The sequence below is a fragment of the Roseobacter sp. HKCC-CH-9208 genome, from assembly GCF_037805125.1.
Lineage (GTDB): Bacteria > Pseudomonadota > Alphaproteobacteria > Rhodobacterales > Rhodobacteraceae > M30B80.
The window spans coordinates 283588-514273 of sequence record NZ_JBBLYK010000001.1 but is presented as its reverse complement, the minus strand read 5'-3'; the positions used below and the strand labels follow the sequence as shown (position 1 = coordinate 514273).

The 230686-nt window shown below is 54.2% G+C and carries 224 protein-coding genes and 2 tRNA genes (2 of these 226 running past the window's edge); 124 read left to right on the top strand and 102 right to left on the bottom strand.

Annotation, left to right across the window (positions count from 1 at the left end; all coding sequences use genetic code 11):
* The 11 genes from AAC621_RS02560 to AAC621_RS02510 form a co-directional block, all read left to right on the top strand.
* Positions 1-319: the 3' portion of a formate dehydrogenase subunit gamma gene (locus AAC621_RS02560; protein WP_340251930.1), read on the top strand. The gene continues 158 nt to the left of window position 1, outside the view; the window shows 319 of its 477 coding nt (coding positions 159-477); its start codon lies off the left edge, out of view; its stop codon occupies positions 317-319.
* Entirely contained in the window at positions 316-1842 is a 1527-nt protein-coding gene (locus AAC621_RS02555) for a formate dehydrogenase beta subunit (RefSeq protein WP_340251928.1), read from the top strand. The genes AAC621_RS02560 and AAC621_RS02555 overlap by 4 nt, the downstream gene beginning before the upstream one ends.
* Before the next feature lie 14 nt (positions 1843-1856).
* On the top strand, positions 1857-4754 hold the full coding sequence (gene fdhF / locus AAC621_RS02550; protein WP_340251925.1) for a formate dehydrogenase subunit alpha: 2898 nt from the start codon (positions 1857-1859) through the stop codon (positions 4752-4754).
* A 2-nt stretch (positions 4755-4756) separates the two neighbouring features.
* On the top strand, positions 4757-5566 hold the full coding sequence (gene fdhD / locus AAC621_RS02545; RefSeq protein WP_340251923.1) for a formate dehydrogenase accessory sulfurtransferase FdhD: 810 nt from the start codon (positions 4757-4759) through the stop codon (positions 5564-5566).
* A 6-nt stretch (positions 5567-5572) separates the two neighbouring features.
* Positions 5573-5800: a formate dehydrogenase subunit delta gene (locus AAC621_RS02540; RefSeq protein ID WP_340251920.1), complete on the top strand. Its 228-nt coding sequence runs from the start codon at positions 5573-5575 to the stop codon at positions 5798-5800.
* Between the two features lie 350 nt (positions 5801-6150).
* Positions 6151-9036 (top strand): monovalent cation/H+ antiporter subunit A, encoded by a 2886-nt coding sequence (locus AAC621_RS02535; RefSeq protein WP_340251918.1) that lies wholly within the window; start codon positions 6151-6153, stop codon positions 9034-9036.
* A gap of 1 nt (position 9037) precedes the next feature.
* The gene (locus AAC621_RS02530; protein ID WP_317655906.1) at positions 9038-9391 is read left to right on the top strand and encodes a Na+/H+ antiporter subunit C; all 354 of its coding nucleotides are present in this window, start codon (positions 9038-9040) and stop codon (positions 9389-9391) included.
* Complete coding sequence (locus AAC621_RS02525) at positions 9388-10911, top strand: monovalent cation/H+ antiporter subunit D (protein ID WP_340251914.1); 1524 nt, start codon at positions 9388-9390, stop codon at positions 10909-10911. The genes AAC621_RS02530 and AAC621_RS02525 overlap by 4 nt, the downstream gene beginning before the upstream one ends.
* Before the next feature lie 5 nt (positions 10912-10916).
* Entirely contained in the window at positions 10917-11408 is a 492-nt protein-coding gene (locus AAC621_RS02520) for a Na+/H+ antiporter subunit E (RefSeq protein WP_340251911.1), read from the top strand.
* Positions 11405-11674 (top strand): K+/H+ antiporter subunit F, encoded by a 270-nt coding sequence (locus AAC621_RS02515; RefSeq protein ID WP_317655903.1) that lies wholly within the window; start codon positions 11405-11407, stop codon positions 11672-11674. Before AAC621_RS02520 ends, AAC621_RS02515 begins: the two co-directional genes overlap by 4 nt.
* A gap of 3 nt (positions 11675-11677) precedes the next feature.
* On the top strand, positions 11678-12061 hold the full coding sequence (locus AAC621_RS02510; RefSeq protein ID WP_445322475.1) for a Na+/H+ antiporter subunit G: 384 nt from the start codon (positions 11678-11680) through the stop codon (positions 12059-12061).
* Here AAC621_RS02510 and AAC621_RS02505 read toward each other — a convergent pair whose 3' ends face one another.
* From AAC621_RS02505 to AAC621_RS02485, 5 genes are all read right to left on the bottom strand, one after another.
* Entirely contained in the window at positions 12062-12859 is a 798-nt protein-coding gene (locus tag AAC621_RS02505; RefSeq protein ID WP_340251906.1) for a CDP-alcohol phosphatidyltransferase family protein, read from the bottom strand.
* Positions 12860-12870: 11 nt separating this feature from the next.
* A complete protein-coding gene (locus tag AAC621_RS02500; RefSeq protein WP_340251904.1) occupies positions 12871-13551 on the bottom strand; it encodes a phosphatidylserine decarboxylase in 681 nt (226 codons plus the stop codon).
* 93 nt (positions 13552-13644) lie between these two features.
* On the bottom strand, positions 13645-14025 hold the full coding sequence (locus tag AAC621_RS02495) for a hypothetical protein (protein WP_340251902.1): 381 nt from the start codon (positions 14023-14025) through the stop codon (positions 13645-13647).
* Positions 14022-14423 (bottom strand): thiol-disulfide oxidoreductase DCC family protein, encoded by a 402-nt coding sequence (locus AAC621_RS02490; protein ID WP_340251900.1) that lies wholly within the window; start codon positions 14421-14423, stop codon positions 14022-14024. The genes AAC621_RS02495 and AAC621_RS02490 overlap by 4 nt, the downstream gene beginning before the upstream one ends.
* 111 nt (positions 14424-14534) lie before the next feature.
* Positions 14535-15032 carry a DinB family protein gene (locus tag AAC621_RS02485; protein ID WP_340251897.1) on the bottom strand — a complete coding sequence of 166 codons (498 nt, stop codon included), beginning with the start codon at positions 15030-15032 and terminating at the stop codon, positions 14535-14537.
* 131 nt (positions 15033-15163) lie between these two features.
* Between AAC621_RS02485 and AAC621_RS02480 the strand changes: the two genes are divergently transcribed.
* Positions 15164-16327: a mandelate racemase/muconate lactonizing enzyme family protein gene (locus AAC621_RS02480; RefSeq protein ID WP_340251895.1), complete on the top strand. Its 1164-nt coding sequence runs from the start codon at positions 15164-15166 to the stop codon at positions 16325-16327.
* Between the two features lie 867 nt (positions 16328-17194).
* Here the strand turns inward: AAC621_RS02480 and AAC621_RS02475 are convergent.
* Positions 17195-17285: transfer RNA gene (locus tag AAC621_RS02475), tRNA-Ser, on the bottom strand.
* A gap of 41 nt (positions 17286-17326) precedes the next feature.
* Between AAC621_RS02475 and AAC621_RS02470 the strand changes: the two genes are divergently transcribed.
* From AAC621_RS02470 to AAC621_RS02425, 10 genes are all read left to right on the top strand, one after another.
* Positions 17327-17665: an SPOR domain-containing protein gene (locus AAC621_RS02470; RefSeq protein WP_340251893.1), complete on the top strand. Its 339-nt coding sequence runs from the start codon at positions 17327-17329 to the stop codon at positions 17663-17665.
* Positions 17666-17717: 52 nt separating this feature from the next.
* On the top strand, positions 17718-18911 hold the full coding sequence (locus tag AAC621_RS02465; protein ID WP_340251891.1) for a D-alanyl-D-alanine carboxypeptidase family protein: 1194 nt from the start codon (positions 17718-17720) through the stop codon (positions 18909-18911).
* Entirely contained in the window at positions 18912-19541 is a 630-nt protein-coding gene (tmk, locus tag AAC621_RS02460) for a dTMP kinase (RefSeq protein WP_340251890.1), read from the top strand.
* Complete coding sequence (locus AAC621_RS02455; protein ID WP_340251889.1) at positions 19538-20665, top strand: DNA polymerase III subunit delta'; 1128 nt, start codon at positions 19538-19540, stop codon at positions 20663-20665. Before tmk ends, AAC621_RS02455 begins: the two co-directional genes overlap by 4 nt.
* 65 nt (positions 20666-20730) lie before the next feature.
* Positions 20731-21561: a TatD family hydrolase gene (locus AAC621_RS02450; protein ID WP_340251887.1), complete on the top strand. Its 831-nt coding sequence runs from the start codon at positions 20731-20733 to the stop codon at positions 21559-21561.
* A gap of 4 nt (positions 21562-21565) precedes the next feature.
* Positions 21566-22363 carry an MBL fold metallo-hydrolase gene (locus tag AAC621_RS02445; protein ID WP_340251885.1) on the top strand — a complete coding sequence of 266 codons (798 nt, stop codon included), beginning with the start codon at positions 21566-21568 and terminating at the stop codon, positions 22361-22363.
* 3 nt (positions 22364-22366) lie between these two features.
* On the top strand, positions 22367-23299 hold the full coding sequence (locus tag AAC621_RS02440; protein WP_340251883.1) for an AEC family transporter: 933 nt from the start codon (positions 22367-22369) through the stop codon (positions 23297-23299).
* A 100-nt stretch (positions 23300-23399) separates the two neighbouring features.
* Positions 23400-25604 (top strand): NADP-dependent isocitrate dehydrogenase, encoded by a 2205-nt coding sequence (locus AAC621_RS02435; RefSeq protein ID WP_340251881.1) that lies wholly within the window; start codon positions 23400-23402, stop codon positions 25602-25604.
* A gap of 126 nt (positions 25605-25730) precedes the next feature.
* A complete protein-coding gene (locus AAC621_RS02430) occupies positions 25731-26921 on the top strand; it encodes a hybrid nucleoside-diphosphate sugar epimerase/sugar transferase (RefSeq protein ID WP_340251879.1) in 1191 nt (396 codons plus the stop codon).
* A gap of 813 nt (positions 26922-27734) precedes the next feature.
* On the top strand, positions 27735-28715 hold the full coding sequence (locus tag AAC621_RS02425; protein ID WP_340251877.1) for a glycosyltransferase: 981 nt from the start codon (positions 27735-27737) through the stop codon (positions 28713-28715).
* Between the two features lie 71 nt (positions 28716-28786).
* Here AAC621_RS02425 and AAC621_RS02420 read toward each other — a convergent pair whose 3' ends face one another.
* The 3 genes from AAC621_RS02420 to AAC621_RS02410 all read right to left on the bottom strand — a co-directional run bounded on the left by AAC621_RS02420 (position 28787) and on the right by AAC621_RS02410 (position 30158).
* Positions 28787-29335, bottom strand: coding sequence for a hypothetical protein (locus AAC621_RS02420; RefSeq protein ID WP_340251875.1), 549 nt, complete (start codon positions 29333-29335; stop codon positions 28787-28789).
* Positions 29335-29778, bottom strand: a complete 444-nt coding sequence (locus AAC621_RS02415) for a hypothetical protein (protein WP_340251873.1) — start codon at positions 29776-29778, stop codon at positions 29335-29337. Before AAC621_RS02415 ends, AAC621_RS02420 begins: the two co-directional genes overlap by 1 nt.
* Positions 29779-29921: 143 nt before the next feature.
* Positions 29922-30158, bottom strand: coding sequence for a helix-turn-helix domain-containing protein (locus AAC621_RS02410; RefSeq protein WP_340251871.1), 237 nt, complete (start codon positions 30156-30158; stop codon positions 29922-29924).
* Positions 30159-30172: 14 nt separating this feature from the next.
* Here AAC621_RS02410 and AAC621_RS02405 point away from each other — a divergent pair, with 14 nt between their 5' ends.
* From AAC621_RS02405 to AAC621_RS02305, 21 genes are all read left to right on the top strand, one after another.
* Positions 30173-31108 (top strand): tyrosine-type recombinase/integrase, encoded by a 936-nt coding sequence (locus tag AAC621_RS02405; RefSeq protein ID WP_340251869.1) that lies wholly within the window; start codon positions 30173-30175, stop codon positions 31106-31108.
* Between the two features lie 37 nt (positions 31109-31145).
* Positions 31146-31631 carry a MarR family EPS-associated transcriptional regulator gene (locus AAC621_RS02400; protein ID WP_340251867.1) on the top strand — a complete coding sequence of 162 codons (486 nt, stop codon included), beginning with the start codon at positions 31146-31148 and terminating at the stop codon, positions 31629-31631.
* Between the two features lie 49 nt (positions 31632-31680).
* Positions 31681-33012: a lipopolysaccharide biosynthesis protein RfbH gene (gene rfbH, locus AAC621_RS02395; RefSeq protein ID WP_340251865.1), complete on the top strand. Its 1332-nt coding sequence runs from the start codon at positions 31681-31683 to the stop codon at positions 33010-33012.
* On the top strand, positions 33009-33782 hold the full coding sequence (rfbF, locus tag AAC621_RS02390; protein ID WP_340251862.1) for a glucose-1-phosphate cytidylyltransferase: 774 nt from the start codon (positions 33009-33011) through the stop codon (positions 33780-33782). Before rfbH ends, rfbF begins: the two co-directional genes overlap by 4 nt.
* 5 nt (positions 33783-33787) lie before the next feature.
* On the top strand, positions 33788-34861 hold the full coding sequence (rfbG, locus tag AAC621_RS02385; RefSeq protein ID WP_340251860.1) for a CDP-glucose 4,6-dehydratase: 1074 nt from the start codon (positions 33788-33790) through the stop codon (positions 34859-34861).
* Between the two features lies 1 nt (position 34862).
* Positions 34863-36620, top strand: coding sequence for an ABC transporter ATP-binding protein (locus AAC621_RS02380; protein ID WP_340251858.1), 1758 nt, complete (start codon positions 34863-34865; stop codon positions 36618-36620).
* A 3-nt stretch (positions 36621-36623) separates the two neighbouring features.
* Entirely contained in the window at positions 36624-37637 is a 1014-nt protein-coding gene (locus tag AAC621_RS02375) for a hypothetical protein (RefSeq protein ID WP_340251856.1), read from the top strand.
* Positions 37624-39426: a thiamine pyrophosphate-binding protein gene (locus tag AAC621_RS02370; protein WP_340251854.1), complete on the top strand. Its 1803-nt coding sequence runs from the start codon at positions 37624-37626 to the stop codon at positions 39424-39426. Before AAC621_RS02375 ends, AAC621_RS02370 begins: the two co-directional genes overlap by 14 nt.
* Positions 39423-40712: a phosphoribosyltransferase family protein gene (locus AAC621_RS02365; protein ID WP_340251851.1), complete on the top strand. Its 1290-nt coding sequence runs from the start codon at positions 39423-39425 to the stop codon at positions 40710-40712. Before AAC621_RS02370 ends, AAC621_RS02365 begins: the two co-directional genes overlap by 4 nt.
* On the top strand, positions 40713-41393 hold the full coding sequence (locus AAC621_RS02360; RefSeq protein ID WP_340251849.1) for an acylneuraminate cytidylyltransferase family protein: 681 nt from the start codon (positions 40713-40715) through the stop codon (positions 41391-41393). It abuts the gene before it with no gap.
* On the top strand, positions 41393-42301 hold the full coding sequence (locus AAC621_RS02355) for an NAD-dependent epimerase/dehydratase family protein (protein WP_340251846.1): 909 nt from the start codon (positions 41393-41395) through the stop codon (positions 42299-42301). The genes AAC621_RS02360 and AAC621_RS02355 overlap by 1 nt, the downstream gene beginning before the upstream one ends.
* Positions 42288-42893 (top strand): HAD family hydrolase, encoded by a 606-nt coding sequence (locus AAC621_RS02350; protein WP_340251843.1) that lies wholly within the window; start codon positions 42288-42290, stop codon positions 42891-42893. The genes AAC621_RS02355 and AAC621_RS02350 overlap by 14 nt, the downstream gene beginning before the upstream one ends.
* Before the next feature lie 359 nt (positions 42894-43252).
* Positions 43253-44038 carry a hypothetical protein gene (locus AAC621_RS02345; protein WP_340251840.1) on the top strand — a complete coding sequence of 262 codons (786 nt, stop codon included), beginning with the start codon at positions 43253-43255 and terminating at the stop codon, positions 44036-44038.
* 19 nt (positions 44039-44057) lie between these two features.
* Complete coding sequence (locus AAC621_RS02340) at positions 44058-45188, top strand: glycosyltransferase family 10 domain-containing protein (RefSeq protein WP_340251837.1); 1131 nt, start codon at positions 44058-44060, stop codon at positions 45186-45188.
* On the top strand, positions 45185-46336 hold the full coding sequence (locus AAC621_RS02335) for a glycosyltransferase (protein ID WP_340251834.1): 1152 nt from the start codon (positions 45185-45187) through the stop codon (positions 46334-46336). Before AAC621_RS02340 ends, AAC621_RS02335 begins: the two co-directional genes overlap by 4 nt.
* Positions 46333-47460, top strand: coding sequence for a glycosyltransferase (locus AAC621_RS02330; RefSeq protein WP_340251832.1), 1128 nt, complete (start codon positions 46333-46335; stop codon positions 47458-47460). Before AAC621_RS02335 ends, AAC621_RS02330 begins: the two co-directional genes overlap by 4 nt.
* Positions 47461-47963: 503 nt before the next feature.
* Complete coding sequence (locus AAC621_RS02325) at positions 47964-48779, top strand: radical SAM/SPASM domain-containing protein (RefSeq protein ID WP_340251829.1); 816 nt, start codon at positions 47964-47966, stop codon at positions 48777-48779.
* A gap of 48 nt (positions 48780-48827) precedes the next feature.
* The gene (locus AAC621_RS02320; protein WP_340251827.1) at positions 48828-49841 is read left to right on the top strand and encodes a glycosyltransferase family 2 protein; all 1014 of its coding nucleotides are present in this window, start codon (positions 48828-48830) and stop codon (positions 49839-49841) included.
* A gap of 427 nt (positions 49842-50268) precedes the next feature.
* Positions 50269-50826 (top strand): WcaF family extracellular polysaccharide biosynthesis acetyltransferase, encoded by a 558-nt coding sequence (locus AAC621_RS02315; protein WP_340251825.1) that lies wholly within the window; start codon positions 50269-50271, stop codon positions 50824-50826.
* 24 nt (positions 50827-50850) lie between these two features.
* A complete protein-coding gene (locus tag AAC621_RS02310; RefSeq protein WP_340251822.1) occupies positions 50851-51621 on the top strand; it encodes a glycosyltransferase family 2 protein in 771 nt (256 codons plus the stop codon).
* Position 51622: 1 nt separating this feature from the next.
* A complete protein-coding gene (locus AAC621_RS02305) occupies positions 51623-52342 on the top strand; it encodes a hypothetical protein (protein WP_340251820.1) in 720 nt (239 codons plus the stop codon).
* A gap of 13 nt (positions 52343-52355) precedes the next feature.
* On the opposite strand, the gene AAC621_RS02300 is transcribed toward AAC621_RS02305, so the two are convergent.
* Positions 52356-53306 (bottom strand): GDP-L-fucose synthase family protein, encoded by a 951-nt coding sequence (locus AAC621_RS02300; RefSeq protein WP_340251818.1) that lies wholly within the window; start codon positions 53304-53306, stop codon positions 52356-52358.
* A 1-nt stretch (position 53307) separates the two neighbouring features.
* Positions 53308-54426, bottom strand: coding sequence for a GDP-mannose 4,6-dehydratase (gene gmd / locus AAC621_RS02295; protein WP_340251816.1), 1119 nt, complete (start codon positions 54424-54426; stop codon positions 53308-53310).
* A gap of 168 nt (positions 54427-54594) precedes the next feature.
* On the opposite strand from gmd, the gene AAC621_RS02290 reads away from it, so the two are divergent.
* Positions 54595-55494, top strand: a complete 900-nt coding sequence (locus AAC621_RS02290; protein WP_340251814.1) for a hypothetical protein — start codon at positions 54595-54597, stop codon at positions 55492-55494.
* On the top strand, positions 55491-56444 hold the full coding sequence (locus AAC621_RS02285) for a hypothetical protein (RefSeq protein WP_340251811.1): 954 nt from the start codon (positions 55491-55493) through the stop codon (positions 56442-56444). The genes AAC621_RS02290 and AAC621_RS02285 overlap by 4 nt, the downstream gene beginning before the upstream one ends.
* On the opposite strand, the gene AAC621_RS02280 is transcribed toward AAC621_RS02285, so the two are convergent.
* A complete protein-coding gene (locus AAC621_RS02280; protein WP_340251809.1) occupies positions 56407-57429 on the bottom strand; it encodes a glycosyltransferase family 10 domain-containing protein in 1023 nt (340 codons plus the stop codon). The genes AAC621_RS02285 and AAC621_RS02280 overlap by 38 nt on opposite strands.
* 217 nt (positions 57430-57646) lie before the next feature.
* On the opposite strand from AAC621_RS02280, the gene AAC621_RS02275 reads away from it, so the two are divergent.
* From AAC621_RS02275 to AAC621_RS02265, 3 genes are all read left to right on the top strand, one after another.
* Positions 57647-59407, top strand: a complete 1761-nt coding sequence (locus AAC621_RS02275; protein WP_340251807.1) for an ABC transporter ATP-binding protein — start codon at positions 57647-57649, stop codon at positions 59405-59407.
* Positions 59408-59544: 137 nt separating this feature from the next.
* Complete coding sequence (locus AAC621_RS02270; protein ID WP_340251805.1) at positions 59545-60984, top strand: mannose-1-phosphate guanylyltransferase/mannose-6-phosphate isomerase; 1440 nt, start codon at positions 59545-59547, stop codon at positions 60982-60984.
* A gap of 81 nt (positions 60985-61065) precedes the next feature.
* On the top strand, positions 61066-62007 hold the full coding sequence (locus AAC621_RS02265; protein WP_340251803.1) for a UDP-glucuronic acid decarboxylase family protein: 942 nt from the start codon (positions 61066-61068) through the stop codon (positions 62005-62007).
* A 54-nt stretch (positions 62008-62061) separates the two neighbouring features.
* Here AAC621_RS02265 and AAC621_RS02260 read toward each other — a convergent pair whose 3' ends face one another.
* The 3 genes from AAC621_RS02260 to AAC621_RS02250 all read right to left on the bottom strand — a co-directional run bounded on the left by AAC621_RS02260 (position 62062) and on the right by AAC621_RS02250 (position 65707).
* Positions 62062-63921, bottom strand: coding sequence for a polysaccharide biosynthesis protein (locus AAC621_RS02260; protein WP_340251801.1), 1860 nt, complete (start codon positions 63919-63921; stop codon positions 62062-62064).
* A gap of 178 nt (positions 63922-64099) precedes the next feature.
* The gene (locus AAC621_RS02255; RefSeq protein WP_340251799.1) at positions 64100-64804 is read right to left on the bottom strand and encodes a hypothetical protein; all 705 of its coding nucleotides are present in this window, start codon (positions 64802-64804) and stop codon (positions 64100-64102) included.
* Between the two features lie 3 nt (positions 64805-64807).
* Complete coding sequence (locus tag AAC621_RS02250; RefSeq protein WP_340251797.1) at positions 64808-65707, bottom strand: alpha-1,2-fucosyltransferase; 900 nt, start codon at positions 65705-65707, stop codon at positions 64808-64810.
* A 137-nt stretch (positions 65708-65844) separates the two neighbouring features.
* On the opposite strand from AAC621_RS02250, the gene AAC621_RS02245 reads away from it, so the two are divergent.
* From AAC621_RS02245 to AAC621_RS02225, 5 genes are all read left to right on the top strand, one after another.
* On the top strand, positions 65845-66978 hold the full coding sequence (locus tag AAC621_RS02245) for a glycosyltransferase (protein ID WP_340251795.1): 1134 nt from the start codon (positions 65845-65847) through the stop codon (positions 66976-66978).
* Positions 66969-68222 (top strand): O-antigen ligase family protein, encoded by a 1254-nt coding sequence (locus AAC621_RS02240; RefSeq protein ID WP_340251793.1) that lies wholly within the window; start codon positions 66969-66971, stop codon positions 68220-68222. The genes AAC621_RS02245 and AAC621_RS02240 overlap by 10 nt, the downstream gene beginning before the upstream one ends.
* An 80-nt stretch (positions 68223-68302) precedes the next feature.
* Positions 68303-70723 carry an LPS-assembly protein LptD gene (locus AAC621_RS02235; RefSeq protein ID WP_340251791.1) on the top strand — a complete coding sequence of 807 codons (2421 nt, stop codon included), beginning with the start codon at positions 68303-68305 and terminating at the stop codon, positions 70721-70723.
* A gap of 53 nt (positions 70724-70776) precedes the next feature.
* A complete protein-coding gene (gene galU, locus AAC621_RS02230) occupies positions 70777-71601 on the top strand; it encodes a UTP--glucose-1-phosphate uridylyltransferase GalU (protein WP_340251789.1) in 825 nt (274 codons plus the stop codon).
* A gap of 158 nt (positions 71602-71759) precedes the next feature.
* Positions 71760-72257: a transcriptional activator RfaH gene (locus AAC621_RS02225; RefSeq protein ID WP_340251787.1), complete on the top strand. Its 498-nt coding sequence runs from the start codon at positions 71760-71762 to the stop codon at positions 72255-72257.
* A 37-nt stretch (positions 72258-72294) separates the two neighbouring features.
* Here the strand turns inward: AAC621_RS02225 and AAC621_RS02220 are convergent, their stop codons facing one another.
* Entirely contained in the window at positions 72295-74637 is a 2343-nt protein-coding gene (locus AAC621_RS02220; protein WP_340251785.1) for a TRAP transporter permease, read from the bottom strand.
* An 84-nt stretch (positions 74638-74721) separates the two neighbouring features.
* Complete coding sequence (locus AAC621_RS02215; protein ID WP_340251783.1) at positions 74722-75714, bottom strand: TAXI family TRAP transporter solute-binding subunit; 993 nt, start codon at positions 75712-75714, stop codon at positions 74722-74724.
* Positions 75715-76053: 339 nt separating this feature from the next.
* On the opposite strand from AAC621_RS02215, the gene AAC621_RS02210 reads away from it, so the two are divergent.
* The 6 genes from AAC621_RS02210 to AAC621_RS02185 all read left to right on the top strand — a co-directional run bounded on the left by AAC621_RS02210 (position 76054) and on the right by AAC621_RS02185 (position 81079).
* On the top strand, positions 76054-76731 hold the full coding sequence (locus AAC621_RS02210) for a Crp/Fnr family transcriptional regulator (RefSeq protein ID WP_340251781.1): 678 nt from the start codon (positions 76054-76056) through the stop codon (positions 76729-76731).
* Positions 76732-76908: 177 nt separating this feature from the next.
* Complete coding sequence (locus tag AAC621_RS02205) at positions 76909-77340, top strand: YeeE/YedE family protein (RefSeq protein WP_340251779.1); 432 nt, start codon at positions 76909-76911, stop codon at positions 77338-77340.
* Between the two features lie 4 nt (positions 77341-77344).
* Positions 77345-77797 carry a YeeE/YedE family protein gene (locus AAC621_RS02200; RefSeq protein ID WP_340251777.1) on the top strand — a complete coding sequence of 151 codons (453 nt, stop codon included), beginning with the start codon at positions 77345-77347 and terminating at the stop codon, positions 77795-77797.
* 30 nt (positions 77798-77827) lie between these two features.
* Positions 77828-78712, top strand: coding sequence for an MBL fold metallo-hydrolase (locus AAC621_RS02195; RefSeq protein ID WP_340251775.1), 885 nt, complete (start codon positions 77828-77830; stop codon positions 78710-78712).
* A gap of 53 nt (positions 78713-78765) precedes the next feature.
* The gene (locus tag AAC621_RS02190; RefSeq protein WP_340251773.1) at positions 78766-79239 is read left to right on the top strand and encodes a TIGR01244 family sulfur transferase; all 474 of its coding nucleotides are present in this window, start codon (positions 78766-78768) and stop codon (positions 79237-79239) included.
* Between the two features lie 124 nt (positions 79240-79363).
* Positions 79364-81079 carry a SulP family inorganic anion transporter gene (locus tag AAC621_RS02185; RefSeq protein ID WP_340251771.1) on the top strand — a complete coding sequence of 572 codons (1716 nt, stop codon included), beginning with the start codon at positions 79364-79366 and terminating at the stop codon, positions 81077-81079.
* Between the two features lie 25 nt (positions 81080-81104).
* Here AAC621_RS02185 and irrA read toward each other — a convergent pair whose 3' ends face one another.
* Positions 81105-81539: an iron response transcriptional regulator IrrA gene (gene irrA, locus AAC621_RS02180; RefSeq protein WP_317655772.1), complete on the bottom strand. Its 435-nt coding sequence runs from the start codon at positions 81537-81539 to the stop codon at positions 81105-81107.
* 255 nt (positions 81540-81794) lie between these two features.
* Here irrA and fabA point away from each other — a divergent pair, with 255 nt between their 5' ends.
* From fabA to AAC621_RS02165, 3 genes are read left to right on the top strand one after another with little or no spacing between them, the layout of a single operon-like run.
* Positions 81795-82304, top strand: coding sequence for a bifunctional 3-hydroxydecanoyl-ACP dehydratase/trans-2-decenoyl-ACP isomerase (gene fabA, locus AAC621_RS02175; RefSeq protein ID WP_340251769.1), 510 nt, complete (start codon positions 81795-81797; stop codon positions 82302-82304).
* 36 nt (positions 82305-82340) lie between these two features.
* A complete protein-coding gene (gene fabB, locus AAC621_RS02170) occupies positions 82341-83570 on the top strand; it encodes a beta-ketoacyl-ACP synthase I (RefSeq protein ID WP_340251767.1) in 1230 nt (409 codons plus the stop codon).
* A 6-nt stretch (positions 83571-83576) separates the two neighbouring features.
* Positions 83577-84365 (top strand): enoyl-ACP reductase FabI, encoded by a 789-nt coding sequence (locus tag AAC621_RS02165; RefSeq protein WP_340251765.1) that lies wholly within the window; start codon positions 83577-83579, stop codon positions 84363-84365.
* Between the two features lie 138 nt (positions 84366-84503).
* Here the strand turns inward: AAC621_RS02165 and AAC621_RS02160 are convergent, their stop codons facing one another.
* Complete coding sequence (locus AAC621_RS02160; protein WP_340251763.1) at positions 84504-84932, bottom strand: FKBP-type peptidyl-prolyl cis-trans isomerase; 429 nt, start codon at positions 84930-84932, stop codon at positions 84504-84506.
* A 190-nt stretch (positions 84933-85122) separates the two neighbouring features.
* Between AAC621_RS02160 and AAC621_RS02155 the strand changes: the two genes are divergently transcribed.
* The gene (locus tag AAC621_RS02155) at positions 85123-85965 is read left to right on the top strand and encodes an alpha/beta fold hydrolase (RefSeq protein WP_340251761.1); all 843 of its coding nucleotides are present in this window, start codon (positions 85123-85125) and stop codon (positions 85963-85965) included.
* Positions 85962-86933: a threonine ammonia-lyase gene (locus AAC621_RS02150; RefSeq protein WP_340251759.1), complete on the top strand. Its 972-nt coding sequence runs from the start codon at positions 85962-85964 to the stop codon at positions 86931-86933. Before AAC621_RS02155 ends, AAC621_RS02150 begins: the two co-directional genes overlap by 4 nt.
* Here the strand turns inward: AAC621_RS02150 and AAC621_RS02145 are convergent.
* The 5 genes from AAC621_RS02145 to AAC621_RS02125 all read right to left on the bottom strand — a co-directional run bounded on the left by AAC621_RS02145 (position 86922) and on the right by AAC621_RS02125 (position 91454).
* Complete coding sequence (locus tag AAC621_RS02145) at positions 86922-88133, bottom strand: TCR/Tet family MFS transporter (RefSeq protein WP_340251757.1); 1212 nt, start codon at positions 88131-88133, stop codon at positions 86922-86924. The two genes, AAC621_RS02150 and AAC621_RS02145, sit on opposite strands and share 12 nt — an antisense overlap.
* Before the next feature lie 42 nt (positions 88134-88175).
* The gene (gene pcaD, locus AAC621_RS02140) at positions 88176-88991 is read right to left on the bottom strand and encodes a 3-oxoadipate enol-lactonase (RefSeq protein WP_340251755.1); all 816 of its coding nucleotides are present in this window, start codon (positions 88989-88991) and stop codon (positions 88176-88178) included.
* Positions 88975-89742: a FadR/GntR family transcriptional regulator gene (locus tag AAC621_RS02135; RefSeq protein ID WP_340251753.1), complete on the bottom strand. Its 768-nt coding sequence runs from the start codon at positions 89740-89742 to the stop codon at positions 88975-88977. The genes pcaD and AAC621_RS02135 overlap by 17 nt, the downstream gene beginning before the upstream one ends.
* Positions 89743-89809: 67 nt before the next feature.
* Positions 89810-90484 (bottom strand): OmpA family protein, encoded by a 675-nt coding sequence (locus tag AAC621_RS02130; RefSeq protein ID WP_340251751.1) that lies wholly within the window; start codon positions 90482-90484, stop codon positions 89810-89812.
* 121 nt (positions 90485-90605) lie between these two features.
* Complete coding sequence (locus AAC621_RS02125) at positions 90606-91454, bottom strand: methylated-DNA--[protein]-cysteine S-methyltransferase (protein WP_340251749.1); 849 nt, start codon at positions 91452-91454, stop codon at positions 90606-90608.
* A gap of 137 nt (positions 91455-91591) precedes the next feature.
* Between AAC621_RS02125 and nth the strand changes: the two genes are divergently transcribed.
* The 4 genes from nth to AAC621_RS02105 are packed head-to-tail and all read left to right on the top strand — an operon-like array spanning position 91592 to position 93852.
* The gene (gene nth, locus AAC621_RS02120; protein ID WP_340251747.1) at positions 91592-92236 is read left to right on the top strand and encodes an endonuclease III; all 645 of its coding nucleotides are present in this window, start codon (positions 91592-91594) and stop codon (positions 92234-92236) included.
* Positions 92233-93228, top strand: coding sequence for an adenosine kinase (locus AAC621_RS02115; protein ID WP_340251745.1), 996 nt, complete (start codon positions 92233-92235; stop codon positions 93226-93228). The genes nth and AAC621_RS02115 overlap by 4 nt, the downstream gene beginning before the upstream one ends.
* A gap of 46 nt (positions 93229-93274) precedes the next feature.
* Positions 93275-93427 carry a DUF5928 domain-containing protein gene (locus AAC621_RS02110; RefSeq protein WP_340251743.1) on the top strand — a complete coding sequence of 51 codons (153 nt, stop codon included), beginning with the start codon at positions 93275-93277 and terminating at the stop codon, positions 93425-93427.
* 38 nt (positions 93428-93465) lie between these two features.
* Entirely contained in the window at positions 93466-93852 is a 387-nt protein-coding gene (locus AAC621_RS02105) for a histidine triad nucleotide-binding protein (protein ID WP_340251741.1), read from the top strand.
* Here the strand turns inward: AAC621_RS02105 and AAC621_RS02100 are convergent.
* Positions 93844-94779: an ABC transporter ATP-binding protein gene (locus tag AAC621_RS02100; RefSeq protein ID WP_340251738.1), complete on the bottom strand. Its 936-nt coding sequence runs from the start codon at positions 94777-94779 to the stop codon at positions 93844-93846. The two genes, AAC621_RS02105 and AAC621_RS02100, sit on opposite strands and share 9 nt — an antisense overlap.
* A gap of 129 nt (positions 94780-94908) precedes the next feature.
* Between AAC621_RS02100 and AAC621_RS02095 the strand changes: the two genes are divergently transcribed.
* The 3 genes from AAC621_RS02095 to AAC621_RS02085 all read left to right on the top strand — a co-directional run bounded on the left by AAC621_RS02095 (position 94909) and on the right by AAC621_RS02085 (position 98582).
* Positions 94909-95094 carry a zinc-finger domain-containing protein gene (locus AAC621_RS02095; protein WP_340251735.1) on the top strand — a complete coding sequence of 62 codons (186 nt, stop codon included), beginning with the start codon at positions 94909-94911 and terminating at the stop codon, positions 95092-95094.
* Positions 95095-95175: 81 nt separating this feature from the next.
* A complete protein-coding gene (gene polA, locus AAC621_RS02090) occupies positions 95176-97989 on the top strand; it encodes a DNA polymerase I (protein ID WP_340251732.1) in 2814 nt (937 codons plus the stop codon).
* 56 nt (positions 97990-98045) lie between these two features.
* A complete protein-coding gene (locus AAC621_RS02085; protein ID WP_340251730.1) occupies positions 98046-98582 on the top strand; it encodes a pseudouridine synthase in 537 nt (178 codons plus the stop codon).
* A 53-nt stretch (positions 98583-98635) separates the two neighbouring features.
* Here AAC621_RS02085 and AAC621_RS02080 read toward each other — a convergent pair whose 3' ends face one another.
* From AAC621_RS02080 to gap (AAC621_RS02040), 9 genes are all read right to left on the bottom strand, one after another.
* On the bottom strand, positions 98636-99922 hold the full coding sequence (locus tag AAC621_RS02080) for a pyruvate dehydrogenase complex dihydrolipoamide acetyltransferase (protein WP_340251727.1): 1287 nt from the start codon (positions 99920-99922) through the stop codon (positions 98636-98638).
* Positions 99923-99935: 13 nt separating this feature from the next.
* Complete coding sequence (locus tag AAC621_RS02075) at positions 99936-101300, bottom strand: pyruvate dehydrogenase complex E1 component subunit beta (protein WP_340251724.1); 1365 nt, start codon at positions 101298-101300, stop codon at positions 99936-99938.
* 21 nt (positions 101301-101321) lie between these two features.
* Positions 101322-102341, bottom strand: coding sequence for a pyruvate dehydrogenase (acetyl-transferring) E1 component subunit alpha (pdhA, locus tag AAC621_RS02070; protein ID WP_340251721.1), 1020 nt, complete (start codon positions 102339-102341; stop codon positions 101322-101324).
* A 120-nt stretch (positions 102342-102461) separates the two neighbouring features.
* On the bottom strand, positions 102462-103286 hold the full coding sequence (gene fghA, locus AAC621_RS02065; protein WP_340251718.1) for an S-formylglutathione hydrolase: 825 nt from the start codon (positions 103284-103286) through the stop codon (positions 102462-102464).
* Entirely contained in the window at positions 103286-104416 is a 1131-nt protein-coding gene (locus tag AAC621_RS02060) for an S-(hydroxymethyl)glutathione dehydrogenase/class III alcohol dehydrogenase (protein ID WP_340251715.1), read from the bottom strand. The genes fghA and AAC621_RS02060 overlap by 1 nt, the downstream gene beginning before the upstream one ends.
* Before the next feature lie 98 nt (positions 104417-104514).
* Positions 104515-104814, bottom strand: coding sequence for an FtsB family cell division protein (locus AAC621_RS02055; RefSeq protein ID WP_340251712.1), 300 nt, complete (start codon positions 104812-104814; stop codon positions 104515-104517).
* Positions 104815-104960: 146 nt separating this feature from the next.
* Positions 104961-106139 carry a phosphoglycerate kinase gene (locus tag AAC621_RS02050; protein ID WP_340251709.1) on the bottom strand — a complete coding sequence of 393 codons (1179 nt, stop codon included), beginning with the start codon at positions 106137-106139 and terminating at the stop codon, positions 104961-104963.
* Between the two features lie 111 nt (positions 106140-106250).
* On the bottom strand, positions 106251-107252 hold the full coding sequence (gene gap / locus AAC621_RS02045; protein WP_340251706.1) for a type I glyceraldehyde-3-phosphate dehydrogenase: 1002 nt from the start codon (positions 107250-107252) through the stop codon (positions 106251-106253).
* Positions 107253-107731: 479 nt separating this feature from the next.
* On the bottom strand, positions 107732-108736 hold the full coding sequence (gene gap, locus AAC621_RS02040) for a type I glyceraldehyde-3-phosphate dehydrogenase (protein WP_340251703.1): 1005 nt from the start codon (positions 108734-108736) through the stop codon (positions 107732-107734).
* Positions 108737-108922: 186 nt separating this feature from the next.
* On the opposite strand from gap (AAC621_RS02040), the gene AAC621_RS02035 reads away from it, so the two are divergent.
* Entirely contained in the window at positions 108923-109867 is a 945-nt protein-coding gene (locus tag AAC621_RS02035) for a DUF808 domain-containing protein (RefSeq protein WP_340251700.1), read from the top strand.
* A gap of 41 nt (positions 109868-109908) precedes the next feature.
* On the opposite strand, the gene tkt is transcribed toward AAC621_RS02035, so the two are convergent.
* Complete coding sequence (tkt, locus tag AAC621_RS02030) at positions 109909-111924, bottom strand: transketolase (protein ID WP_340251697.1); 2016 nt, start codon at positions 111922-111924, stop codon at positions 109909-109911.
* A gap of 291 nt (positions 111925-112215) precedes the next feature.
* Here tkt and AAC621_RS02025 point away from each other — a divergent pair, with 291 nt between their 5' ends.
* Both AAC621_RS02025 and AAC621_RS02020 read left to right on the top strand, forming a co-directional pair.
* On the top strand, positions 112216-112950 hold the full coding sequence (locus tag AAC621_RS02025) for a hypothetical protein (protein ID WP_340251694.1): 735 nt from the start codon (positions 112216-112218) through the stop codon (positions 112948-112950).
* Positions 112950-113453: a cell division protein ZapA gene (locus tag AAC621_RS02020; RefSeq protein WP_340251692.1), complete on the top strand. Its 504-nt coding sequence runs from the start codon at positions 112950-112952 to the stop codon at positions 113451-113453. The genes AAC621_RS02025 and AAC621_RS02020 overlap by 1 nt, the downstream gene beginning before the upstream one ends.
* 14 nt (positions 113454-113467) lie before the next feature.
* On the opposite strand, the gene AAC621_RS02015 is transcribed toward AAC621_RS02020, so the two are convergent.
* Positions 113468-114130, bottom strand: coding sequence for an SDR family NAD(P)-dependent oxidoreductase (locus AAC621_RS02015; protein WP_340251690.1), 663 nt, complete (start codon positions 114128-114130; stop codon positions 113468-113470).
* A 166-nt stretch (positions 114131-114296) separates the two neighbouring features.
* On the opposite strand from AAC621_RS02015, the gene AAC621_RS02010 reads away from it, so the two are divergent.
* The gene (locus tag AAC621_RS02010) at positions 114297-114869 is read left to right on the top strand and encodes a biotin transporter BioY (protein WP_340251688.1); all 573 of its coding nucleotides are present in this window, start codon (positions 114297-114299) and stop codon (positions 114867-114869) included.
* A gap of 70 nt (positions 114870-114939) precedes the next feature.
* On the opposite strand, the gene purF is transcribed toward AAC621_RS02010, so the two are convergent.
* The 9 genes from purF to pyrC form a co-directional block, all read right to left on the bottom strand.
* A complete protein-coding gene (gene purF / locus AAC621_RS02005; RefSeq protein WP_340251686.1) occupies positions 114940-116445 on the bottom strand; it encodes an amidophosphoribosyltransferase in 1506 nt (501 codons plus the stop codon).
* Positions 116446-116618: 173 nt separating this feature from the next.
* Positions 116619-117227, bottom strand: a complete 609-nt coding sequence (locus tag AAC621_RS02000) for a CvpA family protein (protein ID WP_340251684.1) — start codon at positions 117225-117227, stop codon at positions 116619-116621.
* A gap of 26 nt (positions 117228-117253) precedes the next feature.
* On the bottom strand, positions 117254-118621 hold the full coding sequence (gene radA / locus AAC621_RS01995; RefSeq protein ID WP_340251682.1) for a DNA repair protein RadA: 1368 nt from the start codon (positions 118619-118621) through the stop codon (positions 117254-117256).
* Between the two features lie 49 nt (positions 118622-118670).
* Positions 118671-119417 carry an ABC transporter ATP-binding protein gene (locus AAC621_RS01990; RefSeq protein WP_340251680.1) on the bottom strand — a complete coding sequence of 249 codons (747 nt, stop codon included), beginning with the start codon at positions 119415-119417 and terminating at the stop codon, positions 118671-118673.
* Positions 119414-120202 (bottom strand): MlaE family ABC transporter permease, encoded by a 789-nt coding sequence (locus tag AAC621_RS01985; protein ID WP_340251678.1) that lies wholly within the window; start codon positions 120200-120202, stop codon positions 119414-119416. The genes AAC621_RS01990 and AAC621_RS01985 overlap by 4 nt, the downstream gene beginning before the upstream one ends.
* A gap of 2 nt (positions 120203-120204) precedes the next feature.
* Positions 120205-121254, bottom strand: coding sequence for an alanine racemase (alr, locus tag AAC621_RS01980; protein ID WP_340251676.1), 1050 nt, complete (start codon positions 121252-121254; stop codon positions 120205-120207).
* 90 nt (positions 121255-121344) lie between these two features.
* Entirely contained in the window at positions 121345-122871 is a 1527-nt protein-coding gene (locus AAC621_RS01975; RefSeq protein ID WP_340251674.1) for a replicative DNA helicase, read from the bottom strand.
* 243 nt (positions 122872-123114) lie between these two features.
* Complete coding sequence (locus tag AAC621_RS01970; protein ID WP_340251672.1) at positions 123115-123795, bottom strand: orotate phosphoribosyltransferase; 681 nt, start codon at positions 123793-123795, stop codon at positions 123115-123117.
* A 12-nt stretch (positions 123796-123807) separates the two neighbouring features.
* Positions 123808-124854, bottom strand: coding sequence for a dihydroorotase (gene pyrC / locus AAC621_RS01965; RefSeq protein WP_340251670.1), 1047 nt, complete (start codon positions 124852-124854; stop codon positions 123808-123810).
* Between the two features lie 212 nt (positions 124855-125066).
* Here pyrC and AAC621_RS01960 point away from each other — a divergent pair, with 212 nt between their 5' ends.
* The 7 genes from AAC621_RS01960 to AAC621_RS01930 all read left to right on the top strand — a co-directional run bounded on the left by AAC621_RS01960 (position 125067) and on the right by AAC621_RS01930 (position 133215).
* Positions 125067-125990: an AAA family ATPase gene (locus AAC621_RS01960; protein ID WP_340251668.1), complete on the top strand. Its 924-nt coding sequence runs from the start codon at positions 125067-125069 to the stop codon at positions 125988-125990.
* Between the two features lie 6 nt (positions 125991-125996).
* Entirely contained in the window at positions 125997-127265 is a 1269-nt protein-coding gene (locus AAC621_RS01955) for a vWA domain-containing protein (protein WP_340251666.1), read from the top strand.
* A gap of 21 nt (positions 127266-127286) precedes the next feature.
* The gene (locus AAC621_RS01950) at positions 127287-128264 is read left to right on the top strand and encodes an XdhC family protein (protein WP_340256263.1); all 978 of its coding nucleotides are present in this window, start codon (positions 127287-127289) and stop codon (positions 128262-128264) included.
* Positions 128261-129268, top strand: a complete 1008-nt coding sequence (locus AAC621_RS01945; protein WP_340251665.1) for a molybdopterin-binding protein — start codon at positions 128261-128263, stop codon at positions 129266-129268. Before AAC621_RS01950 ends, AAC621_RS01945 begins: the two co-directional genes overlap by 4 nt.
* A gap of 107 nt (positions 129269-129375) precedes the next feature.
* A complete protein-coding gene (locus AAC621_RS01940; RefSeq protein ID WP_317654378.1) occupies positions 129376-129861 on the top strand; it encodes a (2Fe-2S)-binding protein in 486 nt (161 codons plus the stop codon).
* A 102-nt stretch (positions 129862-129963) separates the two neighbouring features.
* On the top strand, positions 129964-132339 hold the full coding sequence (locus tag AAC621_RS01935) for a xanthine dehydrogenase family protein molybdopterin-binding subunit (protein ID WP_340251664.1): 2376 nt from the start codon (positions 129964-129966) through the stop codon (positions 132337-132339).
* Between the two features lie 87 nt (positions 132340-132426).
* On the top strand, positions 132427-133215 hold the full coding sequence (locus AAC621_RS01930) for an FAD binding domain-containing protein (RefSeq protein WP_340251661.1): 789 nt from the start codon (positions 132427-132429) through the stop codon (positions 133213-133215).
* Positions 133216-133299: 84 nt separating this feature from the next.
* On the opposite strand, the gene infC is transcribed toward AAC621_RS01930, so the two are convergent.
* The 7 genes from infC to cysG form a co-directional block, all read right to left on the bottom strand.
* Positions 133300-133842, bottom strand: a complete 543-nt coding sequence (gene infC / locus AAC621_RS01925) for a translation initiation factor IF-3 (RefSeq protein WP_445322510.1) — start codon at positions 133840-133842, stop codon at positions 133300-133302.
* 93 nt (positions 133843-133935) lie between these two features.
* The gene (locus AAC621_RS01920; protein ID WP_340251658.1) at positions 133936-134799 is read right to left on the bottom strand and encodes a ferredoxin--NADP reductase; all 864 of its coding nucleotides are present in this window, start codon (positions 134797-134799) and stop codon (positions 133936-133938) included.
* Between the two features lie 42 nt (positions 134800-134841).
* A complete protein-coding gene (locus tag AAC621_RS01915) occupies positions 134842-135231 on the bottom strand; it encodes a DUF934 domain-containing protein (RefSeq protein WP_340251656.1) in 390 nt (129 codons plus the stop codon).
* A gap of 11 nt (positions 135232-135242) precedes the next feature.
* On the bottom strand, positions 135243-135983 hold the full coding sequence (locus AAC621_RS01910) for a phosphoadenylyl-sulfate reductase (RefSeq protein WP_340251654.1): 741 nt from the start codon (positions 135981-135983) through the stop codon (positions 135243-135245).
* The gene (locus AAC621_RS01905; RefSeq protein ID WP_340251652.1) at positions 135970-137628 is read right to left on the bottom strand and encodes a nitrite/sulfite reductase; all 1659 of its coding nucleotides are present in this window, start codon (positions 137626-137628) and stop codon (positions 135970-135972) included. The genes AAC621_RS01910 and AAC621_RS01905 overlap by 14 nt, the downstream gene beginning before the upstream one ends.
* Before the next feature lie 5 nt (positions 137629-137633).
* Positions 137634-137936, bottom strand: a complete 303-nt coding sequence (locus tag AAC621_RS01900) for a DUF2849 domain-containing protein (protein ID WP_340251650.1) — start codon at positions 137934-137936, stop codon at positions 137634-137636.
* Entirely contained in the window at positions 137933-139330 is a 1398-nt protein-coding gene (cysG, locus tag AAC621_RS01895) for a siroheme synthase CysG (protein WP_340256257.1), read from the bottom strand. The genes AAC621_RS01900 and cysG overlap by 4 nt, the downstream gene beginning before the upstream one ends.
* 138 nt (positions 139331-139468) lie before the next feature.
* Here cysG and AAC621_RS01890 point away from each other — a divergent pair, with 138 nt between their 5' ends.
* Both AAC621_RS01890 and AAC621_RS01885 read left to right on the top strand, forming a co-directional pair.
* Positions 139469-139948: an Lrp/AsnC family transcriptional regulator gene (locus tag AAC621_RS01890; protein ID WP_340251648.1), complete on the top strand. Its 480-nt coding sequence runs from the start codon at positions 139469-139471 to the stop codon at positions 139946-139948.
* Positions 139945-140769 carry a heme-dependent oxidative N-demethylase family protein gene (locus AAC621_RS01885; RefSeq protein ID WP_340251645.1) on the top strand — a complete coding sequence of 275 codons (825 nt, stop codon included), beginning with the start codon at positions 139945-139947 and terminating at the stop codon, positions 140767-140769. The genes AAC621_RS01890 and AAC621_RS01885 overlap by 4 nt, the downstream gene beginning before the upstream one ends.
* A gap of 3 nt (positions 140770-140772) precedes the next feature.
* Here AAC621_RS01885 and AAC621_RS01880 read toward each other — a convergent pair whose 3' ends face one another.
* The 8 genes from AAC621_RS01880 to AAC621_RS01845 form a co-directional block, all read right to left on the bottom strand.
* Positions 140773-141849 (bottom strand): 2'-deoxycytidine 5'-triphosphate deaminase, encoded by a 1077-nt coding sequence (locus AAC621_RS01880; protein WP_340251642.1) that lies wholly within the window; start codon positions 141847-141849, stop codon positions 140773-140775.
* Positions 141850-141923: 74 nt separating this feature from the next.
* Positions 141924-142000: transfer RNA gene (locus tag AAC621_RS01875), tRNA-Pro, on the bottom strand.
* A gap of 73 nt (positions 142001-142073) precedes the next feature.
* A complete protein-coding gene (locus tag AAC621_RS01870) occupies positions 142074-142619 on the bottom strand; it encodes a MerR family transcriptional regulator (RefSeq protein ID WP_340251639.1) in 546 nt (181 codons plus the stop codon).
* 12 nt (positions 142620-142631) lie between these two features.
* The gene (gene ihfA / locus AAC621_RS01865; protein ID WP_340251637.1) at positions 142632-142937 is read right to left on the bottom strand and encodes an integration host factor subunit alpha; all 306 of its coding nucleotides are present in this window, start codon (positions 142935-142937) and stop codon (positions 142632-142634) included.
* 118 nt (positions 142938-143055) lie between these two features.
* Entirely contained in the window at positions 143056-144030 is a 975-nt protein-coding gene (locus tag AAC621_RS01860) for a beta-ketoacyl-ACP synthase III (protein ID WP_340251635.1), read from the bottom strand.
* Positions 144027-145124 carry a phosphate acyltransferase PlsX gene (gene plsX / locus AAC621_RS01855; RefSeq protein ID WP_340251633.1) on the bottom strand — a complete coding sequence of 366 codons (1098 nt, stop codon included), beginning with the start codon at positions 145122-145124 and terminating at the stop codon, positions 144027-144029. The genes AAC621_RS01860 and plsX overlap by 4 nt, the downstream gene beginning before the upstream one ends.
* A 39-nt stretch (positions 145125-145163) precedes the next feature.
* A complete protein-coding gene (gene rpmF, locus AAC621_RS01850; protein ID WP_317654399.1) occupies positions 145164-145370 on the bottom strand; it encodes a 50S ribosomal protein L32 in 207 nt (68 codons plus the stop codon).
* A gap of 267 nt (positions 145371-145637) precedes the next feature.
* Entirely contained in the window at positions 145638-146288 is a 651-nt protein-coding gene (locus AAC621_RS01845) for a YceD family protein (RefSeq protein ID WP_340251631.1), read from the bottom strand.
* A 171-nt stretch (positions 146289-146459) separates the two neighbouring features.
* Between AAC621_RS01845 and AAC621_RS01840 the strand changes: the two genes are divergently transcribed.
* The gene (locus tag AAC621_RS01840) at positions 146460-146954 is read left to right on the top strand and encodes an outer membrane protein assembly factor BamE (protein WP_340251629.1); all 495 of its coding nucleotides are present in this window, start codon (positions 146460-146462) and stop codon (positions 146952-146954) included.
* A gap of 28 nt (positions 146955-146982) precedes the next feature.
* The gene (locus AAC621_RS01835; RefSeq protein WP_340251627.1) at positions 146983-147720 is read left to right on the top strand and encodes a GNAT family N-acetyltransferase; all 738 of its coding nucleotides are present in this window, start codon (positions 146983-146985) and stop codon (positions 147718-147720) included.
* Here the strand turns inward: AAC621_RS01835 and AAC621_RS01830 are convergent.
* A complete protein-coding gene (locus AAC621_RS01830) occupies positions 147664-148113 on the bottom strand; it encodes a hypothetical protein (protein ID WP_340251625.1) in 450 nt (149 codons plus the stop codon). The genes AAC621_RS01835 and AAC621_RS01830 overlap by 57 nt on opposite strands.
* Positions 148114-148181: 68 nt before the next feature.
* Entirely contained in the window at positions 148182-149432 is a 1251-nt protein-coding gene (gene tyrS, locus AAC621_RS01825; RefSeq protein ID WP_340251623.1) for a tyrosine--tRNA ligase, read from the bottom strand.
* Between the two features lie 76 nt (positions 149433-149508).
* Between tyrS and AAC621_RS01820 the strand changes: the two genes are divergently transcribed.
* On the top strand, positions 149509-150615 hold the full coding sequence (locus AAC621_RS01820; RefSeq protein WP_340251621.1) for an anhydro-N-acetylmuramic acid kinase: 1107 nt from the start codon (positions 149509-149511) through the stop codon (positions 150613-150615).
* On the opposite strand, the gene AAC621_RS01815 is transcribed toward AAC621_RS01820, so the two are convergent.
* The 4 genes from AAC621_RS01815 to AAC621_RS01800 all read right to left on the bottom strand — a co-directional run bounded on the left by AAC621_RS01815 (position 150612) and on the right by AAC621_RS01800 (position 153764).
* On the bottom strand, positions 150612-151040 hold the full coding sequence (locus AAC621_RS01815; protein ID WP_340256254.1) for a cupin domain-containing protein: 429 nt from the start codon (positions 151038-151040) through the stop codon (positions 150612-150614). The two genes, AAC621_RS01820 and AAC621_RS01815, sit on opposite strands and share 4 nt — an antisense overlap.
* A 6-nt stretch (positions 151041-151046) precedes the next feature.
* Complete coding sequence (gene eno / locus AAC621_RS01810) at positions 151047-152321, bottom strand: phosphopyruvate hydratase (RefSeq protein ID WP_340251619.1); 1275 nt, start codon at positions 152319-152321, stop codon at positions 151047-151049.
* A gap of 45 nt (positions 152322-152366) precedes the next feature.
* Complete coding sequence (locus tag AAC621_RS01805) at positions 152367-153275, bottom strand: DMT family transporter (protein ID WP_340251617.1); 909 nt, start codon at positions 153273-153275, stop codon at positions 152367-152369.
* A gap of 84 nt (positions 153276-153359) precedes the next feature.
* A complete protein-coding gene (locus AAC621_RS01800; protein WP_445322509.1) occupies positions 153360-153764 on the bottom strand; it encodes a Fur family transcriptional regulator in 405 nt (134 codons plus the stop codon).
* 122 nt (positions 153765-153886) lie between these two features.
* Here AAC621_RS01800 and AAC621_RS01795 point away from each other — a divergent pair, with 122 nt between their 5' ends.
* The gene (locus AAC621_RS01795; RefSeq protein ID WP_340251613.1) at positions 153887-154783 is read left to right on the top strand and encodes a DMT family transporter; all 897 of its coding nucleotides are present in this window, start codon (positions 153887-153889) and stop codon (positions 154781-154783) included.
* On the opposite strand, the gene AAC621_RS01790 is transcribed toward AAC621_RS01795, so the two are convergent.
* On the bottom strand, positions 154780-156237 hold the full coding sequence (locus AAC621_RS01790; RefSeq protein ID WP_340251611.1) for a protein adenylyltransferase SelO: 1458 nt from the start codon (positions 156235-156237) through the stop codon (positions 154780-154782). The two genes, AAC621_RS01795 and AAC621_RS01790, sit on opposite strands and share 4 nt — an antisense overlap.
* On the bottom strand, positions 156234-157172 hold the full coding sequence (locus AAC621_RS01785; protein ID WP_340251609.1) for a nucleoside hydrolase: 939 nt from the start codon (positions 157170-157172) through the stop codon (positions 156234-156236). Before AAC621_RS01785 ends, AAC621_RS01790 begins: the two co-directional genes overlap by 4 nt.
* Positions 157173-157338: 166 nt before the next feature.
* On the opposite strand from AAC621_RS01785, the gene AAC621_RS01780 reads away from it, so the two are divergent.
* The 4 genes from AAC621_RS01780 to AAC621_RS01765 all read left to right on the top strand — a co-directional run bounded on the left by AAC621_RS01780 (position 157339) and on the right by AAC621_RS01765 (position 161155).
* Positions 157339-158055 (top strand): RlmE family RNA methyltransferase, encoded by a 717-nt coding sequence (locus AAC621_RS01780; protein WP_340251607.1) that lies wholly within the window; start codon positions 157339-157341, stop codon positions 158053-158055.
* Positions 158056-158142: 87 nt separating this feature from the next.
* Complete coding sequence (gene guaB / locus AAC621_RS01775; protein ID WP_340256251.1) at positions 158143-159597, top strand: IMP dehydrogenase; 1455 nt, start codon at positions 158143-158145, stop codon at positions 159595-159597.
* A 9-nt stretch (positions 159598-159606) separates the two neighbouring features.
* On the top strand, positions 159607-160776 hold the full coding sequence (locus AAC621_RS01770; RefSeq protein WP_340251605.1) for an RsmB/NOP family class I SAM-dependent RNA methyltransferase: 1170 nt from the start codon (positions 159607-159609) through the stop codon (positions 160774-160776).
* A gap of 100 nt (positions 160777-160876) precedes the next feature.
* On the top strand, positions 160877-161155 hold the full coding sequence (locus AAC621_RS01765) for a hypothetical protein (RefSeq protein ID WP_340251603.1): 279 nt from the start codon (positions 160877-160879) through the stop codon (positions 161153-161155).
* Positions 161156-161205: 50 nt separating this feature from the next.
* Here the strand turns inward: AAC621_RS01765 and AAC621_RS01760 are convergent, their stop codons facing one another.
* Complete coding sequence (locus tag AAC621_RS01760; protein WP_340251602.1) at positions 161206-161451, bottom strand: hypothetical protein; 246 nt, start codon at positions 161449-161451, stop codon at positions 161206-161208.
* 131 nt (positions 161452-161582) lie between these two features.
* On the opposite strand from AAC621_RS01760, the gene recA reads away from it, so the two are divergent.
* From recA to AAC621_RS01745, 3 genes are all read left to right on the top strand, one after another.
* On the top strand, positions 161583-162653 hold the full coding sequence (gene recA / locus AAC621_RS01755; protein WP_340251600.1) for a recombinase RecA: 1071 nt from the start codon (positions 161583-161585) through the stop codon (positions 162651-162653).
* A 179-nt stretch (positions 162654-162832) separates the two neighbouring features.
* Positions 162833-165499, top strand: coding sequence for an alanine--tRNA ligase (gene alaS / locus AAC621_RS01750; RefSeq protein WP_340251598.1), 2667 nt, complete (start codon positions 162833-162835; stop codon positions 165497-165499).
* Position 165500: 1 nt separating this feature from the next.
* Positions 165501-165791: a DUF1330 domain-containing protein gene (locus AAC621_RS01745; protein ID WP_340251596.1), complete on the top strand. Its 291-nt coding sequence runs from the start codon at positions 165501-165503 to the stop codon at positions 165789-165791.
* Between the two features lie 77 nt (positions 165792-165868).
* Here AAC621_RS01745 and gltA read toward each other — a convergent pair whose 3' ends face one another.
* Entirely contained in the window at positions 165869-167161 is a 1293-nt protein-coding gene (gltA, locus tag AAC621_RS01740) for a citrate synthase (protein WP_340251594.1), read from the bottom strand.
* Positions 167162-167265: 104 nt separating this feature from the next.
* Positions 167266-168672: a glutamate--tRNA ligase gene (gene gltX / locus AAC621_RS01735; RefSeq protein ID WP_340251592.1), complete on the bottom strand. Its 1407-nt coding sequence runs from the start codon at positions 168670-168672 to the stop codon at positions 167266-167268.
* Between the two features lie 114 nt (positions 168673-168786).
* Between gltX and AAC621_RS01730 the strand changes: the two genes are divergently transcribed.
* Together AAC621_RS01730 and AAC621_RS01725 are read left to right on the top strand one after the other, a co-directional pair.
* Positions 168787-168999: a hypothetical protein gene (locus AAC621_RS01730; protein WP_340251590.1), complete on the top strand. Its 213-nt coding sequence runs from the start codon at positions 168787-168789 to the stop codon at positions 168997-168999.
* An 18-nt stretch (positions 169000-169017) separates the two neighbouring features.
* On the top strand, positions 169018-169542 hold the full coding sequence (locus AAC621_RS01725) for a hypothetical protein (protein WP_340251588.1): 525 nt from the start codon (positions 169018-169020) through the stop codon (positions 169540-169542).
* Positions 169543-169550: 8 nt separating this feature from the next.
* On the opposite strand, the gene lexA is transcribed toward AAC621_RS01725, so the two are convergent.
* The 6 genes from lexA to AAC621_RS01695 form a co-directional block, all read right to left on the bottom strand.
* Positions 169551-170258 (bottom strand): transcriptional repressor LexA, encoded by a 708-nt coding sequence (gene lexA, locus AAC621_RS01720; RefSeq protein ID WP_340251585.1) that lies wholly within the window; start codon positions 170256-170258, stop codon positions 169551-169553.
* Between the two features lie 106 nt (positions 170259-170364).
* Positions 170365-171552: a molybdopterin molybdotransferase MoeA gene (locus AAC621_RS01715; protein ID WP_340251582.1), complete on the bottom strand. Its 1188-nt coding sequence runs from the start codon at positions 171550-171552 to the stop codon at positions 170365-170367.
* Positions 171549-172031, bottom strand: coding sequence for a cyclic pyranopterin monophosphate synthase MoaC (moaC, locus tag AAC621_RS01710; protein ID WP_317654433.1), 483 nt, complete (start codon positions 172029-172031; stop codon positions 171549-171551). Before moaC ends, AAC621_RS01715 begins: the two co-directional genes overlap by 4 nt.
* A gap of 7 nt (positions 172032-172038) precedes the next feature.
* Entirely contained in the window at positions 172039-172851 is an 813-nt protein-coding gene (gene trpC, locus AAC621_RS01705; RefSeq protein WP_340251579.1) for an indole-3-glycerol phosphate synthase TrpC, read from the bottom strand.
* A gap of 13 nt (positions 172852-172864) precedes the next feature.
* Positions 172865-173881: an anthranilate phosphoribosyltransferase gene (gene trpD / locus AAC621_RS01700; RefSeq protein ID WP_340251576.1), complete on the bottom strand. Its 1017-nt coding sequence runs from the start codon at positions 173879-173881 to the stop codon at positions 172865-172867.
* Positions 173878-174465 carry an anthranilate synthase component II gene (locus AAC621_RS01695; RefSeq protein WP_340251573.1) on the bottom strand — a complete coding sequence of 196 codons (588 nt, stop codon included), beginning with the start codon at positions 174463-174465 and terminating at the stop codon, positions 173878-173880. The genes trpD and AAC621_RS01695 overlap by 4 nt, the downstream gene beginning before the upstream one ends.
* Positions 174466-174581: 116 nt before the next feature.
* Here AAC621_RS01695 and AAC621_RS01690 point away from each other — a divergent pair, with 116 nt between their 5' ends.
* Positions 174582-175598, top strand: coding sequence for a divergent polysaccharide deacetylase family protein (locus AAC621_RS01690; protein ID WP_340251570.1), 1017 nt, complete (start codon positions 174582-174584; stop codon positions 175596-175598).
* Between the two features lie 10 nt (positions 175599-175608).
* On the opposite strand, the gene trpE is transcribed toward AAC621_RS01690, so the two are convergent.
* The 3 genes from trpE to ssb form a co-directional block, all read right to left on the bottom strand.
* Positions 175609-177132: an anthranilate synthase component I gene (gene trpE, locus AAC621_RS01685; protein ID WP_340251569.1), complete on the bottom strand. Its 1524-nt coding sequence runs from the start codon at positions 177130-177132 to the stop codon at positions 175609-175611.
* 10 nt (positions 177133-177142) lie between these two features.
* Positions 177143-178999, bottom strand: coding sequence for a SurA N-terminal domain-containing protein (locus tag AAC621_RS01680; protein ID WP_340251566.1), 1857 nt, complete (start codon positions 178997-178999; stop codon positions 177143-177145).
* 131 nt (positions 179000-179130) lie between these two features.
* Entirely contained in the window at positions 179131-179643 is a 513-nt protein-coding gene (gene ssb, locus AAC621_RS01675; protein WP_317654442.1) for a single-stranded DNA-binding protein, read from the bottom strand.
* 173 nt (positions 179644-179816) lie between these two features.
* On the opposite strand from ssb, the gene AAC621_RS01670 reads away from it, so the two are divergent.
* Complete coding sequence (locus AAC621_RS01670) at positions 179817-180389, top strand: lytic transglycosylase domain-containing protein (protein WP_445322508.1); 573 nt, start codon at positions 179817-179819, stop codon at positions 180387-180389.
* A gap of 4 nt (positions 180390-180393) precedes the next feature.
* On the opposite strand, the gene AAC621_RS01665 is transcribed toward AAC621_RS01670, so the two are convergent.
* From AAC621_RS01665 to AAC621_RS01650, 4 genes are all read right to left on the bottom strand, one after another.
* Positions 180394-180621 carry a hypothetical protein gene (locus AAC621_RS01665; RefSeq protein ID WP_340242852.1) on the bottom strand — a complete coding sequence of 76 codons (228 nt, stop codon included), beginning with the start codon at positions 180619-180621 and terminating at the stop codon, positions 180394-180396.
* Positions 180618-181772: an aromatic ring-hydroxylating oxygenase subunit alpha gene (locus tag AAC621_RS01660; RefSeq protein WP_340251564.1), complete on the bottom strand. Its 1155-nt coding sequence runs from the start codon at positions 181770-181772 to the stop codon at positions 180618-180620. The genes AAC621_RS01665 and AAC621_RS01660 overlap by 4 nt, the downstream gene beginning before the upstream one ends.
* 118 nt (positions 181773-181890) lie before the next feature.
* The gene (gene ilvN, locus AAC621_RS01655; RefSeq protein WP_317654445.1) at positions 181891-182451 is read right to left on the bottom strand and encodes an acetolactate synthase small subunit; all 561 of its coding nucleotides are present in this window, start codon (positions 182449-182451) and stop codon (positions 181891-181893) included.
* 15 nt (positions 182452-182466) lie between these two features.
* The gene (locus AAC621_RS01650; protein ID WP_340251562.1) at positions 182467-184221 is read right to left on the bottom strand and encodes an acetolactate synthase 3 large subunit; all 1755 of its coding nucleotides are present in this window, start codon (positions 184219-184221) and stop codon (positions 182467-182469) included.
* 705 nt (positions 184222-184926) lie between these two features.
* Here AAC621_RS01650 and AAC621_RS01645 point away from each other — a divergent pair.
* From AAC621_RS01645 to AAC621_RS01635, 3 genes are all read left to right on the top strand, one after another.
* Positions 184927-186012: a TRAP transporter substrate-binding protein gene (locus tag AAC621_RS01645; RefSeq protein WP_340251560.1), complete on the top strand. Its 1086-nt coding sequence runs from the start codon at positions 184927-184929 to the stop codon at positions 186010-186012.
* Between the two features lie 170 nt (positions 186013-186182).
* Positions 186183-187082 carry a TRAP transporter small permease subunit gene (locus AAC621_RS01640; protein WP_340251558.1) on the top strand — a complete coding sequence of 300 codons (900 nt, stop codon included), beginning with the start codon at positions 186183-186185 and terminating at the stop codon, positions 187080-187082.
* Between the two features lie 37 nt (positions 187083-187119).
* Complete coding sequence (locus AAC621_RS01635; protein WP_340251555.1) at positions 187120-189477, top strand: TRAP transporter large permease; 2358 nt, start codon at positions 187120-187122, stop codon at positions 189475-189477.
* Between the two features lie 92 nt (positions 189478-189569).
* Here the strand turns inward: AAC621_RS01635 and AAC621_RS01630 are convergent, their stop codons facing one another.
* From AAC621_RS01630 to AAC621_RS01605, 6 genes are all read right to left on the bottom strand, one after another.
* Entirely contained in the window at positions 189570-190418 is an 849-nt protein-coding gene (locus AAC621_RS01630; protein ID WP_340251553.1) for an arginyltransferase, read from the bottom strand.
* Between the two features lie 90 nt (positions 190419-190508).
* Positions 190509-190940, bottom strand: a complete 432-nt coding sequence (locus AAC621_RS01625; RefSeq protein WP_340251551.1) for an RDD family protein — start codon at positions 190938-190940, stop codon at positions 190509-190511.
* Positions 190941-191030: 90 nt separating this feature from the next.
* On the bottom strand, positions 191031-191432 hold the full coding sequence (locus AAC621_RS01620) for a DUF2852 domain-containing protein (protein ID WP_340251549.1): 402 nt from the start codon (positions 191430-191432) through the stop codon (positions 191031-191033).
* 111 nt (positions 191433-191543) lie between these two features.
* Positions 191544-192419, bottom strand: a complete 876-nt coding sequence (mmsB, locus tag AAC621_RS01615) for a 3-hydroxyisobutyrate dehydrogenase (protein ID WP_340251546.1) — start codon at positions 192417-192419, stop codon at positions 191544-191546.
* A 21-nt stretch (positions 192420-192440) separates the two neighbouring features.
* On the bottom strand, positions 192441-193490 hold the full coding sequence (locus tag AAC621_RS01610; protein ID WP_340251544.1) for an enoyl-CoA hydratase/isomerase family protein: 1050 nt from the start codon (positions 193488-193490) through the stop codon (positions 192441-192443).
* Between the two features lie 84 nt (positions 193491-193574).
* A complete protein-coding gene (locus tag AAC621_RS01605; protein ID WP_340251541.1) occupies positions 193575-195074 on the bottom strand; it encodes a CoA-acylating methylmalonate-semialdehyde dehydrogenase in 1500 nt (499 codons plus the stop codon).
* A 116-nt stretch (positions 195075-195190) separates the two neighbouring features.
* Here AAC621_RS01605 and AAC621_RS01600 point away from each other — a divergent pair, with 116 nt between their 5' ends.
* From AAC621_RS01600 to AAC621_RS01580, 5 genes are all read left to right on the top strand, one after another.
* Positions 195191-196078 (top strand): LysR family transcriptional regulator, encoded by an 888-nt coding sequence (locus AAC621_RS01600; protein WP_340251539.1) that lies wholly within the window; start codon positions 195191-195193, stop codon positions 196076-196078.
* Between the two features lie 76 nt (positions 196079-196154).
* Entirely contained in the window at positions 196155-196649 is a 495-nt protein-coding gene (coaD, locus tag AAC621_RS01595; RefSeq protein WP_340256245.1) for a pantetheine-phosphate adenylyltransferase, read from the top strand.
* Positions 196650-196693: 44 nt separating this feature from the next.
* Positions 196694-197200, top strand: coding sequence for a peptidylprolyl isomerase (locus AAC621_RS01590; protein WP_340251537.1), 507 nt, complete (start codon positions 196694-196696; stop codon positions 197198-197200).
* A complete protein-coding gene (locus tag AAC621_RS01585) occupies positions 197193-197744 on the top strand; it encodes a peptidylprolyl isomerase (protein ID WP_340251535.1) in 552 nt (183 codons plus the stop codon). The genes AAC621_RS01590 and AAC621_RS01585 overlap by 8 nt, the downstream gene beginning before the upstream one ends.
* A 51-nt stretch (positions 197745-197795) precedes the next feature.
* Positions 197796-199625 carry an ABC-F family ATP-binding cassette domain-containing protein gene (locus tag AAC621_RS01580; RefSeq protein ID WP_340251533.1) on the top strand — a complete coding sequence of 610 codons (1830 nt, stop codon included), beginning with the start codon at positions 197796-197798 and terminating at the stop codon, positions 199623-199625.
* A 30-nt stretch (positions 199626-199655) separates the two neighbouring features.
* On the opposite strand, the gene parE is transcribed toward AAC621_RS01580, so the two are convergent.
* Positions 199656-201617, bottom strand: a complete 1962-nt coding sequence (gene parE, locus AAC621_RS01575) for a DNA topoisomerase IV subunit B (protein ID WP_340251531.1) — start codon at positions 201615-201617, stop codon at positions 199656-199658.
* 270 nt (positions 201618-201887) lie between these two features.
* Between parE and hemA the strand changes: the two genes are divergently transcribed.
* The 3 genes from hemA to ispG all read left to right on the top strand — a co-directional run bounded on the left by hemA (position 201888) and on the right by ispG (position 205757).
* Positions 201888-203111 (top strand): 5-aminolevulinate synthase, encoded by a 1224-nt coding sequence (gene hemA / locus AAC621_RS01570; protein WP_340251529.1) that lies wholly within the window; start codon positions 201888-201890, stop codon positions 203109-203111.
* A 139-nt stretch (positions 203112-203250) separates the two neighbouring features.
* A complete protein-coding gene (locus AAC621_RS01565; RefSeq protein WP_340251527.1) occupies positions 203251-204516 on the top strand; it encodes a helix-turn-helix domain-containing protein in 1266 nt (421 codons plus the stop codon).
* 113 nt (positions 204517-204629) lie between these two features.
* Positions 204630-205757, top strand: a complete 1128-nt coding sequence (gene ispG / locus AAC621_RS01560) for a flavodoxin-dependent (E)-4-hydroxy-3-methylbut-2-enyl-diphosphate synthase (protein ID WP_340251525.1) — start codon at positions 204630-204632, stop codon at positions 205755-205757.
* 4 nt (positions 205758-205761) lie between these two features.
* On the opposite strand, the gene speE is transcribed toward ispG, so the two are convergent.
* The 3 genes from speE to AAC621_RS01545 all read right to left on the bottom strand — a co-directional run bounded on the left by speE (position 205762) and on the right by AAC621_RS01545 (position 207827).
* Complete coding sequence (gene speE / locus AAC621_RS01555; protein ID WP_340251522.1) at positions 205762-206625, bottom strand: polyamine aminopropyltransferase; 864 nt, start codon at positions 206623-206625, stop codon at positions 205762-205764.
* 68 nt (positions 206626-206693) lie between these two features.
* Positions 206694-207194 (bottom strand): adenosylmethionine decarboxylase, encoded by a 501-nt coding sequence (gene speD / locus AAC621_RS01550; RefSeq protein ID WP_340251520.1) that lies wholly within the window; start codon positions 207192-207194, stop codon positions 206694-206696.
* A gap of 159 nt (positions 207195-207353) precedes the next feature.
* A complete protein-coding gene (locus tag AAC621_RS01545; protein WP_340251517.1) occupies positions 207354-207827 on the bottom strand; it encodes a YbaK/EbsC family protein in 474 nt (157 codons plus the stop codon).
* Between the two features lie 59 nt (positions 207828-207886).
* Between AAC621_RS01545 and AAC621_RS01540 the strand changes: the two genes are divergently transcribed.
* Both AAC621_RS01540 and AAC621_RS01535 read left to right on the top strand, forming a co-directional pair.
* A complete protein-coding gene (locus AAC621_RS01540) occupies positions 207887-210700 on the top strand; it encodes a bifunctional [glutamine synthetase] adenylyltransferase/[glutamine synthetase]-adenylyl-L-tyrosine phosphorylase (protein WP_340251515.1) in 2814 nt (937 codons plus the stop codon).
* 39 nt (positions 210701-210739) lie between these two features.
* Complete coding sequence (locus tag AAC621_RS01535) at positions 210740-211006, top strand: hypothetical protein (RefSeq protein ID WP_340251513.1); 267 nt, start codon at positions 210740-210742, stop codon at positions 211004-211006.
* 5 nt (positions 211007-211011) lie between these two features.
* On the opposite strand, the gene AAC621_RS01530 is transcribed toward AAC621_RS01535, so the two are convergent.
* Complete coding sequence (locus tag AAC621_RS01530) at positions 211012-212010, bottom strand: GlxA family transcriptional regulator (RefSeq protein WP_317654482.1); 999 nt, start codon at positions 212008-212010, stop codon at positions 211012-211014.
* Between the two features lie 226 nt (positions 212011-212236).
* Here AAC621_RS01530 and AAC621_RS01525 point away from each other — a divergent pair, with 226 nt between their 5' ends.
* Positions 212237-213622, top strand: coding sequence for a class II 3-deoxy-7-phosphoheptulonate synthase (locus AAC621_RS01525; protein WP_340251510.1), 1386 nt, complete (start codon positions 212237-212239; stop codon positions 213620-213622).
* 20 nt (positions 213623-213642) lie between these two features.
* Here AAC621_RS01525 and AAC621_RS01520 read toward each other — a convergent pair whose 3' ends face one another.
* Positions 213643-213927 carry a hypothetical protein gene (locus AAC621_RS01520; RefSeq protein WP_340251508.1) on the bottom strand — a complete coding sequence of 95 codons (285 nt, stop codon included), beginning with the start codon at positions 213925-213927 and terminating at the stop codon, positions 213643-213645.
* A complete protein-coding gene (locus AAC621_RS01515; protein ID WP_340251506.1) occupies positions 213918-214232 on the bottom strand; it encodes a PAS domain-containing protein in 315 nt (104 codons plus the stop codon). Before AAC621_RS01515 ends, AAC621_RS01520 begins: the two co-directional genes overlap by 10 nt.
* Before the next feature lie 238 nt (positions 214233-214470).
* Between AAC621_RS01515 and gmk the strand changes: the two genes are divergently transcribed.
* A complete protein-coding gene (gene gmk / locus AAC621_RS01510; protein ID WP_340251504.1) occupies positions 214471-215148 on the top strand; it encodes a guanylate kinase in 678 nt (225 codons plus the stop codon).
* A complete protein-coding gene (locus tag AAC621_RS01505; protein WP_340251502.1) occupies positions 215145-215663 on the top strand; it encodes a gamma carbonic anhydrase family protein in 519 nt (172 codons plus the stop codon). The genes gmk and AAC621_RS01505 overlap by 4 nt, the downstream gene beginning before the upstream one ends.
* Here the strand turns inward: AAC621_RS01505 and AAC621_RS01500 are convergent.
* Entirely contained in the window at positions 215658-216287 is a 630-nt protein-coding gene (locus AAC621_RS01500; protein ID WP_340251499.1) for a histidine phosphotransferase family protein, read from the bottom strand. The genes AAC621_RS01505 and AAC621_RS01500 overlap by 6 nt on opposite strands.
* 14 nt (positions 216288-216301) lie before the next feature.
* Here AAC621_RS01500 and AAC621_RS01495 point away from each other — a divergent pair, with 14 nt between their 5' ends.
* The 3 genes from AAC621_RS01495 (at position 216302) to AAC621_RS01485 (ending at position 218265) form a co-directional block, all read left to right on the top strand.
* Positions 216302-216487 (top strand): DUF3553 domain-containing protein, encoded by a 186-nt coding sequence (locus AAC621_RS01495; RefSeq protein WP_317654491.1) that lies wholly within the window; start codon positions 216302-216304, stop codon positions 216485-216487.
* A 160-nt stretch (positions 216488-216647) separates the two neighbouring features.
* On the top strand, positions 216648-217421 hold the full coding sequence (locus AAC621_RS01490; protein WP_340251496.1) for a GNAT family N-acetyltransferase: 774 nt from the start codon (positions 216648-216650) through the stop codon (positions 217419-217421).
* A gap of 4 nt (positions 217422-217425) precedes the next feature.
* Positions 217426-218265 carry a lysophospholipid acyltransferase family protein gene (locus AAC621_RS01485; RefSeq protein WP_340251494.1) on the top strand — a complete coding sequence of 280 codons (840 nt, stop codon included), beginning with the start codon at positions 217426-217428 and terminating at the stop codon, positions 218263-218265.
* On the opposite strand, the gene AAC621_RS01480 is transcribed toward AAC621_RS01485, so the two are convergent.
* Positions 218246-218866, bottom strand: a complete 621-nt coding sequence (locus AAC621_RS01480; protein WP_340251492.1) for a thiamine phosphate synthase — start codon at positions 218864-218866, stop codon at positions 218246-218248. The two genes, AAC621_RS01485 and AAC621_RS01480, sit on opposite strands and share 20 nt — an antisense overlap.
* A gap of 100 nt (positions 218867-218966) precedes the next feature.
* On the opposite strand from AAC621_RS01480, the gene AAC621_RS01475 reads away from it, so the two are divergent.
* From AAC621_RS01475 to AAC621_RS01455, 5 genes are all read left to right on the top strand, one after another.
* Complete coding sequence (locus tag AAC621_RS01475; protein WP_340251490.1) at positions 218967-219734, top strand: RNA methyltransferase; 768 nt, start codon at positions 218967-218969, stop codon at positions 219732-219734.
* Positions 219735-219817: 83 nt separating this feature from the next.
* Complete coding sequence (ctaA, locus tag AAC621_RS01470) at positions 219818-220975, top strand: heme A synthase (RefSeq protein WP_340251488.1); 1158 nt, start codon at positions 219818-219820, stop codon at positions 220973-220975.
* A complete protein-coding gene (locus AAC621_RS01465) occupies positions 220972-222450 on the top strand; it encodes a carboxypeptidase M32 (RefSeq protein WP_340251486.1) in 1479 nt (492 codons plus the stop codon). The genes ctaA and AAC621_RS01465 overlap by 4 nt, the downstream gene beginning before the upstream one ends.
* Positions 222451-222529: 79 nt before the next feature.
* Positions 222530-223945, top strand: a complete 1416-nt coding sequence (locus AAC621_RS01460) for an FAD-binding oxidoreductase (protein WP_340251484.1) — start codon at positions 222530-222532, stop codon at positions 223943-223945.
* Positions 223938-224663: a VIT1/CCC1 transporter family protein gene (locus tag AAC621_RS01455; protein WP_340251482.1), complete on the top strand. Its 726-nt coding sequence runs from the start codon at positions 223938-223940 to the stop codon at positions 224661-224663. The genes AAC621_RS01460 and AAC621_RS01455 overlap by 8 nt, the downstream gene beginning before the upstream one ends.
* On the opposite strand, the gene putA is transcribed toward AAC621_RS01455, so the two are convergent.
* Positions 224660-228142 carry a bifunctional proline dehydrogenase/L-glutamate gamma-semialdehyde dehydrogenase PutA gene (gene putA, locus AAC621_RS01450; RefSeq protein ID WP_340251480.1) on the bottom strand — a complete coding sequence of 1161 codons (3483 nt, stop codon included), beginning with the start codon at positions 228140-228142 and terminating at the stop codon, positions 224660-224662. The two genes, AAC621_RS01455 and putA, sit on opposite strands and share 4 nt — an antisense overlap.
* Positions 228143-228261: 119 nt before the next feature.
* On the opposite strand from putA, the gene AAC621_RS01445 reads away from it, so the two are divergent.
* On the top strand, positions 228262-228735 hold the full coding sequence (locus AAC621_RS01445) for an Lrp/AsnC family transcriptional regulator (RefSeq protein ID WP_317654506.1): 474 nt from the start codon (positions 228262-228264) through the stop codon (positions 228733-228735).
* On the opposite strand, the gene AAC621_RS01440 is transcribed toward AAC621_RS01445, so the two are convergent.
* Both AAC621_RS01440 and AAC621_RS01435 read right to left on the bottom strand, forming a co-directional pair.
* Positions 228732-229682 carry a glucokinase gene (locus AAC621_RS01440; protein ID WP_340251478.1) on the bottom strand — a complete coding sequence of 317 codons (951 nt, stop codon included), beginning with the start codon at positions 229680-229682 and terminating at the stop codon, positions 228732-228734. The genes AAC621_RS01445 and AAC621_RS01440 overlap by 4 nt on opposite strands.
* Before the next feature lie 15 nt (positions 229683-229697).
* On the bottom strand, positions 229698-230686 hold the 3' portion of the coding sequence (locus AAC621_RS01435; protein ID WP_340251476.1) for a GH1 family beta-glucosidase. Its footprint extends 340 nt past the window's final position; the window shows 989 of its 1329 coding nt (coding positions 341-1329); its start codon lies off the right edge, out of view; its stop codon occupies positions 229698-229700.

Here is a 230686-nt window from a genome sequence, read left to right as displayed (position 1 = left end):
CAACATCACAGGCGCGGAATTGCACGGGGTAATCAGCTTTTATCATGATTTCCGCACAGCGCCGTCCGCGCGGCACAGCTTGAAAATTTGTCGTGCCGAGGCCTGTCAGGCTGTTGGCGGCAAAGCGCTGTCTGATCGTATTCTCGCGATGCTTGGACTGGATTGGGGGCAGGCGCGCGCCGATGGGAAATTGGTGGTTGAGTCTGTTTATTGTCTGGGCCTATGCGCCTGTGCGCCTGCGGCTATGCTGGATGGCAAATTGATCGGTCGCGCCACCGAAGAAAAAATCATTAAAACCTTATCGGAGGCGGGCCTATGAAAAAGATTTATATCCCCCGTGATGCCGCCGCCAAGGCGCTTGGGTCTGATGAGGTTGCGGCCACTTTGGCCGATGCGCTTATGGCCCGTGGGGAAGAGGCGCAGATCATCCGCAACGGAAGTCGCGGGATGATCTGGCTAGAACCTCTGGTCGAGATCGAAGAAAATGGCACCCGTTTGGCTTATGGCCCGATTGCGGCGGATCAAGTCGAGGATCTTCTGGCAGGCAAGATCGAGACGCTCGGCCCTGTCGAAGATATTCCGTTTTTTGCCAAGCAAAACCGCCTGACTTTTGCGCGCTGCGGTTTGATTGATCCGCTCAGCTTGTCGGATTACCGCGCTCACGGCGGCCTTGTGGGACTGTCTCGTGCCGCCGCCATGAGTGCCGCTGACATTGTCGCAGAGGTGATCGCCTCTGGATTGCGCGGGCGTGGTGGTGCAGGCTTCCCGACTGGGATCAAGTGGAAAACTGTCTCAGAGGCGGCAGGCCCTCAGAAATACATCGTTTGCAACGCAGACGAGGGGGATAGCGGAACCTTCGCGGATCGGATGATCATGGAAGGGGATCCTTTCTGCTTGATTGAAGGCATGGCGATTGCGGGACTGGCCACAGGGGCCACGCGCGGGTTTGTATATATCCGTTCCGAATATCCCGATGCGATTGAAGTGATGGAAGAGGCGGTCACCATCGCCCGTTCCGAAGGCGTTTTGGGTGACGATGTGTTGGGATCAGGCAAAGCCTTTGATCTTGAGATTCGCGTGGGGGCAGGGGCTTATGTTTGCGGCGAAGAGACATCGCTTCTGAACAGCCTTGAGGGCAAACGCGGTGTTGTGCGCGCCAAGCCGCCGCTGCCCGCCTTAGAGGGTTTTCTAGGGCGGCCAACCGTTGTGAATAACGTCCTGTCCTTGGCAACGATCCCTGTGATTTTCGAAAAAGGTGCGGCGCATTATGCCAGTTTTGGCCTTGGTCGGTCTAAAGGGACGATGCCAATCCAGATTGCAGGCAATGTTGCGCGCGGCGGGTTGTTTGAAACCGCCTTTGGGATGCCTTTGGGCGAATTGGTCAACGAGATTGTGGGCGGCACCGCTACGGGGCGGCCCGTCAAAGCGGTTCAGGTGGGCGGCCCCTTGGGTGCCTATATGCCCCCGTCCAAATTTGACACGCCTTTTGCCTATGAGGAATTTGATGGGCAGGGCGGGCTGATTGGGCATGCGGGCGTGGTCGTTTTTGACGACAGCGCCGACATGGTTCAGATGGCGCGGTTTGCGATGGAATTTTGCGCGGTGGAATCTTGCGGGAAATGCACGCCCTGCCGCATTGGGGCAAGACGCGGGGTGGAAACCATCGACCGCATTGCCGCCGGGGATGCGACCGCAATCCCCTTGTTGACCGATCTGTGCGAGACGATGAAAGACGGCTCGCTCTGCGCGCTTGGCGGGTTCACGCCTTACCCCGTCATGTCGGCGCTTCAGAATTTTCCAGATGAATTTGGGGCCACCCCCGCCAATCAGGCCGCGGAATAGGAGGGTTTTGATCCATGAAAGATTTCATCATTCCTTGGGATGACCGCGACATGGGAACGCCCGCTAAGACGGGCGCGCCTGTCAGTCTGACGATTGATGGTGTGGCGGTTACTGTGCCAGAGGGCACAAGCGTTATGCGCGCCGCGGCCGAGGCGGGATTGTCGATCCCCAAGCTCTGCGCGACGGACAGCCTTGAGGCCTTTGGCTCTTGCCGTTTATGCGTTGTCGAAATCGAGGGGCGGCGCGGCACGCCCGCCTCCTGCACGACACCCGTGGCCGAGGGTATGGTGGTTCATACCCAAAACGCCAAGCTGCACAAACTGCGCCGCGGGGTGATGGAGCTGTATATCAGCGATCACCCGCTTGATTGTTTGACATGTGCCGCCAATGGCGATTGCGAATTGCAGGACATGGCGGGCGCGGTTGGATTGCGCGATGTGCGCTATAGCGCGACCGAAGGGGCGAGTATCGCCAACCATTTCACCGCGCGTGATACCAATGGGGATCTCAACCCCGAATATTTACCCAAGGATGAAAGCAATCCTTATTTCACCTATGACCCCTCCAAATGCATCGTCTGCAACCGCTGTGTTCGGGCCTGCGAGGAGGTGCAAGGCACGTTTGCGCTGACCATCGAGGGGCGTGGGTTTGACAGCCGCGTATCTGCAGGCGGCCCGTTGGATGATTTCCTCAGTTCGGATTGCGTGTCATGCGGTGCTTGCGTGCAGGCCTGTCCAACTGCAACTTTGCAGGAAAAATCTGTCATCGAATTGGGCACGCCGCAACGCTCGGTCGTGACCACATGCGCCTATTGTGGTGTGGGCTGTTCGTTCAAAGCAGAATTGAATGGCGATCAATTGGTGCGGATGGTGCCCTATAAACACGGCAAGGCCAATCGCGGGCATTCCTGCGTGAAGGGGCGCTTTGCCTATGGTTACGCCACCCATAAAGACCGCATTTTGAACCCGATGATCCGTGATGACATCTCCGAGCCATGGCGCGAAGTGTCATGGGAGGAGGCGCTTGGCTTCGCCGCGCAAAAACTGCGGGGCATTCAGGCGACGTATGGCCAGAAATCCATCGGCGTGATCACCTCAAGCCGTTGCACGAACGAAGAAACCTTCCTTGTGCAAAAACTCGCGCGTGCGGTGTTTGGCAATAACAATACCGACACTTGTGCGCGGGTCTGCCATTCGCCAACCGGTTATGGCTTGGGCCAAACCTTTGGCACATCGGCAGGGACGCAAGATTTTGACTCGGTCGCGCATGCGGATGTGGTTGTCGTGATTGGGGCCAACCCAACCGATGGCCACCCCGTTTTCGCAAGCCGTCTGAAAAAGCGCCTGCGCCAAGGGGCAAAGCTGATTGTGATCGACCCACGCCGCATTGATCTGGTGAAATCCGCCCATATCAAGGCCGCGCATCACCTGCCGCTGAAGCCTGGCACAAATGTGGCGGTTGTTACGGCCATGGCCCATGTGATTGTCACCGAAGGTCTTGCGAACGAGGCCTATATCCGCGAGCGCTGCGATTGGGATGAGTTCGAAGATTACGCAGAATTTATTGCTGACCCGCGCCATAGCCCCGAGGCGGTTGAGGCTTTGACGGGTGTGCCTGCTGCGGAACTGCGCGCCGCAGCGCGCCTATATGCAACGGGCGGCAATGGGGCGATTTATTACGGCTTGGGTGTGACAGAGCATTCCCAAGGCTCGACCACAGTGATGGGGATCGCCAATCTGGCGATGCTTACGGGCAATGTGGGCCGCGAAGGGGTGGGTGTGAACCCGCTGCGTGGACAAAATAACGTGCAAGGCTCGTGTGATATGGGGTCTTTCCCGCATGAATTGCCGGGTTATCGCCATGTCAAAAACGCCGATGTGCGCGCTATTTTTGAGCAAGCTTGGGGCGTTGAGATTGACCCAGAGCCAGGCCTGCGCATTCCCAATATGTTGGATGCGGCAGTGGCGGGTAAGTTTAAAGGGCTTTACTGCCAAGGCGAAGATATCCTTCAGTCTGACCCAGATACCAAACATGTGGCGGCAGGTTTGGCCGCGATGGACTGCGTGATCGTGCATGATCTTTTCTTGAATGAAACTGCTAATTACGCCCACGTTTTCTTGCCTGGCTCAACCTTCCTTGAGAAAGATGGCACCTTCACCAATGCTGAGCGGCGCATCAACCGCGTGCGCGAAGTCATGGCGCCAAAGGCAGGGATGGCTGATTGGGAAGTAACGCAAGCCTTGGCCAATGCCATGGGGGCAGGGTGGAACTATACCCACCCGTCTCAAATCATGGAGGAAATCGCCGCCACCACCCCAAGCTTTGCTGGCGTTGATTACGCGGTGCTTGAGGAAAAAGGCAGCGTGCAATGGCCGTGCAATGACGCAAACCCAGAGGGCACGCCATTGATGCATGTTGATGGGTTTGTGCGCGGCAAGGGGCGCTTTATTCTGACTGAATATGTTGCCACCGATGAGCGCACAGGGCCGCGCTTCCCACTTTTGCTGACCACAGGGCGTATCTTGAGCCAGTATAATGTGGGGGCGCAGACACGGCGCACGGAAAACACCGTCTGGCATGAAGAGGATGTGTTGGAAATCCATCCCCATGACGCAGAAACACGCGGGATCAAGGAGGGCGATTACGTCAAGCTGGCCTCGCGGTCAGGCGAGACATCCCTGCGCGCCAAGATCACTGATCGCGTCAGCCCAGGTGTGGTCTATACAACCTTCCACCACCCGCAGACGCAGGCCAATGTGATCACCACCGATTTCTCGGATTGGGCCACGAATTGCCCTGAATATAAGGTGACAGCGGTGCAAGTGTCGCAATCAAATGGCCCAACTGAATGGCAAGAAAGCTATGAGGCGCAGGCCAAGGCGGCGCGGCGTATCCTGCCAGCGGCGGAATAGCTATGGCTGCGGCCCCTTTGGCGCGCGCGGTGGTAAAGGCCACCCGTGACGGCCTGACGGCCGAAGACCGTGCCTTGGCCGAAGAATGCCCTGTGGCCATGGTCTTTGATGGGGGCACGCAAGCGGTCATGATGGCCACCCCGCGTGATCTCGAAGATTTCGCGCGGGGCTTTGCCAAAACCGAAGGCTTTATCGCGAGCGATGCCGATATTCGCGAGATTGAGATTGTCCGCCACGAGGCGGGTGAAGGCATTGAAGCACGGCTTTGGCTTGATGCCGCGCAATCAAAGGTCTTGCAGGCGCGGCGCCGCTCGATGATGGGCCCTGTGGGATGTGGGCTGTGTGGTATTGATAGCCTTGCGCAAGCGATGCGGGATGTCGCGCCCTTACCGCACGATATAGCCCCTTTGCCCCTCACCCCGCTATTGGGTGCGGCGGAGGCCTTGCGGGGTCACCAACCTTTGCACGATGAAACCCATGCGGTTCACGCGGCGGCGTTTTTTCATCCCTCACAGGGCATTGTCTTGGCGCGCGAGGATGTTGGGCGGCACAATGCGCTTGATAAGCTGATCGGCGCGATGGGGGCGGCACATATTGATCCGACTGCGGGCGCGATTGTGATCACTAGCCGCGTCTCGGTCGAGATGGTGCAAAAAACCGTTATCGCAGGCGCGCCTGTGCTGATCGCGGTTTCCGCACCAACCGCGTTGGCCTTGGATGTTGCAGATCAGGCGGGGCTGTGCGTGGCGGCATTGGCGCGCAAAGGGCAATTTGAAATTTTCACGCATCCCCAGCGGATAGAACAAGGATAGATCACTGTGGCATCGGATAAGCTGATTACGATGGCGAACCAGATCGCCACATTTTTCGAAAGCCAAAAAGGCGATGACTTGGCCGAGCGTGTTGCGGCCCATCTGAACGATTTTTGGGGGCCAGAGATGCGCGCTGATTTCGTAGGCCTTGTCAGCGACTCGTCACAGGCTGGCCGATTGCATCCGCTGGCACGCGATGCCGTGGCATTGTTGCGTCTGCCTCAAGACTTTTGATCATCCTCTGCTGCGATGTCAGAGGTAAGATCAAGTTTTGATGCGGGTGAAAAGCCGCCCACCTCTTGCAGAACCATATCTCGGGCTCTAGATCACCTCACAGATAGTTGAGACCACCGAAGAAGGCAAAAAGAACGGGCAGCGGTCAGTGTGACCTTCCCATTATGCGCTCATGGCAGGTTGGCGCAGGTTGGGGCGATATCTTGGCGTTTTTCACGCGCATTCTCTATCGGACGCAGAAAATGCGCCGTTAATTGGGTGTCAGATATTGACCTTTCCCGCAAAGCCTTTGCAGATTGATACAGCATAATCGCGCATCACCCAAGATGCGCCTAGAACAGGGAAGTAACATGAGCAGCGCAGGCCAGATATTGCCTATCATTGCCATTTTACCGTTTTTGGGCGCCTTGGTGCCGGGGTTGATGATCCGCGCGGGGCGCAATGCTTGCGCCACATTTACCGCGATCCCCACGGCTTTGGCGCTTATTATGTTGGGCACGCTTGCCCCTGTGGTATTTCGTGGCGAGGTTTTGACCTATTCCGTCCCTTGGCTGCCTGCCATGGGTTTGGAGATGGCATTCTTCCTTGATGGTTTGGGCCTGATGTTTGCGGGCATGATCTTGGGCGTGGGCCTGTTGATCACGCTTTATGCGCGGTTCTACCTGTCGGACAAAGACCCGATGGGGCAATTTTACACCTATCTTCTGCTGTTCCAAGGCGCGATGCTCGGCATCGTTTTGTCTGACAATATCCTGCTTTTGCTGATTTTCTGGGAGTTGACCTCGCTCTCCTCCTTCTTGCTGATTGGCTACTGGAAACACCTGCCCGAAGGTCGCCAAGGCGCGCGGATGGCTTTGGCTGTCACGGGTGCGGGTGGTTTGGCCATGATCGGGGGATTGGTCATTTTGGGCCAGCTTGCAGGCAGCTATAACCTGACGGATATTTTGCAGGCAGGCGATGCGATCCGCGCCTCCGACTGGTATTTGCCCGCGCTGATTTTGATCCTGCTTGGCGCCTTTACAAAATCCGCGCAGTTCCCCTTCCATTTCTGGCTGCCCCACGCGATGGCTGCGCCCACACCTGTGTCAGCCTATCTGCATTCGGCGACCATGGTGAAGGCGGGCATTTTCTTGATGGCGCGGATGTGGCCCGTTTTGGCAGGCACGCCTGAGTGGTTCTACATCGTGGCCACGACAGGTTTGATCACGATGGTGATGGCCGCGAAGATCGCACTGTTCAAAGACGACCTAAAGGCATTGTTGGCCTTCTCGACTGTCAGCCATTTGGGCCTTTTGACCTTGCTCTTGGGGATGGGCACGAAATTTGCCGCTGTTGCGGCGGTGTTTCATATCCTCAACCACCTGACCTTTAAGGCCGCTTTGTTCATGAGCGTGGGAATTGTCGACCATGAAACCCATACCCGCGATATAAAGCGGCTCGGCGGTTTGCGTCACCTGATGCCCATCACCGCGGTGATTGCGGTGATTGGGTCGTTGTCTATGGCGGGTATCCCGCTTTTCAACGGGTTCTTGTCTAAGGAAATGATGCTTGAGGCGGCGGTGCATACCCCTTGGGCGGGGGCGCATTGGGTGATGCCAGTATTCGCAACCTTGGGGGCATTATTCTCGGTCGCCTATTCGTTCCGTTTGATCGTTCATGTCTTTTTTGGGCCAAAGCGGGATGACTATCCGCATATGCCGCATGATCCAGGATTTGGGATGTGGGCCGCGCCTGCCTTCTTGGTCGTTTTTGTTGTTTTGATCGGCCTCTTCCCCGCCCTGATTGCGGGGCCTTTGGTGGCCACGGCAGGGCAGGCGGTCATCGGCGGAGAGTTGCCCTATTACGCCCTCAAGATTTGGCATGGCTTCACGCCTGCCTTGTTTATATCCATCGGCGCGGTGGTAGGTGGTTTGATCCTGCTCGCCCTGCATGACAAGCTTGAGCGTCTTTGGAACGCGGTGCCGCGCCCTGAGGCGAAAGTGATTTTTGATGTTCTCTATGGTGCGGTTCAGCGGGCCATGTCGGCCCTTAACGGGGCGTTGCACAATGGCGCTATCAGTCGCTATTTGGCAATCTTCGTGGTTGCCATTTTGGCGGCAGGCTACATCGCGTATAGCGGCGCGGGTATCGGCCCTGTCACGCGCGAGGCTTTGCCAATCACCCCGATAGCCGCAGCTGGGTGGGTGGCCATGGTGATCGCAACGGCGCTTGTTGTCTTGAACCACCGCAAGCGGTTCTTGTCGCTGATTTTGATCAGTATTATCGGCCTGGGTGTCTCTGGTGCCTTTGTCTACCTCTCGGCGCCTGATCTGGCGGTGACGCAAATCTCGGTTGAGACGGTGACGATCTTGCTGTTGTTGATCGCGCTGCATTTCTTGCCGAAATACACCCCCACCGAAAGCAGCCCCGCTTTGCGCATGCGCGATGGTGCGATTGCGATTGGGGCGGGTGTTGGGGTTGCGGCCTTGTCTATGGCGTTCCTCTTGCGGGATTTTTCGTCAATCTCGCATTACCACCTCGCCAATTCCAAAACCGGCGGCGGCGGCACCAATGTGGTGAACGTGATCTTGGTCGATTTCCGTGGTTACGACACCTATGGCGAGATCATCGTTCTGGGTATTGCGGGTCTGGTTATCTATGCATTGATGGAGGCGCTGCTCTCAGGCCCTGTGGGGCGGCGGTTGCGGCGCAGCGCAAACCCTGATCGTGGGGATTTGTCGCGTGATCGTCACCCGTTGATGATGGTTGTCGCAACCCGCGTGATGCTGCCTATCGTGTTGATGGTCGGGGTCTACATGTTCCTGCGCGGCCATAACCAACCGGGTGGTGGCTTTGTTGCGGGGCTGATCGTGTCGATTGCGCTTTTGACGCAATATATGGCGTCAGGCTTTGCTTGGGCGCAGGAGCGGCAAAAATTCGAATATCACAGCTTGATTGGTTGGGGCGTGGTGATTGCAGGTATGACGGGGATGGGCGCGTGGCTTTCGGGCACGCCGTTCCTGACCTCTGCCTTTGGGTATTTCCATTTCCCGCCCATCGAGGAATTCGAATTGGCAACAGCGGCCCTTTTTGATCTGGGCGTCTTTTTGACGGTTCTGGGGGCGGTGATGCTGATGCTCTATTCCTTGGCTCGTATTGCCTTTACCAGCGGCGAGCGTGCCAATCCCGAACCAATGGATTTTGATCCCGCCCGCGCCGATGACACGGCGCAAGAGCAGACCGCGAAGGGGGTTTGAGATGGAGTTTCTGGTAGCCAGCGCGGTCGGCATTCTGACCGCTGGGGGCGTTTACCTGATCTTGCGGTTGCGGGCCTTTCCCGTGATTCTTGGTCTTGCCCTTTTATCCTATGCGGTGAACCTGTTTTTGTTCTCAACAGGCCGCCTTGTGGTAAATGCAGCGCCCATCCTCAACCCCTATGGTGATCAGCCCTACACGGATCCTTTGCCACAGGCCTTGGTTCTGACGGCGATTGTGATTTCCTTCGGGATGACGGCGGTGTTGGTGATGATTTCCTTGGGCTCATTTTTCGAAAACGAAAGTGATGAGATCAATCTTGATGCCGAAGACGCAGCAGAAGAGGGGACTAAATGATGCATTGGATCATTGCCCCCGTCATTCTGCCCGCGATGCTTGCACCAATCATCGCTTATGTAATGCGGCACGACATAACCCTTGCGCGGGTTGGGGCATTTGCAGGCGTTCTTGGCCTATTGGGTCTTGCGATTGGCCTCTTTGTGATGGCTTCGGGCGGTGAGACATTTGTCTATCGCCTCGGCGATTGGCCTGCGCCTTTTGGCATTGTTTTGGTGCTTGATCGCCTTTCAGCGCTGATGGTTTTGCTCACGGCGATTTTGGCCTTAGTGGTGCTTTATCATGTTGTCGCAACCAATTGGGATAAGCGAGGCCGTCATTTTCATGCGCTCTATCAATTCCAACTTATGGGGATTGTCGGAGCATTTCTGACGGGGGACGCGTTCAACCTCTTTGTGTTCTTTGAGGTTCTCTTGATCGCGTCTTATGGGTTGATGATCCATGCAGGGGGCAAGATCCGTCTGAAGGCAGGCTTGCAATATGTGGTGATGAACCTTGCAGGCTCAACCCTCTTTTTGTTCGCGCTTGGCACGCTTTACGCCTCAACTGGCACGCTGAATATCGCGGATATGGCCGTGAAAATTGCGCAGGTGCCCGTAGAGGATGCAGCCCTAGTGCGGGTCGCGGGGATTTTGTTGCTGTTTGTCTTTGCGGTCAAAGCCGCGTTGTTCCCTGTGCAATTTTGGTTGCCTGCAACCTATTCCAACGCACCAGCCCCCGTTGCTGCGCTTTTCGCCATCATGACCAAGGTCGGGGCTTATGCAATCTTGCGCATTCACACCATCTCCTTTGGCCCTGAGGCGGGCGCGATTGGGGATATGGTGACCGCGTGGTTGATCCCAATGGCGGCTTTAACTTTGGCGGTTGGGGCGATTGGTGTCTTTGGCGCCAAACGTTTGGAGCACCTCATCGCCTATGCGGTAATCGGGTCAATGGGCACGATGATGTTGGCGGTTGCCGCCATGACCCCCGTGGCGGCCTCTGCGGCGATATATTACATGCTGAACTCGACCCTTGCGGCCGCTGCGCTGTTCTTATTTGCAGATATTTACCTGTCACGGCGCGGCGAAGATGGCAGGCTAATCCTTGCAGCACCTTTGGGACAAAACGGGCTGTTTGCGGCTGCCTTTTTTGCCGCAGGGATTGCGATGGTGGGTATGCCCCCATTGAGCGGCTTCTTGGGCAAGTTGTTGATCCTCGAGGCCTTGGCCGATGGCCCGCATATCACTTTGGCCTTTTCGGTCATTTTGATAGGCTCTTTGGTGATGATCTTGGGCTTTGTGCGCGCGGGATCAATCTTGTTCTGGAAATCGGTTACGGTCGCACCAGACCCCGATGCAGAGGCCGCCCCGCCTGTCACCCTATCGCAAGGGGCGGGAATGGGTGCGCTTGTCGCGCTCTTAGTGGGGCTGACCGTCTTCGCAGGCCCAATTTATGACGCGGGCGCGGCTGCGGCGGATCAATTGTTCTTCCCGCAGGGCTATATTGAGGCGGTGCTTGCACCCCATGGCGAAGGATGACCCCCATGCTCAGACGCATCTTTCCACATCCCTATCTTTCGCTTTTGCTGACATTGGTCTGGTTGGGCCTCGTCAACAAGGTGACGCTTGGCAATATTTTGCTTGGCGGGTTCCTTGGGCTTGTTCTGCCTTTGATGACATCGATCTACTGGCCGCGTCGGCCTATTCTACGTCACCCGTTCAAGGCGATCGAATTTATGCTGATCGTGCTGTGGGATATTGTTGTCGCGAATATTCAAGTCGCGAAGGTGATCTTGTTCAAGCGCAATGCCAATATCCATTCGCAATGGGTTGTAGTCCCGCATGATCTGACCTCGGCTGAGGCGATCACGATTTTGGCGGGAACCATCACGATGACCCCCGGCACGGTGTCGACCATGCTGTCCTCGGACGGGAAGGCGATCTTGGTTCACACTTTGGACACGGATGATCCCGATGCCGTGCGCGATGAGATCAAAACCCGCTATGAGCGCCGTTTGAAGGAGATTTTTCAATGATCACCTATGCGTTGATTTTCGCGATGGCCTGTTTTGGCATTGGCCTCTTGGCCAATCTCTATATTCTGGCCACGGGCGCTGATCTTGCGGATCGCATCCTTGCCTTGGATACAATGGTGCTGAACGTCATTGCCTTGGTCGTGCTTTACGGCATTTGGCAGGGAACGGGCGTTTATTTCGAAGCCTCCATGCTGATCGCAATGGTCGGGTTTGTGTCAACCGTTGCTTATTGCCGCTTTTTGTTGCGCGGCGACATTATCGAATAGGGGATGGCGATGTTGGTAGAAATTATCATCAGCGCGCTCTTGGTCATCGGCGGGATTTTTGGCCTCGTGGGTTCATTCGGGATGATCAAGTTGCAAGACACGTTGCAAAGGCTGCACGCGCCGACCAAGGCCGCAACTTTGGGCGTGGGTGGGGTGCTTCTGGCCTCGATGCTCTATTTCCTATTGATAAAAGGGCATCTGAGTTTTCACGAGCTGCTGATCACCTTGTTCTTGTTCCTCACCGCACCGATTTCGGGTCATTTTATCGCCAAGGCCTATATGGCGCGGCGGGTGCGCGAAACGGAGTTGCCGCCATCAGGTGGGGATTACGGCTGGGCCGCCTATAACGATCCACCCGCACAACCTGAGGACGATAAGACCGCTTAATCAGCCAAACAGCCTGCCGCGGGCGGTGATGATATTGCCCGTGATCAGCGCGCCATAGCCTGCGCAGATTGCAGCGAAGAGCGTCCAAGGCATCGAAAAGATCAAGCCGATAAAGACCACTGTGACAATCATCAAAGGTGCGATTGACCAGCGCGGGATTTTCAGCGCCTTTGGCGAAAAGGTTTTTAGCGTGGAGATCATCAAAATCGCCACAATCCCCAACCAAAGCGCGGCAGCGAACGGGTGCATGATTGGGAAATCCCAACCTGCAAAAATGAGATAAAGCGGCAATAGCCCCAACATTGCGCCACCTGGGGCAGGGACGCCTACGAAATGGGGTTTGCTGTTTTCAACCTCTTCGATGACATCATCGAGATCAGGTGTGCTGTCCTCGATTTTGTCAGGTTCGGCCCGCATGACGTTAAAGCGCGCAAGGCGCAGGCAACTTGCCCCTGCAAAGGTCAAAACGGCGATCCATCCTAAAGATCCAGTGCCATCCAAGATCATATGATAGACAAGCAGCGCGGGTGCGACCCCAAAGCAAAGGAAATCTGACAGGCTGTCCAATTCTGCGCCAAGGCGAGAGGTGGCGTTGAGGCGGCGGGCAATCAGCCCGTCTAGCCCGTCCATCACAGCCGCAAGCAGGATTAACACCACCGCCGTTTTGAACCGCCCATCCATCGCAAAACGGATCGAGGTAAGGCCCAAACACATGCCTGTCAAAGTGACAAGATTGGGCAGTAGAAGGGCGAAAGGCACCCCCTCATTTCCAGAATTGCGCGAAAACAGACGTTTCATTGCCGCGGGCCTTAGTGTTGCGTGTCAGGGTCAAGCGTGGCGATCACAGTCTCGCCTGCGATCATGGTTTGTCCGATCTTGACCAAAGGTTCTGCGCCCTCTGGCAGGTAGATATCAAGCCGCGAGCCAAAGCGGATCAGGCCAAAGCGTTGCCCGCGCTCCATCGCTTCATCCACAACGCTCCAACACAGGATGCGGCGTGCAACTAATCCTGCAATCTGCACCACACCATATTTGCGGCCATCGGGCAGTTCAACGGCGATGCCGTTGCGCTCATTATCGGTCGAGGCTTTGTCGAGCGAGGCGTTGAGGAATTTGCCCTCATGATAGGCCACGGCCGTGATCCACCCCGCCGCAGGGATACGGTTCACATGGCAATTAAAGACGGACATGAAAACCGAGATGCGCGTCATCGGCGCCTCGCCCAAGCCAAGTTCGGCGGGCGGGGTCGCAGGTTCAAGCAGGGACACCACACCATCGGCGGGCGAGACCATCACGCCAGCGCGATCTGGGGTGACGCGCTCGGGGTCGCGAAAAAAGTAATAGACCCACACTGTCAGACCCGTGCCAATCCACCCCAAAGGTTCCCATAGCGCGAAGAGGACAAGCGTGATCGCCGCCGCAATGGCCACGAATTTGCGCCCTTCGGGATGCATGGGTTTGACAAAGGTGGAGAGCATCGAAACCGACATTTTGGCCATTCCTGAAAGGATTGCGTTAGCGCTTGCCTAATCTGCGAAGGCCCATGCGTAAAGGGGCAATAACAGATGCCCGTCATTCTGCCCCTATGTGCAGGGCAGGACAAGGGCGTTGTCATAAACCGCGCCCGTGGCATCGCGATAGAGCCATAATTCGTTGATTGCATCCGTCCAAGCGCCCAAATATGCCCCGCTCTCGAGATAAAAAGTAACTTCCTCGCCCCGATCAGAGTGTTGATGTGCAAATTGCGCCGTAAAGCGCGCGCGTCCGTCAGTAATCTCGGCCTGTGGCAGTGCCGTGGCACGCAGAGACGCGAAATAGCGCCGAGGTTGATCGACCCGCACTGTGGCCGTGACATCCCCCGCGCGGCAGGTCAGCTCAAGCTGATAGGGTGGGGCGGCGGTCGCAAAAGCAAGCCCCGCGACTGTGAAACCCAAGAGGGCCCATGCGGTAAGGATAGGCTTCACGATCTGTCCTCCCGTTTTGCCTCGCGCCGTTTGTGCAAATGGTAAAGGGCGGGTGCCGCCACTTCGCGATAGGCCCAATCCACCAAGGGGCGCAGCGGCCATAGCCCAACCATATGCGCAATCCATCTTGTGCGCGGCATAGCCTGCCAAAGCGCCAGAAAGGCCGCAACTCCCGTTTGATGCACATCAGGGTTGCCCGTGTCGCGTAAATGCAGCGCCCGCAAAGCTGTGTCAGGGCTGACGCCCCAGCCTGCGGCAGCCTCATCTGTAATGGGCACAAAACGCAGATGGTCGGGCGCGTGTTTATTATACCGATTAATCTCCCAATTGCAGATGGGACAATCTGCATTGTACAGCAGTTCGATTCTTGGGGTTGGAGGGGCGTTGTGCTCGGTCATGGGCCAAAGATAGGGCAGGTTTGGAAATTGTCACCGTCTTTGCACGGATCCTGCCGCCAGAGAATAACCCTCAATCAATAAAACAAAAACAACTATAAATAATCTGAATTATTATGGCATGGCGATGATATCTGTCGGCAGCGTTTCAATTCCTATGGCAGTCATCATCGAGTGGATTTGGCCTCTGTGATGGGTCTGATGATTGAACATGTGAACGATCGCGAGAGACTTATTTATCCTCATCTCCTTTTGATAAACTCTTGAGAACCAGGTGAGTTCTTCCTCAAGTGTAATCTGAGTTAAATCACGAACCCATCTAATTATACGCTGATCTAATTTTTCACGCTCTTCTTTCCAGTCTCTAAACGTTTTTGTAAGTTGCGAGCTTTGATCAACGGACGCTCTTGGACCTTCGTCATTGTCAAAGCGCGACATCCAAATTTGATCACCCCAAAGAAGGTGATTAAGTGTGCCAAGTATTGACCCGAAGTAGGCGCCATGATCGGCAGTCAAAACCTGATGAGAACAAGCGCTTAAACTTGAGCGGATATTGGTATTTTGCCAACTGTTGTAATGGGCCATTTGTTCACAGAACTGGGGCGTAATCATCAAATAATTCCTTTTTGTTTATGTTTGACTTTATAATTGCCATTATCTGTTAAAAGCGATCGGCAACGTTGCTTGACCCATGTGTGGATTGCTGTTGTGAGTGTGTGTCTATTTTTCAGACGAAGGCAATTATGAAAATAACCAAAGTAAAAAGCCATGTTCTACAATATGAACTGTCAGAAGAACTTGGATATTCGCAACAATTCTACGCAAAGCGAAGTGCGCACTTGGTTGAAGTGCAGACCGATGAAGGTGTAACAGGGTGGGGCGAGTGCTTTGGAGCTGGAAACATTGCAGTCGCAAATAGAGGTATTGTTGAATTAGTCATCCAACCAATGATTTTGGGGTCGGATCCGTTGGATCGCGATGTTATTTGGCATAAAGTTTACAATTTACTGCGAGATCATGGTCAAAAGGGCATGCCGTTACAGGCTCTTTCTGGCGTAGATATAGCCCTATGGGACATTGCCGGTAAGGTTGCTGGATTGCCCTTGCACAAGCTGATCGGCGGGGCGCACCGCAGTAGTATAAAAGCCTACGGTTATGGCATGATGCTAAAACGAGAAAGTTTTGCTGACCATAAATCGCGCTTTAAGGATGAGGCATCCCGTATACTCTCAATGGGCTTCCACGCCACTAAAATGAAAGTTGGCCTCGGAGCTAAAGCTGATGTGGAGCTTTGCGCCGCTGTCGCAGAAGGAGTGGGCGCAAAAGGCCAGTTTATGGTGGATGCTAACCATTGTTACACAACCTCTGATGCGTTTTACGTGGGGCGAGCACTGGAAGAGATGAACGCCTATTGGTTTGAGGAGCCTGTAGCGCCTGAGGATCTTGATGGTTATCGTGAATTACGTCAGGGGCTTTGCGTAAACATATCGGGCGGTGAAGCCGAATTTAACCGCTGGGGCTGGCGAACTATTTTAGAAAACCGTGGTCTTGATATTGCGCAACCTGAAGTCTGCGCGCTCGGCGGCATTTCTGAATACCTACGTGTTCTAGCCCTGTGCCACGCCCATTTCACCCCGGTAATTAATCATGTTTGGGGATCAGCAATAGCTGTTGCAACAAACTTACAACTTCTTGCGGCTATGCCATCCATCCCAGGCGGTATTAATCAATGGGAACCAATGTTGGAGTTAGACACAACACACAATCACTTCCGTGACGAGCTATTGAAGGAACCGCTCGACGTTTTAGGTCAGGTGAAAAAAAATCAAGGCTACGTAACTGTCCCTAGTGCTCCAGGCATTGGTGTGGAGCCTGACCCGGAAATCATAAGGAAATACTCCATATGAAACCTCCCCCTAGTCTACTTAGAGGAACCTAGGAGAAGCAATTGAAAAGGGGAAAAATTAGAGAATTTTCTCCCTTCAAAGACCTATCAAAAAGTCTCTAGTCGCAAAGTGGCATCACAATATTGCCCGTCATAGGTGCCAACCCAAATGTCCAAGTACCCGTCTGATGGATATGTAAGGATGATTTTTGGGTCCAGGTTTCCATTGTCATCGTCATCGTAGTACCAGTTTGCACTTCCTGTGTTTATAAGCAGCGCTGAGTCACATTGGCTCACTACACTAATGTGAAGTTCATAGCCTCTCATACCCCTTAGATCGAAGGTGAAGTCTGGCGCAGTTGTGAAATAGCCTGGCCCTCGGTCCGTTCTAGGGTTTATGTGTCTGCAGTTTTGCAGATAGTTTTCTCCCCCGGCGACTACATTAAAATACTGTGGTTGATAGAGTTGATTTCCGCTGGCGTTATAGCTTTCACGCCCCCATTGTGAGTAATCTGGGCAGGCTGACACAGCGTTGGCCGCCAGTGTTACTAACGCTCCAATGGCGAATGCCGTTATGGATCTCATTGTCATCTCCGTGCGTTGGGTCTCGGACGTTCTGTAACAACTGTAGTTCATAAAGGCCGGAATATCCACTGTTGTGGCTGTATTTTTGGGCCGGTGGCCCATACCAAACGAGATGACGCTGCATCGAAGGTGACACATTGCTAGTAGGCTTGGTGACAGCAGGTGCATCCAAGCAACTAGCCCCGTTTATCGGTTAATCTTTGCGGAGGACATAATAACTTTTTTATTCAACGCACTCGAAAATGATAGTTCGAGGTAAATCAGTAGCTTAGAGCCAATATTTTCATGAAAATATGATGCCTAATGGCGGAGGAGGTGGGATTCGAACCCACGGTACGCTTTTGACGTACGTCGGTTTTCAAGACCGGTGCATTAAACCACTCTGCCACTCCTCCGACTTAAGCGAGATAGCCCTTGGAGGGCGATTCTGGAAGGGGTGCCGGATTGTGAATTTTTCCGTGATAAAAATTATGTGGCACTGATTTTCGAGTTGCCTCTGCCCTCACGATTACCTGAATCCTTGAGCTCGCTGCGACAACTTACTTTCAGCAGAGTTTTTGCAATTTGGCAATGCGCGCTGCAAGAAAATGCAAATCAAACCGCGCAGGCCTTGCGAAATTCTGGATTGCAGCCCACCATCTATGATCAGACCTCCAATGGCCGCCGTTTTTGGCGGGTGGTGGTCGGGCCTGCCTCGACAACTGCGGAGCGGGCCAATAATCTGGACGTTGCACGCAGGCTTGGCTTCCAAGATGCGTATTTTGTAACCAATTGAGCCCGCGGCCAAGCTCTGCGGGTCGAGCGACAGGTGGGGAATGGGCGTGACATTGGCAAAGACACTCGGCAGTTTCGGCTGCAGTTTAGCCTTGGCTGTAGGTATTTTTCTGCCTCAGGCGGTTAATGCCCAAGGGTTTGAGACACAGGCAGGATCGGCCTATGTGGTGGATCACAATTCAGGGCAGGTTCTTTTCGCGCTGAATGAGGATGTGCCTTTGCCGCCTGCCTCGATGTCCAAGCTGATGACGTTGAACATGACGTTTGAGGCGCTGGAAGATGGGCGCCTCACGTTGGACACCGCACTGCCCGTCTCAGAGCATGCCATGTCCTTTGGCGGGTCAACCATGTTTCTCAACACAACCGACCGCGTTCGGGTCGAGGATTTGATCCGTGGGATTGTTGTTCTGTCTGGTAATGACGCAACGGTGGTTTTGGCCGAGGCGCTTAGCTCTGATGGCACTGAGGCAGGATTTGCCGCGCTGATGACAGAACGCGCACGGCAATTGGGGATGGATACTGCAACCTTTCGCAACGCCAGCGGCTGGCCCGCTGCGGGGCATGTGATGTCGATGCGCGATCTGGGCATTTTGGCCGAGCGTCTGATCACCGAGTTTCCGCAATATTATCACTATTTTAACGAGCGTGAATTTCCCTTCGATAATCGCGCGCCTGACAATCGGTTTAACCGCAACCCGATTTTGGGGTTAGGGATTGGGGCTGATGGTCTGAAAACGGGCCATACCGAGGAGGCAGGCTATGGTTTGGTCGGCTCTGCCGTGCAAGGCGATCGCCGCGTGACCTTTGTGATTTCGGGCTTGCCTACGGCGGATGCCCGCGCTGGCGAGGCGGAGCGGATCGTGAATTGGGCCTTTCGCCAATTTGTCGAGCGCGATGTGATCGCAGCGGGGGATATTTTGGCGCAGGCGCCTGTGTTCTTGGGTGAAACGCCAACCGTGCCTTTGACAGTGGCCGATGATGTGCGGATGCTCTTGCCGCAATTGACGGTGACGGGCGGGTTGCTTGAGGCGGAGGTTACGCTGTCTGGACCTATTCCCGCGCCGATTGCGGCGGGCACGCCTTTGGGTGAGCTGCACATCGCGGTTGAGGGGCTTGCGCCGACAATAGTGCCCTTGATTGCCGCCACTGATGTGGCGCAGGCAGGCATAATGGGGCGTCTGGGGGCTGCAACTTCGCGCGCTATGGCGGCCGTGATGGGTCAGGTGTCTAGCCTGAGTGATAATTGAATGTCGGGCGCGGCAGGCGGGCTGTTTATCAGTCTTGAAGGGATAGATGGGGCGGGAAAATCCACGCAAAGCCGCCTTTTGGCGGCGCATCTGCGCGGCCTTGGCTGTGATGTGATTGAGACACGCGAACCTGGCGGTGCGGCGGGGGCAGAGGATATTCGCAAGCTGTTGGTCGAGGGGAATCCAGATCGCTGGTCGCCCGAAACGGAGATATTGCTGTTTTCTGCCGCCCGCCGTGATCACCTTGAGCGCACGATTGCGCCTGCGCTTGCGCGTGGGGGCGTGGTGATTTGTGATCGATTTGCGGACTCCACCCGTGTCTATCAGGGGGCGGCGCGCGGCGATTTGCGCGCGCTTGTCGATGATATCCACGCCCGTGTGATCGGAGTAGAGCCTGACCTGACCTTGATATTGGATATGGATCCCGCGGTGGCCTTGGCCCGTGGGTTGGCGCGGCAATCGGGTGAAGATCGGTTCGAAGACATGGGACTGGCCTTTCAAGAGCGGCTGCGGGCTGGGTTTCAGGCGCTTGCCCGTGACTTTGCCGACCGCTGCGCGATGGTTGATGCCAATCAACCCCAAGAGACGATTGCACAGGATATCGCGCGGATCGTAGAGGCGCGGCTATGAAGGATGATGATCTCTTGCCAGAGGCGGATGCCGCCGAGGGTCTGCCGCATCCGCGCCATGCCCCGCAACTGATTGGTCACACTGCCGCCGTAACCGAGTTTTGTGCGGCGCTTGCCTCTGATCGGATGCATCACGCGTGGTTGATTACGGGGCCAAAGGGCATTGGCAAGGCTACATTCGCGTGGAAAGCGGCGGAGCATTTATTGAACAGCCCCAATGATGCAGGGGCGGCTTTGTTCGACATGCCGCCTGATCCGCAGGGATTTGTCACCGATCCTGAGGGGGCCGTGGCGCGGCGTTTGCGCGCGCTGTCTGAGCCGCGGGTTTTGCTGGTGCGGCGCGGATGGAATGAAAAAACCAAGAAGCTGTCCGCCGAAATTACCGTGGATGAAGTGCGCCGCCTGAACCAATTTTTTGGACTTTCCGCCGTAGATGGCGGGCGGCGTGTGGTGATTGTTGATGCGGTGGATGAGATGAACCGCAACGCGGCCAATGCACTGCTCAAACTGCTTGAAGAACCGCCTGAGGATGCGATTTTGCTTTTGGTTGCGCATCAACCCGCGAAGCTTTTGCCCACAATCCGCTCGCGTTGCCGCACGTTGCGCCTTAACCCGCTTGGGGCGGATGAGATGGCCCAAGCCATGCACAGCATTGATGTGGCAGTGGACGACCCGCGCGCGGTGGTTGAATTGGCCAACGGATCGGTTGGGGTGGCCGCGCAGATGATTGAGGGGGGCGGTTTGGCGCTTTACGGCGCTTTGGTTTCCCTGATTGGCACATTGCCGCGATTGGATCGCGCCCAAGCGGTGGCCCTCTCCGAGCAGGTCACGGGCAAAGCAGGGGAAGCGCAGTTTGACCTGATGCTTGCGCTGTTGGATCGGTTGTTGGCGCGCTTGGCCCGTGTGGGGGTAACTGGCGCACTGCCCCCCGACATTGTCACGGGCGAGGAGGCAATTTTGGCGCGCCTTTCGCCAAGCCCCCATGAGGGTAGGGGATGGGCCGATCTTGCGGATCGTTTATCCGCCAAGGCACGACAGGGGCGCGCGGTGAACCTTGACCCTGCCGCTTTGATCCTTGATATGATCATAAGCATCGAAAAAGCGGCACCGCGTGTGATGGCGTGATCCTCCTTGAGGGGCGCATCACCCCCTTTGCTGCGCCATAATCTGCGAGACTGATCTTTTAGCCCATGAGTGACCGCGTGACCTCCTCCTCTGATGCCACCCCGCAATTGGTCGACAGCCATTGCCATCTGGATTTTCCCGATTTTGAAGGCGAATTGGGCGATGTCGTGGCGCGGGCTGTGGAGGCGGGTGTGTCGCGTATGGTGACGATTTGCACCAAAATGGGCAACGTTCCACAGGTGCGCAGCATTGCCGAGAGCCATGCGCCCGTGTTCTGGGCTGCGGGCCTTCATCCGATGAGCGTGGCCGAACAACCGCCCGTCACCGTTGAGGATTTGGTGGCCCTTGCAGCGCATCCAAAATTCGTTGGCATTGGCGAGACAGGTCTGGATTATCACTACACCGCCGATAGCGCAGAGGCGCAAAAAGACAGTTTGCGCATCCATATCGACGCGGCGCGCGAGACAGGGCTGCCCTTGATCATCCATGCCCGCGCCGCAGATGAGGATATGGCGCATATCCTGTGCGAAGGCTATGCAAACGGCCCTTATTCCTGCGTGATGCATTGTTTCAGCTCTTCGGCTGAATTGGCGCGCGCGGCATTGGATTTGGGGTTTTATCTTTCAATGTCGGGCATTGCGGCCTTCCCAAAATCGAACGAGTTGCGCGCCATTTTTGCCGAAGCGTCCCTTGATCGGATTTTGGTCGAAACCGATAGCCCCTATTTGGCCCCGCCACCGCACCGCGGACGGCGCAATGAGCCTAGCTATACAGCCCTGACCGCGCAGGTGGGGGCGGATGTCTTTGGCATCAGCCTTGCCGAATTTGCCGCTGCAACCAGTGCGAATTTTGACAGGCTGTTTTCCAAGGCCGCCCAATGGCAGGGGGGCGTTTAGGGTTATGGGCAAGCTGCGTTATACCATACTTGGCTGCGGCTCATCGGGCGGGGTGCCGCGTTTGGGAGGCAATTGGGGGGGCTGTGATCCGCGTGAACCCAAGAACCGCCGCCGCCGATGCTCGCTTTTGGTGGAGCGTTTGGGCGAGGGCGGCACAACGCGGGTCTTGATCGACACCTCGCCTGATATGCGCGCCCAGCTATTGGATGCAGATGTGGGCGTGCTTGATGGTGTGGTTTACACCCATTCACACGCGGATCACGTGCATGGTTTGGATGATCTGCGCATGATCGTCTTCAACATGAAATCCCGCCTCACTGTTTGGGCAGATGCCGCCACGGCCAGCGATCTTTTGTCTCGCTTTAGCTATGCCTTTGTGCAGCCCGAAGGGTCGGATTATCCGCCGATCCTGAAGCTGAACCCGATTGATGGTGAGATTGTGGTGACGGGGGCAGGCGGGCCTGTGACGCTGCAGCCATTCGATGTGCAACACGGGCGCATCATGGCGAAAGGGTTTCGCATTGGTGACGTGGCCTATTTGCCTGATGTCTCGGACATTCCTGCGCCTGCCTGGGAGATGCTATCGGGTTTGGATTGTTGGATTTTGGACGCGCTGCGCCGCACACCGCATCCAAGCCATGCGCATCTTGAGCAAAGCCTAGATTGGATTGCCCGCGCCCGCCCGCGCCGCGCAATCCTGACCAATATGCATTTAGATTTGGACTATCAAACGCTTTGCGATGAATTGCCTGCGCATATCTCGCCCGCCTATGATGGGCTGCGCATAAGTTTGGATATCTAGAGAATGTCCGCCCTTCTCGAAGTTGTCTTGCCCGTCTTTATCGTCATTGGCTTCGGCTATGTGATGGTTTGGCGCGGCTTGTTTTCTGAGGAGGGTGTTGACCTTCTCATGAAGTTTTCGCAAGGGATTGCGATCCCTGCGCTGCTATTTTTGGCGATTGCGCGGCTTGATCTGAGCCAAGATTTCCATTTCCCGCTGCTGCTGAGCTATTATTCTGGCTCAATCCTTGTGTTCATTTTGGGCATGTTCGGGGCGCGCGTCATCTTTGGGCGGGTTTGGACAGATGCGGTGGCGATTGGGTTTGTGGCCATGTTCGCCAATTCCGTGCTGTTGGGCCTTCCCATCATGGAGCGCGCTTATGGCCCCGATAGCCTTGCAGGGAATTATGCGATTGTCGCGCTCCACGCCCCGTTTTGTTATCTGGTGGGCGTGACCGCAATGGAGGGGGTCAAGGCAGGCCGTGTGGCCCCGCATATCTTGGCCCTTGCCGTGGGGCGCGCGCTGTCGCGCAATGCGCTGACCTTGGCGATTGGGGCGGGGTTTCTTGTGAATTTCATCGGGCTTGGTATGCCCGTTGTTGTCGAGGATGGGATTGCCCTTTTGGCCCGCGCGGCCCTGCCAACCGCGCTTTTTGGGTTGGGTGGGGTGCTCTATCGTTATCGCCCTGAGGGCGAGGTGCGGGTGATCGCGATGGTCTTGATCTTTTCGCTGATTATGCATCCCGCAATTGGGTGGGTAATGGGATCGCAGATTTTGCATATTCCCAGTGATGATCTGAAATCGGTGGTCATCACCGCCGCGATGGCCCCAGGGGCCAATGCCTATCTGTTTGCCAATATGTATGGGGCAGGGCGGCGCGTTGCGGCCAGTTCGGTTTTGGTTGGCACGGGCGTGACAGTTTTAACCTCATCAATTTGGCTGATCATCCTCGGGTGAGGCCCTTGTAAATTTTGTGCTGCGGCAACCTTCACGCTTCCCATTTGGTCAATTGTATACTATGGGATGCCGAAATCATCCTCCCTAAGGAGCCAAAGCTATGACCGACCAGACCCCAGATATCATCTATACCAAAGTTGACGAAGCGCCTGAACTTGCCTCGGCTTCGCTTTTGCCGATCATCGCGCGCTTTGCGCGGGCAGCGGGTGTCTCGGTTGGCACGCGCGACATTTCGCTGGCAGGGCGCATTTTGGCGGCATTTGCCGATCAATTGCCCGCCGATCAGCGCCAAAGTGATGATCTGGCCGCCTTGGGGGAGTTGGTCAAAACGGCGGATGCCAATGTGATCAAGCTGCCAAACATCTCGGCCTCTGTGCCGCAATTGCAAGCCGCAATCAAAGAATTGCAGGGGCAGGGCTATGCCATCCCTGATTATCCAGAAAACCCAAAAACTGATGCGGAAAAAGACGCGCGCGCGAAATATGACGCGATTAAAGGCTCTGCTGTGAACCCCGTTTTGCGCGAAGGGAATTCAGACCGCCGCGCGGCCAAAGCCGTGAAGGCCTATGCGCAGGCCAACCCACATCGCATGGGCGAGTGGACGAAGGATAGCAAAACCCGCGTTGCGGCCATGTCGGGCGGCGATTTCCGCAGCAATGAAACATCGGTCACGCTTAAGGATGCCGCAACCGCGCGCATCGTTCACGTTGCGGAAGATGGCACTGAGACCGTGTTGAAGGATGCAGTTAGCTACCCCGCGGGCACGGTTGTTGATGCGACCTTCATGAGTGCTGCGGCGCTGAGCGATTTTCTGGCGGCTGAGATTGAACAAACTAAGAAAGAGGGCGTGCTGTTCTCGCTGCATATGAAGGCCACAATGATGAAGGTCTCTGACCCGATTATCTTTGGTCACGCGGTCAAAGCCTATCTTGCGCCCGTCTTTGAACAATTTGGGGATCGTTTGGCGGCACTTGGCGTCAACCCTAATTCGGGTTTGGGTGATCTCTTGACCCGCATTGCAGGTGAGGCCGATATCAAAGCGGCGATTGACGCTTGCATGGCAGCGCGCCCGTCTATGTATATGGTCGACAGTGATCGAGGCATCACCAATTTGCATGTCCCCTCGGATGTGATTGTTGATGCATCCATGCCTGCGCTGATCCGTGCAGGTGGCAAAGGCTGGGGTCCAGATGGCAAGGAACATGACGCGGTCTGTGTGATCCCTGATAATTCTTATGCGCCCGTTTATGATGAGACGATCAAGTATTTCAAAGAAACGGGTAAGCTTGATCCCGCCACCTGCGGCACAGTGCAGAATATTGGCCTGATGGCGCAGAAGGCCGAAGAATATGGCAGCCACCCGACCACATTCGAAATGGCCGCAAAAGGCACGGTTCGGATGATCTTGGAAGATGGCACAGTGATCCATGAACATGCTGTTGAGGCGGGTGATATTTGGCGTTCGGCCTCTGCACGCAAAGCACCGATTGAGGATTGGGTGAATTTGGCGATTGATCGTCAGCGCGCCGAAGGCTGCGAGGCGGTGTTTTGGTTGGATGAAACCCGCGCCCATGATGCGGAATTGATTGCCTATGTGCGCCCGATTTTGGAAGCGCGCGGTGTGGCCGATAAATTCGCGATTATGGCGCCGCGTGAAGCGACCCGCAAAGCCCTAGAAACGATCCGCGCAGGTAAGAACCATATCGCCATCACAGGCAATGTGTTGCGCGATTACCTGACCGATCTCTTCCCTATCCTTGAATTGGCGACATCGGCCAAGATGCTGTCGATTGTAAAGCTGATGCAGGGCGGTGGTTTGTTTGAGACCGGTGCAGGCGGCTCGGCCCCGAAACATGTGCAGCAGCTGCAAGGTGAAAACCACCTGCGTTGGGACAGTCTGGGCGAGTTCTGCGCCCTTGGTGAAAGCTTTAAGTTCTTTGCGGAGACAAAGAACAATGCCGCAGCCCGTATCTTGGGCGAAGCGGTCGAGGCCGCGACCCAAGGCGTGTTGGACGACAACCGCAGCCCTGGCCGCAAGGTGGGCGAGCCTGACAACCGCGACAGCCATTACTGGTTCGCGCGCTACTGGGCCGAGGCCTTGGCGGCGCAAGGCGAGGATGCAAAGCTTGCCGCAGAATTCGCCCCAATCGCGAAAGCCTTGGCGGAACATGAGGCGCAGATTTTGGCCGAGTTGCACGCAGGTCGCGGTGCGGCTGTGGATTTGGGCGGCTATTACCACGCAGACCCTGCAAAGGTTGCAGCCGTCATGCGCCCCTCGGCCACGATGAACGCAATTTTCGCCTGACGCACAGGCCACTTCGCGTGATAATTTAGCAAAGCCCCCCGTGGTTTCGGGGGGCTTTCTCTGTTTGGGGGCTTTCCATATCGGCCCCAATCAGACAGAACATGGCGCAACATGAGGGGGGATGCCATGCGCATTGTCATTGCAGGGGCGAGCGGGTTTGTGGGGCGAATGCTGGTGCCCGAATTGCGCGTGCGCGGCGCAGATGTGATGCTGCTGGGCCGCATCCCTGAGGCGCTGCAGGCGAAATTCCCCGATTGTGCGGTGTCGGATTATGCAAACCTATCGCAGGCGCTGCAGGGGGCAGATCTGCTGCTTAATTTGGCGGTGGTGAATTCAGATGCGGGGGCAAGCCTGAGCGCCTATCAGTCCGTCAATGTGGAATTCGCAGCCACGCTTGCGCAGGCGGCGCAGGATGCGGGGGTGCGGTTTATCAATGTCAGCTCAACCCATGCTTTGGAGGCAGGCAACCGATCCGCTTATGCGCAAAGCAAGCGCGATGGTGTTGCCGCAGTTGACGCGGTGGGGGGGGATGTTGTGCATCTTTATCTGCCCGCGATTTATGGCGCGACATTCGCAGGCGCGCTGCGCCATCTAAACCGCTTACCCACGTCTCTGGCGCGGTTTGCCTTTGGCCCGATTTCGGCGCTGAAGCCGACCCTGTCCGTGACGCGCCTTGCGGAGTGGTTGTGTGATCACGCGGGGACGGCCCCGCGTGAGCTTGTGCTGAGTGACGGGCAGTCGGGAAACCTCACCTATCGCGCGGTCAGCCGCGTGATGGATTTAGCTGCCGCAGTGGGTGGCTTGATCCTATTCGCGCTGCCTATGCTAATCTTGTGGGCTTTGATCCGCAAAGAGGGCGATGGCCCTGCAATTTTCGCGCAACCGCGCGTGGGCCGTGGCGGGCAGGTTTTCACCTGCTACAAATTCCGCACCATGGCAATTGGCACGAAACAGGTGAGCACCCATGAGGTGTCTAGCGCCGCCGTCACGCCCTTGGGCGCCAAGCTGCGCCGATATAAACTTGATGAGTTGCCACAGCTTTGGAACGTGCTTTGGGGTGACATGAGCCTTATTGGCCCACGCCCCTGCCTGCCCGCTCAAGAGGAATTGGTACGCCTGCGCGGTCAGGCGGGTGTTTTGGACACTCGCCCCGGCATCTCAGGTCTTGCCCAAGTTGCGGGCGTGGATATGAGCGACCCCGCGCGCCTCGTTGCATGGGATGCCCGCTACATCGCGCTGCGCGGTCTAATTTTGGACATTCGGTTGATCTTGCAAACCGCCCTTGGGGCGGGGCAGGGCGATCGCGTGGGGAAATGAGATTGATTTTGCGCGTGTTTGATAACTGATGTTTCGCGACATTTGAAAATCTTGAAAAACACTCCAAAGACGCAGCCACGCGCGTGGAACGCGTTTCTTAAGATAAAATCAATTTCTTAGTATATTTATCCGTTTGTGAAATTTGCTGCGTGCCCGTTGGATTTTGATCATGGTCAGCGGTTGCAAATTTTCGTGCATTGGCGTCTCATGTCGCGGTCAAATTATGTTTGGGAGGGTCACGTGGAGCGCGTAATTTTTGCGATAATTTTGGTGGTTGCAAATTGGTGCGTGAGCCCTGCTGCAGCTCAAAGCTACTACGAGCCGGAGCGAGGCACTGCGACGCGGTCAGCACTGATGGATGCAATACGTCCGCATGTCGAGTGGGACCTTGGCCAGCCCATAGAGTTCGTCGTCAACGATTTGCGCGTGTCGGGCGACGTGGCATTTGCGTCTCTTGCCCCTCAGAGGCCGGGTGGCGCTCCAATCGATCTCAGAGACACTCCTTGGTACCGCCGCAATTGGGACCCGAATTCTGACTTCATGGATTTTATGGATGGCACACACACTGAGGCGCTCTATCGCAGGATGAGGGACACGTGGGTCGCAGTCCACTTCGCAATTGGAGCGACGGATGTGTGGTATGCATGGGATGAGTATTGTCCAGAGTATCGCTCCGTTATCCCAGAGTGGTGCAAGTAGAGCATTTATTCTATCGGTTGACGGTGGTCATAAATAATTTGGGCGGTTCTGGTGAGCGTTAAGAGGATATTCCACATACAGCCGGGGACGGATGGAGGCACTGAGCGCTTCTTCGTGACGCTGTCTGAGGCCTTTAACGGACGCGGCATTGATCAGGCATTTGCCATTCGACCGAAACGCGCTTGGCGTAGTGAATTGGAGGGATTTGGTGATGTCGTCGAGGGGCAGTTCCTGAGGAGGACGCCAAGGGGGATGTTCGATCTGTGGCGCCTTCACAGATCCATCAGAGAATTTAAGCCTGACGCGATTATGGCGTGGAGAGCGCCTGCTGCTCGTCTGATACCGCGCGGAGTGCCGGCAGCTAAAGTCGTACGACTTGGAGATTACCCCCGACACGTGCGCCACTTTACCGGACTTGATGCAGTCGTGTGTAACAACCCCAGCATAGCGCGACACATTTACGGAATTGGTTGGAATGGCGACGCCCCAATTATTTCTAACTTCTCTCGACCAGTGTCGAGTGCTCCGATATCGCGCGGGGGGCTCGACACGCCCGATGGTGCATTTGTTGTATGTGGCGCCGGCCGCTTCACGCGCGTTAAGGGGTTCGACCTTCTGATTGATGCAATTGCTCACGTCCCCGGCGCTTATTTGTGGCTGGTCGGTGATGGTCCAGAGGCAGAAGCTCTCAAGTGGCAGTCGGAGGATTTGGGGGTGTCTGATCGCGTGCGCTTCGCAGGCTGGAGAGATGACCCGACCGAGGTGATCGGAGCGGCTGACGCATTTGTCTTGCCGTCGCGAGACGAGCCGCTTGGTAATGCACTTATTGAGGCTTGGCGCGTCGGTGTGGCGTCTGTCGCCACTCAGACAGACGGACCGAATTGGTATGCCACGGACGGCCGTGACGCACTGTTGGTGCCATTGAGTGATCCTGGCGCCATAGCTGCTGCACTGCTCCGGCTTCAACAGGATCCTGGCCTTCGCCAGCACCTGTCGGATGGAGCTCGAGCCACACTGTCGGAGCGATTTGATAGAGATGGCGTCGTTGATGCTTATTTTGAATTGTTCGACAGCATTAATGGCCGCCAGATGTAATTGATGGGTGTCTCGCTGAAGGCGTGATCAGAAACAATAACACTGCGCTCTAATTTTAGAATTATACAACCTCACGGCGAAATTGGCTTCGTTTCGGAAAAATTGAGTAAAATAGCATGCAGTCGCTTTACTGCCTTCCTTCGGGCATTGATTGCAGCGTCGAGGTACCGGTTGAGCGTCTTTGGGTTCGAGTATGTCTTTTTGATCCTATTGCGTTCACACCAGTCAATGAGTTTGACTGATTGACGCATAATCGCATCGTATTCGTCACGTCGCGGGAACATGAGCATAGTCTCCGTCGAGAAATGTGAGCGCTTTCGCTCGTCCTCATGGTCTGGAGCGTTTGCAATCACCAAAAGGACGCGATCGATTTGTGCTTCTGCTGTCGCGATGGCGAGCAGGGCGCGCCCGAGGTCTGTGTCGTGGCAATGTGAAACATCGATTTCGTAATCGGCGAGCAGAGGCTTGAGGTACTCAAGGACTTGTTCGGCAGGCGGTGGTTGATTGAGGCCGTGTTTGACGCCGTTTATTGCGGATTTTTGTTTGCCATAATGCGTCTTAGGACCAGTGCTAGCGACGGCGTTTTGGCGGTTGGCTAAAATTTGGCGTTGTGTCGCCATCACTGCGTCTCCTCAGCTTCCTCGACTTCTGCAAATTTGCGTTGCCTTTGGTAGTGTTCGAGATCGGCAATCAGTTGTCGGCGTCTCTGCTCAGCAGATCGAATATTTTGTTCGTAGAGTACGATTGCATTTCTGTTGTCGACATAAGCGCAAGTGGCAGCACGAGTTGTAATGATTTGCGGATGTATCGACGGATCAGCGTCGAGCATTGGCCCGACTTCGTTCGCGTATCTGTCGATTGCGCGCTCCATATATGACTTCATGCGGCGGCGGTTGCGGTCGATCTCCAGATCGCAGTATGCAATGAGTTCGACTTGTCGCACCTCGAAGGCACCGACAGGTTTGAAGTGTGCTTCGATGGCATTAAAGTGAATTTGAAAGTCGTGGGGCTCCTCTCCGACGGAGAGGATGGGCCCAGTCAGGATGGGGAGGGACTTATTCATATTCCAAATCCTTGCAATTGATCTGTAAAGATTTTGGAACAAATAAAGAACATGTCAAATCTAAAATGATGGAAATTTCAATGTTTATTGAGCTTCTGTCTCGCGCCTGTCTCAGTGTGTTTCAGGTTGTTATAGCCAGTGTCTCACTTGGTGGTGATGCGGATGCCAGGCCGGTTGTCTGGTGTTCCGATGAATTCGATGCCGGCGGCTTCCAAAGCGTTTTTGATGGCATTGACAGTTTTCATAGATCCGTTTGCGCTATGCCCATTAGCTTCTAGTCGTCTTATCGTTTTTTCCGACAGGCCAGCGCTCACTGCAAGATCTTGCAGTGAAAGTCCAAGGGCCGCCCGTGCCATCTTTATCTGCAGTCCGTTGATCATTGACATAATCCAAAATGTCCGATATTCGGACAAACATGTTTGCGACACGAAATCCAACATTCGAATGGACCACAGCCCTCGAAATTCTCAGGGGCGCGTATGCCAAATCGACGATTGACGCCTACTATCGCGATTTCTGTATCTTTGTTCAATGGTGCGATAAATTTGGCTTTACTCCTTTGCCCAGTAAAGCTTTTACGGTTGCAAAATTTTTAGATGATCAGTCCCTCACCAAGGCGCCGGCCACTGTCCGGAGATATGGGGTCTCGGTTGGAAAAATTCACCGCTTACTGGATTTGGACGATCCTACAAGTTTCGAGATGGTGAAACTTGCCCTTAGGCGCGCTCATCGTTCTGCGAGTGTACCTCAGAGGCAGTCTATGGGTCTGACACGTGAGAACGTCAATGAGATTGTGGGTTTGTCACATCGCTCTGTGAGGCACCTCCGCGACGCAACTATGATTTCCGTTGGATTTGACGCTGTGGCACGTCGATCTGAGATTGTTAATATTCGAGTGAGTGATGTTCAGATCGTAAATTTGGCGAGTGGGCGCGTATTAATTCGGCGCAGCAAGACGGATCAAATTTGCCGGGGAAGGTGGGCATACCTTACAGAGACAACGTCTGAGTTGGTTCTGAGATGGCTTGAAAAGACCGCAAATAACGAATTCTTATTTGGCCCGGTATATCGTGAGCATGTTATTGATCGAATCCTTGATCCAGTCACCGTCCAGCGCAGCGTGCGCCGCGCAATTTCTGAAATAGGTCTAAATGAAGCCCGTAAATATACTGGACACGCTCTGAGGGTAGGCGCAGCTCAGGAGCTTCTTAAAATGGGTCGAAGCAGTTCCGATATTATGCGGGCTGGCGGGTGGCGGTCTATGGCAAGTGTTTCTCGCTATCTTGAAGCTGCGGGGCACAATGTTTGGTTAGAAAGTGCCAAACCCTAATCTCCAATATCGTAAATTTTTCGCTAAGGTTCACTCAATGATTTGCCTTGCCTTTTTGGGGATGTCTGATATGCGTTCACGCGTGAACGCATCAAAAGCTAAGCAATTTAATGATGTTATATCGGAGCTTGCGGGTAAGGCTTCGTGCGGTAGCTTTGAACGTAACTCAAAGTCCAACCGAAATGACCTGAGGTTTCGTATTCTTCGCTTGCTTGAGAATAATCCTCAGATGTCTCACCGGCAGATCGCACAAGAGCTTGGCGTTAGTGCTGGCGCCGTAAACTATTGCATTAATGCATTGATTGAAAAAGGTTTTGTGAAGGTGCGTAATTTTCGTGAGAGCGACAATAAGTTGCGCTATCTGTACCTGCTAACTCCAGAGGGTATGTCGGCTAAATTAGCTTTAGCCCATGAATTTTTGATCCGGAAGGCGCTTGAGTATCAAACATTGAAGCATGAGTTAGATACTCTGGTGTCTGAATTAGACAACTTGGACTACAGGCCTGACGATATAAAGGACTGAAGGGATCTATATTTCGTAATTTCTTAATTTTGGGGGCAAATAGTAATTAATGATTAAAAAGTCAGACATTTTATCGGCCAGCAGGGAGTATTTTGACCAAAAGTTTTCTGAAGTGCCATTCGAGCCTGGTGTAAGTTACGTGCCAGTGTCTGGTAAGGTGCTAGATGCAGATGACTGTGCTTCTCTTGTGGATGCGTCCCTCGACATGTGGCTGACTGCGGGCAGGTTTGCTGCGCAGTTTGAACCTAAGTTGGCAAAAAAATGTGGCCGCAAGCTGGCAAAGTTAACGGTTTCAGGTTCAGCTGCAAACTTGCTCGCTTTTTCAACACTTACTTCTTGGAAACTTGGTGAAAAGCGTATCAAGCCTGGTGATGAAGTTATCACTGTGGCGGCCGGATTTCCAACCACGGTAGCCCCTATTATTCAAAATGGCTGTGTTCCTGTATTCGTCGACATTGATCTTGATACTCACAACGTATGTGTAGAAGCGGTGCGTCGCGCAGTTACCAGCAAAACGCGTGCAATCATGATCGCACACAGTTTGGGAAATCCGTTTGATGTCGTTGCGATACGAGAAATATGCGATGAACACAGTCTTTATTTGATTGAGGATTGTTGCGATGCCTTTGGGGCTACCGTCACTATGGCAGATGGGTCTGAAAGACTTGTGGGCACTTTTGGTGATCTCTCAACTCTAAGTTTTTATCCTGCCCACCATATAACAATGGGAGAGGGCGGCGCAGTACTCATGGACAGTCTACGTTTGGCCCGGATCTGCGAAAGTTTTCGTGACTGGGGTAGGGACTGCTATTGCGAGCCTGGAAAAGATAATACCTGTGGCAAGCGATTTGATTGGCAGTTGGGCGGGTTACCTGAGGGTTATGACCACAAATACACATACAGTCACGTTGGCTATAATCTAAAGGTTTCTGATATGCAGGCGGCCGTGGGCTTAAGCCAATTAAGCAAAGTGGATTATTTTATCCAACGTCGTAGGGAAAATTTCGCCTACCTCACAGATCAATTACGGGAAGCTGAACTTGATAAATATTTTAGCTTGCCATGTGCTACAAAGAACACCAACCCATCTTGGTTCGGATATCTTTTGACGGTTCGCGAGCCACAGAAGCTTTCAAGAACCTCTGTAGTCAGCAGCCTTGAAGCTTTTAAAGTAGGTACCCGACTTTTGTTTGCAGGAAATTTAACAAAGCAGCCTGGGTTTCAAAATGAAAACTTCCGTGTCAGTGGTTTACTCGATAATACTGATTTTATTATGAACAATGCGTTTTGGGTTGGGGTTTGGCCTGGACTAAGTAAAAAGCATTTAGACTATGTTTGTGAATGTCTTAAAATAATTGTTAATAAGGAATTCAATCAATGAAAGCAGTGATCCTTGCGGGTGGCTTAGGAACCCGATTAAGTGAAGAAACATATTTAAAGCCAAAGCCAATGGTTGAAATTGGTGGTAGGCCGATAATTTGGCATATAATGAAACATTATTCGCATCACGGAATAAATGATTTTATAATATGTTGTGGTTATAAGGGCTACATTTTAAAAGAATATTTTTCAAATTATTTGATGCATATGTCTGATGTTGAGGTGGATTTAACAAAAAATTCGGTTAACATAATACATCCGCGGTCGGAGCCATGGAAAGTAAAATTGATAGATACTGGCGAGAATACCATGACCGGCGGGAGGTTGCTGCGCATACGAAAATATTTGGAGGATGACTCCTCATTCTGTATGACATACGGAGATGGGCTGTCGAATATTAACATTAAGAAATCAATCGAGTTTCATAGGTCCCATGAACGCATTGCAACGCTAAGCGCCGTGTATCCACCAGGTCGGTTTGGCGCGCTTACTCTAAATGATAAATTGGTTACAAACTTCAGTGAGAAGCCTAGGGGCGATGGTGCCGCAATAAATGGCGGTTTTTTTGTACTTAATATAGAGGCAATTAACTATATTGATGGCGATAGCACTGTTTGGGAAGAAACCCCGCTTAGAAAGCTAGCGCAGGATGGCGAGTTAATGGCATTTGAACACACCGACTTCTGGCATCCTATGGATACTGTTCGAGATAAGCAAAAGCTTCAGAGTTTATGGGATGCCGGAAAAGCTCCTTGGGCTACTTGGCGTTGACAATTATGTATCGACAACTCATTTCACATAATTTTTGGAGTGGCCGTAAGGTTTTAATTACTGGCCACACCGGCTTTAAAGGCGGTTGGTTGTCTTACTGGCTTTCCACTTTGGGAGCAGATTTGGTGGGAGTGTCAATCCCGACAAGTTCATCACCAAGCTTAATTTCAACTTACTGTTTGCCAAACAACATGCGAACATACAATTGTGACATACGGAATTTTGAAGATTTTAACTTAATAGTTAACCAAGAACGCCCTGAAATAGTTTTTCATTTGGCTGCACAACCAATCGTTTCGCAATCATACGACGACCCACTGCATACAATTTCCACAAATGTCATGGGGACTTCAGTTGTATTTGAGGCAATAAGGCAATCAAAGACAACCAAAACAATCATAAACGTGACGTCTGATAAAGTATATTACAATGATGAGAGTGGTAGGGCTTTCCAAGAGGAAGATAAACTAAGTGGTAAAGATCCTTATTCTGGAAGTAAAAGTTGTGCCGATATAATTGCGTCTTCCTTCTCCCATTCATTTCTCATCGAGCAGGGAATTTCGGTATACAACGCAAGGGCTGGTAATGTGATCGGGGGTGGGGACATAGCCGTAAACAGGCTCATACCAGACCTATTCCGATCATATAGCGCAAAAAAGCAACTCGTAATACGTAATCCTGGAGCAGTTCGACCATGGCAACACGTCTTGGAGCCGATTGCAGGTTATATTGCTCTCGCTCAAAGAGGTTACAATAACCCTACACCAGAATTTGACTCGTTTAATTTTGGCCCAAGTCCTAAAGATCACTGGTCAGTAAAGCAAATTGTCGAATATTTTTCTGACCGTTTAAAAATAGATATCGATTTTCAAGAAAATAAAAATAATATAATAAAAGAAAGCAACTTGCTAAACTTAAACATTAACAAGGCTCAGTCTCAATTGGGTTGGAAACCTGTATTTGAATTGGCTACTGCGTTAGATCTTACGTGGATCTGGTACGAAGAAGCTTTAAATTACACTTCAGCAAGTGCTGTGACAGATCGTCAGATAAACTTGTATACAGAATTGTTGTGCTAACGTGAAGCTTTTACAACCTTTTTTCATCTTAACTGAAGGCAGGCGGTTGAGATTTTACGCTCTTTTGGTCTTTGGGTTCATTGCTTCCATTCTTGAGGTAATTGGAATAATTTCCCTTGGTATGCTAATTTCTATTTTTTTGGATTCAAACACATTAAGTCAAGGACATTCAAACAATTTTCTGAATAAATTAATGTTTCTTTTCGGTAATGCCAGTGAGAAAAATTTTTCCTATATGCTGGCTTTTTTATTTTTTTGTTCAATATTTACGCGGGCAGTTTACAATTACTTAGAAATATATGTCGTTGTGCTATATGAGCACTTTATTTCATTAAAATTATTACAAAAATATTTATTTGATGATATTTATTCGGTGATATCAAAAGGAACGGACCAAATAAAGAAAAACTTATTTTCAGAAAGCCCCAATATTGTAAATGGATATCTGCACCCACTCATAACGTTATTAACGCAAGGTGTCAGCATCTTTTTCTTAACGGGTTTATCCTTTCTAGCCTATCCAAAAATTACTGCTATTGTGCTAGGGTTATTCACTTTCGCCTGTATTTCTTTTTTCTACGGGTACCGAAAAGTGCTGTCAAAAAAAGGTTTTGAAAGGGTAGAGGCAAATAAAAAAAGGTTTTCAATTGTGGAGGCTGCCCTACATTCATTTAAGGCAGTAAAACTGATAGGTCTTGAAGCTTTCTTTCAAGATAAGTTTAATCAGGCATCTTATGCTTACAGCCGCAGTTTGGCGGACAGTCAAGCATTAGGTCCAATCCCGAAATATTTTTTAGAGATCCTAATATTTTTAGGAGTTTTTATAGTTTTTTTAAAGTTAGATGTGAGTGCTGATAATTATCCCGATATAGCGTCATCATCGGTAACTATGCTTATGATAGGGTACCGAATGCTTCCCGCTTTGAATCGCCTTTTTCATGCCATTACACAACTTCAATTTTCGAACTCATTAGTTAACGGCTTCGTCGGTGAGATTGGGCACGTTAATTTAAGTACGACTGAGAGTAAAAACTTGAAAACTACTCGCTCACAGTCATTCAACGCCAAAAGAAAAAGTGTCAGTTGTAGCTTAGAGTTTAAGAGCTTTAGCTTGGTTGGCTTTGACGGAAATCACGTAGTAAAAGACTTGGAAATTGGTTTGCCTGCTGGAAAACTGATAGGGATAACGGGCCGCTCAGGTATTGGTAAAACTACGCTGTTGGATTCAGTAATGGGCATTGGGTTGCCATTCGAAGGTGATTTAGTTGTCTGTGGTACAAGCTATACTTCAAGAAATTACTTGGATCTTCGACGCCGCTTTGGCCACGTGCCTCAGGATCCCGCCATAATAAACGATACCTTTCTTTTAAATGTGGCGTTGGGTATCCCGGAGGAGCAGATAGACGCGGAAAAAGTTTTGAGGCTAATGGTTCAAGTCGGTCTTTCGGACGTTGTGGCCAGCCTTCCCTACGGACTGAGGACGACGCTTGGAGATCGTGGGGGGGCTCTCTCTGGGGGGCAAAAACAACGATTGTCGTTGGCTAGGGCATTGTATCGAGAGCCAGATATTTTGGTATTAGATGAACCAACCAGTGCTCTCGATGCGGTGACAGAAAATTCAATTTTGACCCTATTAAAGAAGCTTTCTGAGACAATACCTATCCTGATGATTGCGCATAGCAAAACAGCTTTATTGCACTGTGATCTCGTGTTGCGCCTTGAAGCTGGATCATTGGTGTCTTCAGATCAAGAGGTTTAGATTATGAAGAAAATTAGTGTTTTGGATTGTACACTTAGAGATGGTGGTCACGTAAATAATTTTTTGTTTGGTAGTGATGAGATTAAAGAAATATGTTGTCGGCTTTCTGATGGATTAATTGACATCATAGAAGTGGGTTTTTTAAAGGGTAACTCTTATTCAATTGGGACAACCTTGTTTCCCGATATACAGACAGTCGAAGACATTTTGAAGGATTTGGAGGTAAAGTCCAAGATTGCTTTAATGGTTCGGCCGGATTGGTACGATGCCTCAGTAATTAGCTATTCATCATCTGTGGATATTTTACGGTTTGCCTTTAGGAAACAAGATATAGATGAAACCATCAGGCAAGCCACGAAAGTCAAAAGTCTTGGCTATTCCGTCTATCTAAACCCCGTAAATATTCTCCAGTACTCAGATGATGAATTTTCTGAAATTTTAAAGAGGATTAAAGTAATTGAACCTGATGGTATAAATATCGTCGATACATTTGGTGGGTTAAATTTAGAGCATCTGCGTCGAAAGTTTGATGTGTTGAATCAAAATTTAAATAAATCTTGTGCTGTTGGGGTGCACTTGCATGAAAATTTGTCACTTGCACTGTCACTCGCACTAGAATTTATTTCGTTTGACTCTGCTTTTGACAACTTGCTTGTGGACAGCTCACTGTGGGGCATGGGCCGAAGTCCGGGAAACCTTCCAACCGAGTTGTTGGCGGGTTATTTGAATACTCATGGGGTGAGTGACTATAAAATTAATGAGTTGAATCGCGCACTCCAGTGGCCCATGAGAGCATATAAGGAAAAGTATTCCTGGGGTTACGATCCAGGATACGTAACTTCAGCTCTGCTCAAGGTGCATAGGTCCTATCCCGAATACTTTATCGTGGAGAGGGGAGAGCCTTATCCGATATGTTACTCGTGCATTCAGAAAATATATGAAGAGGGTGTTGGCGCAACATTTGACCCTGTAGTTGCCGACCGCATTTTAAGTGAGATTAAAAATGAACGTTGCTGAATATATTGCAAGCAGATTAGTGGAACTTGGAATTGATACTTGCTTTACGGTGACGGGCGGTGGAGCAATGTTTTTAAACGATGCATTTGGACATTGCTCTGATTTACGCGTAATCTACTGTCATAATGAAACTGCGGCCGCAATTGCTGCGGAAGGATATGCTCGAGTTAACTACAAGCCAGCACTGGTTTGTGTTACGTCTGGGCCGGGTGCAGTTAATGCTATTCCAGGGGTATATGGGGCTTGGCAGGATGCCATTCCGATGTTTGTTGTGTCTGGACAAATGAGATCCGATACATTGTCAACGTCTACCTCTGCAAAAGTTCGCTATCTTGCATTCCAAGAATCAAACATCATTTCATTGTGTGAACCGATCACAAAGTATTCCATGCAAATCAAAAATGCATCGGAGGTCTCTAGCTGTTTAGAAGAAGCGTACGGTCAGGCCTTAAGTGGCAAAATGGGGCCAGTTTGGCTTGACATACCCGTTGATATCCAATCATCGCCTATGGCGAACTATTCTAACTTGAGCGCTATGGATAGAATAAGCGCGCATACCAACACCAATTTAGAACGTAAGGCTGACGAGCTCGTAACTTTATTAAAGCGCTCCAAGAAACCGGTTTTGATGTTTGGCGAAGAAATTCGCATGCAGGATTGTGTTTCAAGTGCGCTCCAACTCGCCGAATGCTTGAATATACCGGTTGTGACAGAATGGAATGCACACGATCAAATTTGTGATGATCATAGCAATTATGCAGGACGACCGGGAACAATTGGAAATCGTGGCGGTAACTTTACAGTTCAAGACTGTGATTTGTTAATAGCTCTCGGCTGTCAGCTGTCGATCCGACAAATAAGCTATAACTGGCAGAGCTTTGCTAAAAATGCAAAGTTATGTTACGTGACTTGCGACAGTGCAGAATTAGATAAACCGACAATTCATGTAGATTTGGCTGTTTTGGGATCCATTGAAGACTTTTGTTCACTGGTAATTTCGAACGTGAATACACCAAGGCGCTGTTGGGACGAATGGAATAGCTGGTGTCATGATAGAAATATAAAATATTCGGTTACTGGCAGTGTTTTGAATGACGAAGCTGGTTTTGTAAGTAGCTACGAATTTTTTAGAAGTTTATCAGAGCAATTACCAACTCGAAGCGTTACGACGTTAGCTAATGGAGCCGCTTGTGTGGTGGGTTTACAAAGTTTTGTCGTAAAGCAAAATACTCGGGTGTTCACTAATGCAGGCGCCTCGAGTATGGGTTATGGAATTGCTTCCGCGTTAGGAGCTGCTGCGTTTGTGAATTCTGAAAACGTGCCCACAGTTTGTGTGGAGGGCGACGGATCAATAATGATGAACTTGCAAGAGCTTCAGACAATAATAACAAATAAATTAAATATAAAAATATTCATTTTAAACAATAATGGGTATCACTCAATCCGACAAACGCAAAAAAACATGTTTTCTGCTGAAACTCGTGGGTTTTGTGGTGCTGATCCAACCAGTGGATTGGAGCTTCCAAATTTTGAAAAAATATCTGCAGCCTTTGAAATAACATATAAATATATTAAAAAACAAAAAGATATTAATAAAATAGTTAATGAAGTCTTAAAGTTACGAGGTCCTGTAGTTTGCGAGGTATACATAGATCCAGATGAAGATTTTAAGCCTAAGCTAATGTCTAAATTGCTAGATGATGGTACATTTAGTACACCAGAGTTAGAGGATATGTATCCATTTCTATCTAAAGAAGAAATAGAGAAAAATAAATTTAAATTAAAATGAATTCAATTTTTGTATCTTTTTTTGGCACTGTTGATAAAAACAGAGTTTTGCAGATTTTAAACCGAAAACATAGGGTCTTAGATTATTTTGACGAAATAAAAAAGTCAAATGATAACGAAAGCGATCGAGGGCCTTTAAGTCATTTTATTTTTATTGATCATTATGATGCTCTAAAGATCAACATCTTCCTTGAGAAAATTCATAGTTTTTCTAAAACTGGGCAATTTAGAAAACAACACATGAAAAAATTCATCGTTTTAGATGGGAAAACGCCGCAAGATATTTCAAATTTAAAACGTTATGCATTGGCATTGGGCGTTGTAAGTAGTGAAATTACTTACTTAATATGTGGAGAAATATTGTCGAGACGAAACGTAGTAAATTTTGAGGCGGAATATAAGAAAAATAGAGGCTTAAAAAAAATCAAAGTATCAATAATTGATGAAGTGGTTCAAGAGGTATCAGACTTATCGATATTAAAAGATCTTCACATCGGTCCAAGGGATGGATTTTTAACTAAATTTTCTTCATATTATGAAGAGAAAGACGGTAAATTTCATAAAATTAAGAATATTATGGAGAATGATGAAACTGTCTTAAATAATTTTTCATTTAAAAGCCTGTCGGAAATTATAAATTTTTTAAGATCTCAAAATAGTTGCGCATTAGAACCAATTTATCGATTAAGTCCCGCGTCATATTTTAAGGGTAGATGTGTAAGAGATTTTAGATACAATTTGGGTCAAATGCTGGTGGAGCAGATGCCGAGTGAAACCCTTGAAAGCATTGATGTTGTTGTGCCTGTGCCTGATACTGGGTTGGTGTATGCTCAAGGCTTTGCCGAAAAGTGTAATAAAGAAATTGCTCTGGCTATACACAGAAACGTTAACGTTAAAAGAAGCTTTGACATCGAAAATTCGGATCAAAGAAAGAATTTTATTCGCGCCAAGTTGAAAGTAATTAGTGACAAAATTGTGGGCAAAAACATTGCCCTAGTTGATGAAGCTATATTTACAGGTGTCACGCTGCGGATTGTTTGTGAGATGCTATATGAATGCGGTGTAAGGCAGATAACCATCGTTATCCCAACTCCACCAAACGTCCGGAAATGCGGTTATAATATGATGCCTAAGCGTAACGTTCTATTAGATTATGTTCGCCGGGAGCAATTAGGGTCATACTTCAATGTTAAAGATGTAATTTATGCATCTGACTCAAAACGCATAAACAAGATTTTAGGAAACGTTCAAATTTGTACTCAATGTTTTCTTGGGGAGGTATCCTAAATGAAGTCTGATGAGATAGCGGCTGTAATTGCCGTTCGGAAATTTGATAAAATTCTTCAGGATAAAAATTTGTTGCCGTTCGGTAATGGATCCCTTTTAACTCATAAAATTGAAGCGATACAAAAATCAAAGTCCTTTAAACACGTTGTGGTATGTTCCGAGGATGAAGAAATTCTAGAAATCGCTAAGTCTCTAAATGTTGAGGTATTACCTCGGCCTGACGCTTTGGCAGGGCCAGATAGTCTATTCAATGACTTGGTCGAATTCGTAAGCACGCGAGTAAGTGTACCCCATATCGCTTGGTTGTCGGTTACTTGTCCCCTGATTTCACCTAGTTTCATAAATAATGCAGTAGATTGTTACTTTGGAAAGCTACAAGAAGATTTTGACTCGCTGATTACGGTACGTAAGGTAAAGCGGTATTTGTTAGATGATAACGGTCCTTTGAATTTTAGATTTGATTTACATGCACGTAATCTAAATACTTTGCCAGACTTGTATGAATTTGTTAATGCAATCTGTATTGCACCGACTGTTGCTATGAAATCGTGGCGATATAATTGGGGCCGCCACCCATTTAAACTTCAAGTTCCTGAAGATATGTGCGTCGACATTTGCACTGAGTTTGAGTACCGCCTATGTAGGATGTTGTACGATGCGTCCAGTTCCAGATTAAATTAATGGCTACTTACTTTATTACCGGAGCGACAGGTACTCTAGGGTACGCTCTGTCTAATTTATTAACTTATCATGGCCACGATGTGGTCATTGGATTACATGCTTCGTCTAACAGATCAGTTAATTTCAAAAAAAAATTTAATTTTAAAACTGTTGATTTCGATATAAATAATCTAGAAGGATTTGTTTTTCCCGATAATGTTGATCATGTTGTTCATTTCGCTTGGAACGGTGGGTTGGATAGGCTTAATGATGTTCCAAACTATGCGAGTTACATTGCAACAATCAAATTATTTGAAATGTGTGTGTTGCAGTCCGTTAAAAGCTTTATGGGGTTTGGATCCCTAGCTGAATATGGCGCTACATCAAAAATAATTACAGAGAAATTAGAAGAAAATCCTATTACCGAATTTGGAAAATATAAACTGAAAACATATAAGTCCCTTGAAAATATTTCTAAAATGAACAGTACCAAGTTCTACTGGATGCGTGTGTTGAGCGCTTATGGCCGAAATGACCGAAGCAGTAGCATGATTATGACTTCGTTGAATACTTTAATCAATGGTGAGTTTCCGCGCCTCAGTAGTGGAAATTACTATTGGGATTTTGTCAATTCAGAAGATATTGCACTAGCAATCCTAAAGATTACAGAAGTACTTCCTAGCAATATTTTGTATGTAATTGGTGCTGGAGAACATCTTCTTTTAAAGGATTATGTGCAGATTATTAGCAGCTATTTCTCTGTAAAGCCTGAGCAAATGTTGGGACAGATTGCCGATCCTGATCCTTTAATTGAAATTAGGTGCAAGCCAACTCGGCTGGAGAATGATGTTGGGTGGACACCTTCGGTACCGTTTGAAGAGGGAATAGGTCGTATAATTGATGAATTGAAGTCAAATGCGCACTCTTGAGCCCATTCTTAATGATTATCGACGCGTCGGCTTTGATCTTGATGGAACACTTGTTGATACGTCAGGAGTGATATTGTCAGGCCTAGAGTGTGCATGTGATGCGATCGGAATAGCTGCGCAAGTTAATATCAGTCTTGTTGGTCCTTCCCTGGATGAAATATGTGAGATTTTATCGATTGATCGGTCCAAAAGAGATTTATTTAAGAGCACTTTTATCAGATTTCACGACGATAATATTGGCTTAACAGATTTAACATTTACCGGCGCCAAATCTCTTTTAGAGACGCTTCGAATGCGAGATCATACAATTTTTCTTATCACAAATAAGAGGCGTCGTCCAACGGAAATAATCCTTAAAAATTCATCTATTTTTGAATTCTTTGACCAAATATATTGTTCAGATGATTTTGATCTTGGATCTGAATTTAAGGCAGTTATTTTAAAAAATATTAAAATGTTAGACACCAAACATAGATTTATTTATGTTGGCGATCATGAAAATGATCAGATTGCAGCATTTCGAGCTGGTGTGAACTTTGTTTGGGTCTCGCAGGGCGAGGTTAAGCGCTATTCTACATGTCAATTCAGCTAGCAAAGTTCTCGAAATTATCTCGGCTAATCCGCTTATTTATTCGGATATTTGACGTAATATACATATTTTTTCAATTTTTCGGGAGAATTTTAAATCGAAGAAAATCTAAAGTATTTTTTCAATATAAATCTTCTTATACTCACCCAACTTTTTCGCGATTTTATACAGATCCACCAGTCCCATGGAGTACATTTTATTCGTGTCATATAGCGCACTGGCTGAATTATCCACGGTACATTGGACGTAAAAGCTATTTAATTGAATGTAACGATCATCCGCTTTCTGTCGTTGGATATTTTGAACGTTTACATGAGCCTTACGAAATTTTGGCTCGATTACATTCATGTGAGGAGGTTTATTTGCACGATAACTGCAAGGCAATTTTAGTTACTGACGAAGGTCAAAGAAATCTGTTCGATTACTATTTTGGAAATTTGCTCAACTCAAAGCTGTATGGCATAATTGCACCGGGGTGTATACCTCGTGTAAAATCTGCTCAACTCGAAGCCAGTTTTGAGAAAAAGTCTCGCAATTTCTTGTGTCTCGCAAGTGATTTCCAGCTCAAGGGGGTGGACCTTGTATTGGCGGCATGGTCAAAAGTTACCACTTATGACCCAACTGCAAAGTTGTACGTTGTGTGCCCGAACGTACCGCATTGGGCTCGAAATAAATACTCGACCACCAACTCAATCATATTTGTTAACGGTGGTCCGATCAATCCGTCCTTAAAACATAAATTGTATAGCGACTGTGACGTATCTATTGCCCTCACTCACTCCCATGGAGGCGGGGTGATTGCAGAGGCTCTAGAATATGGTCATGTAATTATTTCCGCAAAGTGGCATTGTTCTGCGTACGAAGCGGTCACACGATCAATTGAAATGCCATATTATTTTTATGAACCAAATATGTATGGAAAAAAATGGAAAACTCTTTCTGAATTCAAAGAGTTGCTTGAAACTGACAAGCGGAGTGGAGTTTTTGATAACGTCATCCAGGATTTAGCCTCAGAGATTTTAAGATATGCCACAGATCATGAAATCACCAATACAACGCGTTTAAGGAATTTAAATTGTGCCGAAACGGGATATAGCCTAAAAAAAAGAAATATGATGTTGAGTGAAATTTATCAGAAATTAATATAACAAGCGAGATAAAATTATAGTGAGCGAATATATAGTCAGTATTCCTTCAGATATCACCGATCTTGAAAATGGTAATATATTCAACTATCAAATAGCCCAAAATTTTCCTGGGGCGTTATGGGCATATTACTTCAAGAAAAGACTAGAGGGCTCGTCTGTTATAGTTAACACAGCCGATATTATTTTAAAAATGGTAAAGGCCAATAAAATCGACCCTAAAAAGGTATATGTAATTTCTCATAATTTTGACTATGCTTCTTGCTGCTTAGTGGCACTGGGGTGTCAGGGAGTTCTGTGTTTCAACCTTGAGTCTCCACTATATTCTCAAGTTTTTTTCAAAGATAAAAAAATGAGGAATTTTCATGGTTTTAGATATGTAATAAGCTTTGGTGATAATTGGCCAAATACAAAAAATAAATTTTGTTTTCCCTCCTATGACTCAGAATTATCAAGATTAAGTACATTTAATTCCGATATCAGAAAAAAAAGGGCAAGTTTTGTTGTTTCTAATAAACATGTTCCTTTTTTTTATAAAACTAACGTGCCATTGTATTGGCGTATTTATGAAAAAATTTGGTTATACAAAACCTTTAAAAGTTTTGCATGGAGTGTAACCGAACTTGGTCAAAGCCTACAAATTGAAAGACTGGAAATTATTGACTACTTTATGTCTTTAGAAATGATTGACGTCTATGGCCGAGGCTGGGACCGTCCGATCAATCATCCGAAAAGAATTTTACCGAGGTCTATGCGAAAAAAAACCAAAATGTATTTTGAAGAAATAAATGATAAATTAGGTACTATAAGTAATTACGAATATAACTTTTGTGTAGAGAATTTCAAAATGGACGGCTACGTAACAGAAAAAATAATTGACTCGTTCGTTGCAGGGTGTATCCCACTATACTGCGGGCCGGGTGATGCCATAGATTATATTGATAAAAATTCATTTATAAACATTTCGTGTTTTGGCTCATTTAAAGAATTGGCACTTTATATAACTTCAATGAGTAAAGAAGAAAAAAAACATATTTTAAGTGCCGGTCAGGAATTTTTAAACAGTACTGATAATGGATTCAGTTTTCAAAGATTTTCTGAAAATATACATAACGTAATATTAAATTATCGATCAGAGGTTTTGAAATCGTGAAATTTTCCCATCCAAAGAATGGAATCTACTGGTTTGGCGGCGCACCATCTCATTATTTTGCGAGTGCTCACAAAAGGCTGCAAGATCTTTATAGTGATTTTTGGTTTATCTACCAAGTTAAAGGGAGGGCTGATATCGATGCCTTGGGTTGCAATGTAACTGGTTGCAATAATGTTTGTGTTTCTGGATTTTTTCAGGCGATTATCGCGGTATTTAATATTTTTCTCAAGTCAAAACCTAAGGTAGTGATAGTGAGTGGAGTTTTTCCACCACTTTGTATGTTTGCAATTATATTTTCAATAATTTTTGGTATTAAATTTATTTATCTTTCTGATGAAACAATTTATGGAAACTATCGTCGTTCGCGCTTGTTGTTCTTTCTTTCTAAACTCTTTAAAACAATTGCGCTTCATTTTTCTCATATAATTATATACATAGGCACACTCAATTATTGTAATTATTTTATGTATAATGAGAGGTTCAAGGCTAAATTAGTTCATTGCCCGTTGCCGTTTAATTTAAATCCATATGAAGTAACGAGTGGTGATAATTGTGGTGATAAACCGCGACTGGCGGACTGTGTTACATTTTTGTACGTTGGCCGATTGTCACCAGAAAAAGGTGTAGAGTGTTTGTTTGACGCCGCGGAAATTCTGCTATCATCCGGGAAAGCGAAATTTAAAATAGTGATAGTGGGATCTGGTCCAGATGTAGAATTTTTAGAGAACTATTGTAAGCAATTAAACATAGAAGAGCACGTTTCGTTTGTTGGGTACCTCGAGCCTCCAGAAGTTGCCAAAGAATATCGAAACGCTGACGTTTTTGTTATGCCATCGCACCGGGATGCATGGTGTCTCGCGATCGCGGAGGCAATGACCTTTGGACTGCCAGTGGTTGCGCCGCTGTGGGTAGGTTCTACGGCAGATCTTGTTGTTCACGGTTTCAATGGATTTTTGGTTCCGAATAATAGTGGTCATCATTTGGCTAGACAGATGGCGAAGTTCATGGAATGTCCTGACGTCCTGGCCGATTTTAGTTATAATTCATATCAGATAATGAAAGCTCGTTCAGCGCACGGCGTTAGTTTTGAGGAAGAGTTAAGCCATCTGATAGACTGTGTATTGATGACAGCCAGGACTAATTTATGAAAGTCCTGCATGTATTGCCGTATATTGATCCACGAAAAGGTGGCCCCGTTTCTGCGGTAGATTCCTTAGTAGACTTATGCGTTCAAAAAAATATTGATAGCTCTATTTTGGTCATCAATAACACGTTCCAATGCTGCGCATTTGAAAATATACCTCTAAATTATGAATTTGAGAAAATCTCTTTTTTAAGTTTATTTTCACCCAGGCGTTTAATTTATACTTTTTTAACGATAAGAAATATATTAAATAAATATGATATTATCCATGTTCACGTTCCATTTTCTCTTTCTGCAATAATTTCTTGTTTTATTTGTTTGTTTCTTAAAAAGTGTTATATTATTTCTCCTCATGGATCATTTTCATCTTGGGCAATGAGCAAAAAAAAATTAAAAAAGAAGTTTTTTATGAATACTATTGGCAATGTATTTTTTAAAAAGGCAATATTTGTTCACTCAACATCAAGTTACGAAAAAGATCAAATTTTATTAAATACAAAACTAAATAATATTAAAATACTTCACTTACCAGTAAAAAAATATGAACATAATAATTCAATTTTAACAAAAAAAAATAAATCTGATATCTTGAAACTTGTAACGGTTTGCCGTCTTGATCCTGTAAAAAACATCCCGTTACTTTTTGAGGTTATTTATGACCTTAATCAAATAGGGATGAATATTTCACTAGATGTTTATGGGGCAGGCGATGAGACCTATTACAGGTCTATTGCCAATCTTATCCGTCAATATAAGCTTGAGAATTGTATTCGGTTATTAGGTTTCTTGGGAAGAAATGATCTTGAAAAAGAGCTTAGTAAGTATGACTTATTTATATTACTGTCAACACACGAAAATTATAGTATGGCCACAGTAGAGGCATTGTCTGTCGGATTACCTGTTATAACTTCTTCTGAAGTAGGTATCAGCTCGGACATTATTGAATATAATGCAGGGCTAGTAGTGCCATTATGTGACATAAATTTATTAAAATTAGCCATCAGAAAATTTCTTCAGTTTGGCTTGTCGCCGCAAAACGGCCTTAATGCTTTAAAGTTATTTAATGAAAGATTTAGTTACAGTGCAGTGGGATCGGAAATCAAGCTGTTTTATACTGTTCGTCATTGAAGCAGTTTTATAAATGATCTCTTATATTAAAAATTTTACATAATTATACTTCTTGAGATTTTTTTGGTTTAGTTTTTTTGAGAATTGTAAAGTTCAATAAATCATTTGTTTGATTACTTCGATCAGTGTACCTTGATTGGTGTGTTCAAGCTTTCAAGGTTGTTTTGCATATATGGGGTGCGTAGACGATAGCCTGTCGTAAAAATTCTTGACACTAAGCCAATTATAAATTGCATTCAAATTGTATTGTTCTCTATTGAAGGCACTTAAATTTTTCTGATGAGAAGAATATCAACCACTATCTTTCACACTTTCTGCTACTCAAACGGAGATTAGAAATGGCAACAATAAAATCATCGGTCTCAAATGATCGAGTTGACTTGGGGCGTGAAGTTCCTCTTCCTGCCCCTTTCGTGTTATATTGCGAGTTGTCCGGATTTTGTAATCTCAAGTGAAAGTTTTGCCCACATTATTTAGATCCTGATTCCTTAGTGAAGGATACGATGTCAGCATCGACGTTCGGAAAAATTCTCCATGACATCGAAGAATTGGGCAGATTAAAGGTTCTTAGATTAATTGGAACAGGGGAACCACTTCTAAATAAAAATTTTCTTACTATGGCGCAGTTAGCAAAACAAAGCGAATTCATTGATAAAGTGGAGCTTACAACTAATGCGCTATTGTTTGGACGAAAAGAGTACAAAGAAAAGCTAACTGAGAATCTAGATCGGATTATAATATCCATAGAGGGCTTAGATGGCGCTTCATATCATGAAGTGGCCGGTGTGAAGGTTGATTTTGATAAGCTGGTCAATGACATAAAAGAGCTTTATGAAATGCGATCGAATAAAGATTGCATAATATACATAAAAATACACAACAATAGTATTAAGTCTGATCGTGACCTTCAGAAGTTTTACGACCTATTTGCGGATAAATGTGATGAAATATTTGTAGAAAATCTTGTTAATTTGTGGCCTGAAACTGTTAGTAACTTAGGCTTAGATAACGGTCATCGATTTGGTTTTGAAGACAAAAGGCAGTTGGTGTGTTCGCAAATTTTCAAAAGTATGATGATTAACGCTAATGGAGACGTTGTTCCTTGTTGTGTCGATTTCAAAAGGGTCAATCGACTCGGCAACGTTAATTCGATGAGCTTGAAGGAAATTTGGGATGGACAACAACTCCTTGAGCTAAGGAAAAAACATCTAAGTGGTCAGGGGGGTAGCATTTCACCATGCAGTGGTTGTAGTTATTATCAAAGTGATTTGGATAATATTGATGACCACAGGTTTGAGATACTTAATCGTATATCCTAATTATTATGAATAAAATTATAGATTTTTATTGCTTTAGGGTTAATCTTTGTGATTTATCACAGTGATAAAATATATTTAGTAGTTTTGACCTTTAATAGGATTAATCTTCTCAAAGAGTGCATAAATTCCATACTCTCTCAGAGTAATCTCGATTTTGAACTGGTCATTGCGGACAATGCCTCTACTGATGGAACGCAAGCATGGCTTAGAAGTCTTCAATATGGTTGCAATTCATGTGATTTAATTCTTCGTGACTTCAATATTGGTGCAAGCGCAAACCTGGCAGATGTTATTCGCTCAAAAGTACCTAAGGGAGCGTGGCTGTCAGTCATTTGCGATGATGATACGATAGAGCCAAATTTTGTTGCTGAAGCTAGAAAAGAAATTTTAAATAATCGAAATCTCGAGCCAACCTGCATTTGCTTTTCACACAGAGAATTTCAATCGATAATTCATAGTGAAGGAGTATACCATAAAAATGTGAAGGGTATTTTTTATGGAAAAGATATTGTTGATTCCTTTAACAAAGGAGATATCCGAGTTGCGGGAATTTCAGGATTTTTTTTCAAAAGCCAGGGAGCAGGCTTCAAGTTGCTCGATTATCCAAGGGGTTTTTTAGCTGACACATATATTGTTTATACTGAAGGGTTTAGAAGCTGTCTGATAAGCTCAGATAAATGTGTATATAATCGACGCGCGTGGGACGGTCAGGAATCCTTTTATTCCGACGAAAATATGTTCATGTTGTTTAAGAGCTTCGTTATGTTCCAGCGTGACCTAGAATCATTTATTCATCAGTTGCCCGTTGAGAAGAGGTTCGATGTTAAGCCTCCCCCGTTGCGATCTTGGTTTTTTATTTTTTGGGTGCCGATTTTAACTTCTGGTTCGTTTAGACTAAACGATTTTCTTCGCTATTTAAGCTTTGCCCGTTCTCAAAAGAGTAAATCTTTACATTATGTTTATATGTTTATATTTTTGTGCCTTTTTGCCAGCCCAATTTCTTTGAACATACGTGTCGCGCTAAATCTCTTCAGAAAGCGCATAACGCACGGACGATCGTGATGGCTCTATGGAAATAAATTTAAAGCTAATTTATAGTCATTAATATTATATAATGTGGGTGTTTTTGTATTAAATGCTCTTTACGATAGTATAACGAGGAGTGTCTTTGAGTTTGCCAGTGGTGGTTTTGTTGGATTTTTGTTACAAGAATGGTGTCCAGCATGAATAAGCTTTCGTTTGGATGCCACTTAAAGAATATCATCTGTGTTTTTTCTAGCTGGTTTGTAAAAAGCGAGTTAGAGGCACAATAGATTGAATGTTGAAGGTTGCTCTCGATCGAATTGATTTTTTGTAAAGTGATTAATGAAGGAATTGGTAATAAAATTTTATATTAAAGTTAAACTAGTATTTGCTTGCCTAATTTAAAGGCTGGAGTGGTTGATTTCGTAGCGTCTGCCCTAGCGCAGTACTGAACGAAAGGTTTATTGTGAAACTTTCTAAGTATCAAAAACGGGTCGGAATTGCTCAGCAACGGAAACACGTTGTTATTCTGTGGAATATTTTTGGGGAGCCATTAATCAAGTCATTCATACCTGGTTCAAAATTACGAATATTTTTGCTTCGCCTTTTTGGCGCAAAAATTGGAGAGGGTGTTGTGATTAAGCCAAGAGTGCAGATTAAGTATCCTTGGAAATTGAAGATCGGAGATAACTCTTGGGTAGGCGAAAATGTATGGATCGATAATCTAGTTGATGTAACGATTGATCATGATGTGTGCGTTTCGCAGGGGGTCTACCTTTGCACAGGCAGCCATAATTGGTCTAGCATTACATTTGATCTTATAACACAGCCAATTGTGATTGAAGCCCATACCTGGATCTGTGCTAAGGCTGTCATCGGACCTGGGTCTGTTCTCGGTCAGGGCTCAGTAGTGGGGATGGGTTGTGTATTTTCGGGTACTTTGGAGCCATGGCACATAGTATCAGTACCTCCAGATCGTAAATATTTTTTAAAAAAGCGCGAATTTCTTCAGAGTTGTATATGATGTTTTGAAAAAGATCTTCTTCGAATGATGAAAGAAAATAAATTAAAAGTTTCTATCATAACTGTATGTCGAAATAGCGAAAACGCTATTAGGTCTTGTTTGGAATCGGTTCAGTCGCAGTCTTATAAAAATATTGAGCATGTTATCATTGATGGCGCCTCTTCTGATGGTACGTTAGATGTTATCCGTAATACTAAATTTCCAGATGACATTTTAATTTCTGAGCCTGATCAAGGCATTTATGACGGCATGAATAAGGGAATAGAGAGATCTACCGGCGACTTAATTTGTTTTTTGAATTCGGACGACGTGTACTCGGATCAGGATGTCATAAATGATATAGTTCATCAGATGACCTCAAAAAAATTAGACGCTTTACTTACCGACGTTTGCTTTGTCTCGAAATCGGGGAGGGTGGTCCGTAATTATTCTGCGAAAGACTTCACTCCATCCAAATTAAAGAGTGGTTGGATGCCTCCACATCCAGGAATGTTTATACTTAGGCAGAAAATTTTTGAAGCGGGGCTATTTGAACCAAGCTATAAAATCGCAGGGGATTATGAGTTCTGTATTAAATTATTTAGGTTGCCTGAGCTTTCTTGGTCTTATTATTCGAGGCGAACGGTCGACATGGCATTAGGTGGAGTGAGTACATCAGGCCTCAAGTCGCAATATATTTTAAATTGTGAAGTTTATCGTGCTTGTCGACAGCATGGTATCGACATTAGCTTTCTCAAGTTATTGATGAAGTATCCCCGAAAGGTGCTTGAATTTTTTGTTACAGGTAGAGCTTAAAATGAATATTAAAAAAACAATTAAAAGGCTCCTCAAAAAGAAAGTATTTTCGATGGAGGATGTTATTGATCCAGAGATCGTCAATGATCCCCTTGCAGGCTGGATTTCTGATATCTGTCGGAGACGTGAAGTGCGCTCGATTATCGAAATTGGCTCGAGTTCTGGTGATGGCAGCACTCAAGCGATTTTAAATGGCATCAAGGGGCGCAGTGATTTGTCGGATATGATAATTTGTTGCTTCGAACTGAGCCCAGTACGTTTTAAAAATTTGAAAAAAAATGTATCTGCTTTTAATGTAGTTTATCCATACAACCTCCCATCTGTTGCCAGTTCTGAGTTTCCTTCAGAGGATGAGGTTGAGAAGTTTATGGTGGATTGTGACGGCCCGTTGAAGTCGCTGCCCGTGGATCGTGTCGTAGGGTGGTTGCGGCAGGATATTGAGTACGTGAGGCGGTCGGGTGCTGATATTAATGGCATTTCCGCTGTGAAGTTGCGTCATAACCTTGAGACGTTTGATGCAGCGATCATTGATGGATCGGAATTTACTGGCGCAGTAGAGCTGCGATATCTTATTGGATCCAAGTATATCTTGCTAGACGATACTGAGACATTCAAATGTCGTTTCGCATTTGAGCAGCTCACCTCCGATCCTCGCTACGATTGTATAGCTTATGATCCAAAATTGAGAAACGGATACGCAATTTTTGAACGCATAGATTGATATAACACAATCCCTAGTCAGCGTTTGTGTCGTTAGAATTCAGGAATTCCTCGCGGTATGTTTTTTGAATGCCGTCCTCTAGGCTGACCTTGGGTTTCCATCCGAGATCGAAAATTTTTCTACTGTCCATTAATTTTCGCGGTGTTCCATCAGGCTTGGAAGCGTCAAATGTCAGGCTTCCAATATATCCGCTCTCTCTCGCAATTATCTGTGCAAGCTCCCTGATGGACACTTCCTCACCACTTCCCACATTGATGTGGTCATCCGATGAGTAGTTTTTCAGCAAGAATACTAATGCGTCAGCGAGATCGTCACTGTGCATGAATTCTCGTAGTGGAGTTCCCGATCCCCATATTTCCACAGCACCAGAACCCTTCTCATTCGCCTCATGAAATTTGCGCAACAGTGCTGGAAGCACATGAGAATTTTCCGGGTGGTAGTTGTCACCCGGGCCGTAGAGGTTTGTGGGCATGGCTGAGATCCAGTCTCTGCCGTACTGCCTTCGGTAGGCTCTGACTGAATAAATACCAGCTATTTTGGCAATCGCATAAGCTTCATTAGTTGGCTCAAGCGGTCCAGTTAACAGGGCTTCCTCTTTAATTGGCTGCTCAGCTAGTTTTGGATAAATGCAGGAAGATCCGAGAAAAAGTAACCGGTTAACATTCGCCGCGTGAGCCGCAGCGAATACTGAATTTTGAATGCTTAGATTTTCTTGCAGGAAATCCACCGGATAGGTGTTGTTGGCAATAATTCCGCCAACTCGTGCGGCTGCCATGATAACTGCGTCTGGCCTATTCTCCAGCATCCACTCAGAGGTGGCGCCTTGGTCGCGCAGGTCGAGAGTTTTGCGGTCAGCCGTCAGGATTTCGCAGTTCTCTGACTTCAATCTTCTGACTACTGCAGACCCCACCATTCCTCGATGGCCGGCCACAAAAATACGTTTGTTAGTGGGGTCAAAGATCATCTCAGCCTTCCAAGCTCACTGGTAGCTCAAGCCCGTGTTCCTTAAGGACTTTTGCGCGACGAGCTGCGACCAGGTCCGCCGCGACCATTTCCGAGCACATTTCCTGAGCTGTGATCTCGGGCGTCCAGCCCAACCTTTCTTTTGCCTTTTTGGGGTCCCCGAGCAGCGTATCAACTTCCGCTGGACGGAAATACCTCGCGTCAATGCGCATAATTACATCCCCCGCTTTGACCGAGGGCGCACGGTCACTGTGAACAGCGGTCACCGTAGCAATTTCTTCTGTGCCTGTGCCTGTAAATTCAATTGAAAGGCCAAGTTCTGCAGCCGTCCAGGTTATGAACTCCCTGACGGTATATTGCTGGCCAGTTGCGATGACAAAGTCGTCAGGCCGTTCCTGCTGCAGCATCATCCACTGCATTCTCACGTAGTCTTTCGCGTGCCCCCAGTCTCGCAGGCTGTCTATGTTGCCCATGTAGAGGCACTTTTCTAATCCGAGAGCTATGTTGGCCATGCCCCTAGTGATTTTGCGCGTCACAAAGGTCTCACCACGCCTAGGGCTCTCGTGATTAAATAAAATCCCATTGCAGGCATACAATCCGTAAGCTTCACGGTAATTGACTGTGATCCAGTATGCATAGAGTTTCGCGACGGCATATGGACTGCGCGGGTAGAATGGGGTCGTCTCTTTCTGCGGAGTTTCTTGGACCAAGCCGTATAATTCTGATGTCGAGGCCTGATAGAAGCGCGTTTTCTTTTCAAGACCGAGAAAACGAATGGCCTCCAGCAGGCGCAGCGTCCCCATTGCGTCCACGTCGGCGGTATATTCGGGCGCTTCGAAGCTAACGGCCACGTGAGACTGCGCTCCGAGATTATAGACCTCGTCGGGCTCGATGTCGCGAATAATACGGGTCAGATTTGAACTATCGGTCAAATCTCCATAGTGAAGCTTGAAGCGTGCGTTGTCGACTTGTGGGTCTTCATAAACGTGGTCGACGCGCTGCGTGTTAAACAATGACGCCCGACGCTTAATGCCATGCACTTCATAGCCCTTTTCAAGCAACAATTCTGCGAGATATGAGCCGTCTTGGCCGGTTACGCCGGTAATTAGTGCCTTACGCATATCGATCTCCCGTCATTGCTTTTTTCGCATACATTTCGTAACCCAGCAGTACAAGTGTCAGCGGAAAATATCTCATACAAGGGCGCCATATGCTACGTTTGGATTATTAGAGACCGGACCAAAGCCAGTAAAATTTAAGCAAGGTTCGAATAGTTTGGGTTTCAGAGTATGGTTTTGGGAAAAGCACTTGTAGTCGGGCTTGCAAGAAATGTTGCAAATGTTTTCGAAAAGAACTTCGAGGCTCTTTCCTCTGCAATGAACGTATTTGACAGTGTTTGTTACTACGTCGTGGAGAGCGACAGCTCAGACAACACCCTCGAAATATTTCGTTCGATTAAGCTCAGATCTCCGAATTTTGATTTTGTGTCTCTGGGCAACCTCTCCGATCAACTGCCAAATCGTGTAGACCGTATTGTGCACTGCCGTAATGCTTACTTGGATTATTTTTTTGAGCATCGCGATCAATTTGATTATTTGATTGTCGCGGACTTAGACGGAGTTAATGAAGGCCTAAGCGCATCGGCACTGTCGTCTGTGTGGTCGAAAGGCGTTGAGTGGGACGGGGTCTTTGCCAATCAGTCTTCACTTTATTATGATATTTGGGCACTACGTCACGATGCTTGGTGTCCAGGCGATTGCTGGCAAAATTACCGTTTCTTGATGGGAATTGGTCACTCCGAAGAGCAGGCTCTTTGGGAGGCCGTATTTTCAAAAATGATAAAAATACCGAGGGACCACAATTGGATTTCGGTACGGTCTGCGTTTGGCGGGCTCGGAATATACAAAGCTGCAAGCTTTCCAAACGAATATTACAGTTGTTATGATGACACCGGCGTCGAGGTGTGCGAACACGTAAATTTACATTTATCGCCTGGGTTTCAGAACAAGAAATTGTTTATCAACCCGGCATTGATCAACGGTGGATTGAACGGCCACTCTGAGAAGGCGCTTTTGCGTAGTCGCATCAAGAGGCGACTTCAGAATGCTGAAAAAACGCTTCGCCACTTCAGGGATCGATTGGGTATCGGCCTGAAGTTTGGTCAACTTAAGCGCCGCATAAAAAAATGACACTACCAAAATTGAAACAGTCACTGTCGCGGCGCAGGCTTCTGTTAGAGGCATCATTCTTCAAATTCGACTGTCTGTGGTCTAAGTATTACCCTTTCTTATGCGACGGAAACATTCGTAACAAGCACGTTTTCGATAGTACGGAAAGGTTACTTACCGAGGAGCAATGGCAGAACTGTTACAATCCTGAGGGAAAAATTTTCTGGGTCAAATTGGGTAGCTACAGAAATGGAAATCTCAACAATTTGACCGGCTTCGTGAAGCATGTTCTCCCAAAAATTTCTCATCCATTTACGTTAGTAACTACCGATGGAGATAGCTCTGTCCCAAACGATTTGAGTGAAAACGTTTTGCACAGATTACTTGAACATCCTAATTTAGTTGCGTGGTACACGCAAAATCTAGTAGACGAACATCACCCAAAATTACACTCAATACCCATTGGATTGGACCTGCACACCGACCGTGGATTTGGCGTAGGGATCAAGCTGCAAACTACATTCCGCGCAATTGCTACTCAGCCTTCAGAGCCGCGGCTAGATCGTGTGTTGGTTGATTTTGCGACAAGTTCCAACTCAAATCTGCGAAAAAGCTTCATAACGGCTAACAAAGATAATTGTTTTGTGGACATACTGTCTGCCCGGATTCCACAGCCTGAATTATGGAAAATGTATCGCCGTTACCGTTGGGTTGTGTCGTTGCCCGGAAATGGCTTGGACTGCCACAGAACTTGGGAGGCTGGGTATCTGGGCGCTAATGTTTTAGTGGCCGATGGTGCCTTACAGACTGTGCATAATCAAAAATTTATCACACAAATCGATCCGCATAATCGCATTGAAAAAAGTGATTTAGAAGGGGGTGGCGCATGCTCTTTTTCAAATGATGAAATCGTATCGGATTTGTACAGACGCTTTATTTCGCCAATAAAAGTGTCTCAATGTGACGCGTAATTTGGTTCGCATATATTTGGTGACTGTATTTCAGACCATCTGATTGCAAAAATTTTTTTCCATTTCGAATTATTTTTAGACGCTCCTCAATGTCCAAACTACCGCAATGCTGAACAATATCTTTAGATGATTGGAATTGAGACGCGTCTATTACTGCAGTTTTGAGCGATTGTGGGATACCATGGTGCCCCCAATAAATTGGAATTGAACCACCTAAAATAGCATCGAATACCTTTTCTGAAAGGTATCCAGGGTAGATGCAATTCTCAAAGCATATGTTAAAAGTCGAGCTCCTAATGACATCGTTCTTGCTGACGCAGATGCCTCCGTATGACTTTAAATTTCCTCGTATTTTTAGTTTCCGCGCAATTTTTTGAAGTTTTGGAAATGCAAGTAGCTCATGACGTATGTCCCAGGCGGATCCATAAAGTTTGAATTCTTCAGTGTTAGACGTCTCAAAATACTGAATAATTCTGGCGCGTTCTTTGTAGAGGTCTTTATATTTCACCGGATTTTTGAAGTTTTTATTGGCCGCTATCATCGAGAATGTATTCGACCCACAGTCTCTGTCATTTTCAACTGCTTGCGTTAGATCGTTGGCATCCCAGCAGGGTAGTTCCGCCAAAACATGATTTTCGATCGCTTGTAACGCTGGATTAAAGGAAATGACCTTGTCGTAAAGTTTGCAGGAACTGGCATTATTTAGCGGTGCTATCTCCGGTGTTTCCATAAACAGACCGACAGAGTAGGGGGCGGAAGTGCGTCGCTTTCCTGCATTTACGTGGATCTCCATGTCGATCTTTAATTCTGGAAGGCCTCGAATGTCGCCGGGAAATATAAGTCTACATCCCCGAGAACTCAGGTTGTCCCTCAAGATGCCACACCAAAGATTGCGCTTATCAGTACCAGAGATTTCTTCTCGGCTTGCCTTTGAGCTAGAGGCAAAGTCGTAATTTATCAGCACTGTCTTTATTTCGTCGTTCATATTTTACAGTATCTTATTTCTACGGTTTATGGGCCTCATCGAAGCTGTATTCTTTGAGCCAAATCACTTGGGTGGACATATCCGTTTTACTTCAAGCTGGCCACTCTTACTGTCTCTAGATATTCTGTGGCCACCGAGGAAGTTATCCATTAGTACCGTGGACAGTGTCGGTAGTCAGAGAGCCAGTTACCAAACGTTTTTGCGAGAAGTTTTTAGCTTGAAGCCTAGTGAAATAACAGAAAAACGTTCTTGGCGACTAGTAGTGCGCCTGTGGCGAGAGCATGTGATTGGCTATTGGCCCATCCTGTTATTTGCGCTGATTTTAATGAGCTTAGAAGGCGCCGCCTTGGGTGCTTTCGCTTGGATGGTACGTCCATTGTTTGATGAGCTATTTCAGGCCCAGTCACTGGATGGTTTGTGGCGCGTGGTAGCGATAATTGGCGGTTTGTTCTCATTTCGGGCGGTTGCTGGCTTTGTTCAGCGTTTGATCATGTCTGCGCTTGGTCTCAAGGTCACCACTGCCATACAAACTCGTCTGGTTCGTCATCTACTTACGTTAGACGGCGATGTGTACACACGGCATCCCGTTGGCGAGCTCATAGAGCGTGTAAGGGGCGACAGTACTACGCTCCAGACCGCGGCGACGAGCCTGTTGCTGTCATTGGGCAAGGATGCAGTGTCGCTTGTGGCTCTCTCTTTTGTCATGTTCTCTAACGATTGGCAGTGGTCATTGGTCGCTCTTGTTGGGCTTCCACTTATTTTCTTACCAATGACGCTTCTCTTAAAGCTAATTCGTAGAACGGCATTTGCAGCCCGTGAGGCTGCAGCTGGCCTAACTACCCGGCTTGATGAGATGTTCCACGGAATTCAGTCGATCAAAGTGAACCGACTCGAGCATCATGAGACGAGCAGGTTTGAGCGGGGCATCAAGCAGTACTTACGTCAACAGATCAGGTCTAATGCAGGGCAATCTGCAAACCCCTCTTTGATAGACTTAGTGTCGGGTATTGGCTTCGTCTCCGTAACTTTATTTGGAGCTACAGCTATCGTGACGGGTGAGAAGTCAGTTGGAGACTTCATGTCATTCATTACTGCTCTGTCTTTAATGTTTGATCCGTTGAAGCGACTTTCAAATTTAGCTGGCAGCCTTCAGTCAGCCGCCGCTTCCCTTGAACGCATTTACGGAATGCTTGACCAAAAGCCTACCGTTTTGTCTCCCGCACACCCCAAGCCTATCGCGCCTGGTGATATTGTGTTTGATCGCGTTGAGTTTTCGTATGGCGATTTGCAGATCATCAAGGAGTTCAGTTTTACGGCTAAGAAGGGCCAGACGACCGCTATTGTTGGCCCGTCCGGCGCTGGCAAGACTACACTTTTCGCTCTGCTCACCCGTTTGATCGATCCTGTTTCCGGTTCAGTCAGTATTGGTGATGTTAAAACGACCGATGCAGGCTTGTCTGATTTGAGGGATATGATCGCAGTTGTCGGTCAGGAAACCGCTCTATTTGATGATACGATTGAAGATAACATCAGGCTTGGGCGCTTAAATGCAACACCAGACGAAATTAAGCAGGCAGCCGAAGACGCTTCCGTTATGGAGTTTGTCAGACAACTGCCTGATGGTTTGAAATCCGCAGTCGGGCCTCGCGGTTCATCACTTTCAGGAGGTCAGCGCCAGCGGGTGGCCATTGCCCGTGCAATGGTAAAAAATGCACCGATTTTGTTGCTCGATGAGCCTACATCTGCTTTAGATACTCATTCTGAAAAATTGGTGCAGTCAGCCCTAGATCGCTTATCACAAGGGCGTACAACCTTGGTGATTGCCCATCGTCTGTCTACAGTGCGGCATGCTGATAAAATTGTGGTGATGGATCGCGGTAAGGTCGTGGAAGAGGGGAACCACGACACTTTGATAGAAAAAGGCGGCGTCTATGCGGGCCTCTTCCAGCTGCAGTTAATGACTGGCACTTTAGTGTGATCGTGTGGAGCGTTGGCTTCTCATCTCAAATGTCCCTAAGCTGATTTATCGATTAGGATCGGAGCCTGATTGTAATTCCAAATGAGTTTTGCGAAATTCGCGCTAACCGACAGCGCTGTAATAGAGATACGCTGACAATGAATAAAATGAATAATGCAAATATTCACCCTGTAATTTTGTGCGGCGGTTCTGGCACTCGTCTTTGGCCCGTCAGTCGAGCTGCCTTCCCCAAGCAATTTGTTAAATTGCATGGCGATGGCAGTCTTTTTCAGCAAGCTTCATCTCGTTTGTCAGGCGAAGGATTTTACGACCCGTTAATTGTGACGTCTGTCCCATTTCGTTTCACTGCACAGGAGCAATTGAACGACATCGGCATCCAGCATTCTGGAATTATGTTGGAGCCAGAGGGGCGCAATACTGCACCAGCAGTCTTGGCGGCAAGCTTATTGGCAGCACAGCGGGACCCCAACGCCGTGTTGCTAATAGCATCGTCAGATCATGTGGTATCAGATCCTGCTGCATTTCGTGATGCTGTTAAGGCTGCGCTTCCTTCTGCACTATCTGGAAACATTGTCACATTTGGTATTCGCCCGGACCGGCCTGAGACTGGGTATGGATATCTAGAGCTTGAAGAGAAAGATGTTGAAGTTTGTGCTCCTCTGAAGCGTTTTGTTGAAAAGCCTGATCTTGCAGACGCAGAGGCCATGCTCGCTGCAGGGACGTATTTATGGAATGCAGGCATTTTCTTGTTCAGAGCAGACACAATTCTAGAAGCATTTCAGAAATACGAACCAAATATGGTCACTCATGCTGAGGCGGCCATAAGAAATTCTAAGCAGGACTTAGGATTTTTGAGGCTCGACCCTGAAGCATGGTCGCGACTTAATTCGATTTCGATAGACTACGCAATTATGGAGAAGGCCGATAATCTATCCGTAATGCCTTACAATGGTCATTGGTCTGACCTGGGATCTTGGTCGGCTGTTGCCGATCAATCTGCTGAAGCTGCTGACGAGAACGGGAACGTGGTTTCAAATTCGGCAATTGCCATAGACTGCCACAATAGTCTGTTGCGCACTGAAGACGAAGGTCCACGCCTGATTGGCATTGGTTTAGAAGACATGGTCGCTGTTGCGACGGGCGATGCTGTGCTGTTAGCCCACAAGGATCAGAGCCAGAGAGTTCGTGAAGCAGTAGATCTTCTAAAAAAAGAGGGAGCTAAGGAGGCAACTGAATTCTCTCGGGACTTTCGCCCGTGGGGATGGTTTGAGAGCCTTGCTATGGGCGCGCGTTTCCAGGTTAAGCGAATTGTCGTCAAGCCCGGCGGTATTTTGTCACTGCAGTCTCACAAGTTTCGCGCAGAGCACTGGATTGTGGTTGAAGGTACGGCCAAAGTTACCATCGGAGACGATGTTAAGTTGGTGTCGGAAAACCAGTCAGTTTACGTTCCTCTTGGCGCAATTCACCGACTTGAAAACCCTGGAGATGTTCCAATGGTTCTCATTGAAGTACAAACGGGGTCGTACCTTGGTGAAGACGATATTATTCGGCATGAAGACGTATACGCGCGTACTTAATCACAATTTTAGTGTTCGAAGCTTTCGGATATGTGCGAATTTGTACGGCGCTTAAAAGGTTTTGGATAAGGAATAGGATAAATGAAGCAGAGTACGACATTAGTGACCGGCGGTGCTGGTTTTTTGGGGTCGCACCTGTGTGATCGATTAATCGATCGTGGAGATGAAGTGATCTGCCTGGATAATTTTTTCACAGGGCAGAAAGACAACATCATTCACTTGATGAATAATCCAAAGTTTGAGTTGATCCGGCACGACGTCACGTTTCCGCTCTATCTAGAAATTGATCGAATTTATAATTTGGCATGCCCGGCATCGCCAGTGCATTATCAACACGATCCAGTGCAGACGACTAAGACGAGCGTCCACGGTGCTATCAATATGCTCGGACTTGCGAAGAGAACTGGAGCACGGATATTTCAAGCTTCTACCAGCGAGGTGTATGGTGATCCGGAGCAACACCCACAGTCTGAGGAGTATTGGGGCCACGTAAACCCGATTGGGATTAGGTCTTGCTATGACGAGGGCAAGCGGTGCGCTGAGACATTATTTTTTGACTATCACAGGCAGCATCAAGTCGAAATCAAAGTAGCCCGTATTTTCAATACCTACGGCCCGAGAATGCATCCTTCGGACGGAAGGGTAGTCAGTAATTTCATATGCCAAGCTCTGCGGGGTGAAGACATAACAATATTTGGCGACGGTCTACAGACGCGCTCTTTTTGTTATGTTGATGACTTGGTGTCGGCTTTTGTTCTGTTGATGGACAGTAATAGCGAGATCACTGGGCCAATTAACTTGGGCAATCCAAATGAGTTTACAATGCTTGAGCTCGCAGAAAAGGTCCTGTCGATAGTTGGTGGTTCTTCAAAGCTCATTTTTAAGGAATTGCCACAAGATGACCCACGCCAACGTCAGCCGGATATTACTAAGGCAAAGTCTATGTTGAATTGGGAGCCGTCAGTGCAGCTTGATGACGGTCTTTCGGAGACGGTGAAGTATTTCCGCCATTTGTTGGGATAAGAAACCTAACTCCACACACATAATTTTACGGTTACTAGGTGACTAAAATGCCTGCTAATTTGGGTTGTAATCAATAGGCATATTTTTCAATGCCATTTTGATCTCATCAAGATTATTCGATGTCATATAATTTTCGATAGTACCGATTGCTTGAAGATGTTTGGAGTGTGCATTTTGTGCTCGCGTAGGCTCAACCATTATCCTTGGGTGTAATGTCGTGCTTGCGTCACGTCCTATCAACAATTCTTCATAAAGTTTTTCGCCGGGTCGCAATCCTGTGATTTTAATTGGCAGTCCGTCTGTTACAGGAGTTTCCTGGCCGACAACATACGTCTCCCTGCCTTGGAGGCGAGCCATTGTGCGTGCGAGCTCCATTATTTTGATGGGTTCGCCCATGTCTAGAAGATATATTTCTCCAGCTTCAGCCATTGAGCTCGCCTGGATCACCAACTGCGCTGCCTCGGGAATGGTCATGAAGTATCGAGTGATTTCTGTGTGCGTCAGAGTGATAGGGCCACCTGCTTGAATTTGTTCTTGAAATTTCGGGATGACAGATCCCGATGAACCGAGGACATTCCCAAAACGAACTGCGCAGAATTTCGTTTTGGGATATTCTAGAGCAGCATCCTGCATAACCAGTTCTGCGATGCGTTTTGTTGCTCCCATGATATTGGTTGGACGCACAGCTTTGTCGGTTGATACCAGTGTAAAGTGTTTCACACGGCATTGACCTGCAGCTTGAGCAACTGTCTGTGTCCCAAAAACGTTGTTTCTGATGCCCTCAATTGCGTTGTCTTCAACGAGTGGCACGTGTTTGTATGCTGCAGCGTGGAACAAAGTCTCTACGGCATGCTCTTCAATGGTTTTCTTTACCAAATCTTGGTTTGTCACTGATCCCATTATTGGAATGAGTTCGACATTGTCGCTATTTGACGATGATGAACCCTTTAATTGTTCTAGGATCTGATAAAGTGCGAACTCAGAGTTTTCAAAGAGTATGAGTTTTTTGGGGCATTGCTTAAATATTTGCCGGCAAAGCTCGCTTCCAATTGATCCTCCTGCTCCCGTTACCATCACTGACTTTAGGGCAGTGGTTTTCTTCATCAGCTCGGGAATTGGAGGAACTGTTTCTCGCCCGAGCAGTTCCTCCACCGTCACGCGTCGAAGGTCTGAAACTTCTACACGCCCTGAAATGAGATCTGCTAAATTTGGAATGACGCGAACATCAAGTCCAATTTTTGAAAGGGAGCGTACTGCCCTTCTACGTTCATTGGCTTGATCGTCGGGAAGTGCGACAATAGCGGTCGTGATGTTAAGAGTTTTTATGCTTTTTTCAATTTCTGTGGGCGGTATGACCCTAATGCCAGCGACTTCTCTTCCTGTCATACTGTCTGATGCGTCAACGAACAGCTTTGGATTGTAGGATGGGTTCGCTTCGAGGGCTTGTAGGACCTGTCTTCCGACATCAGCTGCACCATAGATTAGGACAGGTTCTCCGCCTCGTGTTTGCGATGACAAATAAACGCCACGCATGATAAAGCGCGTCCCGCCAATCACTATAAGTAAAAGTGCAAAATAAATTCCTGGTACAGAACGAGGGACGCGAAGTGAAAAACCCTGACTAATAACAAACATTGTCACTGCTGAAACTGCCACGCCAATTGCAACAGTTTTGACGGCACGATCGGCCATGAAGCGTACGACCGCTCTGTATAGGCCAAGCACTGTAAATGTTGCCAAAGTCACGGGGATAACTGGTAGTAAAACCAGCCAAGGCCTCGCGTGGAAAGGCGTAGTAATGCCGTCTAGGCGAAGCGCCATTGCAAGCCAGAAACAAAATCCAATAGCGAAACTGTCAAACGTTAACTGGATCAATCGCTTCTGGTGGCGAGGAAGTTCGAACAGTGTCTTCAAGTCTCTACCCTGCTGCAAATCTTTTATTTAGCGTTTATTAACGTTGCACGCGTATGTCCACGACCGTTCTGGTACCCCATGCCAATTGACCGTGCTGGTGACAACATTATTTTGTAAGACAGTGACGCTTCAATATCATAGCGTTGCGTTTACACAGCATGATGTTTGGAGCTATGGACTATAATTTATAGTCTACTTCGCGCCCCAAGATGTCAGAATACGAGCTCGACTGGACAGCAGCTCTTGGGTAGCTGAGAGCGAATATGAAATCGTTTTGTGATTTCTCCCAGACAACATCAATGGCTGCAACTTTGTCGGGCAAACCTTGTTCCAGTAAATCGATGCTCATTCTTGCACATGTCTCAATCGATTTTATTGCTCTTGGTTTCACCAAATAGCATGCGGTTGTTCTCGTGCTTGAGGATATCAAAAAATTTGGGTCTACTTGAATTCCGTTGCGTCTATTGTATGCCAAGCACAGTACGTCCATGCGGTTGTCTTGATAAAAATGCTCAATCAAATGGTCGAGCCGTTCTCTATCTACTGTGAACTCGAGATCGTCTTCGCAAACCATCAGGAGCCGATGCTGTTCGACCACATAGGATGACAGAACATCGCGATGTGACATCGCGCAACCAATTGCACCGCGTTGATGCTTGTGAGCAGCAAACCTATTTGCATTTATCACACCAATTTTTACGAATTCTTGTTCTATCCGCTCGCGCCGGTCCGTTCTATGGTCGAGATTAATGTAGACGATATCACAACGCTCTAATCCATATTCGTTATCCGGCCCAATGGCAGTGACCTTTTGAACGCGCTTCCACCGCCATTTTAAACGCAAGTGTTGCAGCAAGCGTTTTAGTTCACGTTTGGGGCTCATTGTTCAAAACCTTAGCCAGTTAGGCATATAAATATCTTCAATCGTTTCTGTTGATCTGGCGAACCAATTTTTGGGTGATATCACTATATGCCCATCGTCTGTATATCCGTGTGCATTTGCCAGCCACGCTCCCCACCAACTAAAGCTTGAATTTGCTATGATGTGATGTTTGCACTGTGACATCAACATCATGTCATAATAGCTTAAATGTCCAACGTTTCCGGTTACGTATGTGATATCCTCTGCCTGCCCCAGTTCGTGCCTCGCTTCTTGCAATTCGTCAGAAAACACAAAAAAATGCGGTCGGCTTAATGACGCCCGCATGTGTTCGATGGCCTTATGATAGTAAGGCCACTCACAAATCCCATGAAAAGCTTTAACATTCGGATTGGAGACATAATCCCCACGGCGCACATGCACGCTAACCGACGTAGAGTTCAAAATATTATCGGAAATTCGTTGGTTTTCGTCAGTGAGTATGTCTTTGAACGTAAACGCTTGAGCAATTTTCTCTCTAGAGCCTTTGAAATATTTTTCTGATTGCCAATACCCGGAGAGATATTTGGGCCCAGACAGACTGTCGAAGCCTTCCCAGTAATTGTGACTGGGTTGATTGACTTTGCGGCCTAAGCGTTTCTGCAGTACGCTTGGATCTGGGCTGGCGCTGCCACGGGTATCTCTTCGCATCCTAAACCCGAGCACAGTGAACAAATCTAAGTTTGATGCTATTTGGAAATCACCGTTAAAGATTTCATTCAATTGATATCCTTGGTGGAGACGGTATTTGCGTAAACTTGTCAGATCGAGACGCAACTTCTGGCCCGTGCTTTCAGACAGTGCGCGACCTGCAGCGTATTGAAACATCTGATTACCCAATCCGCCGATAAGACGGGTGATGATCATAACGTCACCACATGCATTACGATATCTATTTCGTGTTGCAATTCTATGCCCCGCTGTCCAAAAACCATGATGTCTGATAGTCAGCCACGCGCAAAAAGGTCAAGCGCTCTGCTGTGTCCAAGGGAGTTTTCAATTTCATGAAGTCGATGCGCTTGTTGATGGTAGCTGACACTCTAACCGGTGGAGGTGCAGAGCGCGTGATCCTAGACTTGGTAAATGCATCTACAAAGCGTGAAGATGTTGAAATCATCTTGGCAGTTTCGAGTAAGTCGGGAGCTTTAAAAGATGCCTTTCCAAAATCAACAAAAATTTATGAATATGGGGCCTTTCGTGCAGTCCATAACGTGGTGCATAATGCATTGCGGCTTCGCGAAATATGCAAATCTGAAAACATTGACGCGATCATCTCTCACATGACAACCGTCAATAAGGCAGTATTAAGGGCGAAGCTCATATTTCCCTCACTGCCAGACGTTTACATTGTAGAGCATACAGAGATCGCACGTCAGCTCTTCGATATTCCTTCAGCATGGAAACGCTTCACAAGACCGATTGAATTTCGACTTCTTTACCCAAGGGCTAAAAAAGTTGTGACAGTGTCGCGTGATATTGGCGTGGAATTGAACAAATACTGTCGAATTGATCCGCAAAACTTCCTGACAATTTTAAACCCAGTTGATCGATCACGCGGACACATTACTGTCGCGGATGTGATAGTGCCGGGGCCAAGAGGTAAGTCTGTCATATCAATCGGTCGCCTTGATGGTGTGAAAAATTTTAAGGCGTTGATCCACGCCTTTGCGAAGGTTGTTTCCGCGAGAGGGCATAGTGACGACCGTTTGGTCATCTTAGGTGATGGGTATCAAAGAGACATACTTATAAATCTTTCGCGTGACCTGCGGATTTATGAACAAGTTTCATTCCCTGGTTTTGTGAACAATATTTATTCTTATCTCAAAGCATCAGATTTATTTGTTTCGACGTCTCGATACGAGGGGCTTGGCAATGCAATGTTAGAAGCGATTTCTGCAGGCATTCCATGTATTGCAACAAAAACCGCCGGAGCGCAGGAATTAAAACGCCATGTCAACTCAATTTCAGTTGTCGAGCAGGACGATGTTGTTTCTTTGGCGAGCGCGATTTTGCAGGAGCTCGAGCAGCCAAATCTAATTGTCAGTGATGAGGATCAAGACTTCATTCAAACTCTCAACCCTGAATGTGTCTTGCAAAGGTACATGGATTTGGTAGGCGGGGCGCAACGATGCAGTTAATGAATTTTCTAAGGCCACGGACAGCATCGGCAACGGAAGTCTTTTTTTTAACAATCGCTCTTTTTACGCTTCCAATTTTTGAGGCGCCGAAGAATATCGCGAGCTTTGGATTTCTGTGTGCGTTTTTATTCCAATCTCTGCGTTTTGGCAGTTTTGGCAAGTCTAGTCCTTTTGATATACCCATTTTGGGGCTCATCTCTGTTTTGTGGGTTGCTCCCCTGTTCTCCGAATATGGCACAATGGTTGCCCCGGTTTCATACACTGCTGGATGGACCATGATCGGACTTTTTGCACTTTGTGCGGCGCGTTTGGACTACCATTCGCGCCATTTAAACGTTTTGTTTTCAGCGTTATTATTCGGGGGGGCGTGGGCCGTAGCCGATAGTTTACGTGTTTGGGACTTGAAGCCTTATCCTGAATTTCGTTCCGTTGGACATGTAAATCATTCTTCGATGTATTCCCTTATCCCTTTGTCTGTCGGTCTTGCGACGCTGTTTGCAAGGTCGTGGCCTCTTAAATTTTTTGGCTTGATCGGAATTTTAGCAACTTTGGTTTATTTGCCGCCATCACGCAGTCTAGTTGGCGGCATTGCAATTTTTTCTTTGTTTATGGCTACAATAATTATTTGGGCTTGGGTCACTCGCGCATTGCGACCTGTTGTGGTTGGTGGATTTCTTTTAGCAGCGTTTGCCACTGGAATTACGTTTCTTCCCGCTTTTGACGGGTTTCGGTCGGAATTAGTCATGCGCGTTTCTAGTGAAGAATTGTTTTCTGGACGAGATAAGATCCTAAACACTGCCCTTGAAGTTTGGGATCGCAATCCAATCTTTGGCACTGGCTTGCGTAGCTTTGAGGTGGCAACGGCTGAACCTGTTGTTCGCGAGGAAGTCGAAGCTGACGGTCGTGACTATGATGCGGTTCAGTCGAATTATTGGTTTTACAACCACGGCCATAATTTGTGGGTTACCATTTTAGTTGAGCGCGGCGTTTTTGGTGTGGCAATGGTGGCATGGTTGCTATTTGCATACTTCAGAGGCTTCGTGCCAATAGCTATTGATCGTAAATTGGACGTACTATCAGACACTCGTGTGGCTGCGATTGCAGCCAGTTTGGTGGCGCTCGGCTTTGTTACTGCGGGTCTTGGAAATACCACGATGATTAATGAACACGGCCAGGCAGGCATGCTGGTCATTGCAATTGCTTGGGGCTTTTTACGCGGAACTGATGCATTGACAAAAAAGTAGGCAAAAACATTACATGTCACGATCGTTCGTCTTGGCAGCGTGGCAATACTTCTCTAACAGATGTTATTGGAGGAGATGCTGTGCCGCATGAACGTTTCAGATCTTTTTGGGAAAGCGTACGAGATTTTTCTGCGCCCATAAGTCTTGGCTTCACTGTGGTTATTTCCACTACATGGGGTATGGCGCAAAATACTGATACTGTTCCGACTAGCGCACTCAACCTGCCATCCACTCTTATCGCCGATCAAATCTATTTTGACCAAGATAGCCAATACTATCGCGCTATAGGCAGTGTGCAGATTTTTTATAATGGCGTTGAATTACGAGCACCTAGTCTTTCCTACGATGTGGTGAGTGATCGTGTGCTGGTAGACGGTCCACTTTACATTATTGACAATGCAGGGGGGCAAGTCGTCTACGGTGAATTCGCTGATATGTCGAGCGATTTGCAAGATGGTGTTATTATAGCTGCTCGGCAGCTAGTTGACGAAACTATGCAAGTGGCTGCTCAAGAGATGATCCGTCGCGACGGTCGTTATACAGAGTTTCCATACGTGCGTGCGTCCTCTTGCGAGGTGTGTGCGGAAAATGCGACCCCACTCTGGGAATTGCGTGCGCGGCGCGCGGTCCATGACCAAGAGACACGAAGTATTACGTACCGACATGCACAATTGCGCGTAGCTGGTACGCCAGTGTTGTACACTCCTTGGTTAAGAACACCTGACCCGTCGGTTCGACGTGCAAATGGCTTTCTCCCGCCTGTCTATTCTGTAAACTCTCGCCTAGGCTCGCGTGTTGGCTTGCCCTATTTTTACATGCTGGGAGACAGTGCCGATATTACAGTGACCCCGCAAATCTCGTTAGCGGGCGGATCGGATGCGGGGGACGGTGTGTTGCGCACTCTAGAAAGCCGATACCGCCAATCTTTCTTGAATGGTTACATTGAGCTCAATGGAGCCCTCAGCCGTGACGCTCTCACAGATGAAGACTTGCGTGTTTTCTTGTTTTCTAATGGACGTTTTGAATTTGATAACGAGATTGATTTGGTGTTTCAAACTCAGTCTGCGTCTGACCGCGCATACATAGCGACTTATGACTTCTTTGCAGATGGATCCTCAACTTTTGCAGGTGATGACATCAGATTTGCGCAAGATCGTCTCAGCAATTTTTTACGCTTTTCGCGAAGTAATGATGATGAATTACTAAGCTTTGATTTGTCGGGCTTTGCAGCTTTGCGAGAACCAAATTATGACTACAAATCTCCGAACCGCCTTTTGGACGCGCAGTGGACTTTCTTCCGCGAAACTGGCGACATTGGAGGCCTGACCCTTAACTTTGGCGCTCAAGCTGAATACAACGAATTCGGAGCGATCAACCCGCGCCGCCGCGATGTAGATCGCGCGATGGCCAATTTTATTTGGTCTGGTGGACTGGATGCTGGTGAAATCCTACGCATTGATACAGATTTGGCCTTGTTCTTGGATCGCTACGGCATCCATGAAGACGCTGTTTTTTCTGATGTGCAAACTAGTACAGCTGGGCTTGCGGCAACGCGCATGAGTTGGCCACTACAGTTTGAAGGTCCTTATGGTGGCGTTCAGAACTTTACTCCTTCTGTTGGTATTATGACGTACGAGGCTGGACGTGTGTCAATGCCGTCCCTTGACGGATCGATAGACACTATTGATGCTTTTAATCATGCAAATCTGGCCCGCTTTCGCCGAATTAACCGAAGTCAGAATGATCAATATGATGTCACTGTCGCCGATGTAGACCTGACATATCGCTATGCTGCTGCAAGCGGGTTCTATTTTGGCGGCTCATTTGAACGTGACCAAATCTTGTCCGGCGGCAACCCAAATTTGCAATCGGGTGAGCTGTATACCCTCCGTTTTGGTCAAATGACCGGTCATCTACAGTTCTCTGGAACAAGTAGGTTTAATCCAGATTTTGTACGCGTTTCAGATGTGTTTACAGTCACACAAGCATTGGAACACGTCACTCTGGAGGGTAGTTACACACGTATCGAGCCAGATGAGGCTTTGGGAAATCAAACAGCTGAACTAAGCTATGACCTCGGCCTGACAGCGCAAATTACTCAGGAAGTCCAAGCTACGATCGGTATAGCCCATGACAGATACGCGGCAGATCGTTCTTTTGTCACAGGGCGTATCGCTTTTGATAATACGATGGACTGGCGCTCGTCTTTGGGTTGGACATACGACAGTGACGATAATGATTTTGACGATCTTGTCTTTGACATTGGACACAAACTTGATTGGGGGGGGGAATTATTTGCAATTTACGGCCGCGAAAATGACACACTTAAGCGTGTTGGGGTTGGTCTAGCTTTTGATAATGAGTGCCTACGGATGAGCACTTATGTTTCCCGTGTCGAGAACCGTGTTGCAAGTTTAACGCCAATTACTCAATTGTCCCTAAATTTTGAGATCGGTAGTTTTGGAGCTGGATCTGGGACACAGACACGGAAATGCATGTGAGCTAAATGCTCCTGCTCGATGTGAAACAAGTTTTCCGAAAGAAAGAATGATATATGACAAAAATACGAAAAGCGGTGTTTCCTGTCGCAGGTTTTGGCACCCGTTTTCTTCCTGCCACAAAGGCAATGCCAAAGGAACTTTTGCCAATCGTAGACAAGCCCCTAATCCAATATGCGGCCGAGGAGGCGGTAGCTGCCGGCATAGACACTCTCGTATTTGTGACTGGGCGCAACAAACGGGCAATCGAGGACCACTTTGATAATAATCTCGAGCTCGAGACGGCCTTACGTGCTAAAAACAAACATGAACAAGCAGATATGGTGAAAAATATTTTACCTGATGGCGTCGAATGTATTTTCGTACGCCAGCCCGAGCAGCTGGGACTTGGTCACGCAGTTTTATGTGCTGAGCGAGTTGTGGGTAATGAGCCGTTTGCCGTTTTGTTAGCGGATGATTTTCTTACATGCAGTGGTAGTGGTGTAACTGTCGATTTGGTAAATGCGTTTGCAGCTTCTGGAACATCTCAACTCAGCGTTATGGAAGTGCAGGGCGCTGATATTGCGAAATATGGTGTGGTTGTTCCTGGGGTTGAGGCTGGATCTGTTGTTGGGCTAGTTGAAAAGCCTGCCCCAAATGAAGCACCTTCAAATTTGGCAAGTATTGGTCGCTACGTTCTTACGCCCGATATTTTTGATATACTAAGGCATCAAGCTGCAGGGGCTGGTGGAGAGATCCAGCTCGCAGATGCCATAGATACACAGGCCAGAAACGGCAAAGTGTCTGCTGTGATGTTGCAAGGGCGGCGCTTTGACTGTGGAAGCGTGAAAGGATATTTAAGTGCTATTATGCATGTTGCTGCCACTTTGGATGAAGGCTGAAATATAGAGTTTCAGTTTTTGCTTCAAATAGTAATGCGGGGCTCCTAAATTTTGGAAAATTAAAAATTTTTGATTAGTGTATCAAAACTTTTTAGCCATGAAATTTAGTTCAGTTTCTGTGTTTTATGTTGAATTTAGTGTCTTTGAGAGAAGCAAATATGACTGATCGGTGGTATTTGGTGCAATTCAAACCCAATTCGCACAGCATTGCCTTGCGCAATTTGAACCGCCAAGGATTTGAAACTTTCCTACCGATGCTGAGTGTCACATCCCGCGTTGGTGCGCGGTTTATGTCCAAGTCCCGCCCGCTTTTCCCAGGCTATCTCTTTGTCGCGCTAGATGCGGGGCAAGGGGCGTGGCGCAAGATCAACTCGACCTATGGGGTGGCGCGCATTGTTTCCTTCGCAGGACAGCCAAGCCGCGTTCCCCATGATTTGGTGGCGGGATTGCAGGCGCGGTGCGATGAGGCGGGGGTTTTGACAGCAGCCAGTGATCTGGCCCCGCAAGATCAGGTGGCCTTGCAAAAGGGCCCGTTCTCGCAATTTGTTGCGACAGTCGAAAGCTTGGATGAGGATCAGCGCGTTTGGGTTTTGATTGACCTGATGGGGCAAAAAACCCGGATCAATGTCGCGCGAGAGGATCTCACAAAATCCTAAATGAAAAGCGGTCCCGCGAGGGGACCGCTTTGTAGGATCAATCTAGGCCTTTAACATCTATCTGTGCATCCGCCTTTGGGTGGAACAATTTTTGGATCAGATAGACCCCCACTGCACCGCCAAGGCCGACCAGATCGGTAAACAACCCGCCTTCAATCATGAAGAGCGCTGCAGCGATGAGAATGGCGCGCAAGAACCACGGATTGCGGGCGCCCATGAACCACCCCTGCACACCTGAAGACAACAGGAACACGCCGAAAATGGCGGTTGCCCCTGCGCGCAGGATTTCAAGCGTGGTGCCATCCATCAGCAAGGCGGAGTTGTAGAAGAACATGAAGGGCACGATGAATGCGGCGATCCCGATTTTAAATGAGGCCACCGATGTCTCCATCGCGTTCGCACCCGATATCCCAGCCGCAGCATAAGAGGCCAGAGCCACGGGTGGTGTAATCGCCGAGACAACAGCGAAATAGAACACGAAGAAATGCGCAGTCAGCTGCGGAATGCCAAGTTCAACCAAGCCCGGTGCCACCACCGAGGCCGCAACCGCATATGCGGCTGTGGTGGGCATGCCCATCCCAAGAAGGATTGCGATACACATCGCAAAGAACAGCGCCAAAACTTGGCTTACACCTGCCAAATCCAATAACAGTGATGAGAAGCGCGCACCGACACCTGTTAGGCTGATTACACCCACGATGACACCAGCACATGCGCAAACCGCGATGATCTGGATGGCCATGATGCCAGCCAATTCAAACGCCTTGAGGATCTCCCGTGGCCCCATACCCGCGACCGAGGCGGCAGGCAGGCTTTGTGGGAAGAAGCGCACCATCAAGACGGGCATCCATGAGATGACGGCTGCACTGAGCGTGGCCAAGGTGCCCGCACGGATGACGGAATAGCCCTGGAACAAAGCATAGATGAGTATCAGGATGGGCAAGAACAGATAGAGCTGCTTCAAAAGCAGTTTCAATTTTGGCAGCTCATCCTCGCGCATTCCGCGCATTCCCAATTTAGCGGCCTCAAGATCGACCATGAAATAGACCGAGACGAAGTAGAGGATCGCGGGAATGATCGCTGCGATTGCGATATCCTGATAGGGGATGCCTGTGATCTCGGCCATGATGAATGCGCCTGCGCCCATGATGGGGGGCATGATCTGACCGCCTGTTGATGCTGCAGCTTCCACCGCGCCTGCGGTTTTCTTGTGATAGCCTACCTTCTTCATCAAGGGGATGGTCAGCGACCCTGTCGCCACAACGTTACCTGCGGAGGTGCCGTTGATCATGCCCATCAGGCCGCTTGCAAAAATGGCCACTTTGGCAGGGCCGCCGCGTGCGCGTCCTGCTGCTGCAAATGCGAAATTTACGAAATAATCACCAACCTTAGAGGCCTGAAGGAAAGCCGCAAAGATGATAAAAAGGATGATGTATGTTGAGGATACCGCCGTGGTTGGCCCAAGGATGCCCGCATCCGAATAAAGATGGCCAAAGAAGCGGTGCCACGTATAGGGGTTGCGCACGGCCAAAATACCCGGCAGCAAATGCGCAGTAAATGTGTAAACAAGAAACACGCCTGTGATGATAACCAATGCCAGACCGGCCACGCGGCGCGTCAATTCCATGATCATTGCCGTGCCCGCTGTCGCTGCGAACGCCACACCGATTGGTACAAAGGGCGTGCCTACCGAATTGCGTGCTGCGGTAGAGAAAATGGGCACAAGATAGGCGGCAACTACAATTGCGCAGAGCGCCAGAACCAAGTCGCTGGTTGCGAAGCTATCGCGTGGCTTGCGTTCAAACCAACCCAGGATTATGGCGCCGAATGTCGCCACTAAGAGGGGCATACCAAAATTCCAAATCTCGGTTTCATAAATCTCTGTTCCGGGGAAGGCTGCCCATGACACAAGCCCACCCATTTCTGGCAATGTGCCAGAGGAAATCAACCGCCCAAAGGACAACGCAGACCACAACGCCAGAGCTGCGGGTATGAACAAGGCATAACCCGCTTTTGACAGAAGCGCTGTATCTCTTGGAGCCTTTACTTCATCGACCCAAGTGTAAGCAGCATAGACGACAAAGCCTAAGACAAGCGCGCCTGCAATGTGAACAATTCGAAAATTCCATGTTTCAAGCGGGAATTGCGGCAAGAGTGGCAGGTCTATGCCAGTCATAGCCGAGATAGAAATTCCGTTCAAAGCGGCCATGTGGAACCCGGCATAGAGGGTTGCTAGGATGGCCACTGCGATCATACGAGTGCCTGCAAACAGGCGGCGGTTACTTTCAACGGGTTCCTGATCTACACCTTCGGCGATGACGGGACCTGTCTCAACGATCACTTCAAGTTCGTTGGTTTTGGTCTTTGAGTTATTAGTCATGATGTTGCTTCCGCTATGCCATTAAGTGCAAAAGAAAAGGCGCGCGAAAGGTCCATTACTTTCGCGCGCCCTGTAGTTTAAATATTAGCCGCCGAAAATTTGATCAGCAGCGATGGTCGCGCCCGCGTTTTCATTGAACCAACGTGCCGCGCCTGGGTGCCACATCAGAACGCCGTTCTTGTCCCAGTGTTCAGGTAGGGTAGAACGGGCTGCTTTATGGATATCTACCATGCGCTGGTTGTCGGACATTACAACATCCACAACTGCATATACAAAGCTCTCTGGCAGATCACAGTTGGCGATGGAGAAGTTCCACATGGAAACGGAACGGGCAGGTGCTTCCAGTGTCGTGTAGGCATCAGCAGAAATATTGAACTGCGACACGGGGAACGCTTCCAGGATCTGGGCCTGTTCTGCTTCTGTGAATTCAATGATGTTGATGTCTGTTTGAACTTCAAGCTGGCTCACCGCTGGTACAGGAACGCCGGCTGCGAAAGCGATCACGTCCAAGAGACCATCCTGCAACTGACTTCCAAGATCTGACCAGCCACCATTGCGGCGCTCAAAGTTTACACCCAACTCTTCCATCATGCGTGGGAAGTAGGTGTCAGACGTCGAACCCGCGGGGCCAAAGCCGATGCGCGCGCCATCAGGGATTTCAGAGATGCTTGTGATGCCCGATGAGGACAACGCAGTCACCGAGAATGGTGTTTGGTACATTGGGAACATTGCACAAGCATTAGTCATTTGCAGACCAGGTGCGATTGGGTTGGTGCCTGCCAGAGATTCTGCTGCGGGGCCCATTGTGGTCATACCGAAGGCTACCTCGCCGGTGTGAACAAGCGCCATGTTCTGCATCGGGCCGCCAGTGACTTCGCCGCCGCCAGTCATGCCCAATTCTTCTGCAACGAGGTTTGCCCAGCCAGCACCGTAGGCAAAGTAGGTGCCACCTTGCGATGCAGTACCGACAGTAAAGCTTTCAGGCCAGCCAGTGCGATCCATATGGCCATCTGCAAAAGCAGCAGAAGCGCAGATCGCAGTGCTCATAGCAAGTGCAGTCAATTTGGTGAGTTTCATGTCAAAATTTCTCCCTTAACTCATATCTTGCCAGCTGTTGTTCTTTGGAGAGCACAAGCTGGATGCGGTTTTTCATGCCACTATTAAACTTCTGGGAGCTAATGAGGCGAACCGCTGGCCGTTATTGTAGTTTAAATGCGGTTAAGGCAAGGCAGTTGGCGCTAACAATTTTTATGATCGATAATAATTTGCCATTGGATGGCATCTTTCTGCTTTCTCCATGCTAAGCCGATTTCAGAGCCCTCGACCCACGTTTTTAAAAAGCTGTAACGTTGCGTTTCCCCTTTTATGTCTCGGCTTTTCTGCTTATCTACTTGTCAAAATTAAGGACAACTCTCAATGAATGTGATGCCAGCAGGCGCCTCTTGGATTGATCGCTTTATGGGTCTTTCGCGGCTAGAGCCGCGGGTGCGCGATGTTCTGACCGAGCGCGCTACCACGATTTCCATTCGCGAAGGCACTATCATTTTTGGGCCGGGAAAGCGGCCTGAAAACCTTCTTTTACTGCTTGAGGGCACAGTGCGCGTGCAGCAAACATCGGACACAGGGCGCGAGGTGATTCTTTATCGCGTCAATGCAGGGGAAAGCTGCGTAATGACCTCGGCCTGCCTACTGGCATATGAAGATTATTCGGCCGAAGGCATCGCAGAAACGGCGGTTGAGGCGGTTGCTATCCCGCGGAGTGTTTTTGATGATCTGATCAGCCGATCAGAAAGTTTCCGCACCTTTGTGTTTTCCGCCTATTCGCGGCGCATGACCGATTTGTTCCATGTAATCGAAGAAATTGCGTTTCGCCGCGTAGACATTCGGCTTGCACAGCGGATTTTAGATTTGGCCAAAGATGATCTAATCCAAGCCACCCATCAGCAAATGGCCGCCGAACTTGGCACAGCGCGCGAGGTCATTTCCCGTCAATTGGCCGAATTTCAGCGCCGCGGTTGGATTAGTCTGTCACGAGGGCAGATCAAAATTGAGGCGCGTGGTGACATCGAAAAACTGTCGCGTTCCGAGCAGTGAGCATCGGTTGTAATCCACAGCCCTAAAAAATTTTTGGCTTATGTGACAACATCACTGTCAGCGCTGATATGATTGTGTAGATTGATTTTCAGCGAACAACGTAACCAGTTTAATCACGCATGAAATAAGGACGAATCTCTGCTGCCTTGATTTTACGCGCAGACATATGGACGTAAGATGGAAACCGAATTTACACCACTTCTTTCCGCCATTGGCGGTGTTTTAATCGGCCTTTCGGCCGTCCTCTTGATGCTGACATTGGGTCGCGTCATGGGTGCGACAGGTATTTTGACGGGCGTTTTGGCGCCTGCCAGCCGCAGTGATTTTTCGTGGCGCGCGGCCTTGGTGTTGGGCATGGTAACTGGCCCCACCGCACATTTCTTTTTGCGCGGTGAGATGCCCGAGATCAGCGTCCCCGGCTCGATGCCGATGCTCTTGGTCGGTGGCTTTATCGTTGGGCTTGGCGTCACCTTTGGCTCTGGCTGCACATCGGGTCACGGTGTTTGCGGCATGGCGCGACTGTCAAAGCGGTCAATCTCCGCAACTTTGACATTCATGGTAACAACCGCGATCACTGTTTTCGTGATCCGCCACGTGATCGGAGGCTGATCTGATGCGCTATATTTCAACATATATCATCGGCCTGATTTTCGGCCTCGGTATTTCGCTTTCGGGCATGTCAAACCCTGCAAAAGTGATAAATTTCTTTGACGTTGCGGGCAGCTGGGATCCAAGCCTTGCCTTTGTGATGGGCGGCGCTTTAATCGTCACCTTTATCGGGTATCGCTTGGTTCTGCCGCGCCCTTCTGGCCCTATTTTTGAGGGTAAATTTGTCCTACCAACCGCGACCAAATTAGACGCGCGCCTCTTGGGTGGATCGGCTCTGTTTGGGGTGGGTTGGGGTATTGCAGGCTTTTGCCCTGGCGGGGCCTTGCCCGCAATCGGCACTGGTCGCCTCGATGTCTTGGCCTTTGTCGCAGCGATGCTTGTCGGTATTTTCGTGGCCCGCGCCATCATAGCGGCGCGTCAAAATGCCGAACTGGATTCAAATGTGAAACGCGCCTGACTGAAACGATCGTCTTTAAGGAGCAAAAAAATGACCACCTTCCCCGTAAATATGAATGTTCAGCCTGAGGTTGCGTCGTTCTTTGATCCTGCGACCAATACAATCTCCTATGTGGTCAAAGATCCCAATTCCAATTCCTGCGCGATTGTCGATAGCGTTATGGATATCGACTATGCGGCGGGCAAGATTTCCTATGAAAATGCCGATGCGATTATCTCTTATGTCAAGGAAAAGGGCCTCAAAGTTGAATGGCTGATTGAGACCCATGTTCACGCTGATCACCTGTCGGCAGCACCTTATATCCAAGAAAAACTTGGTGGGAAAATCGGTATTGGTGAAAATATCATCACCGTTCAGGAAACCTTCGGCAAAGTGTTCAACGAAGGCACTGAATTCCAACGCGATGGCAGTCAGTTTGACGCGCTCTTTAAGGATGGTGATGTCTACGAGATCGGGGGCCTACGTGCCTTTGCAATCTACACCCCTGGCCACACGCCCGCTTGCATGACCCATGTGGTTGGGAATGCGGCCTTTGTGGGCGACACGCTGTTCATGCCTGATGGCGGCTCTGCGCGGGCGGATTTCCCAGGCGGGGACGCAGGCACGCTCTATGACAGCATTCAGAAAGTTTTGGCTCTGCCCGATGAGATGCGTCTCTTTATGTGCCATGATTACGGCCCCAATGGCCGCAATATCGAGTGGGAAACCACAGTGGGTGATGAAAAAAAGCACAACATCCACGTGGGCGAGGGCAAGACACGCGAGGAATTTATCAAGTTCCGCACCGAGCGTGACGCGCAGCTTGATATGCCGAAATTGATTATTCCCTCATTGCAAGTGAATATGCGTGCAGGTGACATCCCGACAGACAAGGATGGCCGTCCAATGCTCAAGGTGCCTTTGAACTTACTTTGAGCCTCTTGTTATCATAACTTATCAGTCTCCGTTTATTGCCAGGACGAACGACAATGGAAATCAAGACCATCAATGCCGAGATTTCGGTTGCAACGCAAATCAAGCCTGATGATGTGCAGAAATTGGCTGATCAGGGCTTTCGGGCGTTGATCTGCAACCGCCCTGATGGCGAGGCGGCTGACCAGCCGAATTTTTCGGAAATCGAGGTGGCCGCGGAAAAGGTGGGTCTTGAAATTCGTAATCTTCCGATTGTGTCGGGCAAAGTTACCGACCAAGACGTCGCAGATTTTGGCACTGCAATGCAGGAATTGCCGCAACCCATTTTGGCCTATTGCCGCACGGGCACGCGCTCGGCCACCTTGTGGTCGCTGTCTCAAGCCGGCCGAATGTCGGTTGCCGATATTTTGGCGGCAACCAAGGCGGCAGGCTATGATATGGAGGGCGTTGTGCGCCGTATTGCCGATGGCGGCAAAACTCCGACAGATCGCGCTGATGCCAAAGGGCCGCGAATGGATGGTGAAACCTGAAAAGATCAGCGCAAGCTGAGTATAAGATTAGTCAGGGCCGCGTCTGGCCCTGACCGCTAAACTGCCACGACACCTAGCGTGCCGCGTGCCAAAACCCTACCGCTAGACGACAGGCAATTGTCCCATGAAGAAGCTCTCCCATTACCTCCCCGTCCTTGATTGGGGGCGGACATATAATTCTAACGCCTTTTCCAATGATATGATTGCGGCTGTGATCGTGACGATCATGCTGATCCCGCAATCGCTGGCTTATGCGCTTTTGGCGGGCTTGCCGCCTGAGGCGGGGATTTATGCCTCAATCGCGCCCATCATTCTTTATGCCATTTTCGGCACAAGCCGCGCTTTGGCGGTTGGCCCTGTGGCGGTGGTGTCCTTGATGACCGCTGCTGCCGTTGGACAGGTCGCCGAGGCGGGCACAATGGGCTATGCCATGGCGGCCTTAAGCCTTGCGATGCTGTCGGGCGCGATGCTGCTATTTTTGGGCATTTTCCGCCTTGGGTTCTTGGCCAACTTTCTCAGCCATCCTGTGATCGCAGGGTTTATCACCGCCTCTGGCATCTTGATTGCGGCAAGCCAGTTCAAACATATCATCGGCGTGCAGGCCAGCGGCCATACATTGATTGAGATGGTCATTTCCTTGGTCGAGCATCTTGGTCAGATCAACCCGATCACTGTGGTGATTGGTGTGTCGGCGACCGCGTTTTTGTTTTGGGTGCGCAAGGGCCTGAAGCCGCGGCTTTTGGCCATGGGAATGGTGCCGCGCATGGCTGATATTGCGCAAAAAGCGGGGCCTGTTGCGGCCGTTGTTGTGACAACGCTTGCCACTTGGGCCTTTGGGTTGGCGGATCACGGCGTGGCGATTGTTGGGGATGTGCCCCAAAGCCTTCCGCCCTTGACCCTGCCTGATCTGTCACCAAGTTTATTGGGGCAATTATTTGTGCCCGCGCTGTTGATCTCGATTATTGGGTTTGTTGAATCGATTTCGGTGGCACAGACCCTTGCCGCCAAAAAGCGGCAGCGCATCAATCCCGACCAAGAATTAATTGGCCTTGGTGCGGCCAATTTGGGCGCGGCCTTTACGGGGGGCTATCCTGTGACGGGTGGTTTCGCCCGTTCCGTGGTCAATTTTGATGCAGGGGCTGAAACACCAGCGGCAGGGGCTTATACAGCGGTGGGTTTGGCCATTGCGGCCGTGGCATTGACGCCATTGGTGTTTTTCCTTCCCAAAGCCACGCTTGCGGCCACGATCATTGTCGCGGTGCTGAGCCTTGTCGATTTATCAATTTTGAAAAAAACATGGGGCTATTCCTTTGCCGATTTTGCGGCGGTGGCTGCAACCATTGTGCTGACCTTGGGCTTTGGCGTTGAGACGGGGGTTTCAGCAGGGGTGATTTTGTCAATCTTGCTGCACCTTTACAAAACCTCGCGTCCCCATGTCGCCGAGGTGGGCCTTGTTCCGGGAACGCAGCATTTTCGCAATATCAACCGCCACAAGGTTGAAACGGCGGATAGCCTTTTGACCATTCGGATTGACGAGTCGCTGTATTTCGCCAATGCCCGCTTCCTTGAGGATTTGGTGTTGGATCGCGTGGTTGAGGATTGTCCGATCAAGGATGTGGTGCTGATGTGTTCTGCGGTGAACGAGATTGATATGTCCGCGCTAGAAACCCTTGAGGCGTTAAATACGCGCCTCAGTGACATGGGCGTGCGGCTGCATATGTCCGAAGTGAAGGGGCCTGTCACCGACCGCCTCAAGCGCAGCCATTTTCTGAATGAATTGTCAGGCGAATTGTTCCTGTCGCAATATGATGCGTGGGTCAAACTCTCGGGCAAGGCATGACAGCGTGCCTCAGGGCGGCGGGGGGTTACTCCGCCGCTTGTGCTGGGGTTTTGCGCAGACGGATCACGACATCCAATTTGGATATCTCATAACCCTCGGGCAAATCGGGCAGGGCCGTGACCTTTAATTGGCCCGCAGGCGCATCTTCAAGCTGACCTGTTTCTTCCATGAAGAAATGCGGATGGTCATCCATGCGGGTGTCAAAATAGCTGCGCGCGCCATCCACGATAACCTCGCGCATCAGCCCTGCATCGCAAAAGGCCCGCAAGGTGTTGTAGACGGTCGCAAGGGACACTGGATCACCCGCCGCTTGGGTCGCTGCGTGCAAGCCTTCAGCCGTCACATGGCGATGATGACCATCTCCCACCAGCAAAGTCGCAAGTGAAAGGCGCTGACGGGTCGGGCGGAGTGCCGCCTGTGCCAGCCAGTTTGTGCTGCGCTCTAGGGCTTCGGGTGTCATCATTGGTCAATGTCCTGCCAGTTCTGTTTGTAATATATGCCCTAAGGTGTAGGTTTTTCAATTCGTTTGTCGAAATTGACGCAGTTGGGCGTCAAGTGGCAGGATAAAACCTTAGGCAAGCTGTCGCAAAATCGTTACCTTTGCTGCGCGCTGCCCTTGCATGGGGTGCAAACGCAATGGTAAGTCGAATGAACACGATCGGACAGGCCGCCCCTCGCGGGTGCTCGGCAAAAATAAGCAGGGGAGGCAGAGCATATGTCGCAATATCCGACACGCTTTGACAGAGATGATCTATTGAAATGCGCGCGCGGCGAATTGTTTGGGCCTGGCAACGCGCAATTGCCCGAGCCGCCGATGCTGATGATGGATCGCATCACCGATATTTCCGAAGATGGCGGTGCACATGGCAAGGGCCATGTGATTGCAGAATTCGACATCAAGCCAGATCTTTGGTTTTTCGACTGCCATTTTCCCAATAACCCAATCATGCCGGGCTGCCTTGGTCTTGATGGCCTGTGGCAATTGACGGGCTTCAATCTTGGTTGGCGCGGATGGCAGGGGCGCGGATATGCGCTTGGCGTGGGTGAGGTGAAACTGACTGGTATGGTGCGCCCTGATCGCAAAATGCTGACCTATCATGTAGATTTCACCAAAGCCGTGCAAACGCGGCGTCTGACAATGGGTGTCGCCGATGGTCGGGTTGAGGCCGATGGTGAGGTGATTTACCAAGTCAAAGATATGAAAGTCGCCCTTTCAGGAAGCTGATTGGAAGCGGTTCGAATACGCAAGAAGGAGCTTTGAATGCGCCGCGTTGTCGTTACGGGATTGGGCATTGTCTCACCCATCGGGAATAATGCCCAAGAGGTTTCCGCAGCTTTGAAAGCGGGGCAGTCTGGGGTTGAGTTCAACCCTGATATGGCCGAGCGCGGGTTTCGAAGCCATGTCTCGGGCACTCTGAAAATTGATGTGACCAAACATGTCGATAAACGCGCCTTGCGCTTTATGGGGCCGGGCGCCGCCTATGCGCATATCGCGATGGCGCAAGCCATTGCGGATGCTGGCCTGTCTGAGGCCGACGTTGTGAATGAACGCACAGGTCTGATCGCAGGCTCAGGCGGGCCATCCACCAGCGCCATGTTGGCTGCGCATCAAACAGTGCTGAATTCGGGCGCAACCAAGCGCGTTGGGCCGTTTGCTGTGCCCAAATGCATGTCCTCGACCATCTCGGCAAATCTTTCGACCGCCTATCAGATCAAGGGGATCAATTATTCGATCACTTCGGCCTGTTCGACCAGTTTGCATTGCATCGGGGTCGCAGCTGAACAAATCATGATGGGCAAGCAAGATGTGATGTTTGCAGGTGGCGCGGAAGAATTGGATTGGACCTTGTCCTGTCTCTTTGACGCCATGGGGGCGATGTCCTCAAAATATAATGACACACCCACAAAAGCGAGCCGCGCCTTTGATGCAGACCGTGATGGTTTCGTGATTGCAGGGGGCGGCGGCATCGTTGTTTTGGAAAGCCTTGATCACGCGCTGGCGCGCGGTGCCAAAATCTATGCCGAGGTCACGGGATTTGCCGCAACATCGGATGGGCATGACATGGTTGCCCCATCGGGCGAAGGCGGTGAGCGCGCGATGCGTCTTGCGCTGCAAACCCTGCCTGAGGGGCGCAAGGTCAGCTATATCAACGCGCATGGCACATCCACACCCGTGGGGGATGTGGGCGAGGTTCAGGCGGTGCGCCGCGTCTTTGGCGAGGGTCAGACCCCGCCAATTTCCTCGACCAAATCCATGACGGGCCACAGCCAAGGGGCCACCGGCGCGCAGGAAGCGATCTATTGCTTGCTGATGTTGGATCAAGATTTCATTGCGCCTTCGATCAATGTGGAAACCCTTGATCCCAATTTGCACCCAAGTGAGATTGCCACCACACTCGTTGAGGCGGCAAATCTGGATACGGTGATGACCAATTCATTTGGCTTTGGCGGCACCAATGGCTCGATGCTGTTGTCGCGCTATCGGGGTTAGGGGATTATGGCGGATTTGATGAAGGGTAAGCGCGGCCTGATTATGGGGGTCGCGAATGATCGCTCTATCGCATGGGGCATTGCCAAGGCCATGGCAGATGAGGGCGCCGAGCTTGCCTTTAGCTATCAGGGCGAGGCCTTCGGCAAACGGGTCGAACCGCTTGCCGCATCCGTTGGATCGGACATTTTGATTGATGTTGATGTGACCAATGATGCCTCGATGGAGGCGGCATTTGCGGCACTCAAAGAGAAATGGGGCACACTCGATTTCGTGGTTCATGCCATCGCTTTTTCGGATAAGTCCGAATTGACGGGGCGGTTTTCCGATACAAGCCGTGCGAATTTCTCGAATTCCTTGGAAATCTCTTGCTACTCTTTCATTGATGTCGCCCGCCGCGCATCGGAATTGATGCCTGAGGGTGGCACATTGTTGACACTGACCTATCAAGGTTCAAACCGCGTGACGCCATTTTACAACGTGATGGGCGTGGCCAAGGCGGCCTTAGAAAGTGCTGTGCGCTACTTGGCCAATGACCTTGGCCCGCAAAATATCCGCGTCAATGCCATCAGCCCAGGCCCAATGAAAACCTTGGCAGGGGCCGCAATTGGGGGCGCGCGGAAAACCTTTAAGACGACCGAGCTGAACGCACCCTTGCGCGCCAATGCCACGCTAGAGGCGGTTGGGGGAACGGCGGTCTACCTCGCCTCTGACTATGGGGCCTGCACCACGGGCGAGATTGTGCGCGTGGATGGCGGCTATCACGTTCTGGGCATGGCGCAGCCTGAGAATTTGTGACGAAGGCTAAAATATGATCGGCTCGGGCGGGTGTTGGGCCGCCCTTTGGCTGATTTTGAGACGCGTTAGAAACGGCGCGCCGCATTAAAAAACCGCCCCTGCATCTGGGGGCGGTTTTGTTTTTCTCATCAGCCTAAATTAGGCGATTTCGACCAATTCCACGGCAAAGGTCAAATCCTTGCCTGCCAGTGGGTGGTTTGCGTCTAGGGTGACTTCTTCATCGGTGACCGAGGTCACTGTGACGGGGATCGTCTGGCCGTCCGGGGTTTGCACTTGCAGGCCACCACCCACTTCAAGGGTCATTTCAGCAGGGATTTGCGCCCGTGGCACAGCCTGAACCGCCTCGGGGCGGTGGTCGCCATAGGCCTCAGCCGCAGCGATGGTCACCGATTTCTTTTCGCCTTGGCTCATGCCCGTGATGGCTGCGTCTAGACCTGCGATGATCTGACCTGAGCCAAGCGTAAAGCGCAGCGGATCGCGCCCTTCGGAACTGTCAAACTGGCTGCCATCGGCCAAGGTGCCTGTGTAATGAATGGCGACTGTATCGCCTGCTTTCGCCTGCGTCATGGCTGTCCTTTCGGATATTTTTGGGGAAATGAATATCACGGGGCCGCATCTTTGCAGGTGCCCGTATTGGGTTCTGTCTCAACTTAGGCGTTTCTACCCCAGATTGAAACCCCGTTGGTGAATTTTGCGATTGTGCACGCGAAGGCGGCTGATACTCTGACCCCGTAGATGCGCGAGAGGGGGGTATCTGATGGGCGAAACGGCCTATGTGACCGCCAAAGATGGGGTGAGCCTTGCCTATGATGACACGGGCGGGGCGGGGCCTGTTCTGCTCTGTCTTGCTGGTCTGACGCGTAATCGCGAGGATTTTGATTTTGTGGTGCGCGATTTTTGCGATCAGGCGCGCATCATTCGCCTTGATTTTCGGGGGCGGGGCGGGTCGGATTATGCGGATCCCGCCACCTACACCCCTTTGCAAGAGGCCGAAGATGTCGTGACCCTGCTGGATCATTTGGGACTTGCGCAAGCGGCGATATTGGGCACCTCGCGCGGGGGGATTGTGGCGATGATCATGGGGCTTACGGCGCGCGCACGGCTCAGCGGTGTTTGCCTCAACGATATTGGCCCCGAAATTATGCCCGAAGGGTTGTCCGCGATCATGGGTTATATTGGCCGCAGACCCAAGTTTCGCAGTTTGGCCGAGGCGGCGGCGGCCATGCCTGATCTGCACCCCAGTTTCCGCAATGTGCCCTCTGAAACATGGGCCGCCCATGTGGCGCGGCTGTGGCGCGAGGATGAGGCGGGACTGCATGTGCGCTATGATCCGCGCCTGCGCGAGGCGGTTGCGCCCGCCTTTGCCGCTGATGCCAAGCCCATTGATCTTTGGCCCTGTTTCGATGCTTTGGCCGCGCTGCCCCTTGCGCTGATCCGTGGGGCAGGGTCAAATATTCTATCGTGGGAGGTGGCCGAAAAAATGCGCGCCCGCAGGCCCGATATGATTTACGCTGACCTGCCTGATCGTGGTCATGTTCCCTTTCTCGATGAACCCGCATCACAGGCGGTGATATCCCAATTTCTGAAGGAGATCGCATGAGCGATATCGCGCAAATCCGTGCCGCTGCTGCCCGCGCTAAGGGCCATGTGCGTCAAACCCCGCTCTTATCCGCGCCCGCCCTAGATGACATTGCGGGGCGTAGGGTTTTTGCAAAGGCCGAGGTTTTGCAACTGACAGGCAGTTTTAAGTTTCGCGGGGCGTGGTCTGCCGTCTCAAATTTACCTGCAGCAGAGCGCGCCAAAGGCGTGCTTGCCTTCTCATCGGGCAATCATGCGCAAGGTGTGGCCTATGCCGCCGCGCTGCATGGGGTGCAGGCCACCATCATCATGCCCGCCGATGCGCCACTAGCCAAGGTCGACAATACGCGCTTTTATGGGGCCGAAGTGATCCTTTATGACCGCAAAGGGGGGGAGGATCGCAATGTGATCGGCGCGCGCCTGCAAGAAGAGCGCGGCCTGCCTTTGATCAAACCATTTGATAATGCAGATGTGATCGCGGGGCAGGGCACCTGCGGGCTTGAGATAGCCCAACAGGCGCGCGAGGCGGGTATTGAGCGGGCCGAGGTTCTGGCCTGTTGCGGCGGCGGCGGGCTTTCTGCGGGCATTGCCTTGGCGCTTGAGGCGGATGCACCACAAATGCGCCTGCGCACAGTCGAACCTGAAGGGTTTAATGACACGGCCCGCAGTCTGGCTGCGGGCGAGATTTGTCGCAACACGGGGCCAGAAGCAGGGCTTTGTGATGCGATTGTCACCCCTGCGCCAGGGCAGTTGACCTTTCCCATCCTTAACCGCCTGGCAGGAGCGGGGATCGTGGTCAGCGATGACGAGGTGCGCGCTGCCATGCGCGCAGCCTATGCGCATTTGAAGCTGGTGGTTGAACCAGGTGGCGCGGTGGCCTTGGCCGCCGCACTCTATCATGGGGCCGAATTGGAGGGCGACACGGCCATCGTCACCTTGTCAGGGGGTAATGTTGATCCTGATCTCTTCGCCGATATTTTACGCGGTTGAGGTCGTGATCCCGCGTCCCTTGCTGACGAAGATCACGAGGGACGCCACCATCAGCAGGCTTGACACCAAGAAGGCAGCGCCCGGCAGGTAAAGGTTGGCCCCTTCGCGGGTGAACCAGAAAAACGCTTGGGTCATGACAAGGGGCGAGATGATCATCGACAAGGCGGAGCAGGAAGCAAGCACGCCTTGCAGGGCCCCTTGTTGATCTGCCCCTGCCGCGCGGGACATCAGCGCCTGCATCGCGGGGGCCACCACCGCGCCCACGGATGAGATCGGGATCAACACCCAAACCATCCATGCCTCAGGCGCAAACCCGTAGCCCCACAGCGATAGAATATTCAGGATCAAGCCATATCGCACCGCGCGCGCCTCGCCCAAATAGGACAGGATCGGTCGGATCAATGCGCCCTGTGTAACGGAAATGGCCACACCATAGGCCGCCAATGAGGCCCCAATCAGGCCAGTATCCCATCCAAAGGCGGCTTGGGTGTAATAGGCCCAGATCGTGGGGTAGACGAAATTTGAAATTTGATAGGCCAACATCACGGCTAAAAGCGGGGCGAGATTTGGCAGCGCCCCAATTTCCATGATGCCGCCCAAAGGGTTGGCCCGTGCCCATTTGAAGGGGCGGCGATTTTCGGCCCGCAGCGTTTCGGGTGCTACGAAAATCCCAAAGATCAGGTTTAATCCAGCCAGAAGGGCCGCCGCATAAAACGGCGCGCGCGGATCAAGCCCTCCCAAAATACCGCCCAGAACGGGGCCCAAAATAAATCCCATCCCAAACCCTGCCGAGATCAGCCCAAAATTCTGCGCGCGTTTTTCAGCGGGGGAAAGATCGGCCATATAGGCAAGGGCGGTGGCGTGGGTTGCAGCGGCAATGCCTGCAATAACCCGCCCCAAAAGCAGCAACCAAATCGAATTGGCTTGCGACATGATCAGATAATCCACCGTCATCACCAAAAGCGAGATCAGCAAAATGGGGCGGCGGCCAAATCGGTCTGACAGATTGCCAATGATGGGGGAAAAGATGAATTGCATCACCGCATAAGAGGCCGACAAGATGCCGCCCCAAATTGCGGCATCAGAGAGGGTGATCCCCTGCACCTCCTCAATAAGGTCTGGCATGACAGGCAAGATCAGCCCGATACCCATGGCATCAAGCGTCACTGTGATCATGATAAAGATGAGCGACAGGCGCATTGTCATAGACCCCTCATGCGAGGAGGGATGCGACTTGTCAAGCTAGGTTGACAGATGGCCTGTGGCCGCGATGAAGTCTGTGATCAAGGCTGCATAATCTTCGGGCGCCTCGACAGGGGGCAAATGCCCTGCATCGCGCATCAATTCAAACCGCGCGCCGTGGATCAGATCCGCCATCTCGCGCATCAGATCGGGCGGGGTGGATCCATCTTCGGCCCCCGCAATGACAAGGGTCTGGAGGCGCAAAGCGGCGGTGGTGGTGTAAAAATCACTGCCTGATATGGCCTCGGCCCCGGCGAGATAGCCTCTTAGGGAGACATTTTTCAGGCCTTCCTCAAAAGCTGCGTGTCCCCCTCTGGCGCGAAAGGCGCGGGTGAACCAACGCTCCATCAAGGCGGGGGCTGCGGCCGCCATGCCGCCCTTGGCGATTGTGGCAATGCGTGACTGCCACATCTCGCGCGTGCCGATTTTGGTGGCTGTATTCGACAGGATAAGTGCGCGAATGAGGTCAAGCCGCTTTGCCGCCAATCCTTGCGCTACCATTCCTCCAAGAGACAGACCCAAGAACATCACCTCAGAAAGCCCCAATTCATCCAACAACGCCTCAGCATCGCGGATCAGCATCCCCATGGAATAGGGGCCGTCTGGAATATCGCTCTGGCCATGGCCGCGCATATCATAGGCGATGATCTGCAAACCTTCGGGCAAATGCGGAATCACCCCATCCCAAAGCCGCGTGCTGCACCCCAAGCCGTGACATAGCACAAGCGCGGGGGCCTGATCGCCGCCCCATCGCTCAACATGATGGCGCACCCCGTTCAGGGTCAAATCGAAGGCGGTGTTATCTTTCGCGTTCATGGTCATAGCGCAATTTGGCGATTTGTTCATTGGCTTCGGCCTTTTGTTGCCGATGCAAATCTTCTTCGACATAGGTCAGATGGTGGCGGATGGCGGACCGCGCCGCCTCTCCATCGCGGGCTTGGATCGCATCATTGATCGCGCGGTGATGATCGAGCAGCAAATCGCGCGTTGTGCGTTGCTTGAACATGACCGAGCGGTTGTAAAACACACCTTCGCGCAGCAGATCAAACATAGAGCGCATCATATGGAGCATGATGACATTGTGACTGGCTTCAATGATCGCCATATGAAATTGCGCATCAAGATCAGCCTCATCCGCAGGGTTGCGCTTGGAATGGGCAGCTTCCATTTTGCGAAATACGGTGTCGATCACTTTGAGGTCAGTGTCCGAGGCAAATTGTGCGGCGCGTTCTGCGGCCAAAGCCTCCATATCTCGGCGGAAGGCCACATAGTCAAACACCGCCTCTGGGTGGCTGCCAAACAGGCGGATCAGGGCAGGTGAGAACGCAGACCCCAAGACATCGGCGACATAAATCCCTGCGCCTGCGCGGGTTGCCAGAAGGCCGCGATCTTGCAAATCGGCAATCGCTTCGCGCAGCGAGGGGCGCGAAACCCCAAGCCGCTCTGACAATTCCCGCTCAGATGGCAGCCGTTCACCAGGGCGTAATATGCCGCGCAAGATCAGCATTTCTATCTGGCGCTGCACAGAATGCGACAGTTTTTCGGCTTCGATCCGTTGAAATGGCATCCGCGCGCCCCTCCCTGATTGGTCAATTTATATGACCAGACAGGGCGCGGGGCAAGGAATTAGCACCTCATTGGGTGCTGGGGCGAATAAAGATTTCTACGCGGCGGTTTTGCTGCCGTCCCTCAGGGGTCAGGTTCGAGGCGACTGGTTCAGTTTCGCCACGGCCAAAACTGCGCACGCGCCAAGGGGCAACCCCCTCTTCAAGCAAGACTCCCGCAACCGCGCTCGCACGGCGCGAGGACAGATCCATATTATAGCCAGACGACCCCGTATTATCGGTGTGACCGATCACATCAACAGTCGTGTCAGGATAGGTTTGAAGGTTCTGCGCCAAGGCCCGCAAATCCGATTGCAGCATGGCCCGAATGGCGGCGCTGTCCGTGTCGAACAAGATGCCCTCGGGCAAGGTGACAATCAATTCGTCACCTGTGTTCTGGATCATGATGTTTTCATTATCCATCTGCGCCCGCAGATCAGCCGCTTGGCGATCTAGCATTGACCCAATCCCTGCACCAATTGCAGCCCCCGCTGCCGCACCGATCACGGTATCGCGGCGGCTGTTTTCTCCGTCACGGGTCGCGCCCAGAAAGCCGCCCAACATCGCGCCTACAATCGCCCCGTCACGGGTGCGGTTGGCGTTTGGATCAGCGGCGGTGCTTTGGACACAGCCACTCAACACAAGGGCAACCGCGCTCAATACGCCCAGAGATTTCACGCGCAGGCCTGCAGTCTGTTGCGCCATGGAACACCTTCTTTCTTGGTTATTTGCTCGTGCGTCCATCATAGCTTTGCGCCGCAGCAAAAGAAAGCGGGTAAGCTTGCAATCGGCAAAGCCTCGCGCAGACGTGAGAGGCGCGTGAGCTTTAGCCTTGCGCCTCAAAGGCGGCGGTTTCCCATGCCAACATCGCGCGTTTGACGGGCAGGCCCCAATGATAGCCCCCCATCTCGCCCGATTTGCGCAAGGCGCGATGGCAGGGAATAAGCAGCGAGATGGGATTGCGCCCCACCGCCGTGCCAACCGCCCTGACCGCCTTTGGCGCGCCAATGGCTGCTGCAATTTCGGAATAGGTGGTGACATGGCCTGCGGGCACATTCATCAGCGCCTCCCAAACCTTGATCTGAAACGGGGCGCCTATTAGGTGCAAAGACGCCTCGCCCTTGGCGCTTAGGGCGGCATTTGCCCATGGGGCGATGGCCGCTTGGTCGTGCTGCAAATCGGCTTTGGGCCAACGTCTTGTCATATCCGCCAAACAGGCCGCTTCTCCCATCTCAGCGGCAAAGCCAAGCCCGCAAATCCCGCGATCTGATGCAACGATCAAAGCGGGGCCAAAGGCGCTGTCAAACCATCCGAAGCGCAGGGTCAGGCCCGCGCCGCCTTTGGCATAGTCACCGGGGGCCATGGCCTCCCATCGCAGGAATAAGTCATAAAGCCTGCCCGTGCCAGAAAGCCCCGTCAGCACAGCTGTTTCAAGCGTGCTGTGGCGCGTGGTCAAAAGCGATTTCGCATGGCCAAGCGTCAGGAATTGCGCATAGCGCTTGGGTGAGATGCCCGCATAGCGCGAAAAGACCCGCTGCAAATGCGCAGGGCTTAGCCCGATTTTAGCGGCCAGATGGTCAAGGTTACTGGCCACAGCAGGGTTTTCATCAATCAGGGCGATGGCGCGGGCAATGACGCCATAGTGATACTCGGTTTCACTGTCGGTGGTCTTCATCGCGCGGCTTCGTCCCTATTTGCTCTGATGTGCCTACACTAAACCTACGCGAGGCCTTGGTGCCGCGCGACCCGAAACTTGCGCAAAAGCCCTTCAACAGGGCTTGCGCCCGCGCGCCCCAATCGCCACAAGAGGCCATGGCACGCCAATTGGATTACAGCACCCTTGTCGAAATCTTTTCCCGCTTTGAGGCGGCTGAACCCGAACCCAAGGGCGAGCTTCACCATGTCAATGTCTACACGCTTTTAGTGGCTGTTGCCCTTTCCGCACAGGCCACAGATGCGGGCGTGAACCGCGCCACTGCAAAGCTCTTTCAGATAGCGGATACGCCGCAGAAAATGCTGGAGCTGGGCGAAGCGGGGCTGATTGAACATATCAAGACCATCGGGCTTTATCGCAACAAGGCCAAGAATGTGATCAAAATGGCGCAAATCTTGGTGGAAGAACATGATGGTGTCGTGCCTGCCTCGCGCGCCGCGCTTCAGGCGTTGCCAGGGGTAGGGCGCAAAACCGCGAATGTGGTCTTGAACATGTGGTGGCGGCAGCCCGCGCAGGCGGTGGATACGCATATTTTCCGCGTGGGCAATCGAACGGGCATTGCCGTTGGCAAATCAGTCGATGCGGTTGAGCGCGCGATTGAGGATCATGTCCCCGCCCCATACCAACTGCACGCCCATCACTGGCTGATCTTGCATGGCCGCTATATCTGCGTGGCGCGCAAACCCAAATGCGGGGCGTGCCCGATCATAGACTTGTGTCAATTCGAGGAAAAAACCCAATGAGCAATACCTATGATCTGGTCGGCATCGGGAATGCCATTGTTGATGTGATCGCACATGGCAATGACGCGTTTTTGGCTGACATGGGAATTGACAAGGGCATCATGCAATTGATCGACAAGGATCGCGCCGAGACGCTTTATGCCGCGATGACGGATCGTGTGCAGACCGCTGGCGGATCGGTGGCCAATACAATCGCAGGTGCGGCCAGTTTGGGGCTGAAAACCGCGTTCTTGGGTAAGGTCAAAGACGATGAGTTGGGCCGATTTTACGCCGATGGCATGCGTGCCGATGGCAGCGATTTTCCCAACCCGCCCGTGGCAGACATGGATTTGCCCCCCACATCGCGCTCGATGATTTTTGTCTCATCAGATGGTGAGCGCTCGATGAATACATATCTTGGGGCAGGCGCTGATTTTAACGAGGCGGATGTGGATGTCGACACTGCCAAAGCCGCGCGCTGGATGTTTTTGGAGGGCTATCTCTATGACAAACCCGAAGGCAAGTCCGCCTTTACCCTTGCAGGTCAGGCCTGCCGCGCGGGCGGGGGCAAAGTGGGGATCACCCTGTCTGATCCGTTTTGTGTGGACAGGCACCGCGATGATTTTCGCAACCTGATTGCGCAAGGTATGGATTTCACCATTGGCAACCATGAAGAATGGCTCTCGCTCTATCAGACCAGCGATCTTGACGCGGCCTTGGCCGAGGCCGCGGGGGCGTGTGGGCTGATTGTCTGCACCCATTCGGGCGAGGCGGTGAAGATCATCCACCAAGGCACGCGTTGCGAGGTTGCTGTAAACCCCGTCACCCCTGTGGATGCAACAGGAGCGGGCGACCAATTCGCCGCGGGGTTCTTGGGCGGGATGGCGATGGATGTTGGCATTGCGCGCGCAGGCGAGATGGGTGTGGCTGCGGCGGCAGAGGTGATCGCCCAAATCGGCCCGCGCCCCAAGCGCAGCCTGCGCGCGGTATTCGCCGATCAAAACTTGATCTGATCAATCGCCCAGTTTGGCGTGCACCTCGTCTAGATCAATCTCGCCAATGGGCATTTTATTGGCAGGGTTTGATCCGCATTACATCATCCGTCAATCACGCAATAGCGATGAGAACTTGCAGGCGCTTGCGCAATTCTTCACCATATCGCAGGAACAGGCGCAGGGGCTGTTGAACACGCCGCATTTGTTAGACGACTAACCCCTGCCAAAGCCAAAGCCAAAAGGGGGCAGCAAAATATGCCGCATGAGTACGATCCGCAGAATATCTTTGCCAAAATCCTGCGCGGGGAGATTCCAAACAACACGGTCGCTGAGACTGATCATTGTTTGGCCTTTCACGATATCGGGCCACAGGCGCCGACCCATATTCTGGTGATCCCCAAAGGGGCCTATGTGACCTATGATGATTTTGCACAAAACGCGTCAGACGCGGAAATCTTGGATTTTGTGCGCCTAACGGGGCGGCTGTGCAAAGAGCTTGGCCTGTCCTTGGCTGAAGGGGGGCAGGGCTATCGCGTCATCTCCAACGCGGGCGATCATGGTGGACAAGAAGTACCGCATTATCACCTGCATCTTTTGGGTGGGGCGGCTTTGGGGCCCTTATTGGCGAAGCGCTCAGGCTGATTGCGTGAGCGAGACAAAGACATCCTGCAAATCGGGTTCTTGGGTTTTCACGTCACGAATGCCCACGCCCGCAACCCGCAGACTGTCTAAAATCGCCGCAGGGCTAGTTTTGGCGCGGCTATAGCTAAAGACCAATGCACCATCGCTGCGCCGCTCAAGGGTTACGCCTTGCGGGGCGGTGACAGCATCGCTTGGCCCTTCTGGCAAGATCACAAGGCTTTTTTGATCCATCTGCGCCAGTAAGTTTTCGGTGCGGTCGCGCGCGATCACCGCGCCGTGGTTGATGATGGCGATTTCATCGCACATCTCCTCAGCTTCTTCCAGGTAATGGGTGGTCAGAATGATGGTCATGCCGCGCTCTTCATTCAGGCGACGCACATTGGCCCATAACATTTGACGTAATTCAATATCGACCCCTGCGGTTGGTTCATCCAAAACCAGCACATGGGGGTTGTGTATCAATGCCTTGCCAAGGAGCAATCTGCGCCGCATCCCGCCAGAGAGGGTACGGGCATAGGCTTCGGCCTTATCCTCAAGTCCAATGAGGCGCAAAACCCCCTCAACATCGCGTTGCGATTTTGGCATTCCATACAAGCCTGCCTGCACATCCAATGCCGCGCGGGGGGTGAAAAACGGGTCGATGTTCAATTCTTGGGGCATCACCCCGATAGAGGCGCGCGATTGGCGGGGGTTTTTGTCCTGATCAAACCCCCAAATTGTCACTTGGCCTGAGGTCTTGGTTACAAGCCCCGCCAGAATGTTGATCATCGTGGATTTGCCCGCGCCATTTGGCCCCAAAAGCCCAAAAATAGACCCGCGTGGAATGTCGAGATCAACGCCCTTCAGCGCCTCTTTGGCAGGGCTGCGCGCAGTGGCCGCGTAGGTCTTACGCAAATTGCGCAACTCGATGGCGTTTTCGCGTGGCATTGTCCTGTCTCCTCTTGCCCGATGGGAGGCAAACTGCGATATGAGGCAGATGTAAGCCTATGCTACGGCTAGGGCAAGCAGCCCGCGTGCGCACCGCGCGCAGACAGACAGGACAGGAGGAACGGCTCAATGACCATGGACGCCCCAGAAACCGAGATTGTCAGCCAATGGCGTGTGGCCTGCGATGGCGGGCAGGGCGCCTTGGGTCATCCACGGGTGTGGCTGTCCATTCCGCATGAAACGGGCCGTGTCGAATGTGGCTATTGCGACAAAATGTTCATTCACGAAAGCGCCGCCAAAAAGGCCAAGTCCTAAGCACCGCTTTCGGGTCGCATCCGCTCTGATGCTGCGCTAGAACAGGGGAAGCAAGACCCCAGAAACAAGCGCGGTGTGAATATGAGCGGATTTAGCAAAGGGTGCCACCTTCATCTCGTTGATGGCTCGGCCTTTATTTTTCGGGCCTATCATGCGCTGCCGCCGCTGACGCGCAAATCCGATGGCCTGCCCATTGGGGCGGTGTCGGGCTTTTGCAATATGCTTTTGAAAATGATTGTCGAGAATGGCGGCTCTGACGGGCCGACCCATGCGGCGGTGGTGTTTGACAAAGGCAGCCACACGTTCCGCAATGATCTATACGATCTCTACAAAGCCAATCGTGATGCCATGCCCGAGGATTTGCGCCCGCAAATGCCACTGACTCGCGAAGCCACGCGGGCCTTTAACCTCGCCTGTCTGGAGTTGGAGGGATACGAGGCGGATGACATCATCGCCACCCTTGCGCGGCAAGCGCGCGAGGCAGGGGGGCGCTGCACGATTATCTCATCGGATAAAGACCTGATGCAGCTTGTCGGCGGTGGGGTCGAGATGTTCGATGCGATGAAAAATGCGCGCATTGATGCTGACGGTGTTTTTGCAAAATTTGGGGTCGGGCCTGAGCGGGTGATTGATGTGCAATCCTTGGCGGGGGATAGTGTTGACAATATTCCCGGGGCGCCTGGCATCGGGATAAAAACAGCCGCGCTTTTGATCAATGAATATGGCGATTTAGACACGCTTCTGGCGCGGGCCGAGGAAATCAAACAGCCCAAGCGGCGCGAGGCGTTGATTGAGTTTGCCGATCAAATTCGATTGTCGCGGCAATTGGTCAGTCTCGATGCTCAAGTGCCGCTTGAAATCACCCTTGACGATTTAGAGGTTAAAGACCCCGAACCAGAGACGCTGATGCAATTTCTGGCCGCGATGGAGTTTCGCAGCCTGACCAAGCGTGTCGCGGATCATTTGGCGGTTGAGGCCCCTGAAATTCAGGCGAGCGCCGCGGCCCCTGCGCCTGCGGGCGGGGCGGCCCCCGCCGCACCAGAATTCCCTGCCTTTGATCATGGCCAGTATGTGACAATCACAACGCTTGAGGCGCTTACCCCATGGCTTGAGGCGGCGCGCGCGCAAGGGTTCATTGCGATTGATACCGAGACAACCGCCCTAGATGAGATGCGCGCCGAATTGGTTGGCGTGTCCTTGGCCACCAAGGCAGGGCGGGCCTGTTATATCCCTCTGCAACACCGCGCAGGCGGGGATGATCTCTTTGGCAGCGCCGTATTGGTCGAGGGGCAAATGCCGCTTGCCATAGCCCTAGATGCATTGCGGCCCGTGTTCGAGGATGAGTCCATCGTCAAAATCGGGCAAAATATGAAATATGACGCGAAAATCTTGGCCCGATACGGGATCAAGGTCGCGCCAATTGATGACACAATGCTGATGTCTTATGCGCTGCATGGCGGGTTGCACGGGCATGGGATGGATGCGCTCTCTGCGCGCTATCTCGATCATGAACCGATCCCGATTAAAACCCTGCTTGGGGCGGGCAAGGCCGCAATCACCTTTGACTTGGTCAAGATTGAAGATGCAGCCCCCTATGCGGCGGAGGATGCCGATATCACCTTGCGCCTGTGGCAGGTGTTCAAGCCTCAGTTGCATCAGGTGCAGGTGACACGGGTTTATGAAACGCTCGAACGCCCACTTGTGCCCGTTTTGGCGCGTATGGAAATGGCAGGGGTCTGCGTTGACCGCGATGTGCTGAGCCGTATGTCCAACGCCTTTGCGCAGAAAATGGCGGCGCTCGAGGCCGAAGCGCATGAATTGGCGGGCGAGGCGTTCAATCTGGCGAGCCCCAAACAACTTGGTGAAATCTTGTTCGACAAGATGGGCCTTGAAGGGAGCAAAAAGGGCAAGACGGGGGCCTATTCCACGGGGGCGGATATCCTCGAAGATTTCGCCGCCGCGGGTCACGAATTGCCTGCGCGCCTTTTGGATTGGCGCCAGATTGCCAAGCTGAAATCGACCTATACCGATGCGTTGCAAGATCATATCAACCCCGAAACGGGCCGCGTGCATACCTCTTACGTCATTGCGGGCGCGAATACAGGCCGTCTGGCCTCAACCGATCCGAACCTACAAAATATTCCCATCCGCAGCGAAGAAGGTCGCCGCATCCGCGAGGCTTTTGTGGCCCCTGAGGGGCGCGTTTTGGTCAGTTTGGATTACAGCCAAATTGAATTGCGCATTTTGGCCGAGATTGCGGGAATTGATGCACTCAAACAGGCCTTTCGCGAAGGGCAAGACATTCACGCCGCAACAGCGTCTGAAATGTTCGGCATCCCACTGGATCAAATGACCTCGGACATTCGCCGTCAGGCCAAGGCAATCAATTTTGGGGTCATTTATGGCATTTCTGGCTTTGGTCTTGCGCGCAATTTGCGGATACCACGCGCTGAGGCGCAAGGGTTTATCGACCGCTATTTTGAGCGTTTCCCGGGCATCCGTGATTATATGACCGCGACCAAGGAATTCGCCAAATCGCACCGCTATGTGCAGACCTTGTTTGGCCGCAAAATTCATACACCTGATATCGAGGCGAAAGGCCCCGCCGCAGGCTTTGCGCAGCGCGCGGCCATCAACGCGCCCATCCAAGGCACCGCGGCCGATATTATCCGCCGCGCGATGATCCGCATGGATCAGGCAATCGCAGATTTGCCTGCAACCATGTTGTTGCAGGTGCATGATGAATTGGTCTTTGAGGTGGATGAGGGCGCGGTGGACGCCCTGATTGCCCGCGCCCGCGATGTTATGGAAAGCGCGGCAAGCCCCGTTTTGCATCTATCTGTGCCGTTGGTCGTGGATGCAGGGCAGGGTAAGAATTGGGCCGAGGCGCATTGAGGGGGCGCACAAATCGGCCGCGCCCCCGCAAGGCGCTTGAGGGGCCAAGGCGGCTTGTGGCTTTTAACAAGCCCATGGATGTCCTAAGCCAATTTTCGCCCGATGGTCATTGGCGGGGGCTTTCGGATTATTTGGATCTGCCTGGCCTTTATCCTGCGGGGCGGTTGGATCGCGACAGCGAAGGGCTGCTGTTGCTGACCAATGATGGCCGACTGCAAGCGCAGATCACAAGCCCTGCCGCCAAATTGCCTAAGACCTATTATGCGATGGTTGAGGGCGCACCAAACCCCGATGCCGTTGGCGCATTGCGCGCAGGGATTACGCTAAAAGATGGGCCAACACGCCCTGCCGAGGTTGCGCAGGTGGCCGAGCCTGACTGGCTCTGGCCGCGTGTGCCGCCTGTGCGTTATCGTCAAACTGTGCCAGATCATTGGCTGCGCCTCACCATTACTGAGGGACGCAACCGCCAAGTGCGGCGGATGTGCGCCCATGTGGGTTTGCCTGTTTTGCGGCTTGTTAGGTGGCAAATCGGGGATTGGGTTTTGGGTGACCTGCCCCCTGCCGCATGGCGCGAGATTGAATTGCCCAAATAAAAAGGCGCGCAAGGCTTTTACCTTGCGCGCCCTTATCCGAATGTTGCGGGCTTTTAGGCCAGCATCGCCATTGGGTTTTCTAGATTGCGCACAATGGAGGCCAGTAATTCTGCCCCAAGTGCACCATCAATCGCGCGGTGATCCACGGAAAGCGTGACCGACATTACAGTCGCCACTTGCACCGCGCCATCCTCGCTGACGACAGGCTTTTTCACCCCTGCACCAACCGCCAAGATTGCGCCATGGGGTGGGTTGATAACGGCATCGAAATTATCGACCCCGAACATACCCAAATTGGAAATTGCGAAACTGCCGCCCTGATATTCATGCGGGGCGAGTTTCTTAGACCGCGCGCGTGCGGCCAGATCCTTCATCTCAGCCGACAATCGCGACAGGGATTTTTGATCCGCATCTTTGAGGACAGGAGTGAACAGCCCACCATCAATTGCCACGGCCACCGCAACATCAGACGGTTTCAGCTTGAGGATACGATCCCCCGCCCAAACCGCATTGGCATCTGGCACTTCCTGCAGGGCAAGGGCGCAGGCCTTGATGATGAAATCATTGACCGAAAGCTTGACATCCCGCGCCGCCAATTGCGCGTTCAGCTGGCCGCGGAAGGCAAGTAAATTGTCGATCCGAATGTCGCGGCGCAGATAGAAATGCGGGATGGTTTGCTTGGCATCGGTGAGGCGGGCGGCAACAGTTTTGCGCATCCCATCCAAAGCCACTTCTTCATAATCGCGGCCTTCGTAGATTTTCTTGATCTGATCTGCACCGGGCGAGGCGGGCAGAGCAGGCGCGCTTCGCGCAGGTGCCGCTGTCACCGCAGGGGCAGATGTAACCGCCTTGCCGCTTTCGACATCGGCCTTCACGATCCGCCCATGTGGGCCTGTGCCCTTCATTTTGGTCAGGTCGATGCCCTTTTCAGCCGCAATCCGCCGCGCAAGCGGTGAGGCAAAAACCCGTGCGCCCTCTGCCTTAGGGGCCGCAGGTGCAGGTGTGGGGGTTGCAGGTGTGGCTGGGGCTGATTGGGCTGCGGGTGCAGATGCCGCAGGGGCAGGGGCCGCTGCGGCGGGTGCCGCGCTCATATCCTCGCCCGCCTCACCAATAATGGCGATGGCGGTGTTGACCTTCACACCTTCGGTGCCCTCAGCCACAAGGATTTTGCCAATCACGCCTTCATCCAGGGCCTCGAATTCCATCGTGGCCTTGTCGGTTTCAATCTCGGCCAAGAGGTCGCCTGCTTGCACAGTGTCACCCTCTTTGACCAACCATTTCGCCAATGTGCCCTCTTCCATTGTGGGCGACAGGGCGGGCATTAGAATTTCGGTTGCCATAATCAGCCCCTCCTTAGCGATAGGTTACGGATTTGACCGCTGCGACCACTTCATCGGTGGTGACAAGGGCCAGTTTCTCAAGGTTCGCCGCATAGGGCATTGGCACATCTTTGCCCGTACAATTGATCACAGGCGCATCGAGATAATCAAACGCGTTCTGCATCAGATATGCCGAGATGTGATTGCCGATGGAGGCCACAGGGAAGCCTTCTTCGATCGTCACGCAGCGGTTGGTTTTTTGGACGGAGGCCAAAACCGTGCCGTAATCCAAGGGGCGCAATGTGCGCAGGTCGATCACCTCAGCAGAAATGCCTTCGGCGGCCAGACGTTCGGCGGCCTCCATGGCGTATGTCATGCCGATCCCGAAGGACACGAGGGTGACATCATCCCCTGCACGGGCAATTTTTGCCTTGCCAAACGGAATGGTGAAATCGGGCAGATCTGGCACCTCAAAGGTTTTGCCGTAGAGAATTTCATTCTCAAGGAAGATCACGGGGTTCGGATCTCGGATGGCCTGTTTCAAAAGGCCCTTGGCATCTGCGGCTGTATAAGGCTGCACCACCTTTAGGCCTGGAATATGCGCATACCATGCGGCGTAATCTTGGCTGTGCTGTGCGCCCACGCGGGCAGCGGCGCCGTTCGGGCCACGGAACACGATAGGACAGCCCATCTGACCGCCTGACATATAAAGCGTCTTTGCCGCCGAGTTGATGATCTGGTCAATCGCTTGCATGGCAAAGTTAAAGGTCATGAATTCCACGATTGGGTTCAGCCCGCCAAAGGCCGCACCGACCGCGATCCCTGCAAAGCCATGCTCGGTGATGGGGGTGTCGATCACGCGCTTTGCGCCGAACTCATCCAACAAACCTTGGCTGATCTTATAGGCACCTTGATATTCACCGACCTCTTCGCCCATCAAGAACACATTGTCATTGCCGCGCATTTCTTCGGCCATGGCATCGCGCAACGCTTCTCGCACGGTTTGCGTTTTCATCGGCGTGCCTTCGGGCCAATCGGGGCTTTGATCTGCCACGGGCGCCGCAGGGGCCGCGGCCACAGGTGCGGCAGGTGCCGCTTCTGCAACGGGGGCCGCAGAGGCGGGGGAGGCTGCCGCAGGGGTCGCGCTCATATCTTCGCCCGCTTCGCCGATGATGGCGATGGCGGTGTTCACCTTCACCCCTTCGGTGCCCTCAGCCACAAGGATCTTGCCGATCACGCCTTCATCGACCGCCTCGAATTCCATCGTGGCCTTGTCGGTTTCAATCTCGGCGAGAATATCACCCGCTTGCACGGTGTCGCCTTCCTTAACCAGCCATTTGGCCAAAGTGCCTTCTTCCATCGTTGGCGAAAGGGCGGGCATCAAAATTTCGGTTGCCATTGGTTTATCCTCTCCTTCCGCTCACGCGTCCGCGTAAATATCTGTCCACAATTCATCCAAAGGTGGCTCAGGGCTTTCTTTGGAGAATTCGGCGGCCTCATTCACGATGTCTTTGATTTCTTTATCAATCGCCTTGAGGTTGTCCTCAGAGGCGTGACCGCCCGTCAGCAACAATTGGCGAACATGTTCAATCGCATCGCGCTTTTCGCGCATTTCCTGCACTTCTTCGCGGGTGCGATATTTCGCAGGGTCAGACATCGAATGTCCGCGATAGCGATAGGTTTTGACCTCCAGAATGTAAGGTCCTTTGCCAGCGCGGCAGTAGGCAACGGCGCGTTGCCCCGCATCTTTGACCGCCAGAACATCCATCCCGTCAACCTCTTCGCCCGCGATCCCATAGGCCGCGCCGCGCTCCCATAGGCTTGGGGATTTTGTTGAACGCTGCACTGAGGTGCCCATCGCGTATTGGTTGTTCTCAATCACAAAAACAACAGGCAGCGACCACAGCTCGGCCATATTATAAGTCTCGTAGACCTGACCTTGGTTGGCTGCACCATCGCCGAAATAGGCAAAGGTGACGCGATCATTGCCGCGATATTTGTCCGAGAAGGCCAGACCCGCACCCAATGGCACTTGCGCGCCCACGATGCCGTGGCCGCCGTAGAAATGTTTCTCTTTCGAGAACATATGCATCGAGCCGCCCTTGCCCTTGGAATAGCCCCCGATGCGGCCCGTCAATTCGGCCATAACACCCTTGGCATCCATCCCGCAGGCCAGCATATGGCCGTGGTCGCGATAGGAGGTGATCCGCTTGTCGCCTTCGCTGGCCGCGGCCTCTAGGCCGACAACAACCGCCTCTTGCCCAATATAGAGATGGCAAAAACCACCGATCAAACCCATGCCGTAAAGCTGACCTGCTTTTTCTTCGAATCTGCGGATCAGCAACATTTCGCGATAGAATTTTTTCAATTCATCAGGCGAAACATTTGATTTCGCTTTGGTTTTTCCGCTCGATGCGGGGGTCGGTCGTTTCGCGGCCATATCCTTGGGCCCTCCCATTCGAAAGAATAGTTTAACGTTGAACTATTCTTTATCACAAAAGTCAGGGGAAAGGGTAGGGGGAATTCAGCCTAAGGGTTTTTGCGCAAATTTCTACTATTTTCACAGCCGTTCAGCATGCCAGCGAATGTGATCTTCGATCACGGAGGCCACAAAGAAATAGCTGTGATCATAGCCCTCATGCATCCGCATCACATGGGGCTGTGCACGTTCTGTCATGGCGTGGGCCAAACTGGCAGGGCGTAGTAGCTCAAGGAATTGATCTGCGCCGCCTTGGTCAATCAAGATGTCACTTGGATAGCCCTGCGTGGCCATCAAAAGACTTGCGTCATGCGCGGCCCATTGGCCCTGATCTGGCCCCAAATAAGCGGCAAGCTGCTTTTTCCCCCAATCTGATTGGGTCGGGTTGGCGATTGGTGCAAGGGCAGAAAGGCTTTTGAACCGATCAGGATAGGTCAAGGCAAGCGTCAGCGCCCCATGCCCGCCCATTGAATGGCCCGTGATGCCTGCGCGGGTGCCGTCAATGGGGAATTCCGCATCAATCAAGGCAGGAAATTCTTCTGCGATGTAATCCCACATCTTAAAATGTGCAGCCCAAGGGGCCTCGGTCGCATTGACATAGAACCCTGCGCCTTGGCCCAGATCATAGGCCTCGTCATTTGCAACGCCTTCGCCACGCGGGCTGGTGTCGGGAAAGACCACGGCAATGCCATACTCTGCCGCCCATGCTTGGGCGCCCGCTTTGGTCATGGCATTCTCATGTGTGCAGGTCAGACCTGACAGGTAATACAACACGGGCACAGGTCCGTCTTCGGCCTGCGGTGGAAGATAGACCGCAAAGGTCATTTCGCAGTTGCACGCATCTGACAGGTGTTTGGCGACAAGTTGCTTGCCGCCAAATGCACGATTTTCGCTGATCACCTGCATCAAAATTCTACCACTGCGCGGATGGATTTGCCCGCATGCATCAAATCAAACCCCTCATTGATTTGATCGAGTGTCAATTTATGGGTGATCATCGGATCAATTTCGATCTTACCATCCATATACCAATCGACAAATTTTGGCACATCTCTGCGCCCTTTCGCGCCGCCAAAGGCCGTGCCTTTCCAGACGCGCCCTGTCACAAGTTGGAAGGGTCGCGTGCTGATCTCGGCCCCTGCGGGGGCAACACCGATGATGACGGAAACACCCCACCCGCGGTGGCTGCATTCTAGTGCATCGCGCATCACTTTGACATTGCCTGTGGCGTCAAAGGAATAATCCACGCCACCGATCTGGTCATCGCCGCGCTTGGTGAGGTTTACAATCTCCTGCACAACGCTGCCTTCGATTTTTGACGGGTTGATGAAATGGGTCATGCCGAATTTGCGCGCCATCTCCTCTTTGCCATCATTGAGATCAACGCCGATGATCATATCTGCACCCGCCATGCGCAGGCCTTGAATGACGTTCAAGCCGATGCCGCCAAGGCCAAACACGGCGGCGGTTGACCCGATCTCGACCCCTGCGGTGTTGATCACCGCGCCAATACCCGTGGTCACGCCGCAGCCAATGTAGCAGATTTTGTCAAACGGCGCGTCATCGCGCACTTTGGCCAAGGCGATCTCGGGCAGCACTGTGTGATTGGCGAAGGTTGAGCAGCCCATATAGTGATAAATCGGCGTGCCATCGAGCATCTTAAACCGTGTTGTGCCATCAGGCATCAGCCCTTGACCTTGGGTGTTGCGAATGGCGGTGCACAGGTTGGTCTTGCCTGAGCGGCAGGATGCACATTGCCGACATTCAGGCGTATAGAGGGGGATCACATGATCACCAGGTTTCAGGGTGGTCACGCCTTCGCCCACCTCAACCACAATGCCTGCACCTTCATGGCCAAGAATAGCAGGGAAAATCCCCTCAGGGTCCGCGCCCGAGCGGGTAAATTCATCCGTATGACAAATGCCTGTGGCTTTGATTTCCACCAAGACCTCGCCCGCCTTCGGGCCGTCCAATTCGACCTCCATCACGGTCAATGGTTCGCCCGCTTTTAGGGCTACGGCTGCTTTGGTGCGCATGGTGATCTCCCCTGTTTTTATCCGATCTCGCCATAGTGTTAAGAAGCCCATCCCATAGGGGCAAGGCAGAATGCGGCGGTTGGGGGGGTTTTTTTGCCTTAACGCAGGACGATCTCATCCGCGCGCAGATAGCCGAGGATTTCGCGGGCTTGCTCATCCAGAAGGTCAAGGTCGAGGAACGTGTCGGACATGCGTTGTGTCAGGGTTTCAAGATGGGCCGTTTCAGCCTGCAACGCCGCCAATTCGAGACGCAGCTCATCGGCTTCCGCTTCGATTTGGATGCGCTCGAACAGGCCCGAGTCCCCTTGGATCGCGGCAAGCCCAAAATACCCACCGACCAAAATCAGCGTGATCTGAAGAACTGCCCCCGCAAGGGAAAGTTTGCGTGTCTTCGACATGCGTTACTGCCTCATCAATTCGGCATTCTTTGAATTTGTGCCGATATCGTGCGGGCAGATTCGCATATCCCAATCGAAAAGGGAATCCCCCTGATTCGATTTTTTTATATTTAGAGTCAGATATTTATAGCACTAAATTTAGGGGGTCAGATCCCCAGCGCCGCAACACCTGGGAGGGTTTTGCCCTCCATCCATTCAAGGAAGGCGCCGCCTGCGGTTGAGATATAGGTGAAATGCTCCGCCGCGCCCGATTTATTGAGGGCCGCGACCGTATCCCCGCCGCCTGCGACAGAAATCAGATGGCCTGTTTTGGTGGCCTGTGCCGCCGCTTGTGCGGCCGCGTTCGTGGCCGCGTCAAAGGGGCTAAGTTCAAAGGCGCCAAGCGGGCCGTTCCAGATCAAGGTTTTTGAAGTTTCAATCTGGGCAATGATGGCTGCCACGCTGTTCGGGCCTGCATCCAAAATCATCGCATCTTTGGGCACGGCCGTGCTTGCAACCACCTCATGCGTAGCACCCGATTTGAATTCGCGGGCAATGACCACATCGCTTGGCAAAATGATGGCGCAACCCGTGGTTTTTGCGTGATCCAAAATGTCGCGCGCCGTTTGCGCCAGATCATGTTCGCACAAAGACGCGCCGACATCATGGCCCTGTGCCGCCAAAAACGTATTGGCCATGCCGCCCCCGATTACGAGGCGATCCACCTTACCAACCAGATTGTGCAGAAGATCCAGCTTGGTCGAGACTTTTGCCCCGCCAACAACGGCCATAACAGGGCGGGCAGGGGTGCCAAGTGCGGCTTCCAATGCGGCCAATTCCGCAGCCATCAGGCGGCCCGCGCAAGAGGGCAGCAAATGCGCGACCCCTTCGGTTGAGGCATGCGCCCGATGCGCCGCTGAAAAAGCGTCATTGCAGTAAATGTCACCAAGCCCTGCAAGGAATTGCGCCATTTGCGGATCGTTTGCCTCCTCCATCGGGGAAAACCGAGTGTTCTCAACCAAGATCACAGCATACGTGGGGGTTGCCTCAATCGCGGCGCGGCTTGGGGTTTCGATGAAAATCACCTCATGCCCCAGTGCGGCCTCAAGGGCAGGCGTCAGTTGCGCTAGGCTCATTTCTGGAACGGGGCGCCCTTTCGGGCGGCCAAAATGGGCCAAAAGAACCACGCGGCCACCTTTCGCGCGGATGTCGCGGATCGTGGGGACGATCTTCTCAATCCGTGTCGCATCGGTGACGCGGCCATGTTCCATCGGTACGTTGATGTCGACACGGGTCAGCACCGTTTTGCCCGCAAGATCGAGATCATCCAAGGTGTTCCACGCCATTTGCGGCCTCCGATATTTGGGAAATACAGTCATCCTTGCGCTAGACTTTTCCAGCGCAAAGGTCAATTTTTTGGCAAAGAAAAAGGCGCGGTGTTCCGCGCCTTTTTGTCTTTAGATCAGTTTTCCTATCGCCACGGCCGTATCGGCCATGCGGTTTGAGAAGCCCCATTCGTTATCATACCAACTCAGAACGCGGCACATATTGCCATCCATCACTTTGGTCTGATCCAAATGGAAGATCGAGGAGCGGGGATCATGGTTAAAATCCATCGAGACATTGGGCTGATCCGTCACGCCCAAAATGCCCTTAAGCGGTCCATTGGCCGCCTTGATCACTGCCTCGTTGATTTCTTCAACTGATGTGGTGCGGGCCGCCTCAAAGGTCAGATCAACAACCGAGACATTCGGTGTCGGCACGCGGATTGCGACCCCGTCCAGCTTTCCATTCAATTCGGGCAAAACCAAACCAACGGCGCGCGCGGCCCCTGTTGAGGTTGGGATCATGCTCATCGCGGCGGCGCGGGCGCGATAGAGGTCCTTGTGCATCGTGTCCAAGGTCGGCTGATCGCCCGTGTAGCTGTGGATCGTTGTCATAAAGCCGCGCGAAATCCCGATGGCATTGTGGATCGCGAAGGCCACAGGGCTAAGGCAGTTCGTGGTGCAAGAGGCGTTCGAGACGATAATGTCATCCTTCGTCAATGTGCCGTGGTTGACCCCGTAAACGATGGTCTTATCCGCCCCTTTTGAGGGGGCCGAAACCAAGACACGCGAAGCCCCGTTTTCAAGATGCACGGCGGCCTTGTCGCGGTCGGTGAAAATGCCCGTGCATTCCAAGACGATATCAATGTGACCCCATGGCAATTCAGCGGGGTTGCGAATGGCGGTGACCTCAATTGGGCCGCGCCCCACGTCAATGGTCGTCTCGGTTGTTTTCACTTCGGCGGGAAAGCGGCCATGCACGCTGTCAAAACGCAAAAGATGCGCGTTGGTTTCAACAGGCCCCAGATCATTGATTGCGACCACCTCAATATCGGTGCGGCCCGACTCGATGATCGCGCGCAGCACGTTGCGTCCAATCCGACCAAACCCATTAATGGCAACTTTAACAGCCATAATCCCCTCCAGTGCGCCAAGCATGGCATTGTTAGCGGTAACATTTGCGGGTGGTATAGTCCCTTAGCCGCGAAAAGGAAAGGGGATCTCTAGCGCCAGAACGCCATTTTATCGAGGATATGGATCAAATGTTTGCACGCTGCTCTTCGGTCAGACGCTCATAGCCAGAGGCCTGTGCCGCCAAAGGCAGGGCGGTGGTCAGGGCCAGTGCTGCGACAAAGGTCGATGTTTTCATAAAAGACATGTGGATTTCCTTTCTGCTGTGGTGAACGGCCCACCTGTTTGTGGCGGCCTTGTGAGACAGGATTTGTGAGGAAATCGCCCCGATCGCCATTGGACGCGGGTTATAAATCGCAGAGTTCGATCTCTGGTTGGGGGCATTATAACTTGGGTTTAGGCCGTTCAGGGGATGAAAAAGCAAAAACCCTGCCATGCATCATGGCTGGGTTTTATAAAAAGTCGTGACCTAGGACGGGGGTTTAGGCGATCAGGCGCCCCATGGCAGCAGAGACATCCGCCATACGCGCCGAAAATCCCCATTCATTGTCATACCATGCCAAAACACGAACCGTGCGCCCACCGATGACCTTTGTCTGATCTGGCGCAAAAATCGAGCTATGCGTGGTGTGATTGAAATCAATCGAAACCTTGGGTTCTGGGTCATAGGCCAGGACGCTGCGCATATGGCCCTCGGCCGCATCGCGCATGATTTGGTTAACCTCCTCCACCGATGTATCGCGCCCCGCCTCAAAGGTCAGATCAACGCAAGATACATTCGGGGTTGGAACCCGCATGGCCGTGCCATCCAACCGACCTTCGAGTTCAGGCAGAACTTCTTTCAGCGCTTTTGCAGCGCCAGTTGATGTGGGGATCATCGCCATAGCGGCAGCACGCGCGCGGTAAAGATCGGAATGGCGGCGGTCTAGCATGGGCTGATCGCCCGTGTAGCTGTGGATCGTGGTCATGATCCCGCGCTCAATACCAATCGCCTCATTCAGCACTTTTGCCAAAGGGGCCAAGCAATTCGTGGTGCAAGACCCGTTCGAGACGACATGATGATCTTCGCGCAGATCGCGGTGGTTCACACCATAGACGATGGTTTTATCGGCTTGTTTCGCGGGGGCCGAGACCAAGACCCGCTTTGCGCCGCGGGTCAAATGGACTGCGGCCGCGTCACGATTGTTGAACTTGCCTGTGCATTCAAGAACGACATCGCAGCCCTCCCAATCCAACTCTTGTGGGTCGTAGGTGGAAAAGACTTTGATCGGGCCTTGGCCTAAATCCATTGTGTCCTCGGTCAGGCGCACCTCGCCGCCAAAACGGCCATGCACGCTGTCATATTTTAGAAGATGCGCATTGGTCTCAAGCGGGCCAGTCGCGTTGATTTTGACCACTTGCACATCGTTGCGTGCCGCCTCTGCGATATGGGCAAGGGTGCACCGCCCGATGCGGCCAAATCCATTGATGCCAAGGGTGATGGTCATGATCTTGTCTCCAATCCGATTTGCGCTCTTGCTTGACCGCATACAAAAGCCGCGCCCGATCCCCAAGGAAAAAATGACGAATTTTCATAATGTTAGCGAAAACATCCGATGTTAGCGCGAACGGTTGCGCGAACATGCTGTGCCGCTATGCTAGGGCGGCTGTTGGGTGCTAAAGGATTGGGGTGGATGAGCGGATTATTGGCGCTGTTGGATGATGTCGCGGCTTTGACCAAGGTTGCGGCGGCCTCCGTGGACGATATCGCGGCACAAGCAACCAAAGCGGGGGCAAAGGCCGCAGGCGCGGTGATTGATGACGCGGCCGTCACCCCCAAATATCTCACAGGGTTTTCGCCAGAGCGTGAATTGCCGATTGTCTGGAAGATCGCGCGCGGCTCGATTGTCAATAAATTGGTGATCCTTTTGCCTGTGGCGCTCCTGTTGTCGCAATTCGCCCCTTGGGCGATTCCGCCCCTGTTGATGATGGGGGGGGCTTATTTGTGTTATGAGGGGGCAGAAAAGATCCTTCATGCCTTTCGCCCGCATTCCGAGACGCGCGATCCTGCGGCAAGCGACCCCGCCCATTTAGAAGAGGCGCGTGTCAAAGGTGCGATCAAAACAGATTTCATCCTTTCCGCTGAAATCATGACCATCGCGCTCTCGGCGCTTGAGGCGCCAAGCCTGATTTATGCGGGTTTCGCGCTTGCCCTTGTGGCGATCGGCATCACCGCTTTGGTCTATGGGTCGGTCGCCCTGATTGTGAAGGCCGATGATGTGGGGCTGCATTTGGCGCATACCGACCGCGCGCCCGCCTTACAACGTCTGGGGCGGGGGATCGTGGCCGCGATGCCCAGCTTCCTGCTGTGGCTCACCCGAATTGGCACAGCGGCGATGCTGTGGGTGGGGGGCGCCATCCTTCTGCACGGGGCCGCGCAACTGGGCTGGCCCGCCCCAGAGGAGATGCTGCATCACCTCAGCCTTGCCGCAGCGGATGCTGTGGCCGCGGCCCACGGAGTGGTGGAGTGGGCGGTGTTCGCCCTTGGCGCAGGTATTTTGGGCTTGGGTGTCGGGGCCTGTTTGATCCCGCTCGTTGCGGTGATCCTGCCACTTTTTCCAAAGAAAAAGGGCGTGTAGGAGGCCCCCACACGCCCGATTTTGTTTCTTAGGTTCTGTGCTTAAAGGCGCGCTTTGGCCTCGGCCACGACCGCCTCTGCGGTGATCCCGAAATGCTCGTAGAGAACTTCAGCAGGGGCAGAAGCGCCAAAGCTGTTCATCCCAACAAAGCCCGCCTTGGCGTCACGACCACGCTCGCCCAACAACCAGCGATCCCAAGGCTGACGCACAGCGGCCTCAACCGCAATGCGCACGGGCCCTGCAGGTAGAACGCGCTTGCGATAGGCTTCGTCTTGCTCTGCAAAGAGTTCCATAGACGGCACCGAGACAACCCGTGTTCCGATACCTTCGGCCTGCAACTTGTCGCGGGCCGCCATGGCAATTTCGACTTCCGACCCTGTTGCCATCAAGATCACCTGACGCTTGCCTTCGGCCTCGGCCAAAACATAGGCCCCTTGGGCGGCCAAATTGCGCGAGACATGTTTTCTGCGCAACGTGGGCAGGTTTTGACGGGTCAGGGCCAACACGCTGGGGCGGTTTGGTTGCGACAGCGCGATTTCCCAACATTCCGCGGTTTCCACCGCATCGGCAGGGCGCATCACAAGGCAATTTGGCGTGGCGCGCATCATGGCGAGATGCTCAACAGGTTGGTGGGTTGGGCCATCCTCGCCAACGCCGATGCTGTCATGGGTCATCACATAGACCACGTTAATCCCCATCAAAGCGGAAAGTCGCATCGAGGGGCGCGCGTAATCGGTAAAGGTAAAGAATGTCCCGCCATACGGGCGCACGCCCCCATGCAGCGCCATACCGTTCATCGCTGCCGCCATGCCATGCTCGCGGATGCCGTAATGGACATAGCGCCCTTTGCGGTTCTCGGGGGTGAAAATCCCCATATCGCCCGTTTTGGTATTGTTCGACCCCGTCAAATCCGCAGAGCCGCCCAAGGTTTCCTTCATGATCGGGTTGATCACGGCAAGGGCCATTTCACTGGCCTTGCGGGTCGCCACTTTGGGCGCCTCATCCGCGAGGGATTTTTTATAGCGGCGCAGCGCATTGCCCAATTTCGCGGGAACCTCGCCTGCAAAGGCGCGGGTAAACTCGGCCTGTTTGGCGGCGGGCAGGGCGGCAAGACGGGCTTCCCATTGGTCGCGCGCGGTGGCGCCTTTTGCGCCGACAGCTTCCCACCAGTTTTTGAGATCGGCAGGGATTTCAAAGGCCCCATGCGTCCAGCCATAGGCGGCCTTCGTATCAGCCACCACTTTTGGGTCGGTCAATGCGCCGTGGCCCTTGGGGGTGTCCTGCGCGGCAGAGCCGATTGCGATATGGGTTTTGCAGGCCACCATTGCGGGGCGCGGGCTTGCCTTGGCGGCCGTGATCGCGCGGTCGATATCGGCGGCATCATGGCCGTCACAGTCAAACACATCCCACCCTGCGGCGGCAAAGCGGGCGCGTTGATCCACACGGCAGGCCATATCGACTGTGCCATCGATGGTGATGTTATTGTCATCCCAAAGCACAATCAGGCGGCTGAGTTCATGACGTCCCGCAAGACCGATAGCTTCTTGGCTGATGCCCTCCATCAGGCAGCCATCGCCCGCGATGCAATAGGTGTAGTGATCCATAATCTTTGCGCCCCATGTGGCGCGCAGATGTTCCTCGGCCATGGCAAAGCCAACCGCGTTGGAAATCCCTTGCCCCAAAGGGCCTGTGGTCGTCTCAACCCCTTCGACATGGCCAAATTCAGGATGGCCCGCTGTGATGGCGCCCAACTGACGGAAATTCTTGATCTGCTCCAATGTCATCTGCTTGTAACCTGTGAGATATAGCAGCGCATAGATCAGCATCGAGCCATGGCCCGCCGACAGAATAAAGCGGTCGCGATTTGGCCAGTTCGGGGCCGATGCGTCAAAGGAGAGGTGCTTGTCAAACAGCACGGTCGCAACATCCGCCATCCCCATCGGCATACCAGAATGGCCCGAATTCGCGGCGGCCACCCCGTCAAGGGCAAGCGTGCGGATACAGGCGGCGCGGCGCCAATGGTCAGGATTGCGGGCGGCAAGTGCAGAAAGATCCATATCAATGTCCTAGAAGAGGGCTGCGGGAGTGCTTGTGGGAGCGTTAACGCGGACGGGTTTAGCAGGGCGTGACCAAAGTTCAAGCCCGAAGCCCACGCCCAAGTGCTGTCGGCCGCTAGAGACGCAAGGGTTGCCTTAGATCAAGAAATCCTGCCAAACTCCCGAAATTGGATCATAATGTGTCGCAGGGGGTCAGATTCGGTCCGCGCGATCTGACATGGTCTGCGTGATACGACTGCCGCGTAAATGTTTCATGAGGCGATCCAAACGCCCGCAATTGGGGGAGGCAAAATGAGCGATCCTTTGGCCATTGAGAAAGTCGATCAGCTTGAGGCCCGCCTGTCAGCTGCGCTTGCGCGGATTGATGCGGCGATGGGAAAGGCCCGCGCCCCTGCAAACAGCACCACGTCCTCGGATGAACTGTCTGATCTGCGCGAGGAATTGGCGCTAGAGCAGCGTACGCGATTGGATCTGGCGGCACGGCTTAAGGCAATGGAGGCTCAGGCGCAGGGCAGCACGGATGGCGCTGAATTGCGGGCCACTGAGGCCGAGGCTGCGCGGGATGCGCTCAAGGCCGAATTGGCAGCAGCCCGTGCCGAGGTTGAGCAGCTGAAATCTGACCTTGCCCAATCTACCACCCAAGCCGAGGCCGTATCTGATGCCGCCCCAATACCCGAAGCCACGGGCGAGAGTGAGGTGCAAATCCTGCGGATGCGCGCTGCGCGCTTGCGCGAAGAACGCAACGAGGCCCGCGATGAGCGTGATGCCGCGTGCGATGCGCTTGAGGATCGCGGCGCTCAGATGACGGACAGCACATTGGGCGAATTGCGCGCAACAATCGCGAGGTTGCAAGAGACCTTGGAAGAGTTGCGCGAGGCGCCCGAAGGAAATGTTGATCGCGAATTGCTGCAATCTGGTCTTTTGGCGGAAATTCGTGCGTTCAAGGCGCAGCGCGCCGCCGATGCCCAAGAACTGGCGCAGATTTTGGCCGAGATTGATACTGTGACCGAAGAAGGGGGCGCGTAATGCCTGATGTAACGATTACCATCGGTGGCCGTAATTTCCCAGTCGCCTGCCAAGAGGGCGAGGAACCCCTTCTCAAAGCGGCGGCGCAAATGTTGGACACCGAGGCCTCTGTGGTCTCGGGTCAGATTGGTCGGTTGCCTGCGGAACGGATGTTGCTGATGGCGGGTCTGCTTTTGGCCGATAAAACCCTTGCCAAAACCGATGAGCTTGAGGCCGCGCAAACCAAAATCAAGGCGATGGAAGAGACGCTGGCCAAAGCCGAGGATCTTTTGCGCAAATCGCAGATGAAAATCGCGGATCTTGAAGCCGCGAAACCGCCTGCAGAGGTGGCGGTCATCCCTGCGCAAGTGGTGGATGGGTTGGCCGAGCTTGCCGCCCGCGCCGAGGCCTTGGCAGATCGTATCGAAGAAATGCCTGAGGTTGAAGCGCCCCGCCCCACGCCTGTTGCCCCCAAGGCCAAAGCGGCTGCGGTCGAGGACGAAGAAGATGACGATAAAGATTAGCTGACTTTCGGCTTTTAGCCGAAGATCGGTTGCAACAGCCGTTCGGCTTCGCCACTGGGCTTTGCCAACCCCTCCCGATCTTCTCCAGGATAAAACCGTGCGCGCAACGCGGTTGGCATGGGCTTTGGGTGTAACAGATGCACGTTCGGCCCGTGCTTTTCCGTCTCGGATTGCCAGTTTTGCACCAAGGCGCGGGTGGCGGCCTTGCTCATGCCATACGTGCCTGCGAATTTCGCGTCCCATGTGTCGTCAAAGAACACGGCATGCGGGTCGTCAGACGGCTCAATCAATGGCGCGATCATGGTGATCAAACGCGATACTGCGCGAATATTGGTGCCAATGGCCCGATCAAGGTCTTTTTCCGTGATATGCGGGGCAGGGGTCAGCGCGGTTGCGTGAAAGGCCGCATGCACCCAAATATCGGCGCGCCCCCACCGATCAAAAATTGAACGGCACAAATGCGCCATTGCAGCATCGGTGGTAATATCCATAGGGGCAAGCGTGGCTTGCCCGCCTTTGGCTTGGATGCGGTCATCCAATTCTTCCAAAGCGCCCGTGGTGCGGGCAACGGCAACGACATGAGCGCCGCGAGCGGCCAACCATTCCGCCGAGGCTGCCCCAATTCCGCGCGATGCCCCTGTGACAAGGGCGATTTTACCTGACAAAATCTTTTCCATGCCTCCCACATGGGATGAAAGCAGCGATTTGGCAAGCAGGGTTTTTTGCCGCGCCTGATTTGCGGTGGCTGTGGGTAATTTGCGTGCTCTTTGCTTGACTTTGCCGTGCTGCAAGCGGAAAACAGCTTAAACGCGAATTCTCCAGAACCTTTGAGGAGCCCGATTCATGAGCCGTTCTGACTTTCTAACCAAATCCCTGACCACCCCCACAAGCCTTGCGCAAAAAGCGGCATTGGTCTTGGCGGGCTCGCTTGTGATTGCAATTGCGGCGCAAATCTCGGTGCCGATGTTCCCTGTTCCTATGACGCTGCAAACCTTAGCAATCCTGACCGTTGCTTTCGCCTTGGGCGCGCGTTTGGGCGTTGCGGCGCTTGTGGCCTATTTGGTTGAGGGCGCGATGGGTCTGCCTGTTTTCGCCAATGGCGGTGCAGGTCTGGCCTATATGTTTGGGCCGACCGGTGGCTTCCTTCTGGGGTTTGTTGTGATGGCTTATATCGCGGGCTTGGCTGCGGATCGTGGCATGGCGCGTAAGCCAATCCTTGGCTTTGCTGCGGCACTGGTTGCTTCGGCCGCGATTTATGTGCCCGGCCTTGCATGGCCTGCCTTGGTCATGGGGGTTGAGCCTTCAACCTTGCTCTCTGGTTGGATGGCGCCCTTCATCGCGGGTGATGTGGTCAAGGCGCTTTTGGCCGCTTTGATTGTGGCGGGTGCGTTTAACTTGCGCAAAGCGATCCGCTGATCTGCATGAAAGATCTAAAGAAAAAGGCCGCTCCTCGGAGCGGCCTTTTTCTTTTGTGCCATGGTGCCGCTTATTCAGCAGCGGCGGGTTCGTTCATGGCAAAACCTTTGGCGATTTGGTCTGTGGGGCGCACAGGATATTCGCCTGAGAAACAGGCATCGCAATAGGTGGGGTTTTTGGGGTCACGGCCCTTGGCCTCACCCACGGCGCGATAAAGCCCATCAAGCGAGATAAAGCGCAGGCTGTCCACACCCAGATGGGCGCGCATTTCTTCGGCGCTCATCGTAGCCGCAAGAAGCTTGTCGCGCTGTGGCGTGTCCACCCCGTAAAAACAAGGCCATGCTGTAGGCGGAGAGGCGATGCGGAAATGCACCTCGGCCGCGCCTGCGTCCAAAATCATTTCTTTGATCTTTTGCGAGGTGGTGCCGCGCACAACGCTGTCATCCACCAAGATCACCCGCTTGCCTTCAATCAAGGCGCGGTTGATGTTCAGCTTAAGACGCACACCCATATTGCGGATCTGTTCGGTGGGTTCGATAAAGGTGCGGCCCATATATTGGTTGCGGATGATCCCCATGCCAAACGGGATGCCGCTTTCATGGGCAAACCCGATGGCCGCAGGCGTGCCACTATCGGGCACAGGGCAGACGAGATCTGCCTCAACAGGGGCTTCGCGCGCCAACTCCACACCAATCTGGCGACGCGTTTCATACACTGACCGCCCGCCCAAAATACTATCGGGGCGCGAGAAATAGACATGTTCGAAGATGCAAAAGCGCGATTTGCGCTGCTCGAAGGGCATATAGCTTTCGATGCCCTGCGCGGTGATGACGACCATCTCACCGGGCTTGATCTCGCGCACGAATTCGGCGCCGATGATATCAAGCGCACAGGTTTCGGAGGAAAGTGCGTAACCATCGCCGATCTTGCCCAACACCAAGGGGCGCACCCCAAGCGGGTCGCGCACACCCATCAATTTTGTGCGCGTCATGGCCACAACCGAAAACGCGCCCTCTACGCGGCGCAGCGCGTCTTTCATACGCTCGGGGATATTTTTCTGATAGCTGCGCGCCATCAGGTGAATGATGCACTCACTGTCCGATGAGGATTGGAAGATCGACCCGCGTTCAATCAATTCGCGGCGCAGTTCATCGGCGTTGACGATATTCCCATTATGCGCAATCGCGGCCCCACCCATGGCGAATTCGCCAAAAAAGGGCTGCACATCACGGATTGCCGTATTGCCCTTATTGCCTGCCGTGGAATAACGCACATGGCCGATGGCAAGCGCACCGGGCAGCGTGTCCATAACGCTGGCATTGGTGAAATTATCGCGCACATACCCGAAACGGCGGGCCGAGTTGAACCCTTCTGCAGGGTTATAGCTGACGATCCCACCCGCCTCTTGGCCGCGATGTTGCAGCGCGTGCAGGCCAAGGGCCACAAAATTCGCGGCATCTGCCACACCGATCACACCGAAGACGCCGCATTCTTCACGCAGCTTATCATCAGAGAGGGGATCAAAGGGATGGGCGGGGAAATCTGCGGTGCGCGGGGACGCGAAATTGCTGGGCATCGGCGGGCTCCTGCCTGCGATCATAGCCGAAAGCTACGGAAATGGGCGAGTCGGTTGCACGCCTTACCTAGGACAAAGGCGCGGCGCTGTCACCTGTTAGCTGTCATGAATGCGTCACAATCTGCGCTCGAAATTCACGTATAATTTTACAGCCACGCCGCGCGGACATGCACTTACGCTGCGGGCACGGATAGGAGTGCGCGCGCGCTTTGCGCGTCGCCTGCGGCAGGGGCCACGCATCCTGCGGTCAGCCCCTCATAGCGACCAATCAACCAACCCGGCGCATCGCTTGGGATTTCGCTGTCGATCTGCGTGGTCAGCGAGGCAAAGATTTGTGCGGTTTGGCTGTTCACGACTGCCGCCGCAGGATCGCTGCCGGCCAGTCGGTCATAGGCGACCAAGGCCACCGCCACCAAGGCCACACCGCGCAGCACGCCAAAGAAGAGACCCGCGCCCGCATCAAACCCGCCCAGTTTGGTTTTCTGGATGAATGAGGAAAACAGCGGCGAGAAGAGCGAGACAACGATCAGCGTCACAGCAAAGGCTGCCGAAAAGCCCAAGATCATGCCCAATTCGCAACTGTCATCGACATATGGCCCGATATAGGGGATTTCCGAGATCAGCGGGCGCACTTCTGGCGCGGCCCAATAGGCCACGATGGCCGCGGCGATCCAGCCCAAGATTGACATGACCTCACGCACAAAGCCGCGCGAATAGGCCAAGATGGCCGAGATGAAAATCACCCCGCCTGCAATGCCGTCAATCATCGTGAACCCATCCATCGCCCGCTCCCTAACTTATTTTGGCGCTAGCCCGCGCCGAATATATCGCCCACAAATCGCGTCATATCCGCCATTTGCATCAGCTTAACACCCCCGACCGAGCCAAAATTGCAGCCCTCTGGCGCGATCACAGTCGAGAAACCAAGTTTTTGCGCTTCTTTCAACCTGTTTTCCGCCTGTGCCACGGGCCGAAGCGCGCCAGATAGGCTTAATTCGCCAAAAATCACCGACCCTTGTGGCAGCGCCGCATCTTCGCGCGCGCTCAGCAAGGCGGCGGCAACCGCCAGATCAGCTGCAGGTTCACTGATCCGCAACCCGCCTGCGATGTTGAGATAAACATCAAGCCCCGCAAAGGCGATCCCCACACGGGCCTCAAGCACCGCCAAGATCATGGCAAGCCGTGCGCTGTCCCAACCCACAACCGCACGGCGGGGTTGACCAAGCGGGGAGGGGGCGACCAAGGCTTGGATTTCGACCAAGACGGGTCTTGTGCCCTCAATGCCTGCAAAGACCGCCGATCCAGGTGAGGTGGTTTCATTCTCTGAAAGAAAGAGAGCAGAAGGGTTCGCAACCTCGGAAAGGCCCGCGCCTGTCATCTCGAAAACACCAATCTCACCCGCAGGGCCAAAGCGATTTTTGACCGAGCGCAGAATGCGGAATTGGTGCCCGCGTTCGCCCTCAAAATAAAGGACGCAATCGACCATATGTTCGACCACGCGCGGCCCTGCAATTTGGCCATCTTTGGTGACATGACCCACCAAGATCACGCTCACCCCACGCCGTTTGGCGAAGGTAACCAATTCATGTGCCGCGGCGCGCACTTGGCTGACAGATCCAGGAGCGCTGTCGACTGTGTCAAGCCACATGGTTTGGATGGAATCGATGATCACAAAATCGGGGCGGGTTTCGTCCAAAGTGGTCAGAATATCACGCAAATTGGTTTCCGCAGCCAAGGCCATCGGGGCTGCGCCCAAACCCAGACGTTGCGCGCGCATGCGCACCTGTGCGCTGGCCTCCTCGCCTGAGACATAAACAACCGACAGGCCCTTGGCCGCGAAACTGGCCGCAGCCTGCAACAATAGGGTTGATTTCCCGATACCCGGATCCCCCCCCAAGAGCAGGGCAGAGGCAGGCACAAGCCCGCCCCCAAGAACACGATCCAATTCCGCCAAGCCTGAAGGGTGGCGCGGTGGCGGGGCCTCTTGGCTGGCCAAATCCATGAGCGCCATTTTGCGCCCTTTGCCTGCACCCAAGCCCGATTTGGCGGGGCCTGCCGAAAGCGGGGCCTCCTCAACAATCATGTTCCATTCGCCACAGCCATCGCAACGCCCGATCCATTTTTTGTGAACCGTGCCGCATTGGCCGCAGATGAATTGGGTTATAGGTTTTGCCATGGCACAGGATTAGCGCGGGTCGCGCGCTTTGGCCAGAGTATGCTGCGCCTTAGCGCACCGCTTCAATCGGGCCATCGGCCGAGCCTGTGATAAACTGCCGCAAATAGGGGTCATCGGCGCTATCCATATCGGCCACGGGACCTGTCCATTGGATCACCCCGTCATGCAGCATGGCGATTTTATCGGCAATCGCGCGCACGGAGGACATATCATGGGTGATGGTCATGGCGGTTGCGCCCATCTCAACCACGATTTCGCGGATCAAATCATTGATCACGCCCGACATGATCGGATCAAGCCCTGTGGTTGGCTCGTCAAAAAAGATAATTTCAGGGTCCGCCGCAATGGCGCGGGCGAGGCCTACGCGCTTTTGCATGCCCCCTGACAATTCAGACGGGTAAAGGTCAGCGACATCGGGCTTCAGCCCCACTCGGCGCAATTTTTCAATCGCGATCTCGCGCGCCTCTGATTTTGGCCGCTTAAGATGGCCACGCATCAGACGAAAGGCCACGTTCTGCCATACGGGCAGACTGTCAAACAGAGCGGCACCTTGGAACAGCATCCCAAAGCGCGCCAAAAACGGGTCACGCGCGGCGCGGGTGACGTCCTCGCCATCAAGCAGGATCATCCCACTGTCATGGCGCACAAGGCCCAAAACTGATTTCAGCAAAACCGATTTGCCCGTGCCAGAGCCGCCAATAATGACTATGCTTTCGCCTTTGGGAACCTCAAGGTTCACGCCGCGCAAGACCTGCTTGGGGCCAAAGGATTTATGAACATCGGACAGGGTAATCATGCGCTGAAAAACACCTCTGTCAGAATGTAGTTTGACGCCAAGATCAGGATAGAAGCCGAGACCACCGCATTGGTTGTGGCGCGGCCCACACCGGCGGCCCCTTTGCCTGAATTCATCCCATGATAGCAGCCCATCATGGCGACAATAAAGCCAAACACCGCGCCCTTGATCATGCCCGAGATGACATCCCAAGGTTCCAGAAAATCAACAGTGTTCTGAATGTAATTTGCCGCGTTGAACCCAAGCCGCGTTGTTCCCACCAAATAGCCGCCGAAAATCCCGATACTGTCCCCAATCGCCACCAAAAGGGGCAAAGACAGGGTTGCGGCCAAGACCCGGGGTAGGGTCAGATATTTGAGCGGGTTGGTCGAAAGCGTGACCAATGCATCAATCTGTTCGGTCACTTTCATCGTGCCAATCTCGGCGGCAATCGCAGCCGCCACGCGGCCCGCAACCATGAGGCCACCCAAAACAGGCCCAAGTTCGCGCACCATGCCAATGGCCACAATCGAGGGCACAACCGCCTCGGCATTAAATCGCGCGCCGCCCGAATAGATTTGCAGCGCCAAGGCCCCGCCCGTAAACAGGGCGGTCAGTCCGACCACAGGCAGAGATAAAAACCCAATTTGCATCAGTTGGATCAGGAACTCGCGCGGGTAAAATGGCGGACGAAACAGGTGCGAGACAGTCGCGCCTGCATAGATGCTGACGCGCCCCACACCCGCCAACAGTTCCATAACCGAGCGGCCAATCGTGGCAAGCGGTGCAAGAATGATTGCAGCCATCCCTAACCCCCTTGATAGTGACGCTGATAGCGCGCGCCAAGCGAGGTGAGGATTTCATAGCCGATCGTGCCCGCATGATCCGCCAGTTGATCCACGCCTTGTGCGGGGCAGAGGATGTCTAAGTGATCTGGCACATCTGACCCAAGCCCACTGACATCCACCCCCATCAAATCCATCGACACGCGCCCCGCAAGGGGGCAGGGCGTGTCACCTGCATAGACTGCGGCTTTGCCCGTCATCGCGCGGATCAACCCATCGGCATATCCTGCGGCCACGGTTGCGATCTGGCGGGGGCTGTTGGGGCGATAGCCCGCGCCATAGCCCACAAACTCGCCCAGCTCGACTTGCCGCACTTGGACGACAGGCAGGGAGAGACGCACCACGGGGATCGCATCCGCAAAGGGCAGCCCGCCATAAAGCCCGATTCCAGGTCGTGTGAGATCAAAATGATAAGCCTCACCCAAAAGAACGCCGCCCGTAGCAGAGAGGGAACGGGGGTGATGCGTGCCATCGGTCATGGCGCGAAAATTAGCCAATTGCGCAGGATTTTCTTGATGATCAGGCTCATCAGCGCAGGCCAGATGGCTCATGATCAACTGGCAGGGCCCGCGCTCGGCCTCATCGCGCAAGGCGGCCCAATCAGCCGCCTCCATGCCAAGGCGGTTCATGCCTGTATCAAGCTGAATTCCATAGGGCAGGTCGCCCGCATCGCGGTGGCAGCGGAATTGATCGGCCGAATTCAGAAGCGGGATCAAATTGTGATCCCGCAACAGCGCGCCATCACCCGCCATATGACCCGAAAAGACGAAAATGCAGGCGTGCGGGAAACCCGCCTCCGTGAGGGCGGCACGCAGTGCCGCGCCCTCTTCGGCAATTGCCACAAAGAATGTGTCAGCGCCTGCGCGGGCCAAGGCAGGGGCCACGCGCCCTGCACCCAAGCCATAGCTGTCTGCCTTCACCACCGCGGCCGTTTTCGCGTTGGTCAGGCCGTCAAGGGCGTGCCAATTGGCGACAATCGCGCCCAGATCAATATGAAGCTTTCCAGATGCCATGCGCCTTCTGTCCCGTTTTCATCGGAACCCGTCAAGGGGCAAGGCGGGTTTTGCCCGAAATTCCAACGGATCATGGCACGAATGCGCGCCTTAGTTGAACCCGTCCGCGCCTTGCTGCCATGGTTTGACGAGATTGCCAAATTTGGTGAAGCGCCCCTCAAAGCTCAGCTCAACCGTGCCAACAGGCCCGTGACGCTGCTTGCCGATGATCACCTCGGCCTTGCCATGAAGCGCGTCCATGTCCTGCTGCCATTTTGCCATGGCCTCGAGATTTTCTTCGCCGGGCTTTTCGCGCTCTTTGTAATATTCGCCGCGATAGACGAACATCACCACATCGGCATCTTGCTCGATTGATCCAGATTCCCGAAGGTCTGACAATTGGGGGCGCTTATCATCGCGGTTTTCGACCTGACGCGACAGCTGCGACAGCGCGATCACAGGGATATCCAATTCCTTCGCAATCGCCTTGAGGCCTTGGGTGATTTCCGAAATTTCATTCACGCGGTTTTCATTGCGGCCATTGCCCCGCAACAATTGCAAATAGTCGATGATCAACAAATCCAACCCCTGCGGGCTGCGCTTGAGGCGGCGCGCGCGGGCGGCAACCTGAGCAATCGGCAGCGCAGGGGTGTCGTCAATATATAGCGGGCAATTTTGCAAATCCTGCGCCGCGATCAGATAGCGTTGGAATTCTTGCTCGTTCAAGTCGCCTTTGCGGATCAGTTCCGATGGCACCTCGGCCGCCTCTGACAGAACCCGCTGCGCCAATTGCGCGGCAGACATCTCAAGGCTGAAAAAACCGACCACGCCGCCATCAATCGTGCCCTCTGTGCCGTCATCCTTGAGACCCCGCTTAAAGGCACGCGCCACGTTAAAGGCGATATTGGTGGCAAGCGAGGTTTTCCCCATCGAGGGGCGCCCCGCAAGGATCAAAAGGTCAGAATGGTGCAAACCGCCCAACATCTTATCCAGATCAGCCAAGCCCGTAGAAAGGCCCGCCAAACCGCCCGACCGATTATAGGCTGCATTGGCCATTTCCACCGCATCATGCAGCGCGCGCAAGAATGATTGAAACCCGCGTGAGGTGCTGCCCGTTGAGGCTAGTTGGAACAAATCGGACTCGGCCTGAACGATCTGCTCATCGGGCGAGACATCTTCGCGCATCGATTGCGCGCGATCTGAAATGGATTTGCCCAAATCAATCAGATTGCGGCGCACAGCCAGATCATGGATCAGCTGGGCGTAGTCACGCGCGGCCGATGTGGCGATGGCCGAAAGCTGCAATTTCAACAGATATTCGGCCCCCCCAAGGGCGCGCAGACCTTCATGTTCGGCCATAAAGTTTTTCAAGGTGGTGGCGTCTGTTTGCTGCCCCTTCAGGATGCGCGCCCGTGCAACTTCGAAAATAGCGCCATGCACGGGGTCATAGAAATGCGCAGGTTCAATCAGGTCTTGCAGGCGATCAATGACGTCATTTGACGCCAAAATCGCGCCCAATAATTGCTGTTCGGCTTCGATGTTATGCGGCAGAGGGGAGAGGGCGGTTGCGTCCGTGTCGGGATCAACATCGCCTGACTTGCGCAATGCTTTGGCATTGAGATTGGCTATCTCGCTCATGATTACTCCCCCGACAAATCACACCCTACCTGCGGTATGCTGCGTATGACGCAGCGTCAATCTGGATATCCTGTGGATATGTTGATCCCCGATAATACCCCCAAGATATGGGTGGCCCCTTTGCAAACCTTACCACATAAGGCAAGGCGGCCGGAATTTTTTTCGGGCCTTTGCTTTGCTTGATGGATCGGGCAACGGGGGTCGCGTCAATTCTGGGCCGTATTAGGACCTGTGCTATGGGGCTTAGGCGAATCCCCGCGCGGCGCGCCATCCTTCGGGGTCGCGCAGGAAATGTTCGACCTGCTCAAGCGTGTTTGCGTCAAAGTCGTTGCCTGTGCGTGCCTCGGCAATCACATCGGCCCAAGTGCATAGCCAATGCAATTCAACCCCGTGCTCCCGCAACCGCGGGATCGTGTCCTCGAAAATGCCGTAATAGAACACAACCGCCGTGTGAGCACAGCTTGCGCCTGTCTCGCGGATTGCATCCACAAAGCTCAGCTTCGAGCCACCATCCGTGGTCAAATCTTCCACTAAGAGCACGCGGTCACCTGCATCCATTGCCCCCTCGATACGGGCGTTTTTGCCATACCCTTTGGGCTTTTTGCGCACATAGCTCATGGGGAGGGCCATACGCTCCGCCACGAATGCGGCAAAAGGAATGCCTGCCGTCTCGCCGCCTGCGATATTGTTAAAGGCCTCAAGCCCCGCATTGCGCATGACTGTGCAGGTCAGAAAATCCATCAATGTGGCGCGCACGCGCGGGAAGGAAATAATCCGCCGACAGTCAATATAGGTGGGCGCACGTTTGCCTGAGGCATGGGTATAGGGCTCGTCCGCGTTGAAATGCACCGCGCCAATATCCAGCAACATCCGTGCTGACATTTTCGCAATCTGCGCCTGATCGGGATAGCTTGTTGGGATCATGGCATGGCTCCTTTATTGGTCGAGAACCCGCCAAAACAGCGGATGGCCTGGGTCAAAGACAGTGACAGGCCCATCTGCTGTCTCGATTTTCGCGGGATAGGTCACAGGGGTGTCTTCCTTGACCAAGGTGATCGTCGTGTCATTCGGGGCCAGACCATAGCGCGCTGGGCCAAATAGCGAGGCGAAGCCCTCAAGTTTACCAAGCGCGCCTTCTTCCTCGAACACATGGGCGAGGCAGCCCATGGTGTTGGTTGCGGTGAAACATCCCGCACAGCCACAGGCGCTTTCTTTATTAGGGTCGGTATGGGGGGCGCTGTCCGTGCCAAGGAAGAAGCGCGGATTTCCCGAAATGGCGGCTTTGCGCAGCGCCTCTTGATGGGTCGCGCGTTTGGCCACGGGCAGGCAGTAGTAATGCGGCTTGATCCCGCCCACCAAGATGTGATTGCGGTTGATCATCAGGTGATGCGTTGTGATGGTGGCCGCAATATCGCCGCTTGCTTCGCGCACATAGTCGATCCCATCGCTTGTGGTGACATGTTCAAGCGTCACTTTGAGTTCAGGAATATCACGGCGCAGCGGGTCAAGAACCGTGTCTAGAAACACTTTTTCGCGGTCGAAAATATCGACATCATGGCGCGTGACCTCGCCATGGATGCACAGAGGCAGGCCAATCTCCGCCATCTTTTCCAAAACGGCGCGCACATTGGCGATGTCGCGCACGCCTGAGGCGGAGTTTGTGGTCGCCCCTGCAGGGTAAAGCTTCACCGCCGTGATCAGCCCTGCCGCATGCGCAGAGGCCAGATCGTTGGGATCTGTGCCTTCGGTTAGGTACAATGTCATCAATGGCGTGAAGGTCATGCCATCGGGCAGGGCCGCCAAAATACGGTCGCGATAGGCGCGGGCATCGTCCCCCGTGACCACGGGCGGCACAAGGTTTGGCATGATGATTGAGCGACCAAAATGGCGGGCGGTTTCGGGCAATACGGCGCGCAACATCGCACCATCGCGCAGGTGCAAATGCCAATCATCAGGGCGGCGAAGGGTCAGGGTGTATGTCATGCCCCTTGCGCTACAAAATTCCCGCAGCCTTGCCAAGAGCTAAGCGCGCTATCGGTGGGGGTACATCCTGCTGCTCTAGCTGCTGCTTCTTTTGTGTCGGTAACCTTTTGAGATCCTAGCAGCCGAGCAGGGCGAAACAAAAGGATTTTGCACAGGCTTGACCGCAGGCTATTCTCTGGCGTTGATAGGGGCGACACATTGCGGGAGGCAGCATGCGCGGGTCATCACACCAAACGGCAATTCCCCCATCAATTGATGCATTGCGCACAGGGTTAAGCGCTGAAGGTTATATCTGCGGCAAATCGTTGGGCACGGTTGCCTATCTTGCCCTCAGCCTCGGGCGGCCGTTGTTTCTGGAAGGCGAGGCGGGTACAGGGAAAACAGAAATTGCCAAATCTATTGCCGCAATGTTGGGCCGCCGCCTGATCCGTCTGCAATGCTATGAGGGGCTTGATGCGGCCTCTGCCGTCTATGAATGGAATTTTGCCGCACAGATGGTTACCATCCGCGCAAGCGAGGCAGTGGGTAGTGCAGATCGCGCAAGCTTGACCGCTGACTTGTTCTCGCAAGATTATTTGATCGAACGGCCATTGTTGCAAGCCATGCGCCCTCATCCCGAAGGCGCGCCTGTTTTGCTGATTGACGAGATTGACCGAACAGATGAACCTTTTGAGGCGTTCCTCCTTGAGGCGCTGTCAGATTTTCAGGTCACAATCCCCGAGCTTGGCCAGATCAAAGCCCCAGAGCCGCCCATCGTCATCTTGACATCAAACCGCACCCGCGAGGTGCATGATGCACTAAAACGGCGGTGCCTCTATCATTGGGTCGACTATCCCGACATCACCCGCGAGATGGCGATTTTGCGCGCCCGTGTGCCACAGGCGGCAGATACACTCTCGCGCGAGGTCGTGGCCTTTGTGCAGCGCCTACGCAGCGAAGATCTATTCAAAAAGCCAGGTGTCGCAGAAACAATTGATTGGGCGAAATGTCTGCTTGCGCTTGATGTGATCGAATTATCGCCTGAGGTGATTGCAGATACGCTTGGCGCGATTTTGAAATATCAAGACGATATCGCGCGGCTGCAAGGGTCTGAGGCCAAGCGTATCTTGGACGAAATCCGCGCCGATTTGGGCTAGGGCGCTATGGAATACGCCCCTCTTGACCTGCCCGACAATCCGCAGCTTTTGCGCAACCTTGCGCATTTTGCGCGCGCCTTGCGCGTGGCGGGGCTGCCTGCGGGGTCAGGGCGTGTGATGGATGCGGCGCGCGCCTTGGCCAGTGTTGGTTTTACGGATCGGGATACGTTTTTCTATGCAACGCGTGCCTGTTTTTGCACGCGGCCCGAACATTTGCCAATTTTTGCGCAGATCTTCCGCCTCTATTGGCGAGACCCGCGTTATATGGAGCATATGATGTCCTTGATGCTGCCCGCTATTCACGGCGTGGCGGAGGAACGCCAAGCCAAACCAGCCGAAAAGCGCGCCGCAGAAAGTTTGCTGGACGGAATCACGCCTGAGGCCCATGACATAATAGGCGAAGATCGCCCTCAGGACACGGAAATCGAAATTGACGCAAGCTTAACGATGAGCCGTGAAGAACGCTTGCGCAGTCTTGATTTTGAACAAATGTCCGTGGCTGAAATGGCCGAGGCGCGGCGCATTTTGGCGCGGTTGACCCTGCCTGTGCCACCGCTATTGACCCGACGCTATGCCGCAGATGCCAATGGCACACAGCCCGATTGGCGCAGAAGCCTCCGCCAAGCCATGCGCTACGGGGGCGAAATGCAAGGCTTCGCGCGCAAGGCGCGGCGCGAAAGGATGCCTGCCTTGATTTGTCTTTGCGATATCTCAGGGTCGATGTCAGCCTATAGCCGGGCGGTTTTGCATTTTCTGCACGCGCTCTCAAACGCGAAAGGGGCGGGTTGGTCAAAGGTCTATGGGTTCACCTTTGGAACGCGGCTCACCAATATCACCCGCCACTTGCGTGGGCGCGATGTGGATGCGGCGCTGGCCGCTGCGGGGGCGGAGGCGCAAGATTGGGAGGGCGGCACGCGCATTGGGTATTGCATCGACCGCTTTAACCGCGATTGGTCGCGCCGTGTAATGGGGCAGGGCGCGATTGTTCTTTTGATCACCGATGGTCTGGATCGGGATGATCCCGAACTGTTATCGAGCGCGATGCAGCGTCTTAGCCTGTCGTCTAAGCGGCTGATCTGGATTAACCCGCTTTTGCGTTGGGAGGGGTTTGCGCCAAAGGCTGCAGGCATTCGTGCCATTTTGCCTCATGTTGATATGTTCCGCGCGGGACACAATATCGCAGCATTGCAGGGCTTGGCCGAGGCGCTGAATGCGCGCGGGGATTTCAACGAAAAAGCACGGCTTGCGCGGATGCTATCCGATGCGGCAAGCTAAAGTGGAATGGGAGGGGTCATGATGGAAAATATGCCCGAATTGGCGCTTGAATGGCATCGCGCGGGTCGCGGTGCGGTCTTGGCCTCTGTGGTGGAAACATGGGGCAGCGCGCCGCGCCGTGTGGGCAGCCAATTGGTAGTTGCAGGCGATGGCGAGATGCAAGGCTCCGTATCGGGGGGCTGTGTCGAAGGGGCGGTGGTTCTTGAGGCGCAGGATATGCTTGCCACCCATGCAACCGCGCCCAAGCTGTTGGAATTTGGGGTTTCTGATGATGCAGCCTTTGCTGTGGGCTTGGCCTGTGGGGGGCGGATCAAAATTCTGCTGCAGCCCATTGGCGGGGCCTTGCCCGAGGCCATCTTGCAGGATCTCGTTGCGGCGCGTGCGGCGCGCCATGCGGTGGCCTTGATCAGCGATGTCACGGGCGAAGCCCCGCCGCATATCGTAGAACGCGCAGAAGCGCCCGATCTGAGCGAGGCCTTTGCTAAGGATAAGTCAGGCCTTGATGCGGAGGGCTTGCGCTATATCGCAATCCACAACCCGCCGTTGCGCATGGTTGTTGTGGGGGCAGTGCATATCGCGCAAAGCCTGATCCCAATGGCGCAAATGGCAGGGTATGATGTGACGCTGGTTGATCCGCGCCCCGCCTTTGGTTCGACCGCCCGCTTTGAGGCGGTGCGACTGTTTGATGCTTGGCCAGATGAGGCCTTGGATGACATCGGGCTTGACGCCCGCACCGCCGTTGTGACCTTGACCCATGATCCCAAGCTTGATGATCCCGCAATCATTGCCGCGCTGCGGGCCGATGTGTTTTATCTGGGCTGCTTGGGTTCAACGCGCACCCATGCAAAACGGGTGGATCGCCTGACCGAGGCAGGCTTTGGTGCCGAGGCTATTGCGCGCATCCATGCCCCTGTTGGTCTGAATATTGGGGCGATGGGCCCCGCAGAGATTGCAATTTCGATCATGGCGCAAATAACTGAAGGGCTGCGCAAATCATGAGGTTCGGGCCGCGTCCGATAACCGAAGGGATGGGCGCAATCTTGGCCCATTCCGTGCCCGTTGAAGGTGGGGTGATCCGTAAGGGCACGCGCCTTGGGGCAGATCATATCGCGGCGCTGCAGGCCGCGGGCGTTGCCGAGGTGACAGTGGCCGCGATGGAGGCGGGTGATATCGATGAAAACACCGCCGCCGCGCGATTGGCGCATGCATTATGCGGTGCCGATGCAGGCCTTGATATTGAAGCCGCCTTTACAGGGCGGGTCAATCTGCGCAGTCGCGGCGCGGGCATTGTGTCGGTAGATGCCGCAAAAATCGCGGCGGTGAATGCGATTGATCCCCGCATCACGGTTGCCACCCTGCCGCCATGGCAGCGCGTCTCAAAGGGGATGATGGTCGCCACAATCAAGATCATTCCCTATGCCGTGCCAGAGGCCGCGCTCTTAGCCGCGGAAGAGGCGGCCCGTGGTGGGGCCTTGGCCCATATCGCGCCGCAGATTTCTTCGGCGGCCCTGATCCTCACGAGCCATGAGGGGCAGAAGGCGGCCGCGCTTGAGGCGAAATCTATCGCTGCGGTTGAGGCGCGTCTGGCTGCGTTGCATGTTGACCTCAAAGACACCTGCATCTGCCCGCATGACAAAGCCGCACTTGAGGTTGAGATTGCGCAGGCAAAGACAAGCCTAATCTTAATCCTCACCGCCTCTGCCACATCTGACATTGATGATGTGATGCCTGCTGCGTTGCGGGGCGCGGGGGGGCAGGTGACGCGGTTTGGAATGCCCGTTGATCCAGGCAATCTTTTGGTTTTGGGCGCATTGGCAGACATCCCTGTCATAGGCTTGCCCGGTTGTGCGCGCAGCCCCGCCTTGAATGGGGCAGATTGGGTGTTGGAGCGGGTCATCTGTGGCCATCCGCCGAGCGCCGAAGAAATTGGCGCGATGGGGGTCGGTGGCTTGTTAAAGGAAATTCCCACCCGTCCACAGCCCCGTGATGGACGCGAACGATAGGCCTTTCACGCGGGTTTGAGGAGCAAATTGGCGCGAATGCACTTTTTTTGTTTTGCCATTGGCAAAATCCATGCTTGGATTACAGCAATCGTTCTAGGGAGGATCGAATGACGACGGTCAAACTATCAGTAAATGGAAAGGAAATGTCAGCCGAGGTCGAAGGCCGCACACTTCTTGTTGAGGTGCTGCGCGAAAAACTTGGTCTGACAGGCACCCACGTGGGCTGTGATACAAGCCAATGCGGGGCTTGCACCGTGCATGTGGACGGCAAATCTATGAAATCATGCTCAGTTCTGGCGATGGATGTCGCGGGCGCAGAGGTCACCACAATCGAAGGCATGGCCAATCCTGATGGCTCGCTCTCCGTGATCCAAGCCGCCTTCAAAGAGCATCATGGCCTGCAATGCGGGTTCTGCACACCTGGTATGGTGATGACGGCAGCTGCCTTGCTGAAAGAAAACCCCAAGCCCACTGAAGGCGAAGTGCGCGCCTATCTTGAAGGCAATATCTGTCGCTGCACGGGCTACCATAACATCGTCAAGGCGATCCTTGCAGCCTCGGGCCAAGATGTCGCTGCGATGGCTGCAGAATAAAGGCCACTTCTTTGGGAGGAGAAGGCCTGAAGGAATGTGATTAAAGCAAAAAGGCCTGCCTCGCAGTTGGGTGGGCGCGACAAACCTAGGGGAGGAATGATTATGCCAAAAGACAGTGGTATCGGGGCCGCATCGAAGCGGCGAGAAGATTTTAGATTTCTGACTGGTCGCGGAAAATATACAGATGATGTTGCGCTGCAGGGGCAGCTTTATGCGGTTATGGTCCGTTCGGAAGTAGCTCACGGAAAAATTAAAAAGATAGACACTAAAGCTATCTCTGAAATGTCAGGTGTGCGCGCAGTGTTTACTGGCGAAGATTTTTCCGATGTCGGAGGCAACCCCGCCGGTTGGCTGATAAATTCTCGTGATGGCACTCCAATGCGAGAGCCTAAAAGACCAGTCTTGGCGCATGGAAAAGTCCGACATGTAGGTGATGCTTATGCTGCTGTTGTCGCAGAAACTTTGCAGCAAGCTAAGGATGCGGCAGAAAGGCTTGCAGAAAGCGCTGTGATTGAAGAGCTACCTGCCATCATCGATATGGCTGGGGCTATCAGTGACTCTGAAAATCGCGTTCATGATGAGATAGATGACAACCTTTGCTTTGACTGGGGGTGGATAGAAGACAATCGTGAAGTTGTTGATAAAGCCCTAGCATCTTCTCCCCACGTAACAACTTTGCAATTAGTTAATAATCGTCTGGTGCCAAATGCTATGGAGCCTCGATCATCGATTGGGGAATATGATCCCGGGACCGGAGAATACAAACTTACCACAACCAGTCAAAACCCGCACCTGACCAGACTATTAATTTGTGCATTTGTACTGGGTATCCCTGAGCACAAGTTAACGGTAGTTGCACCAGACGTTGGCGGTGGTTTTGGATCTAAAATTTATCACTACGGTGAGGAAGCGCTAGTCTTAGCAGCGGCAAGAAAGCTTGGGCGCCCTGTTCGGTGGACTGCTGATCGCTCGGAAAGTTTTTTATCTGACGCTCATGGGCGTGATCATCTGACTACCATCGAGGTGGGGTCCACGATGGATGGAGAGATATTAGCCATCAGGACTAGCACGCTTGCCAACGTTGGTGCGTACCTGTCGAATTTCTCGACAGTGACGCCGACCTTTTTGCATGGCACCTTGATGGCTGGCCCTTACAAAGTTCCACACGTTTACGTGAACTTGAAGGCCGTCTTTACTAATACGGCGCCTGTAGATGCCTACCGCGGAGCTGGTCGACCTGAAGCTACCTACAGTTTGGAGCGAGCAATCGACAAACTGTCCAGAGAACTTAATTTAGATCCGATTGAGGTACGTAAGAAAAATCTACTCACACCTGATCAATTCCCTTACACCTCACCAGTCGGATTAATCTACGATATCGGAAATTATCAAAATACCTTGGATAAGGCGATAGAGTTAGCAGACCTTAAAAATTTTGAAGATAGGGCTAAAAAGAGCAAGTCCAACGGGAAATTGCGGGGTCTGGGTCTCTCAACTTGGATCGAGGCCTGCGGAATTGCGCCGTCTAATTTAGTGGGGCAACTTGGTGCTAGAGTTGGTCTTTACGATGCCGCAACAGTAAGAGTAAGCGCGACTGGCACTATTCAGGTAATGACTGGCGCACACAGCCATGGCCAGGGGCATGAGACAGCTTTTGCCCAATTGGTTGCTAGCAAATTAGGCGTTGCTGAAGATGCTGTTGAAATAGTCCATGGCGATACCTCGAAAATCCCGTTCGGGATGGGCTCCTACGGATCGCGTTCGCTGGCTGTTTGTGGTTCTGCGATGGATCGCGCGGTGGATAAAATTATTGAGAAAGGCAAAAAAATAGCCGCCCACATGTTGGAAGCTGACGAAATTGACATCAACTTCGAGAACGGCAGTTTCACTGTAAAGGGCACAGACAAGAGTAAGTCGTTTGGAGAAGTGGCTTTTTCTGCATATGTGCCTCACAACTACCCGTTAGAAACGCTTGAACCGGGATTGGAAGAGACGGCGTTCTATGACCCCAATAACTTCACTTATCCGGCGGGAGCATATTTATGTGAGGTTGAAGTCGATCCGGATACTGGAAAAGTTACGATATGCTCTTTTACCTGCGCTGATGATTTTGGAAATGTGATAAATCCGATGATCGTCGATGGGCAGGTACATGGTGGCGTAGCTCAAGGCATTGGGCAGGCCTTAACTGAGCAAACGGTTTACAATCAAGAGGGACAACTTTTAACCGCTTCGTACATGGATTATACGATGCCGCGTGCCGATGATTTGCCGTTTTTAAAAGTTGATCACTCATGCCAGACCCCTTGCACCCATAACCCGTTGGGCGTGAAAGGCTGCGGAGAGGCGGGGGCCATCGGCTCGCCCCCTGCGGTAGTGAATGCGGTTGTCGATGCGTTGAACCGCGGCGGTCATGCCGTGACGCACATTGATATGCCCCTGTCGCCGCACCGCGTTTGGCAAGCAATGCAGGGCTAAAAAAAGCACGCGCGGGTCGGTGCTCTGACCCGCGCACCAACAACGTCAAAGAGGGGCCATGCCCCTTGGAACCAGAGGAAACGGGATATGTATAATTTCGACTTTACCCGCCCAAGCACCATCAAAGACGCGGTTGCGGCCATTGGCGCAGGCGGTCAGGCGCTCAGCGGGGGGCAGACCCTCATCCCCACGATGAAAGCGCGGCTTGCCATGCCTGAAACCTTGGTCAGCCTCACAGGCATTCAAGAGATGAAGGGCATTTGCACCAATGATGCAGGCCAGATTTGCATCGGCGCGGCAACAACCCATGCAGAGGTCGCGCGCGAGGTGGCTAAATCTTATCCAGCGCTGTCTGATCTTGCGGGCCATATCGGGGATCCTGCTGTGCGCAACCGTGGCACAATTGGCGGCAGCCTTGCCAATAACGACCCGTCTGCCTGCTACCCGTCTGCGGTGTTGGGCTCAGGTGCAGTTGTGAAAACCAACAGCCGCGAAATCGCTGCGGATGATTTCTTTCAAGGCATGTTCACCACGGCCCTTGAAGAAGGCGAGATCATCACCGAGGTGAAATTCCCCGTGCCGCAAAAGGCGAATTATCAAAAATTCGTGCAGCCCGCCTCGCGCTTTGCGCTTGTTGGGGTGTTTGTTGCGAAATTCGCAGATGGTGTGCGCGTGGCGGTCACGGGCGCGTCAGGCGAGGGCGTGTTCCGTTGGACGGAGGCCGAAGCCGCGCTGTCCAAGGATTTCACCGCAGCGGCGCTTGACAGCGTGGCGGCCCCTTCGGCGGATGGGATGATCTCTGATCTGCACGGCACAGGCGCCTATCGCGCGCATTTGGTCAAAGTGATGACCGCGCGGGCTGTCGCGGCAGCTTAAGGTCACCACGATCCAAAAAAGAAAGCCCCGCAAAAGCGGGGCTTTTTTCATGCCATGGGCCTTAGGCGCATGATCGCGTCCAGATTATTTTGAGGGGCCGATCATCATCACCATTTGGCGACCTTCCAGCTTGGGCATATTCTCGATCTTACCCACGCCTTCAATCTTTTCTGCTACACGTTCCAGCAATTCACGGCCCAATTGTTGGTGCGCCATTTCGCGGCCACGGAAGCGCATCGTCACCTTTACCTTATCCCCATTCTCAAGGAATTTGATGGCATCGCGCACCTTGCGGTCGAAATCGTGATCATCGGTGCCAGGCCGCATTTTGACCTCTTTGACCTCGATCACCTTTTGCTTTTTGCGGGCTTCGGCTTCACGTTTTTGCTGTTCATATTTGAACTTGCCGAAATCCATGATTTTACAAACGGGCGGTTCAGCATTTGGGGAGATTTCCACCAAATCCAATCCTGCCTCATCTGCCAATTCCATTGCGCGTTCTGGGGTGACCACCCCAATATTCTCGCCCTCTGCGCCAATCAGGCGAACTTCGGGGCAGCGGATACGGTCGTTGACGCGCGGGCCAGTGTCACGGCTGGGCGGCGCGTTGTGGGGTCTGCGGGCTATGGGTTTTGTCCTTCTGTGGTTTTGCAGTGATGATGCATTAACCTACAAGCCCACCAAAGGGCTTTCAAGGGGGCACGTTCTTGGCTGCTGCAATCAGTCAAGAAAGGCCTTTTCCACAACGTAATGCTGTGGGTTGGAATTGGCTCCTTCGACCAAACCATAGCCCTCAAGCATATCTTTGATCTCAAGATTGAAGGCGAGGTTGCCACAGACCATGGCGCGGTCGCGTTCGGGGCTGAGGGGCGGAACACCCAAATCCTCGAACACAGTGCCTGCCCGCATCAAATCGGTGATGCGGCCCATCTTGGGGCTCGGTTCGCGGGTGGTGGTGGGGTAGTATCGGATTTTATCCGCGAACCCGTCACCGATCAATTCGCGCAACAGCTCATCTTGCCTGATCTCTTCGATCAGGGTGCGGCCATAATCCAATTCTGCCACTTCGCGGCAGGTATGGGTGATGATGACCTCGTCATAATCTTCATAGGTTTGCGGCTCGCGCAGGAGGCTTGCGAAAGGGGCAAAGCCCGTGCCCGTGGCAAAGAACCAAATCCGCTTTCCAGGCAACAGCGCGTCATGCACCAATGTCCCCACAGGTTTGGGGCGCAGGATGATTTCATCACCCACTTGGATATGTTGCAGCCTTGAGGTCAGGGGGCCGTCTTGCACCTTGATGGAATAGAATTCCAATTCTTCATCCCAGGAGGGGGAAGCAATGGAATAGGCGCGCAATAGTGGTTTGCCGTTATCGCTCATCAATCCGATCATAACAAATTCGCCCGACCGAAAGCGCAGGCTTGCTGGCCGCGTTACGCGGAAGGAAAACAGCCGATCCGTCCAATGTTTCACAAAGGTCACGCGCTGCGCATCGGGCAGGGTAGGGGTGGCTTTGGGGATGGTCGATGTTGCGTCTGTCACGTCACTTTGGCCTATCGTTCGGAATGGGCACAGCCCTAGCATATACCCCCAGTTGTAAACTTTGATTTATGTCAGGGAAAGGCGCTATTCGCCGCGTAGGCGATTTTGGTAATCATGCGCGCGCCAATCGGCCCGAAACACCCATGCCTCTTGCGGTTGTCTGCGTGCCAGATCAGGGCTGATTTCCACCTCGTCAAACCCTGCCCGCCGCGCCATGGCGTATTGATCCGCAATGACATGACCCGCAGCGCGCAAGCGCCCCGAAAACCCCGCCATGCGCAGGCGCTTGGCCCATGTAAAGCCACGGCCATCGGAAAAGCTGCCAAAGGGAATGCAGATCGCGCTATGGCGTTGCGGTGTCTGTAGGGCCGCGTCAAACGCGGCGGGATCGCTTAATTCGACCATCTCTGCGGGCCGCGCAGCCTCTGGGGCAAAGCCATGATCGGTGACCAGAATATGGAGGGTGGTGTTCATGATATATCCTTTCACGCCACATTGCGGCGGATGATTTTGCCATCCACGAAATGGATGCCGCATTCCTCTTTGTCCTGCCCGCGCCAACGGCCCGCGCGCGGGTCTTCGTCTGCGGCAACGGGGCTCGTGCAGGGGGCGCAGCCAATAGACGGATAGCCCCGCGCCACAAGTGGATGACGGGGCAGGCGGTTATTGGTGATATAGTCCTGCACATCCTCGCGCGCCCAATGGGCCAGCGGGTTGATTTTGATCCTTATCTCGGCCTCATTCTCGAAGAAGTCCAACGCCGCGCGGCTTTGCGCCTGAAAGCGTTTGCGCCCCGTGATCCAAGCGTCAAACGGGGCCAAAGCGTGTTCAAGCGGTTCAGTCTTGCGCTTGGCGCAGCAGGCATCGGGGTTGGTTTTATGCAAATCGCCCTGCGGGTCGCTGGCCGCAATCATCGTGCGGCTGGCGTGAATGCGGCGCACATCCTCAAGGCCCAGATGATCTGCCAAGTCGTTTTGATAGGTTAAGGTTTCGGGAAAGAGCATTTCGGTGTCGATGAACAAAACGGGTGTCGTGCGATCAATCACAGACACCATGTGCAACAACACCACAGACTCCGCCCCAAAGGAGGACACCAAGGCCACGCGCCCGCAATCTGCGTCCCGCAACGCATGCTCAAGCACGGCTGTGGCACCATGTTTGTCATAGCGGCGGTTCAGCACAGCCACCCGTTCAGCAACTGTGCCAAAGGGGCTAGGCTGCAACATCTTGCGCGCCCTCCTGCGGATAAAGCGCGGCCTTGAAAGGGTCTAGCCCGACACGGCGATAGGTTGTGATGAAGGGCTCATCCACCCTATCGCGCAAGGTCAAATAGGCGCGTAATAGACGCTCAAGCGCAGGGATCAGCGCATCAGCAGAAAATCCGGGGCCTGCGCGCTCGCCGATTGTGGCGGCCTCGGTGTGATCACCCCCAAGGGTGATTTGGTAATTTTCGACCCCTGCACGATCCAAGCCCAAAATCCCGATATGGCCCACATGGTGATGCCCGCAGGCATTGATGCAGCCTGAGATTTTGATTTTCAGCGCGCCAATTTCCTCCTCTAGCCCGATATCACGAAAATGCGTGGCGATTTCCTGCGCAATAGGAATAGAGCGCGCCGTGGCCAAGGCGCAGTAATCCATGCCAGGGCAGGCGATAATATCCGAGATCTTCCCGATATTGACCGTGGCCAAACCCACAGCCTTCAGCCGCTGATAGAGATCAGGCAGCGCTGCGCGGGGAATATGAGGAAGGATCACGTTTTGCTCGTGGCTGATGCGCAGCTCGTCATGCCCATAGGTTTCGGCAAGATCGGCCAAGACCTCCATTTGCGCGGCTGTGGCATCACCGGGTGTCGCGCCATGAGATTTCATCGAAACCGTCACAATCGCGTAATCTGCATGGCGGTGTGCCGCTACGTTGCTGTCGATAAAGGTGCGCAAAGCGGGGCTTGGGGGTGGGGCACTGTTGTCGTCTTTGATAAACTCAGGGGGGGCAAAATGGCCGCGAATTTCTGCCAAAAGGCGTTGATCAACCCCTTTGAATGCCGCGCGGCGCGGGATGAATTCCTCTTCAACAAGGCGTTTGATTTCGTCCAAGCCTGTCTCGTGTAGGGTGATCTTGATGCGGGCCTTATATTTATTATCTCGCCGCCCGATCAGGTTATAAACCGCCACAATTGCCTCGATATAGGGCAGAAGATCAGCCTCGGGCATAAACTCTGCCAAAACCTTGCCGATCATAGGCGTGCGGCCTAAGCCGCCCCCGACCAAGACCTGATAGCCAATCTCGCCTTCGCGCGCGACAATGCGCAGACCGATATCATGGGCGGCGGTGACGGCACGGTCATTGGGGCTGCCTGTTACGGCAATTTTGAACTTGCGCGGTAGGAATTGAAATTCGGGATGATCGGTTGACCATTGGCGGATTAATTCCGCCACGGGGCGAGGGTCTGCAATCTCATCTGCAGCGGCCCCTGCAAAATGGTCTGCGGTGACATTACGCACGGTGTTCCCCGAAGTTTGGATGGCGTGAAGGCCAACTTCGGCCAAAGCGTCCAGAATATCGGGCACATCCTCTAATTTTGGCCAATTGAATTGGATGTTTTGGCGCGTGGTAAAATGGCCATAGCTCTTGTCCCATTGCCGTGCGACCCGCGCCAAGGCGCGCATCTGTGCTGAATTGAGCGTGCCATAGGGGATTGCTACGCGCAGCATGTAGGCGTGAAGCTGCAGATATAGCCCGTTCATCAAGCGCAGAGGTTTAAACTCATCCTCGGTCAATTCGCCAGACAGGCGGCGGGCCACTTGCGCGCGGAATTGCGCGTTGCGGGCGCGCAGGAAATTTTGGTCAAATTCAGTGTAGCGATACATCTGCCTTACCCTTGCGCTTGTTCTTGTTTGCCATGGGGATAGTTTGAGGGGCCGCGCATCCGAAATCCCTCGCGAAAATGCGCAGGCGCGGGCCCTGTTTCGGTTGTAATGGCATCGACCAAATAGGGGCCAACCACCAGATCGCTTTGCGCGAAGGCTGCGGCAAGCGCGGCCTCGGCCGTGGCGCTGTCAGAAAAGACCACCGCATCCGTGATGTCCCGCGCCCATCTTTGGTCGGCCGCCCAATAGACGACATCGCCAAGGCGCAGGTCATTCGCGGTCAGGAATTTGGAATAATCACGGCTCATAACGCAATCTCCGCTTTGAGAGTGTTGAGGGCCGTGCGCGCGGCGCGCGGCGCAAGCCCATATAGGATCACCGCAGGCGCACCTTTGCCTTGCGCCTCAATGGCGTGGGCAAGATGTGCAAGATTGGTATCGATGACATGGGTGTCGGCGCGGCTTGCATATTCGACCACAGTGACGGGTGTGTCGGGGCGTGCGCCATGCATCAAAAGCCGCCCTTGGATAAAACGCGCACCGCGCTTGCCCATATAGATCGCTGCCACCTCGCCACTGCGCGCAAGGCCGCGCCAATCATGTTCGGCAAACCCTGCCACATCATGGCCCGTGAGAAATCGCAGCGCGGAATTGCGCCCTCGTTTCGTCAGGCTTTGCCCGATTTGCGCGGAGGCGGCGCTTGCCGCCGTGATACCTGGAATGATCGACCATTGGATATCGGCATCAGAAAGCGCATCAATCTCATCATCCAAGCGGCCATAGACGCACGGATCGCCCGCCTTGAGGCGCACTACCTTTGCGCCGGCGCGCGCATGTTCCACCATAAGGGCAGAAATATCTTCTTGCTTTATCGCAGGGCCAAAGCCCGTTTTTCCTGCATCAATCAGCACCGCCTCGCGCCGCGCAAGCTCTAGGATTTGGGGCGAGATCAGGCGGTCGTGGATCACCACCTCGGCCTCATCAAGGGCTTTGCGCGCCTTGAGTGTTAGAAGTTCGGGGTCGCCGGGGCCTGCACCGACCAAAAGCACTTCGCCCATTGGAGGGGTGGCGCTCAGGCTCTCCGTTAGCAGGGTTTCAAGTGCACCCTCAAGACCTGCTTTACCCTCGGCCGCAAAGATCCGTGGCGCGAGTTGATCATAATAGCGTGCCCAAAACCCGCGCCGCGCGTCCCCTTCGGGTAAGGCTTCGACCTGAGGGCGAAAGGACTTCGCCACACGGGCAAAAATCCCAAGGGCAGGGCTTAACCTCTCCTCCAAGTCACGCTTGATCCGCCGCGCTAAAACGGGCGCCGCGCCCTCGGTGCCGATGGCAATGGTCACGGGGTCACGATCAACGATAGCGGGGGTAATGAATTCGGATGCTTCGAGATTGTCGACCCAATTCACCAATGCCCCATCCGCGCGGGCCAAACGAATGACGCGTGCATCTTCGGCATCATCATCATTTGCGGCGTAAAAGAGGGCGGCACAAAATGCATCCCCCGCCGCAAGCGCACGCTTGATCAAGTTGATCTTTCCTGTGGCGGCAAAATCCAAAACCGCAGGGGCAGGGTCAGCTGCAAAAACCCAAATGCGGGCTTCGGTTTTGAGCAGCAAGCGCAGCTTGGCCAAGGCGCATTCGCCGCCGCCCGACACGATCACACGCCGTCCCGCGAGATTAAGGAAGATCGGAAAATGCTGCATGGTCAAAACTCCACGTTCACTGGGCATTGTATAGAACAATTTCCTGAAATTTGGCAGATACCCCTTGCAGATAGGGACATATGTTCGGTATTGATGCCGCATAACCCCTTGCTGTTCTGTGGATGAAAGGCTTTGCGGATGGCTGTTCAAATAGACGAGACCGATCGAAAAATCCTTGCAGTGCTGCAAGAGGATGCAAGCCTGTCTTTGGATGAAATCGCGCGCCGTGTTGGCTCGTCCAAGACGCCTGTTTGGACGCGGATTCGCCGCATGAAAGAGGCGGGAATTATCGGGCGGCATACTGTGGAATTGCATGCCGATGCCTTAGGGCTTGAGGCGTGTTTTTTCGTTTTGATCCGCACATCGGAACATGATGCCGAATGGCAAAAGGCGTTTTTGCGCAGCCTAAAATCTCGCCCCGAAGTGTTAGAGGCGCATCGCCTCGCAGGGGAGATTGACTATATTTTGAAGGTTCGGGTGCGTAATGCACGCGCCTATGACGCCTTTTATCAGGCCTTGATTTCAGAGGTGAAAATCTACAACGTCACCGCATTGCTTTCGATGGAGGAGATCAAATCCACCTCCATGTTGCCGTTGGGATTGGCCGAGGTGAAATGATCTCAGACAGGATCTTATCCGACCCTATTTTGCACGACCATCTGCCAAGCGCGCCTTGGATGGCCGAGGCGACCCGCCGCCTGCCAGGGGTGCAACCTGTGCCGATGTCGGATTGGCTGATCCGTGACGAGCGCTATGCCGAACAAATGGCCTTGCGCGATCATCTGTTGGCGGCGCATCGTGCGCGGGTGTTTGAGTGCCACACAGGCGCAGAAGCCGCCTGTGCCGAATTACGCGATCTGGTGGTCGCGCATCTGCCTGATGGCTTTGCGCATCAAGGCCGCGTGATCACCCGACCAGATGGGGTGATGATTGATCTTGATGCCGATCACCCTTTGATCACCGCTGCTCGTCTTGTTCAGGAGGATTTGTGCATCCTCACCCATGATACCCTGCAGGGCGAGCATCTGCTCAGCGCGGCGGTTTTGTGCTTTCCCGCCAGTTGGACATTGGCGGAAAAGATTGGGCGGCCTTTGACCGCGATCCATATTCCCGTTGAAAAATACGATGATGTTATGGCCAAGCGCGTGCAGCGTCTGTTTGATATGGTGCGGGTGGATCACCCGCTTTGGCGGCAGAATGCGCTTTTTTATCAAAACCCCGCCCTGTTTCAGCCTGCCTCAGAGGCACAGCCACGCAAAACCCCTGAAAGGCGACCAGAATTTTTGCGCTCAGAGCGGCAGGTTATTCTGCGTTTGCCGCTTACAGGGGCGATGGTGTTTTCGATCCACACATGGGTTTTGCCCTTTGGGCAATTAAGCCCTGAACAGGTCGAAGGTTTGGCAGCCCACCCCGTGCATTACGCAGGGCGCTCTGTTTGACGCCTATTTGAAATGCTTGGACAGTTTTAGCCCTTGGCCCTGATAGTTTGAGGCAATCTCACGGCCATAAAGCGTGCTTGGCAGGCTTTCCATCCGTTCGTAAACCAAGCGGCCAACCACCTGCCCATGTTCAAGCACAAAGGGGGCTTCGTGGCAGCGCACCTCAAGAACCCCGCGCGCGGGTTGGCCGTGACCAAAACCTGGATCAAAGAAGCCTGCATAATGAACGCGGAATTCCCCAACCATCGCCAGATAGGGCGACATTTCCGCCGCGCAATCGGGCGGGATTGAGACTTCCTCGCGGCTCACCAGAATATAAAACGCACCGGGGTCAAGGATGATGCGGCCCTGATCGGTGTGGATTTCTTCCCAAAAATCGCGCGCGTCATAGGCCCCGATACGATCGAGATCAATTACGCCCGTATGGGGTTTCGCGCGATAGCCGACAAGGGTGCTATTCTCGCGCTTGAGGTCAACCGAGAACCCCAATCCTTCGTCAATCACAGCTGTCTCGCCTGAGACCAGCGGGCTTTCTGCGTGGCGTGCGCGCAATTCATCATCGCTAAGAACCGCTTGCCCTTGGCGAAAGCGGATTTGATTAAGCCGCGCGCCCGCCCGCACCAGAACCGAGAAACTGCGCGGGCAAATTTCGGCATAAAGTGGCCCATTATAGCCATGTGCGATGCGGTCAAATTCTGTGCCGCTATCGGTGATAGTGCGCGTCAAAAGGTCAAGGCGCCCAGTCGAGCTTTTGGCATTGGCAACGGCGCTGACATCTTGGGGCAGGTTTAAGCCCTCCATCAGGGGCACAACATAAACGCAGCCCTTCTCCAACACGGCGCCTGCGCTGATGTCGATTTTATGCATCTCAAATTCGGCTAACCGATCTGCGACACGCGCGCCTTTGCCTGCAAGAAACGATGCGCGCACGCGATAGGCCACGGGGCCAAGGCGCAGGTCAAGACTTGCAGGTTGCACTTGGGTTTCCGCAGGTGGGGCCGTGAGCGTGATCTGACCTTCTGCGATCATCGCCTCAATCCGATGATCCGGCAGCACGCCCCGTGTCTGATCTGTCGCCATCGCGAACCCTCCCTTGACCTTTACCCAAGAAAAAACCGCCCCGCCGCAAAGGGCAAGAGCGGTTTTCAAAAATCTGGTCGGGCTAGCAGGACTTGAACCTGCGACCTTCCGTCCCCCAGACGGACGCGCTACCAGGCTGCGCTATAGCCCGAATGGGGCTCTTCTACCGATTTTGTGGCGTGGCGCAAGGGCTAGGGCGCAGGAATTTCGACAAAGCGCAGGCTTTACCCATGCGCCGCAGCCATGAGCCCTGCCTGTAGCTTGCGCAGCCGTGCAAGGATCAGGGCGGATTGCGCCTCTGGCAATGATTTCAGCACGGCCTTGCGCGCCTTTAGCGCAGCCAGCCCATCAGCGAGGGGCAGGGGAACGCCTTGTGTTGCTGGCTGAGCGGGGGCAGGGCGCGGCGTGGGGCTTGGCGTATTTTCATTGGCGGCTTCACGCGCCACGTCTGCAAGGCTTGGGGCAGGTTGCGCCTCGGCGACCATCATATCGGGGTCAAGCTCAGGCGAGCGCGCAGCGACTGCCGCAACCCCGTCTTCGCGCAAAAGGCGCTGAACGCCCCGAATGGTCATCCCTTCATCATGCAGCAAGACCTTGATCCCGCCGATCAGGCGCATATCGGCAGGGCGATAATAGCGTCGCCCGCCTGCGCGTTTCACAGGTTTGATCTGGGTGAATTTGCTTTCCCAAAACCGCAACACATGGGCCGCGACACCAAGCCAATCTGCGACTTCGCGAATGGTGCGAAAGGCATCGGGGGATTTGGCCATCCTGCCCGCCTCTTAGCGTTTCTTATTGCCGTCTGCGACCCGCTCTTTCATCAGATGCGAGGGGCGAAAACTAAGAACACGGCGGGGCGTAATGGGCACTTCTTCGCCCGTTTTGGGGTTGCGACCAATGCGTTCAGCTTTGGCGCGCACGCTAAATGTGCCGAAAGACGAGATTTTGACCTGTCCCCCATCGACCAATGCGTCTGACATCAACTCAATTACACGCTCAACAAGGTCGCTGCTTTCATTGCGCGACAAACCCACTTCACGAAACACGGCTTCGGATAAATCCATCCGCGTCAGTGTCTTATTGCTCATTGCTCATGTCCTCCCGACATTGGCGCAGCGGTATAAGGGTTGTTTTAGCACCGCCACAGAATGAGCAATGCTGCGGCGCGAGTCAATCGCCGTGACGTAAGGGCAAGATTTTAACGCCTTACCAGCGCAAAACCACCGCACCCCAAGCCAAACCACCGCCAATCGCTTCGGTGACCAAGAGGTCGCCTTTTTTGATCTGCCCGCGCGCGACCCCAACCGACAATGCCAAGGGGATAGAGGCGGCTGACGTATTGCCGTGATCTTGCACGGTCACAATCACCCGATCCATATCCACCCCCATTTTTTGGGCGGTGCGGGTGATGATGCGCAAATTGGCCTGATGCGGCACGATCCAGTCGACATCTTGCGCCGCATTGCCCGAACGCGCGAGCGCGGCATGGGCGGTTTCGGCCAGTTTTTCGACCGCATGGCGGAATACTTCACGCCCCTCCATCCGCAGATTGCCCGTGGTTTGTGTCTGCGAGACACCGCCATCGACATAAAGCAGATCACGGAATTGACCGTCTGAGTGCAGATCAACGGCCAAAACGCCCCGATCTGTGGCCGCGCCCGCGCTTTCTTTGGCGCATAACAGAACGGCGCCTGCGCCATCCCCAAATAAAACGCAAGTGCCGCGATCCTCCCAATCCAAAATGCGGCTAAAGGTTTCCGCACCAATCACCAAAATCCGCTTTGCCTGCCCAGAGAGGATATAGGCATTGGCGGTGGACAGCGCATAGATAAACCCCGCGCAGACGGCCTGCACATCAAAGGCAAAGCCCTGCGTCATCCCAAGCCCATGCTGCACCATCGTGGCGGTAGAGGGAAAGGTGAGATCTGGGGTTGAGGTGGCAACAATGACGCCATCGACATCTGCGGCAGACAGGCCCGCACTGGCCAAGGCAGCCTCACAGGCCTTGATTGCCATTTGGCTTGTCGTCTCGCCCTCGGCGGCGAAATGGCGCCGCTCAATCCCTGTGCGGGCGCGGATCCACTCATCCGAAGTGTCGATTTGCGCTTCGAACTCCGAATTGGGCACAACCCGCTCAGGCAGGTAATGGCCAATTCCAGTTGCGACCGCGCGAAGTGTCATGCCTGTTTCCCTTCCCCATGGACGATCTGATCTGCTGCGGTTTCCGCCTCGGCGATCCGTTTGGTCAACTGATCTGCAAAATCCGCTGCGGCCAATCGTGCCGCCAATTTGACTGCGGCTGCAACCCCTGTTCCATCTGCTGAGCCGTGGCTTTTGACCACTGTGCCATTGAGGCCCAAGAAAACACCGCCATTGACGTGGCGGGGATCCATACGTTTTTGCAACCTCTTGAGCGAGCTATAGGCCATCGCCGCAGCCAACCGCGACAATATTGAATATTCAAATGCCTCGCGCAGAAATTCGCGGATAAGACGCGCGGTGCCTTCGCCCGTTTTGAGTGCGGCATTCCCTGTGAACCCGTCACAGACGATGACATCGACCTTATCGGAGGGGATATCGCCCCCCTCGACAAAGCCCACGAATTCAAAATCTGCCGCAGGTGCGGCGCGGGCGACAAGGTCATAGGCATCGTGTAATTCGGTGCGGCCCTTATGTTCCTCGGTGCCTACATTCAGGATTCCGACACGCGGGCGGGATTGGTCTAAGCCGCTGCGCGCATAGGCGCTGCCCATCAGGGCGAAATGCAACAGATCTTGGGCATCGGCACGGATATCAGCGCCCACATCCAACATGACGTTAAAGCCAGATGGGTTGCGCGAAGGCCACAAAACGCCAATTGCGGGGCGGTTCACCCCTGGAATTTTGCGCAACCGCAACATCGACAGCGCCATCAGCGCGCCCGTGTTGCCACAAGACACAGCGGCCCGCGCCTCGCCGTTTTCCACGGCCTGCACTGCGCTCCACATCGAGCTGCCTTTGGCGTGGCGCACCACCTGTGAGGGTTTGGCATCCATCGTGACCACATCGTCACAATGGCGAATGTCGCAGCGCCCCTTCAGGTCACCGCGTTTGGCAATCAGTTTGTTTAGGGTTTTGCCATCACCATGCACGATGAACCGCAGATCGGGGTTCTTGCGCGCAGCTTTGGCCATGCCAGAAACAACAGCAGAGGGGCCAAGATCGCCCCCCATTGCATCAATCGATAGCACCGTTCCAGGAACTTGACGCCCAGTCAGAACGGATGTCTCTGTCATGACTTTTAAATCCGCTTGCCTCGGAAAACCGCGCGGCCTTTAGGCCGCGTCATCATCGAGATCAATCTCGTCTGCTTGGGCAATAACCTCGCGGTCATTGTAGCTGCCGCAAGACGGGCAGACGTGGTGGGGGCGTTTCAGCTCACCACAGCTGGGGCATTCATTTGGATTGCCAGCGGTCAACGCGTCATGCGAACGGCGTTGGTTGCGGCGCGAGCGGGTCACTCGGTTCTGGGGGACAGCCATGTCTCAACCTCGGTTTTGTTAGGGGCTTCGCGGTCAAGATTGACCAAACAGGGGCAGCCCATCGTCACGTTTCAAATCTCTGTCACATTTTTTTCACCAAAGGGCAACCTGTGATGCGCGGCTCATGGGGTGATTTGCCCGAAAAACGCGCGCAAAATTGGGAAAAAACCAATTGGCGAATGAGGGCGGGAACATACAAAGATTCTGCACCTATGCAAGCCCTAATAGACCTTTGGGTAAATTCCGCCCGTTTGCGTTTATTTGCGGTTATTTATCGCTGTTTTTGGCGGGGCTGCCTGTGTTTTTGCTTGCGCCCGCATCGCTGCTGTCTGCGGGGGATTGCGCCAATTTTTCCCGTAATTCTTGCAAAGCAGAAACTGGGTTTGCGGTTTTGGGAGGCTCAACCTCCGCCTCTACTGGGCCCGCATTGGGGGGGCTTGCGCTGTAAATATGCACCAAATCGGCGGCGTCATCCTCGGTTGCGGCATCTGGTGCGCGCGGATAATCGGGCAGGGCCAATGCCAAGGCTTCGGTCATCACGGCATATAGGTCAATTTTTGCGGGCAATGGCTCGATGCTGTCATCTTCGGGCATCTCAGCCTCTTCGGCCTCGGGCGCCGTGAAATCGGCGATGTAGCGGCGCAACACATCGGTATCGATGCGCGTCACCACATCCGCCAAACTGACGCTGCAGGCCTGTGTCACTGTTGCGCCTAGTTGCCCCTCAAGGCGCCAATCGCTTTTGCCTTCGGGCATAATTTTGCCTGTAAAGCGCAGTTTGCGCAGCGCACGCAGCTCTAGATCATCTGCAATCTCGCGCAACGCATCCGCATCAGGGGTCAAGGCAAAGGTTTTGCCGCCTGCGCGGCGCAGTTCGGCCAAAGCCAAAAGATCAGGGCGTGGGCTGGCGTTTGACATGATCTCCCCTCAAGTTTCTGATCAATTTCCCCTCGAAAATGAGGGCCGCGCGATTGCAATGCTTGCTCTGTTGGTCACTGTAAGTTAAGCCCAAATGAAGACAGACGCCATGCCTGAATGTTTGCGCCCAAGCGCAGAAGGGAAGCTGGCGCTAGGGTAAGGAAGATGGGCATGGCAGAACTTCGGATCAGCACGCAGGCACGCATGGGGCGCAAACGGGTGCGTGCAGCGGCGATTGCAGTGGCCTTTGGATTGGCTTTGTCTGGCTGCACCGAAAGTTTCCGTGATCACGGCTTTATCCCGCCGCAAGAAGAATTGGATGCCATCACCATCGGTCAAGATACCCGCGACAGCCTCGGGCAAACCCTTGGCCGCCCTGCTGGTGAGGGCGTGATTGGCGAAACCACATGGTTCTATTCGCAATATCGTGTGCGCAGCTATGCATCGCGGGCGCCCGAGATTGTGAGCCGCGATATCGTGGCCGTATCCTTTGCCGATAACGGCACCGTGTCGAATGTTGAAACCTACACGCTGGCCGATGGTCAGATTGTCGATATTTCGCGCCGCGTTACGGAAAGCTCGATCCGTGAAGTGTCGATTTTCCGTCAGGTTATGGGTAATTTTGGCCGCATCAATGTGGGTGAGTTGGTCAACGCCAGCAATTAATCCTTTGTCTGCGTAACATAGGTGCATCATGCGCGAGAAGGTGGCGGGGAAATATCGGCTGCGCATGGCCCAAACCGCTGCCGATGTGACCGCCGCGCAAGCCCTGCGGCACCGTGCTTTTCGCGGTGGGGCAGATGGGGCGGGTCTAGATGCGGATCCCTATGATGCGCTTTGCGACCATATCCTCATTGAAACGCAGGAGGCGGGGGAATTGGTCGCATGCTTTCGCCTAATGTGCCTGCCCGATGGGGCAGCCCTGAAAACCAGTTATTCGGCGCAGTTTTATGATTTATCGCCCCTGTCAGATTTTGATGGGCCAATGGTTGAGATGGGGCGTTTTTGCCTTGCGCCAGAGGTGCATGACCCTGACATTTTGCGTCTCGCATGGGGGGCATTGACTGCCTATGTGGATGAGATCGAGGTCAAGCTGCTCTTTGGTTGCTCGTCTTTTCACGGCACGGATGCGCAGCCCTATCATGATGCCTTTGCGCTGTTGCGTGATCGCCATATCGCACCCGCCCGATGGCGGCCTCAGATCAAGTCGTCACATGTGTTTCCATTCGCGGCAAAGCTGCGGCGCAAACCCGATCTGAAACGGGCAATGGCAACGCTGCCGCCGCTTTTGCGCAGTTATTTGATGTTGGGGGGATGGGTCAGCGATCATGCTGTGATTGATCAAGATTTGAACACGCTGCATGTGTTCACAGGGCTAGAGATTGCCGCCGTTCCGCCCGCCCGCGCGCGGCTGTTGCGTCTGGCGCGCTAAGCGGTGCAAGGGGGCAAGGACAGTTTTGCGCGCAGCCCGCCATTTGGGATGCAGGCGCGCGACCATCTCGGCGGGGTTTTGCGTCAGCGGCACGCTCAAGCTCTGGCGCGGTTTGGCAAGGCGCAGAAACCCCGCACGGGCCAAGACTGCCCCTTGCGCAGGGGTGGCCGCGTTGATGAGCACATGTGCCATGCCCTGTGGGGATGCGCCTGAAAGAAGGGAGGCAGGAATATGAGCAAGTTTTGCGCAATAGCCAACAGGGCCGAGGATTGGAAAACGGCGCGTTATGAAAAGCTGCCCGTCAATGCGCGCAACAGACTGCCCTAGCGCGCAATGCCTGCTCAAAACCCGCAGATTGGGCAAAGCCCGCTGTGGCAATGGGTAGGGCATCATCAAGATCGGGCAGGCTGTGCAACATAGCCGCAAGACTGCCCGATTAAGGTAAATCCAAGATTAACGGATCAGCCCAATTCCACCAAGGCGTGGCGCTTTTTCCCTGCGCTCAGTTTCAAGGGCGTGGCCAGATCCCTGGTTGTGATCATCAGGCCTGCATCCGTAATGGCCGCGTCATTCATCCTTGCGCCGCCTTCTGCTATCAGGCGCTTGGCCTCTTTGCCCGACCCTGCCAAGCCTGAGCGCGTGATCAGCTGCACAATCGACACGCCCTCGCCAATGTCATCGGCGCTGAGCGTGAGACGGGGCAGGTCATCGCCCATACCCCCTTTCTCAAACACCTCGCGCGCGGTGGCCTCTGCTGCTGCGGCGGCATCGCGCCCGTGCAACAGACCCGTCACCTCATTGGCAAGAACAATTTTAGCGTCGTTGATTTCGGAACCTGCAAGCGCACCAAACCGCTCGCACTCTTCAAGCGGCAATTCGGTGTAAAGTTTCAGGAATCGACCCACATCCGCATCGGTCGTGTTGCGCCAGAATTGCCAGAATTCGTAGGGCGACAGCATCTCGCCATCCAGCCAGATCGCGCCACCTTGGGATTTGCCCATCTTCTTGCCATCTGATGTGGTCAGAAGCGGCGTGGTCAGGCCAAAAATCTCGTGATCCAAAACACGGCGGGTCAGGTCGATACCATTGATGATATTGCCCCATTGATCCGACCCCCCCATCTGCAGCGCGCAGCCATAACGGCGGTTCAGTTCAAGAAAGTCATAAGCCTGAAGGATCATGTAATTGAATTCAAGGAAGCTCAGGCTTTGTTCGCGATCCAGACGCGATTTGACCGATTCAAACGACAACATGCGATTGACCGAAAAATGCCGCCCAATATCGCGCAAAAACTCCAGATAATTCAGCCCGTCCAACCATTCGGCATTGTTCAGCATCAACGCGCCAGTCGCGCTGTCATCATAGCTGAGATAACGCGCAAAAACGCGGCTCATGCCCCCGATATTATTATCAATGGCCGCCGCATCCAAAAGTGGGCGTTCATCAGATCGGAAGGAGGGATCACCAACCTTTGTGGTGCCGCCGCCCATCAATGTGATCGGCTTATGCCCCGCTTTTTGATACCAACGCAGCAACATGATGTTCAGCAAATGACCCACATGCAGGGATTTTGCCGTTGCATCATATCCGATATAGGCAGGGGTCACGCCCGCGCGCAGCTTTTCGTCTAGCTCTTGCAGATCCGTGCAATCCGCAAGAAAACCGCGCGCACGGATGATCTGAAGGAAGTCGGATTTGGGCTGGTAGGTCATTGCGGTGTGATCCATTCTTGGCAAGCGAGGCGCAGCGGTTTTATGCTCTGCGCAGTGATCTATAACGGGGGCGGGGATGAAGGGAAAGGGTCAAGCCAACCCAAGGCTACGCGTGGCGGGATTGATGTCTGGCACATCGCTAGATGGGGTGGATGCCGCCGTTTTGGACACTGATGGGGTGCATGTGCTTGGCTTTGGTCAAACGGCCTTTCGTCCCTATAGAGCGCAGGAGCGTGCCGTGCTGCGCGGCTGCCTTGGCAAATGGCCCGATGATGCGGGCCTTGCAGAGGCCCAAGAGGTTATCCACCGCGCACATATCGAGGCGCTGCAGGCGTTGAACGCGCGCTTTGATCTCATAGGGTTTCATGGGCAAACCTTGGCGCATGATCCAGATCAGGGACGCACGCATCAATTGGGCGATGGCGCGGTTTTGGCGCGGGCCTTTGACTGCCCCTTGGTTTGGGATTTCCGTAGCAATGATATGCGGATGGGGGGGCAGGGCGCGCCTTTGGCCCCGTTTTATCATTTTGCCCTCGCAAAACATAGGGGCGCCGCGGCACCCTTGGCCTTTCTCAATTTGGGGGGTGTGGGGAATATCACCTATGTTGATCCAAGCCATGACCGCCCAGAACAGGAGGGGGCGCTTTTGGCCTTTGACACGGGGCCTGCCAATGCGCCGATGGATGATCTTATGTCAGGGACAGGGCAGGGCTATGACACTGACGGCGCCTTGGCCGCATCGGGCCGCGTGAACGAGGCCTTTGTCGCACGGGTCATGGCGCATGGGTATTTCTTGAAAATGCCCCCAAAATCCCTTGATCGCGATACGTTTGCGCAGGTTCTGACCGAGACGCAGACGATGCCCTTGCCCGATGGTCTGGCCAGTTTGGCCGAGGTCAGCGCGCGCGCCGTGGCCGAAAGCCTCGCGCATCTGCCCAAACCTGTTGCCCAGATTTTGGTCAGTGGTGGCGGGCGTAAGAATGGCCATCTTATGGCGCGCCTCGCCGCGTTAACGGGCCTAGAGGTCGTGGCGGTTGAGGCGGCGGGCTTTGATGGGGATTTCCTCGAGGCGCAGGCCTTTGCCTATCTTGCGGCGCGGGTGCAGGCAGGGCTGCCCACCTCTGCACCTGCAACCACTGGCGTGGCGGCGGCCATAGGGGGCGGGCAAATTAGCCGCCCCTAGCCAGTCTCGCGCGGGATATCAAACCCTGCGGGCGCAAGGGTAAAGCCGTCAAAAGAAAAGGCAGGGCTGACAGTGCAGGACACTAGCGTGTAATCCCCCGTGCTGCGCGCCGATTGCCAATGCCCTTCTGGCACGATGATCTGCGGCGCTGCGCGGGTCAGGTCTGGCCCAAGAATATGATCCCGCGCAGGCCCCTGATCGGTGGCGCTGAGCGACAGGATCAATTCCGCGCCCGCGTGGTAATGCCAAATCTCGGTCGCATCGACATGGTGCCAATGGCTGACCTCGCCTGCGGCCAGAAGGAAATAGATGCTAGATCCCGCAGGGCGGTCGGCCACGCCGCCGCCCACCCATGTTTGCCGATAATGCCCACCCTCAGGATGGGGCATCAGGCCCAGATGGGCGATAATCTCGGCGGCTGTCATCATGCCTTAGCGCAGGATGGATGTGCCCGCATAGCGCGCGACATCGCCCAATTCTTCCTCGATACGGATCAATTGGTTGTATTTTGCCAAACGATCCGAGCGCGCGAGGCTGCCTGTTTTAATCTGGCCGCAATTTGTGGCCACGGCCAAATCGGCAATCGTGGCATCCTCGGTCTCGCCTGAGCGGTGGCTCATCACGCAGGCCATGCGGTTGCGATGCGCCAGTTCGACCGCCTCCAAGGTTTCGGTCAGTGTGCCGATCTGGTTCACTTTAACCAGCAACGCATTGGCGCAGCCTTTTTCGATACCTTCAGCCAAGCGGGCAGGGTTGGTGACAAAGAGATCATCACCCACCAATTGCACCTTGTCGCCGATCGCATCGGTCAATTCTTTCCAACCTGCCCAATCATCTTCGGACATGCCGTCCTCGATGGACAAGATCGGGTAATCAGCACAAAGCGCCTTGAGATAGGCCACATTTTCCGAAGGGGTCAGGCTGAGGCCTTCACCTGTCAGCTCATATTTGCCGCCTTTGAAATATTCGGTCGCCGCGCAATCAAGTGCCAACATCACATCAGAGCCAGGCTTGAAGCCTGCTTTTTCAATCGACTGCATGATGAAATCAAGCGCCGCGCGGCTCGACGAAAGCGCAGGGGCAAAGCCGCCCTCATCGCCAACACCCGTTGCCAGACCTGCGGCGGACAGCTCTTTTTTCAGGGTGTGGAAAATTTCCGACCCCCACCGCACAGCCTCAGACAATGTTGGGGCCGCAACAGGCATGACCATAAATTCTTGAATATCGATTGGGTTATCAGCGTGCTCACCGCCATTGATGATGTTCATCATGGGCACAGGCAAAACGCGCGCCTGAGTGCCGCCGATGTAGCGATAAAGCGGTTGGCCTGTCGCCTCGGCGGCGGCTTTGGCAACGGCCATGGAGACGCCCAAAATCGCATTCGCGCCAAGACGGCCCTTATTCTCGGTGCCGTCCATTTCGATCATCACCGCATCAATTGCGGCCTGTTCGGTGGCGTCAAACCCAACCAACGTGTCGGCCAATTCGCCATTGACGCCCGCGACCGCCTTTTGAACACCTTTGCCCATATAGCGCGCTTTTTCGCCATCGCGCATCTCAACCGCCTCGTAGGCGCCTGTGGATGCACCCGAAGGCACGGCCGCGCGGCCCAATGTGCCATCTTCGAGGATTACATCCACCTCAACAGTGGGGTTGCCACGGCTGTCGAGAATTTCGCGGGCGTGAATATCAATGATGGTGGTCATGGCTTGGCCTGTCTGTGAAGAAAGAAAAAAGATTTGCGCGATGCTTTAGCGCGATGTGGGATCAGAAGAAAGGGTCGATTGCGCCTGTTGTGCGGCGCGCGCAAGCCGCGCTTCGCGGATCAACGTGTAAAGCCCCGCCGCGATCACGATGGCCGACCCTGTCAGCATATAGGCATCGGGCCGCTCGCCAAAAACAATCGCACCCAAGATCAGCGCGAATAAGAGCCGCGAATATCGAAATGGTGTGATGACCGAGATATCCCCCATACGCATCGAGAGGGTCAGCGCGTAATAGCCCATCAACCCAGCAAGCAGGGCGGCAGCAAGGCGGATCAGCTCGGGGCTTTGCGGGGCAAAGGCACCTCCTGAAAAGGCCCAGAGTAACAGGCCTGCGGGCACCACCGCAAAAAACCCGTAACACGACAGCTGCATTGCGCTGTATTTCGCGGGCATCACACGGGTTGCCAAATCGCGTGCCGTCAGGCCCGTGACCCCCAAAAGGGCCAGAACCGCACCGATATCAAATTCGGCTGTGCCGGGGTGGATGATGATGAGAACCCCGATGAAGCCGATGATAATCGCACTCCACCGCCGCCACCCAACAGGCGCGCCTAAAAACAGGGCCGCGCCCATCGTCACCATCAAGGGCATGGCCTGCACAATGGCGGCAACAAGGGACATGGGCGACAGCGCGAGGGCAGAGACAAAGGCCATCGTGCCAAACATCTCGCCCAAATTGCGGGTCAGCATCAGCGGGTCAAGCAAGTCACGGGTGATCAATTTGGTGCCTTGCGTCCACGCGATCCCGCCAAAGATCAGCGCCCCCCCTAAGCCCAAAAGGATCAAAATTTGTCCGACAGGCATGGTCACGCTGAGGGTTTTGACCAGCGCATCCTCAATCGCAAAGCCAAACATCGCTGCCGTCATCAAGGCGATGCCGCGTATATTTTCCATTCTGGGGGTCGCTTCCGTGCAAAGTAGCCTTGCGCGTGGCTTAGCCTGTGCCGTGGCGCGATGCTAGCCCTGTGGTGGGTCTGACTATTTTTTCTTGGGCGCTGTAATCGGCGCGCCGTAAAGCTCAAGCTTGTGCCCCTGAAGCCTATAGCCCAACTTAGCTGCGATTTTTTCTTGCAGGGCTTCGATCTCGGGGTCGATGAATTCGATGACATCGCCTGTTGTCACATCGATGAGATGATCGTGATGTTCGCGCTCTGCATCCTCATAGCGTGCGCGGCCATCGCCGAATTCCACCTTCTCTAGGATGCCTGCTTCTTCGAATAATTTGACGGTGCGATAGACTGTGGCCAAGGAAATGCGTGGATCAACGGCGGAGGCCCGAGAATAAAGTTCTTCGACATCGGGGTGATCGGCAGATGCGTCTAGAACCTGCGCAATGACGCGGCGCTGTTCCGTCATGCGCAGCCCTTGCGCATTGCATCTCATTTCGATCGTCTCAGTCACCAATTTGGCCCTTTTTCCACCTGTGCCTTTTCTTCTGTAAGGGATTTGACATCGCCCGAAAAGACCGCTTGGGTCATGGCATATCAAAACACAAAGGCAGGGTGATGGAGCATCAACCACAGCGCAAAGCGCAGATGGATCAATTTGGCGCTGTGGGCATGATCCTGTTTGCGGTTCTTCTGGCTTTTAATCAGGTCGTGGTCAGGGTCACGAATGAGGGGATTCAGCCCGTGTTTTTTGCAGGCATCCGATCTGTGGGGGCCGCATTTTTGCTGCTGTTGTGGATGCGCTTTCGCGGGATCCCGCTTGATTTCGCCCGTGCGCCCCTCTCGGGCCTTTGGGTGGCGCTGCTCTTTGCGGGACAGTTTATGTTTCTGTTTCTTGCGCTTGATTACACCACGGTCGCGCGCGCCTCGGTTTTGTTTTACACCATGCCGATTTGGCTGACACTGGCCGCGCATTTTCTGATCCCTGACGAGCGGATTACAACCCAAAAAGGCATCGGGTTGGCGCTTGCGTTTGGCGGGGTGGTGTGCGCTTTGGCATGGCCGCATGACGGGCGGGCAAGCGGCGCAGGCGGGGTTTTGGGCGATATTTATGCGATTGCAGGGGCAATGTGTTGGGCTGCGATTGCGGTGTCGGCACGGATCACGCCGTTGCGCACGCTGCGGATTGAAATGCAGTTATTCTGGCAGCTTCTAGTTTCTGGCCCAATATTGATCGCGGCGGCGCTGTTTTTTGGCCCGTTCTTGCGTGACCCTGAGCTGATCCATTGGGCGGGGCTGGGCTTTCAGATTGTGGTGATTGCCTTTGCCGCCTTTCTGGTCTGGTTTTGGTTCATTTCGATTTACCCTGCCTCCTCCATTGCGTCCTTTAGCTTTTTATCGCCGATTTTTGGGGTTGCGATGGGATGGCTCTTTTTGGGCGAGGCGGTTGGGCTTGAGCTTTTGCTTGCGCTTGCTTTGGTTTGTGCGGGGCTGATCTTGATCAATCGCCGCTAGGTGCCACAGAAGGTCTGTGTCACCCGTTCTGCCGCGGTAGGCGCGGCCTCGTAGGCGGCGAGGGTAAGGTCGGGCGTGAAGGGCGCAGCCAAGGCATGGGTTAGGGCGTGAAATTTCGAGAGATCACCCGATAGCGCAGCCGCGATCATTGCCTCAACCTGATGATTGCGCGGGATGCGCACAGGGTTGGCCTGACCCATTTCGGCGCGCGTCTCAGCGGTGGTTTCACCGTCCCACATCATGCCCCAGTCGCGCAGGGCTTGATCCCCCGTTGCGCATAGTTCAGCCTCAAGGCCCGACAGGCCCCCATCGGTCAGTGCCCGAAAGGCGCGGGTGAAATCCCCCCCCAGCCGTGCGAGATGTTCGAGAAACGCAAGCCCCATTGTGCCTGCCTGCGGATGATCAGAGCCAAGCCCCAGTTTGCGCCCCAAAACCGCATACCATTCCGCGTCAAAGCGGTCCGCAAATCCCTGCACGATCTCGGTGAAACGGTCTATTGCATCCTCACGTGGGCCATCGCAGATGGGCAAAAGCGAGGTGGCGAATTGGGCGATGTTCCAGACCGCGATATTGGGCTGATTGGCATAAGCATAGCGCCCAAACTGGTCGATGGATGAAAACACCTGCTCAGGATCATAACGATCCATGAAGGCGGCAGGGCCATAGTCAATGGTTTCGCCCGATATTGTCATATTATCGGTGTTCATCACGCCATGGATGAACCCCACCCCCATCCATTGCGCAATAAGGCGCGCTTGCGCATCGCGCATCCCGATCAAAAGATCATCAAGGCTTTGGGCCTGCGGATAGTGGCGCGCGATTGCGTGATCCGCCAAAGCGCGCAGGGCCTCGCGATCATCCCGCGCTGCAAAATACTGGAATGTGCCCACGCGGATATGGCTTTGGGCAACGCGGGCGAGAACCGCGCCGGGGCGGATATCTTCGCGCAGGATATCCTCGCCCGTGGTGACAGCGGCCAAAGCGCGGGTGGTGGGTATCCCAAAGGCCGCCATCGCCTCGCTCAAGACATATTCACGCAAGACGGGCCCAAGCCATGCGCGCCCATCGCCCATGCGCGAAAAGGGTGTGCGCCCTGCGCCTTTGAGTTGGATGTCAAAGCGCCCCCGATCCGTTACCACCTCGCCCAAGAGGATTGCACGCCCATCCCCTAATTGCGGCACCCATCCGCCGAATTGATGCCCCGCATAGGCCTGTGCAATCGGATCTGCCCCTGCAAGCATCTTGTTGCCTGCGAAAATCTGGGCCAGTTCGTCATCGCTCATAGCGCGGAGCGTATCAATAAGCCCCAAGCGGTCTGTAAGCGGGTTATTAAGCGCCAAAAGCTTTGGATCTGGCGCAAGGGTCGGGGCAACCCGCGCAAAAAAGCGATCGGGCAGGCGGGCATAGCTGTTGTCAAAGCCGATGCTAGGAGGGGGTTTGTCTTGGCCTGTCATGGCAGTCTTGCGATCCTGTCATGCAGCAGCGCATAAAACCCATCTGCATCCATGTCGCGGATAAACAGCGCATTGGCCTTGCGATCTGTAACACCCCAATAATCCGCGACCGTCATGCCCAGTGTCAGCTCGGATTGGGTTTCAACCTCGACATTGATGGTGCGGCCAGAAAAGAGGTCAGGATCTAACAGATAGGCAATTACGCAAGGATCATGCAAAGGCGCCCCAGCAGCGCCGTATTTTTCTTTGTCGAAGCGTTCAAAGAACGCTGTCCATGCGGCAACCATCGCGCCTGCGTGATTTTCCATTGCCTCAAAGCCCGCAACGCGAGGCGCGGTTGTCAGGGCCTGATGCGTGACATCGAGTGGCATCATCGTGATCGGCGCGCCTGATTGAAACACAATCTCGGCGGCCTCTGGGTCTACGTAAATGTTAAATTCTGCGGCAGGGGTGATGTTTCCGACCTCAAAATAAGCGCCGCCCATCAGCACGATCTCTTGCACCAGTGGGATCACATCGGGGGCCTTTTGAAAGGCCCGTGCGATATTGGTCAGGGGGCCAAGCGGGCAAAGCGTTACTTGGTTGGGATGGGCGCGCAGGCTGCGAATGATGAAATCCACCCCATATTCAGGGTCAAGCGGCAGATGGGGCTCGGGCAAGGGCGGGCCATCTAGACCTGTTTGCCCATGCACATGCTCGGCGGTCACAAGGGGGCGGGCAAGCGGGGCAGCCTCGCCCGCGAAGACGGGCACATCAGTGCGCCCAGACAGACCCGTCACAATGCGGGCATTGCGTTCGGTCAAGGGCAGGGGGACATTGCCTGCAACGGCCACAACGCCTAATACATCAAGCGCCTCAGGGCAGGCCAAAGCCAACAGAATGGCCACCGCATCATCTTGGCCTGGATCCGTATCAATGATGATTTTGCGTGCCATGTGGTGTTGATCCTTGCGCTGCGTCATTGCGGCTAAATTGGCGTGGCTTGGCGGGCTTGTCCATGACCTGTGCGGCAGGTTTTGGAAATTCGCGCAAAAGGCGCAGTCCCTTGCGCTAATGCGGTCTGCGCAGTAAGCGGGGGAAAGAAGCGAGTTGGAACCTGAGATGACCAAAACCCCCACAGGAAAAAGCGGCAGCGGGCGCGGCGCGCGGGATTTGCGTGTGAAGGTCAAAACCGCGCGCGGGCGAAAACTCAGCTCAACCCGTTGGTTGGAGCGGCAGTTAAACGACCCCTATGTGCAGCGCGCCAAGCGCGAAGGCTATCGCGGCCGCGCGGCGTTTAAGATCATGGAATTGGATGACAAGTTCCGCTTTCTGGTGCCAGGCGCGCAGGTGGTTGATTTGGGCTGTGCGCCGGGGGGATGGTGTCAGGTGGCCGTGCCTAGGATCAACGCGTTGGGCGAGAAATCAGGCAAGGCCATTGGCCGTATCATCGGTGTTGATCTGCAAGAAGTCGAAGCCATCGCAGGCGCAGAGCTGCATCAATTGGACTTCATGGAAGATGATGCAGATGAAAAGGTCAAAGGCTGGCTTGGCGGCAAAGCCGATGTCGTGATGAGCGATATGGCCGCAGCCTCGTCAGGGCATAAGCAAACCGACCATTTGCGCATCATCGCCTTGTGCGAGGCCGCAGCCTATTTCGCCTTTGATGTGTTGGAAGAGGGCGGCACATTTGTGGCCAAAGTGTTGGCAGGGGGCGCGGAGGGCGATTTGCAAAAGATCCTCAAACAGCGCTTTGCCAAGGTGGCAAATGTGAAACCAGGCGCGAGCCGCGCGGATAGTTCCGAGAAATTTGTGGTCGCCTCAGGATTTCGCGGCTGAGATTTTTTCCCGATTGGGGCTTTCCCTCAGGGCTTATGCATGAGATAGGGCAGTGCCAATTGAAACTCCCGCAAGGAGAGATGCGTGATGGAGATTCGTGAGGCCCTTACCTTTGATGATGTTTTGCTGCTGCCTGCCGCGTCTAGCGTGCTGCCCTCGACTGCAGATACGCGCACGCGGGTGACAAAATCGATTGCGCTGAACATCCCGCTTTTGTCTTCCGCTATGGATACAGTGACCGAGGCGCGCATGGCGATTGCAATGGCGCAGGCGGGCGGTATGGGCGTGATCCACCGCAATCTTACGCTTGAGGAACAAGCCCGCGAGGTGCGGCGCGTCAAACGGTTTGAAAGCGGCATTGTCTATTCCCCCGTCACATTGACCCCAGATCAGACCTTGGCCGATGCCAAGGCCCTGATTGAGCGGTATAATTTCACTGGCTTTCCTGTTGTGGATGAAAAGGGCCTCGTGGTGGGGATCGTCACCAATCGCGATATGCGCTTTGCGACATCTGACGAGACGCCTGTGCGCGCGATGATGACATCTGAAAATTTGGCGATGCTGCGCGAACCTGCAGATTTGGAAGAAGCCAAAAGCCTGATGAAGGCACGGCGGATCGAGAAGCTGTTGGTTGTCGATAAATCGGGCAAGCTAACGGGTCTTTTGACCCTGAAAGATACTGAGAAAGCAGTGCTGAACCCCAATGCCTGCAAAGATGATTTAGGCCGTTTGCGCGTGGCCGCCGCCACAACCGTGGGTGATGCGGGCTTCGAGCGTTCGGAGGCGTTGATTGACGCAGGCTGTGATCTGATCGTGATCGACACTGCGCACGGGCATTCCGAGGGCGTGGCCCATGCGGTTGAGCGGGTTAAGAAACTGTCCAATGCTGTGCAGGTTGTGGCGGGCAATGTCGCCACAGGCGATGCCACTCGCGCCTTGATTGATGCGGGCGCAGATGCGGTCAAAGTGGGCATTGGCCCCGGATCTATTTGCACCACGCGGATTGTGGCGGGCGTTGGTGTGCCGCAATTAACCGCGATCATGGATTGTGCCGAAGCAGCCGCTGTCTCTGGCACGCCGATCATTGCTGATGGCGGTATTAAATTCTCGGGCGATTTCGCCAAGGCGATTGCCGCAGGTGCCTCTTGCGCGATGGTTGGCTCTGCTATTGCGGGCACAGATGAATCCCCTGGTGAGGTGATCCTCTATCAAGGTCGCTCGTTCAAATCCTATCGCGGGATGGGCAGTCTTGGCGCCATGGCGCGCGGCTCAGCGGATCGCTATTTCCAAAAAGATGCCGCCTCTGACAAATTGGTGCCCGAAGGCATCGAGGGGCAGGTGCCCTATAAAGGCAGTGCCAATGCGGTTATCCACCAGTTGGTGGGCGGTTTGCGCGCGGCGATGGGCTACACGGGCTCGGCCACTGTGGATGCGATGCGCAAAAACTGCCAATTCGTGAAAATCACCAATGCGGGCCTGCAAGAAAGCCATGTGCATGATGTGCAAATTACCCGCGAGAGCCCCAATTACCGCGTGGGCTGAGGCGCGCGCGTGACGCCTGCTGCGCGATATCAGGCCGCGATTGAGGTCTTAGACACCATTCTTGCGGGCCAAACCCCTGAAACCGCCTTGCGGGCATGGGGCAGGTCTGCCCGCTTCGCGGGGTCAAAAGACCGCGCGGCCATTAGGGACCATGTCTACGATGTGCTGCGCAATCGGGGCCGGGCGGCGGCCCTTGCGGGATGCACCGTCCCGCAGGCCACGGGGCGCGCGCTGATTTTGGGGCTTTTGCGCCTGCAAGGTGTGGCGGTTGAGGATGTCTTTGGGCAGATGCCATACGGCCCCAGCGCGCTTTCGGCGGATGAGGCGAAGGAACACCCAACCCCCGATATTTTGAGCGATACGCCCGATTGGCTGCTGGCGCTGCTCAAGGCGGAATTTGGGCCAGACTTGGAGGGCTTGCTTGCCGCCATGTCCACGCGGGCGCCTGTCTATCTGCGGGTAAATACGCGCAAGACCACGCCTGAGCATGTGATTGCCGACTTGGCCCAAGCGGGCGTGCACGCGATAGCCGACCCACGCCTTGCCACCTCGCTTGAGGTGCAGACTGGCGCGCGCAAAATCACCGCCACAGCCGCCTATCAGGCAGGTTTGATCGAGGTGCAAGACCTGTCTGTGCAGATGGCAATGGCTGAGATCCCAGTGCCCCAAACAGGGCGCATTTTGGATTATTGCGCAGGCGCAGGGGGGAAATCTTTGGCCATTGCCGCGCGCAGTGATGCGGATCTAACATTACATGATAAATTCCCCAAACGCATGGGCGATGTCGCCTTGCGCGCTGAACGTGCGGGGATGGTCTATCAAACCCGCGAAGATGCGCAATTGGATCACGAAGTCCCATTTGATGTGGTTCTTTTGGATGTGCCCTGTTCTGGCAGTGGAACATGGCGGCGTGATCCGATGGTGCGGTGGCGGATGACACCCGAAACTCTGGCGGCCTTGCAGAGTGAGCAATCGCAGATCTTGGATCGGGCGGTGGCCCTTGCCGCGCCGCGCGGCCATATCATTTACATGACCTGTTCGCTGCTGCGTGCGGAAAATGAGGATGCGGTGCATGCGTTTTTGGAGCGCCATCCGCAGTTTGACCTGCTTCAGTCACGCCGATTTGATCCGCGCGATGCCTCGGATGGGTTCTTTTTTGCCGTGTTACAGGCAAAATAAGGCATCTTTGCGCGCTGCCGCGCCTTTCGCGTAAATCTTAATCAATCGTTAATTGTTTGGGCCGATGCTGCGTGAAAAAACGTGAACACGGAGGCGCGGCTTGTCAGATCAAGCCAGTATAGCGAGCGGGCAAACCAAGCCGCGGTTTGGTCAGTTTTCTCCTGTTCTTGTGACAGTTCTTTTGGTGCTTGGGATTGTGACCCTTGGCTTGGGCCTGACCTATGCGGGGCGCACGACCTCTATGTCACCGCTGTGGTCGGTCGCGCCGATTTGTGCAAAAGCAGGCGGGGCATCAAGCAACCATGCCTCAACAAATTCGGCGAAACTTACATCAGCGGTTGAATTTAGTTTTCCTTTGATCTTGTCGCGCCGCCTGTAGCGATACCAACTTCCAAGCCAGTCAATGGGTTCGCGCATGATGGCCATGGTTTAATGCGGCTGCTTGCCGCGCGCCTCAAAAAACGGGGCAAGCTGCGCGTGATAGCGCGACACGGAGACATGTTTCATCCCCGGCGGGTCAAGAATCGCCGCACTCGCATAGGGCAGGGCTGCGGCCTCTAATGCGGTTGTGCCTGTTTTCGGCACGCTGAAAAGCACCAGTTTCTGCTTAAAAAACATGATCATATTAATATTATCGCCAAGGGCGATCCCCGTAACCACTTCTTTACCATTCACCGTAAAACATGGGCCTTGCAAGATTTTACTTGAAATGTTCTCTTTTTGTTTGCATTTATATCCGAGAACAAGAGGTGAACACGGGCAAGCATTGCCGCCTTGGCAGCAGTGTGAAATAAGGAGCCAAACCAATGGCAATGGCGGATATTTTGGACATGACGGATCGCAACGCGGCGGAAAAGCAAAAGGCACTCGACAGCGCCTTGGCACAGATCGAGCGCCAATTTGGCAAGGGCTCGATCATGCGCCTTGGGGGCGAGAATGCCATCCAAGAAATTGAGGCGACATCGACAGGCTCGCTCGGGCTCGATATCGCCCTTGGGATTGGGGGTCTGCCAAAGGGGCGGATCATAGAAATCTATGGCCCTGAAAGCTCGGGGAAGACCACTCTGACGCTTCACGCGGTCGCGGAAGAGCAAAAGAAGGGCGGGGTTTGCGCCTTTGTCGATGCCGAACACGCGCTTGACCCACAATATGCCAAAAAATTGGGCGTGAATTTGGATGATCTTTTGATTTCTCAGCCCGATACAGGGGAACAGGCGCTAGAAATCACCGATACATTGGTGCGCTCTGGTGCGGTCAGCCTTGTTGTGGTCGACTCCGTTGCAGCGTTGACCCCGAAATCCGAACTTGAGGGTGATATGGGCGACAGCTCAGTCGGGGTGCATGCGCGCCTCATGTCTCAGGCGATGCGCAAACTGACAGGTTCCATCGCACGCTCAAACTGTATGGTGATTTTCATCAACCAGATTCGCATGAAAATCGGTGTGATGTTTGGCAGCCCAGAAACCACCACAGGTGGCAATGCGCTGAAATTCTATTCATCCGTGCGCTTGGATATCCGCCGCATCGGCGCGATCAAGGATCGTGACGAGGTTGTCGGCAACCAAACCCGTGTGAAAGTGGTGAAAAACAAGGTGGCCCCTCCGTTCAAACAGGTGGAATTCGACATCATGTATGGCGAGGGCATCTCGAAAACGGGCGAATTGCTTGATTTGGGTGTTAAGGCAGGCGTGGTTGAGAAATCAGGCGCTTGGTTCTCTTACGGGGACGAGCGGATTGGACAGGGCCGCGAAAACGCCAAGCAATTCCTGAAAGACAATCCAAGCATGGCATTGGAGATCGAAGACAAAATCCGCGCCGCCCATGGGTTGGAATTCGGCATGGATGACAGTGATGACAACGCGATGGTTGAGGATTAATTCCTCACTCCTTGCGTCAGCACAGTTTCGCGCGTAGCCCCAATCGGGCTGCGCGCGTCTTGTATTTTAGGCCCTTGAAATTTCCATCCCCGCCCCAAGTTTTTGTCCTGTGGACAGTGCTTTGACAAACTTGTATCCCACGCAGAACCGATGGATTTAGTCAGAAAGACCGCGTGCTCATGGCCAGTTTGAACGATATTCGCTCAACCTTTCTCAAATATTTTGAACGCAACGGCCATGCCATTGTCGAAAGCTCGCCGCTTGTGCCGCGCAATGACCCGACTTTGATGTTCACCAATTCTGGCATGGTGCAGTTCAAAAACGTCTTTACAGGGCTTGAGCATCGTGACCCGCCACGCGCCGCCACGGCGCAAAAATGTGTGCGCGCGGGCGGCAAGCATAATGACCTTGATAATGTCGGCTACACGGCGCGCCACCACACGTTTTTCGAAATGCTTGGGAATTTCTCGTTTGGTGATTACTTTAAAAAAGAGGCCATTCCCTTTGCATGGGAATTGATCACCAAGGATTTTGATATCGACCCGAAACGTCTTTTGACCACGGTCTATCATACCGATGACGAGGCGTTTGAGATTTGGAAAAAGGTGGGCGTGCCGGAGGATCGGATCATCCGCATCGCCACATCCGACAATTTCTGGCAGATGGGGCCAACAGGCCCTTGCGGCCCTTGCACCGAGATTTTCTATGATCATGGCGACCATATCTGGGGCGGCCCTCCTGGATCGGCCGAAGAAGATGGCGATCGTTTCATTGAGATTTGGAACGTGGTTTTCATGCAAAATGAGCAATTCGCGGATGGCTCGATGGTGCCTCTTAACATGCAGAGCATCGATACGGGCATGGGTCTTGAGCGGATTGGCGCGCTTTTGCAGGGCAAGCACGACAATTATGACACCGATCTGATGCGCGCCTTGATTGAGGCTTCCGCGCACGCAACATCCGTTGATCCAGACGGGCCAAAGAATGTGCATCACCGCGTGATTGCAGATCACTTGCGCTCGACCTCATTCTTGATTGCGGATGGGGTTATGCCCTCAAACGAGGGGCGGGGGTATGTGTTGCGCCGTATCATGCGCCGCGCGATGCGCCACGCCCATCTTTTGGGCGCGCAAGATCCGTTGATGTATCGCCTCGTGCCTGCTTTGGTTAGCCAGATGGGGCAGGCCTATCCCGAGCTTGGCCGCGCGCAGGCGCTGATCACCGAAACGCTTAAGCTTGAGGAAGAACGCTTCCGCACCACGCTTGATCGTGGGCTTAAACTGTTGGATGAGGCCCTTGTTGATCTGCCCGAAGGGGCCGCTTTGGCAGGTGAGACTGCGTTCAAACTTTATGACACATATGGCTTTCCGCTGGATTTGACCCAGGACGCTCTGCGCGAAAAGGGCCGCAAGGTGGATACAGACGGGTTTGACCAAGCGATGGAGGCCCAAAAGGCCAAGGCGCGCGCCGCATGGTCAGGGTCGGGCGAGGCGGCAGATGCCGCAATTTGGTATGATCTGTCCGATCAACATGGCCCGACTGAATTTTTGGGCTATGACACGGAACGGGCCGAAGGACAGATTTTGGCGCTTGTTTCTGACGGGGCCGAAGTGAACGCCGCGGCAAAAGGCGGCGCTGTCACGCTGATTACGAACCAAACCCCGTTCTACGGCGAAAGCGGCGGTCAGGTTGGCGATACTGGTCTGGTTAAGACCGATACGGGCCGCGCTGAAATATCAGACACGAAAAAGGTTGCGGGCCTGTTCTTGCATATCGCCAAGGTTACAGAAGGCGAGATTACGAGAGGGCAGGCTGCGGAATTGGTTGTGGATCACAGCCGCCGCAGCGCCATTCGCGCGAACCATTCGGCCACGCATTTGTTGCACGAGGCCCTGCGCCGCGCGCTCGGCGATCATGTGGCGCAGCGTGGTTCATTGAACGCGGCGGATCGTTTGCGCTTTGATTTCTCACACGCCAAGGCGCTCAGCACCGAGGAATTGGTGCGGGTCGATGCCGAGGTGAATGAATTCATCCGCCAAAACGTGGCTGTTGAGACACGGATCATGACCCCTGATGTGGCGCGTGATTTGGGGGCGCAGGCGCTCTTTGGTGAGAAATACGGCGATGAGGTGCGCGTGGTCTCCATGGGTAAGCTTGCAGGGTCGGGCAAGGGCAGCGATGGCGCGACCTATAGTCTTGAACTGTGCGGCGGCACCCATGTGCGCCACACGGGCGACATTGGGCTTTATGTGACCCTTGCGGAAACCGCTTCTTCCTCGGGTGTGCGGCGCATTGAGGCGCTGACGGGGCAAGCGGCCTTTGATTATTTGGCGCAACAAGATCGCATCCTCAGCCAGCTTGGCGGGATGCTCAAGGCGCAAGGGCCTGATGTTTTGGCCCGTGTCCAGTCGTTGATGGAGGAGCGCCGCGCGCTTCAGAATGAACGCGACCAATTGCGCCAACAGCTTGCGCTTGCGGGTGGTGGTGCGGGGGCCAAAGAGCTCGCTGCCGAAGATATCGGCGGCATCGCCTTTTTTGGGCAGGTGGTTGCAGGTGTTACTGGCAAAGATCTGCCCAGGCTGATTGATGCGCATAAGGCCAAAATCGGCTCTGGCGCGTTTCTTTTGATTGCCGAAGCTGATGGCAAGGCCGCAGTGGCCGCAGGGGTGAGCGATGATCTGACCGCGCGGCTTAGCGCCGTTGATCTGGTCAAGGCAGCCGTTGAGGCGCTTGGCGGCAAGGGCGGCGGTGGCCGCGCAGATTTGGCGCAAGGGGGGGCGAAGGATGCCACCCAAGCCGATGCGGCGCTTGCAGCCGTGCGGGATGTGATTAAGGGAGTATCATAATATGGCAGGGGCATATTGGGTGGCGCATGTCACCGTTACAAATCCAGAGGAATATGCGCGCTATGCCGAATTGGCAGGCCCCGCGATTGCGGCTTTTGGCGGCAAATTCTTGGCGCGCGGTGGTGAGGTGATTATCAAAGAAGGGCAGGGTCATGCGCGAAATGTGGTGATCTGGTTCTCCAGTTTGGCCGATGCCAATGCCTGCTATGACAGCCCCGCCTATCAAGAGGCGATGGCGTTTGCCAAGGACAGCTCAATTCGCGAATTGGTCTTGATTGAAGGCGTGGAATAATCCACCGCGTTTCCTGTACGACACAAAAAAGCCGCCCCCTAGAGGGCGGCTTTTCTTTTTCCATCTAAAGTCGTGCCTTAGCGCTTGGCGATATCGACATAATCGCGCTTGGTTGGGCCCGTATAAAGCTGACGCGGACGGCCAATTTTTGCCGCAGGATCGTTCAGCATTTCTTTCCACTGTGCAATCCAACCCACTGTGCGGCTGACCGCGAAGATCGGGGTGAACATTGAGGTTGGGAACCCCATCGCATCCAAAATGATGCCCGAATAGAAATCCACGTTTGGATAGAGTTTCTTATCCGCGAAATAGCTGTCCTCAAGCGCGATTTTCTCAAGTTCTTTCGCAACTTGCAGGGTTGGATTGTTTTCAACACCCAACAGATCCAGCACCTCATCGGCGCTTTCCTTCATCACCTTCGCGCGCGGGTCAAAGTTTTTATAGACGCGGTGACCAAAGCCCATCAGGCGAAACGGGTCATTTTTGTCTTTCGCGCGGGCGATATATTCGGGAATGCGATCCACAGTGCCAATTTCGCGCAGCATTTCAAGGCAGGCTTGGTTCGCACCGCCATGCGCAGGCCCCCAAAGGCAGGCAATACCCGCTGCGATACAGGCAAACGGGTTCGCCCCAGACGAGCCCGCCAAGCGCACCGTTGAGGTGGAGGCGTTTTGTTCGTGATCTGCGTGGAGCGTGAAAATGCGATCCATCGCGCGGCTTAGCACAGGATCAGGCACATATTCCTCGGCGGGCACGGCAAAGCACATCCGCAAGAAATTGGTCGCATAATCGAGGTCATTGCGCGGATACACAAAGGGCTGGCCGATGGAATATTTATAGGCCATCGCAGCAATGGTTGGCATTTTCGCGATCATACGGATCGAGGCCACTTCGCGCTGCCAAGGATCCGCAATATCGGTGCTGTCGTGATAGAAGGCCGACATTGCCCCCACGACACCCACCATTGTCGCCATTGGATGCGCGTCACGGCGGAAGCCACGGAAGAAATTATGCATCTGTTCGTGGATCATGGTGTGACGGGTCACGCGGGTCTCGAAATCGTCCAATTCGGCCGCTGTCGGCAATTCGCCATAAAGCAAGAGGTAGCAAACCTCGAGATAATGGGAATCTTTCGCCAGTTGGTCGATTGGATAGCCGCGGTGCAAAAGCTCGCCCTTGTCGCCATCAATAAAGGTGATTTGGCTTTCGCAAGACGAGGTGGAGGTAAAGCCTGGGTCATGGGTGAACACGCCCGCCTGGCCATATAGTTTGGTGATGTCGATGACATCAGGCCCTGCTGTGGGGCTGTAGACGGGAAGATCGAAGTCGCGATCATTGATGCTGAGTTTGGCCGTTTTCGTGTCAGTCATGACGTTCCCTCTCGCTTTACCGCGCAAAACACAGGGTTTGCACGGGGGGTGTTAACGTATCTGGCCGTAGCATGCGCTTGGGGCCTCATTGGTGCGGGTCTGGTTTAATCCGCACCAACCGTTGCATCCGTAAGTCGGGCAATGGATTCGTCCCGACCCAGCACGAGCATCATATCAAAGACACTCGGTGAAACTGTTTGTCCCGACAAGGCCGCACGAAGCGGTGCTGCCAATTTGCCAAGCTTGGTCTCATGCGCCTCGGCGACTGCGCCGATCAGCGTTTCAAGACCCTCACGCGTCCACGTAGCATTCTGCAACTGCGCAGTCAATGATTTCAGTATACCACGGGATACATTATCCAGCGTCCTTAATGCCTTTTCATCAGGTTTTATTGGTCTTTCGTTTAAAACAAATGCGGCCTTCATCAAAAGCTCTGGCAGGGATTTGGCGCGATCCTTTGTGCAATAGAGCGCGGATTTGAGGCCATCTTTCTGCGATTGCGAAAGGGCGGGCTGATTGGCCGCTGCGAGATATGTTTCAATATCCCCCAAAAGCGCGGCATCTTCCATCTGTGCGATATGCCATTGGCAGACATTTTCGAGCTTTTTGAAATCAAGCCGCGCAGGCGATTTGCCAATGCCGCCCAGATCAAACCATTCGGTCGCTTGGACATCGGTGAACAATTCATCATCACCATGGCTCCATCCCAGACGGGCGAGATAATTGCGCATCGCGGCAGGTGGGTATCCCATTGCGGCATATTCCTCGACCCCCAAAGCGCCGTGACGTTTGGACAGTTTTTTGCCGTCTGGCCCGTGGATCAGCGGGATATGCGCCCAAATGGGTAAATCCCATCCCATTGCGTGATAAATCTGGCTTTGCCGTGCGGCATTGTTGAGATGGTCATCGCCGCGGATCACATGGGTCACACCCATGTCATGGTCATCAACCACCACCGCCAACATATAGGTCGGGGTTCCGTCCGAGCGCAGCAAAACCATATCATCCAATTGCGCATTGCCGATGGTGACACCCCCCTGAACCTGATCTTCGATGATGGTTTCACCATCACGCGGCGCGCGCAGACGGATCACAAAAGGCGCGTCAGGGTGGGTTTCAGGGGCCACATCCCGCCACGGGCTTTGATAAAGGGTGGATTTTCCTTCGGCCCGCGCCGCCTCGCGAAAGGCTTCGATCTCGTCTTGAGTGGCAAAGCATTTATAGGCCGTACCATTTTCAAGCATCGCGTGCGCCACTTCGGCATGGCGGTCTGCGCGCTCAAACTGGCTGATGGGTTCACCGTCCCAATCGAGGCCAAGCCAAGCCAAGCCCTTTAAAATGGCCGCTGTCGCCTCTGGGGTTGAGCGGGCGCGATCCGTATCTTCGATCCGAAGCAGGAATTTCCCACCCCGCCCGCGCGCGTAAAGCCAGTTAAATAGGGCCGTGCGCGCGCCGCCAATATGCAAATACCCCGTGGGCGAGGGGGCGAAACGTGTGACAGGCTGGCTCATCGGCTTTCCTTTCGTGGGTTTGGGCGGTGGCCCTTAACCCTTCTCTTACAAACTTACGGCTAGGTTTGGCCCTGTGTTTAGGCACTCCGCAACAGGGAAACAAGGGCGCAGAACGTGCTGATTGCAGTACCACATCCACCGATCCACATCTGGACGCGCCGCCTTGGTTTGCGCGCTGTTGTTTCTAATCTAAGCGCGCAAGCCCAAGATCGATTTTTATGGGTGCCTCTCTTTTTGGCAACAGGCATTGCAGCATATTTTGCTCTGCCTGTTGAACCTGACACGGGCACGCGCATCGCCGTTTTTGCGGCGGGGTTTGTGGGCTGATTGATTTGGAACGGGCCAATGCGGGCCGCCTTTCTCTTGCCCATGGGGGTAGCCCTTTGGATTTGGGGCCAAATCCCGCGACCAGACATCTTGATTGCCCCGTCAGCGCGTCTTGTCGGGGTGATGGATGCGGCGGGCCTGCGTGTGCCAAGCCATGCGCGCGGCGAGGGGTTCGTGGTGGATCTCTGGCTTGAAAACGATGGGGATCCTGCGACCCAACCCGAGGCGGCCGCACGACCGCTTTGGCAAGCGGAGGGGGCGGGGCAGGCTGCCACCGTCAAAGGGTATCGTGTTTGGCACGGGCGGGGCGAGGTGGCCTTGGTGGATGCCCTTTCTGCCTGTGGGGCAGCGGATGTTGTGATCCTTGCCGCCCGTCTAAACCCATCGGATAGTCCGGGGCCTTGCCTATTTTTTGATGCGCGCGATATGGACCGTGAGGGCGCTGTGGCCTTGCATTTGCCCCAAGGGGGCATCGGCCCAATCACAATAGAAACAAGCCGCGCATCACAGGGTGCGCGGCTTTGGTCTGGCAGGTCGCGATAAGAGGGGGGTCAGTAAACCCGCACCAAGCCAACAAGGCGACCTTGCACCTTCACCTGACCTTCGGGCAGAACGCGGGTTTCATAGGCAGGGTTGGCCGCCTCAAGCGCGATCATGTTGCCCTTGCGGCGAAAGCGTTTGAGCGTGGCCTCATAGCCTTCGACTAAGGCCACAACGATGTCACCATTCTCGGCGCTGTTGCGTTCTTCGATGATGACCATATCGCCATCATTGATGCCCGCCTCAATCATAGAGTCGCCTTTGACCTCTAGCGCGTAATGCGCACGCCCTGCCGCCAACATGGAGGCAGGCACGCTGACGTGATGCGAGATGTCCGCCAAAGCCTCAATCGGGGTGCCGGCTGCGATGCGGCCCATCATTGGCAATTCGCTGACCCCGCGGGTCTCAACCGCTTGCGCGCGGGCGGGCGGGTCGACCCGATCCCCCTCGATCACGCGGGGCGCAAAGCCTGCTTTGGCGCCAGTGCCAAATTTCTGCTCTAACGCATCGGGCAGTTTTACAATCTCCAGCGCGCGGGCCTTATGGGCCAGACGGCGGATAAAGCCCCGTTCCTCAAGGGCGGTGATCAGACGATGGATGCCCGATTTCGAGCGCAAATCCAGCTCATCTTTCATCTCGTCAAAACTGGGGGGAACACCGTCCCTTTGCATGCGGCGGTGGATGAACTCCAACAGGTCTAGCTGCTTTTTTGTCAACATCTCGAACGGGCCTCTGCTCATGCATCGCTTGGCGTGATGCGGTTATGTTCGATGAATGTTCTACCCTTGTTCGCCTATTTTGTCAACGCCCCTGTGATTTTAGGTGTTAAAGGCTGAGGTAATCAACAATATCGCCCGCCCTTCGCGGCCCGTCATGCGGGGGGCGGATCAACAAGGCACCCGCCTCGGCGAAAATGCTCAAGAGCGCGCTGTCTTGGCTTGTAAAGGGGGCAATATGTGGCAGCGCCGCCCCCTTTTGCGGCGCAAGGCTTGCGCGCATGTAGTGAGCGCGGGGGCCATTGGCGGGCAGATCAGTTGACAGTTGCGCCTGTTTGGTGCGGCGCGGGGATTTAGGTAGCCCTTGGAAGGCGCGCAATTGCGGCACCATGAAAAGATGCCCGCACACCATGGCGGATACGGGGTTTCCTGGCAAACCCAAGAGGGCCGCATCTCCCATCCGCCCCGCCATCAGCGGCTTTCCGGGGCGCATCGCAATTTTGTAAAAGCTGCGCTCAAGCCCCAGATCTTGGGCCACGGCGCCAACCAAATCATGATCGCCCACCGATGCGCCGCCCACAGTGACAATCAAATCCGCGCCTTTTGCCATCTCAAACGTGGCGGCAAGGCTGTCGCGCCCGTCGCGCGCAATCGGCAAAAGGCGCACGACCGCGCCCTCAGCCTCGGCCATTGCGGCCAAACCATAGGTGTTTGAGGCAATGATTTGATCAGGGCGCGGGGTTTCCCCAGGGCTGACCAATTCATCCCCTGTGGCAATGATTGCCACCTCAGGGCGGCAATAAACCGAGAGGCGCGGCGCATTCATGGCCGCGGCCAAGGCCAGATCTGCAGGGGTCAAGCGGCGTGGTGGGGTCATCTCTGCCCCTGCTTTGAAATCAGCGCCTGCAGGGCGAATATGGGGCGCGTCATCCACTGCATTGATCACGACATGATCCTCTGCGGCGGTGACATCCTCTTGGATCACAATATGATCGGCCCCTTGCGGCAGCGGGGCGCCCGTGAAAATACGCACGGCCTCACCTTGGCCAATCTGGCCCTGCCATGCTTGTCCCGCGGGGGCCGCCCCCACCACACGCAGCCGCGCGCCAAGGCACAAATCCGCTTTGCGGATTGCATAGCCATCCATCGCAGAAGCCGCAAAGGGCGGCTGATCACGCATCGCCACAACAGGCCGCGCCAAAACCCGCCCCGCTGCATGGCGCAAGGGGATATCTTCAGCCCCCAAGGGCTGCGCCAAGTCCAAACACCGCGCGAGGGCCTCACTTACGGAAATCATTGCGCCTCGTATTTCCCTGACTTACCGCCATCTTTGAGCAGCACGCGCAGCCCGCCGATTTCCATCGCGCGGTCGGCGGCTTTGAGCATGTCATAGACCGTCAGCGCGGCAGTGGAGGCGGCGGTCAGCGCCTCCATCTCAACACCTGTCTGGCCCGTGGTTTTCACAATCGCTACGATCCGCACCCCGGGCAGGGCGCTGTCTGCCTCAAGCGTCAAGGCCACTTTTGACAAGGATAAAGGATGGCACAGCGGGATCAAATCGGCGGTTTTCTTCGCCCCCATGATCCCCGCAAGCCGCGCGACCCCCAAAACATCGCCCTTTTTCGCAGTGCCACTTTCCACAAGCGCCAATGTCTCAGGGGCCATGCGCACAAAACATTCGGCCATCGCCACGCGATCAGTTGCGTCTTTTGCAGAGATATCCACCATATGCGCCTGTCCGTCTTTGTCGAAATGGGTCAGTTTTTGCTCGCTCATGCCGCCCTCACATTGTGCTAGTATAGAGGTCAGATAAGAGCGCGCTTGTGGCCGCGGCCACATCATCCGCGCGCATCAGGCTTTCGCCGATCAGGAAACTGCGCGCCCCATATTTTGCCATATCGGCCAAATCTGCGGGGGTGAAAAGCCCGCTTTCGCAGATCAAAAGCCGATCTTCAGGGGCCATGCGCGACAGGCGGCGGGTGGTCTCAAGGCTGGTTTCAAAGGTGTTGAGATTGCGGTTATTGATCCCCAAGAGGCGTGATTTTAGGGCGCTTGCGCGCTCTAGCTCGGCCTCATCATGCACTTCGATCAGCGCATCCATCCCCCAATCAAACGCCGCCGCCTCAAGCTCGGCGGCTTGGGCATCACTGACAGATGCCATGATGATCAAAATGCAATCGGCCCCCCAAGCGCGCGCCTCGGCCACTTGATACGTGTCATAGAGGAAATCTTTGCGCAGCGCGGGCAGGGTGGTTGCGGCGCGTGCCGCCACCAGATAGTCGGGCGCACCCTGAAAACTGGGGGTGTCGGTCAGAACCGAGAGGCAGGTGGCCCCGCCCGCCTCATAGGCGCGTGCCAGTGCCGGCGGATCAAAATCAGGGCGGATCAACCCTTTGGAGGGGCTCGCCTTCTTGATTTCAGCAATTAAACCATAGCCTTCGCGGCTGGCCTCTTGTAGCGCCTCGGCGAAGGGGCGCAGTGGCGGGGCATTGCGCGCCGCATCCTCAACCTCGCTGAGAGGGGTCGCTGCCTTTGCGGCTGCGATTTCCTCAAGCTTATAAGCTTTGATTTTTTCTAGGATCGTGGGGGTGCTCATGCGGCCTCCGATGTCAGGCTTGCGATGTCAGGCGGGCAAGGGCGGTTAGTTTTGCCTTGGCCTGGCCGCTGTCGATGCTGTCGCGGGCCATCTCGACCCCAGTGGGTAGATCGCTGGCGTGATCCGCAACCACAAGCGCACAGGCCGCATTCAAGAGAACTGCATCTCGATAGGCTGATGGCGCCCCCTCAAGCAGCGCGGCAAAGGCGCGGCCATTCTCCTCAGGAGAGCCACCCAAGATATCGCGCAAGGGGTGAACGGGCAGGCCTGCATCCTCAGGGTGAATTTCACCGCCTGTTATTTTGCCATCCTCAAGCTTTGCAACCTGTGTGGCCCCGCAGATCGACACCTCATCGCTGCCGTCATCCCCATGGACAAGCCATGCTTTCTCGGATCCCAAATCCTTGAGAACTTCAGCCATTGGGAAAATCAGGTCAATCGCAAAGGCCCCGGTCAATTGCCGTCTCACCCCTGCAGGGTTGGTCAAAGGCCCAAGGATGTTGAAGATGGTTTTGCATCCCAATTCTTGGCGCACGGGCATGACATGTTTGATCGCGGGGTGATGCATTGGGGCCATCATAAAGCCGATGCCAATTTCACTGATGGCACGTTCTGCGACTTCGGCACCGACCATGACATTGACCCCCAAGGCGGTCAGCGCATCTGCGGCCCCTGATTTGGAAGACAGATTGCGATTGCCATGTTTGGCCACGGTCACCCCTGCGCCCGCCACTACAAAGGCGGTCGCGGTGGAAATGTTCAGCGTGCCCATGCCATCGCCACCTGTCCCCACGATATCTATCGCGCCTGCGGGTGCGGACACGGCGGTGCATTTTGCGCGCATCACAGCCGCCGCCGCCGCATATTCTGAGACGGATTCACCGCGCGCGCGCAAGGCCATCAACAAGCCCCCCATTTGCGCGGCGGTTGCTGTGCCCTCGAACAGATGTGTGAAAGCCGTCTCGGCTTGGGCGCGGGACAGCGGCCCTTCTGAGGCCGCAAAGATCAGGGGTTTCATTGCATCGCTCATGCAGGCACCGCTCCCTTCGTGGTGTCGATAAAGGTTTTCAGCATCGCGTGGCCATGTTCCGAACGGATGCTTTCGGGATGAAATTGCACGCCCTCAATTGGCAGGGTTTTATGGCGCAGCCCCATAATCGTGCCGTCTGTTAATTCCGCTGTGACCTCAAGACAATCGGGCAGGGAGGCGCGCTCGACCACCAGACTGTGATAGCGCGTCGCCAAAAGGGGCGAAGGTAGGCCTGCAAAGACCCCGATGCCCTTGTGATGGATCTCGCCCAGTTTGCCATGCACGATTTCATGGCACTGCACGACCTTACCCCCAAAGGCCTCGCCAATGGTTTGATGCCCCAAGCACACGCCAAAAAGCGGCACGCGGGCCTCGGCGGCAGCGCGGGTCAGATCAAGGCAGATACCCGCCTGTGCGGGGTCACAAGGCCCAGGTGAAAGAACAATCCCATCTGGCCCCATGGCCAAGGCCTCGGTCACTGTCAGCGCGTCATTGCGCAAAACGCGGGTTTCTGCCCCAAGCTCGCCCAAGTAGTGAACAAGGTTATAGGTGAAACTGTCGTAATTATCGATCAAGAGAAGCATGACGGGCTCGCGGAATTGGGGGTGTTTTGGCAGATCACTCAGGCTATAAATGTTCAGAGCCGCGCCTCGGGGTCAAGGGAGGTGGGGCTGAAAACATGCGGCACTGCGCAGATTGATTGGCACAAGAGAGGGTAAAGTCGGATGCTAAAGGGGTTTTGGTCGGTGCCGTGATCGGCCCGGTGATCTCTGTGACGGGATTATTGGGCACATCCTATTTCTTAGGGCAAGACACGGGCGGGGTGGTGGAGCAGGCCCAAGAGGCCGCAGCCCCCTCCCCAGATCATGCCCCTGCCGCCGCGCCTGAGCCAGAACCCCAGCCAGAACCCCAGCCAGAGCCAGAGGCTGAGCCGCAGCCAGAACCTGAGCCAGAACGCGTGATTTGGCCAACAATCACGCCAGATGCCCCTGTTGCACAACCCGCGATGCCCCACGTTTCGGCCTCGGCACCTATGCCAGAGCCGGAAGATCTGCCTGTGGTCGTGGCCTACGCAACGCCGTTTTCTGCACCGCAATCTGTGCCGCTTTTCTCAATCTTGCTTTATGATGATCCCGAATTTCCGCTGACCGATAGCACCTTGCAAAGCCTAACGGTGCCTGTGAGCATCGTGATTGATCCCACGCGCATGGATGCAGAGGCGCAACTGGCGCGATATCGTGCGGAAGGGATTGAGGCGGTAATAGAGGCGCGGTTTGCTGATCTTGCGGCATGCGAGGCCGCGCTCGACCGCCTGCCGCAAACTGTGGGCTTGCTTGACAGCGCAGATGGAACATTGCGCGGGGATATTTCCCTCCAAGGTCAGGTTCTGGCGCGGATGGGGGAAACGGGCCATGGGCTGATTGCAGGTGCCTTCGGCCTTGGCGGTCTTGAGCAGGCCGCCGCCCGCGATGGCGTTCCTGCCGCGCGTCTTTACCGCGTTTTGGATGACGAGGGGCAATCTGCGCCCGTCATGTTGCGGCTTTTGGATCGTGCGGCTTTTGAGGCACAGCAAACAGGCAGCTCGATTGTTTTGGGCCGCAGCTATCCCGAAACCTTGGCGGCGCTTTTGTCTTGGGGGGCAGGGCAGGCGGCTGTGAACGCAAGCTATGCGGTCGCGCCCGTCTCAGCGATCTTGCAACAGACCCTCATGCGCTAGGCGTTCTTGTCTAATCTTTGCTATGGGATTGGCCCGCAAATTGCGCGGCCTCTGCCGCAGCTTTGCGCAAGGCGCGCGATTTGTTCACGGTTTCCATGAATTCCGCCTCGGGGTCACTGTCATAGACAACGCCGCCGCCTGCTTGGATGTAAAGCTGTGCATCTTTTAAAACAGCCGTGCGCAAGGCGATACAAATATCCATATCACCGCCCGCGCTGAAATACCCGACACCGCCCCCATAAACGCCGCGCTTTTCTGGCTCTAACTCGTCAATAATCTGCATGGCGCGCAATTTGGGCGCGCCCGAGACTGTGCCTGCGGGCAGACCCGCCAAAAGGGCGAAAAGCGCATCATGCTCATCCGACAATTCGCCCACAACATTTGAAACGATATGCATCACATGGCTGTAGCGTTCGACAATGAATTCTTCGGTTGGACGCACTGTGCCTATTTTGGCGACACGACCCACATCGTTGCGGCCCAAATCCAGCAGCATAAGATGTTCGGCCAATTCTTTTTTATCGCTCAGCAAATCTGCCTCAAGCGCGCGATCTTCTTCGATCGTTGCACCGCGGGGGCGTGTGCCTGCAATCGGGCGAATGGTGACTTGGCTGCCTTTGACCTGCACCAAAATCTCTGGGCTTGCGCCAACGACTTGATAAGGCCCGAAATTGAAGAAGAACATGTAGGGCGACGGGTTCGTGCGCCGCAACGCGCGATAGAGGGCGAAAGGTGGATGCGGGAAATCCTGCGTCCAGCGCTGCGAGGGAACAACCTGAAAAATATCGCCCGCTCGAATATAGGCCTTGGCCTTGTCCACGGCGGCGAAATAGCCCTCTTTGGTGAAATTGGAAACGGGCTCAACGCCAGATGTGTCTGCATCCACCCCCAAATGGCGTTGTGCGATGGCAGGGGCCTGTTCGAGCTTGTCGAGCGCCTCTTGCACCCGCGCGCAGGCCGCCGCATAGGCGGTTTCCGCCGAAACATCCGCCGAGAAGAACGCAGGCGACACCAAGGTTACATCGCCCTTAACACCATCTAGCACGGCAACCAAAGATGGGCGCATCATCACGGCATCAGGCAGGCCAAGCGGGTCTGGGTTCACATCGGGCAAATGCTCCACCAAACGGATCATGTCATAGCCCAAATAGCCGAATAGACCCGCTGCGGCCTGTGGCATATCGGCGGGCAGATCAATTTGACTTTCGGCCAAAAGCGCGCGCAGCGAGGTGAGGGGTGCGCTGTCGCAATCAACAAAATGATCCCGATCTTGGGCAGCGTGGCGGTTGATCCGCGCCTGTGTGCCGTGACATTCCCAGATCACATCGGGGGCCATGCCCACGATTGAATAGCGGCCGCGCAATTCCCCGCCCGTGACAGATTCAAGCATGAAACTGTCTTGGCCCGCATTGGCAAGTTTCAGCATCAGCGAAACAGGCGTGTCCAAATCAGCAGCCAAACGGGCATAGACAATCTGGTTTTTGCCTTGCGCCCAACCTTCGGCGAAGCTGTCAAAACGGGTGATTAGCGCCATGATCCGAGCCTTATGGGAAGGATGCGTGGACTTGGTTGACCACGGATTGGTTAAAGGTGAGGCCGACCGCCGATTGCATCTGGCGTCCGAAATCTTCGAACAAATCAGCCGTCAGGGACTGGCTGATTTGTTGGGTCAGGATGTTGGCCAGTAGATCCGTGTCAGGGTCGGCGCGATCGGCAGGGTTGATCGCATCAAGGCGCACGACCAAGGCCTGCGCCTCACCGCCGACAACCGCAATCTCGCCCGTGCGGGACAGGCCAAACACTGTTTGTACCAGCGCGTCAGGCGTATCCGCGATAAAGTCATTGCGCCGCACATCTGTCTCGCGCATCAAGCCGCCAAACCGCTCAAGGCGCCGACCCGAGGCCGCGATATCGGCGCGGATTTCTTCGGCGCGGGCCAAGAGCGCGTCTTGGGTCGCATAGATTGTCCAATCCGCGATGACATCCGCGCGCACATCGTCAAGAGGCGGCAGGGTTGGCAACACGATTTGGTCAAGCCGCAGGGCGAATACCCCGCCATCGGAGAGATCGAGAATTTCGGGGAAATCCCCGTCTTCAATCGTGTCTGCAACCGCGCGGAAAGCCTCGTACGCGGCAATGCCATCCTCTTGGCTGCCATCATAGCGGATCGTGCCAAGCACCATTTGCGTCTCATCCGCGACCTCCTCAAGGGTGGCGCCTGAGGCGAGGAGGTCGTCAAACCCTTCGCGCAGGTCAGAAATGGCGCGGCGCGCGGCATCCGCCGTGACTTCGCTGCGCAGGTCGTCCTGCACCTCTTCAAACGGGATTTCTGTCGCATCCAACACGGCATTAATGCGGAAAATTGCAGGGCCAAAGGGCGAGGCAACGGGGCCCACGAATTCCGCATTGCTTGCGGCGAAAACGGCCTCTGCCTCGGCGGCAGAGAGATCATCGCGGGTAACATCCCCCATATCGGTGTCTCCCAACAACAGCCCACGTTCGCTCACGAGGGTTTCAAAATCTGCGCTGTTGTCATTGAGCCGCGCCCAAGCGGCTTCGGCCTCTGCTTCTGTGGGGTAGACCAAACGCTCCACCAAGCGGCGCTCGGGTTGGCGGTATTCCTCAATGCGTTCCTGATAGAGGCTTTGCAGCGTGCTGTCGCTGACGGGGATATCATCCATGATGATGTTGGGCGTGATCCAGATATAGGTGATCTCGCGGGCCTCGGGCAGGGTAAAGCGATCTGGGAACGCCTCGTAATGGGTTATGATCTGCTCTTCCGTAGGGGCAGGCACGCGGGCGTCCAAATCGGCGGCGGTCAAAGGCAGATAAGAAAAGCCACGGGATTCTTGTTGATAGGCCACCAAAGGATCAACCAATGCCGCAGGCGCAGGCACGCGCCCCAAAATCGCAGATTGCAGGATGGTGCGGGCGATATCCGCACGAATTTCTTCCTCAAATTCGCCAGCACTCAAACCACGTTGGCTGAGAAAAAACTCATAGGCTTGGCGGTCGAACGTGCCATCTGCACCTTGGAAAGCGGGGATTTGCAAAATCTGGTTGGCGATCTCCTCATCCCCGATGGAGAGCGTCATCATCGCCGCCTCATTATCAAGGGCCGCGCGCGCAAAAAGGCCCTGACGCACCTGTGCATCTATGCCGTTGGCAATCAGCATCGACAGGGTCACATTTTGCCCCGTCTCCCCGCTGCGGGCACGCAATTCTTGATCTAGGGCGCGGGCATAATCTTCGGCGCTGATCTCAATATCGCCGACCGATCCCATCCGCGAGGCGCCGCCTGAGAACGACCCGATCCCAAAGCCTGCTAGGGCCACAAATAGCAGGCCAAGGATTGCCCAGACAAAAATCTTGGACAGGGATTTGCGGGCCGATTTGCTCATATGCGTGTCTCGCTTTGTTGCGCTGTGCCGATCTTGTGCCTGACAAAAGCCACCACGCGCAACCCGCGCGGGTGGCATTTACCAAATTTGTGATGAGGATTTACGCGCTTGGGGCAGGGGGGGCAAGCAACTTAGAAGGGGATTTCGTCATCCATATCGCTTGGCATGGATTGGCCCGCACCACCGCGATCCATTCCGCGATCATCTGGGAAACCGCCGCCGCTGATGCGGTCATCTCCACCGCCATAGCCCCCGCTATCGCCATAGCTGCCACCACCACCCGATTGGTCATTGCGACCATCAAGCAAGGTCAACTCGCCACGATAGGGGCGCAAGACCACCTCGGTCGTGTAACGATCCTGCCCATTTTGATCCTGCCATTTGCGGGTTTCCAGCTGGCCTTCGATATAGACCTTTGACCCTTTGCGCAGATATTGTTCTGCAATGCGGGCTAAAGGTTCTGAGAAAATCGCCACCGAGTGCCATTCCGTGCGCTCGCGCCGCTCGCCTGTGTTGCGATCTTTCCAGTTTTCAGATGTCGCAATGCGCAAATTGCACACTTTGCCGCCATTCTGAAAGCTGCGCACCTCAGGGTCGCGCCCCAAATTCCCGACCAGAATTACCTTATTAACCGAACCTGCCATGTCACCTCTCCCATAGTCGTGGCCGCGAATCTGCGCCTTTGAGATATGTTTAGACCATCGTAAATTGGTTAATGAAACCCGAATTTCATTTACAGGCGGCGCACAAGCGCTTGGCCCTGTGGGGGATACAGGCTAAAACAGAGCAGGTTTTATGAGGTGAATGGGCCGTGAAGGTGCAGAAAGTCAGCCTGATTTCTGTGGGATTTGTCCTAATTTTTGGGCAAGTCTCTGTCGCCTATGGCAATAGCCTTGATCGTTTCCGTTCGGCGGCACGGGTTTTGGACAGCCGCGCCTCAAGCCAATATTCCAATTCAGAACGCTTGCGCCCTGATTACGATGCGGCCCTTGGCGCGGCGATCCCGCGCTTTTCGGGGCAGGCCCCTCAGGCCTATCTTGATCTTGCCCGCAATGCGGCGCGCCGTCATGGCGTGCCTGAGGATTTGTTCCTACGCCTTGTTGCGGTTGAATCGAACTGGAACCCGCGCGCCATCAGCCATGCGGGTGCGATTGGTTTGGCGCAATTGATGCCAGATACCGCTGATCTCTTGGGGGTGAACCCGCATGATCCTGCGCAAAACCTAGAAGGGGGCGCGCGCTATTTGGCGATGCAATATCGCAATTTCCGCTCATGGCGTTTGGCCTTGGCGGCCTATAATGCTGGGCCACAAGCCGTGAACACTCATGGCGGCGTGCCGCCCTTTCAAGAGACACAAAATTACGTGCGCCGCATTTTGGGGGGTGGGTGAGCGCCTAGCTGGTCGGCTCGGCCCCCAATTCGACCAAGGCACGGCGATAGGTTTCGGCCTCGGGCAGCCCTGCATCAAGGGCAAACACATAAGCATGGGTCAAATAAAACGCGGCAGAGGCCGCACCCATATCATCGGCGGCCTTGGCATATATCTGCGCAATGCGTTCTTTATCGCCTGCCGCATGGGCCGCAAGAAGTGCGGCATCAAGCGCGGATTTTGGGGCGCTCACAATCCGCTTTCTGTGTCGCGCAACCGCTGCGCCACCCATTGGTGGAACATATGTGTCGGCCCGTCCATCGCGGGGGCAAAGCGGCCCCCATCAAACCCTGCGGCAGCACGCCCTTTTTGCATCCCCTCCACCACAAAAATATCTTCGATAAAGACATCCTTCCACAGCTTGGCGTTTTTGGCGCGCAAGTCAGGATCGGTCTTTGGGGTGGCATAGTAGAGATGAACATGCTCGCGCGTGCGGTTATGGGCGACAGGCTCTAGGATAATCGCAAAGGCATGATCGCGATGCACGCCCAGCAAGACATTGGGATAAAGCGCGATATATTCAGCGGCGGTGTCCCATGTCTGCGACAGCCCGTCAAAATCAGGAAAGCTTTGACCTTTCTCATCCTTGAGCTGGCGATAGACAAGCGTGCCTTGGCCCGAGAATCTTTGTTCTTCTTCAATGTGAAAGTGATCTTCGAGGCGTGAATAGCTGTTCAGGCCCGGATGCACCCATGGCAAGTGATAGCTCTCGCAATAATTCTCGACCGCGAGTTTCCAATTCGTATTCACATCCAAGGTAAAGCAGCTGTCTTCGCCGCCATGATAGAGCGGCTTTTCAAATTCAGCCCAACGGGTGAGGGCGGCTTGGTGTTGGGTTTCAAAATCGAGGGCATCGCCCGACAGGTTGATAAACACCACATCCCGCCAGATATGGCTGCGCACCTCTTTGAGGCCCAAGGTCGCCCGCTCAATCCCTTCATGTTGGTTTTGGCCAGGCCCGCCCACGTGGGGCGTGGCCACAAGGCGGCCATCCTTGGCATAGCACCATGAATGATAGGGGCAGCGGATAGCGCCTTCGATTTTGCGCGGCGCATCGACCAAGATCATACCGCGGTGGCGGCAGATGTTGAAAAAGACCCGCACCGCCCCTGTGTCATCGCGCAAAAGCAGCAGGGGTTGGCCCAGAAATTCAATCGGTTTTGCATCGCCATTTTCAGGCACATCGGCCCCAACGGCCAAAGCGGCCCATTGATGCTCAAGCGCCGCGCGGTTTTCACGAGCGATTGTTGCGGGGTCGGTGTAATGCGCATTCGGCAGGCCATTGGCGCGCGAAATTGGCGCAAGAACGCTGTCGAGATCGTACTTGATCAAATCATCAGGCATAGGTCTTTCCCCCTAAGAAAAGATGTGCCCCAAACGGGGATGATCTTTTTTGAAGGCTAAGGCCGCGCTGATCTTATCAAAACGCGACCTTTGAGACTATGGGAAGCGACCTGTGCGGTTACGCACCGCGCGCAATGGCAGCAACGCCTGTGCGGGCAACCTCTAATAGGCCCAAGGGGCGCATGAGATCGGCAAAGGCGTCAATTTTCTCGGGCGTGCCCGTGATTTCAAAGACGAAACTTTCCAAAGTGCTGTCCACCACATTGGCGCGGAAAATCTCGGCAATGCGCAAGGCTTCGACACGATGCTCACCCTTGCCTTTGACCTTGAACAAGGCCAATTCACGGCTGACCATTGCGCCTTCGACGGTGAGGTCATGCACCTCATGGACGGGCACCATACGCTCGAGCTGCATTTTGATTTGGTTGATCACCTGTGGCGTGCCTGAGGTCACAATCGTGATCCGTGACCGATGGCCTGCGTGATCAACCTCAGCCACAGTCAGGCTTTCGATATTATAGCCACGGCCCGAAAACAGCCCGATGACACGGGCCAGAACGCCTGCTTCGTTTTGCACCAAAACCGCAAGCGTGTGGGTTTCAATCGCGTCAGACATATGGCTGCGCAGATCATAGGCCGAATGGCTGCTAGAGCCTTTTTCGATATTGAGCGGAGACATGATTACACCCTTTCCTCAGACCAAGACGCTGCCCTTGGCGTCAATCACGCCTTGGGTTTCAGCCTCGCCCAACAACATTTCATTATGTGCCTTGCCCGATGGGATCATTGGGAAGCAATTTTCATGCTTCTCAACCAAACAGTCGAAAATCACTGGCCCATCATAGGCGAGCATTTCCTTGATCGCCTCATCAAGATCATCGGGATTGTCGCACATGATACCCTTGCATCCGAACGCTTCGGCCAGTTTGACGAAATCTGGCAAGGCCTCTGACCATGAATGGCTGTAGCGTTCACCATGCAGCAATTCCTGCCATTGGCGCACCATGCCAAGACGTTCGTTGTTAAGGATGAATTGCTTGACGGGCAGGCGGTATTGCACGGCCGTGCCCATTTCCTGCATATTCATCAGCCATGATGCCTCGCCCGCCACATTGATCACCAAGGCGTCAGGATGGGCGACCTGCACCCCGATTGAGGCGGGTGTGCCATAGCCCATTGTGCCAAGGCCGCCAGAGGTCATCCAACGATTTGGGTCATCAAAACCCAAATATTGCGCGGCCCACATCTGGTGTTGGCCGACCTCAGTGGTGATGTAGCGATCCATGCCTTTTGTCAGCGCCTCAAGCCGCTCAAGCGCATATTGCGGTTTGATTGTCTTGGTTGAATTTTTATAGCTGAGGCATTTCACGGCGCGCCATTCTTCGATCTGGCCCCACCATTTCTTGACCGCTGCGGAATTCGTTTTGCTGCCCCGCGATTTCCAAATGCGCAGCATATCTTCCAACACATGGGACACATCCCCAATAATGGGGAAATCCGCATGGATCACCTTGTTAATCGAGGAGGGATCAATATCGACATGCGCCTTGAGGCTGTTTGGCGAAAACGCGTTGATGCGCCCTGTGATGCGGTCGTCAAACCGCGCGCCAATGTTGATCATCAAATCGCAGCCATGCATGGCAAGGTTGGCCTCGTAAAGGCCATGCATACCCAGCATCCCCAACCATTTTTCGCCTGATGCAGGATACGCGCCAAGCCCCATCAAGGTTGACGTGATAGGAAATCCAGTCGCTTCGACCAGTTCACGCAGCAGCTTGCTTGCCGCGGGGCCGGAATTGATCACGCCGCCGCCTGTATAAAAAATCGGACGCTCCGCCTGTTCCATGGCCTCGACCAAGGCGGTGATCATCGCGGTGTCGCCTTTGACGCGCGGGGTATAGTGATCAACCTTCGCGCGGGGCTTTTCGACATAGGTGCCTGTTGCGAATTGCACATCTTTTGGAATGTCGATCAAAACGGGGCCGGGGCGGCCGTTCGTGGCGATATGAAACGCCTCGTGAATGGTGGACGACAGATGATCTGTGTCTTTGACCAACCAGTTCATCTTGGTACAGGGGCGGGTGATGCCGACTGTATCGGCCTCTTGGAATGCGTCTGACCCAATCATGAAGGTTGGAACCTGACCCGTCAGAACCACAATTGGGATCGAATCCATCAAGGCATCCACCAACCCTGTCACTGCATTGGTTGCCCCGGGGCCAGAGGTGACCAACACAACACCCGGTTTGCCCGTGGCGCGGGCATAGCCCTCGGCGGCATGCACCGCCCCTTGCTCATGACGCACAAGAATGTGGCGAATGTGATTTTGCTGAAAGATCTCGTCATAGATGGGCAGAACCGCGCCACCTGGATACCCGAACACCGTATCAACGCCTTGTTCAATCAAGGCTTCGACCACCATCTTTGCACCGGTCATCTGACGCGTCATCTGTCTTTGTCCTTCGTTGTACACTTTGGCCGCTACATGGGGCGGTGTTTTATGGGGTGTTGCGAATAAAAAAGCCCTCGGTGATATCCGAGGGCGCATGGGGGTTTTTATGGCTATCGTCACCGACCCACGCGCGCTGTCACTCCCACATTTACGACCACCAAATGTAGCATCCCAATCTCCTATAATCGGGGCGACATTAGGTATCCGCGGGGGGGAGGTCAACAGCGTTTGCAGGGTAGAAATTAAATAAACTGTCTTTTGGTGGCGAAAATACGCAATTTTATATCCCAGAATGGCCCTAATGGATGGTTTTCTGAATTTGACCATCCAACCTTGGGGATGATTGGCCGCTTTTGCTCTGTGATAGGACTGTGCGTTTTGGGGGGCAAGATCGGTAAAACTGCAGGTGCCCTTGCGTTTGAAAAGATTCGGAGCGAGGGCGCAGATCATGGCGAGTGCGCCGCGCTCAATTGTAACCTTAAGTTGATCGCTTGCGTAAAATCCATTCACCTATTATAAAATTAGGTCATAATTTGCGATATATTTTAGTGAAAATAGCTCTTTTGGTAAAAAAATTTTACAAAATCGGGGCTTCGGGCGCGGAAATTGGTTTGCGGCGCAATTTTGTTGCTGTAGCGTAGCGGGACCTTGAAATGAAAAACTGTCGCACCAATGCGGCAGTGTCCGAATGGGAGGAATACTATGGATCGTCGTTCTTTCTTGAGAACGTCTGCCCTTGGGGGGACAGCAGCCGCAGCTTCGACTTTGGCCGCACCACTTTATGCTCAGGGCAATCGTACGCTGACATTGGTAACTTCGGTTCCTGATGGTTTCGCGATCTTTGATGACGCGGCACAAATGGCTGCCGACTACATTACTGCAATGACCGACGGTCAATTGACAGTTAACAAAAACCCAGCCGGTAGCCTCGTTGGCGCCTTCGAAGTGTTTGACGCCGTGTCCTCTGGTCAGGCTGACATGTATCACTCGGCTGATTACTACTTCTTGAACCAGCACCCTGGTTTTGCTTTCTTCACGTCAGTTCCCTTCGGCATGACCGGTCAGGAATTCGCCAACTGGTATTATAACCGTGGTGGTCACGAGCAGCATAATGAGCTTGCAGGTCTCTTTAACCTGAAGTCTTTCACCTGTGGTAACACTGCAATGCAGCCAGGTGGTTGGTTCAACAAAGAAATCAACTCCGCAGATGACCTTCAGGGTTTGCGCTTCCGCATGCCCGGTCAGGGTGGTCAGGTTCTTGGCCGCTTGGGTGCATCCGTTCAGAACATTCCAGGCGGTGAAATCTATCAGGCGCTTGCCTCTGGTCAGATTGACGGCGCAGAGTGGATTGGTCCGTTCGCGGATGAGCGCATGGGCTTCCAGGAAGCAACCTCTATCTACTACACCTCAGGCTTCCATGAGCCAGGGTCTGCATTGACCTTGTCATTCAACTTGGATGTTTACGAAAGCTTTACGTCTGCACAAAAACAAGTAGTCGATGCAGCGTGTGCGGCAACAAACTCTAAGTCGCTTTCGATGACGCTGCAAGAAAATGGCGCTGCACTTGAAAGACTCCGCGCTGGCGGTATCCAAACAAGATCTTTCCCTGATGACGTTTGGAACGCATTTGGCGCTGCAGCTGCTGAAGTGCGCGAAGAGAACATGGGCGATCCTATCTACGCTCAGATCGCAGAAAGCTACTTTGCAGCGATGAAAGAGTCGGTAGGTTGGTTCGATATTGCGGATGGCGAATATATGCGCCAGCGTAACCGTGTAAACGCGGGCTAATAGCCTGAGCTTTGGCTCCTCTCCCGTGCAAACGGGGGAGGAGTTTTTACATCTCCTCAAAGCCGCCCCTCAAAGCGGGACCCACGTAGCACAGAGCGCCTGCAGTTATCTGCGTGTAGCGGTGCATGAGATCCTGTTAAGGCAACGCCCGTTTCTGCAAGGATAGTCATATGATTGATTTCATTGTCTGGGTCTTCACAAATTTTGCGATGGCCCCCTACAATCTGGCAATTGCGCTCATGAGCCCTGGGTCATGGTTAGATTGGAGCAATAACGAGTCCCTCGTGCGGTTCATCTACTATGGTGCATCGGTGGAGTTTTTCTTCGTCGTTTTCACCGCCTTTTTGGTCATTACCCTTATTGGTGCGATCTGGAAGCGCCAAATGCTATGGGTGATGGTGCGCGCATTTGAGGCTATTGCCAATGGCGTTGGCCGCACAGTTGCATGGGTAGGCTTGATAATGGTGCTGCAGCAGGTAATGATCGTATTCCTGCAACGAATTTTTCAGGTCCCCGGTCTTGAGCTTGGGCCGCTTGGTATAAGCTTCACGCAGGATTTGTCATGGTTTGCGGAAGAGCTGAAGCTGTACAATGCTATGATTGTGTGCCTTTGCGTGTCTTACACCTTTGTGCAGGGCGGGCATGTGCGCGTTGACCTTTTTTACTCAGGCATGAGACACCGCGCAAAGCGCATTATCGACATGGGTGGGGCGCTGTTCTTTATGCTGCCCACAACCGTTCTGACCTATTTATATGCATGGTTTTTTATGTGGCGTCACCTTGTGGTGCCAAATCCTGCCGCCTCAAGCGAGTTGGATCGCATGATCATGCAAGCGCGTGTGTTGCGGTGGAACGTGGAAACCATCGGCTTTAGCCCTAACGGTTTCAACGCCTATTTCATCTTTAAGGTCTTATTGGTCGCCTTCTGCGTCATGGTTTTCATCCATGCAATGGCGGTGTTCTGGCGCGCCTTTCTCGAATATGTCGAGGGCGAAGAAAGTACTGATAAGTATCGTGACCTTGATCCGCAAGATGCAGAGACCCAAGCCTTGCATGCAGCGGGCCATTAAGATCCACGCTAGACGTGCTTGAAGGAAAGAAAACAAAATGATTTTTGGATTGGATGGAATTGAAATCGGTCTGATTATCGTGTTCCTGACGTTGTTTGGCGGGATCATGACAGGCTTCCCCGTTGCCTTTGCTATTGGCGGCGCGGGGATAATATCCTTTGCGGTTATTGCTGCGCTCGACTCTGCGGGATTGTTGATCCACCAAGCGATTGATACGGCCTCTGATCAGTATCGCGCCCTAGTTGACAGTGGGATTTCTCGCGAAGCTATCTCGGTCTTCCGATACCCCGAATTGCCGCGGCTTGAGGAACATCTCTTCCCCGGCGGGTGGGAAATGGCTATGGATCGCAACATTTCCTTCATCGTGAACCGCATGAACGAACGTGTGATCGCGGGTCAGTCTATCGAAACGCTTTTAGCTGTTTTGATGTTTGTTTTGATGGGGATCACGCTTGAGCGGTCTAAGATCGCCGATGACCTGCTGACAACTATGGCGCGCGTCTTTGGCCCGCTGCCCGGTGGCTTGGCGGTGTCCATCGTGATTGTGGGTGCGTTCCTTGCGGCCTCCACGGGGATCGTTGGGGCGACTGTGGTGACCATGGGCCTCTTGGCGCTGCCAACAATGTTGCGCAACAACTACTCGCCCGAACTGGCAACGGGTGTGATTGCGGCCTCTGGCACTTTGGGCCAGATTATCCCGCCCTCTATCGTGATTGTTCTTCTGGGCACATTGGTGGGTGACCTCTATGCTACGGGCCAAGAAACCCGTGCCCAAGTGGCGGGCTGTACCGATGCGCTGACCTATCTGGGCGAGCCTGCCGTTCTTTCCGTTGGCACATTGTTCCAAGCCGCGATTTTGCCAGGTATCTTCTTGGCGTTCCTATATGCCGCCTATGCCTTCGGCTTTGCCTTGTTTAATCCAAGCAAGGCGCCTGCGGTTCAGATGGGGTCGACCAATGCCAGCCCGATCACCCGCAATGAGGCGCTGACATGGTTCTTGGCTGCGCCTGCCGCCCTTATCTTTGCGGTGGTTCTTGGGGCAAGTAGCGGTGTGATTGGCAGCCAGTCGATCTTTGTTTCCAACATGGAAAACAACAGCCGTTCCGCTAGCCTGCGCACGAATGTGAGCGAAAGCTGCCAAGCGGCGATGATTGAGCTGCATGGTCAAGAGGCATGGGATCAAGCCGTGGTTGAGACGGCCGATATTGCAGCATCAGGTGCAACAGGTGAAACCCGCGAATTGTCCGAGGAGGAAATGGTTGCGGCTCGCGAGGCGGCGATTGCCAATGCAGCACCGATCGGATCTGGCGTGGCTACAATCTTTATCCTCTTGGCATTGATCCTGACCACGGCACGCGGTGTTGCGCCAAATGAACACGCGCGCCCGTTGCTTATCGGTGGTATCGGCGTGGCCTTGGCGTTTGCGGTGGATGTGCTGTTCATCACGCCCGCGACCAGTTCAGGTGCGGCTTGGATCTATCTCGCGCTTCCGTTTGCCCTCACCATTTATGGCTGTCGGATTGCTATGATGCGGATGTCGCAAAACGAACTGTTGCGGGTGGTGTTCCCGCCACTGGTTCTGATCGTTGCGGTTTTGGGATCTATCCTTGGCGGTATTTCCAACCCAACACCTGCGGCGGCTTTGGGTGCGGCAGGGGCGATCATGCTCGCCGCGCATCGTAAACTGAGCGAAGAAGACAAGAAATCAAAGATCGTAATCTGGGCATCTTTCGCGCTGGTCATCCTGATCTTGGTGGGTGTCAATTTTGATCTGCGCATCAGCCGTTCTGAGGTGCCGCTGCAAGATTGGATTGCCTATTTCATAGCGCAATTTGCCTATCACTTCGCCTTCGGCGGGCTGCTTTACAGCTGCTATGTTCTCTATCGCCGCAGCGTTCTGACGCCTGTGGTGCGGGAAACGGCGAAAGTGACATCGATGGTGTTCACCATTCTTATCGGATCGCAGTTGTTGAACCTTGTTCTGATCTCCTTTGGGGGCGAGCATTACATCCAACAATTCCTGCGCGCCTTCGATAACGAGACGGTCGTGTTCCTCTTGGTGATGCTGATCTTGTTTGTCTTGGGCTTTGTTCTCGATTTTCTCGAGATCATCTACATCGTGATCCCAATCGTGGGGCCTGTGATTTATGGCGGTACATTGGATCCGAAATGGGTGACCATTATGATCGCGGTGAACCTGCAGACCTCGTTCCTGACACCGCCCTTTGGATTTGCGTTGTTCTATCTGCGCGGGGTTGCCCCTGCCAGCGTGACCACACGCAACATCTATCGTGGCGTGGTCCCCTTCGTGTTGATCCAAGTTCTGGGGCTGGGCCTGTTGTGGCTGTTCCCTGACATCGTGACCATCGTGCCTGACCTTCTGCCCAACAATTAAGGGCAGATGACAGGGTGCATGAAAAAGCGCGGCCCCCCAATTTGGGGGGCCGTTTTCGTTTGGTGCTTATACTGATGTGAACCAGATGGGCCTCAGGGCGTGTCCTGCGAAGATTTCGCTGTCTGCGGGGCCATCAAGTCGGGCAAGGAAATCTGCGCCACTTGTTGCGCAATCGGATCAACCGACAAAGGGTGCGTCTGGTTGGAATATTCATCAGGATTGCCGATCTCCTGCCACGCGCCATAAACATATATTTCAAGGGCCGAGAACCGCGCCTTATAGGCCATTTTGTCCGACCCTGGCACCCAATAGCCGAGATAGACATAGGGCAGCCCTGCCTCGCGTGCGAGATCGATATGATCCAAGATCACATGCGTGCCAAGGGATCGGTGATCCAAATCAGGATCAAAGAAGGAATAGACAAGGCTGAGCCCGTCATCGAGGATATCGGTCAGGCAGACCGCCGCTAATCCCGCATCCTTGCCCGCATCGCGATATTCCACCACTCGCGAGCGCACGGGTGTTTCCTCAATCATCGCGGCAAATTCGAACACATCCATATCAGCCATGCCGCCATCGGCGTGGCGCGCATCTAGATAGCGGCGAAAGAGGGTGAATTGCTCTTCCGTGGCCCAAGGGGCGCGGGCATTGCGGGTCGTCCCCAGATTGCGCTTTTTGGTGCGTTTTTGGCTTTTGCTTGGCACAAAATCCGCCACCCTGATCCGCGCAGAGAGACAGGCGGTGCAATCAGCGCAAGCGGGGCGATAGAGCACATTTTGCGAGCGGCGAAAGCCTTGCTTTGATAGGCTATCGTTCAGTTCAGTCGCATGATCGCCCTGTAATGCGGTAAAAAGCTTTCGTTCCCGCCGATTTGGAAGGTAAGGGCAGGTTTGAGGTGCAGTCACATAGAATTGCGGTGCAATCGGTAGAGTGTGGCGCATGGATCCTCAGCGGCGAAAATTTGAATATAGCCTGCCTCAATGTAGGGGCGCGGGCAAGTAAATTGCAACCATACCGCGAAAACTGCGCGTTTATTGCGGGCGATTTATGGCGACTGTGCCTAAGAAAAGATCGTGCAGACCCTGTTTGCGCGCGCCCAAAATCATCATGAGGGCAGAAATCGTTTGCGGCAGAACAAAGCCAGAGGCGAGCATGAACAAAAACGTATGCATCATCGCCTCGAAACTATTGAGCCGCGCGCCCGTTGCATTGCGTAATTCAATCGCCATGATCCGCATCCCCCATGTGGCGGATTGGCTGGCAAGGGTGAACCACCGATAGACAAAAGAAAGCGCCACAAAGAATATGGGCCAGAAAAACCACGCAAGCCCTACTGTGAAAATCCCTGTAATCAACAAGATCACAGTGATCACCAGAACATGAATCACCCAAGCGCCAAAGCGTTTGAGCGCGACATAAGAATAAAATTCGCTTTGCACGTAAGGATCGGGCAGGTGAGACATGATGGGTGCAACCTAATGGCTTCGAGGGAGGCTGAGAAGAACCATACCCCACCCAAAAGCGCAGGGTGGGGTAAGCGTTGCATTTATGGATCACTCGGCCTGTGGGGCCGGGGCGCCTGTTTTTGCATCACGCTCTTTCATAAAGGCGTCAAATTCGGTTTTGTCCTTGGCTTCGCGCAGACGTCCAAGAAACCCTTCAAAAGCATGCTGCTCATCCTCAAGGCGCTTAAGCGTATCGGCCTTATAGGCGTCAAAGGCGCTATTGCCTGTGCTGCCACCCATGTGAGCATGGCGCAATTTTTTGCAGGTTTTGAACATGTCTTTTCTCCAGATCATATAAAACAGAAGGGCCAGACCTAAGGGCCAAAATAGGATGAACCCCAGAACCATCGCTGCAATCCATGCAGGTTTGCCACGTTGATCCAAAAACGCCTCGGCCCGCGAGAACCAACCTTGAACAGGGGTAGGGGGCATAAGTGTTTGGCTTTGCATATGCGTTTCTCCTTTGCTGCGCAGCCGTGCCATGATGTTAATGTTAATTACATTAACACATGTGGGCACAAAAAACCCCGCCACAAGAGGGCGGGGAAATATTTTTGTAAATTAGGTTCTTTTTCTGCTCATTGCGGCCAAACGTGGCAGCATGGCAGAGAAGTCTTTGCCGCGCCCATCTTCGTTTTCGACAAATTGCGCATAGATCGCCTCGGCCAATGCGCCAAGCGGGGTGGCGGCATCCGCGGCCGTTGCGGCATCCTGCGACAGGCGCAGATCTTTCAGCATCAATTCCGCCGCAAATCCAGGCTTGTAGCCGTTATCAGCGGGGCTTTGCGGCCCAACACCAGGGGCAGGGCAATAGGCATTGATCGACCAACTGGCACCCGATGAGGTCGAGACAACATCAAACATCGCCTGCCGCTCAAGGCCCAGCTTATCGGCCAGCGCAAAAGCCTCGCACGTCCCAATCATAGTGATCCCTAGGATCATATTGTTGCAGATCTTTGCCGCCTGACCATTTCCCGCTGCACCGCAATGCACGGCCTTTTGCCCCATGATCTCGAACAGGGGCGCGGCACGGGTGAAATCCGCCTCATCCCCGCCAACCATAAATGTCAGCGTGCCTGCTGCCGCCCCACCAACGCCCCCTGAGACGGGCGCATCGAGAAACCCGATCCCTTTTGCGGCGGCGGCCTCGGCGATTACGCGGGCCGCGTCAACCTCAATGGTTGAGCAATCAATCACCAGCGCGCCCTGTGGCAGAACGGCCAAAACATCATCCGCCACGGCGCGCGCAATCATGCCATTGGGCAGCATGGTGATCACCACCTCTGCCCCATGGGCGGCCTCCGCCGCCGATGTGGCGCAGGAGATCCCGTCAGGTGCGGCAGCCGTGTCGAACCCCGTGACTGTGTGACCTGCGCTGTGCAAATTAAGCGCCATGGGTGCGCCCATATTGCCCAATCCGATGAATGCGATCTGCATGGTTTGGCCCCTTATTCTTGCTTAATCCAGTTTCAGCGCCCTTGGTCCCAATGGCAAGAGCAGCGATGCCACCATCGCGGGCGGCACATCGCGCGGGCTGCTATGCATCCAATTCGGGTTGCGGTCTTTGTCGATGATCTGCGCGCGCACGCCCTCTAGGAAATCGGCCTTTTCCACAGCGCGCGAGGTAAAGCGGTATTCCTGCTCTAGCGCATTTTCGATTGTGTCGCGCAGGCGCGCACGATGCACCAATTCCACCGTGCAGGCCATTGACAGGGGTGATTTCTTACCCATCTCGGCCAAGGTGGATGTCGCAAAATCGCTGTCGGAGAATTCCAACGCATTGAGAATATCGCGTAGGGTTTCGCCGCCAAAATGGTGGTCAATCTCGGCTTGCAGGGCGGCAAGCGGGGCGGCAGGGGCCGTATGGCCCGCAGCGGCCTGATCCACCAAACCATAATCCGCGCTTTCGCAAAGCTCTGAAATCAATGCGGGCCAATCCGCCTCAGGAATATAATAATCTGCAAAGCCTGCGTAAATCGCATCGGCACCTGTCAACCGTGCGCCCGTGACGCCCAGATATTCGCCCAAGCGACCTTGCGCGCGGCTCAGGATCAAGGTGCCGCCGACATCTGGGACAAGGCCGATTCCGACCTCGGGCATGGCAAGAATGCTGCTGTCGCCCACGATGCGATGCGAGGCGTGGCAGCCCAACCCCACACCGCCGCCCATCGTATAGCCTTGCATGAAGCTGATCACAGGGCGGGGGAAGTGGAACAACTTAGCGTTCATGCGATATTCATCGGCCCAGTAGCGCGCGCCAATTTCCATATCGCCCGCGCGACCCGCCTCGTAAATTTCGGCAATATCCCCGCCTGCACAAAAGGCCCGCTCGCCCATTGCATCTAGGATCACAATCTCGACTGTCTCATCCGCGGCCCATGCGTCAAGCGTTGCGGCAATTTCTGCGCACATGGATTGCGAGAGCGCATTCAGGGCCTGTGGCCGCGTCAGGGTGACGCGGCCTGCGCGCCCGTCTTTGCGGATATTGAGAAACTCTGCCTCGCTCATGGCCCCCTCCCTAGTGTCACGGCGAACCCCCGCGCAAGGTCTGCGCGGGGGCTTGTGTTGAGTTTGGTGATTTTCGCGGCAGGATCAATCCATTGCTTTGAAGTTAAACGCAGCCCCTTCCTTGATCCCGCTTGGCCAACGCGAGGTCACGGTCTTGGTGCGGGTGTAGAAACGGAAGGAATCTGGCCCGTGCTGGTTCAAATCGCCAAAGCCTGACCGCTTCCAACCGCCAAAGGTGTGATAGGCCAAGGGAACGGGGATTGGCACGTTGATGCCAACCATCCCGATATTCACACGGGACGCAAAATCGCGCGCCGCATCGCCGTCACGGGTAAAGATCGCGGTGCCATTGCCATATTCGTGATCCATCGCAAGACCCAAAGCCTCTTCATAGGAAGCGGCGCGCACAGTCGACAAGACGGGGCCGAAAATCTCGGTTTTATAGATGTCCATGTCGGGGGTGACGCGGTCAAAAAGATGCGCGCCTACAAAGAACCCGTTTTCATAGCCTTGCAGATTGAAATCACGGCCATCGACAACCAATTCCGCGCCCTGATCCACGCCTGTTTGCACAAGGCGCAGGATGTTTTCCTTGGCGGCCTTGGTCACAACTGGCCCGAAATCGACATCATTGCCGGCGGTATAGGGGCCGACCTTCAGCGCCTCGATCCGAGGGACAAGTTTTTCGATCAACCGATCTGCGGTTTCGTCACCCACTGGCACGGCCACGGAAATCGCCATGCAGCGTTCGCCTGCCGCCCCATAACCCGCGCCGACCAAGGCGTCAGCGGCCTGATCCATATCGGCATCGGGCATGATGATCATATGGTTTTTCGCACCGCCAAAGCATTGGCAGCGTTTGCCTGTTTCGGCCGCGCGGCTATAGATATATTGCGCAATCGGGGTCGACCCCACAAAGCCTACGGCCTGAACGATCTCGCTGTCCAAGATGGCATCCACAGCCCCCTTATCGCCATTGATCACTTGGAACACGCCATCAGGCAAACCCGCCTCTTTCAAAAGCGCACCCAACATCATCGGGCAGGACGGATCACGTTCCGAAGGTTTGAGGATCATCGCGTTGCCCGATGCCAAGGCAGGGCCCAATTTCCACAAAGGGATCATGGCGGGAAAGTTGAACGGCGTGATCCCTGCAACAACGCCCAAAGGTTGGCGCATGGAATACATGTCAATACCAGGGCCTGCGGCATCTGTGAATTCACCCTTCAGCAGATGCGGTGCGCCGATGCAAAATTCAATCACCTCTAGCCCGCGCTGCACATCGCCTTTTGCATCTGGGAAGGTCTTGCCATGTTCGCGGCTGATGGCCTCGGCCAGTTTGTCCATATCGCGGTTAAGAAGGCGCACCAATTCCATCATCACCCGCGCGCGGCGTTGTGGGTTTGTGGCACCCCACGCAATTTGCGCCTCTGCGGCAGAGGCGATTGCGCGATCCATTTCTTCCTGCGAGGCCAATGCCACCTGCGCCTGCACTTCCCCTGTTGCGGGGTTAAAGACATCCGCGGTGCGGCCTGATGTGCCCGCGACATGCGCGCCGTTAATCCAGTGACCGATCTGTTCCATGATCCCACCCTTTTGTTGAAAATCTACACTTGGTGGCTGTTCTATACTTGCAATCCTGTCGGGAAAAGAGGCATAAATCCAAATCAGTCTTGCATTTTTGCAAAATGGACGGGGCGATGAATTGGGATGATATGCGTGTCTTTCTGGCCGTTGCGCGGGCCGAAAGCCTGACAGGGGCAGGGAAAACGCTGCGGCTTGATGCGGCTACAATCGGGCGGCGTATTGCACGGCTTGAGGCGCAGCTGGGGGCCGAGCTGTTTGTGAAATCCCCTCAAGGCTATGTCCTGAGCAGTGTAGGCGAGGAGCTTTTGCCCGCAGCCGAGGCTGCCGAGGCGGCCCTTGCCGTTCCGCTTGCGGGCAGGCAGGGGCAGGCGGGGTTGTCTGGCACGGTGCGGATCGGCGCACCTGATGGCTGCGCCAATTATTTGCTGCCAAAGGTCTGCGCGGCCATCCGCGCCGATAACCCTGATCTCGATATCCAAATTCTGGCCCTGCCGCGGGTTGTGAACCTATCCAAGCGCGAAGCGGATTTGGCGATTACTGTCAGCCCACCTGATGCGGGGCGGCTTTTGGTGCAAAAGATCACCGATTACCATTTGCATTTGGCGATGCGCGCCGATCTGACTCCGCCCGATGATCTGGCCAAGTCGCGGGATCATGCGGTGGTGGGCTATATTCCCGATATGATTTTCGACAAAGAATTGGACTATCTTGGGCTCTTGGGGCGCGGACGGGTGCAGATGGCGTCAAATTCTGTCGCGGTGCAGTTGCACATGCTGCGGCAGGGCGGGATTGGCTTTGTGCATGATTTTGCACTGCCTTTTGCGCCCGAATTGCGGATTGTGCTGAAGGATGACATCAGCCTGAAACGGGCCTTTTATCTTGTGCGCCACGAGCAAGATCGGCGCTCTGACAGGTTGGGGCGTTTGGTTGAGGCTTTGTCCGCGGGGCTGCGCGCCGAGGTGGCGCGGCTTGAAGCGGAGGCTGCCGCGCGCTGCTTTTAGCTTGCGTTTCGCGGCGCAATAATGTTGCGTGACCGCGTAATAGTGGCAGCATATGCCAAAGTTGGGAGATTTGCAGATGCGCACAGGCCTATATCCGGGCACATTCGATCCAATCACATTGGGCCATGTCGATGTTATCCGCCGTGCGGCCACATTGGTTGATCGATTGGTGATTGGTGTTGCGATCAACCGCGATAAAGGCCCGCTTTTCACCCTTGAGGAACGGGTGGCTATGGTCGAGGCCGAAAGCGCGAAACTGTCACGCGCCACGGGCATTGAGATTGTCGCGCATCCCTTCGACAATCTTTTGATTGATTGCGCGCGCGAGGTTGGGGCGGGGCTTATCATCCGCGGCCTGCGTGCGGTCGCCGATTTCGAATATGAATTCCAGATGGTCGGCATGAACCGCAAACTGGATGATGAGATCAACACTGTCTTTTTGATGGCCGAGGCCGAGCATCAGGCGATTGCCTCAAAACTGGTCAAAGAAATCGCCCGGCTTGGGGGCGATGTCAGCCATTTCGTGCCGCCCGCTGTGCAGCAAGCGCTAGACGCGAAATTCTCATCCTGATAGGTCAGGGCCAAAGTCAGATATCCGCAACGAGGAATAAAGGCATGGCCGAGATCAAAGACCCCGAAAACACCATCCTGATGGAGCTGAAAGACGGCACTGTCGCCATCGAATTGCTGCCTGAAATTGCGCCTGCGCATTGCGCGCGCATGAAGGAATTGGCGCGTGAAGGCGCCTATGATGGTGTGATCTTTCACCGCGTGATTGACGGTTTCATGGCGCAAACGGGCGATGTTGAACATGGCAATGCCGACAAGGGCGCGAATATCCGCATGGCGGGCACGGGCGGTTCGGACAAGCCTGATTTGCCTGCTGAATTCTCTGGTATTCCGCATGATCGCGGAACATTGGGGGCTGCGCGTTCTTCCAACCCCAATTCGGCAAACAGCCAGTTTTTTATTAATTTCAACGACAACCATTTCCTCAATCGCCAATACACCGTTTATGGCCGCGTGATTGCAGGGATGGAGCATATTGACGCGATCACCCGCGGCGAGCCGCCTGCAAACCCTGATAAAATGATCAGCGTGAAGGTGGCCGCAGATGCGTAAGCTTGGCGCAGCGATGGCCTTGCTTCTGGCAAGCCCTGCCTTTGGGGCGGGGCTGGAGATTGATATCGCGGGCGAGGCGAATGGCACCATCGTCATCGACTTGTTCGAGGATGTCGCCCCAGAACATACGGCGCGGATGCTGCAACTGGCCGAAGATGGCGCTTATGATGGCGTGGTGTTTCACCGCGTGATTGATGGGTTCATGGCACAAACGGGCGATGTGGAATATGGCCGCATCGGGCAAGATATGCGCTTTGCAGGGCGGGGCGGATCCCAATATCCAGACCTGCCTGCCGAATTTTCTGATATCAGCTTCGAGCGGGGCGTGGTCGGCATGGCCCGCGCCGCGAACCCAGACAGCGCCAATTCGCAATTCTTCATCATGTTTGCCCCCGTGCCCCAATTGAATGGGGATTACAGCGTTGTGGGCGAGGTCACATCGGGGATGGAGATTGTCGATCAGATCAAGCGTGGGCTTGGGCCAAATGGCGCTGTGATTGGCGAACCTGACCAGATGGCGGCTGTTCGGGCCATTCGTGATTGACCAACAACAAGCCCGCCGTGTTCAGGCGGGCTTGCGTGAAAGATAACCCCAATGGCCCGCCCCTCGCTTTTGCAGCTTTCGGATATTTCACTGACCTTTGGCGGTGATCCCATTTTTGATGGGTTGGATTTGGTTGTGCATCAGGGGGATCGCGTGGCGCTCGTTGGGCGCAACGGGTCGGGCAAATCGACCTTGATGAAGGTCATGGCAGGGTTGACCGAACCTGACACAGGCAGCATCACAAGCCCGCAAGGCACCTCGGTCGGCTATATGGAACAAGAGCCTGATTTTACGGGCTTTGCCACATTGGGTGATTTTGCCACGGCCACGCTTGGCCCAAGCGAAGCGTGGCGGGTCGAGGCCTTGGCCGATGGTCTTAAGCTGCGCCTTGACGCTGATCCTGCCAAGGCCTCTGGCGGGGAGCGCCGCCGCGCGGCCCTTGCACGGCTTTTGGCCGAAGAGCCTGATATCATGCTCTTGGACGAACCCACCAACCATCTTGATATCGAGGCCATCGGATGGCTCGAGGCGCGGCTTGCAGAAACCCGCACAGCCTTTGTCGTGATCTCGCATGACCGTGCGTTTTTGAACGCCTTGACCCGCGCCACCTTATGGGTGGATCGCGGGCAGTTGCGCCGCAATGAACAAGGCTTTGCCAGCTTCGAGGCGTGGCGCGATAAGGTTTGGGACGAGGAAGACACAGCGCGCCACAAATTGGATCGCAAAATCAAATCCGAGGCCCGTTGGGCCGTTGAAGGGATCAGTGCACGGCGCAAACGCAATCAGGGCCGTGTGCGCGCTTTGGCCGATTTGCGGGCAGAACGCGCTGCAATGATCCGCCGCCAATCCGCCGCCGCCATGGTGTTGGAGGAGGGGCCGCAATCTGGCCGCAAGGTGATCGAGGCCAAGGGAATTGCAAAATCCTTTGGAGAAACGCAAATTCTGAAACCCTTTAATCTGCGCATTTTGCGCGGGGATCGGGTGGGGTTTGTCGGCCCAAATGGCGCAGGCAAAACCACGCTTTTGAATATGCTGACAGGCCAACTTGCCCCTGACACGGGGCATGTCACCTTGGGCAAGGGCCTTGAGATGGCGGTGTTTGACCAAAACCGCGCAGGATTGAACCCTGAGGTCAGTCTGTGGGACAGCCTGACCTTGGATCGTGAGATTGCCGTGAATGGATCATCTGATCAGGTCATGGTGCGCGGCAGCCCCCGCCATGTGATGGGCTATCTCAAAGATTTCCTGTTTGACGAGGCGCAAGCGCGCGCGCCTGTGCGCTCCCTCTCGGGGGGCGAGCGGGCGCGGTTGATGCTTGCTAAAATCATGGCGCGCGAAAGCAATCTTTTGATCTTGGACGAACCGACCAATGATCTGGATGTCGAGACATTGGATTTGCTGCAAGATCTGCTTGGCGACTATGCGGGCACGGTTCTTTTGGTCAGCCATGACCGCGATTTTCTGGATCGGGTTGCCACCAGCACGGTTGTCCTTGAGGGGCAGGGCCGTGCGCAGGCCTATGCGGGCGGATGGAGCGATACCTTGGCCCAAGGCGCGCGGATCGGGGCTGCGCCGGAGGATCGCGAAGCACCGCCTGCCGCAAAATCAGGCCCTGATCGGGTGGTGTCAAATGCGGGTGCAAAACCCGCTGCGGGTCTCAGTTTCACGGAAACTCATCGTCTCAAGGAGTTGCCATCGGTGATTGCGCGGCTTGAGGCGGAAATGGGCAAGCTGTCTGAATTGCTGTCTGACCCTGATCTCTACACCCGCGAACCCGTCAAATTCGCCAAAGCGACCGAGGCCTTGGCCGAACGTCAGGCGAAACTTGCGGCTGCCGAAGAAGAATGGCTGCTGCTTGAGGAAAAGGCGCAAGGGGCGTGAGCGCCCAAACTGTGCCAATATTCGACAGGGTTAAACGTCCAATTCCTCAACAAAGCGCGCATTATCTTGGATATATTGGAACCGCAATTCGGGCTTTTTGCCCATCAAACGTTCCACCAGATCCCCAGTTTCGCCGGGCGTGTCCTCATCAACTGTGACACGGATCAACTTGCGCGAGGCGGGATCCATCGTGGTTTCCTTCAGGTCTTTGGCGTCCATCTCGCCCAGACCCTTAAATCGGCTCACATCAATCTTACCGCGCCCGCCTAAGCCGCGCGCCATCCAACTCTCTTTCTCGGCCTCATCAAGGGCATAGACCCTATGCGCGCCTTGGGTCAGGCGGAACAAGGGCGGGCAGGCGAGATAGAGATGGCCCTGATCAATCATCGGACGCATCTGGGTGAAGAAAAAAGTCATCAAGAGCGAGGCGATATGTGCCCCATCCACATCGGCATCGGTCATGATGATGATTTTGTCATAACGCAGATCTTCAACATTGAATTTCGTGCCCATCGACACGCCAAGCGCCTGACACAGATCGTTGATCTCTTGGTTTTGGCCCATTTTTGAGGAGGCCGCACCGAGCACGTTCAAAATTTTACCACGCAGAGGCAGCAGGGCTTGGGTCTTGCGGTCGCGGGCCATTTTGGCAGACCCGCCCGCACTGTCGCCTTCCACGATAAACAATTCGGTGCCTTCGCGGTTCGTAGCCGAACAATCCACCAACTTACCAGGCAGACGCAGGCGCTTGGTGGCGGATTTGCGCTGCGTTTCTTTTTCTTGTCTGCGGCGCAGGCGTTCTTCGGCGCGGAGGATCAGAAAATCGAGGATCGCCCCCGCCGATTTGGTATCGGCGGCCAACCAATTGTCAAAGCGGTCGCGCACCGCCCCTTCGACCATGCGCGCCGCTTCGGTGGTGGCAAGACGGTCTTTCGTCTGCCCAACAAATTCGGGCTCTGCGATAAAGCATGACACCAGCGCACATCCGCCCGCATTTAGATCTTCGCGGGTGATGTTCGCGGCCTTGCGATTGCCCGCCAATTCGCCATAGGCGCGAATGCCCTTCAGGATCGCCGCCCAAAACCCTGCCTCATGAGTGCCGCCCTCAGGCGTGGGAACGGTATTACAATAAGATTGGATGAAACCATCGCGTGCCGGTGTCCAATTGATTGCCCATTCGACCGAACCCGCCGCACCGAAGCGTTCTTGAAACTCTACCTTGCCCGCAAAGGGGGCGTGCGCATAGGTCGCGGCATTTCCCAAAACCTCGCCCAGATAATCGGCCAAGCCGCCCGGGAAATGGAACGTGGCCTCCTGTGGGGTTTCGCCGTCATCAAGTGCGGATTTCCAGCGAATTTCCACGCCTGAAAATAAATAGGCCTTAGAGCGCACCATTTTGAACAGGCGGGCAGGCTTAAAGCGATGGCTACCAAAGATTTGTTCATCGGCATGAAAGCTGACTTGCGTGCCGCGCCGATTGGGGGCCGCGCCAAGGTTCTGCAATCCCCCTTGGGGCAGGCCGCGCGAGAATTCTTGCGCGTAAAGCGTGCGATTGCGGGCCACCTCGACCCGCAAATGATCGGAAAGCGCATTCACGACCGATGCCCCAACCCCGTGCAAGCCGCCCGAGGTTTGATAGGCCTTGCCCGAAAACTTACCGCCCGCGTGGAGGGTGCATAAAATCACCTCAAGCGCGGATTTGTCGGGGAATTTGGGATGCGGATCAATCGGCATCCCGCGGCCATTGTCGCGGATTGTGACGGTGTAATCTGCGGCCAGTTCAATCTCAATCCGATTGGCATGGCCCGCGACAGCCTCGTCCATCGAGTTGTCAAGGATTTCGGCCACCAAATGGTGCAAGGCGCGTTCATCGGTGCCGCCAATATACATGCCCGGGCGCTTGCGGACGGGTTCCAACCCTTCCAACACCTCAATAGATGAGGCGTCATAGGCTTGTTCCGAGGCCGCTTGGCCCAAAAGATCATCCGCCATGCTCTGCTCAATCACATTTTTGCCTTACGATTTTCCTATATTGGCAGCTTTATCTCGCGGCGAAAAGCCAAAAACGGCCTTGCAAACCACTACATCTTGGGCGCTTGCGCGTGTTTGCATGTCAACCAAATTTAAATTTGCGCCAGATCAAATACAGGCGCGCGTCAATTTGTTACTTGGATTTTCAACAGCGAAGGGACTATCTGACACGCAACGCTGGCCGTTAAACCTTAAACCACGGCCTGCGCGCGGAAATGTAAGGAGACGAGTGTGGATTATAACAACGCCCTTAATCATGCCTTGGATAGCCTTCACAACGAGGGTCGCTATCGCACGTTCATTGATATTGAACGCCGCAAGGGACAATTTCCGCACGCAACTTGGACGCGGCCCGATGGCAGCCAGCAGGATATCACGGTCTGGTGCGGCAATGATTATTTGGGCATGGGGCAGCACCCTGTCGTTTTGAACGCTATGCACGAGGCGCTTGACGCCACAGGTGCAGGGTCTGGCGGCACGCGCAACATTTCAGGCACCACTGTCTATCACAAACGCCTTGAGGCGGAATTGGCCGATTTGCACGACAAAGAGGCGGCGCTTGTATTCACCTCTGCCTACATTGCCAATGATGCCACCCTCTCGACCCTGCCGTGGCTGTTTCCGGGTCTGATCATCTATTCCGATGAGTTGAACCACGCCTCTATGATTGAGGGCATTCGCCGCAATGGCGGGGCAAAGCGCGTGTTCAAACACAATGATCTTGCTGATTTGCGCGCCAAACTGGCGGCAGATGATCCTGCCGCACCAAAAATGATTGCCTTTGAATCGGTCTATTCGATGGATGGCGATTTTGGCCCGATTGCGGGGATCGTAGAATTGGCCGAGGAATTCGGCGCTTTGACCTATTTGGACGAGGTTCACGCGGTGGGGATGTATGGCCCACGCGGGGGCGGGGTGGCCCAAAAACTGGGCTTGTCGGATCGTATCGACATTATCAACGGCACGCTTGGCAAAGCCTATGGTGTGATGGGCGGCTATATCGCGGCATCGGCCAAAATGTGTGATGCTGTGCGCTCTTATGCGCCGGGTTTCATTTTCACAACATCACTGCCACCTGTGGTTGCAGCGGGCGCTGCCGCTTCGGTTGCGCATCTTAAGACGGATCAGGCCCTGCGGGATCTGCATCAAGAGCGCGCAGCAGTTCTGAAAGTGCGCTTACAGGGGATGGGCCTGCCTATCATTGATCACGGCAGCCACATTGTGCCTGTGATCGTAGGTGACCCTGTTCATACCAAGAAAATCTCGGATATGCTTTTGCGGGATCACGGGATTTATGTGCAGCCCATCAATTTCCCAACTGTTCCTCGCGGGACGGAGCGGTTGCGCTTTACCCCAAGCCCTGTGCATGACCCCAAAATGATGGATGCTTTGGTGCATGCCATGGATCGCCTCTGGAGCCATTGTGCGCTGAATCGTGCCGAGTTGGCGGGTTAATACACAATAAGTTTATCACCTAGCCTAGCTTATGCTATTCTGTCTTTGGGGGATGACGGGGCCGATACGAATCGGCCTTGCGGTATATGGGTGATGGAAAAGCAGTTTTGGCCAGAAACTGCATCCAAGGGCAGGTTAAGTGGGGCGCCAAATGGGGCATGATGAGACGGGTATGATGGGGGCATCAACAGAAGAATTGCACAGCGAATTGCTGATGGATGTGCCTTTGGGCGATCTGATGCGCGGTGAACGCGCAACCATCGGTAAATCGCTGCAGGATGTTGAGGCGGATTTGCGGATCCGTGCCTCATATATCGCCGCTATCGAAAACGCAGATTTAACCGTCTTTACTTCGCGCGGGTTTATCGCGGGTTATGTGCGGTCATATGCGCGGTATCTGGGTCTTGACCCTGAATGGGTTTTTTCGCGGTTTTGCGAGGAAACAGGGTTTTCAGGGGTCAGCGGGTTCTCTCCCGAGGTGGATCGCACCGCGCGCAGCCCGCAGAAAATTGAAATGCCCAAAGGCCAGATGGGTGGCCTACAAGAAGACCGCCGCTTTTCAAAGCGCCATGTTTTATACGACACGGATGACGGGTTTCTCCCTCGGCTTGAGGCGGGCGCGCTTGGCTCGCTTTTTGTCTTGTCGGTGGTTTTGCTTGGTGTGGGCTATGGTGCGTGGGTCTTGCTCAATGATTTTCAGCGCGTCCAATTCGCGCCTGTGTCTGACATGCCCGTTGCGTTGACGGCGCTTGACCCGCTGCCCTTGCCGCAAAACACAACCAGCGATTTGGCCGATGCAAGCCCCGCTCTGCCGGCTCAGGAAGAGACGCGCGACAGTGCCGCGATGGAGCGTCTGTATCGCCCCACCTTGCTTGAGGCCCCGGTCTTGGTGCCGCGTGACCGCGCCATCAGCACATTGAACCCCTCAACCACAGGGGCCTTTGCCCGCGATAACAGCCCCGTTTTGCGCCCCGATGATATCTCGCGCGCGATTGCCGCCGCAGGAGGGGGGGAGGCCGCACCGACCGCCTCAACCAGCAATCCGCCCGTGACCCAAGAGCAGCGCGATGAGGTTGTCCTATTTGCTGTGCGCCCCTCCTGGATCAGGGTCACGATGACCGATGGCACCGTTCTTTTTGAGGGCACGTTGAATGCGGGCGATAGTTATACCGTCCCTGTAATCGATGAGGTGCCCGTGCTGCGCGCAGGCAATTCAAGCGCGCTTTATTTTGCGCTGAACTCTGTCACCTTTGGCCCTGCGGGTGAAGGCAGCAGTGTGATCAAGGATGTGCCGATTTCTGCCGATGAGATTCAAAACCGCTATTCCATTGCAAGCGCGGCCTCTGATCCGCAATTGCCCGAAGTGGCGCAATTGGTTCTCGAGCGCCTCGCGCAAGGCGAATAAATCTGGGCCCTGTTCGCGCTCTGCGTGTCCAAGCATTGTGCAATCGGTGGCAAGGGCTTATCTTGCGCGGTGAAACGTCTTTGCGATGCGACAAGATAAAGGTCACACTCCCCATGTCTCACAATCCGATCCGCCCTTGGCGTAATATCGACCGCCGCAAAAGCCGTCAGATTCATGTGGGCTCTGTGCCAGTTGGGGGGGATGCACCGATTTCCGTGCAAACCATGACCAACACCCCCACCACCGATATTAAGGCGACCATCGCGCAGGTTCAGGCCTGTGCCGAGGCAGGCGCCGATATCGTGCGCGTCTCCGTGCCAGATGAGGCCAGCTCAAAGGCGCTGAAAGAGATTGTGCGCGAAAGCCCCGTGCCAATCGTTGCAGATATCCATTTCCACTATAAGCGCGGCATTGAGGCGGCAGAAGCAGGCGCGGCCTGTTTGCGGATCAATCCTGGCAATATTGGCGATGCAACCCGTGTGCGCGAGGTGATCAAGGCCGCCCGTGATCATAATTGCTCGATCCGTATCGGGGTGAATGCAGGCTCCTTGGAAAAGCATCTGCTTGAGAAATATGGCGAACCTTGCCCTGAGGCGATGATTGAATCAGGCCTCGATCACATTCGGATCTTGCAGGATAACGATTTTCACGAGTTCAAAATCTCGGTCAAAGCGTCCGATGTGTTTTTGGCGGCTGCGGCCTATCAAGGTCTGGCTGAGGCCACCGATGCCCCCATTCATTTGGGCATCACTGAAGCAGGCGGTTTGACCTCTGGCACAATCAAATCTGCAATTGGTTTGGGCAGTTTGTTGTGGATGGGGATTGGTGACACGATCCGTGTCAGCCTTTCTGCCGATCCTGTGCAAGAGGTGAAGGTTGGCTATGAGATCCTCAAAACTTTGGGCCTGCGCCATCGTGGGGTGAATATCATTTCCTGTCCATCTTGCGCGCGTCAGGGCTTTGATGTGATCAAAACAGTCGAGGCTTTGGAAAAGCGTCTTGAGCATATCAAAACCCCGATGAGCCTTTCGATTATCGGCTGTGTGGTCAACGGGCCAGGCGAGGCGCTGATGACCGATGTCGGCTTTACGGGGGGCGGTGCTGGGTCAGGTATGGTCTATCTTGCAGGCAAACAAAGCCACAAGCTGAACAATGACCAAATGATCGACCATATCGTAGAGCAGGTCGAAAAAAAGGCCGCCCAACTTGAGGCGGCCCAGAAAACCGAAGCGGCGGAATAACCCCTTAGGGGATCAGACGCGCCACATAGGGGGGCAGGGCGAACGCGCCGCGATGTACCTCGGGGGTATAATAATCTGTGCTGATCCCTGCCGCTTTGAACCGCGCCTCAAGGGTGGCAAGATCAACATGCCGCGCGTTACTGTCACTGCCCCAGCCAAAGGCCATAGGCCCGCCTGCATAGGTCGGAATGCTCGCCAGATAGCAGCTGTAATCAGAAAATAGCGTCTTGAAGGCCCGCATTGTGCCTGTCAGCTCATCCCCTTGCAGGAACGGAACCCCGTTTTGCGTGACCAAAATCCCACCGTCGGCCAAACGCGCCTTGGCGTGGCAGTAGAAATGATCGGTAAAGAGAACCTCACCGGGGCCAACGGGATCAGTGCTGTCGATGATGATAACATCATAGACATCCGCGTTTTGTTTCATGAACACGGCACCATCATTGATCACCAGATCAAGGCGGGGGTCATCAAAGCCCCCATCTGAAATGGCGGCCAGATATTTCTTAGAAAAATCCACCACGCCCGCATCAATCTCGACCATGGTCACCTGTTCGATGCTGTCATGTTTCAGCACCTCGCGCGCCATGCCACCATCGCCACCGCCCACAATCAGCACGCGCTTGGCGGCGCCATGGGCCAAAATCGGCACATGGGTCAGCATTTCATGATAGATGAAATTATCGGCTTCGGTCACCTGCACCACGCCATCAAGCGTTAGGATGCGCCCAAAAGTGGGGTTTTCAAACACGCGTAGGCGTTGGTGATCGGTTTCACTGTCATAATGCATCTGCGCCACGCGCAATGCTTGCCCGTGATCTTGGTGCAGACGCTCAACGCTCCAATCGCGCATGGTTTCAGGATCGCTCATAGGCGGCCTCCTTTCGGGCAGTTTGGGGCAGGGAGAGGGGCGGGATTTCACCGCCCCTGCACGCGCAATTATGCCGCGGCAATCGCCTCGGTCACCAGACCTTCGCCGCGCAGCAATTCTGTGACGCGCACATCTTGCGTGCCAAAGGCCGCTTTAAGCACATCTACCGCGCGCCATGGTTCGGCATCGCCGCACATAAAGACGTCAAATGCGCCATAGCCAATCTCGGGCCATGTATGCACCGAGATATGGCTTTCCGCCAAAACCGCCACACCCGACACGCCCTGGGGGCTGAATTTGTGGGTGTGAATGTGCAGAAGCGTTGCCCCACATTCGCGCACGCAGTCGCGAAATGCAGTTTGGATCCGCGCCTCGTCATCAAGGCCATGGCCATTGACGACTTCGAGAATCAGATGCGTGCCCGCGAAAACGCGGCCATCGCGGCGAATGAAGTGATCATCGCGTGTTTCATCGAACACGCTTCGGTCAGCCAAAAGGCTGTGAGTGTCTTCCGCATGGGCGCCTGTCTCCAGACCAGTCCCCAGTTGGAAGAGGTCGGCGCTAGACATAGCACGCCCCCTTCTTACCAGCAGATTGATGTGGTGGGCCCTTAGCGCCCCCCCGCTGTTGGCAGCGAGGTTGGGATCGGCACCCGGTTCGTAAGGGGGGCTCCTAGTGCGTCATGTTTCCCATTTCAAGGAAAATCTTGGCATCTGTTCCGATTCTTTTTATTCGGCCACGAAATCGGCCTGTTTCGCCCCGCTCAGTTGCAAAAGCTGTTCGGGGGAGATGCCAAAAATATGGCGCGGTGTGCCTGCCGCCGCGTATACCAAATCAAAGGCTAAAAGCCGCGGGTCAAACCATATGCGCAAGGGGCTCAGATGCCCGACAGGGGCCACGCCCCCGATTGCAAAGCCCGTGACACGGCGAATCGTGTCGGCATCCGCCCGCGCCAAGGCGCACCCAGTCAGGGCTTCGGCGCGCGAAGGATCGACCTGATTGCCGCCTGCGGTGATGAACAAAACCAACTCACCGCTCGCGACCTCGCGGAATATGATTGATTTCGCAATTTGATCGATTTGGCATTTTGCCGCGCGCGCCGCATCTTCGGCGGTGCGGGTGCCTTCGGCCATCTCGAGGATCACAGCCTCTAGCCCCGCCCTCTCTAGGGCATGGGCCACGCGGGCAAGGCTTTTGCTCATGCGCATTCCCTTCTATCATCTGTCACAACCTTTGAGCGCAAACGCATGATAATGACAAGATGACCCTAAACGCCGCCCCCTTTGGCAATCGGATCACCCGCGCCCCCCTTGCCTATGAGGGGGCCTTGGCTACGGGTCTGTTCGCGGATCTGCCCCAATTGAACGACCTTGCGCCTGAACTGCGTGAGGTCATCCATGGCGTGGCCGGATCTGCGCCGTATCTTGCGGGCCTGATCCGCCGCGAAGTCGATTGGCTGATCCCGGCCCTCAGCGCCGCGCCTGAGGCGGGTATGGCGGCGATTTTGGCAGAGGCCGCCGCTTTAGGGGCCAGTGATCTGGATGCGGGTCTGCGCCGCCTCAAACGCCGCGCCGCGATCCTTGTGGCTTTGGCCGATTGTGGCGGGGTTTGGGATTTGTTGACCACCACCGCCCTTTGGTCGCAATTCGCTGATGCCTGTGTGCAGGCGGCGCTGCGGGTTCATGTCGGGGCCGAGGCGCGGCGCGGACGCATTCCCACCCAAACCGAGGAGGACGCGCTGCGCGATGGCGCGGGAATGGTGGCGCTTGCGATGGGGAAAATGGGGGCGGGGGAGTTGAATTATTCCTCTGACATTGACCTGATCTGCCTCTTTGATGAGACAAGATTCGATGCAGGTGATGAGATGGAGGCGCGCACAGGCTTCGTGCGCGCAACCCGCCGCATTGCCGCAAGTTTGGGGGAAATCACATCCGAGGGTTATGTGTTCCGCACCGATCTTCGGCTGCGCCCCGATGCCTCTGTGACGCCCGTTTGTATCTCAATGGCTGCGGCTGAACGCTATTACGAGGCGGAGGGGCGAAATTGGGAGCGCGCCGCATATATTAAGGCGCGCGCTGCCGCAGGTGATATTGCGGCAGGGGAGCGGTTCTTGAAAACCCTCACCCCCTTCGTGTGGCGCAAGCATTTGGATTTCGCCGCCATCCGTGACACCCAAGACATGCGTCAGCGTATCCGCGACCATAAGGGCCTGCATGGGTTCACCCTTGAGGGGCATAATATGAAACTGGGGGCGGGCGGCATTCGTGAGATCGAATTTTTTGCCCAGACCCGCCAATTGGTGGCGGGTGGCAGAGATCCCGATTTGCGGATGCGGCGCACGGTTGATGCTTTGGCCGCCTTGGCTGAGAAATCATGGGTTGATCCAGAAGTCACAGAAAGCCTGACCGCACATTACATCGCGCATCGCGAGGTCGAGCATCGTTTGCAGATGATCCATGACGCGCAGACGCACAGCTTGCCCAAATCGCCCGAAGGGTTTGCGCGGCTTGCGGCCTTTATGGGCGAGGGCGATGTCACCGCATTTCGTGCCGCGCTTCTCGCGCGATTGCACGCAGTTGATGATGCCTGCGAGCCGTTTTACACACCGCAAAAGCAAGCTGAGATTGAACATGAAGATGTCACTCTTACCCCCTCACAAATAGAGATTTTATCGCGTTGGCCGGGCTATTCGTGTTTGCGCGCATCACGCGGGCGCGAGATTTTCGAACAGATCAAACCCGCCCTCTTAGCCAAGCTGATGAAATCCGCAAATTCAGATGAAAGCCTTTCAAATTTTGATAGCTTTCTCAGGGGTTTGCCTGCGGGTGTTCAACTATTTTCTTTATTCCAATCAAACCCGTCATTGATTGACCTTTTGGCCGATATTTGCGCAACAGCGCCCGCGCTTTCCAAATACTTATCGCGCAATGCTAAAGTTCTAGATGCGGTTCTCAGCGGTGGGTTCTTTGCGCCATGGCCCGCACGGGGCGAATTAGTGCAATCTCTTAGCAGCGCGCTTGACGGGCTTGATTATGAAGGACAGTTGGACGCTGCGCGCCGTTGGCTGAAAGAATGGCATTTCCGTGTTGGGGTGCATCACCTGCGAGGCCTCATAGAGGCCGAAGAAGCGGCCAAGCACTATACCGATTTGGCCGATGTGGTGATTGCCTGTTTCTGGCCTTTGGTTTGTGCGGAATTGGCCAAAAAACATGGGGACGCGCCAGGTCGCGGTGGGGTTGTTTTGGCCATGGGGAGCCTTGGCGCTGCGCGGCTCACGGCGGGGTCGGATTTGGATTTGATCGTCATTTATGATGCGGGCGGTGTTGAGATGACGGATGGCCCACGCCCATTGGACGCGCGGGGGTGGTTCTCGAAGGCAACAAAAATGCTGATCACCGCACTCTCTGCGCCGACGTCAGAGGGGCGGCTTTATGAGGTGGATATGCGTCTGCGGCCCTCAGGCCGCAAAGGGCCGGTTGCGACATCGTTGGAGGCCTTCACGCATTATCAAATGAATGAGGCATGGGGGTGGGAGCATATGGCCCTTACCCGCGCGCGTGTCGTGGCGGGCGATGCAAACCTTGGCGCAGATGTCGAAGCCACGCGGATGCAGGTGATCCAAACCCCGCGCAAGCCAAGCACAATCATCGCGGATTTGGCCGATATGCGCCAACGCCTTGCTGCGGCAGGGCGCAAGGGCAGCACCTTTGACGTCAAGGCGGGCATGGGCGGTATGCAAGATATTGATCTGATCGGGCAGGCGGGCGCGCTGATTGCGGGCAGTGCGGCCCGTGCCACCGCGCGCCATTTGCGCGCAGCGGCCAAATGCGGTTGGCTGACCCAAGCCGAAGCGGAGGCCTTATCCGCCGCGCATGCGCTATTTTCTCGTGCGGCGCAGGCTGCGCGCCTCTTGACGGACGCGCCGCTTGATCCAAGTGATATCGGGCAGGGTGGGCTAGAATTTCTGGTGCGCGCCACGGGCCATGCGGATCGCGCCAGTTTGGAAGCGGCTCTTGACGCTGGCCGCGTGGAATCTGTCGCAATTGTCGAGGCCGCTTTGACGCGCAAGCCCTAGATCGACCAAGGGCATATGGGATGCAGGAGTTTCGGTGCTATGAAGGGCGATATCTATGATCCAAAGGCGCTGATCCGCGAGGCCTATCGCATCGAGGGGATCACGCGGGGCCAATGCCGCACGATTTTCATGGATTGGGCATTGTCCATCACCGCGGATGACCCCAAAACCTATATTCGCCATTTGCTTGAGCAATATGCAGCCGAAGATCAAGCGCACCCGATGAGCGAAACCCTGCGCGAGGCGCTTGAGCAAGCCCCGCGCGCAGTGCGCCGTGGGGGGCGCGCCGCACGGGTGGGGCAATAGCGTATTTACTTGACGATTATGTCAGGTTTGCTCGCATGGGTGCCGCGCTCGCGATAGGGGGTAGTGTCATATTGCGCTCGATAGCATTTTGAAAAATGCGAGGGGGATGCAAAGCCACAGGCCAATGCCACATTGATCACGCTCATATCGGTTTGCATCAGCAGATTGCGTGCCTTGGCAAGGCGTAATTCCATGTAATATCGCTTGGGGCTGCGGTTCAGGTAGCGGCGGAACAATCGCTCTAATTGGCGCGTGGACATTCCGACCTCTTTGGCCAAACTCGCCGGGCTGATCGGGTCTTCGATATTATGCTCCATCATCCGAATAACTTGGCTGAGTTTAGGATGACGCACACCGATGCGGGTTGGAATTGACAGGCGCTGCGTGTCTTGGTCGGTGCGGATCGAGGTATAGATCAACTGATCCGCCACCAAATTCGCCAATTCCTCGCCATGATCATTGGCGATGATTTTCAGCATCAAATCAATCGATGCGGTGCCGCCTGCGGTGGTGATGCGGTTGCCATCAATCACAAAGACCGATTTTGTCAGGGTGACATCTTCGAATTCTTCGGAAAAGCTGTCTTGGTTTTCCCAATGGATCGTGGCGCGTTTGCCGTCCAACAGCCCCGCCTTGGCCAATGTATAGCCTGCGGTGCACAGCCCGCCCACAACAGACCCGCGCCGCGCCTCGCGCCGCAACCAGTTGAGAATGCGTTTCGTTGTCGCGGATTGCACATCAATCCCGCCGCACAGCATGATTGTGTCTTCGCGGGTCAGCTCTTCGAGATCCATGTCTAGCTTATAGCCGATCCCCGCAGAGCAATACGCAACCTCGCCCCCATCACCCGCCAAGGCCCATTCATAGAGCGTGCGTCCCGACATACGATTGGCAATGCGCAAGGCTTCGACCGCAGAGGCAAAGCAGAGCATCGTAAAGCGATCCAACAGCACAAAAACATAGCGTTTCGCGGCGTCTGCATCGCGGGGGGTCGGTCTGCTCATCTCCAAAGTCCTTTGAACAAAGCGATAATCACTAAACATCACACGGGGGGCGCATATCGCTATGCAACCTTACGTGGTCGTTTCTTTAGCGAAACCACCAAATTGCGCGCGCCGCAAGCCCCCCTTTTGATCCGTAACTTACAAAATTGCCATTGGACGCGCGGTGTTTCCGCGTCTATAAGCAGGCCGAAATCGTAATTTTTATGGAAGACCGAAGGAGGCTCCCATGGGTGCTGAAGTCGCACAAACATGGACGAAATCTAGTTGGCGCAGTAAGCCGCGCGTGCAGATGCCTGATTATCCTGATCAGGCGGCATTGGCGGCGGTTGAGGCGCAGCTTGGTAAATATCCTCCTTTGGTTTTTGCAGGCGAGGCGCGCCGCCTCAAAGCCGCGCTTGGCAAAGCGGCCCGTGGTGAGGCGTTTTTGCTGCAAGGGGGCGATTGCGCCGAAAGCTTTGCGGAGTTTTCGGCAGATTCCATTCGCGACACGTTCAAGGTCATGCTGCAAATGGCGATGGTCTTGACCTATGGTGCCAAGGTTCCTGTGGTCAAAGTGGGCCGTATGGCAGGGCAATTCGCCAAGCCGCGCTCAGCGCCCACCGAGGTGATCAACGGGGTCGAGTTGCCGTCTTATCGCGGTGATATCATCAATGAGTTGGCCTTTACGCCCGAGGCGCGCATTCCTGACCCTGCTAAAATGTTGCAGGCCTATACGCAGGCCGCCGCCTCGTTGAACCTGTTGCGGGCTTTCTCAACGGGTGGTTTTGCAGATATCGAGCGGGTGCATAGCTGGACTTTGGGCTTTACCGATCACGATGACGCGGAGAGATACCGCGACATGGCCAATCATATCCAAGATAGCCTTGATTTCATGCGTGCGGCTGGCATCAGCCCACAGACCACACATGAATTGCACAGTGTTGACTTCTACACGAGCCATGAGGCGCTGTTGTTGGAATATGAGGAAGCCCTGTGTCGGATTGACTCGACCACCGGCAAACCGATTGCAGGCTCGGGTCATATGATCTGGATTGGTGACCGCACCCGTCAGCCAGAGGGCGCGCATGTTGAATTCTGTGCAGGGGTGCAAAACCCGATTGGTCTGAAATGCGGCCCAACCACCACCGAGGATGATCTGAAAATCCTGATGGATAAGTTGAACCCAGAAAATGAGGCAGGCCGCCTGACATTGATTGCGCGCTTTGGTGCGGGCAAAGTTGGCGATCACCTGCCGCGCCTTGTGCGCACAGTGCAATCGCACGGGGCAAATGTGGTCTGGAGCTGTGACCCAATGCACGGCAATACGATCAAATCGGCCAGTGGGTTTAAGACGCGGCCTTTCGACTCGGTTTTGCGGGAGGTGCACGAATTCTTTGCCATCCACCGCGCCGAAGGCACCATTCCCGGCGGGGTGCATTTCGAGATGACAGGCAAAGATGTCACCGAATGCACAGGCGGCGTACGCGCTGTGACCGATGAGGATCTCTCAAGCCGCTATCACACGGCCTGTGATCCGCGCCTCAATGCCAGCCAGTCGCTTGAATTGGCCTTCTTGGTGGCGGAGGAATTGTCCTCAACCCGCCGTGATGCGGCGACAGCGGCGGCGGGATAAAACCCCGCCGCGCTAACGGGCTAGCCTGCGCGCGCCCCTGAAAGGACGCGCAGGTGGGGCACTTTGGTGGGTTTCATGCCCATATGAGGCGGCGGCGTTATAAGCGCCGTTTCTGCATGAAGCGGGTGCAGATCCGTGCGCTCAATCTCAAACCGATAGGGCGCATGGTTAAGCGGCCCTTTGGCCACAAAAGCCCCAATGGCGCGATCAATCATGCCCGAGGCGCTTTGCAAGGGCAAAAGGAAGATGCGCGCCAAAACGGGTGGCTCAATCCCGCTATAGCTGCTTTGCAGTCTTATATCCAATTTCGCAGGCCCCGTGAAAACAGGCTCGACCGCAGCGGCATTCCGCGAAGTTCCATCCCCATAACATCGCATAAATGCGTGCCGCCCAGTTTCAGGCGCAAAATCTCGCCGCCTAGATTTTCCACCAAAAACACAAATGGTAGGGCCGCGCCTAAGATATGCGGCTGCAAATCGCGTGCTTTGGGTGGTTCGCGGCCAGTCTCGCGCAAACTGTTCCAATGCTGCCGCAATCGCGTGAAGGCCATATGGTGATCAAGGGTGTCGTCCTTGTCACGCACGGCATCGCCAAAATAATATTTCCCCATCGTTTTCCCCTATCCTCAACGGGTTCGATACGCCTGCTGTATACCCCTATGCGGCGGATCGAAGGTTTATGTGCTGAGGTGTGTTACCTCGGGCATAGTAACGGCAAATTTTCGGAAAATTCAGCCCATATGACAGAAATTGGTTAATGGGGCATCGGCGCTGCTTTGGCTTGACCTCTGCGGTCTGATCCTCAAGATGCGCGCGCAAAGTAAAGATCGCCATAGAAAGACGCGCCTGATGTCTCAGACCGATGCAAAATCTCTCAACGCTGCCACACGCCGTGGGTTGCTGATCATTCTTTCTTCGCCTTCGGGCGCGGGGAAATCCACCTTGGCACGGCGTTTGATGGCATGGGATGGGTCGTTGCGGTTTTCAGTATCCGCCACCACGCGCGCGCCGCGTACAGGCGAGGTGGATGGGGAACATTACCATTTCCTCGACCGCGCGGGGTTTGAGCGGATGGTGGATGAGGGCGCGATGCTGGAACATGCCGAGGTATTTGGCAATCTTTATGGCAGCCCGATGCCACCTGTGCGTGCGGCCATTGATGCCGGGCGCGATGTCTTATTTGATATAGACTGGCAGGGGGCGCAGCAAATCCGCAACTCTGCGCTGGGCGCGCATGCGCTGTCGATCTTTATCCTGCCCCCGAGCATTGCAGCCTTGCACCAACGTCTGGTGACGCGCGCGCAAGATGATGCCGAAACCATTGCCAAACGCATGGCAAAATCTTGGGACGAGATCAGCCATTGGGATGGCTATGATTATGTTCTCGTCAATGATGATTTGGACGCGTGCTTTGACAATCTGACCACAATCATCACGGCTGAACGGATGCGCCTCATTCAGCAGCCAAGCCTTGCAGGGTTTTTGCGGGGTTTACAAAGTGAATATGAGGGGATGCGCGCGCCATGATTTATGCCTTTGAGGGGCATCAGCCCGATATCGCCACCGATGCATGGGTTGCCGATGATGCCAATGTCATTGGAAAGATTGCCCTTGCTGCCGAAAGCAGCATTTGGTTTGGGGCCACGTTGCGCGGTGACAATGAACTGATTTCCATTGGCGCGCGCAGCAATCTGCAGGAAAATGTGATCTGTCATACAGACCCAGGTCTGCCCCTTACTGTGGGCGAGGATTGCACCATTGGGCATCGCGCGCTTTTGCATGGCTGCACGATTGGCGATGGCACATTGATTGGCATGGGCGCGATGGTGATGAATGGTGCGGTTGTTGGTAAGGGCTGCTTGATCGGGGCAGGGGCCTTGATCCCTGAGGGCAAAGTTATTCCTGATGGCAGTTTGGTGATGGGGATGCCTGGCCGTGTTATTCGCGCGCTAGACGAGTCGGCACGCTCGGGGCTTATTCAATCGGCAGCGGGGTATGTGGCCAAAGCCGCGCGGTTTCGCGCAGGATTGCAGGCGTTATAACCGCGACCCCTGCAATTTGATCTGCAAACGGGTGTCAGAGAGGCTGAGGGAAATCTCAGCCCCGATTTCAGCGGCCTCCTTTAACAGCATCAGGAATTGCACCTCGCGCGGGCTTGGGGTGCTGTGACTGGCCCCGCCGAGCCATGCCAGACCTGACAAGTCGTGCAAGATCCGTAGCCCGTCTGCGCCGACTGTAACTGTGCCGCGCTCGGGCTGTGCGATTGTGATATGCCCCCCCATAGGAAGGGCCGCTTCGGCACAGGCGATCATCAAAAAGGCGCTTTTGACATGATGGCGCGGTAAATCCCCCGTCAAAAGCCAGTCAACTGTCAGGCGGCCCGCGCTATACATCTGGCTCAGAATGTTGCGCGCTTCGCGTTCAGAGATATGCTGATCAGGCCGCGCCGCGCCATAGGCGATACGGAAAAACCGCAACCGCGCTTCGGTATCGCGCAGCGCATCGGCAATCAGGGCCATTTCAGGACTGTTGGCCATGCCGCTCATTTGCAGAAGCTCAACCCCATTTGACACAGCCCCCAAAGGGTTGCCCAAATCATGACAGAGCCGTGATGCAACCAGGGCTGACAAATCCTGTGAATTTGGGCTAAAGACGATTTGATCCATCAATGAGGCCTCCGATGACCGAAGAGTTGAATGCGCTGCTTGAGCCTGGAATGTTGGTGCGCAACCCTGCGCAACCCGATTGGGGGTTGGGGCAGGTGCAATCGAATATTGGTGGCAAGGTGACCGTCAATTTCGAGCATCAAGGCAAACAAGTGATCGACTCCCGCCATGTGACATTGCTGCCCGAATGGGGCGCTTAAGGGTTCGGTCTACTGGAATGATGGTTAACAATACCCTAATTCTGCATCACGAAGATCATATCTTGGAAAGGCGCATCGCGCTGCACAGATAAACGCATTTGCCCCAAAGGCCGCAAAATTGCGGCGCGAAAGGCACAGCCAAGACAGGAAAGCCCGCCTTATGGTGTCGCAAGAGCCGCATTTTGAGCTGCGATTGGCCTCAAGCCCAGAGGATATTCGCGCGGCGCAGCGCCTGCGCTATGAGGTATTCGTGGCGGAATTGGGCGCTGATGGGGCCTTGGTGGATCACGAGGCGCGGCTTGAGGCAGATCGCTTTGACCCATTTTTTGATCATCTCATGCTTCTGGATCATCGCCGCGCTGTGGGCGAGCAAGTTGTGGGTGTTTACCGCGTGATGCAGGAGCACGGGGCCAAAGCCGCAGGTCAATTCTATTCGGAAGACGAATATGATCTCGCGCCCCTCAAATCTTCGGGTCGGCGTTTGCTGGAATTGGGGCGGTCTTGCGTGCATGCCGATTATCGCGGGGGCACGGCGCTGATGCATTTATGGAATGGGCTGGCCGATTATATCGTGGCCCATGAGATTGAAATTCTATTTGGGGTGGCGTCCCTGCATGGCACCGATGTGGCTGAATTGGCCGCGCCCCTGTCGCTGCTGCATCACCGCCATCTTGCGCCTGAGGGGCTGCGTCCAAAGGCGCGGGCGACGGGTTATCAGGATATGAACCTTATTGCCGAAGACGCGCTTGAGCGTACGGCTGCTACGCGTGCGCTGCCCGCTTTGATCAAGGCCTATCTGCGTCTTGGTGGTGCGGTTGGGCAGGGGGCCTTTGTGGATCACGCCTTTAATTGCACAGATATTTGTTTGATCCTTGATACGGCCCTGATGTCGGAAAAACACCGCGCGCTCTACGCGCGGGGTCGGGGGATATAGGCGCATGCGCTGGGATGGCGCCCCTCAGGTCACGCCCGCATCGGTGGGGGTTTTGGGTATTCTGCGCGCCTGTCTGCGCGGGGCTGCGATCCTTCTGGTCATTGGGTTTGGGTTTTTGACCCTGCTTTTGTGCCGCGTGCCAGAGCGCGTCATAGTGGGGCCTTTGCGCCGCCCTTTAACTGCGCGGATCACGCAAATCGTCTGCGCCTTTGTCTGTTTGATTTTGGGCCTCAAGGTGACGCGCACAGGAAATGCCGCACAAGGTGCGGGCGCGATTGTCGCCAATCATGTGTCTTGGCTTGATATTTTCCCGCTCAATGCGGGCGGGCCTGTGGTATTCGTGGCAAAATCCGAAGTGCGCGATTGGGCCGGTATTGGGATTTTGGCGCGCGCAGCAGGCACTGTTTTTATCGAGCGGCGGCGCATGGCGGCAAAAGATCAAAATCGGCTGTTGCATGTGCGCCTTGCAGAAGGCGCCGAGCGTTTGGTGTTTTTCCCAGAAGGCACATCCACCGATGGGTTGCGCGTTTTACCCTTCCGCTCAAGCCTGTTTGAGGCGTTTTTTGCCGCTGATCTGCGACCCGATATGACGGTGCAGCCCGTCACCATCGCCTATCATGCCCCCGCAGGCGAAAATCCCGCCTTTTATGGGTGGTGGGGGGATCAATCCTTTGGTGCCGGTCTGATGCGGGTGCTATCTGTCCGTAAAAATGGCCATGTGACGGCAATCTATCACGCGCCCTTGCGCGTCTCACAGTTCGCATCGCGCAAGGCACTGGCGAAGGCCGCCGAAACGGCCGTGCGTGCGGGGCTTGCTCAGGCCCTTAGCCCAGAGGGGACATAAGCGTCTTAAGGGCTGCCACAGGATCGTCTTTCCGCCAAATTTCCTCACCGATGGCGAAGAAATCTGTGATCGGCGCAAGGCGTTCGATATCTGCAAGCGTCAGCGCGCCTTCGGCCACGACTGGCAGTTCGATCATCTGGCTCCACCATGCGAAAAGATCATCTTCGGCGCGGCTGCCATCGCCAAGGCTTGTGTCGCCAACAGGGCCGAAACTGATGTAATCCGCCCCCATTTCCCCTGCATTCATCCCATCATGGCGGGAATTGGCGCAGAAGCAGCCGATGATTGCATCGCCGCCAAGATCCGCGCGGGTTTTGCGGGTGCTGCGCGGCCCATCCAAGAGATGCACGCCGTCCAGACCCAAGCGTTCGACCAGTTTGATATGTTCTGACATCACCAAGGGGATGTCGCGGGCATGGGCAATTTCGCGCAAGTGATCCGCCGCGCGCGCGAGGTCATCTTCATCACGGCTTGCCAGAGCAAGGCGCAGGCAGGCGATAGGATAGGCATCCAAAACTGCCGCAAGCTGTGCGCCAAAGCCCGTCAGCTCAAAATTTGGCGGGGTCACAAGGTAAATCTGTGGAATATCCATGTCGGACATAGGGCTGCCTCTTGTCAGTCTTTGTTTGTTCCTAATGGTTTGCTTTGCGTTCAGCAATGGGGCGCTTGGCAAGAATTCCGCCGCGCGTTATGGCAGGGTCATGAGTGACGATAGCCAAATTCCCGCAACCGCCCATACAATGCCCTGTTTCGTGCTTGTGCGCCCGCAGATGGGTGAGAATATTGGCGCGGCGGCACGGGCAATGTGGAATTTCGGCCTGAACCATATGCGCCTTGTGGCCCCGCGCGATGGGTGGCCGAATGAACGCGCGGTGGCCTTGGCCAGTGGCGCCGCAGGCGTGGTGCTTGACCCTGCTTTGGTGGTGGAGACAACGCCAGAGGCGATTGGCGATTGCACCCATGTTTTTGTGACCACCGCCCGCGAACGGGGCCTGACCAAACCGATCCTCAGCCCTGAGGCGGCGATGGCGCAGGCGCGGGCCATCCATGCCGCGGGTGGCAAGGTTGCGGTGATCTTTGGCCCCGAGCGCGCAGGTTTGGAAAATGACGATATCGCGCGTGCTGATGCGATTATAACTGTGCCCGTGAACCCTGATTTTCCCTCGCTCAATCTGGCGCAATCGGTGCTGCTATGCGCGTATGAATGGCGCCGCCAAACCACCGAGGTGGTCGAAATGCGCATGGAATTTGCCCGCAGCGATTTTGCCACTGCGATTGAGGTTGAAAAACTGGCGGATCATTACGAAGAAAAGCTTGATGAAATGGGCTATTTCTTTCCCGAAACAAAGGCCGCGGGCATGAAGCTGGTCTTGCGCAATTTGTGGGGGCGTCTTCCCCTGACGCGGGCCGATGTTCAGCTGTTCCACGGCATTTTGCGACAGATGCAGCGTTGGCGTGATCGGCCCTAGCGCCAAACTGCCGCGCATTCTTGCGAAGCCTTTGCCAAGGCGCTAGGTCTTTTGCCAAATGAAGATCGAGAAGGGGCCGCGCCATGAGCCGCAATATTTTCGAAGAGGTTGACCAATCCGGCAAAGGGCCCTCTGGGGCGGGGAAAACAGGCCCGAACCCTTCGGGGATTTCCCGCGACACGGGCGGGGCGCGCACATGGATGCGGGCCTATTTGGCGGTTCTCTTTGTGATGGTTGCGGCGATGATTGCCATTGGGGGCATGACGCGCCTGACCGATTCAGGGTTGTCTATCGTTGAATGGGCGCCGATTTCGGGGGCAATTCCGCCGCTCAGTGATGACCAGTGGCAAGAGCAATTTACCGCCTATCAGCAGACAACCGAATACCAAGAGCAAAATCGCGGCATGTCGATGGCCGAGTTTAAGTATATTTTTTGGTGGGAATGGGGCCATCGTCAATGGGGGCGCGCAATCGGTCTTGTTTGGGCCCTTGGGTTTGCCGCGCTTGCGCTCTCTGGCAATCTGATCAAAGGGTGGGTTCCAAAAATCGTGGCGCTTGGGGCGCTTGGTGGTCTGCAAGGGGCCATCGGATGGTGGATGGTCCATTCGGGTCTTGCGCCTGGCATGTTTGATGTCGCCTCCTATCGATTGGCGACACATTTGGGTGTCGCGTTTTTCATCCTTGCCCTCATCACATGGTTCATTTTGCAGCTCAGCCGACCTGCGCCCGCGCTATTGGCGGCGCGGCGTGCGGGCGATAAGCGCCTGTTTGGTATGACCACGGGGCTTTTGCATCTCACCTTTTTGCAAGTCTTGGTCGGGGCCTTGGTCGCGGGGATCGATGCAGGGCGCAATTATATTGATTGGCCTTTGATGGCGGGCGGGTTCACCCCGCCTGATATGTGGGCGATTGACCCTTGGTATCGCAATCTGTTCGAAAATGATGGCACTGTGCAATTCATCCATCGGATGCTGGGCTATCTGGTCTTTGCCTATGGGATTGCGGTTTGGCTCAAAGGGCGCAAATCGGGCAATGCTATGGTGCGCCAATCCTATGCATGGATGGCGGTGATGCTATTTGGGCAGGTGGTGATCGGGATTGTAACGGTGATGCATTCTGCGCCAATTGCCCTTGGGTTGACCCATCAGCTTGGCGCGGTGGCCTTGGTTGTCTTGATTTTGCGCGCGCGGTTCCTTGCGATTTATCCGCCTGAGCAATCCTTGCGTGGGGCAGCGGCATGAGTGCGATGCAGGATCTTTTGGCCCATGCAGCGCAAACCGCCGCGCTTGAGCAGGTCGCGGGGCGGTTGCATTGGGATCAAGAAACCATGATGCCCAAGGGGGCAGCGGCACAGCGCGCCGAAGAAATCGCAGCGATGGAGGGGGTTCTGCACGCCCGCCGCACTGACCCTGCACTTGGCGAACTGCTGGAAACCGCACAGGCTGAAACGGATTTTGAAGCATCCTCTTTGCGGCTGATCTCGCGGTCATATCAGCGTGCTACAAAAATCCCCGCGCGTTTGGCGGCGGAATTGGCGCGCACTGCCTCGCTCGCCCATGGGGTTTGGGCCAAGGCCCGCGCCGAAGATGATGTTGCAGGATTTTTACCTGTTCTTGAGCAGCTGATCACCTTGCGCCGCGAAGAGGCTGCCTGCCTGTCAGGCGAGACGCGTGGTGCGGCCCTTTATGATGCGCTGTTAAACGATTACGAACCCGAAATGAGCGCCCGCGAAATCGCGGCCCTGTTTGATGTGATGCGTCCGCGCCTTGTGTCCTTGCGCGCGGCGATCCTTGAGAAACCGATGCCTGTGGCGATATCGGGTGATTTTGACGAGACAGCGCAACTTGCCCTGACGCGCGAGATTGCCTTGGCCTTTGGCTATGATCTCGACAAAGGGCGGATTGATCTTGCCGTTCACCCGTTTTCTTCTGGCTCAGGCAGTGACAGTCGCATCACCACGCGGGTGGCGCGGGATGATCCGTTTAATGCGCTTTATTCGACCATTCACGAAGTGGGCCATGCCTGCTACGAGCAAAATATCGACCCGCTCTATCACTTGACCGCATTGGGGCAGGGGGCCTCTATGGGGGTGCATGAAAGCCAAAGCCGCATTTACGAAAATCAGCTTGGTCGGTCCCTGCCTTTTGTGACATGGCTTTATGAGCAGATGCAGACGGCCTTTGGTGGGCTGTCAACAGATAGCCCTGCCGCGCTTTACGCGGCGATCAATCGGGTTGCCAAAGGCTATATCCGCACCGAGGCCGATGAGGTGCAGTATAACCTGCATATCATGCTGCGGTTTGATCTTGAGCAGGCATTGATCAGCGGTGATCTGGCCGTGGGTGATCTTGAGGCGGCATGGAATGATCGCTTTATGGCTGATTTTGGGTTCGCCGTGGATCGCCCCAGCCACGGGGTCTTGCAAGATGTCCATTGGTCGGCGGGCCTGTTCGGATATTTCCCCACTTACGCGCTTGGCAATGTCTATGCGGGCTGCTTGATGCAGGCTTTGCGCGCGGATGTGCCGAATTTGGATGCGGCATTGGCACAGGGCAATCCACGCCCTGCAAACGATTGGCTGCGCGAAAGATTGCAACGCCACGGCAGCCTGAAACCGCCGCGCCAGACGATTGAGGATGCAATCGGTGGGCCTGTCTCCCCTGAGCCGCTGTTGCGCTATCTCGAGGAAAAGTTTGGCGCCCTTTACGGGCTTTAGCCCCGAGGGTGCGGGCCCCCTTTTTCTTCAGTGCGGCTGTCGCTAAACATAAAGTCAGCAACAGGGAAAGTGCATCACCATGGCTGAAATTTTAGATCTTCCGCGCAATGAGCATGGCATTGCTACCGTAATCGAGGCGCTTGCGGGGCAATTTGGGGCGCGGCTTGCGACCAGTGCCGCCTTGCGCGAACAGCATGGCCACACCACCACATGGCTGCGCACCCAAGCGCCTGATGCGGTGGTTTTTGTGCAATCCACCGAGGAAGTTCAAGATGTCGTGCGCCTGTGCGCGCGTCATTATGTGCCTGTGATCCCCTTTGGGGCAGGCTCATCCCTTGAGGGGCATGTGAATGCATCCGCGGGGGGAATTTGTATTGATTTCAGTCAGATGAACCGCATTCTTCGGGTCAGTGCCGAAGATATGGATGTTGTGATTGAGCCAGGTGTCACGCGCAAGGCGTTGAACACGCATTTGCGCGACACGGGGCTGTTCTTTCCCGTGGATCCGGGGGCAGATGCAACGCTTGGCGGTATGGCGGCCACGGGGGCAAGCGGCACGAATGCCGTGCGCTACGGCACGATGAAGGAAAATATTCTTGGGCTGAAGGCGGTTTTGCCATCGGGGGAAATTGTCAAAACCGCCGCGCGGGCGCGGAAATCTTCGGCAGGGTATGATTTGACCCATCTGATGATCGGCTCTGAAGGCACGCTTGGCCTGATCACCGAGTTAACCTTGCGTCTGCGCGGTATCCCTGCGGCCATTTCTGCGGCGACATGTTCTTTCCCTTCGGTCGAGGCTGCCTGCGAATGTGTCATTGCGACTGTGCAATATGGATTGCCCGTGGCGCGCATTGAATTGCTCGACAAGCTGATGGTTGAGGCGGTTAATCGTTATTCCAATCTGTCCCTGCCAGAAACGCCACTTTTGCTGTTGGAATTTCATGGCAGCGAGACAGGCGTGGCCGAGGACGCGGCAAGTTTTGGCGAGATTGCAGCTGATTTTGGCGGCACGGGCTTTGCCGCAACCACCCTTGAGGAGGAGCGCAATCAACTGTGGCAAGCGCGCCATGATGCCTATTGGGCGGGCTTGGCCCTGCGCCCTGGGGCAAAGGGGATTTCCACCGATATTTGCGTGCCCGTCAGCCGTCTGGCCGAAGCTGTGACAAAGGCACAGACGCGTGCGGCAGAATTGGGCATGATCGCCCCCGTTGTGGGCCATGTGGGCGATGGAAATTTCCATGTGTTGATGTTGATCGACACGGACAGTCCTGCCGAGGTTGAGATGGCCGAAGGGTTTGTTGCATGGCTCAATGATATGGCGATTGCGATGGAGGGCACCTGCACAGGCGAGCATGGCATCGGCCAAGGCAAAGCCGCCTATCTGATCCGCGAATTGGGGCCAGAGGCGATGGAGGTCATGGCCACAATCAAGCGCGGGATTGATCCGCAAAATATTTTCAACCCCGGAAAAATGGGATTGCCCAATTATGGCTGAACACCGACCTGATACCCACAATGTCCCCTCGGCGCATGATGAACCGCATTTGTCGCAACGCTCAGGATGGTTGCGCGCGGCGGTGATGGGGGCGAATGATGGGATTTTGTCGACTGCGTCATTGATCGTGGGGGTTGCTTCGGGCGGTGCAGATCAAGGCACGATCCTATTATCGGGGATTGCGGGCATGGTCGCGGGGGCGATGTCGATGGCGGCGGGTGAATATGTTTCCGTCTCAAGCCAAGCCGATGTGGAGCGAGCCGATGTCGAGCGCGAAAAGCGCGAGTTGAAATTGAACCCCGCTGGCGAATTGGCCGAATTGGCCGCGATTTATCGTCAGCGGGGCTTGTCGGAGCAGTTGGCCAATGAGGTGGCGCGCGAATTGACCCGCAAAGATGCGCTTGGCGCACATTTGCGCGATGAGATTGGGCTAACCGATCTTTCGCCGCCCAAGCCTGTGGAGGCGGGGGTGGTCTCTGCAGCCACATTTGCAGGCGGTGCTTTGGTGCCGTTGCTGATGGGGGTCGTGGCCCCGCATGATCAGGTGGAGCTTTGGGTGGGGGCGGCCACATTGGCGGCCCTTGGCACGCTTGGTGCGCTTGGTGCGCAGGCGGGCGGCGCCCCCAAAGGGCGCGCCGCATTCCGTGTCATGTTTTGGGGCGTGTTGGCGATGGTGGCCACATCCCTAATTGGCCGCGCCGTGGGGTTGGCGATCTAGGCCTCACCTGCCGCCGCCAGAAGTCGCGCATTGCCGCCCGCCGCGGTGGTGTCAATGCAGATATGCCGCTCAACGATCAGGCGCGGTTTAGGGTCGCGTTCACAAATCAGCGGGATCAAGGCGCCCTCGCGCGCCGCCAAAGCCGCGCGATAAGGGCGGGCCTCTTTGCGATCTGCCCATAAGATCACGGCATCAAACCCCGAGAGACTGCGCAGCATGTCAGCAGGAAGCCGCCCCGCAACCCCACGCGCGCCAACATCAGGCGCAATCGCAAGGGCGGTGCAGCCTGCCTCTATGGCATGTTGGGCCTGCATCATTGCTGCTTCCGCTGTTGGCCCAAGACACAGAACCCGCCCGCGCGCATAGCGTGACAACAGGTTTGATTCACCTGTAGGCCCGGGCATTTCTGCTTGGGACAGAGGCCTATCCGAGGGAGGCGCAAGTGCTGCAAGGGCGCGGGTCACTTCGGCCTCGTCACAGGGGGGGGCATCGCCCATTGGGCCCCCTGCCGCGAGGTCAGGGCGCGTAAAGCGCGGCAAATAGTGCGGCCCGCCCGCCTTTGGCCCTGTGCCAGACAGACCCTCGCCCCCAAAGGGCTGACTGCCCACAATGGCACCTATTTGGTTGCGGTTGATGTAGAGATTGCCAACCTTGATCTGGCTCGCCACCTCGGCGATGCGGTCATCAATGCGGCTGTGCATCCCAAAGGTCAGGCCATAGCCCCTTGCATTCACATCGGCCACAACCCGCGTCAGATCGCGGGCCTTATAAGTGGCCACATGCAAGACAGGGCCAAAGACTTCGCGCTCAAGGTCGTTGATCCCACCGGGCAATGAGATCAACGCAGGCCCCACATAATGGCCCGTGCTGGGCGGGGTGATCTGTTTGATCAAACGCCCCTCTCTCTGGGCCTGTTGGACATAGGCATTGATCTCTGCCGCCGCGCTTGCCGTGATCACCGGGGCCACATCGCAGGATATGTTCCATGGGTGGGAGAGGGAGAGTTCCTCCATCGCGCCCTGCAACATCTGTAACAGCCCCTCTGCGATATCTTCTTGCACATAGAGCAACCGCAGGGCCGAGCAACGCTGACCAGCGGATTGAAAGGCCGAGGCGACAATGTCGCGCACGGCCTGTTCGGGCAGGGCGGTGCTGTCCACGATCATGGCATTCAGGCCGCCTGTCTCTGCAATCAAAGGGGCCGCGGGGTGCAGATGGGCCGCCATGGCGCGATTGATCCCTTGGGCGGTTGCCGTTGACCCCGTAAAGCACACGCACGCAACACGCGCATCGCTGACAAGGGCCGCCCCGACCTTGGCCCCTTGTCCTGGCAGAAATTGCAGGGCGCAACGCGGCACCCCTGCGGCATGGAGCAATTCCACGGCCCGCGCACCGATGAGGGTGGTTGTTTCCGCGGGCTTTGCCAAAACGCCATTTCCCGCTGCAAGCGCGGCAGCGATTTGCCCTGTGAAAATGGCCAAGGGGAAATTCCACGGGCTGATACAGGTAAACACCCCGCGCGCGGGCTGCTGCAAAAGCGGCGCATGGGCCGCGTAGTAGCGTAAGAAATCCACCGCCTCGCGCAGTTCGGCCACTGCATCGGCGGGGCTTTTGCCCGCCTCGCGGGCGAGAAGCGCAAATAATTCGGCATGATGCGCTTCGTAAAGGTCGGCGGCCCGCTCAAGGCAGCTGCGGCGCTCTGTGGCGGATACGTCCCAAACCTGCGCAGATGTCAGCGCGGTCTCAATATCACCCGCGGAGGCCTCTGCAACACGGCCCACGATGTCGGTGGGATCGGCAGGGCAGGTTTGGGTGATGTCATCGGCCCCTGTCGCAGGTCTGGCCAAAATAGGGCCTGCTTGCCACTGATGCGTCCGAAATGGCGCGCGCGCCGTGTCTAGCTCGGCCAAGCTTACAGGATCGCTGAGGTCAAACCCGCGTGAATTTGCGCGCTCGGGCGCAAAAAGCGCGCTTGGATGGCGCACGGCAAGATTTGGCCCTGCGCGCTCGAGCCGTTCAAACGGGCAGGCTGCGACCACCTCAGGTGGCGTGTTTTCATCCATGATTTGGTTCACGAAAGAAGAATTTGCGCCATTCTCCAACAAGCGGCGCACGAGATAGGCCAAAAGATCCCGATGCGCCCCAACGGGCGCATAGATACGGCAGCGCGTGGCGTTGCCCTTCAGCACCAGATCATGCAGCGCCTCGCCCATCCCATGCAGGCGTTGGAATTCAAAACAGGTGGGGTCTGTTGCCATTTCGATAATGGCCGCCACAGAATGGGCGTTATGGGTGGCAAATTGCGGATAGATGCGATCCGTCAGACCAAGCAGCTTTTTGGCCAAACACAGATAGGCCACATCGGTGGCGGATTTTCTTGTATAGACAGGAAAGCCTGATAGCCCTTCAACCTGCGCCAATTTCACCTCGGTGTCCCAATAGGCGCCTTTGACCAGACGCAGCATGATCTTGCGGTCAAGTTTGGTGGCAAGGGCGTAAAGCCAGTCAACCACCGCGCCTGCGCGCAGGCCGTAGCCCTGCACCACAACGCCAAACCCGTCCCATCCTGCAAGGCGTGGATCGGCCAAGACCGCCTCAATCACATCAAGCGACAGATCAAGACGATTTGCTTCTTCGGCATCAATGTTAAGACCCATCCCGCCCTGACGCGCATCAAGGGCCAGTTCCAAAACGCGCGGCACAAGTTCGGACATAACACGATCTTTTTGTGCCACTTCATAGCGTGGGTGCAGCGCCGAGAGTTTGATCGAAATTCCAGGGTTGCTGCGGATATCCTCTGCCCTACAACGCGGGGTGATCTTGGCAATGGCCGTTTTATAGGAGGCAAAAAAGTCATCCGCATCGGCCATGGTCATCGCGGCCTCGCCTAACATATCATAGGAATAGCTGTATCCCTTTGCCTCTTGCTTGGCGGCGCGCGCCATCGCGCCTGGCATGGTTTGACCCAACACGAATTGCCGCCCCATCTCGCGCATGGCACGGGCCACGGCGGTGCGGATCACAGGTTCGCCCAAACGGCGCAAGGCCCCGCGCAACACGCGATCCATGCCTTCGCCGTCTTGCAAAACGCGCCCCGTCAGCATCAGCGCCCAAGTGGATGCGTTTACTAGCGATGAGGAGGATTTTCCCAAATGCTCGCCCCAGGCTGAAGGGGCAATTTTATCTTCGATCAAAGCATCAATCGTGGTCGCATCTGGCACGCGTAACAGCGCCTCTGCCAAACACATCAGCGCAATGCCTTCGCGGGTCGAGAGGCCATATTCGGCCAAAAACACCTCCATCAACCCTGCATCCGTGTCATTGCGGATGGATGTGACCAAGCGGGTTGCGCGCGCCTTTGCGGCTGTGCGCGTGGCCTGATCGGGGCCGTGCGATTTTATTAGGCGGTCGAGAATAGTGGCCTCATCGGCCAAGTGATCGTCACGGATTGCATCGCGCAGCACAGAAAGGTCGGTCATGTGGACACCACGGGTAAAATGAAGATGAATTACAATACGAAGATATCGGCGGGAAATCCGCCTTGACTTTGTATTTTGGCGGGAAAATAAATTGATTAAACAGGAAAAGGGTGGGTCTGATGGTATCAAAATCGCCAGAACGCGGGCAAATTGATGGGTTTGATCGGAAGATTCTGAAGGAAGTCTCAGAAGATGGCCGAATTTCCGTAACGGAATTGGCGGATCGCGTGGGGCTGTCGAAAAGCCCAACCCAAGTGCGGCTGCGCCGTCTTGAGCAGGAAGGCTATATTCGAGGCTACCGCGCGGAGCTTGATCCCGTAAAGCTTGACCGCGAACATGTGGCTTTTGTTGAGGTGAAATTGTCCGACACGCGCGAGGCGGCATTGGCCGCCTTTAACAAAGCCACGATTGCCGTGCCCGAAATCGAAGAATGCCACATGATTGCAGGGGCGTTTGATTATTTGGTCAAGGTGCGCTGCCGCGATATGGGCGCCTATCGCCGCGTGTTGGGCGAGGTCATATCCGCCCTGCCGCATGTCGCCTCAACCTCGACACATGTCTCTATGCAGGCCGTCAAAGACCGCGCGTTCTAAAGCTCGATCAAGGCCTGTGCGCAGCCTGTGAGCGCGGCAAAATCATCTTCAACCACACTGACCCCGAATTGCGCCATAAAGGGGCCAAAGCGGCCTTTATTCGAAAAGGCCTCGGCAAATCCGCATTGCATCAAATAGGGCGCAAGGGCGCGCGAGACGCCGCCAATCAGATAGACCCCACCAAAGGGCAGGTTCACCAAGGCCAGATCGCCTGCGACATTGCCCAGAACCTGCGCAACGAGCGCGGCGGTAGCGCGGGCCTTGTCATCATCTTGCTCAAGCGCATCCATGACCTGTTGCGCAGGCTGATCACTCCCATGCAAAAAGGCGTGAACATGGCTGATCCCGCGCCCTGAGAGAACTTCCTCGACTGCGGCGAAGCCATGCTTTTCGGCTAAGAAGCGGGCAAGATCGCGGGTTTGGTCATCTGGGGTGGGCAGGGTGATATGGCCCGATTCCGAAGGGGGCACCACGCGGCCCCGAGGCCCGTCAAATACGGCGGCGGCGTTAAACCCCGTGCCAAGCCCGATGACTAATTTCGCTGCATGGGCAGAGGCGGGATCATGGGGCAGGATCACACGCAATTCCGTATCGGAAATATGGCCAATCGCATAGCCTTGCGCCTGTAGATCATTGAGCACAGCCACGCGTGACGCGCCCGAGACATCAGCCAACATCGCGCGGTCAATATGCCAATCCAAATTGGTCATTTTGGCCACGCCATCGCGCACGGGGCCCGCAGCGGCCACGCAAATGCCCGAGAGCGCGCCAGACCTGAGGCCTGCCTGTTTCATGAATTGCGCCAATATTTCGCGCAAATCAGCGGCGTCTTTATTGGCAAAGCGGCGGATGCTGTCGCGGTCAATGATGCCCGCGCGCGCCAAAGCCACGCGGGTGTTGGTGCCGCCGATATCAGCGACTAAATCCAAATCGGGGGAAGATGTCATCCTGTCCTGCCTTATTTAGCCCGCGCGCCAGCCCTGTGCGAGGGCGTGATAAGACGCTTTTGGTTGCCTTTGCAAGCTGTCGAAATCAACATGGACAAGGCCAAAGCGTTTTTCATACCCAAAGGCCCATTCGTAATTATCCATCAGCGACCATGCGATATAGCCTTTCAAGGGTGCGCCATCCTCAATCGCGCGCAAACAAGCGCGCATATGGGCATCAAGATAGGTTATGCGCGCTACATCTGGCTGATCGGGCGTATCGTCATTCGCCATTCCGTTTTCGGTCACATAAAGCGGCAGGTCGCCCGTGTAGGTTTTCGCCGTATGGGTCAGGAAATGATGCAACCCCTCGGGGTAAATTTCCCAGCCCATTTGGGTTTTGGGCAATGGCCCCTCAACGCCTTGGTAATTTGGCCAAATTCCGCATCCTGCGCTCAGGCGTTTGCAGGTGTAGTAATTCAGCCCCAACCAATCGAGCGGGGCGGTGATATGGGCAAAATCGTCTTGGTAATTCTGGGGAAGATGTTGCTCTAACCCCTCAAGCACCAGATCGGGATAGCGGCCATGAAACAGGCCAGAGAGGAAGAATTGGTTATAAATCGCATCGTAACGCGCAGTGGCAGCCTTTGATGCGGGGCTTCCATCGGCGGGTAGGGCTGCCTCAAAATTGCACACGGCACCCAGATTGCGCATGCCACGCGCGCGCATCACCTCGATCGCGCGCCCATGCGAGGAGAGAACATGGTGCATAGCGCGGGCTGCCGCGCGAATATCGCGCAGACCGGGCGCATGATGCCCCTCGAAATGCGATAACCATGAGACGCACCACGGCTCGTTAATGGGGGCGACCGACCACAGCCTGTCGCCAAGGCGTGCCATCACAAGGTCGGTGTAATCGGCAAACCAGTTTGGCATATCGCCATTCACCCAACCGCCTTGATCCGCAAGTGCAGAGGGCAATTCCCAATGATACAGCGTGGCTGCAGGGCGCAGCCCCCGCGCCA

Bases quoted from the DNA above. Each gene is read 5' to 3' on its own strand.
- AAC621_RS02555 (WP_340251928.1), top strand. From the start codon at position 316: ATGAAAAAGATTTATATCCCCCGTGATGCCGCCGCCAAGGCGCTTGGG.
- fdhF (WP_340251925.1), top strand. From the start codon at position 1,857: ATGAAAGATTTCATCATTCCTTGGGATGACCGCGACATGGGAACGCCC.
- fdhD (WP_340251923.1), top strand. From the start codon at position 4,757: ATGGCTGCGGCCCCTTTGGCGCGCGCGGTGGTAAAGGCCACCCGTGAC.
- AAC621_RS02535 (WP_340251918.1), top strand. From the start codon at position 6,151: ATGAGCAGCGCAGGCCAGATATTGCCTATCATTGCCATTTTACCGTTT.
- AAC621_RS02530 (WP_317655906.1), top strand. From the start codon at position 9,038: ATGGAGTTTCTGGTAGCCAGCGCGGTCGGCATTCTGACCGCTGGGGGC.
- AAC621_RS02525 (WP_340251914.1), top strand. From the start codon at position 9,388: ATGATGCATTGGATCATTGCCCCCGTCATTCTGCCCGCGATGCTTGCA.
- AAC621_RS02520 (WP_340251911.1), top strand. From the start codon at position 10,917: ATGCTCAGACGCATCTTTCCACATCCCTATCTTTCGCTTTTGCTGACA.
- AAC621_RS02515 (WP_317655903.1), top strand. From the start codon at position 11,405: ATGATCACCTATGCGTTGATTTTCGCGATGGCCTGTTTTGGCATTGGC.
- AAC621_RS02510 (WP_445322475.1), top strand. From the start codon at position 11,678: ATGGCGATGTTGGTAGAAATTATCATCAGCGCGCTCTTGGTCATCGGC.
- AAC621_RS02505 (WP_340251906.1), bottom strand. From the start codon at position 12,859: ATGAAACGTCTGTTTTCGCGCAATTCTGGAAATGAGGGGGTGCCTTTC.
- AAC621_RS02500 (WP_340251904.1), bottom strand. From the start codon at position 13,551: ATGTCGGTTTCGATGCTCTCCACCTTTGTCAAACCCATGCATCCCGAA.
- AAC621_RS02490 (WP_340251900.1), bottom strand. From the start codon at position 14,423: ATGACCGAGCACAACGCCCCTCCAACCCCAAGAATCGAACTGCTGTAC.
- AAC621_RS02485 (WP_340251897.1), bottom strand. From the start codon at position 15,032: ATGATTACGCCCCAGTTCTGTGAACAAATGGCCCATTACAACAGTTGG.
- AAC621_RS02480 (WP_340251895.1), top strand. From the start codon at position 15,164: ATGAAAATAACCAAAGTAAAAAGCCATGTTCTACAATATGAACTGTCA.
- tmk (WP_340251890.1), top strand. From the start codon at position 18,912: ATGTCGGGCGCGGCAGGCGGGCTGTTTATCAGTCTTGAAGGGATAGAT.
- AAC621_RS02455 (WP_340251889.1), top strand. From the start codon at position 19,538: ATGAAGGATGATGATCTCTTGCCAGAGGCGGATGCCGCCGAGGGTCTG.
- AAC621_RS02450 (WP_340251887.1), top strand. From the start codon at position 20,731: ATGAGTGACCGCGTGACCTCCTCCTCTGATGCCACCCCGCAATTGGTC.
- AAC621_RS02445 (WP_340251885.1), top strand. From the start codon at position 21,566: ATGGGCAAGCTGCGTTATACCATACTTGGCTGCGGCTCATCGGGCGGG.
- AAC621_RS02440 (WP_340251883.1), top strand. From the start codon at position 22,367: ATGTCCGCCCTTCTCGAAGTTGTCTTGCCCGTCTTTATCGTCATTGGC.
- AAC621_RS02435 (WP_340251881.1), top strand. From the start codon at position 23,400: ATGACCGACCAGACCCCAGATATCATCTATACCAAAGTTGACGAAGCG.
- AAC621_RS02430 (WP_340251879.1), top strand. From the start codon at position 25,731: ATGCGCATTGTCATTGCAGGGGCGAGCGGGTTTGTGGGGCGAATGCTG.
- AAC621_RS02420 (WP_340251875.1), bottom strand. From the start codon at position 29,335: ATGGCGACACAACGCCAAATTTTAGCCAACCGCCAAAACGCCGTCGCT.
- AAC621_RS02415 (WP_340251873.1), bottom strand. From the start codon at position 29,778: ATGAATAAGTCCCTCCCCATCCTGACTGGGCCCATCCTCTCCGTCGGA.
- AAC621_RS02410 (WP_340251871.1), bottom strand. From the start codon at position 30,158: ATGATCAACGGACTGCAGATAAAGATGGCACGGGCGGCCCTTGGACTT.
- AAC621_RS02405 (WP_340251869.1), top strand. From the start codon at position 30,173: ATGTCCGATATTCGGACAAACATGTTTGCGACACGAAATCCAACATTC.
- AAC621_RS02400 (WP_340251867.1), top strand. From the start codon at position 31,146: ATGATTTGCCTTGCCTTTTTGGGGATGTCTGATATGCGTTCACGCGTG.
- rfbH (WP_340251865.1), top strand. From the start codon at position 31,681: ATGATTAAAAAGTCAGACATTTTATCGGCCAGCAGGGAGTATTTTGAC.
- rfbF (WP_340251862.1), top strand. From the start codon at position 33,009: ATGAAAGCAGTGATCCTTGCGGGTGGCTTAGGAACCCGATTAAGTGAA.
- rfbG (WP_340251860.1), top strand. From the start codon at position 33,788: ATGTATCGACAACTCATTTCACATAATTTTTGGAGTGGCCGTAAGGTT.
- AAC621_RS02375 (WP_340251856.1), top strand. From the start codon at position 36,624: ATGAAGAAAATTAGTGTTTTGGATTGTACACTTAGAGATGGTGGTCAC.
- AAC621_RS02370 (WP_340251854.1), top strand. From the start codon at position 37,624: ATGAACGTTGCTGAATATATTGCAAGCAGATTAGTGGAACTTGGAATT.
- AAC621_RS02365 (WP_340251851.1), top strand. From the start codon at position 39,423: ATGAATTCAATTTTTGTATCTTTTTTTGGCACTGTTGATAAAAACAGA.
- AAC621_RS02360 (WP_340251849.1), top strand. From the start codon at position 40,713: ATGAAGTCTGATGAGATAGCGGCTGTAATTGCCGTTCGGAAATTTGAT.
- AAC621_RS02355 (WP_340251846.1), top strand. From the start codon at position 41,393: ATGGCTACTTACTTTATTACCGGAGCGACAGGTACTCTAGGGTACGCT.
- AAC621_RS02350 (WP_340251843.1), top strand. From the start codon at position 42,288: ATGCGCACTCTTGAGCCCATTCTTAATGATTATCGACGCGTCGGCTTT.
- AAC621_RS02330 (WP_340251832.1), top strand. From the start codon at position 46,333: ATGAAAGTCCTGCATGTATTGCCGTATATTGATCCACGAAAAGGTGGC.
- AAC621_RS02325 (WP_340251829.1), top strand. From the start codon at position 47,964: ATGTCAGCATCGACGTTCGGAAAAATTCTCCATGACATCGAAGAATTG.
- AAC621_RS02310 (WP_340251822.1), top strand. From the start codon at position 50,851: ATGATGAAAGAAAATAAATTAAAAGTTTCTATCATAACTGTATGTCGA.
- AAC621_RS02305 (WP_340251820.1), top strand. From the start codon at position 51,623: ATGAATATTAAAAAAACAATTAAAAGGCTCCTCAAAAAGAAAGTATTT.
- AAC621_RS02300 (WP_340251818.1), bottom strand. From the start codon at position 53,306: ATGATCTTTGACCCCACTAACAAACGTATTTTTGTGGCCGGCCATCGA.
- gmd (WP_340251816.1), bottom strand. From the start codon at position 54,426: ATGCGTAAGGCACTAATTACCGGCGTAACCGGCCAAGACGGCTCATAT.
- AAC621_RS02290 (WP_340251814.1), top strand. From the start codon at position 54,595: ATGGTTTTGGGAAAAGCACTTGTAGTCGGGCTTGCAAGAAATGTTGCA.
- AAC621_RS02285 (WP_340251811.1), top strand. From the start codon at position 55,491: ATGACACTACCAAAATTGAAACAGTCACTGTCGCGGCGCAGGCTTCTG.
- AAC621_RS02280 (WP_340251809.1), bottom strand. From the start codon at position 57,429: ATGAACGACGAAATAAAGACAGTGCTGATAAATTACGACTTTGCCTCT.
- AAC621_RS02270 (WP_340251805.1), top strand. From the start codon at position 59,545: ATGAATAAAATGAATAATGCAAATATTCACCCTGTAATTTTGTGCGGC.
- AAC621_RS02265 (WP_340251803.1), top strand. From the start codon at position 61,066: ATGAAGCAGAGTACGACATTAGTGACCGGCGGTGCTGGTTTTTTGGGG.
- AAC621_RS02255 (WP_340251799.1), bottom strand. From the start codon at position 64,804: ATGAGCCCCAAACGTGAACTAAAACGCTTGCTGCAACACTTGCGTTTA.
- AAC621_RS02250 (WP_340251797.1), bottom strand. From the start codon at position 65,707: ATGATCATCACCCGTCTTATCGGCGGATTGGGTAATCAGATGTTTCAA.
- AAC621_RS02245 (WP_340251795.1), top strand. From the start codon at position 65,845: ATGAAGTCGATGCGCTTGTTGATGGTAGCTGACACTCTAACCGGTGGA.
- AAC621_RS02240 (WP_340251793.1), top strand. From the start codon at position 66,969: ATGCAGTTAATGAATTTTCTAAGGCCACGGACAGCATCGGCAACGGAA.
- galU (WP_340251789.1), top strand. From the start codon at position 70,777: ATGACAAAAATACGAAAAGCGGTGTTTCCTGTCGCAGGTTTTGGCACC.
- AAC621_RS02225 (WP_340251787.1), top strand. From the start codon at position 71,760: ATGACTGATCGGTGGTATTTGGTGCAATTCAAACCCAATTCGCACAGC.
- AAC621_RS02220 (WP_340251785.1), bottom strand. From the start codon at position 74,637: ATGACTAATAACTCAAAGACCAAAACCAACGAACTTGAAGTGATCGTT.
- AAC621_RS02215 (WP_340251783.1), bottom strand. From the start codon at position 75,714: ATGAAACTCACCAAATTGACTGCACTTGCTATGAGCACTGCGATCTGC.
- AAC621_RS02210 (WP_340251781.1), top strand. From the start codon at position 76,054: ATGAATGTGATGCCAGCAGGCGCCTCTTGGATTGATCGCTTTATGGGT.
- AAC621_RS02205 (WP_340251779.1), top strand. From the start codon at position 76,909: ATGGAAACCGAATTTACACCACTTCTTTCCGCCATTGGCGGTGTTTTA.
- AAC621_RS02200 (WP_340251777.1), top strand. From the start codon at position 77,345: ATGCGCTATATTTCAACATATATCATCGGCCTGATTTTCGGCCTCGGT.
- AAC621_RS02195 (WP_340251775.1), top strand. From the start codon at position 77,828: ATGACCACCTTCCCCGTAAATATGAATGTTCAGCCTGAGGTTGCGTCG.
- AAC621_RS02190 (WP_340251773.1), top strand. From the start codon at position 78,766: ATGGAAATCAAGACCATCAATGCCGAGATTTCGGTTGCAACGCAAATC.
- AAC621_RS02185 (WP_340251771.1), top strand. From the start codon at position 79,364: ATGAAGAAGCTCTCCCATTACCTCCCCGTCCTTGATTGGGGGCGGACA.
- irrA (WP_317655772.1), bottom strand. From the start codon at position 81,539: ATGACACCCGAAGCCCTAGAGCGCAGCACAAACTGGCTGGCACAGGCG.
- fabA (WP_340251769.1), top strand. From the start codon at position 81,795: ATGTCGCAATATCCGACACGCTTTGACAGAGATGATCTATTGAAATGC.
- fabB (WP_340251767.1), top strand. From the start codon at position 82,341: ATGCGCCGCGTTGTCGTTACGGGATTGGGCATTGTCTCACCCATCGGG.
- AAC621_RS02165 (WP_340251765.1), top strand. From the start codon at position 83,577: ATGGCGGATTTGATGAAGGGTAAGCGCGGCCTGATTATGGGGGTCGCG.
- AAC621_RS02160 (WP_340251763.1), bottom strand. From the start codon at position 84,932: ATGACGCAGGCGAAAGCAGGCGATACAGTCGCCATTCATTACACAGGC.
- AAC621_RS02155 (WP_340251761.1), top strand. From the start codon at position 85,123: ATGGGCGAAACGGCCTATGTGACCGCCAAAGATGGGGTGAGCCTTGCC.
- AAC621_RS02150 (WP_340251759.1), top strand. From the start codon at position 85,962: ATGAGCGATATCGCGCAAATCCGTGCCGCTGCTGCCCGCGCTAAGGGC.
- AAC621_RS02145 (WP_340251757.1), bottom strand. From the start codon at position 88,133: ATGCGCCTGTCGCTCATCTTTATCATGATCACAGTGACGCTTGATGCC.
- pcaD (WP_340251755.1), bottom strand. From the start codon at position 88,991: ATGAACGCGAAAGATAACACCGCCTTCGATTTGACCCTGAACGGGGTG.
- AAC621_RS02135 (WP_340251753.1), bottom strand. From the start codon at position 89,742: ATGCCATTTCAACGGATCGAAGCCGAAAAACTGTCGCATTCTGTGCAG.
- AAC621_RS02130 (WP_340251751.1), bottom strand. From the start codon at position 90,484: ATGGCGCAACAGACTGCAGGCCTGCGCGTGAAATCTCTGGGCGTATTG.
- AAC621_RS02125 (WP_340251749.1), bottom strand. From the start codon at position 91,454: ATGAAGACCACCGACAGTGAAACCGAGTATCACTATGGCGTCATTGCC.
- nth (WP_340251747.1), top strand. From the start codon at position 91,592: ATGGCACGCCAATTGGATTACAGCACCCTTGTCGAAATCTTTTCCCGC.
- AAC621_RS02115 (WP_340251745.1), top strand. From the start codon at position 92,233: ATGAGCAATACCTATGATCTGGTCGGCATCGGGAATGCCATTGTTGAT.
- AAC621_RS02110 (WP_340251743.1), top strand. From the start codon at position 93,275: ATGGGCATTTTATTGGCAGGGTTTGATCCGCATTACATCATCCGTCAA.
- AAC621_RS02105 (WP_340251741.1), top strand. From the start codon at position 93,466: ATGCCGCATGAGTACGATCCGCAGAATATCTTTGCCAAAATCCTGCGC.
- AAC621_RS02100 (WP_340251738.1), bottom strand. From the start codon at position 94,779: ATGCCACGCGAAAACGCCATCGAGTTGCGCAATTTGCGTAAGACCTAC.
- AAC621_RS02095 (WP_340251735.1), top strand. From the start codon at position 94,909: ATGACCATGGACGCCCCAGAAACCGAGATTGTCAGCCAATGGCGTGTG.
- polA (WP_340251732.1), top strand. From the start codon at position 95,176: ATGAGCGGATTTAGCAAAGGGTGCCACCTTCATCTCGTTGATGGCTCG.
- AAC621_RS02080 (WP_340251727.1), bottom strand. From the start codon at position 99,922: ATGGCAACCGAAATTCTAATGCCCGCCCTGTCGCCCACAATGGAAGAG.
- AAC621_RS02075 (WP_340251724.1), bottom strand. From the start codon at position 101,300: ATGGCAACCGAAATTTTGATGCCCGCCCTTTCGCCAACGATGGAAGAA.
- pdhA (WP_340251721.1), bottom strand. From the start codon at position 102,341: ATGGCCGCGAAACGACCGACCCCCGCATCGAGCGGAAAAACCAAAGCG.
- fghA (WP_340251718.1), bottom strand. From the start codon at position 103,286: ATGCAGGTGATCAGCGAAAATCGTGCATTTGGCGGCAAGCAACTTGTC.
- AAC621_RS02060 (WP_340251715.1), bottom strand. From the start codon at position 104,416: ATGCGCACCAAAGCAGCCGTAGCCCTAAAAGCGGGCGAACCATTGACC.
- AAC621_RS02055 (WP_340251712.1), bottom strand. From the start codon at position 104,814: ATGTCGAAGACACGCAAACTTTCCCTTGCGGGGGCAGTTCTTCAGATC.
- AAC621_RS02050 (WP_340251709.1), bottom strand. From the start codon at position 106,139: ATGGCGTGGAACACCTTGGATGATCTCGATCTTGCGGGCAAAACGGTG.
- gap (WP_340251706.1), bottom strand. From the start codon at position 107,252: ATGGCTGTTAAAGTTGCCATTAATGGGTTTGGTCGGATTGGACGCAAC.
- gap (WP_340251703.1), bottom strand. From the start codon at position 108,736: ATGACCATCACCCTTGGCATCAATGGATTTGGCCGCATCGGGCGGTGC.
- AAC621_RS02035 (WP_340251700.1), top strand. From the start codon at position 108,923: ATGAGCGGATTATTGGCGCTGTTGGATGATGTCGCGGCTTTGACCAAG.
- tkt (WP_340251697.1), bottom strand. From the start codon at position 111,924: ATGGATCTTTCTGCACTTGCCGCCCGCAATCCTGACCATTGGCGCCGC.
- AAC621_RS02025 (WP_340251694.1), top strand. From the start codon at position 112,216: ATGAGCGATCCTTTGGCCATTGAGAAAGTCGATCAGCTTGAGGCCCGC.
- AAC621_RS02020 (WP_340251692.1), top strand. From the start codon at position 112,950: ATGCCTGATGTAACGATTACCATCGGTGGCCGTAATTTCCCAGTCGCC.
- AAC621_RS02015 (WP_340251690.1), bottom strand. From the start codon at position 114,130: ATGGAAAAGATTTTGTCAGGTAAAATCGCCCTTGTCACAGGGGCATCG.
- AAC621_RS02010 (WP_340251688.1), top strand. From the start codon at position 114,297: ATGAGCCGTTCTGACTTTCTAACCAAATCCCTGACCACCCCCACAAGC.
- purF (WP_340251686.1), bottom strand. From the start codon at position 116,445: ATGCCCAGCAATTTCGCGTCCCCGCGCACCGCAGATTTCCCCGCCCAT.
- AAC621_RS02000 (WP_340251684.1), bottom strand. From the start codon at position 117,227: ATGGATGGGTTCACGATGATTGACGGCATTGCAGGCGGGGTGATTTTC.
- radA (WP_340251682.1), bottom strand. From the start codon at position 118,621: ATGGCAAAACCTATAACCCAATTCATCTGCGGCCAATGCGGCACGGTT.
- AAC621_RS01990 (WP_340251680.1), bottom strand. From the start codon at position 119,417: ATGATTACCCTGTCCGATGTTCATAAATCCTTTGGCCCCAAGCAGGTC.
- AAC621_RS01985 (WP_340251678.1), bottom strand. From the start codon at position 120,202: ATGGCTGCAATCATTCTTGCACCGCTTGCCACGATTGGCCGCTCGGTT.
- alr (WP_340251676.1), bottom strand. From the start codon at position 121,254: ATGGCATCTGGAAAGCTTCATATTGATCTGGGCGCGATTGTCGCCAAT.
- AAC621_RS01975 (WP_340251674.1), bottom strand. From the start codon at position 122,871: ATGAGCGAGATAGCCAATCTCAATGCCAAAGCATTGCGCAAGTCAGGC.
- AAC621_RS01970 (WP_340251672.1), bottom strand. From the start codon at position 123,795: ATGATCCCAACAAGCTATCCCGATCAGGCGCAGATTGCGAAAATGTCA.
- pyrC (WP_340251670.1), bottom strand. From the start codon at position 124,854: ATGACATACACCCTGACCCTTCGCCGCCCTGATGATTGGCATTTGCAC.
- AAC621_RS01960 (WP_340251668.1), top strand. From the start codon at position 125,067: ATGCGCGGGTCATCACACCAAACGGCAATTCCCCCATCAATTGATGCA.
- AAC621_RS01955 (WP_340251666.1), top strand. From the start codon at position 125,997: ATGGAATACGCCCCTCTTGACCTGCCCGACAATCCGCAGCTTTTGCGC.
- AAC621_RS01950 (WP_340256263.1), top strand. From the start codon at position 127,287: ATGGAAAATATGCCCGAATTGGCGCTTGAATGGCATCGCGCGGGTCGC.
- AAC621_RS01945 (WP_340251665.1), top strand. From the start codon at position 128,261: ATGAGGTTCGGGCCGCGTCCGATAACCGAAGGGATGGGCGCAATCTTG.
- AAC621_RS01940 (WP_317654378.1), top strand. From the start codon at position 129,376: ATGACGACGGTCAAACTATCAGTAAATGGAAAGGAAATGTCAGCCGAG.
- AAC621_RS01935 (WP_340251664.1), top strand. From the start codon at position 129,964: ATGCCAAAAGACAGTGGTATCGGGGCCGCATCGAAGCGGCGAGAAGAT.
- AAC621_RS01930 (WP_340251661.1), top strand. From the start codon at position 132,427: ATGTATAATTTCGACTTTACCCGCCCAAGCACCATCAAAGACGCGGTT.
- AAC621_RS01920 (WP_340251658.1), bottom strand. From the start codon at position 134,799: ATGCTAGGGCTGTGCCCATTCCGAACGATAGGCCAAAGTGACGTGACA.
- AAC621_RS01915 (WP_340251656.1), bottom strand. From the start codon at position 135,231: ATGAACACCACCCTCCATATTCTGGTCACCGATCATGGCTTTGCCCCA.
- AAC621_RS01910 (WP_340251654.1), bottom strand. From the start codon at position 135,983: ATGTTGCAGCCTAGCCCCTTTGGCACAGTTGCTGAACGGGTGGCTGTG.
- AAC621_RS01905 (WP_340251652.1), bottom strand. From the start codon at position 137,628: ATGTATCGCTACACTGAATTTGACCAAAATTTCCTGCGCGCCCGCAAC.
- AAC621_RS01900 (WP_340251650.1), bottom strand. From the start codon at position 137,936: ATGAGCCGTGATTATTCCAAATTCCTGACCGCGAATGACCTGCGCCTT.
- cysG (WP_340256257.1), bottom strand. From the start codon at position 139,330: ATGCAGCATTTTCCGATCTTCCTTAATCTCGCGGGACGGCGTGTGATC.
- AAC621_RS01890 (WP_340251648.1), top strand. From the start codon at position 139,469: ATGGCTGTTCAAATAGACGAGACCGATCGAAAAATCCTTGCAGTGCTG.
- AAC621_RS01885 (WP_340251645.1), top strand. From the start codon at position 139,945: ATGATCTCAGACAGGATCTTATCCGACCCTATTTTGCACGACCATCTG.
- AAC621_RS01880 (WP_340251642.1), bottom strand. From the start codon at position 141,849: ATGGCGACAGATCAGACACGGGGCGTGCTGCCGGATCATCGGATTGAG.
- AAC621_RS01870 (WP_340251639.1), bottom strand. From the start codon at position 142,619: ATGGCCAAATCCCCCGATGCCTTTCGCACCATTCGCGAAGTCGCAGAT.
- ihfA (WP_340251637.1), bottom strand. From the start codon at position 142,937: ATGAGCAATAAGACACTGACGCGGATGGATTTATCCGAAGCCGTGTTT.
- AAC621_RS01860 (WP_340251635.1), bottom strand. From the start codon at position 144,030: ATGACACTTCGCGCGGTCGCAACTGGAATTGGCCATTACCTGCCTGAG.
- plsX (WP_340251633.1), bottom strand. From the start codon at position 145,124: ATGACAGAGACATCCGTTCTGACTGGGCGTCAAGTTCCTGGAACGGTG.
- rpmF (WP_317654399.1), bottom strand. From the start codon at position 145,370: ATGGCTGTCCCCCAGAACCGAGTGACCCGCTCGCGCCGCAACCAACGC.
- AAC621_RS01845 (WP_340251631.1), bottom strand. From the start codon at position 146,288: ATGTCAAACGCCAGCCCACGCCCTGATCTTTTGGCTTTGGCCGAACTG.
- AAC621_RS01840 (WP_340251629.1), top strand. From the start codon at position 146,460: ATGGCAGAACTTCGGATCAGCACGCAGGCACGCATGGGGCGCAAACGG.
- AAC621_RS01835 (WP_340251627.1), top strand. From the start codon at position 146,983: ATGCGCGAGAAGGTGGCGGGGAAATATCGGCTGCGCATGGCCCAAACC.
- AAC621_RS01830 (WP_340251625.1), bottom strand. From the start codon at position 148,113: ATGATGCCCTACCCATTGCCACAGCGGGCTTTGCCCAATCTGCGGGTT.
- tyrS (WP_340251623.1), bottom strand. From the start codon at position 149,432: ATGACCTACCAGCCCAAATCCGACTTCCTTCAGATCATCCGTGCGCGC.
- AAC621_RS01820 (WP_340251621.1), top strand. From the start codon at position 149,509: ATGAAGGGAAAGGGTCAAGCCAACCCAAGGCTACGCGTGGCGGGATTG.
- AAC621_RS01815 (WP_340256254.1), bottom strand. From the start codon at position 151,040: ATGACAGCCGCCGAGATTATCGCCCATCTGGGCCTGATGCCCCATCCT.
- eno (WP_340251619.1), bottom strand. From the start codon at position 152,321: ATGACCACCATCATTGATATTCACGCCCGCGAAATTCTCGACAGCCGT.
- AAC621_RS01805 (WP_340251617.1), bottom strand. From the start codon at position 153,275: ATGGAAAATATACGCGGCATCGCCTTGATGACGGCAGCGATGTTTGGC.
- AAC621_RS01800 (WP_445322509.1), bottom strand. From the start codon at position 153,764: ATGAGATGCAATGCGCAAGGGCTGCGCATGACGGAACAGCGCCGCGTC.
- AAC621_RS01795 (WP_340251613.1), top strand. From the start codon at position 153,887: ATGGAGCATCAACCACAGCGCAAAGCGCAGATGGATCAATTTGGCGCT.
- AAC621_RS01790 (WP_340251611.1), bottom strand. From the start codon at position 156,237: ATGACAGGCCAAGACAAACCCCCTCCTAGCATCGGCTTTGACAACAGC.
- AAC621_RS01785 (WP_340251609.1), bottom strand. From the start codon at position 157,172: ATGGCACGCAAAATCATCATTGATACGGATCCAGGCCAAGATGATGCG.
- AAC621_RS01780 (WP_340251607.1), top strand. From the start codon at position 157,339: ATGACCAAAACCCCCACAGGAAAAAGCGGCAGCGGGCGCGGCGCGCGG.
- guaB (WP_340256251.1), top strand. From the start codon at position 158,143: ATGGAGATTCGTGAGGCCCTTACCTTTGATGATGTTTTGCTGCTGCCT.
- recA (WP_340251600.1), top strand. From the start codon at position 161,583: ATGGCAATGGCGGATATTTTGGACATGACGGATCGCAACGCGGCGGAA.
- alaS (WP_340251598.1), top strand. From the start codon at position 162,833: ATGGCCAGTTTGAACGATATTCGCTCAACCTTTCTCAAATATTTTGAA.
- AAC621_RS01745 (WP_340251596.1), top strand. From the start codon at position 165,501: ATGGCAGGGGCATATTGGGTGGCGCATGTCACCGTTACAAATCCAGAG.
- gltA (WP_340251594.1), bottom strand. From the start codon at position 167,161: ATGACTGACACGAAAACGGCCAAACTCAGCATCAATGATCGCGACTTC.
- gltX (WP_340251592.1), bottom strand. From the start codon at position 168,672: ATGAGCCAGCCTGTCACACGTTTCGCCCCCTCGCCCACGGGGTATTTG.
- AAC621_RS01725 (WP_340251588.1), top strand. From the start codon at position 169,018: ATGCGGGCCGCCTTTCTCTTGCCCATGGGGGTAGCCCTTTGGATTTGG.
- lexA (WP_340251585.1), bottom strand. From the start codon at position 170,258: ATGTTGACAAAAAAGCAGCTAGACCTGTTGGAGTTCATCCACCGCCGC.
- AAC621_RS01715 (WP_340251582.1), bottom strand. From the start codon at position 171,552: ATGATTTCCGTAAGTGAGGCCCTCGCGCGGTGTTTGGACTTGGCGCAG.
- moaC (WP_317654433.1), bottom strand. From the start codon at position 172,031: ATGAGCGAGCAAAAACTGACCCATTTCGACAAAGACGGACAGGCGCAT.
- trpC (WP_340251579.1), bottom strand. From the start codon at position 172,851: ATGAGCACCCCCACGATCCTAGAAAAAATCAAAGCTTATAAGCTTGAG.
- trpD (WP_340251576.1), bottom strand. From the start codon at position 173,881: ATGAGCGATGCAATGAAACCCCTGATCTTTGCGGCCTCAGAAGGGCCG.
- AAC621_RS01695 (WP_340251573.1), bottom strand. From the start codon at position 174,465: ATGCTTCTCTTGATCGATAATTACGACAGTTTCACCTATAACCTTGTT.
- trpE (WP_340251569.1), bottom strand. From the start codon at position 177,132: ATGGCGCTAATCACCCGTTTTGACAGCTTCGCCGAAGGTTGGGCGCAA.
- AAC621_RS01680 (WP_340251566.1), bottom strand. From the start codon at position 178,999: ATGAGCAAATCGGCCCGCAAATCCCTGTCCAAGATTTTTGTCTGGGCA.
- ssb (WP_317654442.1), bottom strand. From the start codon at position 179,643: ATGGCAGGTTCGGTTAATAAGGTAATTCTGGTCGGGAATTTGGGGCGC.
- AAC621_RS01660 (WP_340251564.1), bottom strand. From the start codon at position 181,772: ATGCCTGATGATTTGATCAAGTACGATCTCGACAGCGTTCTTGCGCCA.
- ilvN (WP_317654445.1), bottom strand. From the start codon at position 182,451: ATGTCTCCGCTCAATATCGAAAAAGGCTCTAGCAGCCATTCGGCCTAT.
- AAC621_RS01650 (WP_340251562.1), bottom strand. From the start codon at position 184,221: ATGACGCGTCAGATGACCGGTGCAAAGATGGTGGTCGAAGCCTTGATT.
- AAC621_RS01645 (WP_340251560.1), top strand. From the start codon at position 184,927: ATGGATCGTCGTTCTTTCTTGAGAACGTCTGCCCTTGGGGGGACAGCA.
- AAC621_RS01640 (WP_340251558.1), top strand. From the start codon at position 186,183: ATGATTGATTTCATTGTCTGGGTCTTCACAAATTTTGCGATGGCCCCC.
- AAC621_RS01635 (WP_340251555.1), top strand. From the start codon at position 187,120: ATGATTTTTGGATTGGATGGAATTGAAATCGGTCTGATTATCGTGTTC.
- AAC621_RS01630 (WP_340251553.1), bottom strand. From the start codon at position 190,418: ATGCGCCACACTCTACCGATTGCACCGCAATTCTATGTGACTGCACCT.
- AAC621_RS01625 (WP_340251551.1), bottom strand. From the start codon at position 190,940: ATGTCTCACCTGCCCGATCCTTACGTGCAAAGCGAATTTTATTCTTAT.
- AAC621_RS01620 (WP_340251549.1), bottom strand. From the start codon at position 191,432: ATGCAAAGCCAAACACTTATGCCCCCTACCCCTGTTCAAGGTTGGTTC.
- mmsB (WP_340251546.1), bottom strand. From the start codon at position 192,419: ATGCAGATCGCATTCATCGGATTGGGCAATATGGGCGCACCCATGGCG.
- AAC621_RS01610 (WP_340251544.1), bottom strand. From the start codon at position 193,490: ATGAGCGAGGCAGAGTTTCTCAATATCCGCAAAGACGGGCGCGCAGGC.
- AAC621_RS01605 (WP_340251541.1), bottom strand. From the start codon at position 195,074: ATGGAACAGATCGGTCACTGGATTAACGGCGCGCATGTCGCGGGCACA.
- AAC621_RS01600 (WP_340251539.1), top strand. From the start codon at position 195,191: ATGAATTGGGATGATATGCGTGTCTTTCTGGCCGTTGCGCGGGCCGAA.
- coaD (WP_340256245.1), top strand. From the start codon at position 196,155: ATGCGCACAGGCCTATATCCGGGCACATTCGATCCAATCACATTGGGC.
- AAC621_RS01590 (WP_340251537.1), top strand. From the start codon at position 196,694: ATGGCCGAGATCAAAGACCCCGAAAACACCATCCTGATGGAGCTGAAA.
- AAC621_RS01585 (WP_340251535.1), top strand. From the start codon at position 197,193: ATGCGTAAGCTTGGCGCAGCGATGGCCTTGCTTCTGGCAAGCCCTGCC.
- AAC621_RS01580 (WP_340251533.1), top strand. From the start codon at position 197,796: ATGGCCCGCCCCTCGCTTTTGCAGCTTTCGGATATTTCACTGACCTTT.
- parE (WP_340251531.1), bottom strand. From the start codon at position 201,617: ATGGCGGATGATCTTTTGGGCCAAGCGGCCTCGGAACAAGCCTATGAC.
- ispG (WP_340251525.1), top strand. From the start codon at position 204,630: ATGTCTCACAATCCGATCCGCCCTTGGCGTAATATCGACCGCCGCAAA.
- speE (WP_340251522.1), bottom strand. From the start codon at position 206,625: ATGAGCGATCCTGAAACCATGCGCGATTGGAGCGTTGAGCGTCTGCAC.
- speD (WP_340251520.1), bottom strand. From the start codon at position 207,194: ATGTCTAGCGCCGACCTCTTCCAACTGGGGACTGGTCTGGAGACAGGC.
- AAC621_RS01545 (WP_340251517.1), bottom strand. From the start codon at position 207,827: ATGAGCAAAAGCCTTGCCCGCGTGGCCCATGCCCTAGAGAGGGCGGGG.
- AAC621_RS01540 (WP_340251515.1), top strand. From the start codon at position 207,887: ATGACCCTAAACGCCGCCCCCTTTGGCAATCGGATCACCCGCGCCCCC.
- AAC621_RS01535 (WP_340251513.1), top strand. From the start codon at position 210,740: ATGAAGGGCGATATCTATGATCCAAAGGCGCTGATCCGCGAGGCCTAT.
- AAC621_RS01530 (WP_317654482.1), bottom strand. From the start codon at position 212,010: ATGAGCAGACCGACCCCCCGCGATGCAGACGCCGCGAAACGCTATGTT.
- AAC621_RS01525 (WP_340251510.1), top strand. From the start codon at position 212,237: ATGGGTGCTGAAGTCGCACAAACATGGACGAAATCTAGTTGGCGCAGT.
- AAC621_RS01515 (WP_340251506.1), bottom strand. From the start codon at position 214,232: ATGGGGAAATATTATTTTGGCGATGCCGTGCGTGACAAGGACGACACC.
- gmk (WP_340251504.1), top strand. From the start codon at position 214,471: ATGTCTCAGACCGATGCAAAATCTCTCAACGCTGCCACACGCCGTGGG.
- AAC621_RS01505 (WP_340251502.1), top strand. From the start codon at position 215,145: ATGATTTATGCCTTTGAGGGGCATCAGCCCGATATCGCCACCGATGCA.
- AAC621_RS01500 (WP_340251499.1), bottom strand. From the start codon at position 216,287: ATGGATCAAATCGTCTTTAGCCCAAATTCACAGGATTTGTCAGCCCTG.
- AAC621_RS01495 (WP_317654491.1), top strand. From the start codon at position 216,302: ATGACCGAAGAGTTGAATGCGCTGCTTGAGCCTGGAATGTTGGTGCGC.
- AAC621_RS01490 (WP_340251496.1), top strand. From the start codon at position 216,648: ATGGTGTCGCAAGAGCCGCATTTTGAGCTGCGATTGGCCTCAAGCCCA.
- AAC621_RS01485 (WP_340251494.1), top strand. From the start codon at position 217,426: ATGCGCTGGGATGGCGCCCCTCAGGTCACGCCCGCATCGGTGGGGGTT.
- AAC621_RS01480 (WP_340251492.1), bottom strand. From the start codon at position 218,866: ATGTCCGACATGGATATTCCACAGATTTACCTTGTGACCCCGCCAAAT.
- AAC621_RS01475 (WP_340251490.1), top strand. From the start codon at position 218,967: ATGAGTGACGATAGCCAAATTCCCGCAACCGCCCATACAATGCCCTGT.
- ctaA (WP_340251488.1), top strand. From the start codon at position 219,818: ATGAGCCGCAATATTTTCGAAGAGGTTGACCAATCCGGCAAAGGGCCC.
- AAC621_RS01465 (WP_340251486.1), top strand. From the start codon at position 220,972: ATGAGTGCGATGCAGGATCTTTTGGCCCATGCAGCGCAAACCGCCGCG.
- AAC621_RS01460 (WP_340251484.1), top strand. From the start codon at position 222,530: ATGGCTGAAATTTTAGATCTTCCGCGCAATGAGCATGGCATTGCTACC.
- AAC621_RS01455 (WP_340251482.1), top strand. From the start codon at position 223,938: ATGGCTGAACACCGACCTGATACCCACAATGTCCCCTCGGCGCATGAT.
- putA (WP_340251480.1), bottom strand. From the start codon at position 228,142: ATGACCGACCTTTCTGTGCTGCGCGATGCAATCCGTGACGATCACTTG.
- AAC621_RS01445 (WP_317654506.1), top strand. From the start codon at position 228,262: ATGGTATCAAAATCGCCAGAACGCGGGCAAATTGATGGGTTTGATCGG.
- AAC621_RS01440 (WP_340251478.1), bottom strand. From the start codon at position 229,682: ATGACATCTTCCCCCGATTTGGATTTAGTCGCTGATATCGGCGGCACC.